At 66.5% G+C, this 219949-nt stretch carries 220 protein-coding genes, 6 tRNA genes and 5 pseudogenes (2 of these 231 only partly in view); 121 read left to right on the top strand and 110 right to left on the bottom strand.

All coding sequences use genetic code 11. The annotated features are described in order from the left end of the window. From yidC to HJG53_RS07360, 3 genes are all read left to right on the top strand, one after another. Positions 1–112, top strand: partial view of a membrane protein insertase YidC gene (yidC, locus tag HJG53_RS07370; protein ID WP_171129056.1) — the 3' portion only. Its footprint begins 1610 nt before the window's first position; 112 of the gene's 1722 nt are visible here — the last part of the coding sequence; its start codon lies beyond the left edge, outside the window; the stop codon is at positions 110–112. Next, complete coding sequence (yihA, locus tag HJG53_RS07365) at positions 112–744, top strand: ribosome biogenesis GTP-binding protein YihA/YsxC (protein WP_217352678.1); 633 nt, start codon at positions 112–114, stop codon at positions 742–744. Before yidC ends, yihA begins: the two co-directional genes overlap by 1 nt. A gap of 71 nt (positions 745–815) precedes the next feature. Then, positions 816–1481, top strand: coding sequence for a glutathione S-transferase family protein (locus HJG53_RS07360; protein WP_171129054.1), 666 nt, complete (start codon positions 816–818; stop codon positions 1479–1481). Here the strand turns inward: HJG53_RS07360 and HJG53_RS07355 are convergent. Further along, a complete protein-coding gene (locus HJG53_RS07355; RefSeq protein ID WP_171129053.1) occupies positions 1478–1924 on the bottom strand; it encodes a cupin domain-containing protein in 447 nt (148 codons plus the stop codon). The two genes, HJG53_RS07360 and HJG53_RS07355, sit on opposite strands and share 4 nt — an antisense overlap. A gap of 9 nt (positions 1925–1933) precedes the next feature. Here HJG53_RS07355 and dapE point away from each other — a divergent pair, with 9 nt between their 5' ends. Beyond that, the gene (dapE, locus tag HJG53_RS07350) at positions 1934–3064 is read left to right on the top strand and encodes a succinyl-diaminopimelate desuccinylase (protein ID WP_171129052.1); all 1131 of its coding nucleotides are present in this window, start codon (positions 1934–1936) and stop codon (positions 3062–3064) included. On the opposite strand, the gene HJG53_RS07345 is transcribed toward dapE, so the two are convergent. Continuing rightward, the gene (locus HJG53_RS07345) at positions 3046–3804 is read right to left on the bottom strand and encodes a sulfite exporter TauE/SafE family protein (protein WP_171129051.1); all 759 of its coding nucleotides are present in this window, start codon (positions 3802–3804) and stop codon (positions 3046–3048) included. The two genes, dapE and HJG53_RS07345, sit on opposite strands and share 19 nt — an antisense overlap. Positions 3805–3958: 154 nt before the next feature. On the opposite strand from HJG53_RS07345, the gene epsC reads away from it, so the two are divergent. Both epsC and HJG53_RS07335 read left to right on the top strand, forming a co-directional pair. Next, entirely contained in the window at positions 3959–4648 is a 690-nt protein-coding gene (epsC, locus tag HJG53_RS07340; protein WP_171129050.1) for a serine O-acetyltransferase EpsC, read from the top strand. Then, on the top strand, positions 4645–4986 hold the full coding sequence (locus HJG53_RS07335; protein ID WP_171129049.1) for a DUF2794 domain-containing protein: 342 nt from the start codon (positions 4645–4647) through the stop codon (positions 4984–4986). The genes epsC and HJG53_RS07335 overlap by 4 nt, the downstream gene beginning before the upstream one ends. 64 nt (positions 4987–5050) lie before the next feature. Here the strand turns inward: HJG53_RS07335 and HJG53_RS07330 are convergent, their stop codons facing one another. The 4 genes from HJG53_RS07330 to HJG53_RS07315 form a co-directional block, all read right to left on the bottom strand. Continuing rightward, positions 5051–6145 carry a hypothetical protein gene (locus tag HJG53_RS07330; RefSeq protein WP_171129048.1) on the bottom strand — a complete coding sequence of 365 codons (1095 nt, stop codon included), beginning with the start codon at positions 6143–6145 and terminating at the stop codon, positions 5051–5053. A gap of 58 nt (positions 6146–6203) precedes the next feature. After that, positions 6204–7130: an SDR family NAD(P)-dependent oxidoreductase gene (locus HJG53_RS07325; protein ID WP_171129046.1), complete on the bottom strand. Its 927-nt coding sequence runs from the start codon at positions 7128–7130 to the stop codon at positions 6204–6206. Positions 7131–7204: 74 nt separating this feature from the next. Next, a complete protein-coding gene (locus tag HJG53_RS07320; protein ID WP_171129044.1) occupies positions 7205–7639 on the bottom strand; it encodes a hypothetical protein in 435 nt (144 codons plus the stop codon). Between the two features lie 126 nt (positions 7640–7765). Further along, positions 7766–9547 carry an ABC transporter transmembrane domain-containing protein gene (locus tag HJG53_RS07315; RefSeq protein WP_171129042.1) on the bottom strand — a complete coding sequence of 594 codons (1782 nt, stop codon included), beginning with the start codon at positions 9545–9547 and terminating at the stop codon, positions 7766–7768. Between the two features lie 136 nt (positions 9548–9683). Here HJG53_RS07315 and HJG53_RS07310 point away from each other — a divergent pair, with 136 nt between their 5' ends. After that, positions 9684–10904 carry a polyhydroxyalkanoate depolymerase gene (locus HJG53_RS07310; protein ID WP_171129040.1) on the top strand — a complete coding sequence of 407 codons (1221 nt, stop codon included), beginning with the start codon at positions 9684–9686 and terminating at the stop codon, positions 10902–10904. 6 nt (positions 10905–10910) lie between these two features. On the opposite strand, the gene HJG53_RS07305 is transcribed toward HJG53_RS07310, so the two are convergent. From HJG53_RS07305 to HJG53_RS07295, 3 genes are all read right to left on the bottom strand, one after another. Continuing rightward, positions 10911–11390, bottom strand: coding sequence for a PilZ domain-containing protein (locus HJG53_RS07305; protein WP_302477355.1), 480 nt, complete (start codon positions 11388–11390; stop codon positions 10911–10913). A gap of 108 nt (positions 11391–11498) precedes the next feature. Further along, on the bottom strand, positions 11499–13547 hold the full coding sequence (locus tag HJG53_RS07300) for a TonB-dependent siderophore receptor (protein WP_171129036.1): 2049 nt from the start codon (positions 13545–13547) through the stop codon (positions 11499–11501). Positions 13548–13582: 35 nt separating this feature from the next. Further along, the gene (locus tag HJG53_RS07295) at positions 13583–15517 is read right to left on the bottom strand and encodes an alkyl/aryl-sulfatase (RefSeq protein WP_171129034.1); all 1935 of its coding nucleotides are present in this window, start codon (positions 15515–15517) and stop codon (positions 13583–13585) included. A gap of 94 nt (positions 15518–15611) precedes the next feature. On the opposite strand from HJG53_RS07295, the gene HJG53_RS07290 reads away from it, so the two are divergent. From HJG53_RS07290 to HJG53_RS07280, 3 genes are read left to right on the top strand one after another with little or no spacing between them, the layout of a single operon-like run. Further along, positions 15612–16256, top strand: a complete 645-nt coding sequence (locus HJG53_RS07290) for a DedA family protein (RefSeq protein ID WP_171129031.1) — start codon at positions 15612–15614, stop codon at positions 16254–16256. 51 nt (positions 16257–16307) lie between these two features. Next, positions 16308–16481: a hypothetical protein gene (locus HJG53_RS07285; protein ID WP_171129029.1), complete on the top strand. Its 174-nt coding sequence runs from the start codon at positions 16308–16310 to the stop codon at positions 16479–16481. A gap of 9 nt (positions 16482–16490) precedes the next feature. Beyond that, a complete protein-coding gene (locus tag HJG53_RS07280; protein WP_171129027.1) occupies positions 16491–17672 on the top strand; it encodes a sensor histidine kinase in 1182 nt (393 codons plus the stop codon). On the opposite strand, the gene HJG53_RS07275 is transcribed toward HJG53_RS07280, so the two are convergent. Then, the gene (locus HJG53_RS07275) at positions 17626–18042 is read right to left on the bottom strand and encodes a BLUF domain-containing protein (protein WP_171129025.1); all 417 of its coding nucleotides are present in this window, start codon (positions 18040–18042) and stop codon (positions 17626–17628) included. The genes HJG53_RS07280 and HJG53_RS07275 overlap by 47 nt on opposite strands. A gap of 300 nt (positions 18043–18342) precedes the next feature. Here HJG53_RS07275 and HJG53_RS07270 point away from each other — a divergent pair, with 300 nt between their 5' ends. Next, entirely contained in the window at positions 18343–19011 is a 669-nt protein-coding gene (locus tag HJG53_RS07270) for a response regulator transcription factor (protein WP_171129023.1), read from the top strand. A gap of 72 nt (positions 19012–19083) precedes the next feature. On the opposite strand, the gene HJG53_RS07265 is transcribed toward HJG53_RS07270, so the two are convergent. The 11 genes and pseudogenes from HJG53_RS07265 to HJG53_RS19100 all read right to left on the bottom strand — a co-directional run. Next, positions 19084–20613, bottom strand: a complete 1530-nt coding sequence (locus HJG53_RS07265; RefSeq protein WP_171129021.1) for a SulP family inorganic anion transporter — start codon at positions 20611–20613, stop codon at positions 19084–19086. Beyond that, a complete protein-coding gene (locus HJG53_RS07260; RefSeq protein ID WP_171129019.1) occupies positions 20610–21314 on the bottom strand; it encodes a carbonic anhydrase in 705 nt (234 codons plus the stop codon). The genes HJG53_RS07265 and HJG53_RS07260 overlap by 4 nt, the downstream gene beginning before the upstream one ends. A gap of 78 nt (positions 21315–21392) precedes the next feature. Beyond that, positions 21393–22709, bottom strand: coding sequence for an ATP-binding protein (locus HJG53_RS07255; RefSeq protein ID WP_171129017.1), 1317 nt, complete (start codon positions 22707–22709; stop codon positions 21393–21395). Further along, complete coding sequence (locus tag HJG53_RS07250; protein WP_171129015.1) at positions 22706–23416, bottom strand: response regulator transcription factor; 711 nt, start codon at positions 23414–23416, stop codon at positions 22706–22708. The genes HJG53_RS07255 and HJG53_RS07250 overlap by 4 nt, the downstream gene beginning before the upstream one ends. 37 nt (positions 23417–23453) lie before the next feature. After that, positions 23454–24782 carry a dicarboxylate/amino acid:cation symporter gene (locus tag HJG53_RS07245; protein WP_254447589.1) on the bottom strand — a complete coding sequence of 443 codons (1329 nt, stop codon included), beginning with the start codon at positions 24780–24782 and terminating at the stop codon, positions 23454–23456. Continuing rightward, positions 24779–26383, bottom strand: a complete 1605-nt coding sequence (locus tag HJG53_RS18660; protein ID WP_171129013.1) for a choline dehydrogenase — start codon at positions 26381–26383, stop codon at positions 24779–24781. Before HJG53_RS18660 ends, HJG53_RS07245 begins: the two co-directional genes overlap by 4 nt. Before the next feature lie 153 nt (positions 26384–26536). Continuing rightward, the gene (locus tag HJG53_RS19110) at positions 26537–26830 is read right to left on the bottom strand and encodes a LuxR C-terminal-related transcriptional regulator (protein WP_171129011.1); all 294 of its coding nucleotides are present in this window, start codon (positions 26828–26830) and stop codon (positions 26537–26539) included. Continuing rightward, positions 26758–27387, bottom strand: coding sequence for a PAS domain-containing protein (locus HJG53_RS07230; RefSeq protein ID WP_171129009.1), 630 nt, complete (start codon positions 27385–27387; stop codon positions 26758–26760). The genes HJG53_RS19110 and HJG53_RS07230 overlap by 73 nt, the downstream gene beginning before the upstream one ends. A gap of 10 nt (positions 27388–27397) precedes the next feature. After that, positions 27398–27940 carry a hypothetical protein gene (locus tag HJG53_RS18655; protein ID WP_254447588.1) on the bottom strand — a complete coding sequence of 181 codons (543 nt, stop codon included), beginning with the start codon at positions 27938–27940 and terminating at the stop codon, positions 27398–27400. Positions 27941–27953: 13 nt separating this feature from the next. Further along, positions 27954–28121 (bottom strand): annotated as a pseudogene (locus HJG53_RS19105) (hypothetical protein); the annotation flags it as partial. A 17-nt stretch (positions 28122–28138) separates the two neighbouring features. Further along, positions 28139–28231, bottom strand: a pseudogene (locus tag HJG53_RS19100) (PAS domain-containing protein); the annotation flags it as partial. 31 nt (positions 28232–28262) lie between these two features. Between HJG53_RS19100 and HJG53_RS18345 the strand changes: the two are divergent. Continuing rightward, a complete protein-coding gene (locus HJG53_RS18345) occupies positions 28263–28511 on the top strand; it encodes an alcohol dehydrogenase catalytic domain-containing protein (RefSeq protein ID WP_217352676.1) in 249 nt (82 codons plus the stop codon). Further along, a complete protein-coding gene (locus tag HJG53_RS07215; RefSeq protein WP_217352675.1) occupies positions 28454–29113 on the top strand; it encodes a zinc-binding dehydrogenase in 660 nt (219 codons plus the stop codon). Before HJG53_RS18345 ends, HJG53_RS07215 begins: the two co-directional genes overlap by 58 nt. On the opposite strand, the gene moaC is transcribed toward HJG53_RS07215, so the two are convergent. The 6 genes from moaC to HJG53_RS07185 form a co-directional block, all read right to left on the bottom strand. Then, a complete protein-coding gene (gene moaC, locus HJG53_RS07210; RefSeq protein WP_171129005.1) occupies positions 29073–29540 on the bottom strand; it encodes a cyclic pyranopterin monophosphate synthase MoaC in 468 nt (155 codons plus the stop codon). The two genes, HJG53_RS07215 and moaC, sit on opposite strands and share 41 nt — an antisense overlap. Then, the gene (gene trpC / locus HJG53_RS07205) at positions 29537–30316 is read right to left on the bottom strand and encodes an indole-3-glycerol phosphate synthase TrpC (protein WP_171129003.1); all 780 of its coding nucleotides are present in this window, start codon (positions 30314–30316) and stop codon (positions 29537–29539) included. Before trpC ends, moaC begins: the two co-directional genes overlap by 4 nt. Positions 30317–30400: 84 nt before the next feature. Further along, positions 30401–31399: an anthranilate phosphoribosyltransferase gene (gene trpD / locus HJG53_RS07200; RefSeq protein ID WP_171129001.1), complete on the bottom strand. Its 999-nt coding sequence runs from the start codon at positions 31397–31399 to the stop codon at positions 30401–30403. Beyond that, a complete protein-coding gene (locus HJG53_RS07195) occupies positions 31396–31986 on the bottom strand; it encodes an aminodeoxychorismate/anthranilate synthase component II (protein ID WP_171128999.1) in 591 nt (196 codons plus the stop codon). The genes trpD and HJG53_RS07195 overlap by 4 nt, the downstream gene beginning before the upstream one ends. Positions 31987–32131: 145 nt before the next feature. Next, the gene (locus HJG53_RS07190; RefSeq protein WP_171128997.1) at positions 32132–33172 is read right to left on the bottom strand and encodes an alpha/beta fold hydrolase; all 1041 of its coding nucleotides are present in this window, start codon (positions 33170–33172) and stop codon (positions 32132–32134) included. Between the two features lie 9 nt (positions 33173–33181). Further along, positions 33182–33472, bottom strand: coding sequence for a chorismate mutase (locus tag HJG53_RS07185; RefSeq protein ID WP_171128995.1), 291 nt, complete (start codon positions 33470–33472; stop codon positions 33182–33184). Between the two features lie 58 nt (positions 33473–33530). Here HJG53_RS07185 and HJG53_RS07180 point away from each other — a divergent pair, with 58 nt between their 5' ends. Next, the gene (locus HJG53_RS07180) at positions 33531–34547 is read left to right on the top strand and encodes a polyprenyl synthetase family protein (RefSeq protein WP_171128993.1); all 1017 of its coding nucleotides are present in this window, start codon (positions 33531–33533) and stop codon (positions 34545–34547) included. A 240-nt stretch (positions 34548–34787) separates the two neighbouring features. Here the strand turns inward: HJG53_RS07180 and HJG53_RS07175 are convergent, their stop codons facing one another. Further along, complete coding sequence (locus HJG53_RS07175; protein ID WP_171128991.1) at positions 34788–36431, bottom strand: M28 family metallopeptidase; 1644 nt, start codon at positions 36429–36431, stop codon at positions 34788–34790. 272 nt (positions 36432–36703) lie between these two features. On the opposite strand from HJG53_RS07175, the gene HJG53_RS07170 reads away from it, so the two are divergent. Continuing rightward, positions 36704–37342, top strand: coding sequence for a YoaK family protein (locus HJG53_RS07170; RefSeq protein ID WP_171128989.1), 639 nt, complete (start codon positions 36704–36706; stop codon positions 37340–37342). On the opposite strand, the gene HJG53_RS07165 is transcribed toward HJG53_RS07170, so the two are convergent. Next, entirely contained in the window at positions 37320–38483 is a 1164-nt protein-coding gene (locus HJG53_RS07165) for a trans-acting enoyl reductase family protein (RefSeq protein WP_171128987.1), read from the bottom strand. The two genes, HJG53_RS07170 and HJG53_RS07165, sit on opposite strands and share 23 nt — an antisense overlap. Positions 38484–38605: 122 nt before the next feature. On the opposite strand from HJG53_RS07165, the gene HJG53_RS07160 reads away from it, so the two are divergent. Beyond that, complete coding sequence (locus HJG53_RS07160; RefSeq protein ID WP_171128985.1) at positions 38606–39421, top strand: formate/nitrite transporter family protein; 816 nt, start codon at positions 38606–38608, stop codon at positions 39419–39421. On the opposite strand, the gene HJG53_RS07155 is transcribed toward HJG53_RS07160, so the two are convergent. Beyond that, a complete protein-coding gene (locus HJG53_RS07155) occupies positions 39418–41049 on the bottom strand; it encodes a methyl-accepting chemotaxis protein (RefSeq protein ID WP_171128983.1) in 1632 nt (543 codons plus the stop codon). The two genes, HJG53_RS07160 and HJG53_RS07155, sit on opposite strands and share 4 nt — an antisense overlap. Before the next feature lie 108 nt (positions 41050–41157). On the opposite strand from HJG53_RS07155, the gene trxB reads away from it, so the two are divergent. Continuing rightward, on the top strand, positions 41158–42129 hold the full coding sequence (gene trxB, locus HJG53_RS07150; RefSeq protein WP_171128981.1) for a thioredoxin-disulfide reductase: 972 nt from the start codon (positions 41158–41160) through the stop codon (positions 42127–42129). A 10-nt stretch (positions 42130–42139) separates the two neighbouring features. On the opposite strand, the gene HJG53_RS07145 is transcribed toward trxB, so the two are convergent. Then, the gene (locus HJG53_RS07145) at positions 42140–42529 is read right to left on the bottom strand and encodes a hypothetical protein (RefSeq protein ID WP_171128980.1); all 390 of its coding nucleotides are present in this window, start codon (positions 42527–42529) and stop codon (positions 42140–42142) included. 80 nt (positions 42530–42609) lie between these two features. Then, positions 42610–44262 carry a Na+/H+ antiporter gene (locus HJG53_RS07140; RefSeq protein WP_254447587.1) on the bottom strand — a complete coding sequence of 551 codons (1653 nt, stop codon included), beginning with the start codon at positions 44260–44262 and terminating at the stop codon, positions 42610–42612. 42 nt (positions 44263–44304) lie between these two features. On the opposite strand from HJG53_RS07140, the gene HJG53_RS07135 reads away from it, so the two are divergent. After that, complete coding sequence (locus HJG53_RS07135; protein ID WP_171128976.1) at positions 44305–44751, top strand: DUF3597 domain-containing protein; 447 nt, start codon at positions 44305–44307, stop codon at positions 44749–44751. A 43-nt stretch (positions 44752–44794) separates the two neighbouring features. On the opposite strand, the gene HJG53_RS07130 is transcribed toward HJG53_RS07135, so the two are convergent. The 3 genes from HJG53_RS07130 to HJG53_RS18650 form a co-directional block, all read right to left on the bottom strand. Continuing rightward, positions 44795–45406 (bottom strand): PEPxxWA-CTERM sorting domain-containing protein, encoded by a 612-nt coding sequence (locus HJG53_RS07130; RefSeq protein ID WP_171128975.1) that lies wholly within the window; start codon positions 45404–45406, stop codon positions 44795–44797. A gap of 112 nt (positions 45407–45518) precedes the next feature. Continuing rightward, a complete protein-coding gene (locus tag HJG53_RS07125) occupies positions 45519–45788 on the bottom strand; it encodes an acyl carrier protein (RefSeq protein ID WP_171128973.1) in 270 nt (89 codons plus the stop codon). Between the two features lie 11 nt (positions 45789–45799). Next, complete coding sequence (locus HJG53_RS18650) at positions 45800–46795, bottom strand: GNAT family N-acetyltransferase (RefSeq protein WP_254447586.1); 996 nt, start codon at positions 46793–46795, stop codon at positions 45800–45802. A 46-nt stretch (positions 46796–46841) separates the two neighbouring features. Here HJG53_RS18650 and HJG53_RS07120 point away from each other — a divergent pair, with 46 nt between their 5' ends. From HJG53_RS07120 to HJG53_RS07110, 3 genes are all read left to right on the top strand, one after another. Next, a complete protein-coding gene (locus HJG53_RS07120; RefSeq protein ID WP_368039529.1) occupies positions 46842–48407 on the top strand; it encodes an acyl-CoA ligase (AMP-forming), exosortase A system-associated in 1566 nt (521 codons plus the stop codon). Then, positions 48404–49639: a pyridoxal-dependent decarboxylase, exosortase A system-associated gene (locus HJG53_RS07115; protein ID WP_171128969.1), complete on the top strand. Its 1236-nt coding sequence runs from the start codon at positions 48404–48406 to the stop codon at positions 49637–49639. Before HJG53_RS07120 ends, HJG53_RS07115 begins: the two co-directional genes overlap by 4 nt. A gap of 89 nt (positions 49640–49728) precedes the next feature. Further along, positions 49729–49914 carry a hypothetical protein gene (locus tag HJG53_RS07110; protein WP_171128967.1) on the top strand — a complete coding sequence of 62 codons (186 nt, stop codon included), beginning with the start codon at positions 49729–49731 and terminating at the stop codon, positions 49912–49914. Positions 49915–49918: 4 nt separating this feature from the next. On the opposite strand, the gene HJG53_RS07105 is transcribed toward HJG53_RS07110, so the two are convergent. After that, entirely contained in the window at positions 49919–50083 is a 165-nt protein-coding gene (locus tag HJG53_RS07105; protein WP_171128965.1) for a hypothetical protein, read from the bottom strand. 94 nt (positions 50084–50177) lie between these two features. Here HJG53_RS07105 and HJG53_RS07100 point away from each other — a divergent pair. From HJG53_RS07100 to HJG53_RS07090, 3 genes are all read left to right on the top strand, one after another. After that, positions 50178–50262 (top strand) — tRNA-Leu (locus HJG53_RS07100). Positions 50263–50314: 52 nt separating this feature from the next. Next, positions 50315–51913 (top strand): trigger factor, encoded by a 1599-nt coding sequence (tig, locus tag HJG53_RS07095; RefSeq protein ID WP_171128963.1) that lies wholly within the window; start codon positions 50315–50317, stop codon positions 51911–51913. A 143-nt stretch (positions 51914–52056) separates the two neighbouring features. Next, positions 52057–54945 (top strand): TonB-dependent receptor, encoded by a 2889-nt coding sequence (locus HJG53_RS07090; protein ID WP_171128961.1) that lies wholly within the window; start codon positions 52057–52059, stop codon positions 54943–54945. Positions 54946–55048: 103 nt separating this feature from the next. Here HJG53_RS07090 and HJG53_RS07085 read toward each other — a convergent pair whose 3' ends face one another. Then, a complete protein-coding gene (locus HJG53_RS07085) occupies positions 55049–55663 on the bottom strand; it encodes an ATP-dependent Clp protease proteolytic subunit (RefSeq protein WP_171128958.1) in 615 nt (204 codons plus the stop codon). A 127-nt stretch (positions 55664–55790) separates the two neighbouring features. Between HJG53_RS07085 and clpP the strand changes: the two genes are divergently transcribed. From clpP to HJG53_RS07070, 3 genes are all read left to right on the top strand, one after another. Further along, the gene (gene clpP, locus HJG53_RS07080; protein WP_171128956.1) at positions 55791–56438 is read left to right on the top strand and encodes an ATP-dependent Clp endopeptidase proteolytic subunit ClpP; all 648 of its coding nucleotides are present in this window, start codon (positions 55791–55793) and stop codon (positions 56436–56438) included. A 176-nt stretch (positions 56439–56614) separates the two neighbouring features. Beyond that, positions 56615–57259: a glutathione S-transferase family protein gene (locus HJG53_RS07075; protein ID WP_171128954.1), complete on the top strand. Its 645-nt coding sequence runs from the start codon at positions 56615–56617 to the stop codon at positions 57257–57259. Between the two features lie 127 nt (positions 57260–57386). After that, the gene (locus HJG53_RS07070; protein WP_171128952.1) at positions 57387–57917 is read left to right on the top strand and encodes a hypothetical protein; all 531 of its coding nucleotides are present in this window, start codon (positions 57387–57389) and stop codon (positions 57915–57917) included. A 27-nt stretch (positions 57918–57944) separates the two neighbouring features. Here the strand turns inward: HJG53_RS07070 and HJG53_RS07065 are convergent, their stop codons facing one another. After that, positions 57945–58598, bottom strand: coding sequence for a PEPxxWA-CTERM sorting domain-containing protein (locus HJG53_RS07065; protein WP_254447585.1), 654 nt, complete (start codon positions 58596–58598; stop codon positions 57945–57947). Between the two features lie 250 nt (positions 58599–58848). On the opposite strand from HJG53_RS07065, the gene HJG53_RS07060 reads away from it, so the two are divergent. Continuing rightward, positions 58849–60183, top strand: a complete 1335-nt coding sequence (locus HJG53_RS07060) for a DNA-packaging protein (protein ID WP_254447584.1) — start codon at positions 58849–58851, stop codon at positions 60181–60183. Here the strand turns inward: HJG53_RS07060 and HJG53_RS07055 are convergent. Further along, positions 60152–60439, bottom strand: a complete 288-nt coding sequence (locus tag HJG53_RS07055; protein ID WP_171128950.1) for a hypothetical protein — start codon at positions 60437–60439, stop codon at positions 60152–60154. The genes HJG53_RS07060 and HJG53_RS07055 overlap by 32 nt on opposite strands. 51 nt (positions 60440–60490) lie before the next feature. On the opposite strand from HJG53_RS07055, the gene HJG53_RS07050 reads away from it, so the two are divergent. From HJG53_RS07050 to HJG53_RS07040, 3 genes are all read left to right on the top strand, one after another. Further along, positions 60491–61603 (top strand): phage portal protein, encoded by a 1113-nt coding sequence (locus HJG53_RS07050; protein ID WP_171128948.1) that lies wholly within the window; start codon positions 60491–60493, stop codon positions 61601–61603. Positions 61604–61749: 146 nt separating this feature from the next. Then, positions 61750–62058: a DUF6127 family protein gene (locus tag HJG53_RS07045; RefSeq protein ID WP_171128946.1), complete on the top strand. Its 309-nt coding sequence runs from the start codon at positions 61750–61752 to the stop codon at positions 62056–62058. Continuing rightward, entirely contained in the window at positions 62055–62540 is a 486-nt protein-coding gene (locus HJG53_RS07040) for an HK97 family phage prohead protease (RefSeq protein WP_217352674.1), read from the top strand. The genes HJG53_RS07045 and HJG53_RS07040 overlap by 4 nt, the downstream gene beginning before the upstream one ends. Here HJG53_RS07040 and HJG53_RS07035 read toward each other — a convergent pair. Beyond that, positions 62470–62826, bottom strand: a complete 357-nt coding sequence (locus HJG53_RS07035; protein ID WP_171128944.1) for a hypothetical protein — start codon at positions 62824–62826, stop codon at positions 62470–62472. The two genes, HJG53_RS07040 and HJG53_RS07035, sit on opposite strands and share 71 nt — an antisense overlap. A 161-nt stretch (positions 62827–62987) precedes the next feature. On the opposite strand from HJG53_RS07035, the gene HJG53_RS07030 reads away from it, so the two are divergent. The 16 genes from HJG53_RS07030 to HJG53_RS06955 all read left to right on the top strand — a co-directional run bounded on the left by HJG53_RS07030 (position 62988) and on the right by HJG53_RS06955 (position 77778). Beyond that, positions 62988–64046 (top strand): phage major capsid protein, encoded by a 1059-nt coding sequence (locus tag HJG53_RS07030; protein WP_368039528.1) that lies wholly within the window; start codon positions 62988–62990, stop codon positions 64044–64046. A 167-nt stretch (positions 64047–64213) separates the two neighbouring features. Next, positions 64214–64480, top strand: a complete 267-nt coding sequence (locus HJG53_RS07025) for a hypothetical protein (protein WP_171128940.1) — start codon at positions 64214–64216, stop codon at positions 64478–64480. Continuing rightward, positions 64480–66828, top strand: a complete 2349-nt coding sequence (locus HJG53_RS07020) for a hypothetical protein (RefSeq protein ID WP_171128938.1) — start codon at positions 64480–64482, stop codon at positions 66826–66828. Before HJG53_RS07025 ends, HJG53_RS07020 begins: the two co-directional genes overlap by 1 nt. 121 nt (positions 66829–66949) lie before the next feature. Next, positions 66950–67483 carry a hypothetical protein gene (locus tag HJG53_RS07015; protein ID WP_171129679.1) on the top strand — a complete coding sequence of 178 codons (534 nt, stop codon included), beginning with the start codon at positions 66950–66952 and terminating at the stop codon, positions 67481–67483. 168 nt (positions 67484–67651) lie between these two features. Next, positions 67652–68035, top strand: coding sequence for a DUF3168 domain-containing protein (locus tag HJG53_RS07010; RefSeq protein WP_171128936.1), 384 nt, complete (start codon positions 67652–67654; stop codon positions 68033–68035). Between the two features lies 1 nt (position 68036). Beyond that, positions 68037–68444 (top strand): phage tail tube protein, encoded by a 408-nt coding sequence (locus tag HJG53_RS07005; RefSeq protein ID WP_171128934.1) that lies wholly within the window; start codon positions 68037–68039, stop codon positions 68442–68444. A gap of 184 nt (positions 68445–68628) precedes the next feature. Next, entirely contained in the window at positions 68629–68880 is a 252-nt protein-coding gene (locus HJG53_RS07000; RefSeq protein WP_171128932.1) for a GTA-gp10 family protein, read from the top strand. 95 nt (positions 68881–68975) lie between these two features. After that, entirely contained in the window at positions 68976–69146 is a 171-nt protein-coding gene (locus HJG53_RS18645; RefSeq protein WP_254447635.1) for a phage tail assembly chaperone, read from the top strand. After that, the gene (locus tag HJG53_RS06990) at positions 69139–69663 is read left to right on the top strand and encodes a tail tape measure protein (protein ID WP_171128927.1); all 525 of its coding nucleotides are present in this window, start codon (positions 69139–69141) and stop codon (positions 69661–69663) included. The genes HJG53_RS18645 and HJG53_RS06990 overlap by 8 nt, the downstream gene beginning before the upstream one ends. A 168-nt stretch (positions 69664–69831) precedes the next feature. Then, the gene (locus HJG53_RS06985) at positions 69832–72051 is read left to right on the top strand and encodes a DUF2460 domain-containing protein (protein ID WP_171128925.1); all 2220 of its coding nucleotides are present in this window, start codon (positions 69832–69834) and stop codon (positions 72049–72051) included. Then, positions 72048–72860: a DUF2163 domain-containing protein gene (locus HJG53_RS06980; RefSeq protein WP_171128923.1), complete on the top strand. Its 813-nt coding sequence runs from the start codon at positions 72048–72050 to the stop codon at positions 72858–72860. Before HJG53_RS06985 ends, HJG53_RS06980 begins: the two co-directional genes overlap by 4 nt. Then, positions 72857–73231: a peptidoglycan endopeptidase gene (locus HJG53_RS06975; RefSeq protein WP_171128921.1), complete on the top strand. Its 375-nt coding sequence runs from the start codon at positions 72857–72859 to the stop codon at positions 73229–73231. Before HJG53_RS06980 ends, HJG53_RS06975 begins: the two co-directional genes overlap by 4 nt. Beyond that, positions 73213–75354, top strand: a complete 2142-nt coding sequence (locus HJG53_RS06970; protein WP_171128919.1) for a phage tail protein — start codon at positions 73213–73215, stop codon at positions 75352–75354. The genes HJG53_RS06975 and HJG53_RS06970 overlap by 19 nt, the downstream gene beginning before the upstream one ends. A 12-nt stretch (positions 75355–75366) precedes the next feature. After that, positions 75367–75864, top strand: coding sequence for a DUF2793 domain-containing protein (locus HJG53_RS06965; protein WP_171128917.1), 498 nt, complete (start codon positions 75367–75369; stop codon positions 75862–75864). 150 nt (positions 75865–76014) lie between these two features. After that, positions 76015–77124, top strand: a complete 1110-nt coding sequence (locus tag HJG53_RS06960; protein ID WP_171128915.1) for an OmpA family protein — start codon at positions 76015–76017, stop codon at positions 77122–77124. A 129-nt stretch (positions 77125–77253) separates the two neighbouring features. Then, a complete protein-coding gene (locus HJG53_RS06955; protein ID WP_171128913.1) occupies positions 77254–77778 on the top strand; it encodes a superoxide dismutase family protein in 525 nt (174 codons plus the stop codon). Here HJG53_RS06955 and HJG53_RS06950 read toward each other — a convergent pair. Continuing rightward, a complete protein-coding gene (locus HJG53_RS06950; protein WP_171128911.1) occupies positions 77775–79325 on the bottom strand; it encodes an MFS transporter in 1551 nt (516 codons plus the stop codon). The two genes, HJG53_RS06955 and HJG53_RS06950, sit on opposite strands and share 4 nt — an antisense overlap. Before the next feature lie 71 nt (positions 79326–79396). Here HJG53_RS06950 and tgt point away from each other — a divergent pair, with 71 nt between their 5' ends. The 3 genes from tgt to HJG53_RS06935 all read left to right on the top strand — a co-directional run bounded on the left by tgt (position 79397) and on the right by HJG53_RS06935 (position 82175). Beyond that, positions 79397–80545, top strand: coding sequence for a tRNA guanosine(34) transglycosylase Tgt (tgt, locus tag HJG53_RS06945; RefSeq protein WP_171128909.1), 1149 nt, complete (start codon positions 79397–79399; stop codon positions 80543–80545). A 28-nt stretch (positions 80546–80573) separates the two neighbouring features. After that, a complete protein-coding gene (locus HJG53_RS06940; protein WP_171128907.1) occupies positions 80574–81173 on the top strand; it encodes a PilZ domain-containing protein in 600 nt (199 codons plus the stop codon). Between the two features lie 96 nt (positions 81174–81269). Further along, on the top strand, positions 81270–82175 hold the full coding sequence (locus HJG53_RS06935; RefSeq protein WP_171128904.1) for a sulfotransferase domain-containing protein: 906 nt from the start codon (positions 81270–81272) through the stop codon (positions 82173–82175). A gap of 42 nt (positions 82176–82217) precedes the next feature. Here HJG53_RS06935 and HJG53_RS06930 read toward each other — a convergent pair whose 3' ends face one another. The 3 genes from HJG53_RS06930 to HJG53_RS06920 all read right to left on the bottom strand — a co-directional run bounded on the left by HJG53_RS06930 (position 82218) and on the right by HJG53_RS06920 (position 84632). Continuing rightward, the gene (locus HJG53_RS06930; RefSeq protein ID WP_171128902.1) at positions 82218–82772 is read right to left on the bottom strand and encodes a cysteine hydrolase family protein; all 555 of its coding nucleotides are present in this window, start codon (positions 82770–82772) and stop codon (positions 82218–82220) included. Between the two features lie 49 nt (positions 82773–82821). Continuing rightward, the gene (locus HJG53_RS06925; protein ID WP_171128901.1) at positions 82822–84135 is read right to left on the bottom strand and encodes a DEAD/DEAH box helicase; all 1314 of its coding nucleotides are present in this window, start codon (positions 84133–84135) and stop codon (positions 82822–82824) included. Positions 84136–84221: 86 nt separating this feature from the next. Further along, positions 84222–84632, bottom strand: coding sequence for a hypothetical protein (locus tag HJG53_RS06920; RefSeq protein ID WP_368039527.1), 411 nt, complete (start codon positions 84630–84632; stop codon positions 84222–84224). 84 nt (positions 84633–84716) lie between these two features. Between HJG53_RS06920 and HJG53_RS06915 the strand changes: the two genes are divergently transcribed. Genes HJG53_RS06915 through HJG53_RS06905 form a run of 3 tightly spaced genes read left to right on the top strand, consistent with a single transcriptional unit; the run spans position 84717 to position 87547 of the window. Then, complete coding sequence (locus tag HJG53_RS06915) at positions 84717–86153, top strand: FAD-binding oxidoreductase (protein WP_171128898.1); 1437 nt, start codon at positions 84717–84719, stop codon at positions 86151–86153. A 54-nt stretch (positions 86154–86207) separates the two neighbouring features. Further along, positions 86208–86981, top strand: coding sequence for a SapC family protein (locus tag HJG53_RS06910; RefSeq protein ID WP_171128896.1), 774 nt, complete (start codon positions 86208–86210; stop codon positions 86979–86981). Beyond that, positions 86978–87547, top strand: a complete 570-nt coding sequence (locus HJG53_RS06905) for a cytochrome b (RefSeq protein ID WP_171128894.1) — start codon at positions 86978–86980, stop codon at positions 87545–87547. The genes HJG53_RS06910 and HJG53_RS06905 overlap by 4 nt, the downstream gene beginning before the upstream one ends. A 198-nt stretch (positions 87548–87745) precedes the next feature. On the opposite strand, the gene HJG53_RS06900 is transcribed toward HJG53_RS06905, so the two are convergent. Beyond that, positions 87746–88591, bottom strand: a complete 846-nt coding sequence (locus HJG53_RS06900) for an N-formylglutamate amidohydrolase (RefSeq protein ID WP_217352673.1) — start codon at positions 88589–88591, stop codon at positions 87746–87748. 136 nt (positions 88592–88727) lie between these two features. Between HJG53_RS06900 and cpdR the strand changes: the two genes are divergently transcribed. The 6 genes from cpdR (at position 88728) to HJG53_RS06870 (ending at position 94567) form a co-directional block, all read left to right on the top strand. Continuing rightward, positions 88728–89105, top strand: a complete 378-nt coding sequence (cpdR, locus tag HJG53_RS06895; protein ID WP_171128892.1) for a cell cycle two-component system response regulator CpdR — start codon at positions 88728–88730, stop codon at positions 89103–89105. A 43-nt stretch (positions 89106–89148) separates the two neighbouring features. Next, positions 89149–89223: transfer RNA gene (locus HJG53_RS06890), tRNA-Val, on the top strand. 120 nt (positions 89224–89343) lie between these two features. Beyond that, complete coding sequence (locus HJG53_RS06885; protein ID WP_171128890.1) at positions 89344–90120, top strand: outer membrane protein assembly factor BamD; 777 nt, start codon at positions 89344–89346, stop codon at positions 90118–90120. A gap of 70 nt (positions 90121–90190) precedes the next feature. After that, positions 90191–91846, top strand: coding sequence for a DNA repair protein RecN (gene recN, locus HJG53_RS06880; RefSeq protein ID WP_171128888.1), 1656 nt, complete (start codon positions 90191–90193; stop codon positions 91844–91846). Further along, positions 91843–93951, top strand: a complete 2109-nt coding sequence (ligA, locus tag HJG53_RS06875) for an NAD-dependent DNA ligase LigA (RefSeq protein ID WP_171128886.1) — start codon at positions 91843–91845, stop codon at positions 93949–93951. The genes recN and ligA overlap by 4 nt, the downstream gene beginning before the upstream one ends. A 100-nt stretch (positions 93952–94051) precedes the next feature. Further along, complete coding sequence (locus tag HJG53_RS06870) at positions 94052–94567, top strand: DUF1003 domain-containing protein (RefSeq protein ID WP_217352672.1); 516 nt, start codon at positions 94052–94054, stop codon at positions 94565–94567. Here HJG53_RS06870 and HJG53_RS06865 read toward each other — a convergent pair. Beyond that, positions 94564–95217, bottom strand: a complete 654-nt coding sequence (locus tag HJG53_RS06865; RefSeq protein ID WP_171128882.1) for a TIGR02117 family protein — start codon at positions 95215–95217, stop codon at positions 94564–94566. The genes HJG53_RS06870 and HJG53_RS06865 overlap by 4 nt on opposite strands. Between HJG53_RS06865 and phhA the strand changes: the two genes are divergently transcribed. Then, the gene (phhA, locus tag HJG53_RS06860; RefSeq protein ID WP_171128880.1) at positions 95216–96085 is read left to right on the top strand and encodes a phenylalanine 4-monooxygenase; all 870 of its coding nucleotides are present in this window, start codon (positions 95216–95218) and stop codon (positions 96083–96085) included. The genes HJG53_RS06865 and phhA overlap by 2 nt on opposite strands. Positions 96086–96109: 24 nt before the next feature. On the opposite strand, the gene HJG53_RS06855 is transcribed toward phhA, so the two are convergent. From HJG53_RS06855 to HJG53_RS06845, 3 genes are read right to left on the bottom strand one after another with little or no spacing between them, the layout of a single operon-like run. Further along, positions 96110–97072 (bottom strand): 50S ribosomal protein L11 methyltransferase, encoded by a 963-nt coding sequence (locus HJG53_RS06855; RefSeq protein WP_368039526.1) that lies wholly within the window; start codon positions 97070–97072, stop codon positions 96110–96112. Between the two features lie 16 nt (positions 97073–97088). Next, positions 97089–97769 carry an SDR family NAD(P)-dependent oxidoreductase gene (locus HJG53_RS06850; RefSeq protein WP_171128876.1) on the bottom strand — a complete coding sequence of 227 codons (681 nt, stop codon included), beginning with the start codon at positions 97767–97769 and terminating at the stop codon, positions 97089–97091. A gap of 58 nt (positions 97770–97827) precedes the next feature. Further along, positions 97828–99192 carry a methyl-accepting chemotaxis protein gene (locus HJG53_RS06845; RefSeq protein ID WP_368039525.1) on the bottom strand — a complete coding sequence of 455 codons (1365 nt, stop codon included), beginning with the start codon at positions 99190–99192 and terminating at the stop codon, positions 97828–97830. Positions 99193–99343: 151 nt separating this feature from the next. On the opposite strand from HJG53_RS06845, the gene sdhC reads away from it, so the two are divergent. The 3 genes from sdhC to sdhA are packed head-to-tail and all read left to right on the top strand — an operon-like array spanning position 99344 to position 101936. After that, positions 99344–99760: a succinate dehydrogenase, cytochrome b556 subunit gene (gene sdhC / locus HJG53_RS06840; RefSeq protein WP_171128873.1), complete on the top strand. Its 417-nt coding sequence runs from the start codon at positions 99344–99346 to the stop codon at positions 99758–99760. Beyond that, positions 99760–100146 (top strand): succinate dehydrogenase, hydrophobic membrane anchor protein, encoded by a 387-nt coding sequence (gene sdhD / locus HJG53_RS06835; RefSeq protein WP_171128871.1) that lies wholly within the window; start codon positions 99760–99762, stop codon positions 100144–100146. The genes sdhC and sdhD overlap by 1 nt, the downstream gene beginning before the upstream one ends. After that, the gene (gene sdhA / locus HJG53_RS06830; RefSeq protein WP_171128869.1) at positions 100146–101936 is read left to right on the top strand and encodes a succinate dehydrogenase flavoprotein subunit; all 1791 of its coding nucleotides are present in this window, start codon (positions 100146–100148) and stop codon (positions 101934–101936) included. Before sdhD ends, sdhA begins: the two co-directional genes overlap by 1 nt. 11 nt (positions 101937–101947) lie before the next feature. Here sdhA and HJG53_RS06825 read toward each other — a convergent pair whose 3' ends face one another. From HJG53_RS06825 to HJG53_RS06800, 6 genes are all read right to left on the bottom strand, one after another. Further along, positions 101948–102250 (bottom strand): HigA family addiction module antitoxin, encoded by a 303-nt coding sequence (locus tag HJG53_RS06825; protein ID WP_171128867.1) that lies wholly within the window; start codon positions 102248–102250, stop codon positions 101948–101950. Next, positions 102250–102537 carry a type II toxin-antitoxin system RelE/ParE family toxin gene (locus HJG53_RS06820; protein ID WP_171128864.1) on the bottom strand — a complete coding sequence of 96 codons (288 nt, stop codon included), beginning with the start codon at positions 102535–102537 and terminating at the stop codon, positions 102250–102252. The genes HJG53_RS06825 and HJG53_RS06820 overlap by 1 nt, the downstream gene beginning before the upstream one ends. Before the next feature lie 49 nt (positions 102538–102586). After that, complete coding sequence (gene dcd / locus HJG53_RS06815) at positions 102587–103141, bottom strand: dCTP deaminase (protein WP_171128862.1); 555 nt, start codon at positions 103139–103141, stop codon at positions 102587–102589. Between the two features lie 29 nt (positions 103142–103170). Continuing rightward, positions 103171–104049: a helix-turn-helix domain-containing protein gene (locus tag HJG53_RS06810; protein WP_171128860.1), complete on the bottom strand. Its 879-nt coding sequence runs from the start codon at positions 104047–104049 to the stop codon at positions 103171–103173. A 14-nt stretch (positions 104050–104063) separates the two neighbouring features. Next, a complete protein-coding gene (locus HJG53_RS06805) occupies positions 104064–104504 on the bottom strand; it encodes a cytidine deaminase (protein WP_171128858.1) in 441 nt (146 codons plus the stop codon). A gap of 101 nt (positions 104505–104605) precedes the next feature. Further along, positions 104606–105088 (bottom strand): UPF0262 family protein, encoded by a 483-nt coding sequence (locus HJG53_RS06800; RefSeq protein WP_171128856.1) that lies wholly within the window; start codon positions 105086–105088, stop codon positions 104606–104608. Positions 105089–105260: 172 nt separating this feature from the next. On the opposite strand from HJG53_RS06800, the gene HJG53_RS06795 reads away from it, so the two are divergent. Then, positions 105261–106763, top strand: coding sequence for a replicative DNA helicase (locus tag HJG53_RS06795; protein ID WP_171128854.1), 1503 nt, complete (start codon positions 105261–105263; stop codon positions 106761–106763). A 3-nt stretch (positions 106764–106766) separates the two neighbouring features. Here HJG53_RS06795 and HJG53_RS06790 read toward each other — a convergent pair whose 3' ends face one another. From HJG53_RS06790 to HJG53_RS06770, 5 genes are all read right to left on the bottom strand, one after another. Continuing rightward, a complete protein-coding gene (locus tag HJG53_RS06790; RefSeq protein ID WP_171128852.1) occupies positions 106767–107630 on the bottom strand; it encodes a hypothetical protein in 864 nt (287 codons plus the stop codon). 83 nt (positions 107631–107713) lie between these two features. Further along, the gene (locus HJG53_RS06785; RefSeq protein WP_171128850.1) at positions 107714–108961 is read right to left on the bottom strand and encodes a HupE/UreJ family protein; all 1248 of its coding nucleotides are present in this window, start codon (positions 108959–108961) and stop codon (positions 107714–107716) included. After that, positions 108958–110301 (bottom strand): hypothetical protein, encoded by a 1344-nt coding sequence (locus HJG53_RS06780; protein ID WP_171128848.1) that lies wholly within the window; start codon positions 110299–110301, stop codon positions 108958–108960. Before HJG53_RS06780 ends, HJG53_RS06785 begins: the two co-directional genes overlap by 4 nt. Continuing rightward, positions 110283–110975: a DUF4331 family protein gene (locus HJG53_RS06775; protein WP_217352671.1), complete on the bottom strand. Its 693-nt coding sequence runs from the start codon at positions 110973–110975 to the stop codon at positions 110283–110285. Before HJG53_RS06775 ends, HJG53_RS06780 begins: the two co-directional genes overlap by 19 nt. Then, positions 110975–111631 (bottom strand): DUF4331 family protein, encoded by a 657-nt coding sequence (locus HJG53_RS06770; protein WP_171128844.1) that lies wholly within the window; start codon positions 111629–111631, stop codon positions 110975–110977. The genes HJG53_RS06775 and HJG53_RS06770 overlap by 1 nt, the downstream gene beginning before the upstream one ends. A 124-nt stretch (positions 111632–111755) precedes the next feature. On the opposite strand from HJG53_RS06770, the gene HJG53_RS06765 reads away from it, so the two are divergent. From HJG53_RS06765 to queA, 5 genes are all read left to right on the top strand, one after another. Beyond that, a complete protein-coding gene (locus HJG53_RS06765) occupies positions 111756–112007 on the top strand; it encodes an exodeoxyribonuclease VII small subunit (RefSeq protein WP_171128842.1) in 252 nt (83 codons plus the stop codon). A gap of 58 nt (positions 112008–112065) precedes the next feature. Then, on the top strand, positions 112066–112911 hold the full coding sequence (locus HJG53_RS06760) for a polyprenyl synthetase family protein (RefSeq protein ID WP_254447631.1): 846 nt from the start codon (positions 112066–112068) through the stop codon (positions 112909–112911). 1 nt (position 112912) lies between these two features. Next, entirely contained in the window at positions 112913–113413 is a 501-nt protein-coding gene (coaD, locus tag HJG53_RS06755) for a pantetheine-phosphate adenylyltransferase (RefSeq protein WP_171128839.1), read from the top strand. Between the two features lie 70 nt (positions 113414–113483). Continuing rightward, positions 113484–114167, top strand: a complete 684-nt coding sequence (locus HJG53_RS06750; RefSeq protein ID WP_171128838.1) for a peptidylprolyl isomerase — start codon at positions 113484–113486, stop codon at positions 114165–114167. 33 nt (positions 114168–114200) lie between these two features. Then, positions 114201–115313: a tRNA preQ1(34) S-adenosylmethionine ribosyltransferase-isomerase QueA gene (gene queA / locus HJG53_RS06745; protein WP_171128837.1), complete on the top strand. Its 1113-nt coding sequence runs from the start codon at positions 114201–114203 to the stop codon at positions 115311–115313. On the opposite strand, the gene HJG53_RS06740 is transcribed toward queA, so the two are convergent. Both HJG53_RS06740 and HJG53_RS06735 read right to left on the bottom strand, forming a co-directional pair. After that, positions 115233–115931, bottom strand: a complete 699-nt coding sequence (locus HJG53_RS06740; protein WP_171129673.1) for a PEPxxWA-CTERM sorting domain-containing protein — start codon at positions 115929–115931, stop codon at positions 115233–115235. The genes queA and HJG53_RS06740 overlap by 81 nt on opposite strands. A 125-nt stretch (positions 115932–116056) precedes the next feature. Continuing rightward, positions 116057–116491: a type VI secretion system-associated FHA domain protein gene (locus HJG53_RS06735; RefSeq protein WP_368039545.1), complete on the bottom strand. Its 435-nt coding sequence runs from the start codon at positions 116489–116491 to the stop codon at positions 116057–116059. 88 nt (positions 116492–116579) lie between these two features. Between HJG53_RS06735 and HJG53_RS06730 the strand changes: the two genes are divergently transcribed. Continuing rightward, positions 116580–116879 carry a hypothetical protein gene (locus HJG53_RS06730; protein WP_171128835.1) on the top strand — a complete coding sequence of 100 codons (300 nt, stop codon included), beginning with the start codon at positions 116580–116582 and terminating at the stop codon, positions 116877–116879. Here the strand turns inward: HJG53_RS06730 and HJG53_RS19095 are convergent. The 4 genes from HJG53_RS19095 to HJG53_RS06710 form a co-directional block, all read right to left on the bottom strand. Beyond that, positions 116866–118626, bottom strand: coding sequence for a M10 family metallopeptidase (locus HJG53_RS19095; RefSeq protein WP_171128834.1), 1761 nt, complete (start codon positions 118624–118626; stop codon positions 116866–116868). The two genes, HJG53_RS06730 and HJG53_RS19095, sit on opposite strands and share 14 nt — an antisense overlap. A 118-nt stretch (positions 118627–118744) precedes the next feature. After that, a complete protein-coding gene (locus HJG53_RS06720) occupies positions 118745–119026 on the bottom strand; it encodes a DUF427 domain-containing protein (RefSeq protein ID WP_171128832.1) in 282 nt (93 codons plus the stop codon). A gap of 14 nt (positions 119027–119040) precedes the next feature. Continuing rightward, complete coding sequence (locus HJG53_RS06715) at positions 119041–120054, bottom strand: NAD(P)H-dependent flavin oxidoreductase (RefSeq protein ID WP_368039524.1); 1014 nt, start codon at positions 120052–120054, stop codon at positions 119041–119043. Further along, positions 120051–121289, bottom strand: coding sequence for an aspartate kinase (locus HJG53_RS06710; RefSeq protein WP_171128830.1), 1239 nt, complete (start codon positions 121287–121289; stop codon positions 120051–120053). Before HJG53_RS06710 ends, HJG53_RS06715 begins: the two co-directional genes overlap by 4 nt. A 161-nt stretch (positions 121290–121450) precedes the next feature. Here HJG53_RS06710 and ubiG point away from each other — a divergent pair, with 161 nt between their 5' ends. Next, entirely contained in the window at positions 121451–122173 is a 723-nt protein-coding gene (gene ubiG, locus HJG53_RS06705) for a bifunctional 2-polyprenyl-6-hydroxyphenol methylase/3-demethylubiquinol 3-O-methyltransferase UbiG (RefSeq protein WP_171128828.1), read from the top strand. Between the two features lie 817 nt (positions 122174–122990). Here the strand turns inward: ubiG and HJG53_RS18635 are convergent. The 3 genes and pseudogenes from HJG53_RS18635 to HJG53_RS06690 all read right to left on the bottom strand — a co-directional run. Beyond that, positions 122991–123719, bottom strand: a pseudogene (locus tag HJG53_RS18635) (M20/M25/M40 family metallo-hydrolase); the annotation flags it as partial. 160 nt (positions 123720–123879) lie between these two features. Beyond that, positions 123880–124368, bottom strand: a pseudogene (locus tag HJG53_RS19090) (M20/M25/M40 family metallo-hydrolase); the annotation flags it as partial. A gap of 179 nt (positions 124369–124547) precedes the next feature. Beyond that, a complete protein-coding gene (locus HJG53_RS06690; RefSeq protein WP_171128824.1) occupies positions 124548–125219 on the bottom strand; it encodes a glutathione S-transferase family protein in 672 nt (223 codons plus the stop codon). A 38-nt stretch (positions 125220–125257) separates the two neighbouring features. Here HJG53_RS06690 and HJG53_RS06685 point away from each other — a divergent pair, with 38 nt between their 5' ends. Then, on the top strand, positions 125258–125809 hold the full coding sequence (locus HJG53_RS06685; RefSeq protein ID WP_217352670.1) for a hypothetical protein: 552 nt from the start codon (positions 125258–125260) through the stop codon (positions 125807–125809). A gap of 71 nt (positions 125810–125880) precedes the next feature. Here HJG53_RS06685 and HJG53_RS06680 read toward each other — a convergent pair whose 3' ends face one another. The 5 genes and pseudogenes from HJG53_RS06680 to HJG53_RS06660 form a co-directional block, all read right to left on the bottom strand. Continuing rightward, a complete protein-coding gene (locus HJG53_RS06680; protein WP_171128819.1) occupies positions 125881–126276 on the bottom strand; it encodes a GFA family protein in 396 nt (131 codons plus the stop codon). 92 nt (positions 126277–126368) lie between these two features. Further along, positions 126369–130917, bottom strand: a pseudogene (gltB, locus tag HJG53_RS06675) (glutamate synthase large subunit). Then, on the bottom strand, positions 130914–132371 hold the full coding sequence (locus HJG53_RS06670; protein ID WP_171128817.1) for an NAD(P)-dependent oxidoreductase: 1458 nt from the start codon (positions 132369–132371) through the stop codon (positions 130914–130916). The pseudogene gltB and the gene HJG53_RS06670 overlap by 4 nt, the downstream one beginning before the upstream one ends. A 156-nt stretch (positions 132372–132527) precedes the next feature. Then, positions 132528–133337 carry an undecaprenyl-diphosphate phosphatase gene (locus HJG53_RS06665; RefSeq protein WP_171128815.1) on the bottom strand — a complete coding sequence of 270 codons (810 nt, stop codon included), beginning with the start codon at positions 133335–133337 and terminating at the stop codon, positions 132528–132530. A 124-nt stretch (positions 133338–133461) separates the two neighbouring features. Further along, positions 133462–134406: a complex I NDUFA9 subunit family protein gene (locus HJG53_RS06660; RefSeq protein ID WP_171128813.1), complete on the bottom strand. Its 945-nt coding sequence runs from the start codon at positions 134404–134406 to the stop codon at positions 133462–133464. 93 nt (positions 134407–134499) lie between these two features. Between HJG53_RS06660 and HJG53_RS06655 the strand changes: the two genes are divergently transcribed. Then, positions 134500–134586: transfer RNA gene (locus tag HJG53_RS06655), tRNA-Leu, on the top strand. 258 nt (positions 134587–134844) lie between these two features. Here the strand turns inward: HJG53_RS06655 and HJG53_RS06650 are convergent. After that, positions 134845–136575 (bottom strand): phospholipase D-like domain-containing protein, encoded by a 1731-nt coding sequence (locus tag HJG53_RS06650; RefSeq protein ID WP_171128811.1) that lies wholly within the window; start codon positions 136573–136575, stop codon positions 134845–134847. Between the two features lie 327 nt (positions 136576–136902). On the opposite strand from HJG53_RS06650, the gene HJG53_RS06645 reads away from it, so the two are divergent. Then, positions 136903–138972, top strand: a complete 2070-nt coding sequence (locus HJG53_RS06645; RefSeq protein ID WP_217352669.1) for a bifunctional diguanylate cyclase/phosphodiesterase — start codon at positions 136903–136905, stop codon at positions 138970–138972. Between the two features lie 39 nt (positions 138973–139011). Here HJG53_RS06645 and HJG53_RS06640 read toward each other — a convergent pair whose 3' ends face one another. The 3 genes from HJG53_RS06640 to recJ all read right to left on the bottom strand — a co-directional run bounded on the left by HJG53_RS06640 (position 139012) and on the right by recJ (position 142953). After that, entirely contained in the window at positions 139012–140820 is a 1809-nt protein-coding gene (locus HJG53_RS06640) for a PAS domain-containing protein (protein ID WP_171128807.1), read from the bottom strand. A gap of 238 nt (positions 140821–141058) precedes the next feature. Continuing rightward, positions 141059–141133 (bottom strand) — tRNA-Glu (locus tag HJG53_RS06635). Between the two features lie 47 nt (positions 141134–141180). Next, positions 141181–142953 (bottom strand): single-stranded-DNA-specific exonuclease RecJ, encoded by a 1773-nt coding sequence (recJ, locus tag HJG53_RS06630; protein WP_171129669.1) that lies wholly within the window; start codon positions 142951–142953, stop codon positions 141181–141183. Positions 142954–143124: 171 nt separating this feature from the next. Between recJ and HJG53_RS06625 the strand changes: the two genes are divergently transcribed. The 10 genes from HJG53_RS06625 (at position 143125) to HJG53_RS06580 (ending at position 148713) form a co-directional block, all read left to right on the top strand. Continuing rightward, entirely contained in the window at positions 143125–143571 is a 447-nt protein-coding gene (locus HJG53_RS06625; protein WP_171128805.1) for a hypothetical protein, read from the top strand. Between the two features lie 305 nt (positions 143572–143876). Then, positions 143877–144560, top strand: coding sequence for a L,D-transpeptidase family protein (locus HJG53_RS06620; RefSeq protein ID WP_171128803.1), 684 nt, complete (start codon positions 143877–143879; stop codon positions 144558–144560). Positions 144561–144632: 72 nt separating this feature from the next. Beyond that, positions 144633–144827, top strand: a complete 195-nt coding sequence (locus HJG53_RS18265; protein ID WP_174842746.1) for a hypothetical protein — start codon at positions 144633–144635, stop codon at positions 144825–144827. 151 nt (positions 144828–144978) lie between these two features. Continuing rightward, positions 144979–145734 (top strand): hypothetical protein, encoded by a 756-nt coding sequence (locus tag HJG53_RS06610; protein ID WP_171128801.1) that lies wholly within the window; start codon positions 144979–144981, stop codon positions 145732–145734. Next, the gene (locus HJG53_RS06605) at positions 145734–146885 is read left to right on the top strand and encodes a M48 family metallopeptidase (RefSeq protein ID WP_171128799.1); all 1152 of its coding nucleotides are present in this window, start codon (positions 145734–145736) and stop codon (positions 146883–146885) included. Before HJG53_RS06610 ends, HJG53_RS06605 begins: the two co-directional genes overlap by 1 nt. After that, on the top strand, positions 146882–147472 hold the full coding sequence (locus HJG53_RS06600; protein ID WP_171128791.1) for a hypothetical protein: 591 nt from the start codon (positions 146882–146884) through the stop codon (positions 147470–147472). The genes HJG53_RS06605 and HJG53_RS06600 overlap by 4 nt, the downstream gene beginning before the upstream one ends. Before the next feature lie 89 nt (positions 147473–147561). Next, positions 147562–147762, top strand: coding sequence for a hypothetical protein (locus HJG53_RS06595; RefSeq protein WP_171128789.1), 201 nt, complete (start codon positions 147562–147564; stop codon positions 147760–147762). Between the two features lie 27 nt (positions 147763–147789). Next, on the top strand, positions 147790–148158 hold the full coding sequence (locus tag HJG53_RS06590; protein WP_171128787.1) for a hypothetical protein: 369 nt from the start codon (positions 147790–147792) through the stop codon (positions 148156–148158). 13 nt (positions 148159–148171) lie between these two features. Beyond that, positions 148172–148450, top strand: a complete 279-nt coding sequence (locus HJG53_RS06585; protein WP_254447582.1) for a DUF5985 family protein — start codon at positions 148172–148174, stop codon at positions 148448–148450. Further along, complete coding sequence (locus HJG53_RS06580) at positions 148447–148713, top strand: DUF5985 family protein (RefSeq protein WP_171128782.1); 267 nt, start codon at positions 148447–148449, stop codon at positions 148711–148713. The genes HJG53_RS06585 and HJG53_RS06580 overlap by 4 nt, the downstream gene beginning before the upstream one ends. Positions 148714–148735: 22 nt before the next feature. Here HJG53_RS06580 and HJG53_RS06575 read toward each other — a convergent pair whose 3' ends face one another. The 4 genes from HJG53_RS06575 to glpK all read right to left on the bottom strand — a co-directional run bounded on the left by HJG53_RS06575 (position 148736) and on the right by glpK (position 155868). Then, positions 148736–150814: a TonB-dependent receptor gene (locus HJG53_RS06575; RefSeq protein ID WP_171128779.1), complete on the bottom strand. Its 2079-nt coding sequence runs from the start codon at positions 150812–150814 to the stop codon at positions 148736–148738. A gap of 69 nt (positions 150815–150883) precedes the next feature. Beyond that, complete coding sequence (gene edd / locus HJG53_RS06570) at positions 150884–152761, bottom strand: phosphogluconate dehydratase (RefSeq protein ID WP_171128777.1); 1878 nt, start codon at positions 152759–152761, stop codon at positions 150884–150886. Between the two features lie 126 nt (positions 152762–152887). Then, entirely contained in the window at positions 152888–154339 is a 1452-nt protein-coding gene (gene zwf / locus HJG53_RS06565; RefSeq protein ID WP_171128775.1) for a glucose-6-phosphate dehydrogenase, read from the bottom strand. 65 nt (positions 154340–154404) lie between these two features. Next, positions 154405–155868 (bottom strand): glycerol kinase GlpK, encoded by a 1464-nt coding sequence (gene glpK, locus HJG53_RS06560; RefSeq protein WP_171128772.1) that lies wholly within the window; start codon positions 155866–155868, stop codon positions 154405–154407. A gap of 169 nt (positions 155869–156037) precedes the next feature. Here glpK and HJG53_RS06555 point away from each other — a divergent pair, with 169 nt between their 5' ends. The 3 genes from HJG53_RS06555 to HJG53_RS06545 all read left to right on the top strand — a co-directional run bounded on the left by HJG53_RS06555 (position 156038) and on the right by HJG53_RS06545 (position 157822). Further along, on the top strand, positions 156038–157228 hold the full coding sequence (locus HJG53_RS06555; protein ID WP_171128770.1) for an AI-2E family transporter: 1191 nt from the start codon (positions 156038–156040) through the stop codon (positions 157226–157228). Between the two features lie 49 nt (positions 157229–157277). Further along, a tRNA-Asp gene (locus tag HJG53_RS06550) sits at positions 157278–157354 on the top strand. Positions 157355–157657: 303 nt separating this feature from the next. Then, entirely contained in the window at positions 157658–157822 is a 165-nt protein-coding gene (locus tag HJG53_RS06545; RefSeq protein ID WP_171128768.1) for a hypothetical protein, read from the top strand. Here HJG53_RS06545 and HJG53_RS06540 read toward each other — a convergent pair. Beyond that, on the bottom strand, positions 157785–157994 hold the full coding sequence (locus HJG53_RS06540) for a DUF2842 domain-containing protein (protein WP_171128765.1): 210 nt from the start codon (positions 157992–157994) through the stop codon (positions 157785–157787). The genes HJG53_RS06545 and HJG53_RS06540 overlap by 38 nt on opposite strands. Further along, a complete protein-coding gene (locus HJG53_RS06535) occupies positions 157994–158563 on the bottom strand; it encodes a 5-formyltetrahydrofolate cyclo-ligase (RefSeq protein ID WP_171128763.1) in 570 nt (189 codons plus the stop codon). The genes HJG53_RS06540 and HJG53_RS06535 overlap by 1 nt, the downstream gene beginning before the upstream one ends. A gap of 120 nt (positions 158564–158683) precedes the next feature. Between HJG53_RS06535 and HJG53_RS06530 the strand changes: the two genes are divergently transcribed. From HJG53_RS06530 to mltG, 3 genes are all read left to right on the top strand, one after another. Next, positions 158684–158920 (top strand): acyl carrier protein, encoded by a 237-nt coding sequence (locus tag HJG53_RS06530; RefSeq protein ID WP_171128760.1) that lies wholly within the window; start codon positions 158684–158686, stop codon positions 158918–158920. A gap of 93 nt (positions 158921–159013) precedes the next feature. Beyond that, positions 159014–160273: a beta-ketoacyl-ACP synthase II gene (gene fabF, locus HJG53_RS06525; RefSeq protein ID WP_171128758.1), complete on the top strand. Its 1260-nt coding sequence runs from the start codon at positions 159014–159016 to the stop codon at positions 160271–160273. A gap of 131 nt (positions 160274–160404) precedes the next feature. After that, the gene (mltG, locus tag HJG53_RS06520; RefSeq protein ID WP_171128756.1) at positions 160405–161364 is read left to right on the top strand and encodes an endolytic transglycosylase MltG; all 960 of its coding nucleotides are present in this window, start codon (positions 160405–160407) and stop codon (positions 161362–161364) included. A 26-nt stretch (positions 161365–161390) separates the two neighbouring features. Here mltG and HJG53_RS06515 read toward each other — a convergent pair whose 3' ends face one another. Further along, positions 161391–161672 carry a hypothetical protein gene (locus HJG53_RS06515; protein WP_171128754.1) on the bottom strand — a complete coding sequence of 94 codons (282 nt, stop codon included), beginning with the start codon at positions 161670–161672 and terminating at the stop codon, positions 161391–161393. A 96-nt stretch (positions 161673–161768) separates the two neighbouring features. Between HJG53_RS06515 and HJG53_RS06510 the strand changes: the two genes are divergently transcribed. The 4 genes from HJG53_RS06510 to moaA all read left to right on the top strand — a co-directional run bounded on the left by HJG53_RS06510 (position 161769) and on the right by moaA (position 165225). Beyond that, positions 161769–161999 (top strand): ribbon-helix-helix domain-containing protein, encoded by a 231-nt coding sequence (locus HJG53_RS06510; RefSeq protein WP_368039523.1) that lies wholly within the window; start codon positions 161769–161771, stop codon positions 161997–161999. 72 nt (positions 162000–162071) lie between these two features. Continuing rightward, complete coding sequence (locus tag HJG53_RS06505; protein WP_171128752.1) at positions 162072–162575, top strand: hypothetical protein; 504 nt, start codon at positions 162072–162074, stop codon at positions 162573–162575. 56 nt (positions 162576–162631) lie between these two features. Beyond that, positions 162632–164191, top strand: coding sequence for a glutamine-hydrolyzing GMP synthase (guaA, locus tag HJG53_RS06500; protein ID WP_171128750.1), 1560 nt, complete (start codon positions 162632–162634; stop codon positions 164189–164191). A 32-nt stretch (positions 164192–164223) separates the two neighbouring features. Then, a complete protein-coding gene (gene moaA, locus HJG53_RS06495) occupies positions 164224–165225 on the top strand; it encodes a GTP 3',8-cyclase MoaA (RefSeq protein WP_254447581.1) in 1002 nt (333 codons plus the stop codon). Here the strand turns inward: moaA and HJG53_RS06490 are convergent. Both HJG53_RS06490 and moaB read right to left on the bottom strand, forming a co-directional pair. After that, entirely contained in the window at positions 165222–166397 is a 1176-nt protein-coding gene (locus HJG53_RS06490; protein ID WP_171128748.1) for a molybdopterin molybdotransferase MoeA, read from the bottom strand. The two genes, moaA and HJG53_RS06490, sit on opposite strands and share 4 nt — an antisense overlap. Next, entirely contained in the window at positions 166394–166930 is a 537-nt protein-coding gene (gene moaB, locus HJG53_RS06485) for a molybdenum cofactor biosynthesis protein B (RefSeq protein WP_171129663.1), read from the bottom strand. The genes HJG53_RS06490 and moaB overlap by 4 nt, the downstream gene beginning before the upstream one ends. A gap of 83 nt (positions 166931–167013) precedes the next feature. On the opposite strand from moaB, the gene HJG53_RS06480 reads away from it, so the two are divergent. From HJG53_RS06480 to glk, 3 genes are read left to right on the top strand one after another with little or no spacing between them, the layout of a single operon-like run. Then, complete coding sequence (locus HJG53_RS06480; RefSeq protein ID WP_171128746.1) at positions 167014–168795, top strand: MBL fold metallo-hydrolase; 1782 nt, start codon at positions 167014–167016, stop codon at positions 168793–168795. A 43-nt stretch (positions 168796–168838) separates the two neighbouring features. Beyond that, positions 168839–171508 carry an adenylate/guanylate cyclase domain-containing protein gene (locus HJG53_RS06475; RefSeq protein WP_171128744.1) on the top strand — a complete coding sequence of 890 codons (2670 nt, stop codon included), beginning with the start codon at positions 168839–168841 and terminating at the stop codon, positions 171506–171508. Continuing rightward, positions 171508–172449: a glucokinase gene (glk, locus tag HJG53_RS06470; protein WP_171128741.1), complete on the top strand. Its 942-nt coding sequence runs from the start codon at positions 171508–171510 to the stop codon at positions 172447–172449. The genes HJG53_RS06475 and glk overlap by 1 nt, the downstream gene beginning before the upstream one ends. Before the next feature lie 142 nt (positions 172450–172591). Here the strand turns inward: glk and HJG53_RS06465 are convergent, their stop codons facing one another. Then, positions 172592–172870 carry a hypothetical protein gene (locus HJG53_RS06465; RefSeq protein WP_171128739.1) on the bottom strand — a complete coding sequence of 93 codons (279 nt, stop codon included), beginning with the start codon at positions 172868–172870 and terminating at the stop codon, positions 172592–172594. A 91-nt stretch (positions 172871–172961) separates the two neighbouring features. On the opposite strand from HJG53_RS06465, the gene HJG53_RS18630 reads away from it, so the two are divergent. The 3 genes from HJG53_RS18630 to HJG53_RS06455 all read left to right on the top strand — a co-directional run bounded on the left by HJG53_RS18630 (position 172962) and on the right by HJG53_RS06455 (position 174836). After that, positions 172962–173216 carry a hypothetical protein gene (locus HJG53_RS18630; protein WP_254447580.1) on the top strand — a complete coding sequence of 85 codons (255 nt, stop codon included), beginning with the start codon at positions 172962–172964 and terminating at the stop codon, positions 173214–173216. Continuing rightward, on the top strand, positions 173213–173932 hold the full coding sequence (locus tag HJG53_RS06460; protein WP_368039522.1) for a Crp/Fnr family transcriptional regulator: 720 nt from the start codon (positions 173213–173215) through the stop codon (positions 173930–173932). Before HJG53_RS18630 ends, HJG53_RS06460 begins: the two co-directional genes overlap by 4 nt. 148 nt (positions 173933–174080) lie before the next feature. Further along, complete coding sequence (locus HJG53_RS06455; RefSeq protein WP_171128735.1) at positions 174081–174836, top strand: Crp/Fnr family transcriptional regulator; 756 nt, start codon at positions 174081–174083, stop codon at positions 174834–174836. A 4-nt stretch (positions 174837–174840) separates the two neighbouring features. On the opposite strand, the gene HJG53_RS06450 is transcribed toward HJG53_RS06455, so the two are convergent. Then, the gene (locus HJG53_RS06450) at positions 174841–175704 is read right to left on the bottom strand and encodes an alpha/beta fold hydrolase (RefSeq protein ID WP_171128733.1); all 864 of its coding nucleotides are present in this window, start codon (positions 175702–175704) and stop codon (positions 174841–174843) included. Positions 175705–175792: 88 nt separating this feature from the next. On the opposite strand from HJG53_RS06450, the gene HJG53_RS06445 reads away from it, so the two are divergent. Next, positions 175793–176713, top strand: coding sequence for an ornithine cyclodeaminase family protein (locus HJG53_RS06445; protein WP_254447579.1), 921 nt, complete (start codon positions 175793–175795; stop codon positions 176711–176713). On the opposite strand, the gene HJG53_RS06440 is transcribed toward HJG53_RS06445, so the two are convergent. After that, positions 176692–178656 (bottom strand): S9 family peptidase, encoded by a 1965-nt coding sequence (locus HJG53_RS06440; protein WP_171128731.1) that lies wholly within the window; start codon positions 178654–178656, stop codon positions 176692–176694. The genes HJG53_RS06445 and HJG53_RS06440 overlap by 22 nt on opposite strands. A 128-nt stretch (positions 178657–178784) precedes the next feature. On the opposite strand from HJG53_RS06440, the gene HJG53_RS06435 reads away from it, so the two are divergent. Both HJG53_RS06435 and HJG53_RS06430 read left to right on the top strand, forming a co-directional pair. Then, the gene (locus tag HJG53_RS06435; RefSeq protein WP_171128730.1) at positions 178785–180362 is read left to right on the top strand and encodes a methyl-accepting chemotaxis protein; all 1578 of its coding nucleotides are present in this window, start codon (positions 178785–178787) and stop codon (positions 180360–180362) included. 41 nt (positions 180363–180403) lie between these two features. Then, positions 180404–182707 carry an EAL domain-containing protein gene (locus tag HJG53_RS06430; RefSeq protein WP_171128728.1) on the top strand — a complete coding sequence of 768 codons (2304 nt, stop codon included), beginning with the start codon at positions 180404–180406 and terminating at the stop codon, positions 182705–182707. Here HJG53_RS06430 and phaR read toward each other — a convergent pair. Beyond that, positions 182704–183243 carry a polyhydroxyalkanoate synthesis repressor PhaR gene (phaR, locus tag HJG53_RS06425; RefSeq protein ID WP_171128726.1) on the bottom strand — a complete coding sequence of 180 codons (540 nt, stop codon included), beginning with the start codon at positions 183241–183243 and terminating at the stop codon, positions 182704–182706. The genes HJG53_RS06430 and phaR overlap by 4 nt on opposite strands. A gap of 22 nt (positions 183244–183265) precedes the next feature. Here phaR and HJG53_RS06420 point away from each other — a divergent pair, with 22 nt between their 5' ends. Together HJG53_RS06420 and HJG53_RS06415 are read left to right on the top strand one after the other, a co-directional pair. Further along, entirely contained in the window at positions 183266–184330 is a 1065-nt protein-coding gene (locus tag HJG53_RS06420) for an alpha/beta fold hydrolase (RefSeq protein WP_254447578.1), read from the top strand. A gap of 38 nt (positions 184331–184368) precedes the next feature. Further along, positions 184369–185544 (top strand): acetyl-CoA C-acetyltransferase, encoded by a 1176-nt coding sequence (locus tag HJG53_RS06415; RefSeq protein ID WP_171128721.1) that lies wholly within the window; start codon positions 184369–184371, stop codon positions 185542–185544. A gap of 109 nt (positions 185545–185653) precedes the next feature. Here HJG53_RS06415 and HJG53_RS06410 read toward each other — a convergent pair whose 3' ends face one another. From HJG53_RS06410 to HJG53_RS06400, 3 genes are read right to left on the bottom strand one after another with little or no spacing between them, the layout of a single operon-like run. Next, on the bottom strand, positions 185654–186691 hold the full coding sequence (locus tag HJG53_RS06410) for an alanine racemase (RefSeq protein WP_171129659.1): 1038 nt from the start codon (positions 186689–186691) through the stop codon (positions 185654–185656). A gap of 33 nt (positions 186692–186724) precedes the next feature. After that, the gene (locus HJG53_RS06405) at positions 186725–188320 is read right to left on the bottom strand and encodes an MFS transporter (RefSeq protein ID WP_368039521.1); all 1596 of its coding nucleotides are present in this window, start codon (positions 188318–188320) and stop codon (positions 186725–186727) included. A 50-nt stretch (positions 188321–188370) separates the two neighbouring features. Beyond that, positions 188371–188706, bottom strand: coding sequence for a tRNA-binding protein (locus HJG53_RS06400; protein WP_171128719.1), 336 nt, complete (start codon positions 188704–188706; stop codon positions 188371–188373). A gap of 47 nt (positions 188707–188753) precedes the next feature. On the opposite strand from HJG53_RS06400, the gene HJG53_RS06395 reads away from it, so the two are divergent. Beyond that, a complete protein-coding gene (locus HJG53_RS06395) occupies positions 188754–189185 on the top strand; it encodes a hypothetical protein (RefSeq protein WP_171128717.1) in 432 nt (143 codons plus the stop codon). Between the two features lie 18 nt (positions 189186–189203). Here HJG53_RS06395 and HJG53_RS06390 read toward each other — a convergent pair whose 3' ends face one another. From HJG53_RS06390 to HJG53_RS06375, 4 genes are all read right to left on the bottom strand, one after another. After that, positions 189204–190016, bottom strand: a complete 813-nt coding sequence (locus HJG53_RS06390) for a class I SAM-dependent methyltransferase (RefSeq protein ID WP_171128716.1) — start codon at positions 190014–190016, stop codon at positions 189204–189206. Between the two features lie 99 nt (positions 190017–190115). Then, positions 190116–191057: a D-2-hydroxyacid dehydrogenase gene (locus tag HJG53_RS06385; RefSeq protein WP_171128714.1), complete on the bottom strand. Its 942-nt coding sequence runs from the start codon at positions 191055–191057 to the stop codon at positions 190116–190118. 105 nt (positions 191058–191162) lie between these two features. Beyond that, positions 191163–192263, bottom strand: coding sequence for an LLM class flavin-dependent oxidoreductase (locus HJG53_RS06380; RefSeq protein WP_171128712.1), 1101 nt, complete (start codon positions 192261–192263; stop codon positions 191163–191165). Beyond that, positions 192218–193126, bottom strand: a complete 909-nt coding sequence (locus tag HJG53_RS06375) for an aldo/keto reductase family oxidoreductase (protein ID WP_171128710.1) — start codon at positions 193124–193126, stop codon at positions 192218–192220. Before HJG53_RS06375 ends, HJG53_RS06380 begins: the two co-directional genes overlap by 46 nt. A 29-nt stretch (positions 193127–193155) precedes the next feature. On the opposite strand from HJG53_RS06375, the gene HJG53_RS06370 reads away from it, so the two are divergent. The 5 genes from HJG53_RS06370 to HJG53_RS06350 all read left to right on the top strand — a co-directional run bounded on the left by HJG53_RS06370 (position 193156) and on the right by HJG53_RS06350 (position 199498). Continuing rightward, positions 193156–194241 (top strand): Gfo/Idh/MocA family protein, encoded by a 1086-nt coding sequence (locus tag HJG53_RS06370; protein ID WP_171128707.1) that lies wholly within the window; start codon positions 193156–193158, stop codon positions 194239–194241. A 74-nt stretch (positions 194242–194315) separates the two neighbouring features. Beyond that, a complete protein-coding gene (locus HJG53_RS06365; RefSeq protein WP_171128705.1) occupies positions 194316–195011 on the top strand; it encodes a hypothetical protein in 696 nt (231 codons plus the stop codon). A 169-nt stretch (positions 195012–195180) separates the two neighbouring features. Next, on the top strand, positions 195181–197472 hold the full coding sequence (locus HJG53_RS06360) for a TonB-dependent receptor (protein ID WP_171128703.1): 2292 nt from the start codon (positions 195181–195183) through the stop codon (positions 197470–197472). Positions 197473–197486: 14 nt separating this feature from the next. Then, on the top strand, positions 197487–198239 hold the full coding sequence (locus HJG53_RS06355) for a phytanoyl-CoA dioxygenase family protein (protein WP_171128701.1): 753 nt from the start codon (positions 197487–197489) through the stop codon (positions 198237–198239). Next, positions 198236–199498 carry an MFS transporter gene (locus tag HJG53_RS06350; protein WP_171128699.1) on the top strand — a complete coding sequence of 421 codons (1263 nt, stop codon included), beginning with the start codon at positions 198236–198238 and terminating at the stop codon, positions 199496–199498. The genes HJG53_RS06355 and HJG53_RS06350 overlap by 4 nt, the downstream gene beginning before the upstream one ends. Here the strand turns inward: HJG53_RS06350 and HJG53_RS06345 are convergent. The 3 genes from HJG53_RS06345 to HJG53_RS06335 form a co-directional block, all read right to left on the bottom strand. After that, positions 199495–200484 carry a LacI family DNA-binding transcriptional regulator gene (locus HJG53_RS06345; RefSeq protein ID WP_171128698.1) on the bottom strand — a complete coding sequence of 330 codons (990 nt, stop codon included), beginning with the start codon at positions 200482–200484 and terminating at the stop codon, positions 199495–199497. The genes HJG53_RS06350 and HJG53_RS06345 overlap by 4 nt on opposite strands. 111 nt (positions 200485–200595) lie before the next feature. Beyond that, positions 200596–200763, bottom strand: coding sequence for a Flp family type IVb pilin (locus HJG53_RS06340; protein WP_171128696.1), 168 nt, complete (start codon positions 200761–200763; stop codon positions 200596–200598). A gap of 209 nt (positions 200764–200972) precedes the next feature. Next, positions 200973–201119 carry a Flp family type IVb pilin gene (locus HJG53_RS06335; RefSeq protein WP_171129655.1) on the bottom strand — a complete coding sequence of 49 codons (147 nt, stop codon included), beginning with the start codon at positions 201117–201119 and terminating at the stop codon, positions 200973–200975. 86 nt (positions 201120–201205) lie between these two features. On the opposite strand from HJG53_RS06335, the gene HJG53_RS06330 reads away from it, so the two are divergent. Continuing rightward, a complete protein-coding gene (locus tag HJG53_RS06330; protein ID WP_171128694.1) occupies positions 201206–201637 on the top strand; it encodes a (deoxy)nucleoside triphosphate pyrophosphohydrolase in 432 nt (143 codons plus the stop codon). Here HJG53_RS06330 and HJG53_RS06325 read toward each other — a convergent pair. After that, on the bottom strand, positions 201593–202444 hold the full coding sequence (locus HJG53_RS06325; RefSeq protein ID WP_171128693.1) for a methyltransferase domain-containing protein: 852 nt from the start codon (positions 202442–202444) through the stop codon (positions 201593–201595). The genes HJG53_RS06330 and HJG53_RS06325 overlap by 45 nt on opposite strands. Positions 202445–202508: 64 nt before the next feature. Here HJG53_RS06325 and HJG53_RS06320 point away from each other — a divergent pair, with 64 nt between their 5' ends. The 6 genes from HJG53_RS06320 to HJG53_RS06295 all read left to right on the top strand — a co-directional run bounded on the left by HJG53_RS06320 (position 202509) and on the right by HJG53_RS06295 (position 207452). Further along, positions 202509–203270 (top strand): ComF family protein, encoded by a 762-nt coding sequence (locus tag HJG53_RS06320; RefSeq protein WP_171128691.1) that lies wholly within the window; start codon positions 202509–202511, stop codon positions 203268–203270. Between the two features lie 11 nt (positions 203271–203281). Beyond that, complete coding sequence (gene grxC / locus HJG53_RS06315; protein WP_171128688.1) at positions 203282–203542, top strand: glutaredoxin 3; 261 nt, start codon at positions 203282–203284, stop codon at positions 203540–203542. An 8-nt stretch (positions 203543–203550) separates the two neighbouring features. Next, entirely contained in the window at positions 203551–204372 is an 822-nt protein-coding gene (locus HJG53_RS06310) for a carbon-nitrogen hydrolase family protein (RefSeq protein WP_171128686.1), read from the top strand. Beyond that, positions 204369–204812, top strand: coding sequence for a DUF1178 family protein (locus HJG53_RS06305; protein ID WP_171128684.1), 444 nt, complete (start codon positions 204369–204371; stop codon positions 204810–204812). The genes HJG53_RS06310 and HJG53_RS06305 overlap by 4 nt, the downstream gene beginning before the upstream one ends. A 103-nt stretch (positions 204813–204915) precedes the next feature. Then, positions 204916–207369: a TonB-dependent receptor gene (locus tag HJG53_RS06300; RefSeq protein ID WP_254447576.1), complete on the top strand. Its 2454-nt coding sequence runs from the start codon at positions 204916–204918 to the stop codon at positions 207367–207369. Positions 207370–207375: 6 nt separating this feature from the next. Then, a tRNA-Arg gene (locus HJG53_RS06295) sits at positions 207376–207452 on the top strand. On the opposite strand, the gene HJG53_RS19085 is transcribed toward HJG53_RS06295, so the two are convergent. The 6 genes from HJG53_RS19085 to HJG53_RS06260 all read right to left on the bottom strand — a co-directional run bounded on the left by HJG53_RS19085 (position 207411) and on the right by HJG53_RS06260 (position 214015). Continuing rightward, entirely contained in the window at positions 207411–209045 is a 1635-nt protein-coding gene (locus HJG53_RS19085; protein WP_368039544.1) for a recombinase family protein, read from the bottom strand. The two genes, HJG53_RS06295 and HJG53_RS19085, sit on opposite strands and share 42 nt — an antisense overlap. 316 nt (positions 209046–209361) lie before the next feature. Continuing rightward, positions 209362–209787: an antitoxin Xre/MbcA/ParS toxin-binding domain-containing protein gene (locus HJG53_RS06280; RefSeq protein WP_368039543.1), complete on the bottom strand. Its 426-nt coding sequence runs from the start codon at positions 209785–209787 to the stop codon at positions 209362–209364. After that, entirely contained in the window at positions 209762–210127 is a 366-nt protein-coding gene (locus HJG53_RS06275) for an MbcA/ParS/Xre antitoxin family protein (RefSeq protein ID WP_171128678.1), read from the bottom strand. The genes HJG53_RS06280 and HJG53_RS06275 overlap by 26 nt, the downstream gene beginning before the upstream one ends. Next, positions 210114–210725, bottom strand: coding sequence for a hypothetical protein (locus HJG53_RS06270; protein WP_171128676.1), 612 nt, complete (start codon positions 210723–210725; stop codon positions 210114–210116). The genes HJG53_RS06275 and HJG53_RS06270 overlap by 14 nt, the downstream gene beginning before the upstream one ends. Further along, positions 210725–211243, bottom strand: a complete 519-nt coding sequence (locus HJG53_RS06265) for a hypothetical protein (RefSeq protein ID WP_171128674.1) — start codon at positions 211241–211243, stop codon at positions 210725–210727. The genes HJG53_RS06270 and HJG53_RS06265 overlap by 1 nt, the downstream gene beginning before the upstream one ends. Positions 211244–211390: 147 nt before the next feature. Next, a complete protein-coding gene (locus tag HJG53_RS06260) occupies positions 211391–214015 on the bottom strand; it encodes a MobA/MobL family protein (RefSeq protein ID WP_171128672.1) in 2625 nt (874 codons plus the stop codon). Between the two features lie 229 nt (positions 214016–214244). Here HJG53_RS06260 and HJG53_RS06255 point away from each other — a divergent pair, with 229 nt between their 5' ends. The 3 genes from HJG53_RS06255 to HJG53_RS06245 all read left to right on the top strand — a co-directional run bounded on the left by HJG53_RS06255 (position 214245) and on the right by HJG53_RS06245 (position 216593). Further along, a complete protein-coding gene (locus HJG53_RS06255) occupies positions 214245–214898 on the top strand; it encodes a hypothetical protein (RefSeq protein ID WP_171128670.1) in 654 nt (217 codons plus the stop codon). A gap of 2 nt (positions 214899–214900) precedes the next feature. After that, a complete protein-coding gene (locus HJG53_RS06250) occupies positions 214901–215101 on the top strand; it encodes a hypothetical protein (protein WP_171128668.1) in 201 nt (66 codons plus the stop codon). An 82-nt stretch (positions 215102–215183) separates the two neighbouring features. Then, a complete protein-coding gene (locus HJG53_RS06245; RefSeq protein ID WP_171128666.1) occupies positions 215184–216593 on the top strand; it encodes a hypothetical protein in 1410 nt (469 codons plus the stop codon). A 76-nt stretch (positions 216594–216669) separates the two neighbouring features. Here HJG53_RS06245 and HJG53_RS06240 read toward each other — a convergent pair whose 3' ends face one another. Next, positions 216670–217410: a M48 family metallopeptidase gene (locus HJG53_RS06240; protein WP_171128663.1), complete on the bottom strand. Its 741-nt coding sequence runs from the start codon at positions 217408–217410 to the stop codon at positions 216670–216672. Beyond that, positions 217407–219949, bottom strand: the 3' portion of a protein-coding gene (locus HJG53_RS06235) for a type I restriction endonuclease subunit R (RefSeq protein WP_171128660.1). Its footprint extends 427 nt past the window's final position; the window shows 2543 of its 2970 coding nt (coding positions 428–2970); the start codon falls outside the window, past its right edge; its stop codon occupies positions 217407–217409. The genes HJG53_RS06240 and HJG53_RS06235 overlap by 4 nt, the downstream gene beginning before the upstream one ends.

The following is a 219949-nucleotide window of genomic DNA, read 5'->3' as shown; positions in this document are numbered from 1 at the left end:
GGGCCTGCAGCTCTACTGGACCGTCTCCAACATCCTCGCCATCGCCCAGCAGAAATGGCTGTACAGCCGCTATCCAGCGCTGAAGAACCAGCCGGGACCGATCACCAGCTGATGGACGCGGAATCCCTCGAAGCCGCGCGGAAGCTGTTCGCAGGGCCGATCGCGTTCCTGAAGTCGGCGCCGGAGCTGAAGTTCCTGCCGGACATGGACGCGCCTGAAGTGGCGTTCGCGGGCCGCTCGAACGTCGGCAAGTCGTCGCTGCTGAACGCGCTCACCGGCCGCAACGGCCTGGCGCGCACGTCGAACACGCCGGGCCGCACGCAGGAGCTGAACTTCTTCGACATCGGCGAGCCGCTGGTGCTGCGGCTGGTCGACATGCCGGGCTATGGCTTTGCCAAGGCGCCCAAGGACATGATCCGCAAATGGCACCACCTCATCAACGACTTTCTGCGTGGCCGCGCCGTGCTGAAGCGGGTGCTGGTGCTGGTCGACAGCCGGCACGGCCTGAAGGACGTGGATCGCGAGCTGATGGCCATGCTCGACAAGGCCGCGGTCAGCTACCGGCTGGTGCTGACCAAGGCAGACAAGGTGAAGGCGACCGACCTAGCCAAGGTGCGGGAGGCCACGGCGGCCGAGGCGCGCAAGCACCCCGCCGCGCACCCCGACGTGATCGCGACGTCGAGCGAGAAGGGGATGGGCATTCCCGAACTGCGCGCGGCGGTGCTGGAGAGTATGACTCCCTGATCCGTTCGCTTCGAGCGAAGTCGAGAAGCGGTGTCTCGACTTCGCTCGACACGAACGGCTAGGGGAGGCCCATGCTCAAGCTCTTCATCGGCAACAAGGCCTATTCCAGCTGGTCGATGCGCGGCTGGCTGGCCGTCAAGCAATCCGGCCTGCCGTTCGAGGAAGTGACGGTTCCGCTCTATAATGAGGAGTGGAACCGGCTGCGCGAAGGGGACGAGTTCGCGCCCAGCCAGGGCAAGGTGCCGATCCTGTGGGAAGACGAGATCGTGGTCTGGGATTCGCTGGCGATCATCGACTGGCTGGCGGACAAGGTCGGACGCGACACCTTCTGGCCGCAGGACGAGGCGGCGCGGGCGATGGCCCGGTCGATGGCGGCGGAGATGCACTCCAGCTACCAGAATCTCCGCCGCGAGCTGCCGATGAACGTGCGCAGGCAGTTCCCCACGCCCGAGCTGAAGCCCGAAGTACTGCAGGAGATCGGTCGCGTGCTGAGCCTCTGGGCGCAGGCGCGCGCGCGTTATGGCGGCACGGGCAAGTTCCTGTTCGGCGATTACTGCGCCGCCGACATCATGTTCGCGCCGGTCGCGACGCGCCTGGTCACCTATTCGGTGCCGCTGCCCGGCTTTGCCGCGACCTATGTCGAGGCGCTCTACACCCATCCGTGCGTCCGCCAGTGGATCGAGGACGCGCAGGACGAGAGCTGGACGATCGAGCAGTTCGAAAAGGTGCAGGCCTAGAAGGCCGACCTGTCCTTGCGGCGAAACCCTTCGCCATTGAAAAGATGCATGTCGATGTCGGGATAGTGGCAGTCGCTCGCCGACGGCCGGCCGATCGCGACATACACGCAATCGCGATCGCTTTCGTTCACCAGCACATGGCCGTTGCCGTCGTTCTTCGGGAAGGCGGCGATGTCGCCCGCCCGCATCGGCGTGCGGCCATCATTGTCGACGAGCACCGCCTCGCCCGAGATCATGACCACCAGCTCATCCTCCTCCTCGTGCCAGTGGCGCTGCGACGACCAGGCACCCGGCCGGAGCACGACGTGGCTCGCTCCGAAATCGACGATTCCGGAAGCCGGTGCGAGCCGGCGATACCAGCGGCCCCGCACCTTGTCGGCAAACTCCGGCGGGTAGCCGGTTGCATTCGTCTGCGGGATTTGGTCGAGGTCGAGCTTGGGCATGGAGGAATGATGTCGGACGCGCTCACGCTTGCCAAGCAACTGATCGCGTGTCCCAGCGTCACGCCGGCGCGCGGCGCGGTGTTCGACGTACTGGAGGCGGCGCTGACGGCCCGCGGCTTTTCCGTCGATCGGTTCGTTGCCGGCGAGGCGCCGGACGGGCCGGTCGAGAACCTGCTTGCCTGGCGCGGGGAGGGAAGTCCGCATTTCGCCTTTGCCGGCCATGTCGACGTGGTGCCGCCGGGCGAGGGCTGGAGCGGCGACCCGTTCGAACCGGTGGTCCGGGGCGACCTGCTCTATGGGCGCGGCGCGGTGGACATGAAGGGCGCGATTGCCGCCTTCGTCGCCGCCCTCGACCAGGTCGAGCAAAGCCGCGGCACGATCAGCCTGATCATCACCGGCGACGAGGAAGGGCCGGCGCTGTTCGGCACCCGCGCGCTGATCGAGCGGATGGCGGCGCTTGGGCTGAAGCCGGATCTGTGCTTGGTCGGCGAACCTACGTCCGTCCATCGCCTCGGCGACACGATCAAGATCGGGCGGCGCGGGTCGGTCAATATCTGGATCGAAGTGCCCGGAGTGCAGGGCCATGTCGCCTATCCGCATCTGGCGGACAATCCCGTGCCGAAGCTGGTGCGTGCGCTCGCCGCCATCGACGCAGTCGTGCTCGATCAGGGTACCGAGTGGTTCCAACCGTCCAACATCGAGATCACCGAGCTCGAGGTCGGCAATTCGGCGACCAACGTAATCCCTTCACGCGCGAAGGCCCGGCTCAGCATCCGGTTCAACGATCTCCACCGTGGGGACGATCTCGCCGCTCGGACCCGGGACCTGGTGCTCGCCGAGGCGCCCGACGCGATGGTGCGGCCGGTCGTGTCCGGCGAAGCGTTCCTGACAGCGCCGGGTGCGCTTTCGACGCTGGTCTCGTCCGCGATCCAGGGCGTGTGCGGCGTTACGCCGGAGCTGTCGACCAGCGGCGGCACGTCCGACGCGCGGTTCCTGTCGAAGCTATGCCCGGTCGTGGAGTTCGGCCTGACGAATGCGACCATGCATAAGCTCGACGAGGCAGTCGCTTTAGCCGATCTCGACCAGCTGACCGCAATCTACGCCGCGATCCTTCGGCAGGTTCAGGTCAGCGCGCGGTAGAGGCCGTAGAGGCTGGTCAGCGTCACCAGCGCCCCGACGAAGGTGAGCAGCATGTCGGGGTTCACCCGCTTGGCAATCCAGGCGCCGAACGGCGCTGCCAGCACGCCGCCGACCAGCAGGCCGACAGTGGCGGCGGTGAAGGCCTCCCAGCCGAGCGTCGCGATAAAGGTCGCCGAAATGGTGATCGTCAGGAAGAACTCGGCCGTGTTGACCGTGCCGATCGTCTTGCGCGGGCTGCTGCCCTGGACGAGCAGGTTCGACGTGACGATCGCGCCCCAGCCGCCTCCGCCGGCTGCGTCCAGGAAGCCGCCGATCAGTCCCAGGGGCGACACGACCTTCGGCTCGCGCTCGGTGTGGCGGTGCATGATGCCGCGATAGAAGAGGTAGACTCCGAGGCCGGTCAGATAGGCGAGCACGAACGGCTTGGCCGTGTCGGCGTCGATCTGGGTCAGCACATAGGCGCCAAGGATGCCGCCCAATACACCCGGCACTGCCAGGCGAAAGAACAGCCGCCAATCGACGTTGCCGTGGAGGACATGGCTGATGCCGGACACGGCGGTCGTGAAGGTTTCGGCCGTATGCACGCCTGCCGAAGCGGCCGCGGGCGGCACGCCGGTCGAGATCAGCAAGGTGCTCGAAATCTGCCCGAACGCCATGCCGAGGGCGCCGTCGACGATCTGCGCGGCGAATCCGATCGCCACGAACACCAGGATCGTCGACAGATCCAGCCCTTCGATCATTCGGTCGCGCCCCCTCAGGAATATGGCTGCCGTCTGCGGCCATATCGGACGTTCGGCAAGAACAGTTGCACTTGGGCCCGACATAGCCAGAGCCGCATAAGCTGGCATTGCGTTCATCCGTTACCTAAATAGGGCGGACGAAAGGGAGGGACGGATGGCCGGTCGAGTGTTCAGTTACCTGGATTCGATCCGGGCCCGCGATCCCGCGCCGCGCACGCGCTGGGAAATCCTGCTGTATCCGGGCGTGCTTGCGGTCGCCTTGCACCGGGTCGCGCATTGGCTGTTCGAAGGCGAGCTGTTCTTCCTCGCCCGCTTCGTGAACCACCTGTCGCGCTTCCTGACCGCGATCGACATCCACCCGGGCGCGAAGATCGGCCGCAACCTGTTCATCGATCATGGCTTCACCGTCATCGGCGAAACGGCCGAGATCGGCGACAACGTCACCATCTACCAGTGCGTGACGCTGGGTGGCACCAACCCGGCCAACGGCGTCGCCGGCAAGCGCCACCCGACGCTGGAGGATGGCGTGATCGTTGGTTCCGGCGCCCAGGTGTTGGGGCCGATCACGGTCGGCAAGGGTGCCCGCGTCGGCGCGAATGCGGTCGTGACCAAGGATGTGGCCGAAGGCGCGGTGATGGTCGGCATTCCCGCCAAGCCGACGCTGATGGACGCCGAGCAGAAGCAGGATTTCATGCCTTATGGCACCGTCTGCTCCGATCTGTGCGATCCTGCCGGCCAGCGGCTGGAGAGCATGAAGGCGGAGCTTGAGCGGCTGCAGGCGCGAATCGACGGGCTGATTGCGGAACGGAAGCAGGTGGCGGAGCGTCAAGACCTGTTCGGATGAGCAATATCCACCCTTTTCCGGTATGGCAGCGCGTGGGGCAGGTCGGATTCGACCGACCGGAGCTGACGCGCATCCTTGATCTCTACGGCCGCATGGTCGCTGCCGGAATGTGGCGGGACTATGCGATCGACCTCGGCCGCGACGCCGCCATCTTCTCCGCCTTTCGCCGCACCGCCGAACGGCCCGAGTTCCGGATCGAGAAGCGTCCCGCGCTGCGCGGACGCCAGGGCCAGTGGGCGCTGATCGGTGAAAGCGGCGCCGTGCTGAAGCGCGGCCATGAGCTCGGGCCGGTGCTTGCCCCCGTCGAGCGGCGGCTGCTGAAGTTGGTGGAGGAGTAACAAACATCCGTTCGTATCGAGCGAAGTCGAGATACGCCTCTCGACTTCGCTCGAAGCGAGCGGCTCAGGCTGTTTGCGCCGACACTGTTCCCGCCGCCTCATGCGTCGGCGGCACCTTGCCGGCGATGCGATACGGCAGGCGCTCCACGATCACTGCCCGTGCCTGATGCCAGAAGGCGGAGAGCAGCAGCAGCGCCGATCCGATCACCAGCGCGGTCAGGGCGACGTTCAGGCCAACGGCGCCAAGCTCCCGGAACAACGCGCTGAGCGCGTAGAGGACATAGGCGAGCGCCGAGACCATCAGCGCGCGGCGGTCGACCACCAGGGCTACCACGGCCAGCACGACATAGAGCAGCACGACGATCACCGCACTGCCCATCGACACGCGATTGTCCAGCACGCCGAGCGCCTGGAAGACCGGGTGGACGATCAATGGCGCCGCGAGCAGGTGCAGCCAGAAGGCGACATCGGCGCGGCGGGTGGCCCGCGCGCGGTCCGAAGCGTCCCACCACATGGCGAAGGCAAAGACGCCGAGCCCGAGCACGAAGGCGCTGGCCAGCATCAGGTCCTTGAAGTTCGGCAGCCCGGCGACCGCCGAGGCGATCAGCGCCAGCAGCACGCCCGCGGCAGCTGCCGCCCCAGCGGCAACGGTGATCGGCACGCGAAAGCGGCGCCAATGCGCCCAGGTCGCCGCGCCCGCGGTCGCGGCCGACACCGCAAAGAGGAGGGCAGCGGTGCGCTCATTATCGTCCACGGCAGACTCGCCGACGATCTGGACCAGGGCCGTCATCGCCGTGAAGAGAATCCCGCCGGCAAAAGCGAGCAGCAGCAGGATGCTGGGCAGTGCCATGCGCCGCTGCCGGGTGAAGAATTCGGCCAGGCCCCATGCGGCAGCCGCAACCAGCAGGCCCGAGAGGAAGGATGGGCCATCCTCGAGCTTCGGCCCCATTTCATAGCCGATCCAGGCGAGCGCCGTCAGCAGCAGCGCGCTGGCGATCGCGACGAAGATATCGTTGAAGCCGGTGATGAGCCGGAATTGCTCTTCATCGGCGACCGGAGTTGCGGCCTGTTCGCTAAAGAAGCGCCGCAGGGCACTGGCCGCTTCCGGCGTCAGCGCACCCGCGGCGACGGCACGTTCGAGATCGTTATCGCTATACATCGGCATCCTCCCTGGATGCCGATCTAGCAGAAGTGTATCAGTGCAGCAATACAGTGCGTCAGCGGGTCGAGCCTGGCCCTGCGACGCCCGCCCGCTGCATCATCTGGAAGATGCCGATCGACTGCTCGCGGCCGGATTCCGGCACCGTCTCGCCGGCCCTGTCGACGATCTCAGCCCAATGCGCCGCGACGCCTTCAGGCGTGCGCTCGCCTTCCGGCAGATATTTGCCTTGGGTCATCGTCACATAGGCGGCGTGAAAGCCGCCGGCGCCGGCCCCGATGATCATGTTGGTCGGCGCATCCTCGCTGATTAGGTACAATGCGGCCGGCACGACATTCTCGGGCGCGAAGGCGGCGAAGGCTTCGGGCGGGAACAGGTCTTCGGTCATGCGGGTGCCCGCGACCGGCGCGATGGTGTTGACGCGGACATTGTATTTCGCCCCTTCCAGGTAGAGCGTCTTGGTGAGGCCTGCGAGGCCGAGCTTGGCCGCGCCATAATTTGCCTGGCCGAAATTGCCGTAGAGGCCGGTCGAGGACGCCGTCATCAGGATGCGGCCATAGGCCTGGTCCCGCATCGTGTCCCAAACCGCCTTGGTGCAGTTCGCCGAGCCGTTCAGGTGCACGTCGACGACGAACCTGAAATCCTCCGGCTCCATCTTGGCGAAGCTCTTGTCGCGCAGCACGCCGGCATTGTTGATGAGGATGTGGACGCCGCCCCAGCGCTCCTTCGCCTTGGCGACCATCTCGACCATCTGCGCATATTCGGTGACGCTGCCGCCGTTGGACATCGCCTCGCCGCCAGCCGCCTCGATCTCTTCGACCACCTTCAGCGCGGCGTCGGAATGACCGGTCCCGTCACGCGCGCCGCCGAGATCGTTGACGACAACCTTCGCGCCGCGCCGCGCGAGCTCCAGCGCATAGGCGCGGCCGAGCCCCCCGCCGGCACCGGTGACGATCGCGACACGATCCTTGAAGCTGATGGTCATATGAAAAGAGCCTCCCGAAACTGGTTCGGGAGGCTCTTTGCTCGAAGCGGGCGAACCCGCAAGTCCGTTACGGATTAGCGGCGGCGCGCCGGCGGACCGCCGCGACGGTCGGACGCGCGTGCTTCATTCTGCACGCAATTGTCCGTGATCGTCCGCGAGCAGCGCGGATAGCTGTCGCGCGGCGTCGGCGGCGCGGTCATGTTGCCGCCCTGCTGCACGACCATCGTGCCCGAACCGGTCGTGCCGGCCGCGCCGGTCGTCGCGGTCGTGTCCGTGCTCATCGTCGCTCCGGTCGACGTGCCCGCGGACGCATCCGTCGTGGTGGTCGTCGTCGTGTTCGCGGTCGGCGCCGCGGGCATGTTGGAGCCCATCGTGTCGCGCTCGCCCATGGTGGTGCCGGGCTGCAGCGTCGCGCCCGAGCCGATCGGCTGACCGGCGTCGCGCGGATCGGCCTGCGCATAGGCCACACCGCTGATCAGCAGCGCAGTGCTCAAAAGAATCGTCTTCATCATCGTCTCCTCCGTTGCGCACGGGCTTTGCGGCCCCGTGCGCTTCAAAGCCCCGTGCCCGAAGCGCAAAGCGCGCGGGGGTGTAACGATGCAGGTTGAGAGTCGTTTCCAGCCGCGTCCAAGAATCTACGCCGCAAGTCCTTCGAACTGGAGCCGGGCGAGGCGTGCATAGAGGCCGCCGGCGGCGCTCAGGCTGTCGTGATTCCCCTGTTCGGCGATGCGCCCTTCGTCCATCACGATGATGCGATCGGCCGCGCGGACGGTCGCCAGCCGGTGCGCGATCACAATGGTCGTGCGGTCCGCCATCAGCCGATCTAGCGCATCCTGCACCAGCCGTTCGGACTCGGCGTCGAGCGCGCTGGTCGCTTCGTCGAGCAGCAGGATCGGCGCGTCGCGCAGGATCGCGCGGGCGATCGCCAGCCGCTGGCGCTGCCCACCCGACAGGCGCGCGCCGCCTTCGCCCATGAAGGTGTCGAGACCTTCGGGCAGCGCCTTCAGGAAGGCGGCGGCATTGGCTGCCTCCGCTGCGGCCCAAAGTTCGGCATCCGTGGCTTCCCAACGGCCATAGCGCAGATTGTCGCGCGCCGAAGCCGCGAAGATCACCGTCTCCTGCGGCACCATGGCGAGCCGCGCGCGTACCTCCGCAGGATCGGCCTGGCGCAGGTCGACGCCGTCGATCCGCACCGCGCCGAGCTGCGGGTCGTAGAAGCGCTGGGCCAGCTGCAGCAGCGTGGACTTACCCGCGCCGGAGGGCCCGACCACCGCCACCGTCTCGCCCGGCTTCACGTCCAGCGAGAAATCGTTGAGCGCGCTGGTGTCCGGCCGGGTCGGATAGCGGAAGCTGACCTGATCGAAGGTAAGCCGTCCCTGCGGTGGGGCGGGCAGGGCGACTGGATTGGCCGGGGCGGTGATCTCGGGCCGCTCGGCAAGCAGCTCGGCGAGTCGGCCGGCCGCACCGGCGCCACGCAACAGGTCGCCATAGACTTCGGTCAGCGCACCGAACGCACCGGCGACCAGGCCGCCGGTCAGCACGAAGGCTGCGATCGAGCCGCCACTGATCCGGCCGGCGGCGACGTCGGTGACGCCTTCCTTCAGCACCAGCGTGACCGAGCCGAAGATCAGCGCGATGACGATGGCGGTCATGATGGAACGGATGAAGATGCGCCGCTTGGCGGTGCCGAAGGTTGCCTCGACGGCAACGCCGAAGCGACTCTTCTCCCGCTCCTCCTGCCCGAAGGCTTGGACGATCTTCATCGCGCCCAATGTTTCGGCGACGATCGCGCCGACATCGGCGATCCTGTCCTGGCTCGCGCGCGAGAACTGCCGGACGCGGCGGCCGAGCAGCACGATCGGCACCACGATCAGCGGTATGCCGATCATCAGGAAGCCGGCCAGCTTCGGTGACAGCACGAACAAATAGATGATGCCGCCGATGCCGGTGAAGGTGTTGCGCAGGGCCACCGAGACGGTGGTGCCGACGATCTGTTCGATGACGGCGGTGTCGCTCGTCATCCGCGACGCGATCTCGGACGGCCGGTTCTCCTCGAAGAAGCGGGGCGCCAGGCGGACGAGGTTGGCATGCACCGCACGGCGGATGTCGCCGACCACCCGTTCGCCGATCCAGGAAACGAAATAGAAGCGGAAGGCAGTCGCTACGGCCAGCACACCGACGATCATCAGCAGATAATAGAAGGAGGCCGAGACGGCCGCGGCATCCCCGCTGGAGGCGAAACCGCGATCGATGACGCGCTTGAAGCCATAAGGAATGGCGATGGTCGCCATGGACGAGATCACGAGCGCAACGAGGGCCGCCGCGATCTGACCTGGATAGCGGAGCGCGAAGCTCCAGACCGTAGCAAGGTTGCCGAGCTTGCGGCTGATCGGTTCGGCGGTCTTGGTCTCGGCCATGGCGCGCGGGTTAGCAGGGGCGCTCGCCTGTCTCAACCTGGGTCCGTCAGCGCTGTCATGGTCGTTGCGTAACGAAACGGATTGGGCCAAACTCGCATACGAAGCGTTCAGGGGTGGGCGCAATATAGGAACGCCGATGCTTTACGATGCATATGAGTTGCAGAAGTCGTGGCTGGCCGGCGCCAGCGCTTTTGCGAATGCCAGCGCCGAATTCCTGAACAATCCGGCCAATCCGATGGCGTATTTCGGCGGCGGGCCGCTGATCGCGTCGGCGCTCGAAGTCTTTGCTCACGCGGCTGCCCCACGCGGCAAGCCGGCGTTCGGCCTCGACACGACCATCGTTGAGGGCCGCAAGGTCGTCGTCGAGGAAGAGATCGTCCTGCGCAAGCCGTTCGGCCAGCTCAAGCGCTTCCGGCGGGAAGGGGTCGAGGGCGGCCAGAAGCTGCTGATCGTCGCGCCGATGTCCGGCCACTACGCGACTTTGCTGCGCGGCACGGTGGAGCGGATGCTGCCTCGCCACGACGTCTACATTACCGACTGGCGCGATGCGAAGCTGGTGCCGGTCGAGCAAGGCAGTTTCGATCTCGACGACTATGTCGATTATCTGGTCGAGTTTCTCGAGGCGATCGGACCGGGCGCGCACATGCTAGCCGTCTGCCAGCCGTCCGTGCCCTCCTATGTCGCGGCGTGCCTGATGTCCGCAGGCAAGCACCCATGCCGGCCGAAGACGCTGACGATGATGGGCGGCCCGGTCGATACGCGCGAGGCGCCGACCGCCGTCAACACGCTTGCCACCCAGCGGCCGCACGCCTGGTTCCAGCAGAATGTGATCGCGACGATCCCGTTCAGCTATCCGGGGGCCGGGCGGAAGGTCTATCCCGGCTTCCTGCAGCTCGCCGGCTTCATGTCGATGAACCTTGGCGACCACCTGATGAGCCATTGGGAGATGTTCAAGCATCTCGTCCAGGGGGATGGCGAAAGCGCCGAGCGCACGAAGGAGTTCTACGACGAATATCGCTCCGTCTGCGACATGACGGCCGAGTTCTACCTGCAGACGATCGACCTGGTCTTCCAGAACCACGCGCTGCCGAAAGGCGAGTGGGTGCATCGGGGCGTGCGGGTCGATCCGGCGGAGATCACCGATGTCGGTCTGCTCGCCATCGAAGGCGAGCGTGACGACATTTCCGGTATCGGCCAGACCAAGGCGGCGCTGAAGCTCGCGACCAAGCTGCCCAAGGCGGAGAAGAAATATCTGCTGGCGGAGGGCGTCGGCCATTACGGCATCTTCAATGGCAGCAAATGGCGCGATCGCATCGCGCCAGTCGTCGAGGAATGGATCGCCGCTCACGCGGCGTGACGGACCCTAGCCGAGCGCTCCGGCGATGATGGTGCTTGGCGCCGAGAGCACGCCATAGGTCTTGTGGGCGGCAAAGCCGGCTGCTGCCGCGATGAGCGCCAGTGCCGTCCCGAACTGCATCGTGCGGGCCATGTAGACAGCGCGAGCGGCGCTTGCGTCCGGATGGTGGACGCGAGCCTGGGCGCGCCGCTCCACCGTCAACCCCTCGGCGTTGTCGTTCTGCGCAGTGGCCATCGTCAATGCGGCGACGCTGATCCGCTCCTTGGTGCGCAGCCCGCAGCGGCCGGCACGGACCCACATGACCCGGCCGGTCACGGCGGCACTGCCCCGGCGCACTTCGATATAGGTGCCGCGCGGCGGCGGCTGATGCATGACCAGCATCATGCCATGGCTCGAGACGTTCCGAATACACACGTCGGACCAGCCATCATCGCCCCGAAGGCGCGCGGGCAATTGGACTTCCTGACGCGGTTCACGTTGCTGCATCGAAAATCGTGGCCCATTGGCTAGCGTGTACCCGGCGCCCTATGCAGCTGAGATACTGGTGAAATGTTTAACGTCACGACTGTGATGTTCCCCGCCTCGCGGGTGGACTCAAAGTGCTTTGGTCACACGGACGCTGAACAGCCGCGGTTCGCCGGGGTAGAGGTTCTGTGGCGCACCCCCGCGCACGAAATAGCGGCGGTCGAAGGCGTTGCTGAGATCGGCATCCACGCGTGCGAAGCCGAGGTCCAGGCCCATTCCGAAGCCGAAGATCGTGTAGGAAGACAGGCGCACATCGCTGGCAAGCAGGCCGGGCGCAACCGGCGCGCCAATGTTGCTCAGCAGGCGTGAGCCGACATGGTTCACCCGGCTGCGCAGCGTGAGCCTGCCCCGAAGCAGAGCGGGAGTGAACTGCACGCGCAGATTGGCGCGGTTGCGCGGAACGTCAGCGATCTCCTCGCCCATATTGCCGTCGTTGCTGCGCAGGATGCGTGACCGGAGATGGGCATAGCCGCCCTGCAGCGACCAAGCGGGCGAGGGTTGCCAGCGCGCCTCCGCCTCAACTCCCCGTACGCGCTGCGTTCCGGCCTGAAGGGCAAAGCCGGGGTTCAGCGGGTCTTCCGTCAGCACGTTCGTCCGCCGAATGTCGAACAGGCTGGCTGAGGCGGTGAAGGTCGACGCGGTGACGCGAAGGCCGAGTTCGGCCTGTCCGGATCGCTGGGGATCGAACTGCTTGCCGTCGGCCGAGCGTGAGCCGACCACCGCATCCACATCGAAGCCGGTGTTGTAGCCGCCGAACAGCGACACGCCGCCGCCGAGCCGAAACGTCCCGCCCGCCTGCCAGGTGAGCGCATGGAAACCTGATGGGTCGCGATCGTCGAAGGAGCGCAGCAGTGTGTCGTACGACGAATAGCGCAGGCCGAATACCAGCTCGAGCGCGTCGTTGATGGTCGCTACGTCCTGAATATAGCCAGCCTGCTCCCGCAAACGTGTCCGGACGCTAAAGAGGGTGGGATAGGGCGGCGGCGCCAGGGTGCCATAGACCGGCGCGATCACGTCGATCGGCGTCACGCTGGCCGGACGGTCCTGCCGAAAGCTCTGGGTGTCGCGCGCCCACTCTGCGCCGATCAGCAGGCGGTGCGAAGTGCCGCCGATCCGCACCGATCCGTGCACGTCGATCTGGGCGACCAGGGAGTCGCTCACTTCGCGCGAGGCAAAGGCGAACCGCTGGATCGTGCGAAGGTCGGGTTGCAAGGAGAGGATACCCGTCCGAATGATGTCGCTCTCAACCCGGTTGTAGGACAGGCGCGGCGTGATCGACCAAGCCGGCGCAAGGGCGATGTCCGCCCAGGCCTGGACAAGCGGTGCCTGCAGCTTGAGCAGGGCGACGCCGGGCTCGTTCAGGTTGCGGCGGCGGGGAATGGGCGCGATGCCGTTGGAAAGCACCGTTCCCACCGCCGGCAGGCCCGGATTGCCGACGGTGTCGCGATCCTGCCATTCGACGACGAGGTGCCCGGACACGCTCTCGATCGGCGTGGCCGCGAGCGAGAATGCGAGATCGGTTCGATCGAGGTCGACGAAATCGAAGAATGTGTCGGACCGCTCGATCTCGCCGGTCGCTCGAAAGGACAGCGCGCCGCCTGCAACAACGGGTCCCGTCAGGTCGAACGTGCCGCGGCGCTCGCCATAGCTGCCGCCGGTGAGGCTCAGTTCCGCGGCCCATTGCGGCTGCGGGCGCTTGGTGATGATGCTGACGATGCCACCCACCGCCGATTCGCCGAACAGGACAGACGACGGACCCTTCAGCACTTCGATGCGCTCGACATTGCTCAACGCGGATGGATCGACGTCCTCATAGCCGCGCTGGCGCACGCCGTTACGCATCTGATCGGCGGGAAAGCCGCGCAGCGACACCACGAAGCTCTGGAACGGCGCGATGCGAGTCACCCCGCCATTGGCGCTCGGGACCTGCAACAGCGCGTCCCCGATCGATCGAGCGCCTTGCGTGATCACGTCTTCGCGCGTGACCACCTGCACCGACTGGGGCACCCGATCGAGCGACAGCCCTGATCTGTCCCCAAAAGCTTCGTTCAGCTTCAGAGCCGTCACGACGATGTCCGGGGGAGCTGTATCGGCCGCTGCGGTGGGCGACCAGCTCATAGTTGCCCCCAGGGCGAACGCACTACCCAACCGCATTACTGCACGCGCGGCAGTACCAGCGGGAACCCGTTGGGTGGCGTCTCGAACAGGGTGGCGAACTGCTGCAGCGCAGCCGCATCCCCGTCGATCTTGAGCGCTCCCGCTGCGATCAGTTCCATCGGGGTCTTCGCGCGGCCGAGCAGCGCCAAGATGGTCGGCACCGAGCCGGTCAGCGTGGCCGCCGCGGGTGCATCGCTGCGCTGGTGCGTGAGGACGGAGCGAGCGATGCGCACCACCCGCCGCTCGCCTATCGAAGGATTGACGAAGGCGACGGTAAGATCGACGCCTGCGGTCTTGGCGGGATCAAGACGCACGGCGAGCACGTCGAGCAGCGAGGAGAGCGGCATGGCGCGCGCGAGCTCGAAGGATGCGCGCTCGCTGCCGCCAGCATGTGGCCGGCCGCGAAGATCCTGCGCGCCGGAGAGGTAGATGTTGCGCCACGGCGCGCTCTCCGCTCGATAGGCGAGCTGTTCCAGCGCGGCGGCAAGGGCGTCCCGCGCCTCCTTGCTCGGCTCTGTCATGACCAGGCGGCCCAGCAGTTCGGTGGCCCAGCGATAATCGCCGGCCGCATTGGCCTGATGACCAAGCTCCAGCACACGCTTCGATCCGCCCAAGGCCGCGACATAGCGTTTTGCGAGGTCAGACGGGGGCAGCGGGTCGAGGTTGACCGGGTTGCCGTCATAATGACCCATATAGCGCTGATAGACCGCGCGCGCGTTGAAGCTGACGCTGCCATAATTGCCGCGGTTGAACCAGGCGCGGCCAAGTTCTGGCGGCAGTTCCAGCATGTTGCCGATCTCAACGCCGCTATAGCCCTTGTTCATCAGCCGCACGGTCTGGTCGTGGATGAACTTATAGGCGTCGCGCTGCCGCTCGATCGTGTCTATGATGACGGACGTTCCCCAGCGCGGCCAGAAATGCGGCGTGAACAGCACATCGGAGCGGTCGCCGAACCGCCGCCGCGCCTCGGTCAGATAATCGGCCCAGGCCTTGGCATCGCGGACGAGCGCGCCGCGAGGAGTCAGGATATTGTGGAGCGCGCCGCCCAGATTCTCGGCCATGCAGAGGGCGCGCAGCTCGGGCAGGTAGAAGTTCATCTCCGCCGGCGCTTCGGTGCCCGGCGTCAGCTGGAATTCGAAGCGCACGCCGTCGATCTCGATCGTCCCGTCCTTGGCGATCTCGCGGGTCGGCGGGATCAGCGTGATCGCGCCGCCCGCCCCCCGCGCACCGATGCCGGTGCCGACATGCCCGGCAGGTCCGCTCGCGAGATTGTTACCGAACATGTACACGGCCCGCGTGCCCATCGCCGGGCCGGCAATCACATTTTCGCTCAGCGCCTGTTCGAGAAAGCCTGAGGGCGCATAGATTGCGACCTTGCCAGCCTTCACATCGGCTTCGTCGACCACGCCGCGCACGCCGCCGAAATGGTCGACATGGCTGTGCGTGTAGATGACCGCGCTGACCGGCCGTGCGCCCAGATGCTTGGTCACCAGAGTCATCGCCGCGCGAGCGACCTCGGCGGTGGTGAGCGGGTCGACGACGATCCAGCCGGTGCGCCCGCGGATCACGGTCAGGTTGGACAGGTCGAGCCCGCGCACTTGCCAGATCCCGTCGGCGACCTTGAACAGTCCATGGCGCGCGGTCAGCTGGGCGTTGCGCCACAGGCTGGGGTTGACGGTATCGGGTGCTCGCCCGCGCAGGAACTCGACCTCGCGCAGGTCACGAATCACGGCGCCTTTCGCGTCGCGGATCACCGGGTCGGCGAAGCTGCCGATGAAGCCGCGCTCCGCAAAGTCGAAATCCTGCCGGTCGGTGAAGTCGAGCTGCGCGGCCAGCGCAGCGTTCGCGGAGCGAGTCGCCGGTGCCGCCTTGTCCTGCGCCGCAGCGGCCGTTGCCGCCAGGACCATTGCCGCGAATGCGATGATGCGCATCACCTTTCCCCCTCTGCCCGGAGACGAATGTTTCAGAGGGAGGACGCAGCGTCAAACCCTGACAACCGGCCGGCAAGCCGCTAGGGCGCGCCGCATGGCCGCCCTTTCCTACCTTATCCAGAGCATCATCGCGTTCCTCGCCACCTACATCATCGCGGTGATCAGCTGGGGCGGCTATTGGGGAATCATCATCCTGATGGCGATCGAGAGCGCCTGCATCCCGCTGCCGTCCGAGATCATCATGCCGTTCGGCGGGTATCTGGTCTCGACGGGCGAACTGAACCTGTATCTGGTCGCGACGGCAGGGGCGATCGGCTGCAACATCGGCTCGATTCCCGCCTATGAGCTGGGCAAGCGCGGCGGCCGCGCGGCGATCATGCGCTGGGGCAAATATGTCCTGCTCGATACCTATGACCTGGAGCTGGCGGAGCGATTCTTCGCCCGGTTCGGCAGCCTGGCGGTGCTGGTCGCCCGCATGCTACCGATCGTGCGCTCCTTCATTGCCCTCCCGGCCGGAGTGGCCCGCATGCCGCTGCCGCAGTTCCATATCTACACCTTCATCGGCTCCTGGCCGTTCTGCTTCGGCCTCGCCTGGATCGGCATGGTGCTGGGGAAGGCGTGGGACAATGATCCGCGCGTCAAGGCGTGGTTCCACCGCTTCGACGTGGTCATCGTCGCGGCGGGCCTGGTGCTGGTCGGCTGGTTCCTGTGGACCCGTTGGAAGCGCCGCCCGCGCTGATCCGGGAACAAACGGTCGCGCGGCGCGTGAAGCGAGCGGAGGATGCGCATCATGGAACGTGACGACGATACCCCGGAGAATGAAGCGCTCAACTCGGTCGGCGCCGGAGCGCAGAGCACGGACCTGAACGTGACGGAGCCGGTCAGCGGCATGCCCGCGGGCGGACCGCACGACCTTGGCGACAAGGCTGCGCGCACCAAGCCCGACCCAACTGGTCAGGCCTGACATTCCGCTATGGACGCGCGGGACGGCCCTGGCGCGGCGGCACAGTCGGCGGAACTGGTCGCGGCGCAAGCGCGGCTGCGGCAAAGCGAGGAACTATACCGTCAAGTCGTGCAGCTCGGCTCGTTCGTGCCCTGGACCGCCGATGTGGGTGGCAAGATCCTGTCCGTCGGTGCGCTCTGGACGGAGTGGACGGGAGCGGACTCGGAGACCGCGCTCGGCGATGGCTGGCTCGCCTGGGTGCATCCCGCTGACCGTGCGGACACTTGGGCGGCCTGGCAAAGGTCGGTGGGCAGCGGCAAGCGCCTAGAGATCGACTGGCGCATCCGGCGGGCGGATGGGGGCTATCGCTGGGTTCATGCGCGGACCACGCGCCGCGCCGACGGACCGACGGATGGCGCGGTCTGGTTCGGCACGCTGGACGATGTGCACGATGCGCGGATGGCCGAGGAGGCAAGCCGTCGCATGCAGGAAGAGCTCATCCATGTCTCCCGCCTGAGTGCCATGGGCGCCATGGCGTCGGTCATCGCGCATGACCTGAACCAGCCGCTCACGGTCGCGGCGCAATATATCCGCGGCAGCAAGCGGCTGTTGGCGCAGCTGGATGGCGATACCAAGGCGGAGATCGCCGACGCGCTGGACCATGCCGATCGCGGGCTGGTCCGTGCCGGCGAGATCGTCCGCCGGGTGCGGGAGTTCGTATCGCGCGGTACCGTGGAATGCGAGCCGCAGCCGATTGCGGCCCTGGTCGAGGAAGCCTGCCGGTTCGCGCTGACCGACGCGGCGATGCGCGGGATCAGCTATCGCCTGGACCTGCGGGAGCGAGGCGAGGTGATGGTCGATCGCGTCCAGATCCAGCAGGTTCTCGTCAATTTGTTGCGCAACGCGGTCGAGGCGCTGGACGGCGCCGACCGGCGTGAGATCGTCATCGGCACGGCCACCAGCAAGCCGGGCTTCTGCGAAGTCGCGATCTGCGACACCGGCCGGGGCATTCCGGAAGCGCAGGCGAACCGGATGTTCGATCCCTTCTACACCACCCGCAAGGACGGAATGGGCCTCGGACTGTCGATCAGCCGGATGATCGTCGAAGCGCATGGCGGGACCATCTGGAACGCGACCCAGGCAGGCCAAGGAACGACGATCAAGTTCACTCTCCCGAAACGGGGCGCGCAAGTTCCTGAAGCAAGCGGATGAGATTGCGCACCGCATAGGAATCGCCCGTGCGGAAGCCGGCGAGGGCTCGCTCGACCGTGGCCGCGGCAAAGGTCGAGCCGCCGCCATACGCCAAAGACCAGCCGGCAAAGCATCTCCGCTCCTGGCGACCTTCCTCAATGATAACCACTTCGCAGTGTCGAGGGTCGCGGGCGATGCTGGCCATGATGGCCTTCACGGCCTGCTCCTCGCCCTCCAACCACTGGGCGAACCGCGCGCCGGTAAAGATCAGCGCACCCGTCACCGCAGTGCTACGGTTACGCTCGACCGAGACGCGGACGATCCGCTCCACGTCCTCATCCTGGTCGCCGCCCTCGATCAGCGCGCGCGAGACGTATAACAACGAATACAACGGGACCTCTCTCGAAGCCGCTCTTGCCCTGCAATCTTTGCCGCTTCGCTGTTCGCCCAGGCGGTAGGATTACGGGCTTGCGATGTAGCGCGTTTCAAGCCGATGGAAAGCTTCTGAAGCGATCGCAACAACATAGATATTGCGCTTCGCAGGAGAGGAGGCCGTCGTGGCTCGCCTAAGCCATAATGGAGCGTTCTCGGCATTGGCTCTTCGGAACGTCTCCCGTAATCAGTGGTTGACCGCTTGTTCCAAGAGGAGGCTGTCTCGCCGCGTTCTTCGTCTGCTTAGGAAGAGGAGTTGATGGACCAGTCGCCGCCAGCGTTCGGCATCGGCAGCGAGGAGAACATCCCCGAGAAGATCGTCTATGTGGTCGATGACGAGAGCGAGGTGCGGCGGTCGCTTGGCTTTTTCCTGAAGACGGCGGGTTTCATGCCGCGCCCGTTTCTGAGCGGACAGGATTTTCTGACCGAAGCGAATGAGTTGGCCCCCGGCTGCGCGCTGGTCGACGTACGCATGCCCGAGATTAGCGGGCTTGAACTGATCGAAGAGCTGGCGCGGCGCCATTTCCGGCTGCCGCTGATCGTGATGACGGCGCATGGCGATATCGCCACGGCCGTTCGCGCGATGAAGCTTGGTGCGATTGATTTCCTTGAAAAGCCGTTCGAGGAAGGCGTGCTGGTCGAGGCGCTGAATCGCGGCTTCGATACCTTGACCAAGGATGCGCAGGCGGAGCGCGATCGCCGCGGCGCCATGCAGCGGCTGGAGGCACTTACCCCCCGCGAGCGCGACGTGCTGACATTGCTCGCCGATGGTAAGTCCAACAAGGAAGTCGCGATCGCGCTCGATCTGAGCGTGCGCACGGTTGAAATGCACCGCGCGACGATGTTCGACCGGTTGGGCGTCCGCACCTTGCCCGAGGCGCTCAAGCTCGCCTTTCGTGCACGCCCGGATCTTGTGCTCCCAACCTGAGCAAGCGAAGCAATCCGGTGCGGGATGGGGAGTGCACCGGATTGCTTCGTCACCAGCCCGCTTGAGGTCAGGCTAGGCGATCAGTTGCGGCAGGCGGTCACCGGCGCCGGTGATGCTGACCATGTCGCCGGCGCTGTTGCGGCGGCGGAACCAGTCGCGGACCATTTCCGCCGAGGTGTGATCAATCGCTTCGAGTTCGCTCACGTCGAGTTCGACCCGCTCCTTTGCAGGCGCATTTTCCAGCGCGTCGGACAGCTTTGGCAGGCTGAGGAAGCTCGCCACACCGCTCAGCCGGATGGCATGACCTTCGGCCTGCGGCGAGGCATGGACGCGCAGCTTGAGCCGGCGAAGGTGCGGCACGATTTCGATCAGCGACAGGCCGATGCCGACCAGCACGCCGGTCAGCAGGTCGACCGCGACCACGGTGATGAGGGTCGCCGCCCAGATCAGCGCCGGCAGCACGCCATAGCTGGCGAACAGGGCGCGGACATGGCCGACATGGACGAGACGCCAGCCGGTCACCACCAAGACGGCCGCCAGCGACGCCATCGGGATTTCCCGCAACAGCCAGGGAAGCAACGCAACAAACCCGAGAATCCAGATGCCGTGCAGGATGGTCGACAGCCGCGTCACTGCGCCCGCCTGGACGTTGGCGGAGCTGCGCACGATCACGCCGGTCATCGGCAGGGCACCGGCCGCGCCGCACAACAGGTTGCCGATGCCCTGCGCGCGCAGTTCCTTGTTGTAGTCGGTGCGCACGCCATTGTGCATCTTGTCGACCGCCGCCGCCGAAAGGAGCGTTTCCGCGCTGGCGATGAAGGCGATGGCGACAGCCGCGACCAGGATGGCCGGATTGGCCCAGCTGGTGAGCAGGCCTTCGGGCGGGGCGATCGCGCCGACGATGCTTTCAGGCACGTTGACCCGGGCGACCGGCAGGCCAAGCGCGAACGCCGCCAGCGTGCCCAGCAGGACGCCGATCAGCGCGCCCGGCAGCAGCTTCATCGTCGCCGGCTTGAACCGATCCCAGACGAGCATGCCGGCGATGGTCAGCAGGCCGATCGCAAAGGCGAGCTCGGCGGCGCCGAGGCCCGCATCCGGGGACAGGCCGAGCAGGCGGCCGGGCATGGCAGCGAGGTTGGCGAGGCCGTTGGGCAGCGGCTTCTCGTCGAACAGCACATGGAACTGCCCGACGACGATCAGCACGCCAATGCCGGCCAGCATGCCGTGCACCACGGCCGGCGAGATGGCGCGGAACCAGCCGCCGAGCTTCATGACGCCGGCAGCGAGCTGGATGGCGCCTGCAAGGATCAGGATGGGCCCGAGCGCACTCAGGCCCAGATCGCGCACCAGCTCGAACACGATGACGGCCAGGCCGGCGGCAGGGCCGCTGACCTGGAGTGGAGAACCTGCGAGGGCGCCCACCACGATGCCGCCGATAATGCCTGTGATCAGGCCTTTTTCCGGCGGCACGCCCGATGCGATCGCGATACCCATGCAGAGCGGCATCGCAACCAGAAAGACGACAATCGAGGCGGCGAAGTCACGCGGCGCCGCCGCGAGCGACGGCCGGGATACGCCCGGCGTCAGCACGGCCTCGCTCATTCCGCCGCCTCCGCAAAGGCCGGCTCATCGAGTTCGGCGGCGAGACGGGGCGACGCGGCCAGCGCGACCGGGATCGGCTGGTCATGCTCGATCCGGCGGAAGCGCCCGGTGACGCCGTCCAGCGCGAGCACCGCGCCTTCCTGGATGTCGAAATACCAGCCGTGCAGCGACAGTTCGCCGCGCGCGATGCAGGCAGCGACCGACGGATGGGTGCGCAAATGCGTCAGCTGTACGACGACATTCTCGAGCGCGGCCGCCCGTGGTTTTTCCTCGGGAGAGAGATGCGGATAGCTGCTCTCGACGACTTGCCGGGCCGCGGCGCTGTGGCGCAGCCAGGCGGCGACATTGGGCATGGTCGCAGTGATTTCGGGGTTCATCAGGCCCTTCATCGCGCCGCAATCCGAGTGACCGCAGACGATGATGTCGCGCACGCCGAGCGCTTCAACGGCGAACTCGACCGTCGAGGTGACGCCGCCATTGGCCTGGGAAAAGGGCGGGACGATGTTGCCGGCATTGCGGCAGACGAACAGGTCGCCGGGCTGGGCGCTCATGATCTCTTCGGGCACGACGCGGGAGTCGGCGCAGGAGATCATCAGCGCCTTGGGGCTCTGCCCCTTGGTCGCCAGGCGCTCGTACAGGTCTGAGCGGATGGGAAAGACTTCCCGCTGGAAGCCGAGGACACGTCCGATCAGCTCGTTCACGGCTGCAAGCTCCTTCTTAAATTGGAGGCTTGCAGATAGCGGCCGTGTTTTTCCCGCGTTCGGCTGGATTGTAAGGAATTATTGCTGTGTGCGGTGCAGCAATATGCGGGCGCTGAGCCCGCCGTGAGAGCGGTTTGCCAAGGACAGTTCGCCGCCTTCCAGCTCGACGGCACGCGCGACGATGGCGAGGCCGAGGCCGAATCCGATGGTGTCGCGTGGCCGTGCGGTGTCGAGCCGCACGAAGGGCTTGAGCACGTCGTGCAGCCGCTCCTCGGGGATGCCCGGGCCGTCATCCTCGACGGTGATGGCGACCGCGTCCGCGATCTCCTGGAGACGGACGGTAACCTTGGTGCCGTGGTGGACGCCATTGTCGATCAGGTTCGACAGGGCCCGCTTCAGACTTAGGGTGCGGACGGGCATTTCGAAGTGATCGGGCCCGTCATAGCGCACGTCATAGCCGCGATCGGCGGCATCGTCGGCGAGCGTTGCGCACAACACGGCGATGTCGGTGGGTGCCGGCTGCTCCGGATCACTGTCGCCGCCCAGATAGGCGAGCAAGGAGCCGACCATCGCCTCCATTTCGCCGATATCACGCTCGATCGACTCCCGCGCGTCGCTGTCCGGGATGGCCTCGGCGCGCAGCTTCAGCCGTGCGAGCGGCGTGCGCAGGTCATGACCGACCGCCGCCAGCGCCTGAGTGCGGTTGTCGATCAGCTGGTGAATGCGCGCCTGCATGTTGTTGAAGGCCCGGATCACCGTGACGACCTCTTCGGGGCCCTGTTCCGGCACCTGCTCCTCGCTGCCATGGCCGACCCGGTCCGCGGCGATAGCGAGCCGGCGCAGCGGCTTCAGCACCAGCCGGACCGACAAGCCGGCGAGTAGGATCAGGCCGAGCGCCGGGATCAACGCCAGCAGAATGCGCTCGGCCGCGAGGTTAAGACCGTCGAGCCGATGCAGGGTCTGGAAATAGAGCCAGGACCCGTCGTCCAGTTTCATGACGCCGCCGACGAACGGCTTGCTGCCGGGCGAGACCAGCCACATCCGTACATCGTTGCGGTTTAGCGTCGGCTCCCAGGCGAGGACCTGCTGCCGCATGCCGTCGACGGCGGGTGCAATGGTCGGCGTGCGCGGCTCCTGCGCCTGCCAGCGAACGAGATATCGATCGGTGGTGAGTTCGTCGGCAATCTCCGCGCGTTCGGCGGCGGGACGCTCCACGACCAGGCGACGGCAGATGATCAGATGCTCGGCCAGGCGCCGTGCCTCGTCCTCCCGGACCGAGAATTGACTCGCACGTTCGTAAAGTAGGGTGCTGATGCCGAACTCAATCGTGACGGTCAGCAGCAGGATCGCGATCAGCCGCCCGATCAGCCCGATCGAGGGATGGCGCAGGCTCATCGCCGCTCGACAGGCGCGTTGAGCATATAGCCGACGCCGCGCACCGTCAGGATCGGCGCCTCCTTGCCGGAACTGGAGAGTTTCCGCCGGAGGCGGCTGACCAGCACGTCGATGCTGCGGTCCGAGCTGTCGCCGAGCCGGGCGCGGGACAGCTCGATCAGCCGCTCACGCGCGATCACCCGCTGGGCATTGTCGCAGAGCGTGACCAGCAGGTCGAACTCAGCGCCAGTCAGCTCGACCGCCGCGCCAGAGGGCGACTGGAGTTGCCGGCGCGGCAGGCTCATCGTCCAGCCGTCGAAGCTCAGCTCGCCCTGGCTGTCCTTGCGCTGCCCTTCGGCGAGCGGCGGCCGGCGGAGCACGGCGCGGACGCGAGCGACGAGCTCGCGCGTGCCGAACGGCTTGGGAATGAAATCGTCGGCGCCGAGCTCGAGCCCGACCACCCGGTCCATCTCGCTACCCTTGGCGCTGATGAAGATGATCGGCGCGTCGCTGCGCTGCCTGAGCTGCCGGCACAGATCGAGCCCGCTGGTACCCGGCAGCATGATGTCGAGCAGCACCAGATCGGCGGGCCCTTGTTCCAGCGCCGCCCACATTTCGGGCGCGGCGGACGCGGCCTGCACGGCAAAGCCGTTCTCCTTCAGCGCACGGACGATCAGCGCGCGCAGCGCGGGGTCGTCTTCGACCAGCAGGATCCTGGGCGCAGTCATGGTCCGGTGCGCGTGTGTAGCGCGCGAGGCGGGCGGATCAACTGGCCGTTCCGCCGTGCGTGTGGTCGATCGGCGGCAGCGCGGTTCCGGCGAGGGCGTCGTGCAGGCGGTCGCGGTCCAGCGCGTTCTGCCAGCGTCCGACGACGATCGTCGCTACCGCATTGCCGATGAAATTGGTGAGCGCCCGGCATTCGGACATGAACCGGTCGACGCCCAGGATCAGCGCCATGCCGGCGACCGGCACGCTGGGCACGACCGACAAGGTGGCGGCGAGGGTGATGAAGCCGGCGCCGGTCACGCCCGCCGCGCCCTTCGAACTGAGCATCGCGACGCCGAGCAGTAGCAATTGCTCGCCCCAGCTCAATTCGATGCCGAGCGCCTGCGCGATGAACAGACTGGCGAGCGACATGTAGATGTTGGTGCCGTCGAGATTGAAGCTGTAGCCGGTGGGCACCACGATCCCGACCACCGTCTCGTCCACCCCGGCCCGCTCCATCTTGTCGATCAGGCTCGGCAGTGCGGCTTCGGACGAGGAGGTGCCCAGGACAAGCAGCAGCTCTTCCTTCAGATAGGCGATCAGGCGGAAGATCGAGAAACCGGCTGCGAGCGCGATCCCGCCCAGCACGACAGCCACGAAACCTAGCGAAGTCGCGTAGAAGGTCGCCACAAGGCCGATCAGGTTCAGCACCGACCCGATGCCGTACTGCCCGATCGTAAAGGCGAAGGCGCCGAATGCGCCGATCGGCGCCGCGCGCATGAAGATCGACACGAGCTTGAAGAAGATGTCGGTCAGCACCTCCAACACGGTCAAGACTGGCGTGGCGCGGTGGCCGATCAGCGCCAGCGCGATGCCGAACGGGATGGCGACGAACAGCACCTGCAGGATGTTGCCGCCGGTCAGTGCGCCGGCGAATGTCTCCGGCACGATATCGAGCAGGAAGCCGGTCAGCGTCAGCTCGTGCGACTTGGCCGCATAGTCGGACACCGCGCCCGCATCGAGTGTCGCCGGATCGATCGCCATGCCGGCACCTGGCCGCACGAGATTGGCAACCACCAGCCCCCAGACGAGCGCGAACGTCGAGACGAGCAGGAAATAGGCGAACGCCTTGGCCGCGACCGAGCCGACCGTGCCGAGGTTCCGCATGCGGCCGATGCCGGTCGCGATCGTCAGGAAGATCACCGGCGCGATGAGCATCTTCACGATCTTGATGAAGGCGTCGCCGAGCGGCTTCAGCGCGACGCCGATGCCCGGCCAGAAATGCCCGACCAGCGCACCGGCCACGATCGCGACGAGCACCTGCACATAGAGTTGCCGCCACAGCGGGCGACGGGCGGCGTCCGTTTCGGGAGGGCGGCTGGCAATCAACTTCGCGCAGCCCGGATGACGTCGCTCGCCTTTTCGGCGATCATGATGGTCGGCGCATTGGTGTTGCCCGTGATCAGCGCGGGCATCACGCTGGCGTCGACCACGCGCAGTCCCTCGACCCCGCGCACCTTCAGCTGCGGATCGACGACGCTGGCCGGATCGCTGCCCATCCGGCAGGTGCCGACCGGATGGTAGATCGTCTCGGCCCAGTCGCGGATCGCTGCGACCTGTGCGTCTCGATCGGTCACCCCGTCGCCCGGCCACACCTCCGGCCCGCGATAGCCATCGAACGCTGGCGCCCGCGCGATCCGGCGCGTGACCTCGATGCCGGCAAGCAGCGCGTCGAGATCGGCGGGCGCGGAGAGATAGTCCGGATCGATCGCCGGATGCGCCGCCGGCTCGGGCGACTTGAGGCGGATGGTGCCGCGGCTTTCCGGCCGCAACTGGCAGATGTGCATCTGGAACCCATGCTCCGGCCCCATGCCCCCGCGCCCGTGCGGCGGCACCAAAGCGGCAACGAAGTGGATCTGCATGTCCGGCGCGGCGAGGCCCGGGCGCGTCGAGAAAAAGGCGCCGGCAGGGGTCGGGATATAGCTGCCTTGGCCCTGCTTGCGGAACAGCCACTGCGCGAAGGTCGCGATCTGCGCGGGGAGCCGGGCATTGGCGTTCAGCGACACTCGTTGGGTGCAGCGCCATTGCAGGATCACGTCGAGATGGTCCTGCAGATTGGCGCCGACGCCGGGCCTGTCCTGGATCACGGCGATGCCATGTTCCCGCAGATGTGCCGGCGGCCCGATCCCCGACAGCATCAGCAGCTGCGGCGAGTTGATCGCACCACCGCACAGGATCGTCTCACCGCCGCGCACCGTCTCCTGCGTACCGCGACGCTGCAGCTCCACGCCGGTCGCGCGGCCTTCCTCGACCAGCACGCGCTCGACCAGTACGTCGGTCCACACGACGAGGTTGGGCCGCTTCAGCGCCGGCTGGAGATAGGCCTTGGCCGCAGACCAACGACAGCCATTGCTGGTCGTCGAGTCATAGATGCCGGCGCCTTCCAGCTGTGCGCCGTTGAAGTCGTCGGTACGCCCGATGCCGACCTGTTCGGAGGCTGCCAGGAAGGCGTCGATCAGCGGATTGGCCAGCGTGCGAGTCGACGTGTGGAGCGGTCCCTCGCCGCCATGAATGTCGCAGGCACCGCGTTCGGACCGCTCGGCGCTGCGGAAATAGGGGAGCACATCGTCCCAACCCCAGCCGGTGCAGCCAAGCTGTGCCCACCGATCATAATCGCTCGCATGACCACGGATATAGACCATACCGTTGATCGACGAGGAGCCCCCGAGCGCCCGTCCGCGCGGCCAATAGAGGCGGCGGCCATTCAGGTGGCGCTGCGGCTCGGTCCAGTAGTTCCAATTCGCCTTGTGCTGCTTCTCCGGCGGCAGGATCTGGGCGATGCCAGCCGGCATGTGAAACATCGCGCCCTTGTCGCGCCCGCCTGCCTCCAGCAGCAGCACGCGGATCGAAGGATCGGCGGACAGCCGGTTCGCCAGCACGCATCCCGCGCTGCCGGCTCCCACGATGATGTAGTCGAACGAAGCGCTCACCTCGCTTACATCGCAGTCAGCACTGGCTGGTGCAACAGCGGCAATGTGGCGCGCTAGCGGTCCGCGTCATCTTCCTCGTCGATCGCTGCCGTGCTGACCCTCGCGATTATGACTGGGCGAGCGCTTCGGCGGCTGATCGGGGAGGCGCCGCGTTCAGCCTGATGGATGTTTGCTTCGGGCTGTGCTCGCTGACTGCGCCATCCCCGCCGACAGGGCGATCTGGAGCAGTTCAGTCAGGCTGCTCGCATTCATTCGGTTCATGACCTGGGCACGATGGAGTTCGACCGTGCGCGGACTGATGCCCAGCCTTTGGCCGATCGACGTGTTCGTCCCGCCGGCGACGAGGCCGACCAGTACCTCGCGTTCTCGCGGTGTCAGCCGGGCAATGCGGGCGCCGGCGCTCTCATCATGCGTGGGCGGGCGAACCGTGCTGGCGCATTCCACCATTGCAGCGAGCAGCGTCGTGCGGAATGTGGCCTCCTCGCCCACGACCAGGTAATCGGCTGTGCCCGCTTCATCGCCGTTACGCCGTTCCCGACGCCCTGACCGGGCGCGTCGAGTGCGATGGTGGGCAAGGCAATCATTCGCGATTTCAGCTCGCGCGGAATGGAGAGACCGTTCGCCCTGGCTTGCCGGAGGTCGATGAGCACGCAGCCGCAGGTGAGAATCGGCGCTACGTCGAGAAACTCCGAGCTGGTGGCGAACACTCGGACGCGATAGCCTTCGGTTCTGAGAAGTGCGGCGAGCCGCCGCGCCTCGGCAGTCCGGCTACAGACGATATAGGCTTGGCGGGCAGCCTCGGGAGTGAGGTCTTCCGTGATTCCGCCGATCCGGCTAACCTCGACGCTTTCGTCGATTATCGGGAAGCTGGTCTCTCGCAAGGTCCGGATCGCGCCATCGATCGGCCTGACGATCCGGAATTCGAACTGCACGGTCTCGCCGGCCGTGACGCTTTCCAGTGCGCGTTCGACTTGCTGCTGGTCCTCGGGATGAACATCCTTCATCCAGTCCGAGCTATCGATGGGAGCATCGGAAAGCGGAATCCCCAAATTCGCTCAAAGGCAGCGCTCCGGTAGATGGTCTTGCCACGCACCGGGTCGCTGACCCAGATGAGATTGCTGCTGTTTTCCGAAAAGCCCGGAACAGCGCCTCGCTGGCCCCAACTTCGGCCTCTTTGGCCCGCTGCGCCGTTACGTCGAGGGCGGCACCGATAAAGCCGATTGCCTGACCCTTGGCGAAGATCGTTTGCCGGGCTGTCGCAATGTGCCGGGTAATCCCATCAATGCGCCCGATCACCCGATATTCGATGTTGTAACGCCCGTTTCCGGCCGGATCGGCGCAGGCGGCGATCGCTTGCCTGACGCGCTGCACGCGGTGGATGCCGGCCTCGAACACCTCGTTGGTGACCTCGGCGTCGGGTGGGAGACCCCACATGGACCGCAGGCGATCGTCCCATCTGAGCTCGCCGCTCAACGGATCCCACGAATAGACGGCGACACCGACCAGCTCGGTTGCGGCACGCGGTCGGGCTTCGGTGGTCCTCAGCTCCACCTCCATCGTGATGCTCGCTCGTGTCGCGGGAGACCCCGACGACAAGATCGACCGAACCATCCGCGCCGCGAGCCGGCCCCCAAAGATACGAGAAATAGGCTGCCCGGCGGGTCGGGCTGCGATAAACGACTTCGTCTTCGACGGTCACACCCTCGGTCAGTACCCGACGATATGGCCGTTGAGCCACCGCGACAGGTCGGGAGGTTAGCCAAGGTCGGCCACGCTCTTGCCGAGCATCTCGTCTGCCGACAGATTAAAGAGAGCCAGCATGGCTGTATTTGCGTAGGCGAACCGCCGTTGCCGATCGAACGCTTAGATCATCCCGGCGATGCTGCCGGTCGATGTCATGGGCCATGAGACGATGGGCGAGGTGGTCGATCTTGGCCCCGAGGCCAAGGCGCGCGGCAATCTCAGCATACGCGACCGCGTCGTCATCCCCTTCACGATCATCTGCGGCGAGTGCGACCAGTGCAAACGCGGCAATTTCTCCGTCTGCCAGCGCTCCAATCGGAAAAAGGATTGGCCGAAAAGGTCTTCGGTCATTCAACGGCCGGGCTGTTCGGCTATAGCCACCTGACAGGCGGCTATGCGGGTGGGCAGGCCGAATATCTGCGCGTACCCTTCGCGGACGCGACGTACATCAAGGTGCCGAACGGAATTCCGGACGAGAAGCTGCTGTTCCTCAGCGACATTCTACCGACCGGCTGGCACGCGGCTATGCAGGCCGACATCCAGCCCGGCGACACTGTTGCGATCTGGGGCTGCGGCCCCGTCGGGCAGATGACCATCCGCAGCGCCATTCTTCTTGGCGCGGAGAAAATCATTGCGATCGATTTCCTGCCGGAGCGACTCTCGATGGCGGAAGCCGCCGGTGCGATCACGATCGACTTCGAGAAGGAGAGCTTGACCGAGCGGCTGACCGAACTCACCGGTGGCGAAGGCGCGCACAAGTGCATCGACGCGGTCAGCTTCGAACACCATGTCTGCCTGGGCCAGCCGGACACGATCCTCGATCGCTTCAAGCAGTTCACTTTGCTCGAGAATGATCGCGGGCAGGTGCTGCGCGAGATGATCTGCAACTGCCGTCCGGCCGCAGCGGAAGCCTTGTCCCGAAACAAGTTCGGGATGACGAAAGCGGTTACGCCCGCCAGTCACCCGATTTGCCACCCGTTTTGCTGACTAGGCGCACGGCCTCGATCACCATCGCTTTGTCGAGCGCCTTGGCCATGTCGTAGAGCGTCAGCAGGGCGACGGAAGCGGCGGTGAGAGCTTCCATTTCAACGCCGGTCTGCCCCTGGACCCCGACCGTGGCGGTGACCGCAACCGCATCCGCCTCGAACGCAAAGTCGACCGCGGCACGGGTAATCGGCAGCGGGTGGCAGAGGGGAATGAGGTCGCTGGTGCGTTTCGCCGCCATAATGCCGGCGACGCGGGCGACAGCGAGCGCATCGCCCTTCTTGATCGACCCCGAGCGGATCGCCTCCAGCGCCTCGGCGCTCATCCGGATGCGGCCGGTGGCGACCGCTTCGCGTGCGGTGACGGGCTTGCCGGCGACATCGACCATGTGCGCCGCGCCCGCTTCGTCGAGGTGCGTGAGCTTGCTCATCGGCCGAGCAGCGCGCGCGTCGCCGCCTCCACATCCGCCTGGCGCATCAGCGCTTCGCCGACGAGGAAGCAGCGCACGCCATGCTCCGCCATTTCGGCCAGGTCGGCATGGCTGGTCAGCCCGCTCTCGGCGACGAAGGTGCAGCCCGGCGGGGCGCGGCCCACCAGCTCATAGGTACGGGCGAAATCGACCGAGAAGTCGCGCAGGTCGCGATTGTTCACGCCGATCAGGCGGGAGCGGAGCCGGAGGGCGCGGTCGAGTTCGTCCGCGTCATGCACTTCGATCAGCGCGTCCATGCCGTGCTCGACCGCAGCCGCCTCGATCTCGGCCATCTGGTCGTCGGAGAGAGCGGCGGCGATGATCAGGATCGCGTCGGCGCCGAGCGCGCGGGCCTCGGCCACCTGCCACGGATCGACCATGAAGTCCTTGCGCAGCACCGGCAGCGCACAGGCGGCTCGCGCGGCAACGAGATAGTCGTCCGCGCCCTGAAAATAGCGTTCGTCAGTCAGTACCGACAGGCAGGCGGCACCGCCGGCTTCATAGGCGCGCGCATGGGCGGGCGGATCGAAGTCGGCCCGGATCAGGCCCTTGGACGGGCTGGCCTTCTTGATCTCGGCGATGAGGCCGAAGCCGGGCGCCTCGTCGAGCGCGCGCCGGAAGCCGCGCGGAGGTGATTGTGCAAGAACGCGGGCATTTTGATCAGCTTGGCTCGTGCTGCGCTTGCGGTCCGCGACCTCCGCGCGCTTGTGGGCACAGATTTCCTGGAGCTTGTTCATCGCCTTCCCCCTTATCCGCTCGCTTCGAGCGAAGTCGAGAAGCGCGTATCTCGACTTCGCTCGATACGAACGGAGCGGGGAAGGTCAGCGATACGCAATCCAGCAATCCAGCAAGGCATTGGCAAGGCCGTTGTCGAGCGCCTCGCCCGCTTCCTCCACGCCTTCGGCCAAGGTCTCGACCCGGCCGGCGACCATCAGTGCGGCAGCGCTGTTGAGCAGCACGGCGTCGCGATAGGCACCCTGCTCGCCCTGCAGCAGCCGGCGGAGCGCGGCGGCATTGTAGACGGCATCATCGCCGCGCAGCGCCTCGGGCGGATGGCTCGGCAGCCCTGCCTCGGAGGGGGAGATGCGCAGCGTGCCTTCGCCGCAGCGGCCGATCCGCACGATGGTGCTCGGTCCGGATATCGACAGTTCGTCGAGCGGCTCGTCGCCGGCGACCAGCATCGCCGCCTCCACGCCGAGCAATTCGATTGCGCCGGCATAGGTCGGCATGAAGTCGGGACGGGCGATGCCGATCAGCTGCCGCGTCACCCGCGCCGGGTTGCAGATCGGCCCGACCAGGTTGAACACGGTGCGGCGACCGATCTTGCGCCGGATCGGGCCGAGCGCCGCCAGCGCGGGGTGATGCTGCTGCGCGAACAGGAAGGCGATGCCGATATCGGCCAGGCTGCGATCGGCGGTCGCGGCCGCGATGTCGAGGTCGAGGCCGAGCGCTTCCAGGGTGTCCGCGGCGCCCGCCTTGGACGAGGCAGCGCGGTTGCCGTGTTTGGCGACGGGCACGCCGAGCGCGGCGACGACGACCGCGACGGCAGTCGAGATGTTGAGGCTGTGCTGCCCGTCAGCGCCGGTGCCGCAGACGTCGATCGCGCCCGCGGGCGCCGTCACCTCGATCATGCGGGCGCGCATCGCCCGCGCGCAGGCGGCGATCTCGATGCTGGTCTCGTCGCGCAGCGCCATGTCAGTGAGGAAGCGCGCGACCTCGTCCGGATCGCAGCGCCCGTCGAGCATGTCGGCAAAGGCCTGCTCGGCGGTGGCGTGGTCGAGCGGCGAAGCCGCGTCCGGCAGCAATGCGAGACGGCTCACGCCCGCTCCATCACCTTCACGCCCGCCAGGCGCATGAAGTTGGCGAGCATGTCGTGGCCATGCTCGGTCGCGATGCTCTCGGGATGGAATTGCACGCCGTGGATCGGCAGGCTGCAGTGCATGAAGCCCATCACGCTGCCGTCCGGCGCGCGGGCATTGACGCGGAGCGCGTCGGGCAGCCCTTCCTCGGGCACGATCAGCGAGTGATAACGAGTGGCGGTGAACGGAGAGGGCAGGCCCTCGAACAGCCCGGTGCCGTCATGCTCCACGGGCGAGGTCTTGCCGTGCATCAGCCCGCCGCGCACGACCTGACCGCCGAAATGCTGGCCGATCGCCTGGTGGCCCAGGCACACGCCGAGCAGCGGCCGCTTCGCCTCGGCAGCGGCTGCGACCAGCTCCAGCGACACACCGGCTTCATTCGGCGTGCACGGTCCCGGCGAGATCAGGAACGCCTCCGCGCCCGACGACAGGGCCTGGCCGGCCGAGATGGCGTCATTGCGCACCACCTCCACCTCGGCGCCCAGCTCCATCAGATAATGGACCAGGTTCCAGGTGAAGCTGTCGTAATTGTCGATGACGAGGATCATGGGTCGGCTCTAGCCCCGAGCTCCTTCCCCGTCATCCCGAACTTGTTTCGGGACAAGGATGGGGTAGCGGGCACTGCGAGGGTTAGCGAAAACTTGGAGTGACGGTCGCCTTGTCCCGAAACAAGTTCGGGATGACGAAGGTGGGTTATTCCGAGCGCTTCAACAGCTCCACCAGCTCGCCCTTCCAGAACTTCGCCCAGGTGTGGGTGCCGTGCCCCTTGGTCTCGGCGCTTTGCGGGATCAGGATGAACTTGCCGTTCGGCAGCCGCTTCGCCTCGCGTTCGGCGATGCCGAGGCCGGGCGGGTTGATGAAGTCGTCGGCCGAGTTCATCCAGGTGACCGGCATCGTCATCCGCTCGAGCAAAGGCTGCGGGTTGTAGGTGCGCGAGCTGTCGAGCTGCCAGATCAGGTCTTCGGCGTCGCGGCCCTTGATCGTCGCGTCGAAGCGGGTGGCGAGCAAAGCTTCAGCCTTCTCTCGCGTCGGCGCCTCGGCCTGGGTCGCGACGGGGTTGAGGCCGGCGAGCAGCAGCAGGTCGGCGGCGGTGCGCATGCCCTTGACCGGATCGTCGCGCAGCGCGTCGATCGCCATCTTGCGCCACATCCGGTTCTGGCCCGCGATCTCGACCGGCAGGCACGCCATCGGCATCATCGCCTGGATCCGCTCCGGATGGGTCGTGCCCCAGACGAAGCCGTGCATGCAGCCCATGGATGTACCGAACAGCAGCCGCAGCTTCCTGACACCCAGATGATCGAGCAGCTTCGCCTGCGCCGCGACCATGTCGGCATAGTCGTAATGCGGGAAACGCTCGTGCATCCAGTCGCTCGGCTTGGACGAGGCGCCATGGCCGATATTGTCCGGCATGATGATGAAATAGCGGCGGATGTCGAGCGGCTGGCCGGGGCCGTACAGCTCGTTCGCGAATTGCGGGCTGAGGAACTGCTTGCCACTGCCGCCGGTGCCGTGCAGCACCACCACCGCGTTGTCGATCTCACCGGCCTTGTTCCGGTGCGGCGTGCCGAGCGTCGCATAATGCAGCCGCAGCTCGGGCAGGCTCTCGCCGCTGGCGAAGCGGAAATCACGCAGGGTGAGGTCGGCTTCCCTGGTCGGCCAGGCAGGGGAGGGCGGCGTCTGCGGGGCGGCGATCGGAGCGGCCTGCAGCAACAGGGATAGCGCGAAACTCAGCATCTTGTGGCGTCAGCCTTCCTGCATGCGAGCGTGGTGGCGGATCACTTCGTCGATGATGAAGCGGAGAAACTTCTCGGAGAATTCCGGATCGAGCCGGGCTTCCTGGGCAAGCCGGCGGAGCCGTTCGATCTGGCGATCCTCGCGGCCGGGGTCGGCCGGCGGCAGGCCATGCTCCGCCTTATACGCGCCGACCGCCTGCGTGATCTTGAACCGCTCGGCCAGCATGAAGACCAGCGCGGCATCGATATTGTCGATGCTCTCGCGATAACGCGTCAGGCGGTCGTCAGCTTGGTTCGTCATAGCCACCCCGTTCGGCAGCCTTGCCATAAGGCGGGGTGCGCGCCACATGCAACCGCGCATGAGCGCTACTCTTCACCGCATCGACGGCGCGCCCGCGACGCCGTCGCTCGACCCGATGGTTCGCCTGGTCGCACACGACATGAACGCGGTGAACAGCGTCATTCTCGACCGGATGCAGTCCGACATCCCGCTGATCCCGGAGCTGGCCGGGCACCTGATCGCCGGCGGCGGCAAGCGGATGCGACCGATGCTGACGCTCGCGTGCGCCAGGCTGCTCGACTATCCCGGCACCCGCCATCACAAGCTCGCGGCCGCCGTCGAGTTCATCCACACCGCGACCCTGCTGCATGACGATGTCGTCGACGGCTCCGACCTGCGGCGCGGCCGCCGCACGGCCAACATCATCTGGGGCAATCCGGCGAGCGTGCTGGTCGGCGACTTTTTGTTCAGCCGTTCCTTCGAACTGATGGTCGAGGATGGCAGCCTCAAGGTGCTGCGCATCCTGTCCAACGCCTCGGCGGTGATCGCGGAAGGGGAAGTCAACCAGCTGACCGCCCAGCGCCAGGTGGGCACGACCGAAGAGCGCTATCTCGCCATCATCGGCGCGAAGACGGCAGCCCTGTTCGCCGCCGCCTGCCGCATCGCCGCGGTTGTGGCGGAGCGGCCGGAGGCGGAAGAGCTCGCGCTCGACGCCTATGGCCGCAATCTGGGCATCGCCTTCCAACTCGTCGACGACGCGATCGACTATGCGTCTGACGCGGCGACGATGGGCAAGGGCGTGGGCGACGATTTCCGCGACGGCAAGGTCACGCTGCCGGTGATCCTCGCTTATGCCCGCGGCTCGGCCGAGGAGAAGGCGTTCTGGCACGACGCGATGATGGGCCACCGGATCGGCGACGAGGATCTGGCGCGCGCCACTGCCCTGCTGCGCGACACCGGTGCGCTGGACGATACGCTCGCCCATGCCCGTCATTATGGCCAGCGCGCGATCGACGCGCTCGGCGGGTTCGGCCCGAGCGCGGCCAAGGCGGCGCTGACCGAAGCCGTCGCCTTCGCCGTCGCGAGAGCTTACTAGCAGAGGCGCCTGCGACAAACTGCGACAAATTCATGTGATGGCCGACATAGGTTTGCGACCGCTCGCCGCGATATACTGATCCCGACAGCGCGGTTCACCCCTTCCCCGCTGTCCGAACCACGGCAGGGCCACCCCTCCTTGCCGTCCAGGACGACCCAAAGTCCGGGCCCCGCTCCCCACCCCTGGAGCGGGGCCCTTACTTTTTTGCCTAGCATCAAATCGCTCGGGACGAGCGATGACTTACCGGCGCTCGGCCGCGCTCTTGTCGCGGGCGGCGCGGAACTCGCTGTCGGTGCTCCAGTTCGGCCAGGTGCGGCTGTTGGCGAGCTGGCTGCCGAGCGCGTGGAGCAGGTCCAGGTCGGCGGTGACGCCGGTGAGGTTCCAGTCCGCGCTCCATTCGTCGGCGGGCTGGTGGTAGCGGTCGCGGGTATAAACCTTGCCCAGTTCTTCGCCGCGCGCGGTGCCGCCCTCGACCAGGTCGTTGCCGGCTTCGAACGAGATGGCGGGCACGCCGCGCTTGGCGAAGGGAAAGTGGTCGGAGCGGTAGAAGCCCCCCGATTCCGGATGCGGATCGGGCGTGAAGCTGCGGTTCCGGGTGGCGGCGATGCGGGTCAGCTCGTCGAGCAGGCCGAGCCGGGCCGTACCCGAGATGCTGAAGTTTCGCGCCGGCCCGGCAACGCCGGCACTGTCGGTGTTGATCACGCCGACGGTCTTCGCCAGCGGGTAGAGGGGGTTGGCGGCATAATATTCCGAGCCGAGCAGCCCCTTCTCCTCGGCGGTGACCGCGAGGAACAGCAGGGAGCGCTTCGTCTTGGGGCCGTTGGCGAAGGCGCGGGCGAGCTCCAGCATCTCGGCGATGCCGGACGCATTGTCGACCGCGCCATTATAGATGCGGTCACCGCGCGCATCGGGCTGGCCGACGCCGAGATGGTCCCAATGGCCGGAGAAGACGACCACCTCGTCCGGATGCTGGCTGCCGGGTAGCACGCCCGCGACATTGTGCGAGGTGATGACTTCGGCGTCGACGTCGTAATCGGCCGAGAAGGTCGCCTTGAGCGGCACCGGCTTGAAGCCGCGGGTCTGTGCACGCCGCTTCTCCGCTTCGAAGTCGAGCCCCGACGCCTTGAAGATGGCGACCGCTTGGTCGCGCTGGATCCAGGCTTCGACCGGGGTGTGCGCGGCCTTCGGGTCCTTGCGGACGATGTCGAACATGGTGTTGGTGTTCGAGTTCTTGACCGTGTTCCAGCCATAGGAGGCGGGCGCGGTCTCGTGCACGATCAGCACGCCGGCAGCGCCGCGCTTGGCGGCTTCCTCATATTTATAGGTCCAGCGGCCGTAATAGGTCATGGCCTTGCCGCCGAAATCGCCTTGGCCGGTCTCGAAATCCGGATCGTTGACGAGCACGACGAGCATCTTGCCCTTGACGTCCAGGCCTTTGAAATCGTCCCACTTCCGTTCAGGTGCGGTGACGCCATAGCCGACGAAGACGAGCGGCGCGTTGTTGATGGTGACGTGCTTCTGGCCGGTGAGCGGCGCGCGGACGGAGATCTGCTCGCCCTGGGTGATCGGCATCGGCTTGCCGGCGACGGTCAGCACCAGCTTCGGATCGGCGCCGCGGATCGAGGTGCGGAGCAAAGGCACCTTCTGGTACCAGCTGCGCTTTCCGTTCTCCAGATCGCCGGCGGGCTGCAGCCCGGCCTCGGCCATGGTCTTGGAGATATAGGCGATCGTCTTCTCCTCGCCGGCGGTCGCGGGGCCGCGGCCTTCGAATTCGTCGGACGAGAGGGTGCGGATATCCTGCGTCAGCCGTTCGGTGCTGAACTGCGGCGCCTGAGCGATGGCCGCGGTGGAGAGCAGGGCGATAAGGGGAATGAGGTTGCGCATGCCGTGTCTTACCCGCGGAGAACGAGCGAAGTCGAGTAAGCGGTGATGCGATTGAAATCGCACGATACGAGTATGTTACGCCTGCGTTCCTGATCTGGATCGGGAACCCGCGAGCCGCTCGCCCGTTCTTGGCTACGGAACTTGCTTCCCCCCTTCGCAAGTTCCTTGTTCCCGCGTTGGCGCCCCGCTGCTCACCCCCCCAAGCAGCGGGGCGCATCGCGTTTCGGCCGCAGCCTATCGACAAGCACCGGCCGTTGGGGGATGCCGCGGCCATGACCCGCCTGGATTTGCGCGCACGCATCTTCGCCATCGGCCTGGCGGCCATCGCCGGCTTCGTCGATGCGATCGGCTACAGCCAGTCGGGCGGCTTCTTTGTCTCGTTCATGAGCGGAAATTCTACCCGGCTCGGCGTGGGCCTGGGGCGGGGAAGCGATGAGGCGCTCGTAGCCGGGGTCCTGATCGGCTGCTTCGTGCTGGGCGTCGCGGGCGGCACGATCGCCGGCCGCAACGGCGCGCGGCGGCAGGCCGCCGTGCTCGGGCTGGTGGCGGCCGCCCTGACCATCGCCGCCCTGTGCGCAACGACGGGCGCGGCCTGGCCCGCCATGCTGCTCGCCGCGTTCGCGATGGGCGCGGAGAATGCCACCTTCGAGGATGGCGGGGAGGTGAGGGTGGGCCTCACCTATATGACCGGTACGCTGGTCAAGATCGGCCAGCGTCTCGCCAATCTTGCCACCGGGCGCCCGACGGACGGACTGGGAGCTTATTTCCAGCTATGGCTCGGGCTGGTCGGTGGCGCGACGATCGGCGCCTTTGCCTTTGGGCGGGTGGGCTCGCAGGCGCTTTGGGCCGCCGCTGCACTGGCAGCGGCGATGGCGCTGCTGGCCCGCGTCAGCTCTCCTCGACAAAGCTGAGGCCAGCGCGGCTTTCGAGCCGCTTCACCAGCGCGTCGCCCATGATCGCGCCGGGGGTCCAGATGCCGCCTTGGCCGGTCTGGTCCTCGACCAGGCACAAGGCGCTTTCGGCGATCATCTTCGACGTCGAGCCATAGCCGGGGTCGCGGTCGCCCTTGACCGACAGGCGCGCGCCGCGGCCGTCCGGATATTCGGCGACGAACAGGATGTCGTAGAACCCGTTCTCGCGATCCTCCTTGCTGGGGCCCTCGCCCGGCTTGGGCCCGCCTTCGCCGCCGAACGGGTTGTACTTGGCGATCGCTTCCGCCGCCGCCTTGCCCATTTCGCCAAGGCCCGGCGCCACCATCATCTCGTCATAGCGGAAGTCGCGGCCATAAGGGTGGCCGAGCAGGACATTGGTGCGGTGGACATTCTTGGTGTTGATCGGCGCCATCACGAACGGCGCCACCCAGGCGTTCACCGCGCTGTCGAAATGCGGCAGCATCATGTTGGGCTGGTCGGGCCCCTCGAAACCGGGCGTCAGGCCGAAGGAACTGCCGAGCACCTTCACCAGCGACGGGTTCCTGGCAAGCGCGGCGAGGGTCGCCTTCAGGCTGGCCGCGGTGCCGCCGGAAAAGCCGCCCTGCATCGCGCGCACGCGGCCCTTGATGCGCGGCGCCGGCGTGCCGAACCGCTCGGTGCAGAGCTTCTGCAGCTGCTGGACGCCCAGGTCGAACGGAATCGAATCGAAGCCACAGGAAAAGACGATGCGCGCGCCACTCGCCTTCGCCTCGTCCTGGTGCTTGTCGATCATCTCACGCATCCAGCCCGGCTCGCCGCACAGATCGACATAGCCGGTGCCGTGGGCGGCGCAGGCGGCAACCAGTGGCGTGCCGTAGAGCTGATAGGGGCCGACCGTGGTGATCACGACATCGGCGCGCTGGACCAGCGCCGCGACGCTCGCCGGATCGGCGGCGTCGGCCACCACCAGCGGCAGTGCGGCCGGCGCGCCAATCTCCGCCCGCACCTGCTCGAGCTTTGCCTGGCTGCGCCCCGCCATCGCCCAGCGCAGGTCCGGATAATTGGCCGCGAGATATTCGGCGACGAGCCGGCCCGTAAAGCCGGTCGCGCCATAGACGATGATCGAGAACTCACGCGCCATCTGACCCTCCGCTCCTCACCTGTCGCGCCGCAGCTGAATTGCGACTTACCGGCGGAGCATAACATCGGCTGGAGAGGGAGCCAGCACCGATCTGAATCGCTGCCCGCGTGGAGGAGCAGCGCTTGGAGGACGCCAAGGCCAAACTCAGCGAAGACGAAAAGGTGGAGGTGGACGAGCATAGCCCCCCTTCCGCCAAGGTGGTCCATACGGCCGTGTCGAACCAAGGGGACGAGGAGCTGGGTCGGCCTGCCTCGTCCCTGTTCTGGTCGGCCGTCGCGGCCGGCGTCGCCATCATGGCATCCGTCTCCATGAGCGGAGCGCTGCACCATTATCTCCCAGAGGCCGCATGGCGCGAGGCGGTGGTGGCGCTGGGCTATCCCACCGGCTTCCTGATCGTGGTGCTGGGGCGGATGCAGCTGTTCACCGAGCAGACCGTGGTCGCAATCCTGCCGCTCGCGCGCCAGTTCACATCGCACAATCTCGGCCGTGTCGCTCGGCTCTGGTCGCTCGTGCTGCTCGGCAACCTGGTCGGCACAGCCGCGGTTGCGGCGCTGGCGGTCTTCGGCCGGGTTCAATCACCGGAGATGCTGACGGGCATGCTCTCCGTGGCCGCCAAGATCCAGGAGCGCGACTTTCTGGCGACATTGCTGCAGGCGATCCCGGCCGGTTTCCTGATGGCATCGATCGCCTGGATGCGATCCGCTGAAGACAGTGCCGCATTCTGGATCGTGCTGTTCCTGACCTTCGTGATCGGCCTGTGCGGCTTTGCCCATGTCGTCGTGGGGGCGGCCGAAGCCTTTCTGCTGGTCTGGGCGGGCGACGCCGGCCTCGGCTGGGCGCTGGGCGGATTTCTGCTCCCCGCGCTGATCGGCAACGTGATCGGCGGGACTGGGCTATTCGCAGTGTTGATTCACGCGCAGGTGCAACGCGAGATCTAGGCGGCCCGCAGGCGGCTCAGGAAGTCGCCGGCGGCGGTGGTCAGGGTTCGGCTTTGCCTATCCAGGGCTTGGGCGAGGTCGCGCATCGAGTCCGTGAAGGCGCCGGTCTGGCGCGCGTGCTCGGCGAGTTGGGCCATGTTGGCGTGGACGTCCTCGGCATCCTCGGCGGCGGCGGCGGCGTTGCGGCCGATATGGTCGGAAGCGTGGCGCTGCTGCGTCACTGCCTCGGCGATCGCGGCGGCGCCGTCGCCGACCGAATCCACTTGCGCGGAGGCACGCTCGACCGCTGCCAGCGCTCCCGAAACGCGCGCGCGGATGGCGGCGGCTGTCGCTCCGATCCGGCCGATCGCCGTGCCCGTCTGAGTGGCGAGCGTCTTCACCTCCTGGGCGACGACGGCAAAGCCACGCCCGGCTTCGCCAGCCCGCGCCGCCTCGATCGTCGCATTGAGGGCGAGCAGGTTGGTGTTGGCGGCGATGTCCTGAATGAGCGTGGCGACGCTGGCGATGTCTTCCGCGCTGGCGGCGAGTTCGTTCAGGGCCAAGCGCGTTTCCTCGGCCGAGTGGCGCGCCGTGCCGCTGGAAGCGACCTGCTCTTCGACCCTAGCGGAGACATGGCCGACGGTCTCGACCATCTGCGCGGAGGCCGCGGCGACACTGGCCACCGCCTGGCTAGCGCTGGTCGCACGATCGGCGACGGTCAGCGCCTTGCTGCTCGTTTCCTGGCCGATCTGGTGCAAGGCGCCGGACGATTGCTGCAATTGACCGACCGCGTCGCCGAGGCTGCGCACGACGGCCATCACGCTCGCTTCGAACTGGCTGCCGAGGCGGAGCAGTTCGTCGCGATGCCGTTCCTGCTCCTGAGCGCGTGCCGCTTCGCGCTCGGACTGAAGCGCGAGCCGCTCGGCCGCGCGGTGCTCCAGCTCCCGCCGCTCGCGCTCCCGCTCGGCGGCTTCGGCGCGGCGCACCTCTTCGGCCGAGATCAGCTGTCCGACGAAGAGATTGGAGAGATCGAAGAACACCCGCGTCAGCATGAAGATGTATAGGGTGATCGCGCAGTAGAGGGCCGGCGGGATATGGATGGGCTGCAGCGCAAATGCAGTGGCGAGCCCGAGTCCCATCACCGCCGTATAAGCGAGCGCGGCTAGCGGCAGCATGGCGAGGATCAGTCCGCCGACGCACATCGCCCCGACCATGATCGAGAACAAATAGATGCGGACCGACTCGCCGGCCGTCAGCAGTGGCGCCACGAGCATCGCCGCCCAGACCAAACCCGTGGCCAGCGAATAGAGGTGGAGAATGCGCCGGCGCTGTTCGGCCGAGTGATAGCGAACCCGGCAAAAGGGCATGTGGGGCAGGTAGAAGAGGCTGCTCGCCGTCAGGCAGAACAGGGCCACGCAGCTGGCGAGCAGCGGCACATAATGTTCGACGCCGGAGAAGAGATAGGCGAACACGATGGATGCCGCCAGGTTGACCGGCGCGCCCTGCTTCACCTGTTTGGCGACTTCGCGCACCTGAGCGTCGACGATCTCGGAACGCACCCACAGGCTGCGGGTCACGCGCCGCCGTTCGGCGCGGGCAAACAGCCGCAGCCGCAGCAGCAAGGCATTGGAAATGGTGCGCGCGCTCATTCGCTCCGTCCGTCGGGAGCGAAACGGCTAACCTGAATCTGGTTAACGCGCCGTCAACCCCGTTTGCGTGGTGGCGCGCCGCCCCCTATCTGCTGGGGTGATAAGGGAATGACGATGACGATTCACAAGACGCGCATGCTGATCCTCGGCTCCGGACCCGCCGGCTTGTCCGCCGCCATCTATGGCGCGCGCGCGGGGCTGAAGCCGATCGTGGTGCAGGGCATCCAGCCCGGCGGCCAGCTGATGACGACCACCGATGTCGAGAATTATCCGGGCTTCGCGGACGTGATCCAGGGCCCCTGGCTGATGGAGCAGATGCAGAAGCAGGCCGAACATGTCGGCACCACGATGATGTACGACATCGTGACCGGCGTCGACCTGTCGCGGCGGCCGTTCCGGCTGACGGGCGACAGCGGCGATGTCTATGAGGGCGAGACGCTGGTGATCGCGACCGGCGCGCAGGCGAAATGGCTTGGCCTGGATAGCGAGCGGCATCTGGCGGGCAAGGGCGTGTCGGCCTGCGCGACGTGCGACGGCTTCTTCTATCGCGGCAAGAAAGTGGTCGTGATCGGCGGCGGCAACACCGCTGTCGAGGAAGCGCTGTACCTGACCAATCATTCGCCGGACGTGACGCTGATCCATCGCCGCGATTCGCTGCGGGCCGAGAAGATCCTGCAGGAGCGGCTGTTCGCCAATGAGCGGATCTCGGTGCTGTGGAACAAGCAGGTGGAGCGGTTCGTCAGCGGTGGGGAGCCCGAAGGGCTGGTCGGCGTGGACCTGAAAGACACCGTCACCGGGGCGCACAGCCATATCGGGTGCGACGGCGCGTTCGTAGCGATCGGCCATTCGCCCTCGACCGAGCTGTTCGGCCAGGCGCTGGAATTGGACGACGGCTATATCCGGGTCGAGCCCGGTACCTCGCGCACCGCCATTCCCGGCGTGTTCGCGTGCGGCGACGTGATGGACAAGCATTACCGCCAGGCGGTCACTGCCGCCGGCACCGGCTGTATGGCCGCGCTGGACGCCGAACGCTTCCTCGCCGAAGCGGATTTCGCGGCGCAGCGAGCTGTCGCCGCTTAGCGCCTTAGCGTCAGTAGCGGCCGACCAGCACGGGATCGCTGCCCGTCCGCCACAGCTCGCAGCCGCCCTCCGCCACGCAGGCCTGGGCGACCGCGACGGCCTCGGCCTCGCTGCGTGCGTCCACAGCCGTGACGCTTTCCGTCGAGCCATCGGACTTGCGGCAGACCAGCCGGTAGGGGGGTGCCTTCGGTGCTGGAGGCGCCTTCTTGCGCGCTCCGGCGCTGCGCCCGGACTTGCACGGGATGCCGAGGAGGTTGGCGCGGGTGCGCACGCCTTCACTGGAGCGGCCGAGCGCCTTGGCGATGTCTTCGAGGAACTCGCCCGCCTCGCAGCGGCGCCGCAGCTCGGCGTCGTCCGCCTCGGTCCAGGGCGCTCCTTTTCGGCGGGTCTCGGCGGGCATTTGCGGCTCCAGTGCTCCAATCCGGGCGGCGTTAGGCGAGTGGAGCTTAACGAACGGGTAAGCGCTTGTTTCGGAAGCGTTCAGCCATCGCGCTGGAAGATCGTCCCCATCTCCTCCAGGTCGAGGTCGCGTTCCAGATTGTGCAGCGTCTCGTCCTCGATCTGGCCGGCGCGGTGCTGGCGGATCAGCTCGGCGCGGCCGGCGGCGATCGCCAGCAGGGTCACGTCGAAGTGCGAGCGGATGCGCGCCATGAAGCCGTCGACATCCTGCGCATAACGCTCCGTCGCCTCGGCGCGCTTGCGATATTGTTCGAGCAGTTGCGGATGGATGAGCGTGCCGTCGCCGTCATAGGCATTGGCCTCGACGGCGGCCGCCTTGGCCCGCGCCACCGCGGCTTCCGAATCGGCGAGGCTGAGTCGGGCGGGCGGGTCCTTGTCCTCAGGCTGGAATCGCCGGATAAGCCAGCCGAGACTGGTGCCCTGCAGTACGACCGTAGCGAAGATGACGGCAAAGGCGGTGACCAGCATCAGGTCGCGGCCGGGCATCTGCGCCGGCAGGGTCAGGGCGACGGCGAGCGTCACCACGCCGCGCATCCCCGCCCAGCCGAGCACGACCGCCTGACGCGGTCCAAGCGGTCGCGCCCTGCGCCAGCCGAGACGGCGGAGCGCGGTGAGCATCACGTCGCTCCCGAAGACCCAGACGAATCGGGCGAGCACGACCGCGCCCAAGACTCCAAGGATCGGCAGCGCCATCGAGGCCGACACCGCCTCGAACCCGCCGACCCGTTCGACGACCGCGCGCAGCGAGAAGCCGATCAGGATGAACACCAAGGCCTCGAGCACGAACACCAGGGTCTGCCAAAAGGCGCTCCCGCGCAGCCGCACATTGGCGGGGAAGATCTCGTGCTGATACCAGCCAAGGATCAGCCCGGCCGTGACGGTCGCGATCACGCCCGAGACGTGCAGCCACTCGCCGGCGAGGTAAGCGCCCCAGCCGAGCAATGTCGTGGCCGCGATGATCAGCGTCTGGTCGTGCAGCCGCTTGACGATCAGCACCCAGCTCGCCCCGGCGCCGATGCCGACGGCCACCCCGCCCAAGGCGAGGAGCACGAAGCTCTGCACCGCTTCTCCGGCATCGAACACGCCGCTGAGCGTCGCTGCCACGGCGAAACGAAAGAGGACGAGGCCGGTCGCATCGTTGAGCAGGCTTTCGCCTTCGAGCAGCGCCGTCAGCCGGCGCGGCAGCACCACGCCGTGCAGCACCGCCCGCGCCGACACTGCGTCCGGCGGCGAGACGATGGCGCCCAATGCAAAGCAGGCGGCCCAGGGCAGCTGCGGCAAGAGCATATGGGTGACGCCCGCGACCGCGATCGTCGTGAACAGCACCGCGCCGACGGCCAGCGAGATGATGCCGGGCAGATGCCTCCGGAACCGGCCGAACGCGGTATAATAGGCGCCGTCCATCAGCAGCGGCGGCAGGAACAGCACCAGCGCGAGTTCGGGGTCCAGCACGATTTGAGGCAGGCCCGGCACGAAGGCGAGCGCGCCACCGCCGACCAGCAGCGCGGTCGCGGGCGGCAGGCCGATGCGCTGCGCCACCCAGTGCAGCGCGATCACCAGCGCCAGCAGCACCAGCACCACTTCGAACGTCTCAACGGGATGCATGCGCCCGTTCTTAGGGCGAAACGACATCAGCTGCCAGCGCCCGCGCCGGCTCAGAACCAGGCGGCCCATGACGCGTTGAGCGTCGGGCAAGCAATTTGGAGCAGGCCCGGAATGAGCATCTTTTCCGCGATCAAGCACGCGATCTTCGGCGACAAGGGGCCGCTTGGCGGCCAATTCTCAGGCCATAAGGATCAGCCCGCCGCGGCGCCCGTGCAGCACGCCAATGCCGCACCGGCGCGGCCGGTACCGCAGCAGCCGGCGGCGCCTACGGCTCAGCCGACAGCCGCTCCGCAGGCCCAGCCGCAACCGGTCGATGTCGAGGCGGTGCTGAGCGCTCGGTCGGGCGCGGACCGGCTCGACTGGCGGCATTCGATCGTCGACCTGCTGAAGCTGCTGGAACTCGACTCGAGTCTGGCGGCACGCAAGGAGCTGGCCGGCGAGTTGAGCGTCCATGCCGGGGCCGACGGTAGCGCCGAGCAGAATATCGCGCTGCAGAAAGCCGTGATGCGCGCGCTGGCGCAGAATGGCGGGAAGGTGCCCGCCGAACTTCAGGACTGACGAAGAAGGGTGCCGCCCGAGTCGAGGCGGCACCCTTTTCCGATCAGGCGTAAGTAACGGCGGTGCGCGTCCGGCGACGGGTTGCCGCGCCGACCAGCGCGAAGCCGCCGAGCATCATCGCCCAGGTCGCCGGTTCGGGCACGCCCGCCAGTGCGACGTTGTCGAGATAGCCGCCGAGCGAGTCGCTGGTGCCGATCGCCGCGAAGGTGAGCGTCGAACTCGCATTCACGCCGAAGCTGAGCGACTGCGGCAGCCAGACGGTGCCCGCGCCGCCGTCGCCCGTGATGTTGAAGATGCTGACGCCGTTGATCAGCACATCGATACCGTTGCTGGCGGCGGGCACGTTGGGGCGGGCCGAATAATAGAAGCTCAGCGTGTAGGTGCCGGCATCGATCGTCCGCGACATGGCGCTGTTGTTGTTGCTGTCCAGCTCGACGAGGTTCGTTTCGGAAAACGGTTCGCCGGCGGCGTGATTCTGGATTTCGATGCCGTCGCCCGCCGTCGCCGTCCAGCCTTCGGCGGTGGGCAGGATCACATAGCTGCCCGAGGGCACGGCGATCGAGTCGAAATTGGTCTGGAACACGGTGACCGCCTGTGCCGGATTGGCGGCAAGCAGCAGCGGCAGGCCGAGATAGGCCGCGTAACGCTTCATCATGCTAATCCCCCTTGTACGAGCTTACACGATGCGACCGCGCGCTCTCTCATGGAGCTGCGACTCGGCTATACCTGAATCGGGAGCCGTTAACCATAACGCCGATCAGCCAGGGTCAGGCGAGCTTGCGGTCCAGATAGGTCACGAGTGTCCCGAATGTGGACAGCATTTCTCCATCGACCTCGTCATCCTCGATGACGATGCCGAGCCGGTCCTCGATTTCGGTCAGCAACCCGGCGACGGCCATCGAGTCGAGTTCGGGCAGCGATCCGAACAGGCCGGTTTCTGCTTCAAACGTCGCGGCGCGCTCGGGGGCGATGCCGAGCACGTCGATAAGGACCGCGCGCACGGTGCGTTCCACCGTCTCGTGATATTCCGGAACCATGGCGCGCCGCGCTAGTCGAGCTGGGGGCGGCGGACAAGGGCCGTGGCGCGTGCGGCGAGCGCCGGCGCCCAGGCGGCCGGCCGGCGCGGGTTGAACAGTTCCAGCCGGCGCAGCACCCGCCGCTCCTCGGCCCAGTCGCCCAGTTCCGCCGCCCGGCCCTGGCCGAAATCGATATGTTGGGCGTGATCGACGTTGATCGCATAGCGCAGCATCGATGCAGTCAGCTGGTCTGCGGGGAAAAGCTGCCTCGCTGCGCGATCTTCGGCCCGCCAATGGGCGAAGGCATGGCCGTGCTCCACTGTCCAGAGCTGGGCGGCCACCGGCGCGTCGCCGACCCGGACGATGCCGAGCCGGAGCGTACGGTCGAGCGTGGCGTCCTGGCCCAGGTCGCGCAGGAATGCGTCGGTGCCCCCCAGCAGTTCGACTTCTTCCCACAGCCGCGGCGTGACAAGGTCGGCGATTTCGACATGCAATTGGCGCGCGCCCGTCGCGACGCGCTCGTGCAGCCGGGCGGAACAGCCTTCCCAAACATCCTCGAAGTGGCGGCCGCCCACGTCCAGCGTAAAGCTCGTCGCGGCGGCGTGCTCGACGACGGTCCAGCCGCCGCGGCGGAAGCCGCTTGCCAGCAGCGCTGCATGCTCCGGCAGCATTGGCCCGAGGGACAGGCGCGACAGGCCGAACAGGCGGAGACGCCGCGCCGCGGCGCGGATCAGCGCGCGCTGCAGCGGTTCATCGGGTTCGCCGAGGAAGATCGGGGCGAAGCGGGCAAAGTGCGGGCCCGGTGTCGCCACGGCGCGAGCGGGGCGGGTACGGGCAAGGAAGAGCCACGCCTCAGCCGCGCCTGCTCGCGCGCGGGCGATCAGCGGGCGTTCTCCCGGCGCGGCATGCGCCCAGACTCTCTTGAACCAGTCGAGGCGCGCGAACGGCTCGGCGGCGGTGGACAGCCGGCCCCGAGCAGCCAGCTCCACCGCGCGCATCGAGTCGAAATATTCCCCGGTGACCCACAAAGGCGCTAATCCCCCGCTCGCCGCGTGTTTGGACGGGGAAGGGCAGGTGTTGCAAGAGTTAGGCGGCGAAGCGCAGCGGATCGACCGGCTGACCGGCTGCGGCGCGCCCGATGCGCCGGCGCTGATCGCCGGCGGCGAGACGCTGACCTATGCCGAGCTGGAGGAGCGTGTGGCGGCGCTGGCGGGCTGGCTGGTCTCGCAAGGGGTGACGCCCGGCGACCGGGTGGCCACCTGGCTCCCCAAGACCGTCACCGCCTGCCTGATGCCGCTCGCCGCCCCGCGCGCGGGGGCGGTGCATGTGCCGATCAACCCGGCGCTGAAGCGGGCGCAAGTCGCCTATATCCTCACGGACAGCGGGGCGCGGCTGCTGGTCACGCAGGAGATACGGGCTGGAACGCTTGAGCCGGGGGATGTGCCGGGTGGGTGTCGAGTGCTGCTTGATCCTCCCCGGAACGGGGAGGGGGACCAGCCGAAGGCTGGTGGAGGGGGCCCTCCTCTCGCGCAATTGGCTGGGCCCCCTCCACCACCGCTTCGCGGCGGTCCCCCTCCCCGTTCCGGGGAGGATTTAGCCGCCTTGCTCTACACCTCCGGGTCCACCGGTCGGCCCAAGGGCGTGATGCTTTCGCAGGCGAACCTCTGGGTCGGCGCGATTTCGGTGGCGCGCTACCTGCAGCTGACGCCTGAGGACCGCACCTTGTGCGTGCTCCCGTTCGCGTTCGATTATGGGCAGAACCAGCTGCTCTCGACCTGGGCGGCGGGAGGCTGCGCGGTGGCGCTCGACTATCTGACGCCGCGCGACGTGGTGAAGGCGGTCGAGCGGCACCGGATTACGACGCTCGCGGGCGTGCCGCCGCTCTGGCTGCAGCTAAGCGAGGCCAGTTGGCCCGAAACCACGACCTTGAGGAGATTGACCAACAGCGGCGGTGCGCTCACCGAGCCGCTGGTGCGGCGGCTGCGCGCCCTGTTCCCGGCCGCCGATCTCTACGCGATGTACGGGCTGACCGAGGCGTTTCGCTCGACCTATCTCGATCCTAAGTTGATCGACGACCATCCGACGGCGATCGGTGATGCGATCCCCTTTGCCGAGGTCCTCGTCGTGCGCGCCGACGGCAGCCTGTGCGGTCCGGGCGAGCCGGGCGAGCTGGTCCATTGCGGTCCGCTGGTGGCCCAGGGCTATTGGCAGGATCCGGAGCGGACTGCCGTGCGCTTTCGGCCGGCACCTTCCGCGTCGCGCTATGGCGGAACGGCGGTCTGGTCCGGTGACACGGTGGTGCGCGGAGCCGACGGGCTGCTGCGTTTCGTCGGGCGCGCCGACGAGATGATCAAGACCTCCGGCAACCGGGTGAGCCCGACCGAGATCGAGGAAGCCGTCGCCGCCACCGGCCTCGTCCTGGAAGTGGCGGCCTTCGGCGTGCCCGACCCGAAGCTGGGCCAGGCGATCCTGCTGGTTGCGCGCGGCGACGGAAAGGCCGAGGGCGAGCTGCGTATGGCGCTGAAACGTGAGCTTCCCGGCTTCATGCAGCCGGGCCGGATCGTCTGGCTGGACGCGCTGCCGCGCTCGCCCAACGGCAAGATCGACCGCAATGCGCTCCGCGCCGAGCATGGCGCGTGAAGCCGATCGGTCCCATCCCCGCCGACTTCGTACCGCGGGCCGGGCGGTTGGCGATCGGCGGCGAGACGGCGGAGTCGCTGGTCGCGCGCGCCGGCGACACGCCGCTGTTCGTCTATGACATGGACGTGGTGGAGCGGCGGGTCGCCCGGTTCCGCGCCGCGTTTCCCGGCATCGACCTTCATTATGCGCTCAAGGCCAATCCGTTCGTCGAGCTGGTCAAGGGCATCGCGCCGCTGGTCGACGGCATCGACGTCGCGTCGATCGGCGAGGCGCTGGTCGCGCTCGGCGCGGGGGTGACGCCGGACTGCCTGTCCTTCGCGGGGCCCGGCAAGCGCGACAGCGAGCTGGAGCTGGCGATCGGTCAGAGCGTGCCGATCAACCTCGAGTCCGAAGGGGAGGCGGAGCGGGTGCTCGCCATTGCCGCACGGCTCGACAAGACGCCGCAGCTAGCGGTGCGGGTCAATCCCGATTTCGAGCTGCGCGGCTCCGGCATGCGCATGGGGGGCGGCGCCAAGCCGTTCGGGGTGGATGCCGAACGGGTGCCGGCGCTGGTGCGGCGGCTGGTCGCGGCGGGCGCGGCGTTTCGCGGCTTCCACATTTTTGCCGGCTCCCAGTCGCTCGACGCCGACGCGATCATCGAGGCGCAGGCGGCGACGATCGCGCTGGCGGCGCGGCTGTCGGACGCGGCGGGCGTACAGCCCAGGCGGCTCAACCTCGGCGGCGGCTTCGGCATTCCCTATTTCGGCGGCGACCAGGTGCTGGACGTGGAGCGGATCGGCGCGGCGCTGGTCGAGGCTTACGAAGCACGTCCGGCGGTGCTGCGCGAGACCGGCTTCTGCCTGGAGCTGGGGCGCTGGCTGGTGGGTGAGGCGGGCGTCTATCTGACGCGAATCGTCGACCGGAAGGAGAGCGGCGGCCAGATCTTCCTGATCGTCGATGGCGGCCTGCATCATCAGCTCGCCGCCTCGGGCAATTTCGGGACGGTGGTCCGGCGCAATTACCCGATCGCGGTCGCCGACCGCTTCGGCGCCGAGCCGGAAGAGACCGTCAATGTCTGCGGCTGCCTGTGCACGCCGCTCGACCGGTTGGGCGACCAGGTCGCGCTGCCCCACGCCAAGGTTGGCGACCTGATCGCGATCTTCCTGGCCGGCGCCTATGGGGCGAGCGCGAGTCCGTCCACCTTTCTGGGGCATGGACCGGCGCGGGAGCTGCTCGTCCGCGCGTCGGATTAGCCCAGGCTTTTCAAGGTTATGAGCGGATTAACCTTTCCGAAGCGTAACGAGTCTATCCTGCCTGCCGCACGCAATCAGGATGCTGGACGATGAGCGCCTATTCGAAAGCCCCCTATGGCTTCGGCTTTGCCGCCGATCCGTTCGAGCCGTTTATCGGTGACCCCGATAGCGATCTGCAGAACGAGCCGGAAGACGGCGAGCAGCCGAAGGAGCCGCGCTACAATTACGGCGCGATGCACTCCGCCATCAAACGCAACCGCGAATGGTTCCGCTAACGGACTAGCTCGGATGCGCCTGGCTTTCAGCCAGGCCAGGAGTGTCGCTCGCATCGCCCGGATCGGGGATATCGATGTCGGGCGGAGGTGCGCCGATTTCGTCGGGCGCCTGCTCTGGGCTGATCGGTTCGGTTTCGGGGATATTCTGGGGCGGCGGGATGGTGGCCATGCTGCTCTCCTGTTTCACGCGCAAACGCATGCGCCCGTAGCGGGTTGCTCAATAGGATGGGCTGGTATAGACGCCCGCGACCGGCGGTCCGGCCGCGGGCGTGGCGGAATTGGTAGACGCACCAGATTTAGGTTCTGGCATCGCAAGATGTGGGGGTTCGAGTCCCTTCGCCCGCACCAATCCCCGCAGCTCAAAGCACCGGACTCTCACACGAATTCTTGAAGGCGAGACATGCAGACTGTCGAGACGTTGAACGAGGGCCTGAAGCGGGCATACACGCTGAAGATTGCCGCCAAGGACATCGATGCCCGTGTCGATGGCGAGATCAAGAAGGTCGCGCCGCAGATCAAGATGCCGGGCTTCCGTCCCGGCAAGGTGCCGGCGAACCTCGTCCGCAAGATGCACGGCCCCGCGCTGCAGCAGCAGGCACTCGAAACCGCCGTGCAGGAAGGCGTGCAGCAGCTGATCGCCGAAAAGCAGCTCCGCCCCGCAATGCAGCCTTCGGTCGAGCTCGACGAGAGCTTCGAGCCCGGCAAGGATGCCGAGGTCAAGGTGACGCTCGAAGTGCTGCCGCAGGTGCCGGAAGCGGCGATCGACGGGCTGAAGCTGGAGCGGCTGACCGTGCCGGTCGAGGATGCCGAGATCGACGAAACGCTGAAGCGCATCGCCGGCAGCAACAAGCAGTTCGAGGCAGCTGCCAAGCCGACCTACAAGGCGAAGACCGGCGATCTGGTCGTGATGGACTTTGTCGGCTCGGTCGACGGCGTCGAGTTCGAGGGCGGCAAGGGCGAAGGCGTGTCGCTGGAGCTCGGTTCGGGCCAGTTCATCCCGGGCTTCGAGGACCAGCTCGTCGGCGCGAAGGCCAATGACCAGAAGACGGTCAACGTCACTTTCCCCGAGGACTATGGCGCCAAGCACCTGGCCGGCAAGGCGGCCAAGTTCGAAGTAACGGTCAACGAGGTCCGCACGCCGAAGGAAACCACGCTTGACGACGAGTTCGCCAAGCAACTGGGCCTGGACGGCATCGACAAGCTGAAGGAGCTGGTGAAGGGCCAGCTGGAGCAGGAGCATAACCAGCTCACCCGCACCCATATGAAGCGTAAGCTGCTCGACCAGCTCGCCGCTTCGCATGACTTCGAAGTGCCGCCGTCGATGGTCGAAGCGGAGTTCAACCAGATCTGGGCGCAGCTGGAGCATGAAGCCAGCCACGAGGCCGATCCGGAAGCCGCGCGCAAGGAAATGGAATCGGATCGCGACGATTATCGCCGCATCGCCGAGCGCCGCGTGCGCCTGGGGCTGCTGCTGTCGGAGATCGGCAACAAAAATGGTGTCGAGATTACCAGCCAAGAGATGAACATGCTCGTCGCCCAGGCGGCGCAGCAGTACCGGCCGGAAGACCGCGACAAGTTCGTCCAGTATATCCGCAACGAGCCGATGGCTGCCGCCCAGCTGCGCGCGCCCCTGTTTGAGGACAAGGTCGTCGATTTCCTGTTCTCGAAGGCAGAGGTCAGCGAGCGGAGCGTGACCCGCGCCGAGATCGAAGCCGAGATCGAGGCGGACGAGGACGGCCATGTCCACGGCCCCGGCTGCGGCCATGATCATCACGATCACGACCACGCCGCCGAAGCCAAGCCCGCGCCGAAGAAGAAGGCCGGCAAGGCTGCCAAGGCCGATGCCGCAGCAGCGGTCGCCGAAGAGGCTCAGGTCGAAGCGGCGGTGAAGCCGAAGCGTGCGAAAAAGGCTGCCGAGCCGGCGGCCGAAGTCGCGCCGAGCGTCGAAGCCGAGGCGGCGCCCGCCAAGCCGAAGCGCGCGAAGAAGGCCGTCGAATAAGCACGGCTGGTTAGCGGCCCAGCAACATTTTGTAACATTTACGCAACGGTCGTTGGGAAATCGGAATCGTGCCGCATTGGCACGGTTCCGCCCGACTCCGCGCTCGCCTAGACTCCTGCCCGCAAGAGGTTGGGAGGAGTTTCATGCGCGTTTCGAGAATGCTGCTGGGCGGATCGGCCCTGGCGGTGCTGTCATTGAGCATCACGCAGCCGGCATTCGGCCAGGCGGTGCAGACGGCGCCCAGCGCCGAGGCCGAGAGCGGGACGATCGTCGTCACCGGATCCCGCATCCGCCAGGACCCGCTGAACCAGAGCTCGCCGGTGGTGACCCTCGACCAGGACGCGCTGGCGCAGACCGGCCTGACCTCGGCAGCCGACATATTGCAGCGGCTGCCGTCTGCATCGGGCGGTCTCAACACAAAGGTCAACAACTCGGGCAATCTCGGCAACCCGCCGGACGGCGGCGGCGTAGGCGCGGGGTCGGCCGAAATCGATCTCCGCTATCTGTCGGCCAAGCGCACTCTGGTGCTGGTCGACGGGCTGCGCTGGGTGAACGGTACCAGCGCCAGCGGCATCCCGGCCACGGTCGACCTCAATACGATCCCCAACAGCCAGATCGAGCGGATCGAAGTGCTGCAGGCGGGTGCATCCCCACTATACGGCTCCGACGCGATCGCGGGCGTGGTCAACGTCATCACCGTGTCCCAGCAGGAGGGGCTGCGCGCCTCGGCCCAGTTCGGCACCTTCCTGGGCGAAGGCGATGGGGACACCTGGAATGCCGATGTCAGCTACGGCATCAAGGGTGAGCGGACCAACCTGGTGTTCGGCGCCAGCTATGTGAAGCAGGAACCGGTACGGTCCGGCGACCGTGCCATTTCGCAGTTCCCGAACCCCGGCCAGACGAGCTGCACCGACCCGGTCGGCGGCTGTTCGAGCGCCGCGGTCAATGGTCGCTTCCTGACGCGCGTGGGCGGCATCAGCCGCAACCAGACCATCTCTGGACCACCCGATTCGACGCCGACCTTCGCCGAACTGCGGCCCTTCACTGCCGCCGACCGGTTCAACTTCGCGCCGTTCAACTATCTGCTGACGCCGAGCGAGCGCTATGGCGCCTGGCTGAGCTTCCGCCAGGAACTGAGCGACAGCATCAACCTTCGCGTGAAAGCGACCTACAACCACCGCAAGTCGCAGAACCAGGCGGCGTTCGAGCCTTTGTTCATCGGACCCGACGCGGGCAATGGCGCGGGCAGCCTGTTCGACACGCTGTCGTTCGACGCGACCAACCCGTTCAACCCGTTTGGCGTGACGCTGGAATCCGGCCTCAATCCGAACGGCACGCCCAATGGCCGTACGCCCAATTACTCGTTCATCGCGCGGCGGCTGGTCGAGGCGGGGCAACGGACCTTCAACCAGCGGGTCGACACCCTGTCGGCTACCGCGACCCTTGATGGTTCCTTCGATGTCGGTGGGCATCAATGGTATTGGGACGTGAATGCGCTGTTCGGCGTCAACGATGCCCATCAGAGCTTTACCGGCAACGTGCGCGCCGACCGGGTGGCGCAGGCGATCGGCCCGATCGCCAACTGCACCGCCCCCTGCGTGCCGCTGAACTTGTTCGGCGGCGCCGGCTCGATCACGCCCGAGATGCTCGCCTTCATCGGCTTTACCGAGCGGGACAAGAGCAACCAGACGCTTTACGATTACACCGCAAACCTGAGCGGCGAGTTCGCCGACCTGCCGGCAGGTCCGGTTGGCTTCGCGATCGGCTATGAGCACCGCATCCAGAGCGCGTCGTTCACGCCGGACCCGATCGTCTCGGCCGGTCTCGGCGCCGACATCCCCGCCCAGCCGGCGCGGGGCCGTTACCATACGGACGAAGTCTATGGCGAAGTGCGGGTGCCGATCCTGAAGGAAACGCCGTTCTTCTACTCGCTCGAGTTCGACGGGGCGGTGCGCTATTCGCGTTATTCGATCAGCGGATCGAAGACGACCTATACCGCGACCGGCCTGTGGAAGCCGATCGAGGACCTGCTGCTGCGCGGCGCCTATACGACCGGCTTCCGTGCACCGAGCCTGGGCGAGCTGTTTGGCGGCCGCTCGCGCTTCGACCTGCCGGTCGTCGATCCCTGCACCAGCGACCCGTCAGGCCAGTTCCAGACCAATGCGACCGTGCGCGCCAACTGCATCGCCAACGGCGTGCCGGCCGATGGCAGCTATGCCGAGCCGCCGGGCCAGCTGCCGGTCATCACCCAGGGCAATCGCAACCTGAAGCCGGAGACGTCCAAGAACCTGACCTTCGGCGCGGTCTATGCGCCGCTGTGGGCGCGGGAGAGCGGCTTTGCCTCCAACTTCAGCATCGAGGCGAATTACTATGACATTCGCGTGCGCAAGGCGATCGGCGCGGTCGATCCGAACCTGACGCTCAACAATTGCGCGGTGCGGGGCGACGCGCCGAGCTGCGCGTTGGTGACGCGGACAGCCAACGGCTTCATCAACCAGATCAGCGGAACCTTGCAGAATCTGGATAGCATCAAGACTCGCGGCCTTGATGTGACGATGAACTATCGCACGCCTGAGACCGGGATCGGCACCTTCGGGCTGTCGGCGAACGCGACCTGGTTGCTGAAATATGTGCTGTCGGCGTCGAACGGCTTTGTCGTGATCGACCGCAAGGGCACGGAACGGGGCAGCCCGGACCAGGCCTTTCCCAAGTTCAAGGGCAATGCGACGATCGACTGGTCGTTGAACGACATGGTGCGGGCGTCCTTCACCAGCCGGTACATCGACTCGGTCACGGAGATCGACTCCAACACCGGCCTGCCCGCCAAGCTGAACAGCAAGTTCTACGGAGACGTGCAACTGACGTTCAGCCCGGGCTTCGCCGACCGGCGGTTCGCGCTGACGCTGGGGGTGAACAACGTGTTCGACACGGCTCCGCCGCCCTGCGTGTCCTGCAGCCTGAACAACTATGACCCGACCACCTATGACGTGCCGGGGCAGTTCGGCTATGTGCGGCTGAGCTATAAAATGTAGAAAGAATTGTTCTCACAAAGGGCACAAAGAACACGAAGAGAGAGTTCTTTGTGTCCTTTGTGCTCTTTGTGAGAAACGCTTTGATATCGCTTCGCGAAGAAATTTAGAATGTCACTTCGCTCATATTGGTGATGACGGTGCCGAGGATGCCATATTCCTTGGCTTCTTCGGTCGACATCCAATAGTCGCGGTCGATATCCTTGCGGACGCGTTCGACGGGCTGGCCGGTGCGTTCGGCGATCACCTGGGCGATGCGTTCCCGAAGCTTGATGATTTCCTGCGCCTGGATGGCGATGTCGCTCGCCCGGCCACCGGCGCCGCCTGAGGGCTGGTGGATCAGGAAGCGGGTGCTGGGCAGGCAGAAGCGCCGTTCCTTCTTGGCGCCCAGGAAGATGTGCGCGGCGATCGAGCCGACCCAGCCGGTGCCGATCACCGCGACGGGCGACTTCAGGAAGCCGACCATGTCGTGGATGGTGTCGCCGGATTCGACGTGACCGCCCGGCGAGTTGATGATCAGCTTGATCGGTTCCTGGCTGACATGATCGAGATAGAGGAGCTGGGTCGCGATCCGTTCGGACACTTTCTGGTCGACCGGCCCGAACAGCAGCACGGTGCGCGCCTCCAGAAACTTGGTCATCATCGCAGCCGTGCTGCGGTCCGGTCCCGCGTTGCTGTCTTCATCCTCGTCGTTCAAGCGGAAGCCGGGCATCATCGTCATGGATCACCTGTGGTTGTTATGCCGCATTTACCTAGGAGCGCGGCGGCGGGTGCGCAACGGACGCGCCTCTTGAACCAATCCGCCGAACCGACGACATAGCGACGGCACATTCAGACAAGGACGCCTAATGCCCACTCCCGATCACGCCGATATCGTCGGCGGCCTGGTTCCCATCGTCATCGAACAGTCCAACCGCGGCGAACGCAGCTTCGACATCTATTCGCGGCTGCTGCGCGAGCGGATCGTGTTCGTGACGGGAGGCGTCGAGGATCACATGGCCTCGCTGATCACCGCGCAATTGCTCTTCCTCGAGTCCGAGAACCCGAAGAAGGACATCTACATGTACATCAACTCGCCGGGCGGTGTGGTCACGGCGGGCATGGCGATCCATGACACGATGCAATATATCCGCCCGCGCATCGGCACGGTGTGCATCGGCCAGGCGGCGTCGATGGGCAGCTTCCTGCTCGCGGCCGGCGAGCCGGGCATGCGGGTCGCGCTGACCAATGCGCGGATCATGATCCACCAGCCCTCCGGCGGCGCGCAGGGGCAGGCGACCGACATCGAGATCCAGGCGAAGGAAATCCTGCGCATCCGCGCGCGGATGAACGAGCTGTACGCCAAATATACCGGCCAGCCGATCGAAGTGATCAACGACGCGATGGAACGGGACAAGTTCCTGGACGCGATGGAAGCCAAGGAATTCGGGCTGATCGATGAAGTGTTCGAAAAGCGCCCGAGCCCGGCCGAGGAGCCGAGCGCGCAGGCGGCGTAGGCGAGGCTGTTCTCACAAAGGGCACGAAGGCCACGAAGGGGAAGTCTCTTCGTGGCCTTTGTGTTCTTTGTGAGCAAAATGTTTTCGCTTGGCCGGACTCCCGTACCGATCCCTTGGAGCCCTGGTGGTGGCTTCGCTGATCCTGCCTGCTAAAGCGTGAGCGGGAGGAGCGATCGATGAAGGTTTACGGGGCCTCGATGTCGCCGTTCGTGCGCAAGGTGCTGATGGTCGCGGTCGAGAAGGGTCTCTCGCCGGAATTGGTGCCGGTAGTGTTCGGGAAGCCTGACCCGGCGTTTCGCGCGTGCAGTCCGTTCGGCAAGATGCCGGGGTTCGAGGATGGCGATTTCCGCATCTCGGATTCGACTGCCATCGTCACCTATCTGGACGCCAAATATCCGACGCCGCCGATGCTGCCGAGCTCTCCGGAGGATCGGGCGCGCGCGGTGTGGTATGAGGAGTTCGCCGACACGATCCTGACGGCCGCGGGCGCGAAGGTGTTCTTCAACCGCGTGGTCGCCAGGCTGATCGGGCGGGAGGGTGACCTCGACGCGGCGGACAAGGCGCTCGCCGAGGAATTGCCGCCGATCTACGACTATCTGGAAGGCGTGGTGCCCGAGCCGGGCGGGTTCCTGGTCGGCGGGCAGTTGTCGATCGCCGACATCGGGGTGGTGAGCCCGTTTGTGAACATGATGCACTGCGGCGGCTCGCCCGATCCCGCGCGCTGGCCACGGCTCCACGCCTGGACGCAGGGCTGGTTCGAACATGCGAAGCTCAAGCCGCTCATCGCAGGAGAAAAGGCATTCCTCGCCGCGCGCGCCTGAACCAAACCGGTAAATTATGCTTGACATCGTGACGATGATCTGGCACTAAACGGGAATGCTGAAGAAATGTGAGTCGGGCGGTTCCTCCGGGCGGAGGGGCCGCTCTTTTCGTTGGGAGGTCCGAGCCATGCCGAACACGCAGCTGATCGGAGGCAAAAGGCCGCGGGTGGCGCAGGCGCGTGGCAATAGCTTTGACGCCGGGAAGCAGGAGCGGTTCTTCGCCGAGCTGGCCGCCACCTGCAACGTCCGCCTCTCCGCCCGACGGGCGCGGGTGGCCGTCGCGACGGTGTACAAGCACAAGGCGCAGGATGCGGCGTTCCGCGCGCGCTGGGCGGAAGCGATCGGCGGCGCCTATCACAATCTCGAGCTGATGATGCTCGAGCGGGCGATGAACGGCACGGTGAAGACCGTGACCAAGGCGGATGGCTCGGTCGACCGCACCCACGAATATCCGAACGCGATCGCGCTGACCCTGCTGCGCCTGCACCGCGACAATGCAGCCGAAGCCGAGCCGGAAGTGAGCGAGGCGGATGCGGACGAGATCCGGGCGCGGATCATGCGTCGCATCGGACGGCTGCGTGACCAGATGATCGCGCGGGGGGAGTTGGTGGAGAGGGCGGCGGAGGAGGACAGGCAGCGTCGCCGGGGGCTGGATTAGATTAGCAAAGATATCAGGCGCCGTCTGCTAGACTCGAGAAGGGAGGCTCAATCGGCGGCGAGCAGTGGCGCCGAGTAGGCCGAAGCCACTAATCATTAGGGCCCACGTTGCTGGTTCGGGCACAGCTGGCGAGAGCGTGACGCGAGTAAGTTCGAAGGTGACGCGGTTCGCCGCATCGTTTGAGAGACCCCAGTCAATCGCGCCGCGAACACCGTCGCGATAGGAATCGATGTGCGCTTGCGTGATCGGAAGATCACCGCCTCGAATGGACTGACCTTCGTTGTCCTGCCAGTTCAGAAACCCATCACGGAACGGTAGACCGTTGAGGGCATCTCCACCTTCGAATGCGTCGACAATGAACCGGTCGATGAGTTTGGTGCCGTAGGCCGGTTCGCCGTCGCTGGTCGTCAGCCGCGTTCCGGCACCCCACGTCACCTTGTAGCCGTCGACGTTGAGCTCCCCGCTCTTCACGAGACCGTAGTAGCTCAAGAAATAAGTGTTGTTCGGCTGGGCGACGCCTTCTGTCTCGTAGACGACAAAACCACTCACCATGTCGCCGAGAGCGAAGCGGTTCGAGACGGTGTCGGTCAGATGGTAGACATGACCCGTATAAGTCAGCTTGACGAGAGCCGACTGAGCGGGTGCTGCTACCAGCAAAGCCGCGAGTGCGAGTGAGCGCATTCTGATTCCCCTATTTGTATTTGAGAATCTGCTGATCTTGAAAGGAATGTCAAAGGCTGAGTCAGAGCCGCTCTGCTGCTGGGATAGACAGAAAGGGAAGCGGGACTCCGGCTCAAAGCCGGGTTGACGGGATTAGTCGAGCGGCTCGGCTGGCCTCCCGCTTTCGCGGGATTGACGAAAGTAAGGGCGCCGACGACTGCCAAGGCCCGGACGACAGATTTCATCTTCGAACGGAAGGCTGAGGTGGAGCATGGCGATCACCTTCTGGCGGCGCGTCGTCCTGGCGCTGGTGCGCAAGGACGATGCCGAGATCGCGAAGTTGCTGGCGAAGATGACCGTCACCGACCTGCTGAAGCTCGACAGCAGGTTCGAAGCCTGGGCGCATGAGGGGCAGATCGAGCCTTCGTCCGAGGGGTGGCGGACCTGGTTGATGCAGGCGGGTCGCGGGTACGGCAAGACGCGGGCGGGCGCCGAGTGGGTGGCGCGGCTGGCGCTGGGGCAGTCGTGCCGGATTGCGCTGGTTGGCGCGACGATCGACGAGGCGCGGGCAGTGATGGTGGAGGGGGAGAGCGGGCTGCTCTCCGTGCTGTCCCGGCTGAAGCGGCGGGTGGTTTGGGAGCCGGCGATGAAGCGGCTGCGCTTTCCGAACGGCAGCGTCGTGCAGCTTTATTCGGGCGAGAATCCGGATGGCTTGCGCGGCGGCACGCATCATTTCGCCTGGTGCGACGAACTCGCCAAATGGGCGAAGCCGGAAGAGAGCTGGGACAATCTGCAGATGGCGCTGCGCGCCGGCATGCGGCCGCGCGCGCTGGTCACGACCACGCCCAAGCCGATCCCGCTGCTGACGCGGATCAAAAGCGATCCGCTAACCATCGTCACGCGGGGGCGGACGGGCGACAATGTCGTGCTGGAGGACCACTTCCTGAGTGTGATGCGGGCGACCTATGCGGGCACGCGGCTGGGGCGGCAGGAGCTGGACGGCGAACTGATCGAGGATTTGGAGGGGGCGCTGTGGACGCGGGGTCTGTTGGAGGCTTCTCGACATGCGCCCCTCGACTTCGCTCGGGACGAGCGAGTGGTGACGAGGGTGGTCGTGGCGGTGGACCCGCCGGTATCGGAACAGGGCGATGCTTGCGGGATCGTGGTGGCGGGGCTGGGCGGTGACGGCGTCGCGCATGTGATCGAGGATGCGAGCGTATCGGGCAAGTCGCCGGTCGGCTGGGCGGAGGCGGTGAGCGGGGCGGCACGGCGGCATGGCGCGGATCGCGTCGTCGCGGAAGTGAACAATGGCGGCAAGCTGGTCACCGACCTGCTGCACCAGGTCGATCCGGGCCTGCCGGTGAAGGCCGTGCATGCGAGCCGCGGCAAGGTTGCTCGCGCCGAGCCGGTCGCAGCACTCTACGAACGCGGCCTGGTGCGTCATGCCGGGGCGTTCCCGCAGCTGGAGGACCAGATGTGCGGGTTCGTCATCGGCGGCGATTACAAGGGTCCGGGACGGTCGCCGGACCGGGCGGACGCGCTGGTCTGGGCGCTGACGGAGCTGATGCTGGTGTCTAGGGCCGAAGCTCGAGTGCGATGTCTATGAGCCGGTGGACGAGCACGAAGGTGGCGAAGGCGAGAGCGCAGGCTGCGAGGCAGACCAGCGCCCAGAACTCGCGCGGTTCGTCCGTACGGTCGAAGACCAGGGGTCCATTGTCGCCGAAGCCGGACGGCCAGAGCATGGCCCTTGAGGTCAGGAGCGTCCGCAGCAGCCAGGCGATCAGGGCCAGTTCGAAGGTGCCGCTCACGACGACCTGATCTGCGGATCGGGCGAAGAAAAGAAGCTTATCGACCGCGCTCACGGCGCGAGACTAGCGCGCGGCGCACAGCATTCAAGCGATTGGGGAACAGTGATGAAATGGTTCGGACGGAAGGCCGGGCGCGAGGGCGCTCGGCCGGCGCTTTCGCGTGGGTTCGGAATGGCGTTCGGGTCGGGGGATTGGCCGCGATCCTATGAGGCGCAGGTGCGCGAGGCTTATGCGCTGAACCCAGTCGCGCAGCGGGCGGTGCGGTTGGTGGCGGAGAGCGTGGGGGCGGCGCCGGTTCTTTGCTCGGAGCCTGAAGTGGCGCGGCTGGTGGCTGCGACGTCCGGCGGGCAGGGGCTGGTGGAGACGGTGGCTTCTCACCTCCTTTTGCATGGGAATGCGTATGTTCAGATTCTGAGCGGGTCTCAGCGCCCCTCGACTGCGCTCGGGACGAGCGGAGTGAGGGAGCTCTATGCACTTCGGCCGGACCGCGTGACGGTCGAAGCGGATGCGCGCGGGTGGCCGGGGGCTTATCTGTACCGGGTCGGGGAAGTGACGCAGCGGATCGATGCGGGCGAGCTGATCCATATTCGCTCCTTCCATCCGACCGACGATCATTATGGGCTGGGGTGCCTGGGCTCGGCGGCGGGGGCGGTGGCGATCCACAACGCGGCGACGCGGTGGAACAAGGCGCTGCTCGATAATGCGGCGCGGCCTTCGGGAGCGCTGGTCTATGAGCCGGGCGACGGCTCGGGACTGTCGGCGGATCAGTTCGCGCGGCTGAAGTCTGAACTCGAGGCGAGTTTCCAGGGTGCCGGCAATGCCGGGCGGCCATTGCTGCTGGAGGGTGGCCTCAAGTGGCAGGCGCTGTCGCTGTCGCCCGCGGATATGGACTTCGTCGGCTTGAAGGCGGCGGCCGCGCGGGAGATCGCATTGGCCTTCGGTGTGCCGCCGATGCTGCTCGGGCTGCCGGGCGACGCGACTTACGCCAATTATCGAGAGGCGAACCGGGCCTTGTGGCGGTTGGGCGTCCTGCCGGTCGCGGCCAAGATCTTCGGCGCGCTGGTGCAGGGGCTGAGCCCCTGGTGGCCGGGAGTGACGATCGGCGTGGATGTCGATCGGGTGCCGGAGCTTTCGGAGGACCGGGAGCGGCTGTGGAGCATGGTCGCGGGGGCAGACTGGCTGTCGGCCGAGGAGAAGCGGGCGGCGGTGGGGATGTAGAAAAGGGTTGGTTCGCGCGGAGGCGCAGAGACGCGGAGAGTCCGCGGTTCATCCGTCCTTTCGCTTGCTCACGATTGTCTTGCGCTTCGCGCAAGCTCCCCTCTGCGTCTCCGCGTCTCTGCGCGAACATATTGAGGAGACGAATTATGTCTCAGGATGGGTTGCTCGCCTCGCTGTTGGCGCAGGCGGAGGGGGAGGGCGCGTCGGTCGCGACCCTTCGGGGCGTGATCGAGGAGGCGTCTGAGCTGGGGGCGCGGCGGGCGCTCGCTTCGCTGGGGCTCGAGGATGCGAGCGCGGGCGTGGACGTGCGGGAGCTGCGTTCGCTGCTCGGCGCCTGGCGCGACGCGAAGAAATCGGCGGTGCAGGCGGTGGCGGGGTGGTTCGTGCGGCTGCTGCTGGCGCTGCTGCTGGTCGGGATCGCGGTCAAGACGGGGTTGTGGGAGCGGTTGGGGTGATCCTTCGAGACGCCACTTCGATACGCGAGCAGGCTCGCTACTCAGCGGCTCCTCAGGATGAGCGGTTCACGAGGTTCGCTGGCTATGCGGCGGTGTTCGATGCGGTTGATCGCGGCGGGGACGTGATCCGGCGGGGTGCCTTTGCGGGCGCGAGGCCGGTGCCGCTGCGCTGGGAGCATGGCGCGGAGATCGGGCGGGTCGAGAGTCTGGTCGAGGATCGGCATGGGCTGCGGGTGATCGCTGCCTCGCGCCGGGCGGTCGCGCCGGGCATGGGGCTGTCGATCGGCTATCGGGTGCGGGCGGCGCGCGATCTGAAGATCGGGCGCGAGCTGATCGGGCTGGAGCTGATCGAGGTCAGCCTGGTGCGGTTTCCGATGCAGGCGGCGGCGCGGGTGATTGCGGTGGAGCCGATCACTCCAGATAGCCGCTTCGCTTTTCGAACGACCCTGAAAGCGCGAGGCACATTCTCACCAAGAGGATAGGCAAGTTCAGAACGATGATGCCGACCGCAAAGAATGCGCCGCCGTCCATGCTGCTGGCGCTCGTATCCGAGAGTGTCGAAGGCGTGCTGAACAACAGGATCGCCCAAGGCAGCAGCAGCCAGGGCGGTATCAAGAAAGAAATCAGGAAGGGCGTCGTCGGCAGAATCAACCACGCCAGCGCAGGATTCACCGCCGACCACCCCCAGATGGCGACCGGGGCAGCGAGGCATAGCCACGCAGCCAGCGCGATGAGGCCGATCAGATAGTGTGGCTTAAACTCGGTCATGACGTTCAGTCGCAGACAGACATGAAGTTTCGCTGAAGTTTGGGCAAATCTCTGCCCCACCCCAACCCAGGTTCGGGTGAAACTGCCCCCGGCAGTTTCAGTCCGATCCGGGGGATCGGACGCCCCGAACCTCCTGAAGGGGAGGGGCCTTTCAGGAGAAAGTGATGGAACAGGTGACGGGCTCGCTCGAGGCGAGTTTCGAAGGGACGGTTGCGCCTGCGGTAGAGCGGCCGGTGTTGTCGGGGGCGCGGGTGTCCGGCTCGCGGTCGGCGTTCGTGGACGGGTATCTCCGGACGGGGTCAGAGATCGAGCTGAAGAGCTTTACCGGCGCGGTGGCTGGCGATGGCGGCTATGCGGTGCCGCGCGAAATCGATGCGATGATCGACCGCACCCTGACCGCGATCTCGCCCATCCGGAGCATCGCCAATGTCGTGCGGGTGGGGTCGGCCGGCTATCGAAAGCTGGTCACGACCGGCGGCACGCCGTCGGGTTGGGCTTCGGAGATTGGAGCACGGGCGGAGACGGCGACGCCGGCATTCAAGGAGATTGCGCCGCCGATGGGCGAGCTGTTCGCCAATCCGGCGGCGAGCCAGGCGATGCTGGACGATGCCGCGTTCGACGTGGAGAGCTGGCTGGCCGGTGAAATCTCCACCGAGTTCGCCCGGGCCGAGGGTGCAGCGTTCGTGAGCGGTGACGGCGTCAACAAGCCCAAGGGCTTCCTGACCGGCACGCCGACCAACGAGGCGGACGGGGTGCGCGCGTTCGGCACGCTGCAATATCTGGCGACCGGCGTCAGCGCTGCGTTTCCGGCGAGCAATCCCGCCGACAAGCTCGTCGACCTGATCCAGAGCCTGCGTACGCCCTATCGCCAGGGCGCGGCGTTCGTGATGAACTCGGCGACGCTGGCGCGCATCCGCAAGTTCAAGACGACGGACGGGGCGTTTCTGTGGCAGCCGGCAATGGCGAGCGGCCAGCCGGACACGTTGCTCGGCTACCCGGTGGTGGAAGCAGAGGACATGCCGGACGTGGCGGCGGATAGCTTCGCCATTGCGTTCGGCAACTTCCGCGCCGGCTATCTGATCGCGGAGCGGAGCGAGACGACGATCCTGCGCGATCCGTTCACCCACAAGCCGTTCGTGCATTTCTATGCGGTCAAGCGGATCGGCGGCGCGGTGATGAACTCCGAGGCGATCAAGCTGCTGAAGTTCGGGGTGAGCTGAGTGTTCCTCCCCTGAGCGACGCTCAGGGGAGGGGGACCAAGCGGAGCTTGGTGGAGGGGCTGAGCGCGTAGCGCGAAGTCAGACCCTCCGCTTCGCTCCGGGCCCCTCCACCGCCTGCGGCGGTCCCCCTCCCCTGCAAGGGCAGGGGAGGATCAAAGGAGATCAACATGACCGATTATTTTTCCGGGCACGCGGATAGCGTGGTCGCGCCGGCGACGCGTGGGGTGGCGGTGACGCCGCATGACGTGAATGCGCTCGCCGATATCCCGAAGGCGCTGTTCGTGGGGGTCGGGGGCGACCTGGTGGGGCGGGGCGTCAACGATACGGGCGATCTGACGTTCAAGAACCTGCCCGCCGGGTCGGTGCTGCCGTTCCGTGCGAAGTTCGTGCGGGCAACCGGCACCACGGCCGCGTCGATCGTGGCGCTCTACTGATGTTCGGCTTCGGCTTTATGCTGCGGGGGCAGAGACGGGCGGCGAGTGCGCCTGCCTCTGCCATCACCAGCCTCGAAATCCTGAATGCGACGGTGCTGCCGGACGGGGCGGACGCGGCGGTGCCGAACGGCTGGGTAGCGAAGGTGTTGCTGCCGGATGACGGGGTTTCGACCTTCGATCCGAGCTTCATCACGCTGACCGTCACCGATCCGGGCTATTCGGCGCCGGGTGTCGCAGCCACGCAGACGCGAACGATCACCGGCACCAAGCGCATCCGGAGGCAATATCCGAACCATACGAGCTTCCTCGACAGCGCGTCGGCCGGTACGCGGACGGTGTATTTCGCTTTGTCGGACCTGATCTATGCCGGCTCGACCATCACCGGAGTTACGGCCTCTTCCGGCTATTACGGCAGCGCGCAGGCGGGGAGTGTCGCGGAAGTCGTCAACAACTCGGCCCTGACCTATCCCAAGCCGCAGGTCGCGTGGATCAACACCCAGCATGAGCGGGTGAACGCGAATAGCTATCCGGTCGAGCTGGTCGCCTTCCACCGTCACGCGATGAACGGCCAGCAGGTGGCGGGCGTGGCCTTCTACGCGGTCGATGGGCAGGGCACGCCGAACCTGTCGGCGACGGTCACGACTTCGGCGCCTGCTCTTTCGTCCATCCAGACGCAGGGCAATATCGCCGAGGTGTGGAAGGGCAGTGTGGCGCTCGATGGCACGGGCGGCGGGCAGGCGCTCACCCAGGGCGATCTCTGCCGCGTCAACGCGATCGTCTATCCGTGGATCGGCACGGCGTTCGATCTGTTCAGCGACGGTCTCGCGACCACCGGCGCTGTTTCGACGATCAACCCGAACACGCCCCTGCGCTTCATGTGCGACAAGAACGGCACCTATGGCGGCGCGCATGTGATCGTGAAGCCTTCCGGCACGGCAACGGGCATCACGGGCGTTGCGACTACCTATGCGGGGCTCGGAACGGGGCTGTCGTCGGCTTATCCGACCATTGTCGCTGCGGTCACGGCCCTGCAGAGCTGGAACAACACCAACCGCAGCCGCAACAATCACGGCGGCTCGACGATCTGGCTGAGCGAGGACACGGCTGGGGCGGGGGCCACGCATGACATTGGCGACAACTCGGCGTCCAACCCGGCGACGGTCTATACCGACATCAAGGTCGCGCCGTCCGCTTCCGGCACTGTGAAGGCTACCCTCACCGCCACGCGCTTCCAGGTCGCGGGCCTGCGCTGGATGGTGAATATCGACGTGACCGGCAGCTTCGGCCTCGACGGGTTCGGGGGCACGACCAACAACAACCTGATCGCGTTTGAGAACATGACGCTGAACTATACCGGCGCGGCGACGGTCCCGATCACCCAGCGCTTCGGCCATGGCACGATGAAGAACGTGACCATCACGGGCGGGGCGAACATCTTCACGCCGCTGCAGGGCTATTCGACCACCCGCATGCAGGTGCGCGCGGTGGGCGTGATCTCGACCGACATCGCCAGCCCGTCCTCGGGCAACCAGAAGGGCATCATGCCCTGGGCGGTGATCGGCTGCCGCTTCGTCAACTGGGCGGTGAATGACTCGCCCTGGTCGGGGGCGACGAACCTCGACACGACCGATGGCTGCGTCATCTACAACAACAGCTTCATGAAGATGCAGGTGATCTCCTCGATCGGTGCTGCATCGTCGGGTTCGCTGACCTATGCAAGCCGGGGCGCGGCGATCGTGCAGAACGTGTTCGAACGCAACAGCACGGCCTCCACGGCGGCCTCCGGCTTCTCGAACGACGGCAACACGATCCCGCTCGACAACATCAACGAGTTCCACAACACCTATCCGGGCGCAGGCGGGGCAGGCGCGAATATCGGCCGCACCAACCGCTGCTACTCGGACGTTGCGGCGGCAGCGGGCGTGCAGAAGCATATGCTGTCCAAATACAACATCTTCTACGACTTCAACGTGAAGACCGACACGTTCACGTCGATCACGACAGTGACGGGCCGCACCGGCAACTGGCGCTACCGGCACCAGGTCGGCTGTGCGGGCAATGTCTGCATCCTGGGGGGCGACGACAGCACGACCACGCCTTCCGCCACGAGCTGGCTGGGCGACTACTGGCCGGCCTCGTCCAAGGCGGCCGCGTCGACGGTTGCGTTCACCTCAAACCTTGCGGGCACGGGCGGCGCGGGGAGCGGCACCTACACGCTCACCCAGGGCAGCAACGATGCCTACTCCCGAGTCGCCGCGGGAGCAGGCGCCCTGCGCTTTGACCTGGGCGGTGCGTTGCGACGGACTGACGGCTCCGGCGCGGCGGGCGCGTTCGAGCGGACAGTCTGAGACGTGACCCCTGGCCCCCGGCTTTCGCCAGGGAACCAGGGTCGCAGCTGATCGGAGACATTCGGATGACACAGGGAACGCGGCGCCGGGTGCGCGGCGAAGGGAGGCGCGCGTGTTGACGATGGCGGCATTCGAGGCGGCCGATCTCGCGGCGGAGCGAGAAGTGGTGAAGGCCTATGCGCGGGTGGCGCAGCCGGACGAGGACGTGCTGATCGAAGGGCTGGTGGCGACGGCGCTGCTGCTCGGCGAGGCGTTCACGCGGCGAATCGGTTTGGCGCGGGAGGCGGTGGAAGTGCTGCCTTGTTCGGCGACATGGACGCGGCTCGGCGCCGCACCGGTGCGGGCGATCACCGCGGTCGAGGGGCTGCCGGCCGATGGCGCCGCCTTTCTACTGCCGGTCGAAGCCTATGCGATCGACATCGATGCGGACGGCGCAGGGTGGGTGCGGGTGACGGCACCTGGCGCTGCGGGGCGCGTGCGGGTGACCTATCAGGCGGGACTGGCGAGCGGGTGGGAGGCGCTGCCCGAGCCGCTGCGGCAAGGCGCGGTGCGGCTGGCGACGCACCTCTATGCGCATCGCGATGCGGCCGATGAGCAAGCGCCGCCAGCGGCCGTCGCGGCCCTTTGGCGGCCTTGGCGGCGGGTTCAGGTCTAAGAAGAAGGGTCGGTTCGCGCGGAGGCGCGGAGACGCGGAGGGTGCTCGCGGGTCCCTGCCTGCAGGCCGCCAACGTCCAGCTTTGCGACTTCGTGCGGGCTTTGCCCGCGGGAGGCTCCTCCGCATCTCCGCGCCTCCGCGCGAACCAAGAACAAAAGGGGCGAGGCGATGAGTTTCGAGACTGCGTTGCAGGAGGCGGTGCTGGTCGCTTTGCGCGAGGTGCCGGGCACCAATGGCGTGTTCCTGGAGCGGCCGGCGCGGGCGAGCGTGCCTTATCTGGTGCTGGCCGAGATGCTGAGCGCCGACTGGGGCGCCAAGGGTATCGCCGGGCGCGAGGTGCGGCTTTCGGTGCGGGTGCATGATGCCGGCGAGAGCTGGACGCGGACGGCGGCCCTGCAGGGCGAAGTCGCGCGGGCGCTGGAGGCTTTGCCGCGGACGATCGGCGGCTGGTCGGTCGGCACCGTGATGCTGGTGCGCGCGCGGACGGCGCGAGGAGCGGGCGGCCAGTGGGTCGGCACCGTCGAGTTTCGAATAAGAGCAATGGAGGCCTGATATGGCGATCGAACGAGGCTCCGCCCTTCTGCTGAAGGTGGGGAATGGGGCGACGCCGCCCGTCTATGCGACGATGGCGGGACTGCGCACCACGCAGCTGAGCGTGAACGGCGAGCCGGTGGTGGTGACGCACAAGGGTTCCGTCGGGTGGCGCGAGCTGCTGTCCGGTGCGGGCGTGCGCAGCGTGTCGGTGTCGGGCGCCGGGGTGTTCACCGGATCCGCGGCCGAAGCGCGGCTGAAAGGCAATGCGCTGGCGGGCCTGCTCGACGACTATGAGCTGAGCTTTGAAAGCGGAGAGAAGATGCGGGGACGGTTCCTCGTGTCACGGTTGGACTATGCCGGGGATTTCAATGGGGAGCGGAGCTACACGCTGAGCCTGGAGAGTTCGGGCGAGGTGGTGTCGCTGTGAGCGTTGCACCTAGCCCTCCGTTTGCTTCGAGCCCTTCGACGTCGCCGGTCGGCGTCGCTCAGGATAAACTTCAGCCTTCAGCTGAAGTCGAGAAGCGTATCTCGACTTCGCTCGATACGAACGGAGTATCCGTTGCAAATCCCATGCGCGGCGAAGCGACGGTTCGCGTCGCGGGTGCGAGTTGGTGCTGCGGCCGTCGTTCAGCGCGCTGGTTGCCGCCGAGGCGGAACTGGGGCCCTTGTTTGCGCTTGTCGAGCGGGCGGCGAGCGGCGGGCTGACGCTGGGCGAGATGGCGGGGCTGTTCTGGCATTGCCTGCGCGAGCGCCCGGAGGGGCTGACCCGGGAGGCGTTCTCGGAAAGGCTGGCGGCGGGTGGGCTGGTGGCGGCGACGCCGGCCCTGCGCCTGCTGCTCGGTCAGGTCTTGCAGGGGCGGTGATGACGTGCGGCGCCCAAGGCCCTCACTCCGCTCAGCCCCGCAGGGCTGAGTCGCCCTCTCCCGCAGGGGGAGAGGCGAGGTTTGCTGCGAACGCGCTGCGGCTGTCCGGGCTCGCCGGCGTGCTGCTGGGCTGGCGGCCGGGGGAGTTTTGGGAGGCGACGCCGGCGGAGCTGGCCGCGGTGTTCGCGGCGTTGCGGCCGCCGGGCGAGGCGATTGTCGGCGAGGATGAGCTGGTGCGGCTGAAGGAGCGGTTTCCCGATGCGTGACGAACTGGACGAGATGGTGGTGTCGGTGCGCGCCGACACGCAAGGCTTTGCGCGCGACGTGGCGCTGATGCGTGCGGAGCTGGAAGGACCGTTCGGCGACGCGGCGGATCGCGCCGGGCGCGCGTTGGAGAGCACACTCGCACGGGCGCTGAGGACCGGCAAGCTCGGCTTCGAGGATCTGGGGCGGGTGGCGCTCGGCGTGCTCAACCAGATCGCGGCGAGCGCGGTGAAGGCCGGCGTGGGGTCGATCCTTTCCGAGATCGGCGGGATCGTCGGACTGCCCGGTCGTGCGACCGGCGGGCCGGTCTCGCCTGGGCGCGCCTATGTCGTCGGCGAGCGCGGACCGGAAGTGTTCGTGCCGACGAGCGCGGGGCAGGTGGCGGCGCCTTCGGCGGCGGGGCGAGAAGTGCGGGTGACGGTCAACGTCAATGCCGCTGGCGGAAACGAGACGCCGCGGGCGCTGGAGCGGTCGAGCCGCCAGGTCGCGCGGGCGGTCCGGCGGGCTGTCGAGCGGTAGAAGAAGGTAGGTTCGCGCAGAGGCGCAGAGACGCAGAGACGCAGAGGCTGCCGAGATCGTCCGCGCGCGGCGCGCCTTCAGGCGAGAGGAGAACGTGAACTGCGGCTTCGCCGCGGGTGCGGACTCTCCGCGTCTCCGCGCCTCTGCGCGAACAAGAGGAAGCGGGTCATGGGCTATTGGTTGACGGGGAAGCGGACGTGCCAGGAGGCTTCGTTCGTGAAGCGGTTCGATGCGCGGTTCTGGACCGTCGATTTTCCGCGGCCGATGATGGCTTCGGTGGTTACGAACGGGCCGAACAGCCTGCGTGTGGACGCGGTGTTCTATCGGAAGAACGACCTGGCCGGCCTGATCTGGTGGGCGGAGGATCGGTATGACCATCCGCTGCTCGCTTATGAGACGGATCGGGACTTTCGGCGCTGCACCCTGCGCTTCCGCTGGCGGTCGAGCGGGGTGGTGGCGCTGGATGCGGTGCATGGGCCGACGCTGAAGATCGAGGGGCGTGATGCGAGCGGCGCCGCGCGCAGCTGGTATGTGCGGCTGTGGAATTATGCCGTCGGCACGCCCGAGGATGCCGTAGTCACGCTGGATTTCAGTGCGCTCGAGAGTGGCTTTGCACTGCCCGGCGAGGCGGTGTTCGCCGGTGACGTGGACCGGATGTTCATCTCGCTGGTGCCGCCCGACTATGACGAGGCAGGGGGCGATCTGGCGACGCCGGCGGAAGGCTGGGCGGAACTGACGGAGATCGCCTGCGACGGCTCTGGATCGGTGCTGGCGATCGGCGACGTGTTGGTGCCCGCACACCAACTGCGGATCGCGACCGGCTATGACGATGGCTATAACGTCACGCCCGAGCGGCTGCTGCGCAACACGGTCGGCCTCGGCTATCGCGGGGTGATCAACCATTATGTCGGAATGAGCCACTATTTTCGCCTGAACGGCGGGGAAGTGACGCTCGCCGGCGGTGCGCTGAATGCGCCGTGCGCGGCCTGGCACGCGGACTTTGCGGCGCGGGCGAAGGCGCTCGACTATGAGCTGATCCTGTCGCTGAGCTATGAGCTGTTCGACGCGCATTGCCCGGCGGCGTGGAAGCAGCGGGCGGCGGACGGCAGTCCCGCGCTGACTGGCTGGGTGCCGCCTTCGACGCTGCTGTCCCCGGCCAACTCGGCGGCCATGGGCTATCTGCAGGCGGTGGCGTTGAGCTTTGCCGACATCGCCCATGCGGCCGGGCTGCGGGTGCGGTTTCAGATCGGGGAGCCGTGGTGGTGGATCGCGCCGGACGGCGGTTTGTGCGTGCACGATACGGCGGCGCTTGCCGCGGCGGGTGGCGTGCCGAGCGACGCGGAGGCCGGCGCGATGCTGGCGGCGTCGACGGCTACGCTGAGCGGTGCCGTGAAGGCGGCCTTTCCGGACGCCGAGACCTTGCTGCTGCTGTATCTGCCGACGATCGCCGGCAGGGAAGTGGCGCTGGCGCCGCTGGACTGGGCCTCGCCGGCGTTCGACGTGCTGCAGCTGGAAGACTATCAGTGGGTGACGGGCGGCGACACGGGCGCCAGCGCGCGCGGAGCGGCAGCGATGAGCGGCCGGCTCGGCTATCCCGCGGACAGGCAGCACTATCTGAGCGGGTTCGTGCTCCGTCCTGAGGACCGGGCGCAATGGGATCCGATTGCGGGCGCCGTCGCGGCGGCGCGGCAGCGGGGTGTGGCCGAGCGGTTCGTCTGGGCGCTGCCGCAGGTCATTCGTGACGGCTTTACCTGGTTCGACGAGGAGGAGGATGTGGAGGCATTCGCGAATGTGGCCTTTCCGCTCGACATCGGCCGCGAGGCGAGCGTGGAGGCGGAGACGTCGACGGCCATTGCGGCTGGTGCCGGCGGCGCCGAGCAGCGCAACGCCGAATGGGCCGAGGCGCGGCTGCGCTTCGACGCGGGGCCGGGCGTAAGGTCCGAAGCCGATCTTGCGGCGCTGGTCGCGTTCTTCCGCGCGAGAAGGGGTCCGGCACAGGCGTTCCGGTTCCGCGATCCGCTCGACGACAGCTCGGCCGGGATGACCGGGGTGCCGGGTCCGTTGGACCAGCTGCTGGGTCTGGGCGACGGCGTGCGCACCGTCTTTGCCTTGATGAAGGATTATGACGGCGTGGCGCGGCGCATCACTCTGCCGGTGCCGGGTTCCGTGCGGGTCGCGGCGGATGGGGTCGAGAGTTCGGCCTGGGAGATGGGCGAAGGCGGCACCGTGATCTTCGACGCGGCGCCGGCCGCGGGAGCCGAGGTGACCGCCGGCTATCGCTTCGACGTGGCCGTGCGCTTTGCCGAGGACCGGCTGACGATCAACCGCGCCACCTTCCTCGCCGGCGAAGCGGTGAGCGTGCCGCTCATTGAGGTGCGCGAGGGATGAGCGGGTTCCTCGCCGCGCCGCTGGTGACCTTTGCGCTCTGCTGGCGGATCGAGCGGCGCGATGGGGTGGCGCTCGGCTTTACCGGCCATGATCGCGACCTGGTCGTGGAGGGGTTTCGCTATCGGGCGGCGCCGGGTGTGGCGCCGTCGGCGATCGAGGAAGGGGAGGTGCTGGACACGGACTCCCTGGATGTGGCGGGAGCGCTGACCGGCAGCGGGATCAGCGAGCGGGACTTGCGCAGCGGCCGGTGGAATGGCGCTGCGGTGCGGCTGATCGCGGTGAACTGGAGCGCGCCGGGCGAGTGGGTGCAATTGCTGCGCGGTGAGCTTGGCGCGGTATCGCTGGAGCGGGGGAGCTTTTCGGCGACCCTCAAGGGGCCAGGCGCGGCGCTGGCGCGGCCGGTCAGCGAGGAGACATCGCCCTTGTGCCGTGCCGAACTGGGTGACCGGCGGTGCCGGGTCGACATGGCCGGACGGCGATCGCTGGCGCGTGTCGTCGCGAGCGTCGGAGAGTCCCTCACACTCGATCGGCCGGAGCCAGTCCCGAATGGCTGGGGAGGGGGACGGCTGCGCTGGCTGGATGGCGCCAATGCGGGGCTGAGCAGCATGGTGCTGACGAGCAGCGGTGCTTCGCTGATCCTGGCGGAGCCGCCGCCTTTTTCCGTCATGGCGGAAACGCGGGTGGAGGCGATCGAAGGATGCGACAAGAGATTTGCCACCTGCCGAGACCGGTTCGGCAACCAGCCGAACTTTCGGGGCGAGCCGCATCTGCCGGGCATGGACCTGCTGACGCGCTATCCGGGCGCGTGAATCCGATCGAGGGGGTGGCGCTGGCGCTCGTCGGGAGCCGCTTCCGGCTTCACGGACGCGCGCCGGAAAGCGGGCTCGACTGTGTCGGCGTGGTGGCGCTCGCGACCCGTGTCCCGGCGCCGAGCGGCTATGCGCTGCGCGGCGGAGATTCTGGGAGGGTCGATGCTGCATTGCTGGGCGCCGGCTGGAAGCGGGTGGGGGATGCGGAGGCGGGCGACGTGCTGGTGATGCGGCCGGGCCCTGGCCAGCTGCATCTCGGGATAAAGACGGCGGCGGGCATGGTGCATGCCGATGCGGGGCTGCGCCGGGTGGTCGAGCGGCCCGGTGCGATCGAGTGGGAGGTGGTGAGCATATGGCGACCCTTGTCCTGACAGCGGCGGGGTCGCTGCTGGGTCCGGTCGGTGGCGCCGTCGGCGCGCTGATCGGCCAAGCGATCGACGGTCGCCTGCTGGCCGGGAGCCGCAAGGGGCCGCGCCTGCAAGACCTGAAGGTGCAGACCTCCAGCTATGGCGCGGCCATCCCCAAGCTGTTCGGCACGATGCGCGTCGCCGGGTCGGTGGTCTGGTCGACCGACCTGATCGAGCATCGATCGAAGAAGAGTGGCGGCAAGGGACGGCCGTCGATTACCAGCTATAGCTACACGGCATCCTTTGCGGTGCTGCTGTCGGCGCGGCCGATCCGGTCTGTCAGTCGCATTTGGGCTGACGGGAATCTGCTGCGGGGAAGCGCGGGCGACTGGAAGAGCGAAATGGGATTTCGGCTCCACCTTGGCGGCGAGGACCAGGCGGTGGACCCGTTCATCGCTTCGGCGGAGGCGGCTGGGACGCCCGCCTATCGCGGCTGCGCCTATGCCGTGTTCGAGAATATGGCGCTGGAGAATTTCGGAAACCGAATCCCGTCATTGACCTTCGAGGTGGAGGCGGATGCGGGTCCGGTCGGTACGAGCGCAGTGCTGGCCGAACTCAGTGGCGGGCTGATCGGAGGCGAAGCCGGCACGCAGTTGCACGGCTTTGCGGCGGTGGGGGACAGCATGGCGGGGCTCATCGAAGCGCTCCGCCCGGCGTTGGGGGTGGAGCTTGTCGACGATGGCGCCATGTTGCGCATGGTCGAGCCGGACGCCGTAGCGACGGACATCCCACTTGCCAGCCTTGCTGAGGAAAGGACAGAGACACTGCCGGGCGCCGGCCAAGTGCCGGCCGCGCTGACACTCACTTACTACGAACCGGCGCGCGATTATCAGGCGGGCGTGCAGGCCGCGCGCCGGCCCGGTGGCGTGGCGACTGAGCAGATCGAAGTTGCCGCAGCCCTCGAGGCCGGGGCAGCGCGAGCCATCGCCGACGAGGCTTTGATGCGGCGGGCGCGGGAGCAAGGGCGCCGCAGGATTCGCTGCGATTGGGCGCAGCTGACGCTGGCACCGGGACGCTTGGTGCGACTGCCGGGCAGCGCCGATCTCTGGCGGGTGGCGGAGCGCGGCGTGCTGCGGGACGGCGTCCAGCTGGAACTGCGGCGCATCCACGCTGCCAGTTTCGCCAGCGCCGTCGCCGAGCCAGGGCGGAGCGTGCCGGCACCGGATCATCTCCACGGGCCGACCGTCGTGCACCTGCTCGACCTGCCCAATCTGGACGAGACGGCGCCGGACGTGCCGCGTCTCCACATCGCAGCGGCGGGGCCATCGCCCGGGTGGCGGCGCGCGCAACTGCTCGTCAGCCTGGATGATGGCGCAAGCTGGACACCGATCGGCGCTACCGCCGCACCGGCGATATTGGGCACGACCATCAGCGCGCTGGGCAGCGCTCCGGAGGATCTGCTCGACCTTCGCAACATGGTGGACGTGCAGTTGCTTCATGACGAAATGGCGCTGCAGGACGCCGATGCGGGGCGATTGCTTTCTGGAGAGAATCTCGCGTTGATTGGCGACGAGCTGGTGCAGTTCGGGCGCGCGGAGCCGATAAGCGCCGGACTGTGGCGCCTGTCGCGATTGCTGCGGGGGCGACGGGGCAGCCTGCCCAGTGCGCATGCGATCGGCGAACGCTTTGTCCTGATCGAGGCGGAGACGCTCTTGGCCTATGATCCGCCGAAGAGTGCCGCCGGTGCGCAGGTCCGCCTGCTCGCCTCCGGCCTGGGCGATGCAATTCCGGTGGAGACGTCCGTCGCCGCAATCGGCGAAGCCTTGCGGCCGCCGTCACCCGCTCACCTGACGGCGCGTAGCCGGACAGACGGGGGGTATGATGTGCGATGGGTGCGCCGCAGCCGCACGGGGTGGGCATGGATCGACGGAGCGGACGCACCGCTCGGCGAAACCATGGAACGCTATCGGATCCGCATCGTGCGCGCGGACGGCAGCGTGCAAGAGCATGAGGCCGATTCCCCGGAGTTTACCTATGAAGCCGCCGATCTCGGGGCGGACCTGACCCTTGGCAGCGTGGAACTGCACGTACAGCAGGTCGGCAGCGGGGCGATATCGCGTCCGGCCCTGATCACCATCACCGCCTGAAGGAGACCAGACATGGGCGATAGCCTGCGCCATCACCTGCCGTTCATTGCCGCCGGTCAGGCCCAGAAGGAACTGACCCATAATGAAGCCGTTGCCCTGATCGATGTCGCTCTGCATGCGTCCGCGGAAGGGCTGGGCCTGAACACACCGCCGTTGGCGCCCGGCCTGGGTCAGTGCTGGATCGTGGGCGCGGCGCCGACGGGCGAGTGGACGGGTCAGGCTCAGGCGATCGCCTGTTGGACGGAGAGTGGGTGGCGCTTTCTCGCCGCTCGCGAGGGCATGAGGGTATGGCTGATCGACCAGCAATGCTGGGCCGAACGGACCGGCAGCGGCTGGGCGGCCGGCGATGTTCGCGGTATCAGAGTGATGATCGACGATGTGCAAGTGGTCGGCGCGCGCCTAGGGGCAGTGGCACCACCGAGCGGCGGCGCAGTCGTCGACGTGGAAGCGCGAGCCACAGTCACAGCGCTTATCGATCGCCTGCAGAGCCATGGATTGATCGATGTGTGAGGAGACGTTGCAGTGCCGAACCAACCCGCAGAAATGCGTGGCATGTGTGATACTTCTGCAACAGTTTGGGGAATTGCGGGCTTGCACCGAAACAATGCAGCCCTTAGTGAGTTTCCGCTGTCCGAGTGACACCTAAGAAAGGGGATTTCTATGCGGAAGCTTGCCATTGCGATGGCGCTGGCCTCCACGGCGATCGCCTCGCCCGCGTTGGCGCGAGACAAGTCGTGGTATGTTGGTCTCGAAGGCGGGGCCATGATCGTCGAGGACATCAACTTCAGCCTGTCCCGCGGCACCGCCGTGGGCACCGCCACGGTCGATCACGACTATGGCTATGACGTTGACGGCATCGTCGGCTACGACTTCGGCGTGTTCCGCCTGGAAGCGGAAGTCGGCTACAAGCGCGCTGTCGTTGAGGCCTATGAGGGTGGCACCCTCGCGCCTCAGGCTGGCCGTCTGCCCGGCGTTCGCTACAACGCCGGCGGATCGACTTCGGCCCTGAGCTTCATGCTCAACGGCTTGCTCGACTTCGGCGATGAGACTGGCATTTCCGGCTTCATCGGCGGCGGCGCTGGTGTCGCCCGCGTCAAGTTCAGCAACTATCGTTTCTCGAATGCAGCCCCGGACATTCTCGACGACTCCGACACGCGATTTGCGTGGCAAGGGATTGCCGGTGTTCGCGCGCCGCTCACCGACAATATCGACGTCGGCCTGAAGTATCGCTTCTTCAATGCCTCGCGTCTGCGGACCATCGGCACGACCGGCGACAACTTCAACGGTCGCTTCCGTTCGCACAGCTTGCTGGGCAGCGTGATCTTCAACTTCGGTGCGCCGCCGGCTCCGCCGCCGCCGCCGCCGCCGCCGCCCCCGCCGCCTCCCCCGCCGCCGCCGCCGCCGGCGCCGGCAGTGGTGTGCACGCCGGGACCGTATATCGTGTTCTTCGAATGGGATAAGTCGGACATCACGCCGGAAGCGGCGTCGATCCTCGACAATGCCGTTTCGGCCTATCAGAACTGCGGTAACGCCCAGGTCATGCTGGCCGGTTACACCGATACGTCGGGTACGCCGCGCTACAACCTCGGCCTGTCCCAGCGTCGTGCCGACTCCGTGAAGGCCTATCTGGCCGGCCGCGGCATCGGCGAGGGCGTGATCACGACCCAGGCGTTCGGTGAAACCAACCTGCGCGTGCAGACCGCGGACGGCGTCCGCGAACTGCAGAACCGTCGTGTGGAAATCACCTACGGTCCGGGTTCGGGCATGTAAGCCAAGACCCTCGGGTCAAAAATCGGGGCCGGTGGAAAACCACCGGCCCCTTTTTTGTGCCTTACGGGATTGTTGCGGAACTCGTCCGGCTCGCTAGGCGTCAGTGCGGAAGAACCGGGAGGGTATCCGATGTTTCGATTTCCTGGCGTCATCATATTGGGCCTTGCCGCATCGGCGTGCATGACCGACACGGGGGTGCGCTCCGAAACGCCGAGCGGAGTGGTCCAGGCCATGTTGAGTGCGGCCGATGGCAGCGCGCGCGGCACTGCTCAGTTCCGTCAGGCCGCGGATGGGATCAGAGTGCATGTGGAGGCGACCGGCCTCAACCCTGGCGTGCACGGCATTCACGTTCACACGACGGGACAATGCGCAGCACCGGACTTCGCGACCGCCGGACCGCACTGGAATCCAACGGGGCGGCAGCATGGCCGGGAGAATCCGCAAGGCGCGCATCATGGCGACCTGCCCAATATCACGATCGGCGCCGACGGCCGCGGAACGCTCGACTTCACGCTGCCGGCGGCAGAGTTGGAGGGACTGTTCGACCCAGACGGCGCCGCCATCGTCGTCCATGCCAATGCCGATGACGGCCGGACCGATCCGAGCGGCAACAGCGGCGGGCGGATCGCCTGCGGCGTAGTCGTCCGCGGCTAGATCGGCTCGCCGGCGCTGCGCGCGCGATCCACGACGCTGGCTTCGGCCTTGGGCACGGTGCGCCAGGCCAGGAGCAGCAAAGTCACCGAGATCGGCGCGACCACGAGCAACGACAGCAGGCCGAGCTGCAGGTTGCCACCACTGACCTTGGACACATAGCCGGTGAAATAGGGACCGAGACCCAGGCCGATCAGGGCAGTCGCTATGAAGAAGGTGGCGGTCGCCGTGCCGCGCATGCGCGGCAGCACGAGGTCCTGCGTCGTCGCGCCGGCCGGACCGAGCGCGGCGCTGGCAAGGCCGCTCATCATGAAATTGGCGATGTAGAAGCCCACGATGTTGGACGTGGTGAAGGCATAGACGAGGAACGGAAGTGGCAGCAGCGTTCCCGACAGAATGACCGGCACACGGCCCCAGGCGCGGCGTTGCTTGGCCCAGTCCGCGATGCGGCCGCCGAGCACGATTCCCAAGAAGCCGCCAGCGGCCGCGCCGCCGCCCAGATAGAAGCCGACCAAGGTCTTCGGCTGGCCGAGTACGGTTTCGGCATAGAGGGCGCCGAACGCAGCCACGCTGTAGGACACGAAGGAAATCAGGCCATAGCCGATGGCCGTGTAGAGAAACGCCGGCGTCCCCCAGATCAGTCGGAACGTCGCTGGATCGCGGGTGCGGAGCGAACTGGCCCAGGAGAAGACGGCGTAGGCACCGAGGCCGATCGCGATCCATTGCGGGCCGTCGCCCGTCGCGACGATTAGTGCCGCGATGAAGAGCAGTGCACCGGCCAGGACGGCGAGGTTCACCAGCAGCGGGCGAACGCCACGGCGACCCGCGCCGATGAGTGTCAATGGCGGGATGATGGCGATGAGTTCGGCGAGGAACTCCCGGAACGGCTCTTTCGGCGTTTCCGTCGCCAAGCCATCGGCGGCGCCCCGCTTCGGCTCGCGCAAGGTGGAGACCAGGGCGGCGAGCAGGAGGCCGGGGACGCCGACCGCCATGAACGCCGCCTGCCAGCCGACCAGCCCGAGATAGCCGCCCGGAAATGCCTGGTTCCAGCGGTCCACGATGGCGCCGCCGATGAACAGCGACATGCCCCCGCCGATGAAGATGCCCGATGAATAGATGGCTAGCGCGGTCGCGCGCTGATGCTTGGGATAATAGTCCGAAATCAGCGAATAGGCGCAGGGCGACGCCGTCGCTTCGCCGACGCCGACGCCGATCCGCGCCATGGTGAGTTGGAGGCCGTTGCGGGCGAGGCCCGAAAATGCGGTCATTGCCGACCAGAGCGCCAGACCTACGGTGATCAGCCGGATGCGATGCCAATTGTCCGCGAGACGTCCGAGCGGGATGCCGAACAGCGAATAGAAGACGCCGAACGCGGTACCGAACAGAAAGCCGATGTCAGCGTCGTCCAGCCCTAGATCGCGCTTCACATCCTTGGCGAGGATGCTGAGGATCTGCCGGTCGATGAAGTTCAGGACGTAAACGACGAACAGGACGGCCAGGACATAATGGGCATAGCCGCGCCCAGGAGCTCTATCGTCGATCTGCGCCAAGCGGCGTCCTCCCCAACTCTTGTGCGGCGGGGCTAGCAGAGCTTTCCCCGCGCTGCCAAAGGCTTTCGCCGATGACCAGCCGCTTCGAGTTCAGCATTTCCGCGACAGACGGGCGCGCGCGTACCGGCACGATCCGAATGCGGCGGGGAGAGATCCGCACGCCCGCGTTCATGCCGGTAGGTACCGCGGCGACCGTCAAGGCCATGAGACCGGCTGAGGTGCGCGCGGCGGGGGCCGATATCCTTCTCGGCAACACCTATCACCTGATGCTGCGGCCGGGAGCTGAGCGGGTCGCCCGACTGGGAGGGCTGCATCGGTTCATGGGCTGGGAGCGGCCGATCCTGACCGACAGCGGCGGGTATCAGGTGATGAGCCTATCGGCGCTGACCAAAAGATCGGAAGAGGGCGTGGCGTTCAAGTCGCACCTCGACGGCGCCAGGCACATGATAACCCCGGAGCGGTCGACCGAGATTCAGCGGCTGCTGGGCAGCGATATCGTCATGGCTTTCGACGAACTGGTGCCGACCACGTCCACTCGCGACGTGCAGGCCGCAGCGATGGAACGGTCGATGCGCTGGGCGCGGCGCTCGCGCGATGCTTTCCTGAGTGGCGGCGATCATGCCGAAGCCGCGGCGCAGTTCGGCATCCAGCAGGGCGCGCTCGACCAGGACCTGCGCCGGCAATCGGCCGAGGCGCTGATCGAGATCGGCTTCGACGGCTATGCGGTGGGCGGGTTGGCGGTCGGCGAGGGCCAGGAGGCGATGTTCGGCGTGCTCGACTATGCGCCGGGGCAGCTGCCCCCTGACCGGCCGCGCTATCTGATGGGCGTGGGCAAACCGGACGATATCGTCGGCGCGGTCGAACGCGGCGTCGACATGTTCGATTGCGTGCTGCCGACGCGAAGCGGGCGCAACGGCCAGGCCTTTACCTGGAGCGGGCCGATCAACCTGCGCAACGCCCGCTTTGCCGAGGACCAGACCCCGCTCGACGCCGCCTGTGCCTGCCCCGTCTGCGCGAGCTGGAGCCGGGCCTATCTGCATCACCTGATCCGCGCCGGTGAGATATTGGGCGCGATGCTGATGACCGAGCATAATGTGCATTTCTATCAGCAGCTGATGAGCGGTTTGCGCGCGGCGATCGCGGAAGGCCGTCTCGCCGATTTCGCCAGCGTGTTCCGCGCCGGCTATCTGCAAACCAAATCGCAATCATCTGCCGTGTAACACCGGCGGCCGAAGCGAGATTGCGGGAATGTCCTTGGCCGCCGAAACGATCAGCGAGGCGCGGAACCACGCGCGCACCAACACGATGCTCGCCGCGTCGATCGAATGGAGCGGCGAACGGCACCCGGTGTTCGTGCGCAACCTGTCGACGTCCGGCGCGATGGTGGATGGCCGTTTGCTGCCGCTCCCCGGTGAAAGCGTGGTCCTGCACCGCGACGAGCAACGCATTCCGGCCACCGTGATCTGGGCCACAGGCAATCGCTGCGGCCTGTCCTTTGCCGTGCAGGTCCGGGTCGAACAGCTGATCAAGCGCCAAAAATCGGCCACCGGCACGCCCGTCCATCAGGCGCGTGTCGACGCGATCCAGAGCGCGTTGCGGGCGAAGAGTGCCCTGCCGACGTTTCAGGAAACAGAAGCGGTGGTCGGCGCGGCCGCCGTGGGCAAGCGACTGGTCGACGAGATCGGCTTTGCCCAGCGCCTGGTGGAACGCGTTGGCGAGGATCTGGCGAACGACAGCTATGTGCTGACGCGCTACGCCGTCGTGCTCCAGCAGCTCGACGAGGCTGAGCAATTGCTGCGCAAACTCACGCGCGAACTTTCGGCCGAGGGTGCGACCGGGCGCTGCTGACACGCGTGTCGGTCGTCACAGGCGCTGATTTCATCGCAGCATAGATGCGCGCTCCGGAGCACGCGCCCATTGGCGCGGCGCAGAACGGAGACGACCATGCTGCAACGGACCACTTGGCCGCAGAAGACGCGGGAACTGCACAATCATCACATGGATTCGACCGCGTGGAACGACTTCCCGGTTCGTGACGACGACATCATCATCGGCACCTATGCCAAGTCCGGGACGACCTGGATGCAGCAGATCGTCTCCCAGCTGATCTTTGCCGGCGCCGAAGGCATCGATGTATCCGCGATTTCACCCTGGCTGGACATGCGTATCCTGCCCCGGGCGGAGACGCGTGCAATGCTCGAGAGTCAGACGCATCGCCGCTTCATCAAGACGCACTTGCCGCTCGATGCGCTGAGCTTCAGCTGGCGCGCCAAATATCTGTACATTGCGCGCGATGGCCGGGACGTCGCCTGGAGCGCGCATAATCACTTCGCCAAATGCCGCGACGAATTCTTCGATCTATTGAACGAGACGCCGGGACGAATCGGGCCGCCGATGCCGAGACTGCCGGCTGATGTGCGTGAATTTTTCCTCGACTGGATGGAGCAGGACGGCGCGCCGCTCTGGTCATTCTGGGAGAATATCCGGACCTGGTGGGCCTATCGCCACCTGCCCAACATCATGCTGGTCCATTTCGCCGACCTGAAGCGCAACCCGGAGAAAATGATCCGGCAGATCGCGACCTTCCTGGAGATCGAAGTCGCAGCGGACGCCTGGTCGCTGATCCTCGAACATTGCAGCTTCGATTACATGAAGCGCAACGCCGAGAAGATGGCTCCATTGGGCGGGGCACCGTGGGAAGGCGGCGCGGGGACCTTCATCAACAAGGGCACGAACGGCCGCTGGCGCGACGTGCTGAGCGCCGACGAGTGCCGGCGCTACGAGGCGCTGGCCGTCGAGCAGCTGGGTGCGGAGTGCGCCGCCTGGCTGAAGGATGGCGGCCGACCCTGATCCTGCCGGTCGGCTCCGCTCCAGCCGAGCGCCCGCCTTGTTCTACGGGTTCGTCAAGTCTGCCACGCTTGCCACGCGACAGAATTCGAAGGCGAGCGTCGCGACATGGGCGGCGTGGATCTGTTCGGCGGGGATGACGCCGCCTTTGCCGTCCGGGAGCGCGAAACAGTCGCAGGCGTCCGGCACCAGGATCATGTCCCAGCCCATGTTCGCGCCCGTGCGGATGGTGGTCGAGACGCACATGTCGGTGACCAGGCCGAAGGCGACGACGTGACGCGCGCCAAGGCGGCGCAGGCGCAAATCCAGATCGGTGCCGATAAAGGCGGAGTTGACGCTCTTGGTGACAAGCGGTTCGTCGCCCTGCGGCTCGAAGCCGGGCCGCAGGCGGTTGCCCGGTCGGTCCGGCGCCAGTGGTGAGCCAGGCTGGACCGAGTCGTGGCGGACGTGGATGATCGGGCGTCCGGCAGCGCGCCAGGCGGCGAGCAGGGCCAGACCGTTCGTGTCGAGATTGCGGTTCCAACGGGGCGGCTGACCCGGATCGTCAAAGCCCAACTGCATGTCGATCGGCAGCAGTACCGCCTTTTCCAGATCGAACATCGTCAGCTCCTGTCAGCGGAAGCGGCCTCGCTGATGCCCAGCGAGAGCGTCAGGCCAGCCCGACTCCGAGGAATGACGGGATCGGCCCGTTCCAGCCTTCGTCGGCGGGCTCCGCCTCGGCCCGGCGCGGTTCTTCCCGCCGCGGCCGTTCGGCGCGGGTGGATGCCGGCCGCTTTGCCCGTTCCTCGCGCGCAGGCTTGGGCTCGCTTCTGAGGCGTTCCTCCGTATCTGGGGCGGCTTCCTTCGCCTTGGCGGCGCGGATCCGATCGATCTTCTGGCCGGTCAGCTTCTCGATATTGGCGACCGCTTCGGCATCTTCGCTGGTGACCAGCGTGAAAGCCTTGCCCGTGGCGCCCGCGCGGCCGGTGCGGCCGATGCGATGGACATAGTCATCGGGATGCCAGGGCACGTCATAGTTGAAGACGTGGCTGACGCCCTTGATGTCGAGGCCGCGCGCGGCCACGTCCGATGCGACCAGGATGTTGATCTCGCCCGATTTGAACCGGTCGAGCTGCTTCAGCCGGTCGGCCTGTTCCATGTCGCCATGGATTTCCCCGACCGCGAACCTGGCGCGCTTCAGGCTGGTGGCCAGCTCGCGCACCGTCGTCTTGCGATTCGAGAAGATGATCGCGGTCGCGACATCGTCCCCGCGAAGGAGGTCGCGCAGCGTGTCGCGCTTGTCACGCGACGAGGTCTCGACCAGTTTCTGCTCGATATTGGTGTTGGCACTGGCGGGCCGCGCGACTTCGACTGACTTGGGATCGGTCAGGAATTTGTCGGCGAGCTTCTTGATCGGCGCCGGCATGGTCGCGGAGAAAAGCAGCGTCTGCCGCTTTTTCGGCAACTTGGTGCAGATTTCCTCGATGTCCGGGATGAAGCCCATGTCGAGCATGCGGTCGGCTTCGTCGATGACCAGCAGTTCGCAACCGGTCAGCAGGATGTTGCCGCGGCCGAACAGGTCCATCAGCCGGCCAGGCGTGGCGATCAGCACGTCGACGCCCTTTTCCAGCGCCTTGACCTGATCGCCCATCGACACGCCGCCGATCAGCAGCGCCATCGAGAGCTTGTGGTTCTTGCCGTATTTCTCGAAATTTTCGGAGACCTGGGCGGCGAGTTCGCGCGTCGGCTCCAGGATCAGCGAGCGCGGCATGCGCGCGCGGCTGCGGCCATGGGCAAGGATGTCGATCATCGGCAGCACGAAGCTGGCCGTCTTGCCGGTGCCGGTCTGGGCGATGCCGATCAGGTCACGCCCCATCAGTACGGGCGGGATCGCCTGGCGCTGGATCGGCGTGGGGTCCGTATAGCCCGAATCCTCAACGGCCTTCAAAAGCTCGTCGGAAAGGCCGAGATCGGCAAAGCTCATCGAATATCCGAGAAAATGGGGCGGCATGACGCCGCTTCAGCCCGCCGCGCGCTTGCGGGAAGCAGCCGCCAAAGTCAAGGCGAGCGCTATTTCCTGCCTGCCGGCACTAGCGTCTTGAAGGCGTCGATTTCGCAACTGCCGCCGGAGCGGACGCGAATCGTGTCGCGATCCTGGCAGACCCGGCCGTCGAGCCCCGGTCGGATGTAGAAGCCGGAATAATAATCGAGCGGCGGACAGCGGTCGAGCTTGGCCCGCACGCGCGCGCCGCCTTTGAGCAGCAGGTCGACGCCTTCGCGCGAGATCTGCGCTCCGGCGAGCGCACCGGCCGGAATGCATTTCGGTCCGCCCTTTTCCCGCCACTGCATCGGCTGCACGGGCTGCGGTCGCGCGGGCACCCGGATGATCAGCTGTTGGCGAATGGTCAGCTGGGCGAGCAGCACCGGGGTGTCCTGCGCGCCGCCAACCAGCAGCAGCGCGACAATCGTTCCGACCGTCACGGCAAGCACCCCATTGATCGCGGATGACGGCGGGACATTGAACCCCAGATGAATGTTGCCGTGCGCTGATCTATAGCGCGGGCCATGACGCAGGAAGCCTTTCTGAACGCCGTGCGGGACGCAGTGGGTCCGAAGGGCCTGGTTCGCGATGGGGACGAGATCGCCCCCTGGACGATGGACTGGCGCGGCCGTTATCGCGGCGTGGCGCTGGCGCTCGCGGCGCCGGCAGACACGGGGCAGGTAGCTGCGGTGGTGCGGCTTTGTGCCGAGCACCGCGTGCCGATCGTTCCCCAAGGCGGCAACACCTCGATGGTCGGCGGCGCGACGCCGGACACTTCGGGGCAGGCGCTGATCCTATCGCTGCGGCGCCTGAACCGCATCCGGCGTCTCGACGCACGCGCAGGTTTGGCAGTCGCGGAGGCTGGTGTCGTGCTGTCCACACTCCACGAAGCGGCCATTGAGCAGAGCGCGCGCTTCCCCCTCTCACTGGGCGCCAAGGGCTCCGCGACGATCGGCGGGCTGTGCGCGACCAATGCCGGGGGCACGCAGGTGCTGCGTTTCGGCACGATGCGCTCGCTGGTGCTTGGCCTCGAAGCGGTGCTGCCGGACGGTTCGGTCCTGGACACGCTCGCGCCGCTGAAGAAGGACAATCGCGGTCCAGACCTGAAGCAAATCCTGATCGGTGCCGAAGGAACGCTCGGGATCATCACCGCCGCCACGCTGCAGCTGGTCCCGCTGCCGCCGCAGATCGCGACCGCGTGGGTCGGCTTGGCCAGCCCACAACATGCGCTCGACCTGCTGCGGCGGCTCGAGGGCGCGGGTCTCGCCGTCGAAAGCTTCGAGCTGGTGCCCGCCGATTCGCTTGCGCTGGTGCTGCGGCACATCCCCGGGACCCGCGCGCCGCTGACGCAGCCTGCGCCATGGAATGCGCTGGTCGAAGTGACGGGCGGGGAGGGTGTGCGCGTCGCTCTCGAAAGGCAGCTGGTGGCAGCACTGGAAGCCAGTGTTGCGCTGGACGCGGTGTTCGCGGAGAACCAGGCGCAGGCAATGGGCTTCTGGCGCATCCGCGAGTCGATCTCCGAGGCGGAGCGGGCGAGCGGCCCGGCGGTGCAGCACGATATCTCAATCCCCGTCGACGCAATGCCGGACTTCATGTTGTCGGCAGCGGCCGAGGTGGAGCGCAGATTTCCCGACACCACCGTGAGCGCCTATGGTCATCTGGGCGACGGCAATGTCCACTTCCACGTCCGCGCGCCCGAAGGCGCGGTCGCCGAGTCCTGGATCGCCGAAGTGGGCAAGCCGATCAGCGGCTTCGTCTATGATCTGGTGACGGCCGCCGGAGGCTCGATTTCGGCCGAGCATGGCATTGGCCAGATGAAGCTGGCGGAGTTCGCCCGGCTGGCCGAACCCGCCCGGCTGCACGCGTTGCGCGCGCTCAAGGCGGCCTTCGATCCGCTCGGCATCATGAATCCGGGCAAGCTCATCCCGCCGAGCCTTGCGTCTGACGCCGCCGCCCCATAGACCGCGCCCCTGTCCGGGGCCTCGATGGCTCCCTCGTCTTTTTTGGAGTTGTTCATGGCGACCGCGCCTCAGGCCACTGGCCTCCCGATCCTTTACCGCGACCTGGTTCCGCTTTCTTCGACCGAGCATGCCGGCTGGGGCACCAAGACGCTGGACGGCGCGCATTTCCTCAAAGGCCAGCACGCGGTGCCGGTGACCGTCGACGAGTTCGTCCAGGTGCAGCGCCATTTCCCGATCATCTTCGCCGACGCCGAAAATCCGGTGCCGCTGGCGTTGATGGGCCTGAACGAAGGCGTGAACGTCTTCCTCGACGACAACGGCAAGTTTTCCGAACGCGTCTATGTGCCCGCCTATGTGCGCCGCTATCCGTTCATGCTGGCGCAGCTTGGGCAGAACCCCGCCGAGCTGTCGCTGTGCTTCGATCCGACCTCCGACGCGGTGGCGCCGGACGGCGACTTCATGAAGCTGTTCGACAATGGCGAGCCGAGCCAGGGCACCAAGGACATCCTGCAATTCTGCGAGCAGTTCGAGCAGTCGGCGCAGCGCACCGGCGCGTTCGTCAAGGAGCTGGCCGACCTCGACCTGTTGATGGACGGCGAAGTGACGATCCAGCCCGAAGGCGCGGCCCAGCCGCACATCTATCGCGGCTTCAAGATGGTCAATGAAGAGAAATTGCGCGACCTGCGCGGAGATCAGCTGCGCAAGATGATGCAGAACGGCATGATCACGCTCATCCAGGCGCACATCTTCTCGCTCGACCTGATGCGCGAGATTTATGGCCGCCAGGCCGCGCTCGGCAAGTTGCCGCCGATCGGGGCCGCCGCTTGAGCCGGCCGCCCGAGCCGGGTGCCACGCGCTCCCGCTACTCGGGCGGCGCGATTGTCTTTCATTGGCTGATCGCGCTTCTGATCGTCGCCAATCTTATCGGCGCGTTTGCGACCGAGGATTGGGAAGGGCCGGCGCGCGCCGCGGCCATGGGGCTGCACAAGGCAACCGGCTTCACCGTGCTGATCCTGAGCCTGGCACGGGGCGCGTGGCGTCTCGCGCATCGTCCGCCGCCTTTCCCCGAGACCATCCGGCCGTGGGAGGCGGTCGGTGCACGTGCCGTGCACGGCCTGTTCTACCTGCTGATGATCGCCATTCCGCTGACCGGCTGGCTGATGATCTCCGCGTCCGAAAAGCGGCGGCCGTTCAACTGGTATGGCTTTTTCGACCTGCCTTACCTGCCGGTGCAGGGAAGCAAGGGCCTGGGCGACTTCGCGCATGAGGGGCATGAGCTGCTCGGCTATGCACTGATCGCGCTGCTGGTGCTGCACGTCGCGGCGGCGCTGAAGCATCATTTCATGGACGCGCCGGGCTTTGTCTGGCGCATGTGGCCGCGCCGAGGAGCTTGAGCCAAGCCGCTCTTCGTAAAGCTTTTTTTCGCGACCCGTGCCGCTTTTGCGACGGCTGGCTTGAAACTTTTCGCCCGCTCATTAATTTAGTTATCGACGCTTGGGAGTTTCCCCCCTTTCTCCCCGCGTCGATCACGCCTTCGGGCGTGTTCCTCCCTGAACCTTGGCCGCTCCGTGCATCTGCACGGGGCGGCTTCTTTATTCGGCGGCGAGCGGAAGCGCCTCGTCCAGCGCCGCGCGTTTCACGTCGGCGACGATCTCGCTTAGTATCCGACGCGTCCGCTCAAGCTTGAGCGGATCGCACTCGCGCTGCTCGTCATCGAGATAGAGCGTGCGGTCGAACTCCAGCTGCACCGCGTGGATGCCGCGTGCCGGCGCACCGTGCCGCTCGACGATATGGCCCCCCGGATAAGGCGTGTTTTCCTGCCAGGATAAACCCAGCCGCGTGCACGTCCGCGCGACCGACGCGCTTACCCAGGTGGCGGCGCTCTGGCCGAAGCGGTTGCCGATCACCAGCTGCGCGTCGCCGCTGCTGAGTGGCGGCATCGAGTGGATATCGAGCAGGATCGCGGTGCCGTGTGCGTCCAGGCTTTCCTGCAGCAGCCCGCGCAGCGCGGCATGATAAGGTCGATGCAACTCCGCCAGCCGCGCCTCGACGGCGGCAAGCGGCAATCGGCCGCGCCAGATCTCGCCGACGCCCGCCAGCCGGCGCGGCACCAGCCCCAGTCCGCTCCGCACCTTCGCCGTCAGCATCAGCCGCGAGGCGACGGCGCCGTCCACCAGCCCCGGATCGATCTCCGCTTCATGGCGGTTGAGGTCGATCCAGGCACGGGGGGCATTGGCGATCAGCACCGGCGCACCGGGGATGTTCCGGACCAGTTCGTCGACCAGCCGGTCTTCCAGCGCCAGCAGCCGCTCCACGGGCGGCCGGACCAGCGCCCGGTGCGCGGGCGAATAGTCGCGCCCGGCGTGCGGCACCGACAGCACGACCGGCCCCGACTCCGGAGCCTTGATCACCTCGAATGCAGGCGCTGCGCCATTCATCCACAGCTTTGCTAGGCCGCGCACCGCGCCGCGGCAACGCTTTGGCGTCGAGCCTAGAAAAAATTAATCTATGCGCGCATAACTCGCGTCGCGGTCCGCGCTTCATGCGTTGAAGAGCGGCGCGATGAGGCTGTCGATGATCCGTATTCTGCTGGCCGAAGACGACAACGCGATGCGCCAGTATCTGGAGCGGGCGCTGGAGCGGGCCGGCTATTCCGTCACCTCCGTCGATCGTGGCACGGCCGCGCTTCCGCTGCTGGAGACTGAGCGGTTCGACCTGCTGCTGACCGACATCGTCATGCCGGAAATGGACGGGATCGAGCTTGCGCAGCGCGCCGGTGCGATCGCACCGGACATGCGCGTGATGTTCATCACCGGCTTTGCCGCGGTGACGCTCAAGGCCGGCAAGGCCGTGCCTCAGGCCAAGGTGCTGTCCAAACCGTTCCACCTGCGCGACCTCGTGCTCGAGGTGGATCGCCTGTTCGACATCGGCAGCGCGAGCGGCCTCAACTGACGCTTGCGCCGGCCATGGGCCTTCGCTAGAGGCCGCTGCTCTCGGGCGTGTAGCTCAGTGGTAGAGCACTGTGTTGACATCGCAGGGGTCGCAAGTTCAATCCTTGCCACGCCCACCATATCAAAGCCCCGGAAATCGGCTGATTTCCGGGGCTTTTGTTTGCCATCTTTGGTCGAGCGCCGTCGCTTTTTCGAAGTTCACTTTCCCTTCAGCATCGCACCGGCTAGGAAGGCGGCCGATGCGTTACTCCGTGCTGAAGCCCGTCGCGGCTGCCCTGACCCTTGCCCTTGTGACCACTGGCTGCGCCACCGGCGGCAAAGGCAAGAAGGAGCTTGCCTATGTCGCCCGCGACGTGAACTCGCTGTACAGCGCGGCGCGTACCCGGCTCGACCAGCGCCGTTATGCCGAGGCGGCTTTGCTGTTCGACGAAGTGGAGCGCCAGCATCCCTATTCGGTATGGGCGCGGCGCGCGCAGCTGATGAGCGCGTTCAGCTATTATCTCGCCCGCAATTATCTGGAATCGATCGGCTCTGCGCAGCGCTTCCTGGCCGTTCATCCGGGCAACAAGGACGCGCCCTACGCCTATTATCTGATCGCCCTCGACTATTACGAGCAGATCAGCGACGTGACCCGCGACCAGAAGATCACGCAGCAGGCGCTCGATGCGCTGGGCGAGCTGATCCGCCGCTATCCGGAAACCAATTATGCCGCCGATGCGCGGCTGAAAGTCGACCTGGTCAACGACCATCTCGCCGGCAAGGAGATGGAGGTCGGCCGTTTCTATCAGCGCCGCGGCCAGTGGCTGGCTGCCTCGATCCGCTTTCGGCAAGTCGTCGACCAATATCAGACGACGACGCACACGCCCGAGGCGCTGCACCGGCTAACGGAATGCTATCTCGCGCTCGGCATCAAGGACGAGGCGAAGAAAGCTGCGGCGGTGCTCGGCGCCAACTATCCCGGCAGCGAATGGTATCAGCGCGCGTTCAAGCTGATGCAGGAGCATGGGGCTGACTGAACCCTTCTCCGGCCTGCCCCGGAGAGCAGGAAGGTTTTGCGGCGTTCCCTTTTTGTCCTAAGAAGCGCCAATGCTGCTCAGCCTCTCGATCCGCGATGTGGTGCTCATCGAGGCGCTTGAGCTGAGCTTCGCCCCCGGCCTGGGGGTGCTGACCGGCGAGACGGGCGCCGGCAAGTCGATCCTGCTCGACGCGCTCGGCCTGGCGCTGGGTGCGCGCGCGGAAAGCGGCCTGGTGAGACAGGGCGCCGCCCAGGCCTCCGTCACGGCCACCTTCGACATGCCGGCAGGCGTCACCGCGATGCTGGCCGACAGCGGTATAGAACTCGAACCGGGCGAGCCCCTGATCGTGCGCCGCACGGTCAAGGCAGATGGCGGCAGCCGGGCCTTCCTCAATGACCAGCCCGTTTCCGCCGCGCTGTTGCGCGAGCTCGGCTCCGCCCTCGTCGAGATTCACGGCCAGCATGACGATCGCGGTCTGCTGAACGCACGGGGCCATCGCGACCTGCTCGACAGCTTCGGACGCGTCGATACCGGCGGCGTGATGGCGGCCCACCGGCTCTGGCGCGCGGCGGCGGAAACCTTGGCCCATGCCCGCGACGAACTGGACAATGCTGCCCGTGATCGCGAGTGGCTGGAACATGCGGTCGCCGAACTGACCCGGGCGGCGCCGGAGCCCGGCGAGGAGGAGGCGCTGGCCGAGGCCCGCGCCAATATGCAGCGCGGCGCACGACTGGCCGATGACCTCGCAGCCCTGGATCAGCACCTTCAGGGGTCGGCCGGCGCGCTCGCCAATCTGCGCCAGGCGGCGCGGCGGCTCGACCGGCTCGGGCCCGAGCATGAGCTGCTCGCCGACGCGCTCTCTGCGCTCGATCGGGCGGTGATCGAGGCGGCGGAGGCCGAAGACCGGATCGAGCGGGCCAAGGAAGCCCTGAGTCACGATCCCGCAAGGCTGGAGGAGATCGAGACCCGGCTGTTCGACCTGCGTGCGCTCGCCCGCAAATACCGCGTCGATGTGGATGGGCTGCCCGCCCTGACGGAGGAACTGGCGGGTCGGCTCCAGACGATCGAGGCAGGTGGCGACGGGATCGCCCGCCTGGAGCGCGAAGCGTCGAAGCGACGCGCGGATTATGAAGCGCTGGCCGAATCGCTGAGTGCCGCACGGATCGATGCGGCGCGGCGACTGGACGCGGCGGTGGCGGCGGAGCTCGTGCCGCTGAAGCTGGACGCCGCGAGGTTCCAGACCTCGGTCGAGACCTTGCCCGAGGAGCTGTGGAGCGCGACGGGCCGCGACCGGGTCGAGTTCCTCATCTCGACCAACCCAGGCGCGCCGTTCGCGCCGCTGGTGAAGATCGCGTCGGGCGGCGAACTCTCGCGCTTCATCCTCGCGCTCAAGGTCGCGCTGGCGGAAGAGGGCGGGGCGGCGACGATGATCTTCGACGAGATCGACCGGGGCGTGGGCGGCGCGGTCGCGAGTGCGATCGGCGAGCGGCTGGCGCGCCTGTCCGAGCGGGCGCAGCTGCTGGTGGTCACCCACAGTCCCCAGGTCGCGGCGCGCGGCGACCGCCAATGGCTGATCGCCAAAAGCCATGACGGCCTCGTCACCCGTACCGGAGTCCGCGCGCTCGACGAGGCGGAGCGCCGGGAGGAAATCGCCCGCATGCTCTCGGGCGCAACCATCACTGACGAGGCAAGAGCGCAGGCCGGCAAGCTGTTGGAGGCGGCGTGAACGAAGCACAAGCCGCCGAGCGCCTCGCCTTCCTCGCCGCCGAGATCGCGCGGCACAACCGGCTCTATCATGGGGAGGATTCGCCCGAGATCAGCGATGCCGATTATGACGCGCTGGTGAGGGAGAATGCCGCCCTGGAGGCGGAGTTTCCGCAGCTGGTGCGCGCGGACTCCCCGTCCAAGCTGGTCGGTGCGGCGCCGGCCGCGCATCTCGCCAAGGTGCCGCATGCGAAGGCGATGCTCAGCCTCGACAATGCCTTTTCCGAAGAGGACGTGCGTGACTTTGTGGGGCGCGTGCGGCGGTTCCTGAACCTCGCCGAGGACGAGCCCGTCGCGCTGACGGCGGAGCCGAAGATCGACGGCCTGTCCTGCTCCCTGCGGTACGAAGGCGGGCGGTTGGTGCTCGCTGCCACCCGCGGAGATGGGGCGGTGGGCGAGGATGTGACCGCGAATGTGCTCACCATTGCCGATATCCCCGCCCATCTCCGCTCGTCCCGAGCGAAGTCGAGGGGCGCAGGTGCGGAGATCGACGAGCGCCCCTCGACCACGCTCGGGACGAGCGAGTTTCGTGATGCCGGGGATACCTTCGAAATTCGCGGCGAAGTTTACATGTCCAAGGACGACTTCGCCGCGCTGAACGCGCGGCTCGCGGGCGAGCGGGTGTTCGCCAATCCGCGCAATGCCGCCGCCGGGTCGCTCAGGCAGAAGGATCCGAAGGTCACGGCCGCGCGCCCGTTGCGCTTCCTTGCCCATGGTTGGGGCGAGACCTCGGAGCTCCCCGCGCAGAGCCAATATGCGGTGATGCGGGCGATCGAGAGCTGGGGCCTGCCTGTCTCCGAGCAGCTGGTGCGGGTGGAGAGCGTGGACGATGCGCTCGCCCATTATCGCAAGATCGAGGCGATGCGCGCCGACCTGCCCTTCGACATCGACGGGGTCGTGTACAAGGTGGACCGGCTCGACTGGCAGGCACGGCTGGGGCAGGTCGCGAAGGCGCCACGCTGGGCCATCGCGCACAAATTCCCGGCCGAGCGCGCGCAGACGACTTTGCTCGCGATCGACATCCAGGTCGGTCGCACCGGCAAGCTGACGCCGGTCGCGCGGCTGGAGCCGGTGACGGTCGGCGGCGTGGTGGTGACGAACGCGACGCTGCACAATGCCGACGAGATTGCGCGGCTCGGGGTGCGCCCGGGCGACCGGGTGACCTTGCAGCGCGCCGGCGACGTGATCCCCCAGATACTCGAAAATCTGACGCCGGACGAAGAACGGCCGGACTTCGTCTTTCCGTCCAGCTGCCCCGAATGCGGCTCGGACGCGGTGCGGGAAGAGGGCGAAGTGGATATCCGCTGCACCGGCGGCCTGATCTGTCCGGCGCAGCGCGTCGAACGGCTGCGGCATTTCGTCAGCCGAGGCGCGATGGACATCGAGGGGCTCGGCGCCAAGCAAATCGACGACTTCTTCCACGACGGTCTGGTGCGCAGTCCCGCCGACATTTTCCGCCTGACCGAAGAGCAACTGGTCGCGCGCAAGAAGGACGGGCGGGTCTGGGCCGCGAACCTGCTGCGCGCGATCGAGGACAAACGCACCCCCGATCCCGTCCGCTTCCTGTTCGGCATCGGCATTCGGCATGTCGGCACCGTCACCGCGCGCGACCTGATGCGCCACTTCGGCACCGTCGAGCGGCTGGCCGAGGTCGCGACCGCCGCGGGCGCCGATCCGGCGGCGTTCGAGCAGCTGACGCATGTGGAGGGCGTCGGCCCGGTCGTCGCTCAGGCGCTCGCCGACTTCTTCGCCGAGGCGCATAATCGCGAGGCGTGGGACGATTTGCTGAGCGTCGTCAGCCCCAGGCCCTTCGAGGTTCAGGAGCGGGCATCCGAGGTGACCGGTAAGACGGTCGTCTTCACCGGCACGCTCGAGACCATGTCGCGCGACGAAGCCAAGGCGCAGGCGCTGGCGCTCGGTGCCAAGGTGGCGGGGTCGGTTTCGGCCAAGACCGATCTGGTCGTCGCCGGCCCTGGCGCGGGCTCGAAGCTCAAAAAGGCGGAGGAGCTGGGCGTCCGCGTCGTAGACGAGGCGGGCTGGGCAGCAATCGTCGCCAAAGCCTCTTAATCGCCGTTCGTATCGAGCGCAGTCGGGATACGCTTCTCGACTGAGCTCGAAGCGAACGGAACGATTGGAACTTGGGCGCAATGCGATGCGCTCAGGGCGGATGACGGAACGCAGCGCCTTCGGCCTTACCGACACGCTCGAGCAAAATATCGAGGCTTTGGCCGCGCGGCGCAGGGCGGAGCGGGGGCGGGCGTCGCTGCAGGCGCGGGTCGCGGACCGGATTACCCGCTTCACCGGGTCCATGGCCTTCGTTTATCTGCATCTGGCGCTGGTCGCCGGGTGGGTCGCGATCAACATCGGCGCGGTGCCGGGCGTCGCACCGTTCGACGACACTTTCGTGATCCTGGCGACGCTTGCTTCGGTCGAGGCGATCTTCCTGTCGACGTTCGTGCTGATCAGCCAGAACCGGATGCAGGCGGATGCCGACCGCCGTGCGGATCTCGACCTCCATATCAGCCTGCTGACGGAGCATGAGCTGACCAAGCTGGCGGGCGTCGTCCGCGAGATTGCCGACCGGCTTGGGGTGGAGGCGCAACGGGCGGCCGACGTCCGCGAGATCGAGACCAATATCGACCCGGAGCAGGTGCTCGACGAGATCGAGCGGCAGGCCGACTAGAACCACTGCATGAGGGTGGCGCTGAACGGCGTCCAGGCGCCGACCCGCACCCCCGCGGCCGCGAGCATCTCGCTCGTCCACCAATTGCAGGTGCGGATCGCGTCATAATGGCCGCGCGCCGGGTAGAAGACGTCGGCGACGTCATAGCCGGCGACGGGACGGGTATCTCCCGGATCGAAACTGGCGCGGATTCTGGCGACCAGCGAGCGATATTGTTCCGGCGAGAGGCGGATCGGGCGGGCGTCGGACCAGGGCTCGATCAGATGATCGACATGGACCAGCGTCCGGTCGCTGCCGATGGCGGCGCTGAGCACGGTGCGCGGCGAGACGTCGGTCCAGCGCGGCGTGTTCAGGTAGAATTCGCGGTCGCCCCAGCCGAACCAGAGATAGCGCCCTGCATAACGGCGGTCGGCGATATGCTCCGGCCGCACCAGCTTCGCCCAGTCATGCTGGGCCGTGCGCGTCGGCACGATCAGGCCGGTGTGCACGCCATTGGTCGCGATCCAGATGGTGACGCCGCGATCCGCCTCGCGCCATTCCATGTTGCGGGGGACGGCGCCCCCGATCGCGCCGGCTGCGAGGTAGAGCAGCGGCAGCAGCACCAGAACATGGATTCCCGCTTTTGCAGCTTTGGCGATATGAAGGGCCATGGAGACTCATGTACTCGATCGCCCGCCGGAAGGGGCGAATTCCGATTGGACGATCCCGCAAAATTGGTCGGCTTACACGGCTGAGGAGCATGCGACCTGGGACCGGCTGTTCGAGCGTCAGTCGCGGCTGCTGCCCGGGCGTGCGTCCAAGGCGTTCCTGAACGGGCTCGACGTGCTGCGTTTGTCCAAGCCGGGCATTCCCGACTTTGAGGAACTCAGCGAACGGCTGATGAAGCTGACCGGCTGGCAGGTGGTCGCGGTGCCGGGCCTGGTGCCGGACGCCGTCTTCTATGAGCATCTCGCCAATCGCCGCTTCGTGGCCGGCAATTTCATCCGCCGCCCGGAGCAGCTCGATTATCTTCAGGAGCCGGACGTGTTCCACGACGTGTTCGGCCATGTGCCGATGCTCGCCGATCCGCGCTTCGCCGATTATGTCGTTGCCTGGGGCGAGGGCGGGCTGCGCTCGATGAAATACGACGCGATCCACCGGCTGGCACGGCTCTATTGGTACACGGTCGAGTTCGGGTTGATCGAGGAGGATGGCAATCTCCGCATCTATGGCGCAGGCATCGTGTCCAGCAAGGGCGAGAGCATCTTCGCTCTTGACGATCCCAGCCCCAATCGCCTGCGCTTCGATCTCGCTCGCGTCATGCGCACCGAATATCGGATCGACGATTATCAGCAGAATTATTTCGTGATCCCGAGTTTCGACGAACTGCTGCGGGTAACTGTCAAGACCGACTTCGCGCCGCTCTACGCCCAGCTCGACGGCAAGCCCGATATTCCGATCGCCGAGATCCTGGCTGGCGACGAAGTGATCACGCGCGGCACGCAGGATTATGCACAAGGCAAGTCGCTGGCTCTCTAGTGCTCCTGCGAAGGCAGGAGCACGTCAGATATCCCGTGCCCAATTCTCGCGCCCCGTGTCGTCGGAAACCGCGTCTGTCACCGGAACGGCAGCGGCGGTCAGGCGCAGGATCGTCCAGTCGCCGCGTTCCTCGGCTTGCTCGATCCTGCAGCCCACCGCCTCATAGGCGCCGCGCACCTTGCCCGCCTGGTTGGTCAGCAATCCGGCGAGGATGATCGTGGCGTTGGGCGCAGCAATGGCGGCGATCTCCGGCGCCATCGCGACCAATGGTCCGGCGAGGATATTGGCGATGATCAGGTCGTAGGACCCGCCACGCGTGATCTCCGCCGAGCGTGCGCCATCCGCAACTAGCAGCTTCACGTCTGCCACGTCGTTCACCCCGGCATTCTCTTCCGTAACCGCAATCGCGACCGGATCGATGTCGGTCGCGACGACCGCGGCCGCGGGCCAGAGGTGACGCGCGGCGAAGGCAAGCAGACCCGTGCCGGTCCCCAGATCGATAACCCGTTCGAACCGCTTCGAAGCGAGCCGGTCGAGCATGCCCAGGCACCCTGCGGTGGTGCCGTGATGACCGGTGCCGAATGCCTGGCCCGCGTCGATCAGGAAGCCGCGCTCACCGTTGCGAAGCTGCACCGGGTGAGCCGAAGTGTGTACAACGAAACGCCCTTCGCGGATCGGCTCCAGCCCCGCCTGGCTGAGCGCGATCCAATCCTCATCGCCGAGCTGCTGGATGTCCACTTCGACCCCGGCGGCGCTCGGCACCAGCGCGCGGATGGCGGCGATCATCTCGGGTCCGGGCTCGTCTTCGGTGTAGGCGTCAAGGCGCCATTGTTCGACATCGTCCTCGACCAGTTCGGTCGTCATCAGCACGGCGTCGATCTCGATCGCCCCCGCGTCGATCGCCTCCGCCTCCGCGCGCGTGCAGGGCAGAGTAAGCCTCCAGGTGTTCTGGTTTGTCGCGCCGCCGGACGCAGAAGTGGTGACCACTTCTGCTGGCGGTCGCTCAGCGGACATAGCTCGCGCCGTTGATGTCGATCACGGCGCCAGTCATCGAAGCGGGCGCCTCCAAGGCGAGGTAGCGGACGGCGCTCGCCACTTCCTCGGGCATCGCGACGCGCCCGAGGGGGATGTCGGCCAGAAGTTTATCGCCGCCCCGGCTGGCCAAATAATCCTCCGCCATCCCGGTCATCACAAAGCCAGGGCAAACGGCGAAGGCGAGGATGCCTTCGCCCGCGAACCCGCGCGCGATCGACTTGGTCATGCCGATCATGCCGGCCTTGGACGCTGCATAATGCCAGTGCGCCGGCGAGTCGCCGCGATAGGCGGCGCGGCTGGCGACGTTGACGATGCGACCGCCGCCATACTGCCGGAAGTGCAGGACGGCCAGCCGGCAGAGTTCGGCCGAGGCGGTCAGGTTGATCCGCATCGTGCGCTCCCAGGCGTCGACCCACTCGGCATGGTCCAGGTCGACCGGCGCCGCCTCGAACACACCCGCATTGTTGACGAGCACATCGATGCGTCCGCCGAGCTGTTCGAGCGCGCTATTCCAGATGCGCTGCGGAGTGGCGGGATCGTTCAGATCGCCATCGGCGCTCGATGTGCCGATCAGCTGTTGGGTGGAAAGCGCTTCGGCGCAGGCGGCACCGATGCCGCGTGACGCGCCGGTCAAAAGGATGTTGGTCATCCTCGGGCGCTAGATGAAAAGGAAGGGCCCCGACAAGCTCAGGGCGAATCTTCTGTACTTACGCGACCAGTTTCACATAATCCTGCGCGGCCGATTTCAGCTGACCCAGCTGCGTATCCACCTTGCGGAAGCCGGTTTCCAGTTCGTCGATCTCGCTCGCCACGGTCTCCGTGTCCTGGCGAATGGATGCGATGGTCGAAGACATTGAGTCGGCCGCCAGCGCGGTCTCGTCGACGGCGGCGGTGATCATGGTAACGGTCTGCGCCTGCGCTTCCATTGCCGCGCGGATACGGTCGGCAGATTGCTGCACTTCGCCGACCGTGTCGCGGATCGAGCCATTCGCGTCGACGGTGGTGCGGGTCGCCGCCTGGATCGCCGCGATCTTCGCGGCGATATCGTCGGTTGCCCGCGCCGTCTGGTTGGCGAGGCTCTTCACTTCCTGGGCGACCACCGCGAAGCCGCGGCCGGCATCGCCCGCACGCGCTGCTTCGATCGTCGCATTGAGCGCCAGTAGGTTGGTCTGGCCGGCAATATCGCGGATCAGGCCGAGAATCGATTCGATCGACTGGGCGTGGTTCGAAAGCGCTTCGGAAACAAGGACCGCCTCTGTCGCCTGACCGGCGGCGCGGGTGGCGATGTCGGCCGCCGTTTCCACTTCGTTGCGGGCATCCTCGATCGCGCGGATCAGGCCCGCCGCGGTGTGCGCGGCCTCACGCATGGCGACGGCCGACTGCTCTGCCGCTGCCGCTACTTCTGATGCCTTGCCGAGCATGCCGCGGGCGGCGTTGGACGCCTCGGCGGCCTGGGTGCGAAGCGCTTCGCCGAGCTGCGAAGCGGTCGTCACTTCGCTCGTCATGCGGCTTTGAAAGCGGTCGGCCTGCTCGGTGCGGTTGTCGGCGGCGTCGCGCGCGCGCAGTTCGGCCACAAAGGCTGTCATGATCTCGGCTTCGAGCATCGCCACGCGGCGAATGGCACGGGTCAGCCGAGCGACGCGCTTCATGTCGTCGCTGCATGCGTGGAAGATCAGTTCGGCGCCGCGGTCATAGGCCTTCGAATAGGCGGCGAGCGTCGTGTATAGCGGGATGTTGCTGCGAAATGCCCAATCGGCGTTACCGCGCGCGAGATCGGCCCAGCGCTGGCCCGTCAGATTGGTGAACTTCTCGCGGCTGAAGTCGAGAGTGGTCTGGATGCGTCGTGCCAGGCGCTCGCCCGTGACCTTCGGATTGATGAAGGAAGAAGCGTTGAACTCTTCCCAGAAGGTCTGCGCAATGGCCAACATGCCGTCGTTGCCGAACAGGTCATAGGCCTCGCGCAAGTCGGTGGCCAGGCTGCCTTCGCGGTCGAACTCCGCCAGCCGTTCCCGCAGCGAGATCTCGATGGCGTTCGCTTGCTTTCTGTTCGTCGCAGCCGTCTGGGAACTCACTGGGCTTCGTCCTTCGATACGCTCGGTCCACTTCTGACTAGCCAGCGCTGGTAAAGTCCGGGTTAAACAAGGCTGCGGTGACCCCGCACCGTTGCAAGCGGCGCGGCATTGGCTAAGAGCTTGCCGCACAGAATATCCAAGAGGGGCTCCGATGAGCAGCAGCAACCGCACCCGGCCCTTGTCGCCGCACCTGACGATCTGGCGCTGGGGGCCGCATATGGCGGTCTCGATCATGCACCGCGTGACCGGGTCGGGCATGGCGACTGTCGGCGCGATCCTGCTCGTCTGGTGGCTGGTGGCGCTGGCGAGCGGGCCGGATGCCTATGCGAGCTTCCAGGATGTCTTCACCTATCAGAGCGGCGGGCTGAACGCCCTTGGCTATCTGTTCGGCATCGGGCTCACGCTGACGCTGTTCCAGCACATGGCCTCCGGCATCCGGCACCTGGTGATGGACACGGGCGCGAACTTCGAGCTGAAGGGCAACAAGCGGTCGGCGCAGCTGACCTGGGCCTTTTCGATCGTCATGACCCTGATCTTCTGGGTCGCCCTGTTGGTGGGGAAGAACTGATGGGAACGGGCACCGAAATCGGCCGCGTCCGCGGCCTCGGCTCGGCCAAGGCGGGTGCGCATCACTGGTGGATGCACCGGCTGACCGCCGGCTCCAACTTCCTGCTGATGAGCTGGCTGCTGATCTCGCTGCTGCGGCTGCCCGCCTATGACTATGAGACGCTGATCGCCTGGCTCTCCTCGCCGCTCGCGGCGGTGCCGATGATGCTGCTCGTCGTCAGCGTGTTCTGGCATTTCCGCATGGGGCTGCAGACGGTGATCGAAGACTATCAGCACGACGAGACGCGCGTGGTCGCGCTGGTGCTGCTCAATTTCTACGTGATCGCGATGGGGGCCTTCGCGATCTTCTCCATTCTCAAGATCGCCTTTGGCGGGGGTGCGGCCTGATGGCGGACGCGTACAAGATTATCGACCATACTTATGACGCGGTGGTGGTCGGCGCGGGCGGCGCGGGGCTGCGCGCGACGATGGGCATCGCCGGCGCGGGCCTGAAGACCGCGTGCATCACCAAGGTGTTCCCGACGCGCAGCCACACGGTCGCGGCGCAGGGCGGCATTGCCGCCTCGCTCGGCAACAACTCGCCCGACCATTGGTCGTGGCACATGTACGATACCGTCAAGGGCTCGGATTGGCTCGGCGACCAGGACGCGATCGAATATCTCTGTCGCGAGGCGCCGGCCGCCGTCTACGAGCTCGAACATGCCGGCATGCCGTTCAGCCGCAACGACAATGGCACGATCTACCAGCGTCCATTCGGCGGCCATATGCAGAATATGGGCGAGGGGCCCCCGGTGCAGCGCACGGCGGCGGCGGCGGATCGCACCGGCCATGCTATGCTCCACACGCTCTACCAGCAGAGCCTGAAATACGACGCCGATTTCTTCATCGAGTATTTCGCGCTCGACCTGATCATGGAAGACGGCGCGTGCCGGGGCGTGATCGCGCTTTGCATGGAAGACGGCACGATCCACCGCTTCCGCTCGCACCAGACGGTGCTCGCGACCGGCGGTTATGGCCGGTGCTATTTCTCGGCGACGTCGGCGCACACCTGCACCGGCGACGGCAACGCTATGGTGCTGCGCGCCGGCCTGCCGCTGCAGGACATGGAGTTCGTTCAGTTCCACCCGACCGGCATCTACGGCGCCGGCGTGCTGATCACCGAAGGCGCGCGTGGCGAGGGCGGCTACCTGACCAACTCCGAAGGCGAGCGCTTCATGGAGCGCTATGCGCCGTCGGCCAAGGACCTCGCGTCGCGCGACGTGGTGTCGCGCTCGATGGCGATGGAAATTCGCGAAGGGCGCGGTGTCGGCAAGGAGAAGGACCATATCTTCCTTCACCTCGATCATATCGACGCCAAGGTGCTGCACGAACGGCTGCCGGGCATCACGGAAACGGGCAAGGTCTTCGCTAATGTCGACCTGACCCGCCAGGCGCTGCCGGTGGTGCCCACCGTCCACTATAATATGGGCGGCATCCCGACCAATTATCATGGCGAAGTCGTCACGCTGAAGGACGGCAATCCCGACGCGGTGGTGCCGGGCCTGTTCGCGGTCGGCGAAGCCGCCTGCGTATCGGTTCACGGCGCCAACCGCCTCGGCTCCAACTCGCTGATCGATCTCGTCGTGTTCGGCCGGGCCACGGGCCTGCGCATCGCCGACATCCAGAAGCCGAACACCGCGCACAATCCATTGCCCAAGGGCTCGGAGGAGTTCGCGCTGACCCGGCTCGATCGCTTCCGCCATGCCAAGGGCGGCTCGCCGACCGCGCAGATCCGGCGTGAGATGCAGCGGACGATGCAGAAGCACGCCGCGGTGTTCCGCGATACCGAGTTGCTCGCCGAGGGGCAGACCAAGATCGACGCGGTCGCTCGCTCGATCGAGGATGTGCACGTCACCGACCGTTCGCTGATCTGGAACACCGATCTGGTCGAGACGCTGGAGCTCGACAACCTGCTCGCCCAGGCGGTGGTGACGATGCACTCGGCCGCGAACCGCAAGGAAAGCCGCGGCGCCCACATGCACGAGGACTTCCCCGAGCGTGACGACGCCAACTGGATGAAGCACACGGTCACGTGGCTGAAGGGCGCAGCGGACGTGACGATCGACTACCGTCCGGTCCATGAATACACGCTCACCGACGACGCGGAGTATATCAAGCCGAAGAAGCGGGTGTACTGAACCCGCCCAGTTCAGGCGGCTGCGCTCAATCGCTCCACGTGAATATCGTCCTCGTTCACCCGGGCACTCGCTAATTCGTGCGCGACCTGCATGCGCAACAGCGTATCCGCGCTGAGGCCGAATGCCTTTTCGAAGCGGATCGACATCTCGGCCGACAGGCCGGCGCGGCCATTCAAAAGGGTGCTAAGCGCCTGACGCGTGACGCCTAGGCGACCGGCAAGCTCGGTGACGCTCAAGCCGCTCGGTTCGACGATTTCCGTGCGCAGCCATAGTCCGGGATGAATATAATTTGAGGGATGAATTTTAATCGCCATCAGTGATAATCCTCCAGGTCCATATCCGCGATCAGCCTCTCATCCGTGATGCGGAACGTCAGGCGCCAGTTCTTGGTGACGATCAGCGACCACGTGCCGGCACGATCACCCGTGAGCTGGTGCGCGCGCCAATTGGGCGGAACGCGCAACTCCTCCTGCCTATCAATCGCGGCCAGATAGGCGATCATTTTGCCCAGTCGATCGACGATGCTCGGGTTGAGGCCTTTGGCTCGCCCCGTTTCAACAAACTGTTTGAGCGCCTTGTGGCGGATGCTCTCGATCTGCACAGGTCACGTTATCGCCAAATGCAGAGTGTGTCAAGTGAAACTTGACAAGCTACAGTCGCGGCAGCGTCACGCCCTGCTGACCCATATATTTGCCGGCCCGGTCCGCGTAGCTGACTTCGCACGGCTCGTTGCCAGCCAAGAACAGGAACTGGCAGGCGCCTTCGTTGGCGTAAATCTTGGCGGGCAGCGGCGTGGTGTTGGAGAATTCCAGCGTCACATGACCCTCCCAGCCGGGCTCCAAGGGGGTCACGTTCACGATGATGCCGCAGCGGGCGTAGGTCGATTTGCCGAGGCAGATGACGAGCACGTCGCGGGGCACGCGGAAATATTCGACGGTACGCGCGAGCGCGAAGCTGTTCGGCGGGATGATGCAAACGTCCGTCTTCCGATCGACGAAGCTGTTGGCGGCGAAGTCCTTCGGGTCGACAATCGCATTGTCGACATTGGTGAAGATCTTGAACTCATCGGCCACGCGCGCGTCATAGCCATAGCTGGACAGGCCATAGCTGATGCAGCCCTCGCGCCGTTGGCTCTCGACGAATGGCTCGATCATGCCGTGCCCAAGGGCCTGCTCCCGAATCCAGCGGTCCGACAAAATCGACATGGCAAGCCTCCCACCGCTTCCTTCGACGCTCAGCGTGCGCCGGTCAATCGCGGCTGCAGCAGCGCCTGGGCAGGCGCGCCGAGGATCTTGGTGCGGAGCCGGGCCGAGGCTTCGTTGATCGGCTTGGGCAGGCGCAGGAAATCGCCGGGTGCCATGCCGAGGAACTCCTGCGCGTCGCGGTTGAAATGCGAATGGTCGTAATAGCTGCCTTCGATCCGATCTGCCCATCGCTCGCCATTGGCCTGCGCCACAGCCATCAGTGACCGGAGGAAACGCGCCCGGCGCACGAGCAGCTTCGGCCCGAAGCCGAAAGCCTCCAGCGCCAGCCGGTGCAAGGTGCGGTGCGAGATGCCGAGCCGCTCAGCCACCGCTGCGACTCCGCCCGGGAGCGGTTTCATCAGATCATGATGAACCCGCACCACCCGGGCTTCGCCGGGCCGTGCCCGACCGAGCCGGGCGAGAAAGAAGGCGTCGAATATCTCGTTCACGCCCTCGCCCCCGGCCGTCGCCAGTTTCGCCTGCAGGTCCGCCGCGGCACTACCGAGCAGCTCGGCCAGTTCCGAGACCCTGTCCGCGAAGGCGTAAGCGGGCGCCCGCATCAGCCGGTACCAGCCCAGCGGCGTCAGACCGGCCCCCGCCACCATGCCGCGACCGCTCGCGCTATAGCCCGCATGGCTGGTCGGCCCGAACAGCGCCGCCTCCGGAACCGTGAATTGCTGGCTGCCGATCCGGACGGTCCAGTCGCACGGCTGCACGAGCAAACGGATGTTGGCCCAGGCGGGGAAGAAGACGTCATGGTGCCGGTCACCCGTGGGCGGCGCGGTCGCATAGAGATGATAGCCGGACACGTAATCCCGCAGGCGCGGGTCGGGCATCCAATAGTCGAGGTGGAACCCGGCAGGCCGCATCAGCTTATGCCGCTCTATTCGAGACCCAGATCTGCCGGCCCGAAGGCGTGGGGGAGCAGCTCGGACAGGCGATAGCTCGCCACCCTATCGCCTTCCGCAGCCGCGCAATGGACCAGCAGGTCGCGCCCGCCGAGCTGTGCGGCCTCGTTCAGCACCTGGCGGCAGCGTCCGCACGGGCTCACCGGCGCGGTTCCTGAGAGGCCTCCGTCGGTTATGGCGCCACCGATCACCGCCACCTCGACCACGTCGCGCAGCCGCCCGGACGCATTCGCCGTCGCGAGCGCCACGGTCTCCGCGCAGAGCGAAAGGCCGTAGCTCGCATTCTCGAAATTGCAGCCGGTGATCACGCCGCCGTCGGTCATCAGCAACGCCGCGCCGACGCCGAAACGGGAATAGGGCGCATGCGCGTTTCGCGCCGCCGTCCGCGCGGCTTCGATCAATTCTTCTCTGGTCATCCCAACATCCGTTCGTTTCGAGCGAAGTCGAGAAACGGGCATAGCACTCGAACGCGCTTCTCGACTTCGCTCGAAGCGAACGGGCCCAGCTTGGTCAAGCCCTACCCCTTGATGTGCAGCACGCAGATCAGCGTGAACAGCCGCCGCGCCGTGTCGAAATCGACGTCGATCTTGCCGGCGAGCCGCTCCTGCAGCAACTCTGCCGCTTCGTTGTGGATCGCCCGCCGGGCCATGTCGACGGTCTCGATCTGCTGCGGCGTCGCCTGGCGGATTGCCTGGTAATAGCTGTCGCAGATCGCGAAATAATCCTTGATAGGCCGCCGAAAGCGGCCGAGCGCCAGCACCAAAGTCTCGAGATGCGAGCTGTCCTCGCGGAAGATGTCGAGCGCCAGCCGCCCTTCTTCTACCCGCAGCTTTACTCGATATGGGCCTTGGTACCCATCGGCATGTTCCCGCTGCGGCGCGAAGCGGTTGCCCTCGAGCAGGTCGAAGATCGCGATCCGCCGTTCCTGCTCGACATCGGCCGAGCGCCACAGGATGGTGCGCTCGTCCAGCTCGATATCGATGATCCGTGGGTCGGCCATGCTGCACCGCATCTAGCCTTCAAGGCCAAGGCTGCGAAAGCCGGAATCCGTCGCAGGTTTCGGGCATTCTGGCGCTCGCTCGATGCTGGCGCGAGAGCGCTCAAACCATGCACCGAACGATCCACAGCCTTGTCGGCTTGAGCGCGAGTCCGGGCGGGCGCATGATGCGCCGATGCCCGAGCTCAAGCTGATTCACGACGCGACCGTCGAACCGCAGACCCTGCCCCACAATATCGAGGCAGAGGCGGCGCTGCTGGGCGCGTTGATGATCGACAATCGCCTCGTCGAGGACGTGCAGCTCAAGCTCAAGGCCGAACATTTCTACGAGCCCATTCACGGCCGCATCTACGATGCGATCCTGAAGCTGGTCGATCGCAACATGGTCGCCAATCCGGTCACGCTGAAGCCGATGTTCGACGGCGATGAAGGCATGAAGGAGCTGGGCGGCCCGGCCTATCTTGCCCAGCTGACCGGCAGCGGCGCCGCGCTGATCGGCGCCCGCGACTTCGCCGAGCAGGTCTATGACCTGGCGCTGCTCCGCGAGCTCGTCGGCGTCGGGCGGGAGATGGTGGAGAACGCCCTCGATACGAGCGAGAGCGTCGATCCGAAGAGCCAGATCGAACAGGCCGAAGTGGCGCTTTACCGCGTCGCCGAACAGGGGGGGGAGCAAGGCGGCACCAAGAGCTTCCTGCAGGCGACACGGCTCGCCGTCGCGCAAGCCGAAAAGGCGCAGAATTCGGGCGGCCATATCTCCGGCGTCACCACCGGCCTGGAGGACGTGAACCACCGCACCGGCGGCCTGCAGCGGTCCGACCTGCTGATCCTCGCCGGCCGTCCCGGCATGGGCAAGACGTCGCTCGCCACCAATATCGCGTTCAATGCGGCGCAGCGCTGGCGGCGAGACCTGCAGGACGGCATCGATCCCGCCAAGTCGCTCGGCTCACCGGTTGCCTTCTTCAGCCTCGAAATGTCGGCCGACCAGCTGGCGACGCGTATCCTGGCCGAACAATCGGGCGTGGTCGGATCGAAGATCCGATCGGGTTCGCTCAGCCGTGACGAGTTCAATCAATTTGCCCGCGCCGCCGCCGAGCTGGAGGATCTGCCGCTCTTCATCGACGACACGCCGGGCCTCACCATCGCCGCGCTCCGCACCCGCGCGCGGCGGATGAAGCGCAAGCACGGCATCGGGCTGATCATCGTCGACTATCTCCAGCTGCTGACCGGCGGCGGCAAGAACAGCGGCGACAATCGCGTTCAGGAAATCTCGGAAATCAGCCGCGGCCTGAAGACGCTCGCCAAGGAACTGAACGTGCCGGTGATGGCGCTGTCCCAGCTCAGCCGGCAGGTCGAACAGCGCGAGGACAAGAGGCCCCAGCTCTCCGACCTGCGCGAATCTGGCTCGATCGAGCAGGATGCCGACATCGTGCTCTTCGTTTATCGCGAGGAATATTATGTCGCCGCGCGCGAACCGAAGGGCGACTCTCAGGACGGAAAGACGGCCGAGGCCTATAACGCCTGGGTGCAGGAAATGCAGGACGCTTTCCAGAAGGCGGAGCTGATCATCGCCAAGCAGCGCCACGGCGCCACCGGCAAGGTGCGGCTGAAGTTCGAAAGCAGCATCACCAAGTTCAGCGACTATATCGACGACGCCTATCTGCCCCAGCAGATGGGCTAGGCGTCACATCGGTGGCAGCACCGCAGTCTCGTTCACCGTGTTGGTGGTCGCATTCTGGGTTGTGTTGGTGAGTTCAGCCCTGAAATCCTTCATGTCCGAGATGAACTTCTTCACATAGGCTCTTACTTCGTCGGGCGTGACGCCCTGTTCCAGCTTCTGGTTGACCAGACCGCGCATGCCGTTGAACGAGCAGTAATAGGCGTAGTTATTGATGATGCTCGTGGCGTCCGCGTAGCTCTTGACCTTGCCGGACTCGATGCTGTCGCGATATTCGGTCTGCTTGGTCTTGACGGCCTTTTGCAGGGCCGGAAGATCGGTCGCGACAAGGAACGAGGCGTCATAGTTCCTGATCGTCGCGTCGAGCAGGCCAAAGCCTGCACCGATCCCGCCCGTTACGCCCGTGCCGGCCTTGGCGAGCGCAAGCGCCGCAGACACCGCCGCTCCGACATCGTTCGCCGTATCGCGTCCAAAGCTGCGCGTCTTGCTGCGCAGCGTGATGCGGCGAAAGAAGGTGTCACAGTACAGATTGGACAGCGCGTAGCCGGCTTGCAGATGCTCGTTGATCGCTGCCTCGCCGGGATTGTCCTTGAATTTGTGGCAGATGAACTGCCCCACCCGCTTTTCTTCCAAGTTCTTGGGATCGCGATAGCGGCGATAAGGGTAGACACTCCGCTCTTGGAAGCTCGGCTGAGTATAGGCGCAAAACGGGATTGTGTCGTCGCGGGTATAGGCTTCGCCCAGCTTGTTGATCAGTGCGATCCCTTCGGCGCCGACCAGCGTGGGGTCGGCCTCCATTGTCGGCGTGAACGGCTGCCCGATGCAGCCGGTCAAGATCGTGCAGGCGAGTGCAGCAGCGACAGCTTTCATGACGTTTCCCCCTGTTGGAGGGGAGATTTTCGTGGATCGTCGCTCCCGGCAAGCCGCGTCTGATCTGATTTGGAGCAATCCTTTCAGATCATTGCTTTAGTCGGTTTCTGACCTTGCGAATGGCGGTCGAGCGCAGCGGCGGCGAGCGCTCCGGAGACCAGGGCGCACCAGAGCCAGCCGGCATGGCCAAGACCCATGTCGATGATACGTCCGACCGGGTTCTCGGTCGCCATCGATCGTTCGACGATCCAGGCGAGTGCGGCAACCGCCGCAAAGCCTGCCCCCACGGACCTTACCCCCGGATGGAAGCGCGTCCTGGCCAGCAAAACCAGTGCCGGCATCACGGCGGCAACCACCATCAGTTGCACCAGCTCGATGCCGATGTTGAAGCCCAGGATCGACTTGGCCTTTTGCAGCGGGTCGAGGCCGAAGCGGCCGATCAGGGTGGCGAAGGCGAGGCCGTGGACGAGGCCGAAGCCGGCGGCGATCCAGGCTTCGCGCCCAGCGAAGAGCGGACGCCAGGCGTGGATCGCCGAGATGAGGATCGACAAGGCGATGCCGATCTCGACAGGCTGGGCGGGCAGCTGCCAGCCGAAAAAGGCGCCGCCGATCAGCGTCAGCGAATGGCCGATCGTGAAGGCGGTCACGACGGCCACCAAGCCGCGCAACGTGTGGCGCAATCCGCCATATCCGTTCCAACGCCGCCCCGCCGCGAGCACGGGCGCTGGCAACAGCAACGCGATCAGGAACAGCAGGTGGTCATGGCCTTCGGCGATATGGTGCATGCCCAGCCGAATGGCGGAGGCAAAGCCGCGCCAGTCGCTGCCGGCTCCGCGATCGACGCGCAGCGACATGGCCCCGCTCTGCAGGCCGCCCAGCATCTGAGGCCGCTCCGAGAGGTGGCCACCGGCAAAGTCGTTGCGCGCGACGACCAGCACGATGTGGTTCGGCACCCGGTCGATCACGGCGCGATAGTGGAGGTCGAAGGCGCGGGGTGAGGCGCCGGGCGGCGGCAGCAACAGGAAGCGCGCGCGCAAGTCCGCCGGTCCCGCCTCATGCACCACGTCCAGGCCGGTGAGCCTTACCTGCCAGCCGGGCACCGCCATGCGCTCGACAAGATAGCTGCGCAGCGCCGCGTCGCGCACCGGCCCGAGCCGGTCCGGAACCTGCCGCCGCAGCGCGAAGCTGAGCTCCGCCAGTGGGATGATAGCCTCGGCTTCAACCCGGTCCGCGCCGAAATCGAGCCGGATCTCGGAATTGGGCGTCAGGTGCGCCGCTGCCGGCAGCGCGCCGAACAGCAGCGCCAAGAGCAGGACCAGCAGCGCCTTCAATGGCCGTACCACAACAGGGTGGCGGTGGCGTCGAGCGCGTGCGGGTTGAGCGCCAGCGCTTCGTCCTGCTCTGCCTCGGCCGCGCCGCTGTCGCCGAGCAGTGCATGGGCACGGGCGGCAACCAGATGCTGCTCGGCCGATTGCCAGCTGGACCCGTTGACCGCGTCGATGATCTTCAGCGCTTCGGCCGGCCGGTTGTTGGCGATCAGCGCCCAGCCGAGCGCGATCGCCGTGGCGCCGTGCGGCCGCAGCGCGAAATCGCGCCGGGCGAGCTCCAGCGCCCGCGCGGGCGTGCCGAAGGCGAGTTCATGTTCGACGGCGTGGCCCAGCGCGGCTTCGGGCAGCAGCTTCAGCCGCTCCGCCCAGCCTTGCGCGGCGCGGCCTGCCCAAAGCTCCGTTCCTGCATAGTCGCCGGCGGCACGATAGAGGCTGGCGATCGCGTCCCGCAGCGCCGGGTCGTCGTTGCGCCGGGCAACGGCTTCGAAGGCGCGGATCGCTTGCCTGGTGCGGCCGCGCAGCGCCTGCATCTGCGCGCGGTGCGCGGCCACCAGCCACCAGCGGGGGAAGCGGCGGTCGGCTTCCCCGAAAGCCGCTTCCGCGGCATCCCAACTGCCCCGCTGCAGCTCGATCGTGCCGCGCAACAGCGCGATCTGCGCCAGCATCTGGCCAGTCAGCAGCCCCGATCGTTCGATCCGGTTCAACAAGCCCAAGGCTTGCTCAGGCTGACCGGTCTTGGCGAGGAAGATCGCCATGCGCTGGTCCGGCTGCGGCAGCGCCGCATAGGCGGCCACGGCGGCCCGGTAGCGGCCGCGATAAAAGGCGATGTCGCCGCGTAGTCCCGTGAGGCCCTCCCGCACCTCTGCTTCCGGCGGCACCGCATAGCGGTCGATCGCCTCCAGCATGCGCTCAGTGAGCGCCAGCCGGTGAGTGCTCAGCGCGAGCGCCGCCTGGCTCAGATGCGGACCCGAGCCAGGTGTGGCTGAGGCCAGGCCCGCGCTCAGCTGCTGCTGCGCCTGGACATAATCGCGGAAATCGCCGCTCAGCCGCGCCCGCGCGATCAGCTGGTGCGCGATCCGCTCGCGCATCAGCCAATCGTCCGGTTGTTGGTCGGCCAGTGGGCGCAGCCCGGCGATCAGCCGATCGATATGCGCGATCGCCGCGTCATAGTCGCGCGCGCCGGCACTGCTCTGGCGGATCGGCGCCTCGATCCGGGGCGGCGCGCTCCACTTCTCGGCAAAGCGCGCCGCGGCGAAGATCAGCACGGCCGCGAACACCAGCCAGACCAACGCCCGCTCGGCCAGCGGGCGCTGGTCGACCCGCATCAAATCGGCGTCGCGCACATGTTCAGGCTCAGCCGCTGGAAGTCGTCGGCCAGGCTGTTGGTGAGCCCGGTCAGCGTCGACCTGATGTCGCTGGTGAACTTGCCCGCGGTGTCGTCCGACGGCTTGGAGTCGTTATACGGATTCTTCTGCGAGCTGGAGATCAGCGCCGTGGCGACCGCCGGCATGCCCATCCGGTCCACACTCGTATAGGCGGACGGCGGATCGGTGCGGAAGTTGAAGTTGGTGCCGTTGGCCGGTGGCATCGGCGGGTTGCCGTTCGGCACGCCCAGATACGGGAAGGTGCTGCGGAGCGTCTCCTCGTTGCCCGGCGGGTCGAGCGGCAGGCTGGCGAGCAGATTGGCCGGATGCTTGGTCAGGTCGAGGAACAGCACGGCCAGCGTGATGTCGATGACCGGGTCGTTCAGCTGCCGTCCGTTCGGGAAGCCGTTCGGCTTCGTGACGTCCAGCTTCACCGTATCCGGGATGATCAGGTTGGTGACGCTGGTGCCGAGCGCGACCTGCTGGTTGAGGCAGCGCGTCACGTCGAAGCTGGTGCCGGTGATCGTCGGGCTCGGCGTCGGTGTCGCGGTCGCGACCGGCGCCGGACGGGGACCTGCGCCGCCATCGCCGCCCCCGCAGGCGGACAGGGCGGGGAGGGTCAGCGCGAGGGCGAGAAGCGGAAGGCTACGCATCACTTTTGTCCCCCGAAGCGCGCCGTCTCGGCCCAAATGTCGAGCGGCTGATTGTTGTTGAGCACGGCGGAGCGCGGCATTTCGATCACGATCGACGTGTCATTCTGGTTGCGGAAAAAGTCGCGCGTGTTGCGGATCGCGAGCGTGCCAGTCGATCGCGTTTCGCGGAAGCCCAGGAGATCGAAAAAGAATGGGTCTTCGAAAATGCCGCCGATAACCTTGACTTCGCCCTGCTGCAGCACGGTTTGAACGGGGCCCACGACTGGCGCGTTGGTGCCAGGAATGCCGGTGCACTGCATTCCCGGGGACTGGCCGTCAAAGCCGAAGCGACACCGGATTTGAATCTCCGGATCGGTGCGCGCGCCGGCGTTCGAGATGTTGATCGTGTAGAGCACGTCGCGATCATAGGTTGGCGGCATGTTGTTCGGCTGCGGTCCGGCAAAGGTCAGCGCCACGATGATCGACGTCGGCGTGTACCAGGCGAACACGTCGGCGATGTCGGCCGGCACGTCCGGGATCGGATCGAAATCCTTGTCCGTGCGGGTCGGCGGATCCAGATGGTCCGCGGCGCGCGTGGCATAGTCGGTCGATACCAGCACGGCAGGGATCAGCGCCAATGCGCCGCCCAGGCCAAGCCATGTTCGCAAAGCAACCATTGCTGAGACTCCCCTGTATCAGTGTGGCACAGTCAGCCACGAGAACGACCAAACGGCAAGTGCAAACACGACGAAAGCAGCGTTCTGGTTGACCAAGATACGGCCGCTCGCCCATAGCGGATGCATGGCAAGCCAAGCGGACGCGGATGTCGCCGCCCTGTCCTTCGAAGATGCGCTGAAACGGCTGGAGGCGATCGTCTCCCGGCTCGAGAGCGGCGATGCGTCGCTGGACGAGTCGATCACGCTTTATGCCGAAGGGGACAGGCTGCGCGCCCAGTGCGAGGCGCGGCTGCAGGCAGCCCAGGCGCGGATCGAAAAAATCACCCTTGGTCAGGATGGGCAGCCTGTCGGCGTCCAGCCGTTCGACGCTGGCTGAGCCGGTGGCGCGGGGGGACGAAAACCTCGGCGAGGCGCTTGCGTCCATCGCGGCCGATATGGACCGCGCGTTCGACCTGCTGCTGCCCGTTCCCGACGACGCACGCGCGCGCCTGTACGCGGCCATGCGTCATGCTACGATCGGCGGCGGCAAGCGGCTGCGCCCGCTGCTGGTTTGCGCGGCGTGCGACCTGTTCGCCGTCAGCCGCGATGCGGCACTGCGGGTGGCGACCGCGATCGAGTGCATCCATGTCTATTCGCTGATCCATGACGACCTGCCCGCGATGGACGATGACGATCTGCGCCGCGGCAAGCCGACGGTGCACAAGGCGTATGACGAAGCGACCGCGATCCTGGCCGGCGACGCGCTGCATGCGCTCGCCTTCGAGATCCTCGCCGACGCGGCGACCCATGCCGATCCGTTCGTCCGTGCCGAGCTGTGTCTCGAGCTGGCGAGCGCGAGCGGCCCGGCAGGGATGGCCGGCGGGCAGATGATGGACCTGGTCGCCGGCGGCACCGCAATGGATCTGGCGACCGTCACCCGCCTCCAGCAGTTGAAGACCGGCGCCCTGATCGGCTTCTGCCTGGAGGCTGGGGCGATCATGGGCCGGGTGCCGCAGGAGGGGCGGACGCGGCTGCGCGGCTATGCCCGCAATGTCGGCCTCGCCTTTCAGATCGTCGACGACCTGATCGACGTCGAGGGCAGCGCCGAACAGGCCGGCAAGGCGGTCGGCAAGGACGCGGCCGCCGGCAAGGCGACCTTCGTCTCGAATCTTGGGGTTGATCGCGCGCGCGAGCAGGCGCGCATGCTGGTCGACCAGGCCGTCGAATATCTGCATGAGCATGGGCCCGAGGCCGATCTGCTGCGCGAGATTGCGCGTTACATCGTCAACCGGGATCGATGACATGAGAGTGGGGGTCTATCCGGGCACGTTCGATCCGGTCACTTTGGGTCATATGGACATCATCCGCCGCGGCGCGAAGCTCGTCGACCGGCTGGTGATCGGCGTCACGACCAACCCTTCCAAATCGCCGATGTTCACGCTCGAGGAGCGGATGGCGATGGTCCGCCGCGAAGTGGATGGGGAGGGATCGTCGATCGACGTCGTCCCTTTCGATTCCCTGCTGATGACCTTTGCCGAACGCCAGGGCGCGTCGGTGATCGTGCGCGGCCTGCGCGCGGTCGCCGATTTCGAATATGAATATCAGATGGCGGGCATGAACCAGCAGCTGAACGACCGCATCGAGACAGTCTTCCTGATGGCGGACGTGTCGCTGCAGCCGATCGCCTCACGGCTGGTCAAGGAAATCGCGATGTTCGGCGGCGACATCTCCAGGTTCGTGACGCCGACTGTGCGCGATGAAGTGGTCGCCCGCGTCGAACGGCTTGGCCGCAAGGGCTCGTGACGTTATTCAGCCGCCGCTAAGCCGCCACAATCTACGGCCAACCCTTCTCCCGATCACCGGAGTTTCGTGCATGCGCTTCGTTGCCGCCCTTCTTGTCCTGCTCGGCGCGCTGTTCGCCACCAGCGCCTATGCGAAGAAGAAGGCCGCGCCCGCACCGGCGGCAACAGTGGCGACGCCGGTGCCGGCGCTGACGCCGGAGAACACGTGGGTGCTCGACCTTTCCACCGGCGGCCGCGTGCTGGTCCAGCTCCGGCCGGACAAGGCGCCGAACCATGTCGAGCGGATCAAGACGCTCACCCGCGCCGGCTTCTACAACGGCCTGATCTTCCACCGTGTGATCGACGGATTCATGGCGCAGGGCGGCGACCCGAAGGGCACGGGGGAGGGCGGCTCGCCGCTCCCTGACCTGAAGGCGGAGTTCAACGACCTGCCGCATGTGCGCGGCGTCACCTCCATGGCGCGCGCCGATGGTGAGGATACCGCCAACAGCCAGTTCTTCATCATGCTGATGCCGACACTGCGGCTCGACAATCACTATACCGCGTTCGGTCGGGTCGTCTCCGGTATGGAATATGTCGACGCGCTCGAAAAGGGCGAGCCGCCGGTTACTCCGTCGCGCATCGTCAAGGCCTGGATTCAGGCCGATGGCGAGAACGCCCCGGTGCGCCCGCTGCCCGCGGTTGCAGCGCCGGCACCAGCGCCCACGCCCGCGGCAACTCCCGCTCCCACCCCGACGCCCGAGACGCAGAACTAGGCGAGGAAAGCGCGAAGCACGAAAGCAGGCACATTGCGCGTAGACCTGTTCGACTTCGAGCTGCCCCCCGAACGGATCGCGCTTCGCCCCGCGGAGCCCCGCGACGCGGCCCGGCTGCTCCTCCTCGACGGCACGCGCACTGCCGATCATATCGTCCGGGACCTGCCGACGCTGCTGCGCCCCGGCGACTGCCTCGTATTCAACGACACGCGCGTCATCCCCGCCCAGCTCGAAGGCCGGCGCGGTGACGCACGCATCGGCGCGACGCTGCACAAGCGCTACGATCTGCGCCGCTGGCACGCGTTCGTCCGCAACGCCAAGCGGCTGCGGATCGGCGATACGATCGATTTCGGCGCGGATGTTCAGGCAGTGGCCGAGCGCCGGGAGCCGGACGGCAGCTTCCTCCTGGCCTTTGTTGGCGACGAGCCGGTCGAAGTCCTGCTCGACCGCGCCGGCCGGATGCCGTTGCCGCCTTATATCGCCAGCAAGCGTGAGACGGACGAGCGGGACCGCGAGGATTATCAGACGATGTTCGCCCGAGAGGAAGGCGCCGTCGCCGCACCGACTGCGGCGCTCCATTTCACGCCGGAGCTGATGGCAGCCCTCTCAGTCGCCGGCATTGGCCACGAGACGCTGACCCTTCATGTCGGCGCCGGCACGTTCCTGCCCGTCAAGGCGGAGGACACCACCGAGCACCGGATGCATGCCGAATGGGGCCGGATCGACGCCGCCACTGCCGAGCGCCTGAACGCAGTGCGTGCGCAAGGCGGCCGCATCGTCGCCGTCGGCACCACCAGCCTCCGCCTGCTCGAAAGCGCCGCCGACGAAAACCGCCGCATCGCCCCATTTGAAGGCGACACGGCGATCTTCATCACGCCAGGCTACCGTTTCCGCGGCGTGGACGGCCTGATGACCAACTTCCACCTGCCCAAGTCGACCCTGTTCATGCTGGTCTCGGCACTGATGGGGCGCGAGCGGATGCTGGCGGCGTACGAATACGCGATCGCCAGCAGTTACCGCTTCTACAGCTATGGCGACGCTTCGCTGCTGCTGCCTTCACGCCCGTCAGGCGAGGACGATGCGGGTTCGGGCCGAGCGGCGGCGTGCCATGCCGCCGACCACGCCCAGGCCGCCGATCATCAATGACCAGGTCGCAGGCTCCGGCACGGACGAGAGTAGCTGGCTCTGGCTGTTGGGCGAATAGAGCAGCTTGAGCTGGCCGGTGGGCGCCGCCCAGGCGCCGCTCGTCACCTTGCCCAGATAGCTGGTGGCGAGTGCGCGGGCGCCGTCGCTGTTACCGCCCGACGATCGGAAAGTGCCCGTCGCGAAGTCGTAGGTCGGGCCGGTCTCGTTGGCGATTTCCCACACGGCCAGCTGAACCGCGGCGGCCGTCTCGGCCTTGTTCGACGACAAGGCGATCAGCGGATCGGCATGGGCAAGCAGGGTCAGCAGCTGGTTCTGCTTGGTCGCGTTCGGCACCAGCGTCGAGACGCTGGCGAAGTCGAACACCGCCGGTTGCAGCGTGTGGAAGATGTCGACGCAATAGGTCAGGAAGCTGGTGGCCTTGCCGGTCGCCAGATCGGTGCCGTTCAGGCGAAAGCGCCCGATGCCGACGTTCAGCGACAGGTTGGTCGGCGTGTATTTGATCGTGCCGGTGAGCGAGCCCGGCGCCCAGTTATAGCTGTTGATCTGATAGGCGGCCTCGGCGCTGCCCGGCAGCGCGAGGGCGAGAGCGGCAGTGGCGAGAGCGAGCTTGATGCGCATGATGAACCCCTGAAAAGCAACGACGGGGCATCATCGGGCAAACCGCACGCCATGGCGCGCCCTGGTCCTGGTTAACGCCCGTCCCGGTTCGGGACGTGCCGGAGTGGGACAGACGTGAGTCGGACTCACCGCTTGGGGCGCTTTGCCTGCTCTTCGTAGGCGCGTTTGAATTCTCTGGCGAAGACGTCCATGAACGCCTCGTCGGAGCCTTGGGCGACGCCGCCGAACTCCGCGCGGCGGAGGATCGCAGTCGGGGAGAAGCGGTCCAGCGTCGCCCGCAGCGCGCCCTGCATCGCCTTCAATGTCGCGACCTGATGCGCTTGAAGGTCCAGGAACGCGTCTTCGATGGCCCGTTCGGCCGGCATGAAGGCGCGCTCCGCCGGGTTGAGCAGCTGCACCAGCGCCTGTTCCGGCGTGCGTGCGGATTTGATCGGATTGTTGCCGTCGAACTCTAGGCTGGTAGTTTGTGCGCCGAGCTGCGCCTTCGCGCGTGCGCGTGCCTCGAGCATCACGACCAGGCGGGCAACCAGCCGCCGCAACAGCGCGCCTGCGCCGGTCAGCGCCTCGTTCTCGGGCAGCTAGACGTCCTGTCGCGCGAGACCGGCGCCGCCGCTTCCTGCAGGTACGCTTGCCGATGGCGAAGGCCCGGTGCTGTTCCGCATCTGGGATCCGCGCGTGCTGCCCGTGTTCCTCAGGGCCAGCGAGGCCGATCACCTGCAGCAGCTTTATGCCCGCGGCCCGGCCTATATCGTGCCGGCGGGCGAGCAGCTGGAGCGGCTGAGCTGGCGCTCCGGTCCAGTCGGCGCCGATGACCTGGAGCCAGCTCGCCGCCGCGGCGCAGCCCGCCTGAACGTCACATCCAACTGCGATGAAGGTGCTATGAAAACGGGGCGCCGCCATAACCGGCGACGCCCCGCTCAGTCAGGCAATCGCATCAGGCGTAGATGAAGTCCTGCGCCAGGTTGATGGTCGGTGTGCCCACCAGGTTGACGAAGAAATCGGCTTGGCCATTGCTGTCGGTGTCGATCCGCAGCTGGCCATTCACATAGCTGATATCGGCAGCATCCACAGAGGTGAAGGACGACATGTCGATCTTGTCGCCTTGGCTGGACTTGAAGTCGAGGATGCTATCGATCGAGGTGTCGACGACCGCCTTGCCGGTCGCATCCACGCCGGAATAGTTCGCCAGCACGAAGACGTCGGCACCAGCGCCCCCAGTGAACTGATTGTCCGCCTGGTTGCCGTTGATCCGGTCGTTGCCGAAGCCGCCGATCGCATTCTCGACGATCGCGCCATAGGCGATGCCGATGTTGTTCTCCATCAGCCAGTCCTTGCCGACCACGTCGGACCAGGGCACGCCCTCGTTCACGCCTTCGCGGCCGCCGAAGTAAAGATCATAGGCGGCAGTGCGGGCGGCGAGGCCCAGATCGGCATTGTTGGCATTCACAAAGGCGAGGTAATCGGCCGGCGGCAGCGTCGACGGATCCTTGCCGGCAAAGGCAGGGTCGTATGAGCCGAAGCCGCCCGCGCTGCTATAGGCGCCTTCGCGCAGGTCGATGATCGACGGCGTGTAGAAGCCCGACAGGTCGAGCGTGTCCTTGCCGCCGGCATCCCAGATCGAGAAGACCGCTGCCATCTTGCCGTCGGCAAAGCGCATCGCGTCATTGGTCACGTCGGCGGTGGCATTGAAGCCGTACGTCGTATCGCCGGTCCGCGTGGTCGTCTCGGCGCCGTATTTCTGCTGGATCACCCAGATATCGTGCACCATCGGCGTCGACGGATAGATGACGCGCATCAGGTTCCAGTCGACGACGTTGTTGCCGGTCTCGTAGCTGTCGAAATACGACATGATCGTATATTGATGGCTGTCCTGAAAGTAGAAGGCGTCGCCTTCATAGGTGATCGGATCGGGCTGGCCGTCGCCGTCATTGTCGTCGCCGAAATTATACTCGCCGGGATGGCTGAGCCCCAGCGAATGGCCAAGCTCGTGATTGAGCGTCTGCAGGCCATATTGGCCGGAGCGCAGATCGGCGTTGCTGGTGTTATAGCGCGGGTCGGCGATCCAGACGTCGCTCGATGCGCGCTTATAGGCGCCGCCCTGATCCGGATAATAGGCCCAGGCTTGGGCGGGTCCGGTCGTGGTGTTGGCGAGCCAGATGTCCACGCCGCTCTTCGCCCAGTCGCTCACGCCCTTGCTGGACATGGTGACTTCCTTGAAGTCCGCCGTGATCAGCTCGTCCCAATTGCTCACCGCGATCCGGGCCGCAGCCTTCTGTGCCTCGGTGAAGGGCGTATAGCCCTTGCCCTCGCCCGAATGCGGGTTGTTGTTGACGCCGACCGCATGGTTCGCGTCGAAGAAGCCGAAGGTGATCACACCGTCGTTCGCGCTCGACAGGTAAGTGCCCGAGTCGAGTTGGGTGCGCACATTGTTGTCGCCGGGACGTGACGGGTCCCAGTCGCCGGTCAGGCCGAACACCGTCTTCCCGCGCAGCACTTCGCCCGCGGTCGCCAGGTCCGGCAGCCCGCGTGTGGTCGCATGCGGGTCATGCGTCCACGCGAAGTTGAAGTTGCGCGCGTCGGCCAGTTCGCCGCTCAGCGCGATGCTGTCGGTATTGTCCGTCGTCGTGGTCGTCGTCTTGGCGCGCGCGAAATTGGTGCCGCTGCCGAACGTCTGTGTTTCCTTTACTCGAGCCACATCACTCTCCCATCCAGCCGATGCTGGTAAGCCCCACCGCCTGTGAGAGGAGTTGATCGGCAAAGAAAAGGTAAGTCAACCATTGACTTAACCGAAAAGAAGAGCGGGTACTTCGGACTCAGCCGATCTGTACGCCCTTCCAGAAAGCGATCCGGTCGCGGATCTCCGCAGCCGCGGGCTTGGGATCGGGATAATACCAGGCGGCGTCCCTGTTCTCGGCGCCCTCCACGACGATGCTGTAGTAGCTCGCGACGCCTTTCCAGGGGCAGGTCGTCTGCGTGTCGCTGTCGCGCAGATAGCCGGAATTGACGGCGGAGCGGGGGAAATAATGGTTGCCTTCAACGACCACCGTTTCATCGCTGTCGGCGATAACCGTGCCGTTCCACACTGCCTTTGGCATTGTCGGTCCTCCGTTCAGGCCGCGCGGCGAGAGAGCGCCGCCGACGCTTCGTCGATCAGGCTCGCGATGATCTGGGCGACTGGCTCCTCGCTTTTCACCATGCCGACCGACTGCCCCGCCATCAGCGAACCATGTTCGACATCGCCGTCGATGACCGCGCGGCGCAGCGCGCCCGCCCAATAATGCTCGATCTGCAGCTGCGCCTCGGCCATTTCGACCTGGCCCGAGTCGAGCAAACCCGCCACTTCGCGCTGCTTGGCGGTGAACAGCTCGGTGCCCGAATTCTTGAGCGCTCGGACGGGGATCACCGGCAGGCGCGGATCGACCTGCACGCTCGCCACCGCGTCGCGGGCGGAAGCGCGGATGAACGCCTTCTTGAAGTTCGGATGCGCGATGCTCTCGGTCGCGCAGACGAAGCGGGTGCCGAGCTGGACGCCGGCCGCGCCCATCTCGAGATAGCCGGCGATCGCCTCGCCCCGGCCGATGCCACCGGCCACGAAAACGGGAAGCTGCGCGGCGATTTCCGGCAGGATTTCCTGCGCCAGGACGGAGGTCGAGACCGGGCCGATATGGCCGCCCGCTTCCATCCCCTCGATGACGAGCGCGTCAACGCCTGATCGGATCAGCTTCTTCGCCAGGCTCAGCGCGGGGGCGAAGCAGATCAGCCTGGCGCCGCTTGCCTTGATGGCTTCCAGACTGCCCGCCGGGGGCAGTCCGCCCGCCAGCACCACATGGCCGACGCCATGCCTGGCGCAGACCGCGATCAGCTCCTGCAGCTGCGGGTGCATGGTGATCAGGTTGACGCCATACGGCCGGTCGGTCAGCGCCTTGGTCGCGGCGATCTCCGCGTCGAGCAGTTCCGGCGACATCGCCCCGCATGCGATCAGGCCGAAGCCGCCGGCGTTCGACATGGCAGCGACCAGATTGCGCTCCGACACCCAGGACATGGCGCCGCACATGATCGCGACCTCCGAGCCCAGAAAGTCGGTGCCGCGCGCCATCAACTGGCGCAGCCGCGCCTCGCTCACGCAGCAACCTCGGCGTCGAGACCGTAGGCGGTGTGCAGCACGCGCACGGCGAGTTCGGTATAATCCTCCTCGATCAGCACCGACACCTTGATCTCGGACGTGGTGATCGCCTGGATGTTGATGCCGCGGTCGCCCAAAGTCTTGAACATCTTGGCGGCGACGCCTGCGTGGCTGCGCATGCCGACGCCGACGATCGTGATCTTGGCGACATTGGTGTCGTGGACGAGGCGGGCATAGCCGATCGTCTCCCTGGCCTTTTCCAGCAGGTCCAGTGAGCGGGCGAGTTCGGCCGCCGGTACGGTGAAGGTCACGTCGGTCGACCCGGTATCGTGCGCGATGTTCTGCACGATCATGTCGACATTGATGTTGCCATCCGCCAGCGGCGCGAAGATCGAGGCGACCGCGCCCGGCCGGTCGGGCACGTCGGTCAGGGTGATCTTCGCTTCGTTCTTGTCGTGGGCGATGCCGGTGATGAACTGCCGTTCCATATCTTCCTCGATCTCGTCGTCGCTGACGATCAGCGTGCCGGGCTTGTCCTCGAAGCTGGTCAGCACCTGCAGCCGGACATTTTCCTTCATCGCAAGCCCGACCGAGCGGGTCTGCAACACCTTGGCGCCGACGCTGGCCAGTTCGAGCATTTCCTCGAACGTGATTTTCTTGAGCTTGCGGGCGCGCGGCACGATGCGGGGGTCGGTCGTGTAGACGCCGTCCACATCGGTATAGATGTCGCACCGATCGGCCTTCATCGCCGCCGCGACCGCCACTGCCGAGGTGTCCGATCCGCCACGGCCGAGCGTGGTCACCCGCTCGCCCGCTGCCACGCCCTGGAACCCCGGGATGACCGCGACCTGGCCATCGCCCAGCGCCGCATCCAGCGTCGCCGTGTCGATCTCGGCAATGCGCGCCGAACCATGGCCGTCCGACGTGCGGATCGGCAGCTGCCAGCCCATGAAGCTGCGCGCCTTGACCCCGATCGCCTGCAGCGAGATCGCGAGCAGGCCGCTCGTCACCTGTTCGCCCGACGCCACCACCACGTCATATTCGCGCGGATCGTAGAGCGGCGAGACTTCGCGGCAGAAGCTGACCAGCCGATCGGTCTCGCCGGCCATGGCCGAAACGACGACCGCGACCTGGTTGCCGGCCTCGACTTCGCGCTTCACGCGCTCGGCAACCGCGCGAATTCGCTCCACCCCCGCCATCGAGGTGCCGCCGAACTTCATCACGATACGGGCCATGTCGGTCAGAGCGCTCCCTTCGGGGGCGGGTGTTAACGTGGAAATACCGCAATGCAACAAGTCCGGTCCGGGCTGGGCTCATCGAAGCCTTCCCTTTCCTTTCGGCGCAGAAAGCAGGAAGGGAGGCCTTCGACAGGCTCAGGCCAAACCGGGTGGTGAGTATGAGTTCCACGATCAGGGCCGAAGAGGCCGCGCATTTCGGCAAGCTCGCGGCGGAGTGGTGGGATCCGAAGGGCTCGTCCGCCATGCTCCACCGGCTCAATCCAGTGCGGCTGCGCTACATCCGCGAGCAGCTGAACCAGCAGTGGAACCTGGACGAGCATGAGCGCCGGCCACTTGCCCGCAAGGCGGCGGCGGATGTCGGCTGCGGCGCGGGCCTGCTCTGCGAGCCGCTCGCTCGCCTCGGCGCCGAGGTGGTCGGCATCGACGCCGCCCCTGAGAACATCACCGCGGCGCGGCTCCATGCCGAAGGGCAGGGGCTCAGGATCGACTATCGCACCGGCAGCATCGACGTGCTGGGCGCCGAGCCGTTCGACCTGATCACGTCCATGGAAGTGATCGAGCATGTCGACGATCCGGCGGTCTTCGTGCGAGGGCTGGCTAAGGCCTTGGCGCCCGGCGGCCTGCTGATCCTCTCGACCCCCAACCGGACACCGCTCTCCCGCCTGGCGATGATCACGCTGGGCGAGGGCTTGGGCGCCATCCCGCGCGGCACGCATGATTGGGAGCGGTTCCTGACCCCCGACGAACTGCGGGTGCACCTGGAGGCGGCAGGGCTGGAGGTGCTCGACGTGACCGGCCTCGCCTTCGGTCCCGCACGAGGCTTTCACCTCAGTGAAGAGCTGGGCTTGAACTATCTGGTGACCGCCCGCGCGCGGGCCTGAGCGGACCTGCACATTCCGCACAATCCGCACGTTCCGCACGTTCCGCACGTGCATTTCATGAATTCCCGGTGCCTCGGAGCGGAGTCGCGATTTACTTATTGAAAGAGCCGCAGCGAGGCTAATCGAGCCTGGGCGATGTAGGACAGAGAAATCGAGGGTCGGCTAAGGGTGGTTAGCAGACATCACAACCGCTCGCGCGAGAGCCATTGGGTAGTAGTGTTGCGCCACAGGAACGCAGCGGCGCCGATGTTGCACCCCATTGTTACCGCTCCTAGCACAGCATCAGTGTCGGAGATCGGCAGCTGCACCCCGCGACTTATGACGAGGATCGAGCCGAAGATCACGAGCAGACCACTAAGCAGAAGAAGGCCAGTCCATACGAATCTGCCGACGCGACTTCGGCCACGCGACACCCAGAGCACAATGGCAGTTTGAACGACGGCATCGGCGAGTATGGGCCACAGGGGCGGTGGAGCCTGCAAACCGGCGATGGTCGCGAGAAGTATCGCAGTTCCGCTCAGGAGCTCAAAGTTGCGAACTTCGGCTGGCCGCTCGGGCTTCAAGGGTCCGCTCTGCATTGGCGCGTGTTGTCAACCAAACTCGACGTCCGCAACGGGTGGTCAGCGCACAACTAGCCCCTCTCCCCTTGAGAGAGGGAGGGCCAGCGTCCGCAAAGCGGACGTGGGAGGGTGAGGGGGGTACTCCGTTACCTCCGAGGTTCCCCCTCACCCCGCTCGCGCTGCAGCGCGAGTCGCCCTCTCCCTCAAGGGGAGAGGGGCTGAGTCCGGCATGAACCCTTAGCCAACATGGACCCTCCCTAACGCCCACCACCGATCAGTCGTTCGTAGAAGCCGATTGCGCGCATATAGTCGGTGATGCTCACCCGTTCGTCATTGCCGTGGAAGCGAGCGAGGTCGGTGGGGCGCATCGTGGTCGGCGTGAAGCGGAGCGTGGCGGCGGCGAGGCCTTCGTAATAGCGGCCATCGGTGGCGCCGAGCACCAGGCCGGGCGCCACGGGCACGTGCGGATAGGTCGCGCGGATGGCGGCTGCGAGCGTCTTGAATCCGGGCGAGTCGGTGCTCGCGGGGCGGCTCGGGTCATGCCCGCCGGGGAGCGGGCGGACGGTGACGCCGGCATCGCCGATCACCTCCCGGTCCCGCGCCACGACGCTGGCGATCGTGTCGCCGGGCAGGATGCGGTGGTTGACGACGGCGCGGGCGCTTTGCGGCAGCACATTGTCCTTGGTACCGGACTGGATGATCGTCGGCGCGGTAGTGGTGCGCAGCGCTGCGGCCGTGCGCGGATTGTTCGTCAGCTGACGCGTGATCAGGCCGCCGGTCAGCCAGCGATTTGCAATGGCGGTGCGCATCGGCCAGTCCATATAGGGCGCGACCGATGTCAGCATGTCGCCGGTCAGGCCCTGCAGACGGGGCGGGAACGGATCGGCGGCGAGCCTGTCGACCGCGCGCGCGATCTTGACCGCGGCATTGTCGGGCGTCGGCATGGAGCTGTGACCGCCGACGCCGCTCGCGCTCAGCTCGACCGAGACATAGCCCTTTTTCCGCCATGCCGACGACGGCGACCGGGCGGTTCACGCCGGCCAGCACGCCGTCGAGCACGGCATAGCCTTCGTCGAGGGCGAGACCGACCTTCGCGCCCCGCTGCTTCAGCAGAGCGGAGATGGCGCGCGCGCCGGTCCCGCCGCGCTCTTCGTCATGGCCGAAGGCGAGATAGACGGTTTGGCGCGGCCGCTCGCCCCGCGCGAGCATCCGTTCCACCGCTTCGAGGATGGCGACGAGCGACATCTTGTCGTCGATCGTGCCGCGTCCCCAGACGAAGCCGTCCGCCACCACGCCGGCAAAGGGCGGGTGCGTCCACTTGCTCGCGCTGGAGCCCTCGATCGGCACCACGTCCTGGTGGGCGGCGAGGAGGAGGGCGGGGGCGCCGGGATCGGTGCCCGGCCAGGTGAAGAGCAGGCTGTGGCCAGCCACGAGCTCATGCTTCAGCGTGGCATGGACGCGGGGGTAGCTCGCGGCGAGATGGGCGCGGAACGCGTCAAGCACCTCGGGGACGGCGGGGCCCGCTTCGGTGGAGATGGTCGGGATCCGGATCGCTGCGGCCAGGCGCTGGACGGCGGCTTGATCGATCGCGGGCGGCGGCAGCGGTGCGCCGAGCTGCTCCGGGCGCAGGCGCATCGTGTTGATGGCGAGGACGGCGATGAGCAGCGCCACTGCCACCGAGAGAACCAGCAAGATCCGCTTCAGCATTCCACCCCCGTCATCCCGGCCTCGAGCCGGGATCCCGCTTCTTTGTTGCCGCAGTTGAAGGCTAGCGGGACCCCGGGTCAAGCCCGGGGTGACGCGCTAAAGGCGCGTCAGAAATCCACCTTGTCGTAATGGGTGGGCGGGCTGATCACTTCCATCCGTTCGGACAGCAGGGGGCGGAAGCTGGGGCGGCTTTTGAGCGCGGAATACCAGCGCTTCGTCTGCTCGTGGCCGCGCCAGTCGATGCCGCCCAGATAGTCGGCGACCGAGATATGCGCGGCGGCGGCGAGGTCCGCGAGGCTCATGGTCGCGCCGCCGAGCCAATTGCGGTGATCGAGCAGATAGTCGGTATAATCGAGATGGTTGAGCGCGAGCTTCATCGCCTCGCGCAGCACCCGTGCATCCGGGCTGGCGCGATCGATCAGCCGTTTCTTCATTCGCTCGTGCATCAGCGGCGCGACCACATCGTCGAAGAATTGCTGGTCGAACCAGGCGACCAGGCGGCGAATCTCCGCACGATTTTCCGCCGTGCCGTTGATCATCGGCGCCTTGTTGACGGTCTCTTCGAAGAACTCGCAGATCGCCCAGCTGTCGATCAGGACCTTGCCCTTGTCCTTCTCCGCCATCACCGGCGTGCGGCCGGCCGGGTTCATGTCGAGAAACTCGTCCTGCCGCTCCCAGGGAGACTCGCGGACGAGTTCGTAGCCGACGCCCTTCTCGCCCAGCAGCAGCCGGACCTTGCGCGAAAAGGGGCAAAGCGGAAATTGGTAGAGCTGCCACATGGAGGCTCGTGTTAGGGGCGAAGCGGCGAGGGGGGAAGATGCCGGCCATGTTGTTTCTGCTCGGCGCGGCGATTGCGCTGAACTGGGCTGGCCGCCAATGGCCCGTCGCCTTGGCCGGCGCCGTGCTGCTCGCCGTGGCGGCGGGCACGACCCTTCCGGATATCGACCAGCTGCTGCCGCTCGGTCACCGGAGCGCGCTCACCCATTCGCTGCTGCCGGCGGCGCTCGCCCTGCTGTGGCGCGAGGGGCGAGCGGTCGCGGCCGGGCTGGCGCTCGGCATCGGCCTGCATCTGTCGGCCGATCTGTTCCCCGAGGCGATGCGCGGCTTTGCGACGGTCAAGCTGCCGCTGGCGGGCACGCTTGGTTGGCAGGCTTCCTATATGTGGATCGGTGCGAACGCGTTAGCATGCCTGGCGCTGGGCGCCGTGCTGCTCGGCCAGCTGCTCGGTCCGAGGCTGGCGCTGGCGACGCTTGGGCTCGTGGCCGTGATCGGCATGGCCTATCTGTTCACCGTCGATGGCGGCTGGTGGGCACTGGCGATGTTCGGCGGCACGGGGTGGCTGGCGTTGCGGCGGGGAGCCCCCGTTTAGTTCCCCTGCGAAGGCAGGGGCCCAGAGTCGGCGCCATATGGGCTCCTGCTTTCGCAGGAGCACGCGAGGGTTCAGCCCGGAAAACGCTCGAACTTCGGCAGTTCGTCGAGCTTCTCGACCCAGCCGAGATGTTCCGCCCACTGGATGTGCGCGCCGGGCGGCACTGCGTCCGCGTCATCGAGCGTCGCGCTCTGCACATCGACGATGCCCGGCAGGAATTTCTCGTTGATGTAGTAGAGGCCGGTGCCGCACGCCGCGCAGAAATAGCGGCGGCCATGTTCCGACGAGGCGTGCTCCCCGGCCTCGCCCTGCGTCACCGCGAAATCCTCCGACTTGTGCGCGATCCAGCCGACCATCGGCGCGCCCGAGGATTTCCGGCAATCGCTGCAATGGCAGATGGCGTGGTGCAGGACTTCGCCTTTGGTCTCGTAGCGCACTTCGCCGCAATGGCATCCGCCGCTTGGCATATATCTCTCCCGTTCTCCGGCGAAGGCCGGAGCCCAGACCTACACGCTGGTGCGGCGGAGGTGAATGGACTCCGGCCTTCGCCGGAGAACCGCTATTCCGCTGCTACCGCCTCCGGCGTGTCGCTGAAGGGGGTAGGGCAGGCGGCCGAGCATTTCCTTGGGCACCACCTGCCAGAAGCAATCGCGCCAGCGGTCCCAATCGTCCAGGATCCCGTTCGCCCATTTGCTGTCCGTCGCTTCGGCATGCTCGCCGATCAACGCGCGCAGCTTCATCTCCCAGCGCACTGAATCGAGCCGCTGCCAGACGATGCTCTCCGGGTTGGCGCGACGTTCGAAGCTGCCGTCCACGTCCAGCACGAAGGCCATGCCGCCCGTCATGCCGGCGCCGAAGTTCATCCCCGGATTGCCGAGGATCACCGCCGTGCCGCCGGTCATGTACTCGCAGCCATTGGCGCCGCAGCCTTCGACCACCACCGTCGCGCCGGAGTTGCGGACGGCGAAGCGCTCGCCCGCCTGGCCCGCCGCGAACAACTTGCCGGCAGTCGCGCCGTAAAGGACAGTGTTGCCGATGATCGTATTGTCCTGGCTCTTGAGCGGCGAGCTGACCATCGGCCGCACGACGATGATGCCGCCCGACAGGCCCTTGCCGACATAGTCGTTGGCGTCGCCGAACACGTCGATGCGGATGCCCTTGCACAGGAAGGCGCCGAGCGACTGGCCGGCGCTGCCGCGCAACCGGACCTGGACGTGACCGTCGGCAAGGCTGCTCATACCGAAACGCTGCACCACTTCGGCTGAAAGCCGCGTGCCGACGGCGCGGTGCGTGTTGCGGACATTATAGGTCAGCTGCATCCGCTCGCCCCGCTCGAACACCGCGCGCGCGTCGGCGATCATCTGCGCGTCGAGGCTGTCCGGCACTTCGTTGCGGAAGGTGTTGAGGCTGTAGCGCCGTTCGTGATCCGCGGCGTCCACCTTGGCGAGGATCGGGTTCAGGTCGAGATCGTCGAGATGCTCGGCGCCGCGGCTGACCTGGCGCAGCAGCTCGGTGCGGCCGATCACTTCGTCCAGCGAGCGGAAGCCCAATTTGGCGAGAATCTCGCGCACTTCCTCGGCGATGAAGCTCATCAGGTTGATGACCTTCTCAGGGCTACCGGTGAACTTTGCCCGGAGCTTCTCGTCCTGCGTGCAGACGCCGACCGGGCAGGTGTTCGAATGGCATTGCCGCACCATGATGCAGCCCATCGCGACCAGGCTCAGCGTACCGATGCCGAATTCCTCGGCGCCCAGAATGGCGGCGACGACGATATCGCGCCCGGTCTTGAGCCCGCCATCGGTGCGCAGCTTGATGCGGCCGCGCAGACCGTTGAGCGTCAGCGTCTGATTGACTTCGCTCAGGCCCATTTCCCACGGCGTGCCGGCATATTTGACGCTGGTCTGCGGTGAGGCGCCGGTGCCGCCGACATGGCCGGCGACCAGGATCACGTCGGCGTGCGCCTTGGCGACGCCGGCCGCGACCGTGCCGATGCCAGCCGAGCTGACCAGCTTCACGCACACCCGCGCACGCGGATTGATCATCTTCAGGTCGTAGATGAGCTGTGCCAGATCCTCGATCGAGTAGATGTCGTGATGCGGCGGCGGGCTGATGAGGGTCACGCCCGGCGTCGCGTGGCGGAGCTTCGCGATCATGTCGGTGACCTTGAAGCCGGGCAGCTGCCCGCCTTCGCCGGGCTTGGCGCCCTGCGCGACCTTGATCTCGATCTCCTCGCAGGCGCCGAGATATTCGGCCGTCACGCCGAAACGGCCGGAGGCGATCTGCTTGATCACGGAGTTGGCATTGTCGCCGTTCGAATAGGGCTTGTAGCGCCTGGGGTCCTCGCCGCCTTCGCCCGACACCGCCTTCGCGCCGATCCGGTTCATGGCGATGGCGAGCGTCTCATGCGCTTCGGGCGAGAGCGCGCCCAGGCTCATGCCGGGCGTGACGAAACGCTTGCGGATCTCGGTGATCGCCTCGACCTGATCGATCGGCACCGGCTGCTTGGCGTAATTAAACTCGAGCAGGTCGCGCAGATAGATGGGCGGCAGGTCGCGGACCCCGCGCGAGAATTGCAGATAGGTCGAATAGCTGTCGGTGCCGACCGCGGTCTGCAGCAGGTGCATCAGCTGCGCGGAATAGGCGTGCGTCTCGCCGCCATGCCGCTGCCGATAGAAGCCGCCGATCGGCAATGTCGCCACGGCCGGATCGAACGCCGCCTGGTGCCGCATCTGGGCGTTCAGATGGACCGACGCATAGCCCTCGCCCGAAATCTTGGCCGGCATGCCGGGGAAGAGGTCGTTCACCAGCGCGCGGCTGAGGCCGACCGCCTCGAAGTTATAGCCGCCGCGATAGCTGGAGATGACGGCGATCCCCATCTTCGACATGATCTTCAGCAGGCCGTCGCCGATCGCCTTCTTGTAGCGCTCGACGCATTCTTCGAGCGAGCGCTGACCGAACAGGCCGCGCGCGTGGCGGTCGGCGATCGATGCTTCGGCAAGCCAGGCATTCACCGTTGTCGCGCCGACGCCGATCAGCACGGCGAAATAATGGGTATCGAGGCATTCGGCCGAGCGGACGTTGACCGAGGCGTAGGAGCGCAGGCCCTTGCGGACGAGATGCGTGTGCACGGCGGCCGCGGCGAGCACCATCTGGATGCTCATCCGATCGGGGCCGATATTCTCGTCCGTCAGGAACAGCTCGGTCTTGCCCTCGCGGATCGCCCGTTCCGCTTCCGCGCGGATCGAGGCGATCGCGGCGCGCAGCTGCTCGGGGCCGCCATCGGCGGGATAGGTGCAGTCGATCACCGCCGCCTGCGGGCCGAAATAGGCCTTCAGCCGGTCCCAGTCCGAACAGCTCAGCACCGGCGTGTCGAGCACCAGCACGTTCGAGTTCTGCCCCTCGACGTCGAGGATGTTTGCGAGATTCCCGAACCGGGTCTTCAGGCTCATCACCCGCGTTTCGCGCAAAGAGTCGATCGGCGGGTTGGTGACCTGGCTGAAATTCTGCCGGAAGAATTGCGCGATGTTGCGCGGCTTGTCGGAAATGACCGCGAGCGGCGTGTCGTCGCCCATCGAGCCCACCGCCTCCTTCGCATCCTCGACCATCGGCGCGAGGATCAGCTCCATATCCTCGAGCGTCTGCCCGGCCGCGACCTGCAGGCGGGTGAGCGCCGCCCTATCGTTCCCCTGCGAAAGCAGGGGCCCATGTGCGTGGGACTCCTGGGCCCCTGCTTTCGCAGGGGAACAGGCGGGAAGGTCGTCGAACGTCCTGAAGCCCGCGACCATCCGTTCATACGGATGCTCGGCCGCGACCCGCGCCTTGATCGCGCTGTCCTCCAGCACTTCGCCCTTGTCGAGATCGACCGCGATCATCTGGCCCGGGCCGAGCCGCCCCTTGGTCAGCACGGTCGATTCCGGCACCACCACCATGCCGGTCTCGGAGCCGACGATCAGCAGCCCGTCCTGCGTCTGGGTGAAGCGCAGCGGGCGAAGGGCGTTGCGGTCGACGCCCGCCACCGCCCATTTGCCCTCCGTCATCGCGAGCGCCGCCGGGCCGTCCCACGGCTCCATCACCGAGGCGAGATAGGAATACATGGCCCGCTGGTCGGGCGGCAGATCGACGTCGCCCCACGCCTCGGGCACCAGCATCAGCTTGGCGGTGGGCGCATCGCGGCCGGAGCGGCAGATCGCTTCGAACACCGCGTCCAGCGCGGCCGTGTCCGACGCACCGGCGGGGATCACTGGCTTGATGTCCTCCGAATGGTCGCCGAACGCCAATGAGGCCATCTTGATCTCATGGCTCTTCATCAGGTTCTTGTTGCCGCGGATCGTGTTGATCTCGCCATTGTGCGCGAGGCAGCGGAACGGCTGGGCCAGCCACCATTGCGGGAAGGTGTTGGTCGAATAGCGCTGGTGGAAGATCGCGACGCGGCTCTCGAACCGCTCGTCGGTCAGGTCCGGGTAGAAGTGGCTGAGGCTCTCCGCGAGGAACAGTCCCTTGTAGACGATCGAGCGGCAACTGAGCGAACAGATGTAGAAGCCGGCGATCTGCGCCGCGATCACCTTCTTCTCGATCCGGCGGCGGACGAGATAGAGGTTCTTCTCGAACTCCTCCGCCGCCTGCTCGCCCGGCAGCGGCCCGGCGATCATGATCTGCTCGATCTCGGGCCGCGTCGCCTGCGCCTTCTGGCCGATCACCGAGATATCGACCGGTACCTGCCGCCAGCCATAGATGGTGTAGCCGGCCTCGATCACCTCGGCCTCGACGATCGTCCGGCACGTCTCCTGCGCGCCGAGATCGGTGCGCGGCATGAAGATCATGCCCACTGCCAGCCGGTTGCGCCGCACCTTATGCCCGGAATCCTCGATCGCCTCGTCGAAGAAGCGGGTCGGCAGATCGACCAGCAGCCCGGCCCCGTCGCCCGTCTTGCCATCGGCATCCACGGCGCCCCGGTGCCACACCGCCTTCAGCGCCTCGATGGCGGAGGCGACGACACGGCGGGAGGCGCGGCCATCGGTCGTGGCGATCATGCCGACCCCGCAGGCATCGGACTCGAAGTCCGGCCGGTACATGCCTTCAGAGGCAAGACGTGTGCGCTGATCAATCATGCGGCGATCCTTTCGGATGCGGGCGCGGCTGCCCTTGCCTTCAGCCACTCGTGCATTTTCTCCGCCACGTCCCGGCCGTCGCGGATGCCCCAGACGACGAGGCTGGCGCCGCGGACGATGTCGCCGGCAGCGAAGACGCCGTCCAGGCTGGTCATCATGCTCTTGTGATCGACACGGAGCGTGCCCCAGCGGGTGACGCCGAGTTCCGGCGTGCCGAACATCGCCGGCAGCGGCTCGGGATCGAAGCCCAGCGCCTTGATGACGAGATCGGCCTGCAGGTGAAAGCCGCTGTCGGGCTCAGGCTCCGGCATGCGCCGACCGCTGGCATCGGCGGCGCCGAGGCGCATGCGCGACGCGCGGACGCCGGCGACCCAGCCATTCTCAGCGATCTCGAAGCCGTCCGGCGCGGAGAGCCAGATGAACTCGACCCCTTCTTCCTCGGCATGCGCGACTTCGCGCTGCGACCCCGGCATGTTGGCGCGGTCGCGGCGGTAGAGGCACTTCACGCTGGCGGCGCCCTGGCGGATGGCGGTGCGGACACAGTCCATCGCCGTGTCGCCACCGCCGATCACCACGACATGCCTGCCCTGGGCATCGAGCGCGCCGCTGTCGAATGCCGGCACCTGGTCGCCGAAGCTCTTGCGGTTGGACGCGATCAGATAGTCGAGCGCTTCGACGACGCCGCCGGCATCCACGCCCGGTGCCTTGATCGCGCGCGCCTTGTAGACGCCGGTCGCGATCAGCAGCGCGTCGTGGCGGTTGCGGAGCTCGGCAAAGGGCAGGGCGCCGCCGACATCGGCGCCGAGATGAAAGACGATGCCGCCCTCCTCGAGTCGCGCGATCCGGCGCATCACGACATGTTTTTCGAGCTTGAAGCCGGGGATGCCGTAGGTGAGCAGCCCGCCGGCGCGGTCGTGGCGATCATAGACGTGCACGTCATAGCCCGCCCGCCGCAGATACTCGGCGGCGGTCAGCCCGGCGGGTCCCGCGCCGATGATCCCGACCGACGCTCCCCGGGCGCGACCGGGCACCAGCGGCTCGACCCAGCCTTCATCCCAGGCCTTGTCGGTGATGAAGCGTTCGACCGAGCCGATCGTCACCGCGCCGTGACCCGAAAACTCGATCACGCAATTGCCTTCGCACAAACGGTCCTGCGGGCAGATGCGGCCGCAAATCTCGGGCATCGAAGAGGTGGCGTTCGACAGCTCATACGCTTCGCGCAGCCGTCCCTCGGCGGTCAGCCGCAGCCAGTCGGGGATGTGGTTGTGCAGCGGGCAGTGGATCGAACAATAGGGCACGCCGCATTGCGAACAGCGCGCCGACTGCTCCTCCGCAGAGGGCGTGGCATAGCGGTCGGCGATTTCGCGAAAGTCTTCGGCGCGCAGCTCGGCCGGCCGCTTGGCCGGATAGGCCTGCGACGTGTGAACGAACTTCAGCATCGGGTTGTCGCCCATGCGCGCCTCCTCCGGGCGCATATCGCAGTGTTGCACGGGCAGAGTCACGCGCAAAAACGGGGTAGGGTCAGCTAGACTGACTAATTATAAGGTCGCGGGCGGTTAAGCGGTTGTTGTCGCGCCTCCAGCATCTTCTGAATAGTTCCGTATGCTGACCTATCGTGCCAGCAGCCAGACCAAAGCGAGCGAGCCCGCGACGATGCGATACCAGGCGAAAGGCGCGAATCCGTGTTTGGAAACAATGCCGACGAACCAGCGGATGACGACCACCGCGACGATGAAGGACACGACGAAACCGACGCCGATGAGCCCCCAATCGACGCGCCCGCTGGTCAGCTGATCCTTGTGCTTGGCGACCGACAATACGGTCGCGCCGAGCATGGTCGGCACGGCAAGGAAGAAGCTGAACTCCGCCGCCGTGCGCCGCTCGATGCCGAGGGTGAGCGCGCCCATGATCGTCGCGCCCGACCGGCTGACGCCGGGGATCATGGCCAGGCACTGCATGAAGCCGACGCCCAATGCCTTTTTCCATGGCACGGCGGCGACGCCCGGCTCTTCGCTCGGCTGCTTGACCAGCGCTTCGATCACCAGAATGGCAATGCCGCCCAGCACCAGCGCGATCGCCACCACCTGCGCATTCTCCAGCAGCGCCTCGATGCGGTCGATCAGGATCAGGCCGATCACGGCCGAGGGCAGGAAGGCGAGCAGCAGGTTGCCGAGAAAGCGCCAGCTGGTCTGCTCGCGCCCGAACAGCCCGACCGCGACCGCCCAGAAAGTGCGCCAGTAGAGCACGATCACGGCCAGGATCGCGCCCAGCTGGATGATGACGTTGAACGTCGCCCAGGTTGCCGCGTCATAGCCGAGCAGCTCGGCCGCCAGGATCAGGTGGCCGGTGGAGGACACGGGCAGGAACTCGGTCAGCCCCTCGACGATGCCGAGCAGAATGGCGGTCAGGAGCAGGGGCATTAGATCATCCGTTCGTTTCGAGCCCTTCGACGCCGCCTATCGGCGTCGCTCAGGATAAACTACATCGAGAAACGCCCGCGCAAACGTATCTCGACTTCGCTCGATACGAACGGGCAAAGCGGCTTCAGCCCTCGACCGTCTTCACGCCGCCGAAGCGACCCTGCTTGCGGTACTGGACCAGCCAGCCCGGGGCGACGGCGGCGAGCGGCGTCGGCGTGATTCCGAAGGCCTCGAGGCCGGCGGCGCCATCGGACGCGACATTGTCCTGCTGCAGCATCAGCCACTGGTCCCAGTTGATCGGCGCGCCCGGTGCCCAGCCGGTCAGCCGCGCCATCGCCCCGGCCACGGCGTCCGGCACTTCGACGAAGTGCGGCTTGTGCCCGGTCCATTCGGCGAGCCGGCCGAGCAGGTCGCGCATCGCGATCGCCTCGGGCCCGGCAATCTCATAGGTCTTGCCGGCATGCTGCTCCGGCACGCAGACGGCCTGCTCGATCGCCTGGGCGAGATCGGCGACGAAGACCGGCTGAAAGCGCGTGGCCCCGCGCACGACCGGCACGATCGGCAGCCGCACCATACCGGCGAAGCGGTTGGTGAAGGCGTCCTCGCGGCCGAAGATGATCGACGGGCGCAGGATGGTGGCGTTCGGGAACGCCCGGCGGACGGCCTGCTCGCCCTCTCCCTTGGTCCGGCCATAAGCGGAGGGCGAGTCGGGATCGGCGCCGATCGCCGACACATGCACCAAGGTCTGCACGCCGGCCGCGGCCGCCGCCTCGGCAACGATGCCGGCTCCATCGGCCTGCACCGCGGCCATGTTGTCGAAGCTGCCGACGAGGTTGAGGACCGCGCTGGCGCCGGCGACGGCGCGCTCGATCGAGGCGCGGTTGCGCACATCGGCGGCGAGGAATTGGGTCTGGCCGAGTGCGCCCAGGGGCTTCAGGAACCAGGCGTCGCGGGGGTCGCGCTGGGCGATGCGCACGCGAAAACCTTCGCCGCCGGCAAGCAGTTCCTGCACGGCATAACGGCCGACAAAGCCGCCGCCTCCCAGCACCGTGACGATCGCGTCCTTCATGCACAAGCTCCACTGAACGCTCGCGCCTTTGGCCGTTCGAACCTTTGTTGACAAGGCCATGGACCCGCCGCTAAGCGCCGCCGCCTACCCCGTGCCCAGATGGCGGAATTGGTAGACGCACCAGCTTCAGGTGCTGGCGCTCGCAAGGGCGTGGAGGTTCGAGTCCTCTTCTGGGCACCAATACTGGCTCTGGATACGTCCAGCAGCGTCCAGTAAGCAGCTTGTCTCCAGCATTTTCTCAGAGAGAATCGCCGAATGGAATCCGGGCTCATCCGCCCCGAAACCATCGGCATACCATCAGCTTTGATGGTGCCGGCAAGCCCTTTGGAACTGGCCATGAGTCCGGCCTCGCGCCTTGCCTTGCCCATGGCTTCGAAAGCCGAGCATCGGCGGAACGATCCGTCTTCCGGACGGCCGACCTTTGCCCATGATCGCCGATTATTGGGCAAAGAAAAGCTTTTGGCGCCGCGCCTTCAGACCGGTACCGCGATAATAGGGTTTCACCCAGCCATCGGTCTCGTCGAGGAAGATCGCCTTGCCGGCATCCGCATCATCATCGTCCTTCGCAGCGATGTTGCGGAAGTAGAAATGGCGTAAAATGCGATCGTACTCGGTAAGATAGATGTCCGCGACGCGCGTATCGCCCCGGATCAGCAGCATGTTTTCGTCGTTGCTGGTGAGCGAGGCGTCGCTGAAATTCGCCGAGCCGGTGAAGACCAGCGGATCGTCGGACAGCAGGTCCATCATCAGCACCTTCAGGTGCACGAAGAAGATATTTCCGCGCTTCCGGAACAGCTCCTCGTGCAGGAACCATTGCTCGAGCTTGAAGCCGGGGATCGGCCGGCGCAGCGTCGCCTCGCCCTTGTCGTTCAGCGCCCAAACCTCGCCGAGCACCTGGCCCGGGACCACAATAATGTCGCGGTCATGATTGGCGGAGAGCAGCGCCTGGGTCTTCCGCGTCGGCGGCTTCTCGAGCATGATGTAGCGCAGGATGTCACGATCTTCGGCGAAAGCGGACGCAAGCCGCTCGTTCACACCGAACGCGCCAGTGAACATCACCACTTGCCCGGCGTCGCGAATGCGGTCGGCATACCATTTGAGCATTCGCGCGCTGCCACGCGGAGAGAACAGGCATGTCACGCCCTGCGGAAGCGCTGCCTCGGGGTCGGGGGTCAATGTCTCCAACTCCGGCTGCAGTTCGTCGGCCAACGGGTCGCCACTAAGCTGCTGCCAATAAGCCAGGAATGTCGCGGCTACGGCCGGATCGTGCACGACGTGGCCGACATTGGCTTGCCCCAGAAACCCGGATTCGGTGAAGTTGGTGGAGCCGGTCCATACCGACATCGCGCTGCCGACATCATCGAGCCGAACGATGAACTTGTTGTGAGGAATGTTCTCGCGGTTGATCCGCTTGATCAGGCGATCAGCGGGAAAGTGGAGTTTGGTGAGCGCATTTATGGCGGATGTGGTCGCCGAAGTCGGCTGCTCGACCCCTTTCACCTTCTGCGTTCCCGCTTCGTGGACGACCATGACATCGACGCCACGGCCAATGGCGCGCTTCAGCGCCTTGATCACCGGCGGATAGGTGAATTCGTAGGCGGCGACGCGCAATGCCTCTCCGGGCTTCGCATCGTCGATGTACCGGAGGCACGCCTCGAGCAAGCCGCGTGACAGCCATCGGGTCGCGGGATCCTCCGGGTCGTCGACATTCTCAGGTCCCCGATTGCCGAACTTTGACGCGAACGCCTGACTCGCGATGGCACCGCGATTGAAGAACACGCTGTGGTGCTCGCCCCATTCTTCCTCGGTCCGAATCTCCACGACGAGCGGGTCGCGATGATCGAGCGCATCGACCTGGCCGTATACCGGATGGACCTCGAACACATAGTCCGTGCCCGGCTTGGCGGTATAGTCCGCCCAAAGCATGCTCTGCACCGGGTAATCCCAAGTCGAGAATTGGGCTGACGGCACGGGATTGGGTTCGATCGAGGGGAACACTTTCTTGCCGCGCAGCCAGCGCGCTGACCCGGCGCCGGCCCTACGCTTGATCGCAAAACCCAGCAGGCCTTCGCGCGCGCCCTCCGCGACATCGAAACACAGCATCACCGCGTAGGTGCCGGCGATCGCCCGGACCTTGAACTCCCCATTTTCGACAATCGGACTGCGCATGCGCCCCTCCCGGATTGATGTCGGTGTTGGTCTTCTGCTCCTCGACTGGATCACTTCGGTAACGACCCAAACTACTTCGCCCACGTGCTCCCGCAAAGCATCATCCGGTCCAATTTGATCTATCCGGCAGGTCGGAAGGAAGGGCGGAATCAGTTTTCTGCCGCCTGATCAAGGTCGGCGTCACGTAGGAAGGCTCCGGCGGCGACGCTCTTCGTATCGACGCCGTCACGTCTGCAGCTTTGCCGCAGTTTCTACGGTATACCGATGTAAAGGCTGGTTAAAAATTCGGGCCCAGATCGGTCGGCTGGAGGAACGATCCGGATGCCCATGGAAGCTGATTCTGCCCGTTTGGTCGAGCTCGAACAGCGGTGCTCGCTGCTGCAGACGGTGATCGACAGCGTTCGCGACCTGATTTTCGCCAAGGATCGCGGCGGCCGCTTCATCCTGTCCAACAAGACCTTGCAGGATGCCTGCGGCCTCGCCGTGGGCCAGCGGACGACGGACCTGTTCGACGAGGGCCTGGTGCAGGGCTACGAAGCCGCCGACCAGATCGTGATCGCGACCGGCCGCCCGCTCGTGGTCGACGAGACCATCCCGATTCTGGGCGAAGATCGGCAGTTTCAGACGGTCAAGGTGCCGTGGATTTCCGATGGCGAGGTCAAGGGCGTGATCGGCGTCTCGCGCGACCTGACCGAACGCATGGCCGCCGAAGCCGCGCTGAAACAGAGCGAGTGCCTGCACCGCGGCATCCTCGAGGCCAGCGCGGACTGCATCATCGTCATGAGCGTGGCGGGAGAGGTGCAGCTCATGAACGGTCCCGGGGCCAAAGCGCTGGAGCTCGACACGCCGGCGGCCGCGATCGGCAAGTCCTGGTCCGACCTCTGGCCCAAGGCGAACCGGCGCGCGGCCCTGGCCGCGCTCGGCAAGGCGGCACGGGGCGAGGTCGCACGCTTCACCGCCCGGCGACTTGCGGAAGGATCCCCGCGCTGGTGGGACGTCATGGTCACGCCGATCGTGGATGATATGGGCGCGGTGACGCGCCTGCTGTCGATCTCGCGCGACATCAGCGAAAGCAAGCATTCGGCAGAGCAGCTCCGCTGGACCAGCGAGCATGATGCCCTGACCGAACTGGCCAACCGTCATGCATTCCAGGCACGGCTGCAGGCAGCCGCCCTCCGCACGATGCGGACGGGCCGACCGTTCGGGCTTCTCCTGCTCGATATGGACCGGTTCAAGCAGATCAACGACACGCTGGGGCACGCCGCCGGGGACGATCTGCTGCGCTCCTTCGGCCATGTGCTGAAGCAATGCGTGCGGGAGACCGACTTCGTCGCCCGGCTCGGCGGCGACGAATTTGCCATCATCGTCGATGGCGTGAAGGATGCCGAGAGCCTGGAGCGCGTCGGCAACATGATCCTCGACCGGCTGAACGTCCCGATGCGGGTCGCCGGCCGCGAGGTCAGCGCGGGGGCAAGCATCGGCGGCGCCCTCTTTCCGGGCCAGGCCGCCTCAGCCAATGAACTGTTGAACAACGCGGATATCGCGCTCTACGCCCTCAAGGGCTCGGGCCGGGGCGGCACGCGCATCTTTCACGGCGCGATGCGGGAGCAGGCGCAGCAGGTCGCGTCGCAGCTCAACCTCGCGCGCGTGGCGCTGTGCGCGTCCTCGGTCGTGCCCCATTATCAGCCGAAGGTGAATCTCCGTACGGGGCGCCTGGTTGGCTATGAGGCCCTGCTCAGATGGATGCACCCGCAATGGGGCTTGCAGCTGCCCGCCACCGTGCAGGAGGCGTTCAAGGAATATGAGCTCGCGTCGAAGATCGGCGATCTGATGCTCGGTGCGGTGGTCGCCGACATGCAGCAATGGCTGGGGCGGAACCTGTCGTTCGGGCGAATTTCGATCAACGCCGCGCCCGCCGAGTTTCTGCGCGACGATTATGCCGAGCGGCTGCTCCGCACGCTCGAGGCGAGTGAGATACCGACCCATCTGATCGAGGTCGAAGTGACGGAGCATGTGTTTCTGGAACGCGGCTCGGAGTTCGTCGAACGGGCGCTGAAATTGTTGAATAGCCAGGGCGTCCGCATCGCGCTCGACGACTTCGGCACCGGCTATTCATCCCTTTCGCACCTGCGCGACTTCCCCGTGGATGTGGTCAAGATCGATCGATCCTTCGTGGAGCGAATGGTCGACGAGCCGGAGATTTCGGCAATCGTGTCCGCCGTGATCAGTCTCGCAGCCGATCTCAACATCGAAGTGGTGGCCGAAGGGCTCGAAACGCAGCAGCAGCGGTGCATGCTGATGCAAAAGCGCTGCAGCTTCGGCCAAGGCTATCTGTTCGGGCGCCCGGTCACCGCCGCGGAAGTGGAAGCTTCCCTCAGGCTGGACAAGGCGGCCTAGCCCGGCAGGGCACGCGTAACCGTCTGGTCATTGTTCGGGTCACGGCATGGCCGAGAGTTGGAGATTGATGCCGACGAACCGGCGCGGCTGCCCGCATGACGGCGGGACGATCCGACCGAGGCCCAAGATCCAGCGCGGGTCGGCGTCCCCACGGGTTCGATAGCTCGCCCGGAACATCCCGCCGGTGGCGATGGCATCTTCCAAGGCTTTCCTGGCGGCGGGAAGGTCTTCCGGATTCACGCTGTCCTCCCAGCGCCGTTCCGAAACGGGAACAAACGGTGCGGCCGCGATGCCGTGCATCGAGAGGCTTCTCGCGCAAAGCCGCAGCGTCCTTTCGGCCAGATCATAGTCCCACAAGCCTGCGCCCGCGCCGGCCTGCGCAAGGTTCAGCCGTTCGAATGCCTCTTCGGCGCGCAGTCGCTGCAACTTCAGCTCGGTGATGTCGGTCCCGGTCCCGACCATGCGCCGCGCCTCGCCGGTCTCGGCGTCCCGGTCCACGACCCGCCCCCGATCGAGATTCCACCGCCATTGGTCCTGCCCGTCGAGCACCCGATACTCCGCGCAATAGGGGTCGCTGGTCCCGAGCAGATGCTGCGCGAGCAGCCGTTCGAGCCCGGGCAGGTCTTCGGGATGAATGCGCGATTTCACCCACTCGAACGTCGACGGAACCGCGCGGTGATCATAGCCGAGATTGCGCAGATAGCCGGGCGACATCTCGATGCGGCCGCTGCTCACGTCGAAATCCCAGGCGCCGTCACCCGATGCTTCCAGCGCCAGCCTCAGCCGCTCCTCGCTCTGGCGCAGCGCGATCAAGGCCATGCGCGTCTGGGTCAGATCACGGAAAAAGACCTGCAGCCCGCTCGGGATCGGGCGAACGCTGACGTCGAACCATTTTGCGAGATCGGGCTCGTAAAACTCGAACCGAACCGGTCTCCGTTCGCGGGCAGCTTCGCGCATCTGCGCGAAAGCGATGGTCTGCCGAGCGGCCGGAAATGCGTCCCACAGGTTCAGGCCCGTCAGGTCCCGCTGGTCCGCGATGGCCTCGATCGCCGCCCTGTTAAAGTAGGTAAAGCGCTCGTCGCGGTCCAGCAGGAACACGCAATCGGTGGTGCCTTCGAGCACGTCGATGACCGACGGAAGGGTGGCTTCGAAAGGGGTGCCCTGCCTTGTCCGGCGCTGCCTTGCCGATTGGTTGGGGCTGTACGCCGGCGCCAGGGCGGACGCGCCGATCTGGTCGGCGTCGCAAAGCGGCGGGATGCCAGCCGTCGTTGCCAGCCGGACCGCGGCCGCCGAGTTCCTCGCTTCCAGCTGGCTGAGCATATGGGCGCTGTGCATCTCGACCGTCCGGGGACTGAGTTCCAGGCGGCGCGCGATCTGCTTGTTGGTCATGCCCCCGACCAGTCCCTGCAGCACCTGGCGCTCGCGTTGCGACAGCCGCGCCAGGCGCGCGAGCGCGACCTGCCGGAGAGCCAGATTTTCCCGGCTGTCGGCATGGCCCAGCCGGGCCTTTTCCAGAGCGACGATCAAGTCGGCGCCGCAGGGCGCCTCGACGCAGTCGATCGCTCCGGCCTTGACCGCGGCAAAGGCAAGGGGCGCCGGCAGCGAGTGGCTGAGGATGATGACGGGCGAGCGCGGCGAGCGCGCGCCGATCGTGGCGATCTGCTCGCCGAGGTCTGACAATTCAGGGCCGGCGCCGAGCAGCACACATCCGGGTGCGGCAGGGACAGTATCGAGAAATTCGGTGACGGTCGAATAGGGCCGCGGCGAATAGCCCTGCTTAGACAGATAATAGCTTGTTTGCGCCCTTAGTCCCTCAGCTTCCTGAATGATGTGAACGACCGAGAACATTCCGCCCTAACTACAATGCTTTGGTGTGGGCCTAGCAGTGCAGCACGGGCGCGTCGAACGAAGCTCATACAGTAGGATCACGGTAAGCGGGGGGAATGGCCCGCCGTTGACCGGCGCTGTGCCACGGCCGTCAACCGGCCGCTTCGGAAAGCCCTGCCGCTGCCTTTGCCGCTTGAATGCGAGAGAAGTCCCGGACCTGATCCAAACCGGCGCAAGCGGGGCGCTTTGCGGCGTGTGATGGTGACCCCTACGGGAATCGAACCCGTGTTTCAGCCGTGAAAGGGCCGCGTCCTAACCGCTAGACGAAGGGGCCGTCCGTGGGTTCGGCGGCCCCTATTCGGTCGCGCGGCCAGGGTCAAGTCAGTCGCACCAGGCGGCATCGTCGAGGTGGAGTTCCGCCTTCGGCGTGGGGCCCCAATCGTCCAGTTTGGGGCGTCCGGCCACCCACAGCTTGCGGTCCTTGGGCGCGGCGAGCAGGGCCTGGCCGAGTTCGGTCTCCGCCGCGCGGAAGGCTACGGCCTTAAGGCTCGCGCCGTCATCGCCGGAGAGGATTGCGCGGACGTGGCCGGTGCCGACCACGTCGCACTTGACGATCCGCACCGGGCCGGCCGCGACGCGCGGCGCCGCCCAGCCCATCCCATAGGGGCCGGCCTGCTCCAGCGCCTCGACCAGCGCCGGGGCAACTCCGCGCGGGCTGAGCGCGGCGTCGACCTGAAGCGCGCGCGTTGCCGTCGCATGCGCAACCCCTTCCGCCAGCCGCTCGTGCAGAAAGCTCTTCAGCGCGTCGATGCGGTCGGCGGCGACCGTCAGTCCCGCCGCCATCGCGTGCCCGCCGCCGGCGATCAGCAGGCCCTCGTCCTTGGCCGCGAGAATCGCGGCGCCGAGATCGACGCCCGGCACCGACCGGCCCGATCCCTTGCCGGTACCGGTCTCGTCGATGCCGATGACGATGGCGGGCCGGTTGAAGCGCTCCTTCAGCCGCCCGGCGACGATGCCGATCACGCCCGGGTGCCAGCCTTGCCCGGCCGCGACATGGACCATCGCGTCGCCGCGGCTGCGGCAATGCGCTTCGGCCGCTTCCTGCACCTCGGCCTCGATCGCGCGGCGTTCTTCGTTCAGCCGGTCGAGTTCCGCCGCGATCTGATGCGCCTCCGCAGGGTCCTCCGTGGTCAGCAGCCGCACGCCGAGATCGGATTTGCCGACGCGGCCGCCGGCGTTGATGCGCGGGCCGAAGGCGAAGCCCAGATCGTGGCACAGGGGTGCCCGGGTCAGCCGCGCCGCCTCGGCCAGCGCGGCCAGGCCGATATTGCGCCGCCCCGCCATCACCTTCAGCCCTTGGGCGACGAAGGCGCGGTTGAGCCCACGCAGCTGCGCCACATCGGCGACTGTGCCGAGCGCGACCAGGTCGAGCAGCTCGATCAGCTTCGGTTCCGCGCGGCTGTCGAACCAGCCGCGCCGACGCAGCTCGCGGATCAGCGCTGCGCCCAGCAGAAAGGCGACGCCGACGGCGGCCAGGTGGCCATGCGCCGCGCCTTGATCTTCGTCGAGGCGGTTGGGGTTCACCAGCGCATAGGCGGCCGGCAGTTGCGCCGCGCATTTGTGATGATCGACCACGATCACCTCCGCGCCGGCAGCACGCGCCATGTCGAGCGCTTCGAACGCCTGGGCGCCGCAATCGACCGTGACGATCAGCCGCGTGCCGCCGCCCGCGATCCGCACCAGCGCTTCGCCCGATGGGCCATAGCCCTCCATCAGCCGGTCGGGGATATAATAGCCGGGCGAGAGGCCGAGCTGGCGCAGCAGGCGGATCAGCAGCGCGGCTGAAGTGGCGCCGTCCACGTCATAATCGCCGAAGACGGTGACCGGCTCGCCTGCTTGGACTGCGTCGGCAAGGCGCATTGCCGCCTTGTCCATGTCGCGGAAGATCGACGGATCCGGCATGAAGCCGCGGATGGTCGGCACCCGGTGGGCGTCCAGTTCGTCGCGCGGACAGCCGCGGGTGAGCAGCAGGCGGGTGACGAGATCGTCGGGAGAGCCGGCGTCGAGATCGTCCGCCGGCGCGCCGCGCCAATGCCAGGGCTGGCCCAGGATCGAGCGCCTGACGCCAAGCGCCAGCCGCGGTTCCGTCGTCATGTAATTCATGGCTGCGCTCTCACGACACAGCTTTGAATCAGCGAAGCGTTCGCCGCAACCCTGCGCCCGCATCCACTCACAGCAAAGAATATGACTCACCCATGTCAAGGTGCAGGAACACGCGTCCTTGGGCGCCGGTTGAGGCACTGCTGAACGGCAGGAGATCAGCTGATGAAGCGGAACATCCTTATCGCAGGCGCGGCTTCGGTGGCGCTGATCGCGTCGGTGGCGGTCGCTCAGACCGGCGGCGGCAGCGGCACGGGTTCGAGCACGTCCACCGGCGCGACCGGCACCGGCACCGGCACCGGCGGCACCGGCATGAACGGCACCGGCGGCAGCTCGGGTTCGGGCAGCATGAGTGGAAGCTCGGGCTCGATGGGCGGCACCTCCGGGTCCGGTTCGATGAGCGGCGCCGGGTCAAACACCGGGTCCACGGGCGGCAGCTACGGTTCCGGAAGTGCGGGCGCCGATACGAGCGGCCAAAGCGGCGGCAGCTACGGTTCCGGCAGTGCCGGCGGCGGCAGCTACGGTTCCGGCAGCAGTGGCGGCGGCACCTATGGCTCCGGCACTGGCGGCAGCGGCAGTGGCGGCGCGCTGAGCGCCGGCGAACGCGGCTGAGGCGCGCCGCGCAGACTCTCCCTCCCACTCAGCCGGCCAGAACATGGCTTCTGGCCGGCCTGTTTTTCATTGGCCTCGGCACGTGCAGCGATCCGCGCGCGCCATGGCTGGCCTCGTCCCGCGCCGCCGCCGCTAAGCAGACGCTGCCGCCGGGCGCCGAGGAGATTTATTTCGTCGATCGGGAGCTCGTCCCGACGCGGCGTCCTGCTACGAGCGACCTCGCAGCCGCCAATCCCATCTACGCGGCCTTGTCGGAAGCGCAGCGGCAAGGCGGTGGCGCCGACTCGCCTGCGCTCCGCAACGACTTGAATCGGCTCGCCTTGATTGCGCCGGCGCCACGCTTCATTCTCGTCGATACGGCCACGGCGCGGCTGTGGATGATCGAGCATGGTCGGATCGCCGGCACGATGAAGGTCGTCACCGGCAAACCGGGCATGGCGACGCCGATGATGGCGGCGCTGGTGCGCTATGCGATGCTCGACCCCTATTGGAACCTGCCGCCGGATCTCGTCCGGCAGCGCGTGGTCGAGCATGTGTTGTCGGAGGGGCCGCAATGGCTCCGGACGGCAGGGCTGGAACCGGTGACGAGCTACGAACCGGACGGCCGACGACTGGATGCGCAGGCAGTCGACTGGGTGAAAGTCGCCGATGGCGAAGCGGCGGTTGGACTGCGTCAGGCGGCCGGCCCGAAGAATGCGATGGGCGCGGTCAAGTTCATGTTCCCCAACCGGCTCGGCATCTATCTGCACGACACGCCGGAGCGGCGCTTGTTCCGGGCCGAACAGCGGCAGTTCAGCTCCGGCTGCGTGCGGCTGGAAAAGGCCGGCGAACTTTATCGCTGGCTGTTCGGCCAAGCCTTGCCCCAACGTGACCCGAGGCGTCCGGACCGCAGGGTCGAGCTGCGCGCTCCGGTGCCGGTCTATATTCTCGACCTTCCCAGCCTCAAAAACGTCGTGCTGCCCGGTTCCGCCGGTCGAGCCGCGACCTGAGCCGGGCACCGGAGGCCCTGGCGCGCGTTCACCCAGCCTCGTTCAAGTCGCTTTCGATTCAGGAGAAGAACCATGGCAAGCACCACGCAGACTCAGAATTCCACCGGCACGATGGAGTCGCTCAAGAACGCGCTCGGCAACAACCAGATGGCGAGCAAGGCGACCGGTTTCGCGAAGCAGCGCCCCTGGGCGACCGCGGCGTTGGCCGGGGTTGTCGGTGTCGCATTGTTGAACACGCTCCGCGGCAAGGGCAGCGCGCGCGGCTGATCCGGCGCTGAATGGAAGAGGGACTGAAAGCTTGTCCCTCTTCACGCTTTGTTGACGGGTAAGCCCCGAAGAACACCCCAGAAATCCGGCTTGCCGAGGCCAATGCGTCTCGGCTAGCCTCTCACAAAATAACGGGGAGCGGGGGCTTACCATGAAGATGTTGCAGGCGCTGGCATTGGCCGGCGCTTTGGTCGTGAGCGCACCGGCGCTCGCGCAGGAAAAGGCCGCGGTGAAGCCAGGCTTCACCATGCCGACCGATCGGCCCGTCCGCATTCTGGTCTTCCGCCCCGACGTAAAGGTCGGCTCGCAATCAGCCGGCGGCGTCGTCACGCCCAATGCGGAGTGGACGACAAACGCCCGCAAACATCTCGCCGACGCCCTGGTGGCCGCCAAGCCTGGGGGCGCCAGCGAAGTCGTGTTCATGCCCGATCTGGAGGGCGAGAACGAAGCGTTGCTCAACGACTATCGCTCGCTGTTCAAAGGCGTAGCCGCGACCGTGCTCCAGCATCGGCTGTTTAAGGGCGACCGGCTGCCGACCAAGATTACCGGCTTCGAATATACGCTCGGGCCCGGCGCCGCGAAGCTCGGCGAACTCGGCGGCGGCGATTACGGCCTCTTTGTCGTGACCAACGATGCCTATGGTGACTCGGGTCGTAAGGCGCTGCAGGTCTTCGGCTTGCTGATGGGTGCCGCGACCGGCTTCGGAGGCATGGTCAGCTCGGGCGTACATGCCGGCTATGCCGGTTTGGTCGATCTGCGCACCGGCGATCTCGTCTGGTTGAACGCCGACCTCAAGATGGGCGGCGACGTCCGCGATGCCGACGGCGCGGGCAAACGCGTCGTACAGTTGCTGGAGGACTTTCCGCAACAGGGCGCCTCCTTCCCCGCCCGTACCGCGGCCCAGTGATGCGGCGGGCCGCTCTTGCGGCGGTTGCGGCAGCTTTCCTTGCCAGCGCCGCCGTCGCCGCCGATCTGGTGCCGACGGGCTCGCCGGCCGCCGCCGGCTACCAGCCGCTCGGCCCCGACGAGCAGGGGGTGTGGACCGCGCTCGAAGAGGCCGAGCGCGATCTGAAGGCGTCTAAGCTGCTGGTGCGGGACGAGGCTCTCGCCGCCTATCTGCGGCAGGTGCTGTGCCGAACAGCGCCGGCCGAGGGCTGCAAGGCGATCCGCATCTATGTGGTCCGCGATCCCCAGTTCAACGCCAGCATGACGGCGAACGGCATGCTGCTGGTCAACAGCGGCTTGTTGCTTCGCATCCGCAGCGAAGCCGAACTCGCCGCCATCCTTGGCCATGAATATGCGCATTTCGAGCGCCGTCACTCGCTTGCACTGCTCAAGAAGGCGCGCTCCGCGACCGGGTTTGCGGCATTCCTGGGCGCCGCGGGTGGTCTGCCGTTGCAGCTGGCGCTGATCGGCAGCGTGTTCAGCTTCTCGCAGGATCAGGAGCGGGAGGCCGATATCGACGGCCTGAAGGCGATGCGCGCGGCCGGCTACCGGACGCGCTCGGCGGGCGAGATCTGGGCCAATCTGCGCGCGGAGATGGATGCGACGGCGGTGGCTCGCCAAGTCCGCAGCCGCAAGGACAGACGCGGGATGTTCGAGACGCATCCGACAACCGCGGAGCGATTGACCTATCTGACGGCAAGCGCGGCCAGCGATCCCGAGGGAAAGGCGGCGGCTACCGAATATCGCACCGCGATCTCGCCGCTTTGGCCGATGCTGATCGACGATCAGGTGAAGCTCAACGACTTCGGCGGCAGCGACTATCTGCTGAATGGCCTGGCGAGTGGCGGCTGGACCGGTTCGCTCCTCTACGCGCGTGGGGAACTCTATCGCTTCCGTGGTCAGGCTGACGACTTCGACAAGGCGGCGGGCTACTACCGCGAAGCGCTTGCGATGCCCGACGCGCCGCCGGCGGCATGGCGAGGCCTCGGTCTTGCGCTGGCCCGCAGCGGCGACGGAGCAGGTGCGCGGACCGCCATCGATGAATATCTGAAACGAAACCCGCAAGCATCGGACAAGGCGATGCTCGCGATGATCAGCGGGGGAACGCAGTGAATAAGCTTATCCTAGGTGCGGCACTTGCGAGCCTCGCGGCCGCGCCGCTTAGCGCCAAATGGACGCTCTTGCCGGAAACCATGCCGGTCGCCGTGGCCAAAAGTCCTATGAAGGTGGTGCCGGGTGCCGGATGGAACAGCTGGTCCTTTCGGCCGGGCAAGAAGGCTGAGCTGTGGAGCTATGACGGGCCAGTCCTCAACCAGATCGAGTTTCTGGGCGGAATCGCGGCCGGCGAGCCGCTCGCGCGGGAGCGCAACAAGAAGGACAAGCCGCTTCCCAAGTTCAATCCCAAGATGCTGCCGACAGACATTGCCCAAATTTACGAGCAGACGCAGCGGATCGTCAGCCAGTCGCCCGACTTCGCGGTGGACTCGATGGAACCGGTCACCTTTGCGGGGCAGCCGGGCGTCAAGTTTACCTTTCACTTCACCAAGCCCGATGAGGAACTCACTCGCAAAGGCGAGGCGCGAGGCGCGATCATCGGCGGCAAGCTGTATATGATCAGCTACACCGCCGCGGCGCTCCATTATTATGACGCGCATCTCGCCAAGGCGCAGGCGATCATGGAGAGCGCTCGGGTCAACTGATCCCGGCTTTGTGGGGCCGATTGGGGGCTCGCTCGGTCGCGTCTGCGCCGCTATGGCGCTCGCACACCATAGCAACGGACCCGATCAAAATGGCCAAGACGATCCAGTTGAAGCTGACCGAAGACGAAGCCGAAATCCTGGTCGACGCGCTCGACTCCGACATGGAAGGCTATGTCGAGGCGGCGAAGGAAGCGCGCGGCAACAATCGGCGGGCCGAGGTGCAGACCTTTGAGGAAGCGGCGGCGCGGATCGCTGCGGTGCGCGACCGTATCCGCGCGCTCATCGACTGACGGGGAGAGACAGCGGATCGGGACAGCGTGCGGAGCGACGACGATACCGAAAACTTCATTCGATCCTCGTTTGGGTCGATCTGGTCGCTTGAGCTGCTGCTCACGCTGTGGCGGCACCGGGACCGGCAATGGCGCCGTGCCGAGTTGATCGAGACGCTGAGGGCGAGCGAACAGGTGCTCGCGCGCAGTTGCTCCGACCTGCACACGGCTGGACTGATCGCCGAAGAGGATGAGATCGTCCGCTACGCGCCTGCTTCGCCGGAGATCGATGCGCAGGTAACACGCATTGGTGCGCTATATGCGAGCCGGCCAGCTTTCGTGCGGCGGCTGATCGTCGGCGGTCCACAGGACGCCATTGAGCGCTTTGCCGATGCCTTCCGGTTTCGACAGGGATGAGGGGAGAGCGATCTTGACCGGGGGATGGGTGCCAAGCGCCGTGTATCTTCTCTGCTTCATCACCAGCGCGGCGTGCGCCGGACTGTTGCTGCGCAGCTATCTGAACGCGCGAAGCAGCCTGCTGTTCTGGAGTGCGGGGTGTTTCAGCCTGCTGGCGCTGAACAATCTGCTGGTGATCCTCGACATGCTGGTGATCACGTCGCGCGATCTGATGCCGTGGCGGCTCGCTGCTTCGCTGGCTGCAGCCAGCTTTCTGCTCTTCGGCTTCATCTGGCGTGGGGACGACGCATGAGCGGGGAACTTTACGCGTTCCTCGGCGGCGCGATCACGTGTGCGTTCGTCGTGGCTGGCCTGTTTTTCGCGCGATTCTGGCGCGGCACCGGCGATAGTCTGTTCCTGGCGTTCGCGGCCGCGTTCATGCTGCTCGGCCTTCAGCAGGCGCTGCTCGTGCTTTCCGGCATTCCGGTAGAGGAACGCAGCCCGCTGTACCTGATCCGGCTGGCCGCGTTCCTGCTGATCATAGTGGCGATCGTGCGCAAGAACGCGAAAAGCTAGGCCGGATGGCCCCCCACCAAGTCTAGAACGAAGCCTTCAGCGTTACCCGGATGTCGCGCCCCGCAAGCGGCGCGAAATCCTTGAGGAAGCTGGCATGGCGGCGGGCGTCGACGTCGAAGATGTTGTTGGCCGACACCAGGAGTTCCGGCTTGTTGCGGCCTTCGCCGAACGGCCGCACCCCGAAGCTCGCATTGACCATCGTATAGCCGGGCGTCGGCGTTTCGAGCGGCGCGACACGGTTCTGGTCGAAACTGTGCTCCACCTCCACGCGTGCATCGAGCAGGCCGCTGGTCGCGTTGAGCCCGCCCAGCAGACGCAGCGGCGGAATGCGCGGCACCGGCCCCACGCCGGGGATGGTCGCGTGGACATAGTCGGCCAGGCCGTCCGCCTCGACCTTCCAGTCGCCGAAGCGGGCGAGCGTCACCGTCGCCTGCGCCTCGAAGCCGTAATAGCGCGCGTCGGCCTGCATGCCCTGGAATACCGGCAAGCCGTCTTCGACCTCGCCCGTCTGGCGGTCGAAGATATAGTTGTTGAACCTGTTGTAATAGCCGGACAGCTCGACGACGAAGCCACGGCCGCTGCCTCTCAGCGTTCCTTCGAGACCGAAGCTCCGTTCCTTGCGGAAGTTCGGATTGCCGGTCTCGAAGGCCTGAGTGCCGGCATGCGGGCCGTTCGCGAACAACTCCTCGGCTGACGGTGCACGCTCCGTATGCGAGACGTTCGCGCCGAAGCGCCAGCCGGGAAGGAATTCGTAGCTCGCCCCGGCCGAGCCGGAATAGGTGGTGAAGCGTCGCGACACATCGATGGGGTTGGACGACACGTCGGTGCGCTCGACGCGGCCGCCGAACTCCGCCTTCAGCTTGCCCCAATCGAGCGTCTGCAGGGTGAACAGGCCATATTGCACCGTCTCGTTCTTCGGGACGAACGCTTCTTCGCCGATCACGTTGAAGTCGCGGATCAGCAGCTGGCCGCCGATCGCGCCTTGCCAGATGCCGCGTTTGGCTTGGGCGAGTTCGAGCCGGCTTTCGAGCCCCTTGTTGAAGAACTGGGTGCCGACCGCGCCGTCTTCTTCCAGCTCGGCGTGCTTGTAGTCCGCATAGCCGAAGCGCCAGCGCAGCTTCTCGAACAGATCGGTGCCGAGGTCGAGTTCCGCGCGCGCATCGACGCGAGTCTGCTTGACGTCGAGGCGAGGGGCCTCGCCTTCACCGGTGGTCAGGTCGAAGCGGGGCGGGATGCCGTAAAGGCTGTCATAATGGCTGACGGCAAAGCCCAGCTGCCCGCCGTCGGTGATGACCGATGCACCGCCGGCAATGTCCCAGGTGCGCGCAGCAGAGTTGGGCAGCCGGTCCTTCAGGTCGGCCAGCGCACGCACCTCGGGATTGGCGCTCGCCAGCGCTGCGGCACGTGCCGTCGGCGACAGGACATGGCCGCCGATCCGCAAGTCGTCGCCGTCGAGATAGCTGCCGTCGACATGAAGCACGACGGTGTCGGAGACAGGCAGGTCGGCCGCGCCGGATCCGAACCATTGGTCGGACGCCGAGCTGTAGGTGCCGATCATATCGACGTGCACGGACTCGTCCGGGATCGCGCGCGGGATACGCTTGTCGAGCACATTGACCACGCCGCCGATTGCCGACGAGCCATATTGCAGTGACGCCGGACCGCGCAGCACTTCGATGCGGTCCGCGAGCAACGGGTTGATGACGACCGGATGGTCGACGCTGGTGTTCGACACGTCGAAGCTGCCGATGCCGTCCGTCAGGATACGGATACGGTCGCCCTGGAAGCCGCGCAGGATCGGACGCGAGGCGTTCGGGCCGAACGAGGTAGAGGACACGCCAGGCTGCCGCTGCAAGGTCTCGCCGATCGTCGAACGGACCTCGCGCGCCAGGTCGGTGCCGCTCAGCACGGTGATCGGCGACAGCACGTCGGCGCGGTTGCGTTCGAACGGCGCGGTGACGACGATGTCCTGCGGCACCGGCTCGTGATAGTCACCCGGCGGTGCGCCCGCGGCCTCGGCGAGCAGCGGTGAAGGCGTCAAAGCGGCCAGCGCGACGCCGGCGAGATAGGTGAAACGGGGCACAGGAAACTCCGGGAGCATGCCGCGCTGTTAGCGGGCATGTTACAATATATCAACGCAGCTGGTCGTGCATGACCGGCGCTCCGTCGATCAGCCCCGCGCCTCCATGGCGGCGAGGATCGGCGAGGCGCCGCGCTCCGCATCGTCGGCCGCACCTTGAAACAAGCTGAACAGCTCGCGTCCGAGACCTGTCTGATAACCGGGTGCGGTCACTACGGGGCGATCGGCGAAACCCGGCGTCAGCACCGCGATCGTGCCGGCGACCGCATCGACGCGCACCAGGTCGCCATCGGCGACGCGGGCGATCGGCCCGCCGTGCAACGCTTCGGGGTAGAGGTGGATCGCGGCCGGCACCTTGCCGCTCGCGCCCGACATGCGGCCATCGGTCACCAGCGCGACCTTGAAGCCGCGATCCTGCAGCACGCCGAGAGCAGGGGTAAGCTTGTGCAGCTCCGGCATGCCGTTCGCGGCCGGTCCCTGGAAGCGGACGATCACGACGACATCGCGCTCCAGCTCGCCCGCCTTGAAGGCGGCGAGCACCTGGTCCTGATCGTCGAACACGCGTGCCGGCGCCTCGATCACGCGCCGCTCGGGATCGACCGCACTGGTCTTGATGATCGCACGGCCGAGATTGCCGGACAGCAGCTTCATGCCGCCGGTCGGCTGAAAGGCGTCGGCGACCGGCCGGAGCATGGTCGGGTCGCGGGTCTCGCGCGGAGCGTCCACCCATTTGATCCCCGGCGAAAGCCGGGGTCCAGCTGCGCTGGACTCTGGGCCCCGGCTTTCGCCGGGGAACTGCTCTAGGACTGGCTCCTTCCGATAACCTTCCATGCCCCCCGCCGACACCGTCATCACGTCGCCGTGCAGCAGCCCGGCATCGAGCAGCTCGCGGATCACGAACGGCATGCCGCCCGCCTCGCGGAAGTCGTTCACGTCGCCGGAGCCGTTGGGATAGACGCGGGCGAGCAGGGGAACGGCCTCGGAAATCTCCTCGAAATCCTGCCAGTCGATCACGATCCCCGCCGCGCGCGCGATCGCCGGCAAGTGGATCGCGTGGTTGGTCGAGCCGCCCGTTGCCATCAGCCCGACACAGGCGTTGACGATCGCTTTCTCGTCCACGACGCGGCCGAGCGGGCGATAGTCGTTGCCGCCCCAGCCGATCTCGGTGATCCGATGCACGGCGGCGCGGGTCAGTTCCTGGCGCAGCTTGGTGCCCGGGTTGGCGAACGCCGCATTGGGGACGTGCAGGCCCATCACCTCCATCATCATCTGGTTGGAGTTGGCGGTGCCGTAGAAGGTGCAGGTGCCGGGCGAGTGATAGCTGGCAGATTCCGCCTCGAGCAGTTCCTCTTTCGACGCCTTGCCCTCGGCATAGAGCTGGCGGATGCGCGCCTTTTCCTTGTTCGGAATGCCCGAGCCCATCGGTCCGCCCGGCACGAGGATGGTCGGCAGATGCCCGAAGCGCAGCGCGCCGATCAGCAGGCCGGGCACGATCTTGTCGCAAATGCCGAGCAGCAGCGCGCCCTCGAACATCGCATGGCTGAGCGCGACCGCGGTCGAGAGCGCGATCGTGTCGCGGCTGAACAGCGACAGCTCCATGCCTGCCTGACCCTGCGTCACGCCATCGCACATGGCGGGCACGCCGCCCGCCACCTGCGCCGTCGCGCCGCGCTCGCGGGCGAAGATCTTGATCTGCTCGGGATAGCGTCCGTAGGGCTGATGGGCGGACAGCATGTCGTTGTACGACGTGACGATGCCGATGTTCATCGCCCGGCCCGATCGGATCGCCGGCTTGTCCTCCTCGGCCGCAGCAAAGGCGTGCGCGAGATTGCCGCAGCTGAGCACATTGCGGTTGGTGCCCGCTTCGCGCTGACGGTCGATCAAGTCCAGATAGGCGGCACGGGTCGGGCGCGAGCGCTCGATGATGCGGTCGGTGACGCGGGCGATGGCGGGGTGGAGATTGGGCACTCTGAACTCCTGCTCCTTCGAGACGCCGTTTCGGCTTCGCTCAACGGCTCCTCAGGATGAGCGACCTGAAAATAATCCGCTCATCCTGAGGAGGGGCTGAGCTTGGCGAAGACCCGTCTCGAAGGACTATTCATGCCAGCTCGCGCCATCCCGTTCGATCAGCGCGATCGCCGCGGAAGGCCCCCAGGTGCCGGCGGTATAGGGTTTCACCTCCACCCCGGCCTGGTCCCAGGCCTGGCGTATGGAGTCGATCCACGTCCAGGCCGCTTCCACTTCGTCGCGCCGCACGAACAAGGTCGGGTCGCCCTCGATCAAATCAAGGAGGAGCCGCTCATAGGCGATGCGGCGGCGCTGGCCGGCCGCTTCGGTGGACAGCGACACGTCGAGCGCGACTTCGCGCAGGTCGATGCCCTGGCGGTCGAGGCCGGGCTGCTTCGCCATCACCTGCAGCTGGATATTCTCCTGCGGCTGGATGCGGATCAGCATCGTATTGGGGTCGAGCCCCTTGCCCTTCCGCCCGAAGATCGAATGCGGCACCCCCCGGAACTGGATCAGGATCTCCGAACTCCGCTCCGGCATCCGCTTGCCGGTGCGGAGGTAGAAGGGCACGCCCGCCCAGCGCCAATTGTCGATCTGCGCCTTCAAGGCCACGAACGTCTCGGTGCCCGACGCCTTGCCGAGCTCGTCCGCATAGCCGCGCACCGGCTGCCCGCCGACCGCGCCGGCGCCATATTGGCCGCGCACGCTCAAGCTCGCGACCGTCTCCGGCGTCATCGGGCGGAGCGAACGGATGACCTTCACCTTTTCATCGCGCACCGCTGCCGGCGCCATCGAGGCCGGCGGCTCCATCGCGACCAGCGCCAGCAGCTGCAGCATATGGTTCTGCACCATGTCCTTCAGCGCGCCGACGCCGTCATAATAGGAGACGCGGCCTTCGAGCCCCACGGTCTCCGCGACCGTGATCTGCACATGCTCGATCGCGGTTGCGTTCCACAGCGGCTCGAAGAGCATGTTGCCGAAGCGGAGCACGAGCAGGTTCTGCACCGTCTCCTTGCCCAGATAGTGATCGACGCGAAACACGCGCTCTTCGTCGAACACGCCGTTCACCGCGTCATTGACCTGCCGGGACGACGCGAGGTCCTGGCCGATCGGCTTTTCCATCGCGACCCGCACCGTGGGACCCGAAAGGCCGGCGCGGCCGAGCCCTTCCACCATCGGCGCGAACAGCGAGGGCGGGGTGGAGAGATAGATAGATACGCCGCGCTCCATCCGGTCGCCGACCAGCGAACGGAGACGCGCGAACTCCTCTTCCTTCCCGCCGACGGCCGAATAGCGGACGCGCTTCAGGAACTCGGCGGCGGCCTCCGCATCATAACGCTCTGCCGGCAGCGACTTCTGCAGGTCGATGGAGGCGCGGAACGCCTCATCGTCCATCTCGCTGCGGCCGGAGCCGATGATCAGCACATCGTCGGGCAGCAGCCGGTCGACGAAGAGATTGTAGAGCGACGGAAAGAGCATGCGATGGGCAAGGTCGCCCGTCGCGCCGAAGATGATGATCGTCTGATGCGGTCCGGCCACTGCTGTCTCCCCGTTCCGCGCGCTTCCCTAGAGCAGGGGCGCGGAGGGTCAACCGCGGACGTGTTTCAGCCGCCGAGCACCGACGCTACGGCTTTGGCCCAGCCGTCGAGGCGATGCTGCCGTGCCGCAGCGTCGAGCCGTGGTTCGAACGTGCGGAGCTCGCCCCGCATCTTCGCCGCCTCTTCGAGCGAGCCGAACAGGCCCGCTCCGACGCCCGCGAGCATGGCCGCGCCCATCGCGGTGGTCTCGACAAAGGCGGGGCGTTCGACCGTGACGCCGAGCATGTCGGCGAGGTCCTGGGCGAGCCAGTCGTTCGCCGCCATGCCGCCATCGATCCGCAGGCGAGTCCAGTCGCAGCCATCGCCGGCAAAGGCGGTCTTCAGATCATGCGTCTGCAGGGCCTGCGCCTCCAGCGCCGCGCGGACGACATGCGCGCGGCCGGCCGAAAAGCTCAGACCGGTGATCGCCGCCCGCGCGTCGGGCCGCCACCAGGGTGCGCCCAGGCCGGACAGGGCGGGTACCAGATACACGCCGCCATTGTCCGGCACGGACCGGGCGACCGCCTCGCTTTCGGCGGCGCTGGCGAGCAGGCCGAGATCGTCGCGCAGCCATTTGATCAGGCTGCCGGCGACGAACACGCTGCCTTCCAGCGCATAGTGGCGCTGCCCACCCAGCTGCCAGGCGACCGTGGCGAGCAGTCGGTGCCGCGATGTGGGCAATGTGGTGCCCGTCGCGGTCAGCACGAACGCGCCGGTGCCATAGGTCGCCTTGGTGTCGCCGGGCGAAAGGCAGGCCTGGCCGATCGTCGCCGCCTGCTGGTCGCCGGCCAGCCCGCAGATCGGGATCGGCGCGCCGAACAGCCGGGTCTCGCCGAAGCGCCCCGCGCAATCGACGATCTCGGGCAGGATCGCGCGCGGCACTCCGAAGAGCGCGAGCAGCCCGTCGTCCCAGCCGCCGCTGCCGATGGCCATCAATGCCGTGCGGCTGGCGTTGGTGGCGTCGGTGACGTGCAGACCGCCGGTGAGCTTCCAGACCAGCCACGACTCGACAGTGCCGACGGCCAGCCGATCGCCGGCGTCCTTCAGTTGCGGCCAATGCTCCAGTGCCCAGCCGATCTTCGATGCGGAGAAATAGGGATCGAGCAGCAGTCCGGTCTTGGCCTGCACCGCCGCTTCATGGCCTTGCTCCTTGAGCGCGGCGCAGCGCTCGGCAGTGCGGCGGTCCTGCCAGACGATCGCGGGCGAGAGAGGTTCGCCGGTCGTCTTGTCCCAGAAGACGATCGTCTCGCGCTGGTTGGTGATGCCGATCGCCGCGATCCGCTCCGCCCCGCCGGCCTTGTCGATCATCTCGCGCGTGCAGGCGAGCGTCCGCTCCCAGATCTCTGCCGCGTCGTGCTCGACAAGACCTGGCGCCGGATAATGCTGCGTCAGCTCCCGCTGCGCCGAGCCGAGGCAGCGACCGTCGAGGGCGAACAGCATCCCGCGGGTCGAGGTGGTGCCTTCGTCGATGACGAGAATGGTTTCGGGCATAGACGTAATCCTCCCCCAGCATGCTGGGGAGGGGGACCGCCGCAGGCGGTGGAGGGGCGTCGCGTCAGCGACGAACGCAACCCTCCGCTTCGCTTCGGCCCCTCCACCAAGCTGCGCTTGGTCCCCCTCCCCTCTAGCGAGGGGAGGAATAAGTGCGCATAACCGGCTCATGCGTGCGGAACAATCGGAGCGGATCGAACGGCGGCCGGAGCCGGTGCCGCTCGATCGTCTGCGCCGCCCGCCCGAGCCGACGCTCGAATATCAGCGCAACCGGCTGCTCGCCGGCCTGGTGCTGGTGGCGAGCATCGGGCTGCTGCTGGGTCTCCCCTTTGCCCTTCGCGCCGGCGCCGAGTTCTTCCTGCCGGTGACCGCCGCAATGGTGATCGCGATCGCGCTGGTGCCCTTGCTCGAATGGCTGGAGCGGCGGCGCGTGCCGTCCGGCCTCGCAGCATTCCTGTGCCTGTTCGTCTTTCTGGTGATCGCCAATGCCGCGCTTGCCTCGATCGTGGTGCCGGCGACGGAGTGGTTCACCGCGCTTCCCGAGCGCATTCCGCAGATCCAGGCCAATCTCGCCCCGCTGATCGACTTTTATTCCAACCTGCAGAAGTTCGTCGACGACACGGTGCAGATGCTGGCGAGCGGCCCCGTCGCCGCCGCCCAGGCCTCGGCGGTCGAGGCGCCGAGCTCGATCATGGACTATGTGTCGTCCGCGCCGCATGCGGCGATCCAGGTCTTCTTCGCGATCCTGGTCATCTATTTCTTCCTGTGCGGCTGGACGCGGCTCAGGGAGCGGACGATCACCAGCCGCGGCAGCTTCGGCGGCGCGCTCGCCACCGCCCGGGTGATCCAGAATGTCGTCGATTCGACTTCGGCGTATCTGGGCACGATCACGCTCATCAACGTGACGCTCGGCCTGCTCGTTGCGATCGCGCTGTGGCTGATCGGCATGCCTTCGCCGCTGATGTGGGGCGGCATCGTCGCGCTGCTGAACTACGTTCCCTATATCGGGCCGCTCCTCGCCGCGATCCTGCTCGGGCTGGGCGGGCTGATGACCTTTTCCGACGTGTGGCTGGCGCTGCTGCCGGCCGCCATCCAGATCGCCCTGCACGTCGTCGAAGCCAATGCGGTGACCCCCGCCATCCTGGGCAAGCGCCTGACCATCAACCCGCTGCTGATCCTGTTGTCGCTCAGTTTCTGGGGCTGGGTGTGGGGCACGCCCGGTGCTCTGCTGGCGGTGCCGCTGCTCATCATCATCCAGACCGTGGCGAGCGCCGCGGGCAAGCCGGACATTGCCGGCTTCCTGTTCGAAGAGGGGACTTTGGTCGCCGGGCACGGCGAGCATGAGGAGGCGGACGAATAGCGTTGACAGCGTGCCGGGCCTCCCCTAACCGGCGCGCCTCAACCGAAGCGCGGGTGTAGCTCAGTCGGTTAGAGCGCCGGCCTGTCACGCCGGAGGTCGCGGGTTCGAGCCCCGTCACTCGCGCCATTTCCGCTGCCGAGATCGGTCGAGCGGAGCCGCCTAAAGTGTCGCTATCCTGAGCCAAAGCTTCCCTGCTTTGCTGCTTCTCAATCAGCTGAGTAGAGAAGCTTCAGTCCTGCCGGACTCGCGGATTTTGATTCCCAGATTGCCCCGCGTCACCAAAGGCTAAAGCGAAGGAGACCGTTATGCGTGTGCTGCCTTTCTCCGGCCGTGCCCAGACCAGCTGTTGTCGCTGTCGCGTCATCTGACCGCCATCCCCCCGACACATCGCTGACCTAACGCGAGCGCACGGCTCGCCGGAGATATTTCATGTCCATCAAGTCCGACCGGGCGCCGCGCGCGCTCGCCAGCTATCCCCTGTCGCTGCAGCATGCCGCCGCGGCCATCTGGGGCGAGAATTTCTGGGGGCGGGAGAAGATCAATCCCGAACCGCCGCTCAGGCGCGCCAGCGGCCCGTCACGATCCAGCGCATGATCGGCTTGGCGGGAAAGATCCAGGCGACGCCGGCGGCGACGTAGATCACTGCCTGCAACAGGATCGGCAGAGCGCCGATCGCGCCGGAAAAGCTGGCGACGATCACCGCCCAGGCCGCGATCAGCCCCAGCACCATGAACATGCCGATCACGCTGCGCTTGGCCGGGTCCATCACTGGATCCACTCGCGTTCGGTCAGCACCGCGTGGAGCGGCATGTCCCACGGGTCGTCGGGCACTGCGGGCAACTCCTGCACGCTCCAGCCCATGCCGACCCGGATCGCATCCGGGAAGCGGGCAAAGGCGCGGTCGTAAAAGGCGGCGCCTTGCCCCAGCCGGTGCAGCCGCCGGTCAAAGCCGAGCAGGGGTGCGAGGAACAGGTCGGGCTCGACTTCGGTGGCATGACTGGGGTCGGGCTGGGCGAGGCCGAAATAGCCGGTGACGAGGGGATCGCCCGGCCGCCACGCCAGGAAGCGCATCGGGACGCTGCGCCGCTCGACATAGGCGAGGGCGACAGTCGCACCCTGTGCGTGCGCCTGTTCGAGCAAGGCTGTCGGGTCGGCCTCGCTGCCGACGGCGACATAGCCGGCGACGACGCGTGCCGAGGCGAACAGCGCCTGGAGCGGTGTCGGCGCGCGGCGAAAGGCGAACGCGCGGCCGCCCGCGTCCAGCCCTGCGACAAAGGCATCGCGGCGCGCGCGCAGTTCGGCGCGCAGCCTGGGCTTCAGCTCTTCCGGCTCCATTCAGCGCGCCTTAAGGGGCGCCGGACGCGCTGCCTAGGCAAGACTCGCAGGCGCGGGGCTTGCCAGCGTTCAGGTGCGGGATTAGGTGCTTTGCGCAAAGCTTAACACGAAGGACTGTCCATGAGCGAAACTGCCGACCGGGTGAAGAAGATCGTCGTCGAACATCTCGGCGTCGAGGCCGACAAAGTCACCGAGGACGCCAGCTTCATCGACGATCTGGGCGCGGACAGCCTCGACATCGTCGAACTCGTCATGGCCTTCGAGGAAGAGTTCGGGGTCGAGATTCCGGACGACGCCGCCGAAAAGATCACGACCGTCAAGGACGCGATCAGCTATATCGACAACAACAAGGGCTGAGCCCAGGCGGCTTCGGCCGCCATGTTGAATAGGACGGCTCTCCAGCCCGATCGGGGCAGGGGGGCCGTTTCGCTTTGAAGAACTGGAGCTAGCATGCGCCGTGTCGTCGTCACCGGTCTGGGCCTCGTCACCCCCTTGGGCGGCGACGTCGAGACAAGCTGGAACAACATCAAGGCGGGCAAGTCGGGCGCCGGCACGATCACGCGCTTCGACGCGACCGACTATGCCTGCGACTATGCCTGCGAGGTCAAGCCCGCCGACCATGCCTATGGCTTCGACCCCAACAAGCGCGTGGACCACAAGGTGCAGCGCCAGGTCGATCCGTTCATCATCTACGGCATCGACGCCGCCGGCCAGGCGATCGAGGATGCTGGCCTGGTCGACGCGACCGAAGAAGAACGGCTGCGCATCGGCTGCTCAATCGGCGCGGGCATTGGCGGTCTGCCGGGCATCGAGTCCGAGTCGCTGGTGCTGCACGAAAAGGGGCCGCGCCGGGTCTCGCCGCACTTCGTCCACGGGCGGCTGATCAACCTCATCTCGGGCCAGGTTTCGATCAAATACGGGCTGATGGGGCCGAACCATGCGGTGGTGACCGCCTGCTCCACCGGCGCGCACTCGATCGGCGACGCGGGCCGCATGATCCAGCTCGGCGACGCCGACGTGATGCTGGCCGGCGGCGCCGAAGGCGCGATCTGCCCGATCGGCATCGCCGGCTTCGCCCAGGCGCGCGCGCTCTCCACCAACTTCAAGGCCGAACCGCAGCGCGGCTCGCGCCCCTATGACAAGGATCGCGACGGCTTCGTCATGGGCGAAGGCGCGGGCGTGGTCGTGCTCGAGGAATATGAGCATGCCAAGAAGCGGGGCGCCAAGATCTACGCCGAGCTGATCGGCTATGGCATGTCGGGTGACGCCTATCACGTCACCGCGCCGCACCCCGAGGGCGCCGGCGCGTTCCGGGCGATGAAGGTCGCGATGGAGCGGTCCGGCCTCGGCCTTGGCGACATCGACTATATCAACGCGCACGGCACTTCGACGCCCTTGGGCGACGAACTGGAGCTGGGCGCGGTCCGTCGTCTGTTCGGCAACGACATCGCGAACCTGTCGATGAGCTCGACCAAGTCCATGATCGGTCATCTGCTCGGCGGCGCCGGCGCGGTGGAGACGATCTTCTGCATCCTGGCGATGCGCGACCAGATCGTGCCCCCGACGCTCAACCTCGACAATCCGAGTGAGGGCGTGGAGGGCGTTGACCTCGTGCCGCACGTCGCCAAGGAGCGGAAGGTCAAGGCGGTGCTGAACAACAGCTTCGGCTTTGGCGGCACCAACGCCAGCCTGGTGCTGCGGGCGGTCTGATCCTTCGAGACGGGCCTTCGCCGAGCTCAGTCCCTCCTCAGGATGAGCGGAACCATATATCCCGCTCATCCTGAGGAGCCGTTGAGCTTGTCGAAACGGCGTCTCGAAGGACCATGTCACCAGGACTATTGATGCGCCGCCTCCTTCTCCTCCTCGTTGCCCTTGCGCTCATCGCCGGCGGGGCCACCTTCCTGTCGTGGACCGGTGCGGGCCCCGCGCCAAAGGCCGTCGCCGTCACCGTGCCCGAAGGCGGCACGCTGCGCTCGGCTGCCCGCGAGCTGGAGAAGGCGGGCGCCATCGCCTCGGCCGATCGCTTCTACCTGCTCGCGCGGCTGTTCGGCGGCGAGGGGACGATCCGCGCCGGCGAATATGAAGTGCCGAAGCATGCTAGCGCCCGCGAGATCGTCGCGCTGCTGCAATCGGGTAAGACGCTGCAGCGGCTGGTGACCATTCCGGAGGGCATGCCTTCCATCCTGGTGCATGAGAAATTGATGGCGACGCCGCTGCTGACCGGCTCCGCGCCGGTTCCCGCGGAAGGCTCGGTGCTGCCCGACAGCTACAGCTATCAGCGCGGCGAACGCCGCGCCGCGGTGCTGAAGCGGATGACGGCCGCGATGGACAAGGCGCTGGCCGAACTCTGGGCCAAGCGGAAGCCGGGCGCGGTGGTGCGCACGCCGCAAGAGGCGGTAACGCTCGCTGCGATCGTCGAAAAGGAGACCGGCGTGCCGGCCGAACGCCGCATGGTCGCCGGCGTCTATTCTAATCGCTTGCGCATCGGCATGCCACTCCAGGCCGATCCGACCGTCATCTATCCGGTGACCAAGGGCAAGCCGCTCGGCCGCCGCATCCTTCAGTCTGAACTGCACGCGGATAACGGCTACAACACCTATGCACGGGCCGGCCTGCCGCTGGGCCCGATCGCCAATCCGGGGAAGGCCTCGATCGCGGCGGTGCTCGATCCCGCGCCGACCAAAGCGCTGTATTTCGTCGCAAAGGGCGACGGCGGTCACGTCTTTGCCGACACGCTCGCCGAGCACAACGCCAACGTCGCGCGCTGGTACGCCATCCGGCGCGCGCGTGGAGAGATGTAGAACCGGGCGGCTGCTCGCTCCGGACCCTAGTCGGCGGCGGCGACGCGATCGCCCGCCGCAACCCGTCCGCGCACGAGCGCGACCTCGGCGGTGCCGTCGGGGCGCACCGCCGTCACCCGCACCTTCGCTGCCTTGCTCCAGCGGAAAAACGGTGCCCGGCCGGGCGCGCCAGAGGCCGGCTCAAGCCGATGTGTGACCAGCATGTCCCCAACCGCAACGGCTCCGGAAGGGCGCACGGTGGCGCGGCCGTCATCGACGGCGATCACCTGCCCGATCGCTGCCAGCGAAATCACTAATCCTGTAATCATCTACCTTGGCCCGTCTTTGGATGCGGGTCAGATAGGTCGTTGGTCACACGCCGCAATCCGCTGGCAGAGGCAGCAACACTTTCTTACACTCCGCCCGTGACTGTGCCCTACGCATCGCCCGTCAAGCGTTCGATCACCATTGCCGGACATCCGACGTCGATCAGCCTCGAGCCGGTCTTCTGGTCGGCTTTGGAGGAGGCGGCGCGCGACGCGGAACTGCCCCTGTCGGCGCTGGTCGCGCGGATCGACGCGGAGCGGATCGCGCTCCCGGAGCCGCCGAACCTGGCCAGCGCGATCCGTGTCTGGCTGTTCGCAAGCAAGGACTAAGCCATTCATCGCACACTCAGTTGGAACCGGTATAAGTGTCCGATCTTTTTTGCGGGGGATGGAGTGGTTGGCATGAACAAGCTTGGTGTGTTTGCCGCTTTAAGCGCGACTCTGCTGGGGAGCACGGCGGCCTCGGCGCAGCTCGTCGATCCGGCACTGTCGCGCGACATCGGCCGTGCGGTCGGCGAGGCGGCAGTGGCAGCAGAACGTGCAGCAGCGGACGCAGCCGTCTCCGCTCGCGAGGCGTGGCGGGCAGCGCGACAGGGTTATAGTGAAGGCGGCGGGCGCTATGCAGGTCGGGTCGCACCTGCGCAGGACTTTGCCGGGACCGAGGATGCGGCCGTCGACGCGTGTGCCCAGGCGGCCGAGCAGCAGGGCTATGACCGCGGCTATCGTGCCGTGGTGCGCGACATCGACGGAGTCGAACGCATCCCCGGCGGCTGGAATGTCGACGGCGTCGTCGACGCGCGCCGCGGGTGGCGCGATCCGCGGCCGGAAAGCTGGGGCTTTCGCTGCGCGGTGCGCGACGGCCGCGTCGTCAATGTCGATCTGGGGCACGAGTTCGCGCGGCGTTGACCCGTAGGCGCGGCGGGGCTTTCCCGCCGCGCCCCTTCTGCTAACAGGCTCGGCGCATGGACACCCATGCGCACGATTCCATCCTGATCATCGACTTTGGCAGCCAGGTCACCCAGCTGATCGCCCGCCGCGTGCGCGAAGCGGGCGTCTACTCCGAGATCGCTCCGTTCAACGCCGCCGCGGCAGCCTTCGACCGACTGAAGCCGAAAGGCATCATCCTGTCGGGCGGCCCCTCCTCGGTAATGTGGGAAGATAGCCCGCGTGCGCCGCAGCACATCTTCGACGCCGGCCTGCCGATCCTCGGCATCTGCTATGGCCAGCAGACCATGTCGCACCAGCTGGGCGGCATGGTTGCGCCGTCGGATAGCCGCGAATTCGGGCGCGCCTATATCGAAGTCAGCGGCCGGTCCGCCCTGTTCGACGGGCTGTGGAGCGAGGGCGAAAAGCACCAGGTGTGGATGAGCCATGGCGACCGTGTCGAGCGGCTGCCCGAAGGCTTCAGCGTCGTCGCGCAGTCGGAAGGCGCGCCCTATGCTGTCGCGACCGACGAGGCGCGGCGCTTCTACAGCCTGATGTTCCACCCGGAGGTCGTGCACACGCCCGACGGGCACAAATTGCTCGCCAACTTCGTCCGCCACATCTGCGGCTGTCCCGGCGACTGGACGATGGCGGAATATCGCCAGACCAAGATTGCGGACATCCGCGCGCAGGTCGGCAAGGGCAAGGTGATCTGCGGCCTCTCGGGGGGCGTCGATTCGGCGGTCGCGGCAGTGCTGATCCACGAAGCCATCGGCGACCAGCTGACTTGCGTCTTCGTCGATCACGGCCTGATGCGCAAAGGCGAGGCGGAGCAGGTCGTCTCGCTGTTCCGCAACAGCTACAACATTCCGCTCGTTCACGTGAACGCCGAGACGCTGTTCCTGTCCGGGCTTGCTGGCGTCAGCGACCCCGAGGCCAAGCGCAAGTTTATCGGCAAGACCTTCATCGACGTGTTCGAAGACGAGGCCAAAAAGATCGGCGGCGCGGACTTCCTGGCGCAGGGCACGCTTTATCCGGACGTGATCGAGAGCGTCAGCTTCACCGGCGGCCCGTCGGTGACGATCAAGAGCCACCACAATGTCGGTGGCCTGCCCGAGCGCATGAACATGAAGCTGGTCGAGCCCTTGCGCGAGCTGTTCAAGGATGAAGTGCGTGAACTCGGCCGCGAGCTGGGCCTCCCGGACGCATTCGTGGGCCGGCATCCTTTCCCGGGCCCCGGGCTCGCGATCCGCATCCCGGGCGAAGTCACCAAGGATAAATGCGACATCTTACGCAAAGCGGATGCGATCTACCTCGAGGAGATCCGCAACGCCGGCCTGTACGATGCCATCTGGCAGGCCTTCGCCGTGCTGCTGCCGGTGCGCACCGTCGGCGTCATGGGCGATTACCGCACCTACGAATATGTCTGCGCCCTGCGTGCGGTGACCTCGACCGACGGCATGACGGCCGACATCTTCCCGTTCGATCCGCAGTTCCTCTCGCGCGTGGCGACGCGGATCGTCAACGAAGTGCAGGGCATCAACCGGGTCACCTACGATTACACATCGAAGCCGCCTGGAACAATCGAATGGGAATAGGCGCGGCGCTGCGCGACGGGTAGACAGACCGGATGTCGGGTGGACCGGACAATCCGATGATCGACGGCTTTGGCCGGCGGATCAGTTATGTGCGGCTGTCGGTGACCGATCGCTGCGACCTGCGCTGCCGCTACTGCATGGCGGAGCAGATGGTTTTCCTGCCCAAGCCCGACATCCTGACGCTCGAGGAACTGGCGATTCTGGGTGAGCTGTTCATCGCTCGTGGCGTCACCCGCATCCGCCTGACCGGCGGCGAGCCGCTCGTCCGGCGGGGAATCGAGACGCTGATCGCCCGGCTTAGCGAGCGGATCGACGACGGCCTGGACGAACTGACCCTCACCACCAACGGCACGCAATTGGCGCGTTTTGCGCCGCTGCTGGCACAGGCTGGCGTGCGGCGGGTGAATGTCAGCCTCGACAGCCGCGATCCCGAGCGCTTTCGCCATATCACTCGGCGTGGCGACCTGGCGCAGGTGCTCGGCGGCATCGGGGCGGCGAAGGCGGCCGGGCTGCGCATCAAGATCAACATGGTGGCGCTGAAGGGCCTCAACGAGGATGAGATTGCCGACATGCTCGCATGGTGCGCAGGCGAGGGGCACGACCTGACGCTGATCGAAACGATGCCGCTCGGCGACGTGGAAGGCGACCGGACGGACCACTACCTGCCGCTCGACGGCGTGAAGCGCGCGTTGGACCAGCGCTTCGCGCTGATCCCCAGCCTCATGCGGACCGGCGGGCCGGCGCGCTATTGGGATGTGGCGGGCGCGGGGATCAGGCTGGGTCTGATCACTCCGCTCACCAACAATTTCTGCGCCGGTTGCAACCGCATTCGCGTCGCGGCGACGGGCACCGTCTATGGCTGCCTCGGCCATGATCAGAAGGTCGAGCTGCGCGACCTGCTGCGCGCCGGCGGCACCGCGGCGGTCAGCGAGGCGCTCGACCGGCTGCTCTCCGGCAAGCCGGAGCGGCATCGGTTCGACATCGCTGCTGCCTCGCCGGCGACGGCGCGGCATATGAGCGTGACCGGCGGCTAGAAGTCCAACACCTGCACGGGTGCGCCTGCTGTGAGGCCGGAGTCCCCTGCAGGCCGGCGAACGAGCAGGTCTGCGGTGACCAGCGTCTTCTGCGCCCCTGAATCCTGGTTGGGCAGCAGGCGCAGGGCACCAGCCTCGAGGGCCGCTCGCGAAAAGGTCTCGCGGTCGCCGGCAGGTCCGAGCGCGTGAGGGAGGGGCAGAGGGCGCCAACGCAGGGCTTCGGCCGGATCGCGGCCCGTCATCCCGGCGATCAGGGGCGCGAGCAACAGGCGCGCGGTCACCATTGCCGAGGTCGGATTACCGGGCAGGCCCATGACCAGCGCGGCGCCCATCCGGCCGAGCCAGACCGGCTTGCCGGGCTTGATCGCGACCTTGGAGAAGATCAGATCGAGCGTATCGCCGAACATCGCCTTGGCGAAGTCGCGCTCGCCGACGGAGGCGCCGCCGGTCACGACCACCAGATCAGCGTCGCCGCAGGCCGCTTGCGCATGTGTGCGCATCGCTGCCAGATCGTCGGACAGGCGAGTCTTGCCCATCGGCTCGGCGCCCCATTCGCTGGCGAGCGCCGCCACGCCCACGGAGATGCTCTCGGGGATGGCGCCAAAGCGATCGCGCGCACTGCCCGGTTCGGCCAGTTCGTCGCCGGTGGCGATCAGGCGAAGGCGGGGGCGGCGATGCACCGTCACTTCCGCGACATCGGCGGCGGCGGCGGCGACCAAGGCGCGGGGATTGAGCACGGTGCCGGGCTCCAGCAGAACGGCGCCCTCGACAAAGTCCGACCCGGCCCGGCGGATATTCGTACCCGACCCGACCTCCAATACGCGCAGCCGATCGTCCTCGCGTTGCACATTCTCCTGGATGATCACCCGATCGGCGCCGGCAGGAACCGGCGCGCCGGTGAAGATGCGCACGGCCTCGCCTGCCGCAATCGACCCATCGAAGCCGTTGCCGGGGAAGGATTGGCCGATCACGCGCAGCGCCGATACGCCGAGGTCCGCCTCGTGAACCGCATAGCCGTCCATTGTCGACACATCCGCCCAGGGGGACGAGACCCGCGCTATCACCGGCGCGGCAAGCACCCGCCCATGCGCCTCATCGAGCTTGATCGTCTCGCTGCCGAGCGGTTGTGCCGCTGCAGCGACCAGCCGCACGGCCTCGTCGAAGCGGATCATGCGCAGCGGTCGCGCAGGCGCGGGATTTGACCCGCAAGCGAGCAGGGCCGGTGGCGACTGTCCAACTCAAGTCCCAGCACCAGGTCCCAGGCGTCGCGGCAGGCCCCGGTGGAGCCCGGCAGGCAGAAGATGAAGGTATCGTCGATCTGCCCGGCAAAGGCGCGTGACTGGAGCGTGGCGACGCCGACCGTGCCGAGGCTCGCCTGATGGAAGACGACCGAGAAGCCATCCATCTCCCGGCGGAACAGCGGCTTGACCGCTTCCGGTGTAACGTCCCGCGGCGCAAAGCCGGTGCCGCCGGTGGTCAGGATCAGATCTATTGCCGGGTCGGCGACCCAGCTCTGCACCTGGCTGCGGATCGCCGCCACCTCGTCCGGGACGATGCGCTTGCCGGCGAGTTCGTGGCCCGCCGCAGTGAGCCGTTCGACGAGTGTACGGCCTGAACTGTCCGTCTCCTCCGTCCGTGTGTCGGAGACGGTCAGCACCGCGATGCGGAGCGGGTGGAAGGACAGGCTTTCGTCGATGCCGGGCATGGCCGTGTCTGTGCGCGGAATCGAAAGGCTGGACAAGCCGCGCCGCCTCGCTTCAAATCAGCGCGGAGAGGGGGAGTGTACCCGTGAAGATCAGATTCTGGGGGACGCGCGGATCACTGGCGAAGCCGGGGCCGTCGACTGTCCGCTATGGCGGCAATACGTCGTGTGTCGAGGTGATGTCGAACAGCGGCACGCGCCTGATCATCGATTGCGGCACGGGCGCGCACGAATTGGGCCAGGCGATCCTGCGCGAAGGCGGCAATGCGCGCGGCCATATCCTGATCAGCCATACGCATTGGGATCACATTCAGGGCATCCCGTTCTTCGCGCCCTTGTTCGTGCCGGGGAACAGCTGGGACATTTACGCGCCGCAGGGCTTTGGCGAGTCGCTGAAGGACACGCTGGCCGGGCAGATGGAATATACCTATTTTCCCGTCTCGCCCGACGCGTTCGGGGCAAGCGTGCGCTATCACAATCTCGGCGAAGGCTGTTTCCAGATCGGCGACTTCGCGATCTGCACGCGCTATCTCAACCATCCGGCCTTGACGCTGGCGTTCAAGGTCGACTGCGACGGGGCGAGCTTCGTCTATTCCTGCGACCATGAGCCACACTCGCGCGAGCTGGCGATGGGCGAGGGCATGATCCATGGCGAGGATCTCGCCCATGCCGAGTTCATGGCCGGAGTCGATCTCGTCATTCACGACGCGCAATATTGCGCCGACGAGTATGCGGCCAAGCAGGGCTGGGGCCACAGCACGGTCGAATATGCGGTGACGATCGGGCGCGCATCGGGCGCCGAGAGCCTTGCGCTTACCCATCATGACCCGATGCGCAGCGACGTGCAGATCGACGAGATCGTCGCCCGCCTGCAGGCGCAGATCGGCACCGGCAAGCCGCAGGTTTTCGCCGCCTATGAGGGACTGGAGCTGCAGCTCGGCTCGGCCTCCATCCAGGCCGCCGGTCAGCTGCAGACCAACCTGGGTAGCGCGGTGCGCATCGGCGACTCGCAGGACGAGGCGGTGCTGCTGCTGATCGCGACCGACGCGGACGTCGCCGACCGCATCGGGCGCGCGATCGCGCAGGAGCCGGTGCGGTATTCGGTCGTGCAGACGATCGAGGAGGCGGCCGAGTTCGCCGCCGCTTCGATGCCGTCGCTGGTGCTGGTCGAGGACGGGTTGGCGATGCAGCCCTTCGTGCCCGCGCGGCTGGGTGCGATGGCGGGCGCGGCGGAACTGCCCTTCGTGCTGCTCGGCGGCACCGGGGCGGCCGATCGCGGCTATGCCGATCGGCTGGAAGAGCCCTGGACGGTCGAATATGCCCGGACGCGGGTACGCACCTGGCTGATGCGCGCGGAATGCCACTGGGCGCGCCCGCCGCTACCGGACGACGAGCAGGAGCGGGTAGCCGCGCTGCACCGGTTGAACATCCTCGATACGGCGGCGGAGGAGCGTTTCGACCGGCACACGCGCATTGCCGCCGCCTTGTTCAAGGTGCCGATCGCGCTCGTCAGCCTGGTCGATGCCGATCGGCAATGGTTCAAATCCTGCTTCGGCACCGATGTCTGCGAAAGCTCGCGCGAAACCAGCTTCTGTGCCCACGCGATCGCCAGCAACGAGAACATCCTGGTCGTCCCGGATGCGCTTCAGGACGAACGCTTCCGCGACAACCCGCTCGTGTCCGAGGGGCCGCGCATCCGTTTTTACGCCGGATCGGTGCTGCATTCGCCCGAAGGCAAGAAGATCGGCACGCTGTGCATTCTCGACGTGCGGCCGCGCAACCTGTCGGAGGATGAGCGGCGCCTGCTCACGGATGTGGCGGCCGCCGTGGAGGCCGAACTCTGTACGCCCCAGCTGAAGGCGGCCTAGCCAGGTGAACCTCCACAATCCCCGGCTGCGAAGGCGGACGCGCATGGGCGTGGGCGGCGACAGCGGGCGCACGCTGCTGTGGCGGCTGATCTGGATCTATCAGGGCGGCTGCGCCGCGGCCGTGGTCATCACCCTGACCCTGGTCCTGCTGGGGCTGGAGCTGACCGGCTATCAATGGCTGGTCGTGCTGCTGCTGCTTCCGGCCGCGGTCGCCATCTACAATCTCGCCGACGTCTATGTGCTGCACCGCCACGCGGTGCCGGTCATGACCGCCTCACGGGCCCTGGATCGCGGCGGTGACGCGCCCGAGCCGGTGCTGGCCGAAGGCCTGGTCCGCGCGCTGAACCTGCCTTATCTTTCCTTTCTGCGTGTGACGTTCCTTCACGGGCCACTCGTCACGCTGCTCGTCTATCTCGTGCTCACCTCCGCAAACTGGCTGGTGAGCGCCGGTTACGAGCCATGGCAAGTCCTCGCCTTTTGCGCGATGACGCTGTTCTTCGCGTCGCCCACCCACGCGATCTTCGAATATTTCGCGGTCAGTCGCGCAATGGAGCCGGTGATCGTGCGGCTGAGCGGCGCGTTGGGCGGCACCCTTCCGGGCGATTACCGCGAAGGGTTGATTGCGGTGCGGCTCAAGAGCAAATTGCTCTACCTCGCCATCTTCGTCACCACCCTGCCGCTGATCTTCTTCGCCGCGTCGATGGTGTTCAAGGTGCAGCGCATGTTCGCGCAGGTCGGCGTCACGGCGACCTCCGGCATGATGTGGCCCTTCTACACCTGGATGGTCGGCATCGTGCTGGCCTGCGGCTTGGGTTCGGTGATGATGGCGCTGCTGACCGCGCAGGAGGTGTCGCGCTCGGCGATGCGGCTGATCGACTCGATGCGGCTCGTCGAAAGCGGGCGGCTCGACGATGTCGAGCTGCAGGTCTTCTCGACCGACGAATATGCCGACATCTTCCACGGCTTCCAGCACATGCTGGACTCGCTCCGCGAGGAGCAGCGCATCCTGGCGATCAGCCACGATCTAGCCGGCGAATTGCAGCTCGACCTGCTGATCGCCCGCATCATGCGCGAGACGACCGAGCTACTGAACGCGGAGCGCTCCACACTTTTCCTGCACGATCCAAAGACCGACGAACTCTATTCGATCTTTGCCGAGGGTGACTCGATCACCGAAATCCGGATTCCAGCGTCGCGCGGCATTGCCGGGGCCGTGTTCACCACCGGGCGGGCGGAGAACATCACCGATCCCTATGCCGACGCGCGCTTCGACCAGAGCGTCGACCGAAAGACCGGCTTCCGCACGCGCTCGATCCTCTGCCAGCCGATCATGAACAAGCATGGCGGCCGGATCGGGGTCACCCAGGTGCTGAACAAGAAGGGGGCAGACCGGTTTTCGGACAAGGACGAGGCACGGCTGCGTGCCTTTTCCGCCCAGATCGCCGTCAGCCTGGAGAATGCCAAGCTGTTCGACGACGTGCTGAGCATGAAGAACTATAATGAAAGCATTCTCGAAAGCACGTCGAACGGCTTCATCACGCTCGACGCGGACGGCCGGATCGTCACCGCGAACACCGCGGCGCTGGACCTGCTTGGCGTGAAGAAGAGCCCGACGGGCAAGACGGCCGATGAGGTGTTCGCCGGCCCCAACCATTGGGTGGTCGAAAAGCTCGAGCGCTCTGCCCTTTCCGGCGAGACGCAGCTGGCGGTGGACGCGGAGCTCGTGCGCACCACCGACGTGCCGGCTTCCGTCAACCTATCCGCCGCACCGCTGATCGACGCCAATGAGCAGCGCATCGGCTCGATGCTGGTGATGGAGGACATCACCGCCGAAAAGCGCGTCCGCTCGACCATGGCGCGCTATATGTCGAAGGAAGTGGCCGACCAGCTGCTGCAGGCCGGCGAGGATGTGCTGGGCGGGCGCGACCAGACCGTCTCAATCCTCTTCTCCGACGTGCGCGGTTTCACCACCATCGCCGAGGCGATCGGCGCCCGCGAAACCGTGGCGATGCTGAACGAATATTTCACCGAGATGGTCGACGTGATTCTCGAGACCGGCGGCATTCTCGACAAATATATCGGCGATGCGATGATGGCCTTGTTCGGCGCGCCCTTCGCCGGGCCGAGCGACGCCGACAATGCCCTCGCCGCGGCCAATCGCATGCTGACCTGTCTCGCGGACCTGAACGCCCGTCGCGCGGCCGGCAACAAGCCGCCGCTGCAGGTCGGCGTTGGCATCAGCACAGGCGACGTGATCGTCGGCAATATCGGCTCGTCGAAGCGGATGGAGTACACCGTTATCGGCGATCATGTGAACCTCGCCTCGCGGCTGGAGGGCGCAAACAAATTCTACGGCACCAGCATCCTGATCTCCGAGTTCACGCGAGCGAGCCTGACCCGCCCGGCCCTGACTCGCGAAGTCGACCTGATCCGCGTCAAGGGCAAGGACTTCCCCGTCGCGGTGCATGAATCGCTCGATCATTGCCAGGAGCGGCTAAACGGCGCGCTCGACGAGATGCTCGGCGCCTATGGAGAGGGCCTCGCCGCCTATCGCGAGCGGCATTGGGAGCAGGCGGAAAAAGCATTCGCCGACGCTTGCCGCGCCGCGCCCGGCGACGGTCCTTCGACCATGTACATCGAACGGTGCCGGCAGTTCGCAAAGGCGCCGCCTCCCGCCGATTGGGACGGCGTCTGGTCGCTGGCCGCCAAGTAATGGAGCTGATCGCAGCCGATATCGGCGGCACCCATGCGCGCTTCGCTGTGGCAACGATGACCCCGCGGGGTATCGTGCTCGGACCGGAGACGGTGCTCAAGACTGGCGATTTCGCCGATCTGGCCGGGGCTTGGCGGACGCTGGGGGACATGCTCGAGCGCCCGCTGCCCCGCGCGGCGGCCATCGCCATCGCTGGTCCGGTGACCGGCGACGTCGTGCGGATGACCAACAATGGCTGGGTCCTGGATCGCGACCGGCTCTCGGGAGAACTCGGCGTAGACCGCTTGACGCTCGTCAACGACTTCGCGGCCGTCGCCTATGCGGTGCCGCAGGCCGAACTGCGCCATCTGTGCGGGCCCGAGCGGGCCTTGCCTGATCGCGGCGTGGTGACGGTGGTCGGGCCGGGCACCGGGCTCGGCGTCGCCGTGCTCGTGCGCGGGCCGGAAGGCGATCGGGTTATCGCCACCGAAGGCGGTCATATCGAGTTCGCGCCACTCGACCCCCAGGAGCAGCGCCTGCGGGATGATCTTGCGGCGAGGTTCGGGCGCGTGTCGGTCGAGCGCATCCTGTCGGGCGCCGGGCTCGGCGAGATTTTCCGTGCAACCGCCGGCCGCGAGCCGCCCCAGGCCGCCGAGCTATGGCGGCTCGCGCTGACCGGCGCCGCGCCCTCGGCGGTGTCGGCGCTCGCCATGTTTTGCCGCGTCCTCGGATCCGTCGCCGGTGATCTGGCGCTCGCACAAGGGGGGCAGGGCGTCGTGATCGCCGGCGGCCTTGGCCTGCGCCTGGCCGATTACCTGCCGCAATCCGGTTTTGCCGAGCGCTTCGCCGCCAAGGGCCGGTTCCGCGGCCTGATGGAACAAGTGCCGGTGAAGCTGATCATGCACCCGCAGCCCGGGCTGCTCGGGGCGGCGGCCGCCTTCGCCGCCGAGCACGGCAGATAAAAGAAGGGCCCCGCTCCAGGGGTTGGAAAGCGGGGCCCTATCTCAGGGAGTCGTTCGGCAGCGGGGGGTGAATTCGCTGCGTCGACACAGCTTATCGCTGCAAGCTGTCACCAAATCATGTCGGGCGATGGTTAATATTGTCTCAATCTGTCGTGTCGCTTGGGACGGCCTCCAGCCGCCATTTGGGCGCTTCCGGGTGCGGACGCTGCTGCATCGCGCTGAACTGAATGCCCGGCATTTCGCGCCGGATCAGCGCCTCGCCCTCGCGGATCGTCGGCACCGGATGCTCGGCGATCACTTGGTCGCCGAGTCGGAACACGACGCGGTAGGGCTCCGGCCCTTCAGGAGCCAGCCTGACGCGCCCGATCACCATCTCCGGCGGCTTGATGAAAAAAAGTCCGGTGTCCTCGTCGCTATTCATCGCACCCTCGGTTCGCTGTCACTGGCAAGAATGAGAAAGCGTTGCATGCGTTCCGGCTGCAACCTTGCGGGCGCAGAAGCATTCGACGCCAATGCCTCGCTATTTCATCCATATCTGGAACAGTACCGGATTCGTCCCCGACGAAGAAGGGCAGGAGCTGACAGATGCCGACACAGCCATCGGCGCTGCGCTGGACAGCATCCGTTCGATCGTCAGCGAAGAGGCGCGCAGTGGGCTGATCGAGCTGCGCGGGCGTGCGCGGGTGGAGGACGATCAGGGCCGCACCGTCGCCGAGTTTCCGTTCGGCGAGGCCTTCGACCTGTACGGCGCGGAGGAGCTAAGGTGATCGACCGCCTCCTGGCCAAGCTTCGCCGTCGGGACGAGATTTCCGCCGAAGAGGAGGAGGCCCTGCGCGACGCCGTGACCGAGACGGCGGAGCTGCGGGCGGACGTGACCTTCATCCGCCGCGGCCAGCGGCTGCATCAAAGCACCTTGCTGCTCTCGGGCCTGATGTGCCGGTACAAGGACCTGCGCAACGGCGAACGGCAGGTGACCGAACTGCATGTCGCCGGCGACTTTGCCGACCTGCATTCCTTCACGCTCAAGACGCTGGATCATGAGCTGATGACGCTGACGCCCTGTACGATCGGGCTCGTGCCGCATGAGAAGCTCACCCGCATTACGGAGCGTTTCCCGCACCTGACGCGCGTGCTGTGGTTCCAGACCAATCTCGATGCTGCGATCCACCGCGAATGGGAGGTGTCGCTCGGGCGACGCGATGCTGCCGCGAGGCTGGCGCACTTGTTCTGCGAGTTGCAGGTGCGGCTGGAAATCGTTGGCATGGCCGAGGCGGACGGCTACGATCTTGCACTGACCCAGACCGATCTGTCCGAATGCGTCGGTATCACGCCGGTGCATGTGAACCGCAGCCTCAAGCTGCTCCGCGAAGATGGGCTAGCAGAGTTTCGCGAGCGCCGCGTTACGCTCCTCGATCGTGCCGGGCTGGAACGCGCCGCGGAGTTCGACCCCGGCTACCTCTACCTGGAGCCGCGCCTCGCCTGAACAGCACGCAACTTTCCGGCACCGTCACAATCATATGATAACGCGAGCCCTAAGCGCACCAGCTACCCACCTGATCTGCAAAGCATATTCGCAGGTGGGCCGGGCAAGCTGAAATCGAGCCCGGTTCTCACGATCCAACCGGGGGGTCATGAGCCGTTCTGTTTTCGACTTGATAATCGCCAAGTTCGGGAAGCGTGCCGCATTCGATGAAGCCGACCGCGAGGCGCTTCGGTCTTTGCCGCACCGTCCCGCCAGCTTCGAGCCGCAAGCCTATATCTCGCGCGAGGGCGACCGTCCGCAACAGGTGCACCTGCTGATCTCGGGCTTCGCCTATCGCCAGAAGTCGCTGATCGACGGAGCGCGCCAGATCATCGGCGTCGGCATTTCGGGTGATTTTCTCGACCTCGAATGCGCGCTGCTCGGCCGTGCCGATCACAACATCCAGGCGCTGACACGCTGCCAAGTCGCGGTCATCCCTTGCGCTGCAGTCGACGCACTAATCCTGTCGCATTCGGCACTCGCCCGAGCGATGTGGATCCAGACCCTGATCGATGGATCGCTGTTCCGGGAATGGATCGCCAATGTCGGTCGGCGCGATGCACGCTCCCGGCTCGCGCACCTGCTGTGCGAGTTCGCGCGCCGCCTGGAGCTAGCGGGGATGGCGGGCGAGCTCGCCTATGAGCTGCCGATGACCCAGGAGCAGCTCGCCGACACTCTGGGCCTCACGCCGGTGCATGTGAACCGGGTGCTCAAGCAGCTCGAAACGCAGGGGCTGATCGCGCGCGAGAAGCGCTTCGTGCGCATTCCGGATTGGGAAGCGCTTCGCCGCATCGGCGGCTTCAACGAGACCTATCTGCACTTGCACACGCCCGACGGTCATGCCGAGGGCGCGGTATCCGCCTGAGAGCCTAACCGACGGCGAAGCCGGCGATCTCTCCCGCGACTCGGTCCGGATCCTCCAGGTGCAGCCAATGGGTCGCGTCCAGGATCACGGCCTCGCCTGCATCGCACTGGTCGCGGCTGAGCGCGGCGAGCGCGGTGTCAAGAAACCCATCATCCTGCCCCCACAAGATCTTGGTCGGAACGGCAATGCGGCCGATCGTCTGGCTTGAGCGGGGGAGCGCCCGATAGTAATTCAGCATCGCGGTCAATCGGCCGGGACGTCGCCAGGCCTCTGCGTAACGATCGAGTTCCGCAGGCGTGAAGGTGCCGGGCCGAGCGGATGTCTGCAGGCTGGACCGCAGCGTGGCAAAGTCGAGCGCGCGCAAGGCGGCCTCGGGCAATAGCGGCAGCTGAAACCAGCCGACATAGGAACTGCGCAGCGCCTGGCGCGGGTGCCGCAGCGCGTAGCCGGTCCATACATCGGGATGCGGCGCATCCAGGATGACGAGCCGGTCGAGCCGCTCCGGGTGGCGGGCAGCCACGGCCCAGGCAACCAGCCCGCCCCAGTCATGGCCCACCAATGCGAAGGTGGTGAGGTCGAGCGCGGTGGCCAAGCCGGCAATGTCGTCGGCCAGCACTTCGGTCCGGTAGTTCGTCACTCCGTCTGGCGCGTCGGAGAGGTTATAGCCGCGCATGTCCGGTACGATGACACGCAGGCCGGCTGCGGCGAGCGGATCGATGATCCGTCGCCACGCCCACCAGAATTCCGGAAAGCCGTGCAGCAGCATCACTGTCGGCGCCGAAACCGGCCCCGCCTCGACGACGTGAAGCGCGATGGCGCCGATTGCGACACGGCGTTCGCGCCAACCGGGTTGCAGCAAGCCACTCATCACGCATCAGCGCTTTCCCGCCTTGGCTGTTCCCCTGCGGCCCGGTGCGTGTCAGGAAGGCATCCGATTGTACAACGGGAGAGGCCGCATGCCATTGCGCGTGATCGACGCGGACGAGGTTCGTGCGCGTCTCGGCTTCGACGTGGCGATCCCGCTGGTCCGCGAGGCGATGGTCGCCTTGTCGAGCGGCGGAACTCGCCAATTGCTGCGCAGCATTCTCGATCTGGAGGGCGGGAATGCCTTCGGCGTGATGCCCGGCGCGCTGGGGGAGGCTCCGTTCGGCGCCAAGCTGGTTAGCGTCTTTCCCGGCAATGTCGCCAGGGGCGGTATGTCGCACCAGGGTGTGATCGTGCTCTTCGATCTGGACGGCGCGCCTTATGCGGTGGTCGACGCCGGCGAAGTCACTGCCATCCGGACCGCAGCAGCGTCGGCGGCGGCGACCGACGCGTTGGCCCGTGCCGATGCATCGGAGCTGGCGGTTCTCGGCACCGGCGAGCAGGCGCTGCGGCATGTCGATGCGATCAGGCAGGTGCGCCCAATCGGGTCAGTCCGGATCTGGGGACGTAACCCAAGACGCGCCGCAGCGCTGGCGGAGCGTGTTGGGGGAGAGACCGCCGCCAGCGTCGACGCCGCGACCGAGGGCGCCGACATCATATGCACGGTCACTGCCGCGCCGGAGCCGGTCCTGCACGCCGGCCAGGTGAAGAGCGGCGCGCACATCAATGCGGTCGGCTCCAGCCGCGCCGGCCCGGCGGAGATCGCCAACGAGCTCGTCGTGCGCGTGCGGTTCTTCGCGGACCATCGCGAAGGCGTGCTGGCGCAGGGCGCGGAGTTTCTCAGGGCGAAAGCTGCGGGCCTCGTTACCGACGCGCACATCGTCGGCGAGATCGGCCAGGTCTTTGCCGGCACGATCGTGGGGCGCGGGTCACCCGATGAGGTGACGCTCTACAAGTCGCTCGGCAGCATCGTGCAGGACCTGGCCTGCGCTCAATGGCTGGCGGAGGGCTGAGCCGGCGCGCCTACCGGCCCCGCTTCACCGAACAGCTTGCGCAGGAACACGGTCTCCACTTCGCGCCGCAAGTCATTGTTCGGCTTCTTCAGAAAACCGTGCCCCTCATCGGCGAACAGCACATACCAGGTCTCGTTGCCTTGGGCGCGCAGCTTGGCGACGACCTGATCGGACTCCGATTGAGGCACGCGGGGATCGTTCGCACCCTGCATCACCAGCATCGGCTTGGTGATCCGCGCGACATTCGCGATCGGCGAAATGCGCGCGAACACCTTCTGCATCTTCGGGTCGCGCTCGTCGCCATATTCGGCGCGGCGATTGTCGCGCCGATAGGCTTCGGTGTTCTGGAGGAAGCTGGTCCAGTTGCTGATCCCGTACCGCTCGACGCCGCCGACCAGCCGGTCGGAATAGTGGGTCATGACGGCGAGGCTCATATAGCCGCCATAGGATTGCCCGTAGACGGCGACCTTGGCCGGATCGAGGTCCGGCTGCCTGGCGACCCAGTCGAGCAACGCGCCGATGTCCTTGACGGAGTCTTCCCGCTTCTCGGCATTGTCGAGGTTGAGGTAGCGGCGGCCATAGCCGTCGCTGCCGCGCACGTTCGGCAGGATCACCGTCGCCTTGAGCACATCGGCGAAATATTGCGCGCCATAGTTCCAGACCGGCCGCGTCTGCGCCTCCGGCCCGCCATGAATGTCGATGATGACCGGCGTGCGCGTGCCCGGTGCGACGCCCTTCGGCCGGTACACGAAGGCCGGCACCGACAGGCCATCGAACGATTTGAAGCGGATCAGTTCCGGCTCGGCGAGGCGGCTGGGGTCGAGCTCGCCGAGCTCGGAGTTCGTCCAACGCGTCAGCGCGCCGTTCGCGACATCCCAGCTCCATACGTCGCCGGCCGAGGTGGCCGAGGTGAGGCCGATGGCGAGGCGCTTGCCGTCCGGCGAGAATTTCAGCGCGGTGAGCACCCCGCGCGGCAGATCGGGCTGCGGCAGCACGCGGCCCGTGCCGCGCTCCTGCAGCACGATGCGTGAGAAACCGTCTTCGTTGACGGCATAAGCGAGCAGCCGCCCGTCATCGGACAGATCGAAGCTTTCCACGTCCCATTTGAGACCCAGCGTGAGCACCGTCTGCGCGCCGCTCGCCAGATCGATCTCGACCAGCTGGCGGGTGTCGCTGCCGCGGTCCGAGATGGCGATCAGCCGCTGGCCGCCGGGCAGATAGCGCGGTTCCTGATACACGGCGGTGGGCGCCTTGGGGGCGATCCGCCGCGCGGTGCCGCTGGCGAGGTCCAGTTCGAACACTTGGTCCTCACGGTTGGACAGGCTGCGCACGAAGATCAGCCGTGACTTGTCGGGCGAGATGTCGGCCGGCCCGATCGCTCCGTCCGATTGATAGAGCACACGCGGCGTGCCGCCGGCGCGCGGGTCGACGGCGAGCAGGCTATAGGCGGCCGAGCCTCTGGTCGCCCGTGCCCAGACGAGCAGCGCGCCGTCCTTGCTGAAGACTCCCGACTGGTTGCGCGTCCCGGGCGCGGTCAGCTGGGTGGCGGCTCCGTTCAGACCGCGCGCATAGAGCTGGAACCACTCGTCGCCGCCCGTGTCGCGCGTGAGCACGAAACGGTCGCTGCCGGGGATAACTCTGGCTTCGGCGACGGGTTCGGCCGAGAAGGTGATTTGGGTGCGCGCGGCGCCGGGAGAGGCGACGTGATGGATTTGTTGGGTCGCGCCGAACCGCGTGGCGATCAGCATCGATCCGTCCGGCAGCCAATCCTCGAACTGCGCTGCACGGCTGTTCTGATAGCGCTGGACCGCCTCCCGCACATCGGCGGGGATGGGCGGCACATTCTGCAGGGTCGCGCTACCTTCGCGCCGGACGGCGACTGGCTGCGCGAGTGCCGCTGTGGAGGCGGTGAGGGCGAGTGCAAGGAAAAGGGCTTTGCTCATGCCCCGCAATCACCGTTGCCGCCACTTCAGGTCAAGCAGATTGGTGCCGCGCGGGGCTGGACGCTGGTTAACCCAAGTTTAGGCTTGGCGCTCTATGCCCTTGACCATTCTGTTCGGGGGGAGCGGGTTTGGCATTTTCGCACTGGTTGGACCGGGCCTGGCGAAGTGCGGCATCGACCGATTTGGTCGAGGCGCAGCTGCGTTCGGTCGGCCGTTCCTACCCCATCACCTTTGCCGCCAGCGTCGCGGTGAGTCTCAGCTTCATCTGGGCGATGCGGCAGCTGCCCAACCATCGACTGATCGTCGCGGGCGCGCTGCTGCACCTGCTGGTCAGCTGCGGCGTCCTCACGCGGTGGTTCCTGCGGCGCCGCAACAACTGGCGCGTGGCCGACCCGGCGCGCGAGGCCCAGAGGATCACCATCGAGTCCGCTTGCGTGGCCGCGGGCTGGTTCCTGTTCTTGTCCATCGCCGGGCTGGAAGCGGGGGCGGAGGACCAGGTTCTCGTCACCACGGTGATGGCCGGCGTGATGGCGGTGGGTGCCCTGCGCTATGCACCTGTACCCAGCGCGGGCATCGTCTTCCTGCTGGTCGCCGCAGGCATTGCCGGAGGCTTTTCGGTGCTCTCCGCCATTCCGGGCACCGTCTATTTCTGCCTCGCCGTCTTCGTAGTGATGCTGATCCGCACCGTCGTGGCGCAGGGCGCCGCCCTGCGTTATCAGCACGAAGTCGGCGCCGAGCTTGAGCGTGCGGCAGGCGAGCGGGACCTGCTCGCCAGCAATGCCAAGGTCGCCGCTGCCGAAGCGCAATTGCGTGAGGCGGAGGAGCGCGACCGTCACCGCGACGAGCGCGAGGGCGCGCGCCGCGCCCAGAATGAGCAGATCGCGAACCAGCTGAAGCATTCGATCTTGACCGCCCTCGACGAACTGAGCGGCGGTGCCGGGCAAACCGGCGACAGCGCCCGCGCCTTGGCCGCGCAATCCGCGGAAACCGCAGACCAGATCGTGCGCCTGGCGGCCCGCGTCCGCAGCGCCGATGTCGATGCGGGCAACCTGCTGCGCACGACAGAGGAATTGGGCGCGGCGCTCGCCATGGTCCTGTCCCGCGCCGACGAGCAGCGGCGCACCACGCTGCAGATGCAGCGCCTTGCCGCCGAAGCCGACGAAACGCTCGGCAACTTCGTCGCCGCTGCGTCCAGCATCCACGCGATCGTCGACGCGATTTCCGGGCTCGCCCAACAGACCAATCTGCTCGCGCTGAATGCCGGCATTGAGGCCGCGCGGGCGGGAGATGCCGGGCGCGGCTTCGCCGTCGTCGCCGCGGAGGTCAAGGCGCTCGCCGCTCAGGCCGCCGCCGCGACGGACGACGTGAAGTCCCGCTTCGCCACGCTGTCGACGGCGGTCGGACGGACCTCTGGCATCGTCGACGAGATTCGCGGCAGCTTCGCCTTGCTACAGGAGGTGGCCGAACTGATCTCATCGGCGACCGATCACCAGCGCCAGCTGGTCCACAGCGTTCACGGCTATGCCGATGCGGCAGCCTCGGTCGCCTCAGAACTGCAGACCGGTGCGGCGTCGGCCGAGTCGGCGGCGCAGGGAACCACCAGGCTGATTGCCTCTATCGAGCGGTCGATCGGCGACCTCGCCGCCCATGCGCATCGGCTGCGGGGCGAGGCCGAAACCTTCGTCGCCGAACTGAAGGCTGCGTAAGCGATCACAAACTCTTAGAGTTTCGGGGCTATTTGCGAGCCATGCGCCTGAAGCTCAACGCGCTCGATGGATCGGCGGCCCGGACTGGTGTGGCGGTGCTGGCGCTTGGCGTCGCGCTGCTGGTCTGGCTGTCCGGCATCGGCGCGGCAATTGACCGCGCCGTCGAGCCGCTGCGCTTTTCGCTGTGGCCGCGCAATCCCTCCGGCCAGCTGGTAATCGTCGAGCTCGACGCCGCCAGCGCAGCGGCCATCAAGCGCTGGCCCTGGCCGCGCGACCATTATGCGGCGGCGGTCGACCGTCTGCGAGAAGCCGGTGCGGCGTCGATCGTCTTCGACGTGGACTTCTCGTCGCCCGCGACCGCCGATGGCGATGCCGCGTTCGCCGCGGCGCTGGCCCGTGCCGATGGCTTGGTCGCGCTGCCCACCTTTGCCCAGCAGGCCACTGCGCGCGACCGGAGGAGCATCGATAACTTGCCGCTGCCGGCTTTGCGTGAGCATGTCGCGCTGGCGTCCGTCAGCATCGCGCCCGATCCGGACGGTACCGTCCGCTCGGCGCCGTTCGCAACGATCACCGGTGGCATGCCGCGGCCTTCGCTGTCCGCCTATATCGCCGGCATGTCGGGGCAGGCGGATCGCTCCTTCCCAATCGACTACAGCATCGACGCGCAGCGCATTCCGCGGCTGAGCTTTATCGACGTGCGCAACGGCCGTTTCGATCCGGCGCTCGTGAAGGGGCGCCAGGTGCTGGTCGGGGCCACGGCGATCGAGATGGGCGATCGCTATGCCACGCCGCGTTTCGGCGTGCTGCCCGGCGTTGTCGTGCAGGCGCTTGCCGCCGAGACGTTGATCGCCGGCATGCCCGTCGCCCTGAGCGAACCGCTCGCCCTGGCGCTGGCGCTGCTGCTCGCCCTGCCGGTGCTCCGTTCGACCAGCACGCCGCGCTGTCTCGCCTATGCACTCGCGGCGCCCCTCCTGCTGATATTGGCGGCGATGATGTTGCAAGGCCTGGGGCAGTTGACGCTGCCGATCGGCGGTCCCGTGGCCTTGTTGCTAACTGCTGCCAGCGGACGGCTGGGGCTGCGCATCCGCCAGCGGTTCGAAACCCAGAAGCTCGCCGACGCGCAGACCGATCTGCCCAACCGCACCGCAATGCTGCTTGCGGACAATGGGGATAAGGCAGCGCCGCTCGCCGTGCTGCAGATCACCAATTTCGAAAGCCTACTCGCCGTCCTTGGCGCCGAGGCGGAAGCAAGTCTCGTGCTGCGCATCGCCGAGCGGGCGCGCTTCTTTGCCCAGGAAGGGCAGGTCTATCGGGTAGCCGATCGGCTGCTCGCCTTTCGCCTCTCCGCCGCTGTCGAGGACAGCGAAGCGATGAGCGGGATGCGCACCCTCATGCTGCAGCCGGTCGAGGTGCTGGGCCGGCGCGTCGACGCCGCCATCGCGCTCGGCATAGTCGACGGCGAGGCAGCGACGGGCCTTGCCCAGGCGGCGCTGGCCGCCGAACAAGCCGCTGCGGCAGGCGTATTCTGGCGGCGGTTCGATGGCGACCAGGCAGCGCTCAGCGACCAGGTTTCGCTGATGGGCGAACTCGACAGCGCCATTGCCAGCGGCAGGATCCGCGTCTTCTACCAGCCCAAGATGGCGATCGCATCGGGGCGCATCACCAGCTGCGAGGCGCTTGTTCGCTGGGATCATGAGATCCGCGGCCTCCTCGGTCCCGACCTGTTCATCGGCTTGGCCGAGCAGACGGACCGGATCGCACCCCTGACGCTGTGCGTCATCGAGCAGGTGCTGCACGACCTTGCCCGCTGGCACGCCGCCGGGCTCCAGATCACGGCGGCCGTCAACATTTCGGCGCGGCTGCTGGCGTCGGAAGACTTCAACGATCGGCTGTGCGCGTTGCTGGCCCGCGGCATCGCCCCGTCGACCGCTTTGGTCTTCGAGGTGACCGAGTCCGCGGCTCTGGCCGACTCGGCCGCCGCGGCCGAAACCCTGGTCGGCTATCGCCAGCTCGGCATCGCCATTTCGATCGACGATTACGGCACCGGTCAGTCGACGCTCTCCTATCTGCGCCAGTTGCCCGTGTCCGAGCTCAAGATCGACCGCAGCTTCGTCCAGAACGCCCATTTGGTTGCGAACGATGCGGTGCTGGTCAGGTCGACCGTGCAGATGGCGCATGAGCTGGGGCTGAAGGTAGTTGCCGAAGGGGTCGAGACCGAAGAGTGCCTCGCCTTCCTGCGCGAGATCGGCTGCGATCTGGCGCAGGGCTATCTGATCAGCCGTCCGATCCCGGCCGAGCCATTCCAGGCGCTGCTCGCCGGCGATGGCAGGAGGGCTGCGGCCTAGCCCAGCCGTTCGATCTTCGACTGCAGCTCCGCCATCTGCGCCTTCAGAGTGGCGATCTCATCGTCTTTCGCTTCCGGCGCCGCCTTGAGCTTCGGCTTGAAGGCGCTTGCCGCCGCTTCGAACATCTCCATGTTGCGCCGCGCGATCTCCGCGAACGGTCCGCCGGCAAAAGCGCCTTCCATCGCCTTGTGGAACTGCGCCTGATTCTTGCGGAACGCCTCCATCGACGCTTCCAGATATTGCGGCACCATCGACTGCATGGAGTCGCCGTACATGGAGATCAGCTGGCGCAGGAAGTTGACCGGCAGCATGGTCTGACCGCGCGCTTCTTCGTCCATGATGATCTGGGTGAGCACCGAGCGGGTGATGTCCTCATCCGTGCGCGCGTCGAGCACCTGGAACTCGCGCCCCTCGCGCACCATGGTCGCAAGATGCTCGAGCGTGATGTAGCTCGACGTCTCCGTGTTATAGAGGCGACGGTTCGCGTACTTCTTGATGATGACGACGCCCGAGCCGTCGCGGGGATTCTTGGCCATGGACGCGCCTTCAGCTGAAAGCATGATGCTAGCACCGCCCTATGCCGCAGCGCAACACGGACCGCGCCCGCTGCCCCTGTTCCTCGACCTCGTCGCGTCGCAGACGGAGAGCGATCCGGAGCGCCGCGCGCGGATTCTCGCCGGGCTGCGGGCCTATCAGGACGCGCCGCGTGCTGCGCCAATGCCTGAGATGCCGATCGTCGCCGGCGCCGGCCGCGCCGTGCTGCGCGATTATGGCGGAGAGGGGCCGCCCGCGGTCTTCGTGCCGTCGCTGATCAACCCGCCGATCATCCTCGACCTGACGAAGCAGAACTCGCTGGTGCGCTGGATGGCAGGGCAGGGCGTGCGCCCGCTGCTGGTTGACTGGGGGAGCCCAGATCCTTCCGTCGACATGGAAGACTTGGATGTGGCCGGCCACGTCGCGGAGCTCCTCCTGCCCCTCCTCGATCAGCTCGGCGAACCCGTCCACCTGATCGGCTATTGCCTGGGCGGCACCATGGCTCTCGCCGCGGCCATGCAGGCGCGCCTGCTCAGCCTGACCCTGATCGCCGCGCCCTGGCACTTTGCGGGCTTTGGCGAGCAGGCGCGGGCGGAGATCGGTGCCCTTTGGCGCGCGGCGCATCCCTCGGCAGAGCGTTTGGGGCTGGTGCCGATGGAAGTGCTGCAGACCGGCTTCTGGCGACTCGATCCGGCGCGGACCGTATCCAAATACGAGGCCTTCGCGCGCATGGCTCCGGATAGCGAGCCCGCGCGCAGCTTCGTGGCACTTGAGGACTGGGCGAATGGCGGCGCGCCGCTCACCTATGCAGCGGGCCGCGAGCTGTTCGACCATTTCATCGGCGCCGACGTGACGGGGCAGGGCCGCTGGCGCGTCGGCGAGGCGATCGTCGATCCCGCCGCCTTGCAGGTGCCGACGCTCGAATTCGTGTCGCTCCACGACCGCATCGTGCCCGCGCCCTCGTCCGCGCGGCTGCCGGACCAACGGTTGCTCGGCCTCGGTCATGTCGGGATGATCGTCGGCTCCCGAGCCCGCGAGCAGCTGTGGGAGCCGCTCGCCGCTCATCTTTCGCGGGCGCAGCGAAACTGATAGTCGCGCCGCAATCCCTTCTCGCAGGAGCGCACCCCATGCAGGACATCGTCATCATCGCCGCGAAGCGCACCCCCGTCGGCAGCTTCCTCGGCTCCTATGCGGCCACGCCCGCGCATGAACTTGGCCGCGTCGCGATCGAGGCGGCGCTGGCGCAGGCCGGCGTCAAGGGCGAGGACGTGTCGGAAGTCATTCTCGGTCAGGTGCTGACCGCGGCGCAGGGCCAGAACCCGGCTCGCCAGGCCGCAATGGCGGCGGGCGTGCCGAAGGAAGTGCCCGCCTGGGGCCTCAACCAAGTCTGCGGCTCCGGCCTGCGCGCGGTCGCGACGGCGGCGCAGATGGTCGCGACGGGCGACGCGACCATTGTCGTCGCCGGCGGCCAGGAAAATATGTCGCTGAGCCCGCACGCCCAGCAGCTGCGCGGCGGCACCAAAATGGGCTCGGTCGAACTCGCCGATACGATGATCAAGGACGGCCTGACCGACGTGTTCAACGGCTATCACATGGGGGTGACGGCCGAGAATCTGGCCGAGCGATACCAGATTACGCGCGACGAGCAGGACGCGTTCGCCTGTGCCAGCCAGAACAAGGCCGAGGCCGCACGCGCTGCTGGCCGCTTCGACGACGAGATCGCGCCGGTCACGATCAAGGGCCGCAAGGGCGACACGGTCGTCGACCGCGACGAGTTCATCCGCGAAGGTGTGGTCGTCGCCAGCCTCGCCGGCCTGAAGCCCGCGTTCAAGAAGGAAGGCGGCTCGGTGACTGCCGGCAACGCCTCGGGCCTGAACGACGGGGCGGCGGCGCTGGTCGTCACCACGCGCGAAGAGGCCGAGCGGCGCGGCGCGCCCATTCTCGCCCGCATCGCCAGCTGGGCCTCGGCTGGCGTCGATCCGGCGATCATGGGCATCGGCCCGGTGCCGGCCAGTCAGAAGGCGCTCGAAAAGGCCGGCTGGACCGTCGCCGATCTCGACCTGATCGAGGCCAATGAGGCCTTCGCCGCCCAGGCGCTGGCCGTCGGCAAGGAACTCGGCTGGGACGCCGACAAGGTCAACGTCAATGGCGGCGCGATCTCGATCGGCCACCCGATCGGTGCCTCCGGCGCGCGCATCCTGACGACGCTCATCTACGAGATGCAGAAGCGCGACGCGAAGAAGGGCCTCGCCACGCTCTGCATCGGCGGCGGCATGGGCATCGCCATGTGCCTGGAGCGGTGAGGTAGGGAAGGGCTAAGAATCGCTCCTCCCGAGCGAAGTCGAGGGGCGTGTTCACGGCTTTTGAGCAGCGCCCCTCGACTACGCTCGGGACGAGCGGGGTTTTCGTTTCTTAGTCCATCCAAACCCGCTCGAACCGGTCGCCTAGGCTCGTCAGCAGCTCATATTGCGCCAGCCCGGATGCAGCGGCGGCGCGGGGCAGGTCATAGTCGATCGCGACCCAGTCACCTTCGCGCAGGTCCGGCGCGGCGGTGACGTCGATGGCGATCAGGTCCATCGAGACCCGGCCGATGAACGGCAGCGCGATCTCGCCGGCAAGCGCGTGACCCGTGCCCGAAAAACCGCGCAGAATCCCGTCGGCATAGCCGATGTTGAGGATCGCGACTTCGGTGTCGCGCGCGGCCGTCCAGGTCGCATTATAGCCAACTGAACTTCCGGCCGGCACAAGCCGCCGCTGCAGGATTTCGGCCTCCGGCCTCGCGACCTGCCGGATGTGGCCGGTGGCTTCTGCACGCGGTATGCCGCCGTACAGCGCGACGCCCGGCCGCGTGAGGTCGAAGGCATAGTCCGCGCCCAGGCAGATGCCGGCCGAGTTGGCCAGGCTCAGCCGTCGGTGCGGCACACTGTCCGCCAGGGAAAGGAAGGCGCGCCGCTGGCGGTCATTATCCTCCACATCCTCGTCGGCGCAGGCAAGATGGCTCATCAGGACATCGACCTGCAGGCCGTCGAGCAGTCCCGCAGCGACATCCTGCGGAGCCAGGCCGAGCCGATTAATCCCGGTGTCGATCATCACGTCGCAAACGCCGCCGCCCGCCGCGCGCCAGCGGCGCACCTGATCCGACGTATTGAGCACCGGCCGGGCGTTCAGGCTGGTTGCCGCCGCCATATCCTCCGGCCGGACACCGTGCAGCACCGACAGGGCGACGCCGGCCGGCAGGGGCATCAGCGCCGCGGCCTCAGCCCAGGTCGCCACGAAAAAGTCTCGGCAACCGGCCGCTGCCAGCTGCCGCACCACCTCTCGCGCGCCGAGCCCATAGCCGTCCGCCTTCACCGCCGCGCCACAGGCAGCCCCGCCACTCTGCGCATTCAACCAACGCCAGTTCGCAACCAAGGCGCCACCATCAAGGCGCAGCCGATGAGGAGGAGGGATATGCACGAGCGGCGACTAGCCGCGCTCGACTGGCTAGTCGAGGTGGCTGAGGTCGTCCTTCCGCAGCCACACCATCGTCACCAGCAGCGCCATCGCGACGACCACCCAGGTGTACCAGAGCCCGGCGTACGGATTGCCGGTCTTCGCGACGATGTACTGGCTGACGAGCGGCAGGAAGCCGCCGAAATAGCCGGTGCCGATATGATAGGGAATCGACATCGAACTGTAGCGGATGCGCGGCGGAAAGAGCTCCGACAGCAGCGCCGCGACTGGGCCGTAGGTCATGCCGGACAGCGCACTCAATGCGAGTACGCCCAGCAGGATCATGGCGATGTCGGCGCCGGCAGGCCGCACCTTGTCCAGGCTGTAGCCGGCGCCCTTCAGCGAGGCGTCCAGTTCCTGCTCAGTCGGATAGCGGCCGGCGCTCATCCGCGTCTCGCCGACGATCACGCCGGTCAGGTCCTTGTTCACCGCATAGGGCACGCCCCGCTTGGTCAGCATGTCGAGCGCCTTGCCGCATTCGGTCGCCTGCACCTTGTCGAACGGGCTGAAGCTGCAATCCTTGCCGCCGACCACCACCGGCGCGCGCTGCGCCGCTTGCGACAGTCCTGGATTGGCCGCACCTCCCATCATGCCGAAGATCGGGAAGAGCAGGATCAGGGTCAGCGCGTAGCCGATCACGATCGGCAGCTTGCGCCCGACCCGGTCGGAAAGGGCCCCGAATGCGACGAAGAAGATCAGGCCGGCAGCGGCGCCGATGCCGACCAATGTCTGGGCGACGGTCGGCTCAAGCTTCATCGCGTTCTGGAGGAAATACAGCACCTGGAACATCGCCGTGTACCAGATGACGGTCAGGCCGGCGGCTATGCCGAACAGCGCGACCAGCAGGCGGCGGCCGTTACCGGGATAGGTGAAGGTCTCCTTCAGCGGATTGCGCGCCGTCTCGCCCGCTTCCTTCATCGCCTTGAAGACCGGGCTTTCGCTCAGCTTCAGCCGCATCCACAGGGATACGCCGAGCAGCAGCAGCGAGAAGACGAAGGGGAAGCGCCAGCCCCATTCGGTCCAAGCCTCCGGGCCAACCACGGCTTGCGTGCCCAGCACCACCGCCAGCGACAAGATGAAGCCACCGGCGACCGAGCCCTGGATGAAGCTGGTGTAGAAGCCGCGCCGTTCGGGCCGCGCATGTTCGGCGACATAGATGGCGGCGCCGCCATATTCGCCGCCGAGCGCCAATCCCTGCAGGATGCGGAGGCCGATGATGATGGCGGGCGCCGCATAGCCGATGTCCGCCGCGGACGGCACGAAGCCCACCGCGGCCGTCGCCAGGCCCATCAGCGTGATGGTGACGAGGAACGTGTATTTGCGCCCGATCTTGTCGCCGAAATAGCCGAACAGCACCGCGCCAAGCGGCCGGAAGCCGAAGCCCACCGCGAAGCCGGCGAGCGAGTAGAGCAATTCCGTGGTCGCATTGGCGGCGGGGAAGAAGGTCTTGCCGACGATCGCCGCCAGCGTGCCGTAGATGAAGAAGTCATACCATTCGAAGACCGTCCCCAGCGACGAGGCGGCGATCACCAGCCGCACGTCCTTGGGCTTCAACTCCTCGATGCGATCCTTCGCCAGCGTCGCCACCCGTTCCCCCTCACATTCTGCTTTGGCCGTGGCTTAAGCGTTGCCTGCACCTAGAACAACCGTCCGCCATTCGGCACCGGTTGGCTCGGTGTGATCAGCACGACTTCGCCATCGGCATCGGGGAAGCCCAGGGTCAGCACTTCCGACATGAAGGGGCCGATCTGACGGGGCGGGAAGTTGACCACCGCGGCGACCTGTCGGCCGATCAGGTCTTCCGGCGTATAGTGGACCGTGATCTGTGCGCTGGACTTCCTGGTGCCGATCTCGGGGCCGAAGTCGATGCGCAGCTTGAACGCGGGCTTGCGCGCCTCGGGGAACGGCTCGGCCGCGACAATGGTGCCGACGCGGATGTCGACCTTTAGAAATTCGTCGAAACTGATCGTCATTGTGCCTCCGATTTGAACTCCTCCCCTTTGCCGCACGTTCATGCGGGATGGCAGAGGAAAACCAGGCACGCGTCTATGGCATGGCCGACCAGGCCAATCGCCACCCGCCGGCCGCGCAGGGCATGCGGGGCGAAAACTTGGACCGCCACGAGTCGGACGAGGAGTTCAGCCACGCGGTGACGCTGGAGACGGGCAAGACGGTCGCGGTGAGCGAAGGCAATGGCGTCGCTTTTGCCGAGGCGACCGGCCGGGTCGAGCGGCCGGAGCGCGAAGAGCTTTTCGTGGAGTTCACGCCCGAACCAAGTGCGGATGCGCGGACACCTTTGTTGATCGGCGGCTTGCTCGCAGTGGCCGGTGTCGCACTCTATGCGGCCGGACGTTTGCTAGCGCCCTATGCTCGTCATCCCCGCGAAAGCGGGGACCCAGGAGTCGATCCGACGGGTGCCGGGACCGCTGGGTTCCCGCTGTCGCGGGAATGACGAAGAGGCGGGCCGAAATCAGCCCTTCGGCTTGACGAACTTCAGCGTCATGCGGTCGCTTTCGCCGATCGCCTGATATTTGGCGCGGTCGGTCTCCCCCTTGGCGTAGGTGGGCGGCAGCGTCCACACGCCGTCTTCCCAGTCGGCCGTGTCTTTCTTGTTGGCGTTCACTTCCGATGCGCCGGCGAACTTGAAGCCAGCCTGTTCGGCGAGGCGGCGGATCGTCGACACCTTGATATAGCCGCTCGACCGTTCGCGTTCGTCGCTGGCGCCTTCGGGCAGCCGGTGATCCTCGATGCCGAGCACGCCGCCCGGCTTCAGCATCGCATAGATCTCGCGAAATGCCTCGACCGAATAGTCCTGCTTTTCCGGCTGCAGATAGCCCATCCGCCAGTTGTGGACGTTGCGGAAGGTCAGCACCGCGTCCGCGCTGCCAGGCGCGACGCCGCTGCCGCCGAGCAGGGTCGGAAAGTTGACGGCCTCCACCTTGCCGAACAGCTCGGGCTTTGCCGCCAGCCGCTTCTTCGAGCCTTCCAGGCCCTTGTCGGTCGGCGATGCCACGATCAGCTTGCCGCGTTCGGCGAGATAGGGCGCGAGGATCTCGGTGTACCAGCCGCCGCCGGGCCAGAGCTCGACCACCGTGTCGGTCGGCTTGAGGTCGAAAAAGGCCAGGGTCTCGGCCGGGTGACGATATTGGTCGCGGGCACGATTGGCTTCGCTGCGGGCGGGGTTGGCGACGGCCTGCTTGAGCGCCGCGGAAGGCGCCTGGGCAGGCGCCGCGCTGGCGACGAAGGCGGAGGTGAGAGCGAGGGCGAGAGTCAGGGCGCGCATCAAGGTCTCCTATTGTGCGGCTCGGCTGAAGAGGGGCGGAGGCTATCCGGCAATCTCCCGTCGATCAACGCCGCGCGGCCTTCGACGGGCGGCAAGACCTTAATAGCCAAGGTCGAGATCGACTTCGTTGATCAGCGGCTCGCCGGCGCGGTAGCGCGCGAGATTGTCGAGGAAGAGCTGGGCCGCACGCTGGAACATGCGGGTCTGGGCCCGACCCGACAGATGCATGGTGATCAGCGTGTTCGGCGCCTTCCACAGCGGGTGCTCGGGCGGCAGCGGTTCGGGATCGGTCACGTCGAGATGCGCACCGGCGATCTGCCCGCCCTCCAGCGCGGCGATCAGTGCGTCCTGGTCGATCAGCGTGCCGCGGGCGATGTTCACCAGATAGGCGCTCGTCTTCATCGCGGCGAGCTCGGCGGCGCCGATCAGGTGTGACGTCTCCGACGTGGCGGGCGCCGCGACGATCACCCAGTCGAAGTCTCCGAGCCTGGCCGGCCAGTCGTCGGGACCTAGCATGTCCGGCTCGTCCGTGGCGGAACGGCGGACGCCGGTCACATGCACGCCGAAGCCCTTCAGAATATCGCCGATCCGCCGGCCGATCGCGCCATAGCCGATGATCAGCGCTCGGCTGTCCTGCAGCTCGAACTTGCCCGGCGCGTCGCGCAGCCATTCGGACCGGTCCTGCGCGCGCACGACGGCGGGGAAGTCCTTGGCCAGCGAGAGCATGCCCATCACCGCATATTCGGCGACCGCGTTGGTGTTGATGCCGACGCCGTTGGTCAGCCGCGTACCGCGCGCCTTCATCTCCTTCAGCGGAAAGGCATCGGTGCCGGCATAGATGGTGGTAACGAGCTTCAGCTCCGTGCCGAGCGCGATCGCCCGGCCGGTGTTTTGCGGAACCTGCATGTCCATCCAGCCGGCCTCCGCACCGGGCGCCATCGCATAGGCGTCGTCCGCCGACGCGAACCAACGGACCTCGGCATCGCCCGGCAGGTGCGTTTCGAGGAGCGGACGGGCGAGGGCGGGGAGGACGATGATCATCGTGTTCTTATAGAACACGTCAGGGCCAAGTTAAGCTGCTCCCCGGCCAAAGCCGGGGTCCAGGTCCGTGTATCACGGGCCCCGGCTTTCGCCGGGGAACAAGGATCAGACCAGCGGCCCGTGATCGATGCGCGGCAGCACGTGGCGGGCGAACAGGTCGGCCTCCGCCGCATGCGGGTAGCCGGACAGGATGAACGCCTCGATCCCCATGTCGCGATAGCGCTGCAGCTTCGCCAGCACCTGGTCCGGATCGCCGACAATCGCTGCGCCGCAGCCGGAGCGGGCGCGGCCGATGCCGGTCCACAGCCCGTCCTCGACAAAGCCTTCGTCGTCCGCGGCTTCGCGCAAGGCCGCCTGCGCGGTGACGCCGACCGAGGTGGAGTCGAGCGACTTCTGGCGGATTGCGGCGCCGGTCTCCGCGTCGAGCTTGGACAGCAGCCGCCGTGCATAAGCGCGCGCTTCGTCTTCGGTTTCCCGCACGATGACGTGGGCGCGATAGCCGAAGCGCAGCGTGCGCCCATATTTCGCGGCGCGCGCGGTCATGTCAGCGATGATATCGCGCACGACATCCTCGCGATCCGGCCACATCAGATAAACGTCGCAGCCCTGCGCGGCGGCATCGCGGGCGTCGGGAGACAGGCCACCGAAATAGAGGGGCGGGCATTTGCCGGAGACGGTGCCGACGCGCGGCGGATCGATCTTGATCTTGTAGAACTCGCCCTGATGATCGAGCGGCTCGCCGTTCAGCAGCGTCTTCAGGATCTTCATCGCTTCGACGGTGCGGGCGTAGCGCGGCGCGGAGGCCAGCGTCTCTCCCGGCATGTCGGACGAGATGATGTTGACGGTCAGGCGCCCGCCCAGGATGCGGTCGATCGTGGCGATCTGGCGCGCCAGCTGCGGCGGCCAGGTCTCACCGATCCTTACTGCCATCAGCAGTTTGATGCGCTTGACGATGGTGGCGATCGCCGCCGCGAAGGCGGTGGTGTCGATGCCCAGCGCATAGCCGGAGGGGAGGAGGATGTTGTCGAAGCCGCCGGTTTCGGCCGTCAGCACGATGTCGCGGCAATGCTCCCAGCTTGATCTGAGCTTTTCATCGGGCACGCCGAGAAACTCGTAATCATCGTCGCACAGCGCGGAAAACCAGGAGATCTCACAGGGATTCACGGCAGTCTCTCTCCCATCGACGCTTGCAGCACGGCGTACCATTCGGCGCGGGTCCAGCGTGGCGTGAGCGCCTGCGGGATCTCGGCGATCCGCTCCGGCCGCTGCGTGCCGACGATCGGGATCGGCCGCGCCGGATGCGCCATGATCCAGCTGAGCGCAGCCGCCGTGCGGCCGACGCCTGCGTCCTTGGCCTTCTGGTCGAGCAGGGCCGCCACTTCCTGACTGCGCCCGTCCCAAGGCTCGGCGATGCGGCCGCCGCCGAGCGGCGACCAGGCGAGCACGGCCAGGTCGAGCATCATCGCCTGGTCCAGCAGCCCGCTGCGGATCGGGTCGAGCGCGAGAGGCGAGAATTCCGGCTGGGTCGAAGCGAGTGGGATGGTCAGATACTGGGCCAGCGCCGCCGTCTGCCAGGTCGTGAAGTTGGATACGCCGACCGCCGCGATCTTGCCCGCGACATGCGCCTTCTCCAGCGCGCGCGCGACCTCTTGGGGATGCGCGAGGATATCGGGACGATGGATCTGCCACAGTTCGACGCGTTCGACGCCTAGCCGTTCGAGCGAGGCGTCGATCGCCCGGCCGAGATAATCGGCGCTGCTGTCATAGGGCGTGCCGATGACGATGCCGCCTTTGGTCGCGAGGACCATCTGGTCGCGCAGCGACGGCGTTTCCGCCAGAACCCGGCCGAGCAGCGCCTCGGCCGCGCCGAACGCCTCGCCATTGTCGGGCCCGTAAATATCGGCGGTATCGAACAGGTTGACGCCGGCTGACAGCGCCGCTTCCACCTTGCGCCGGGCGGCATTTACATCGTCGCCGGCAAAGCGCCACATGCCCCACGCGATCGGCGAAACCTGGATTCCGCTCTTGCCGAGCGGCCGTTTATCGGGTGAGACGGGGAGATATGACATCGCTGTCTTATTGCACGGAAGGTTGAGTTATGGCTAGCCGCGTTCGCTATGGAATGATCGGCACGGGGATGATGGGCCTGGAGCATATCCAGAACCTTCGCGTCACTCCGGGCGCTGAATTGGTCGCCATCCACGATCCCGTGCCGCAGTCGCTCGAATGGGCGAAAAGCGCCTCGTCCGGCTGGTCCGAGCCGAAGGTCTATGAGAGCGGCGAGGCGCTGGCCCGCTCGGGCGAAGTGGACGCGATCATCATCGCCAGTCCCAATCACACCCATCGCGCTGTGGTTGAGCCGATCATCGACGCGCCGGTGCACATCCTGTGCGAAAAGCCGCTGGCGACCACCGTCGCCGACGCGCGCTGGATCGCCGAGGCCGCCGCATCGCGCAGCCACGCCTTCTGGACCGCAATGGAATATCGCTTCATGCCGCCGGCCGCGCGGTTCATCGAGCAGGTCCATGGCGGGCGTGTCGGCCGGCTGCAGATGCTTTCGATCCGCGAGCACCGCTTCCCCTTCCTCCCCAAAGTGGGCGACTGGAACCGGTTCAGCCGCAACACCGGCGGCACGATGGTCGAGAAATGCTGCCATTTCTTCGACCTGATGCGGCTGATCGTCCAGTCGGAGGCTGTGCGCGTCTATTGCTCCGGCGCGATGGACGTGAACCACCAGGACGAGCGCTATGACGGGCAGAAGCCCGACATCATCGACAACAGCTACACCGTCGTCGATTTCGCGAACGGCGTGCGCGCGATGCTTGATCTCTGCATGTTCGCGGATGGCGCGGAGAACCAGGAGGAGATCACGGCCGTGGGCGACAAGGCGCGGTTGGACGTGCTGATCCCCGAAGGATCGCTCGTCTTCTCGCCCCGAGTCGGCTTCATGAACCCGAAACAGGTCGAGCGCGAGCATGTCGCGGTCGACGAGCTGGCCTTGTCCACCGGCCAGCATCACGGCTCGACCTATTACCAGCACCAGCTGTTCAACGCCGTGGTCCGCGGCGAGGGCGAAGTGCAGGTCACCGCCGAGGACGGTCTCCGCGCTGTCGAGATCGGTGCGGCGGCCGAGCTGAGCGCGCGGGAGAAGCGGGTCGTCACGCTCGACGAAGTGCGCGCGTGAGGCAAAGAAGGTAAACGAAAGAAGCTGTTAAGACGCGCCCTCTACCGCCTGCTCCGCAACAAAGGGGAATGCGGATGCGTGCGGTGGTGCTTCTGACGATGGCGGGTCTGTCCAGCGGGGCGGCCGCTCAGTTGAGCGTTACGCCCCTTCCCCCCGTGCCGGCAATGGAGCCGCTCTACCCGAAGCGCGCTGCTCCACGCTTGGAGCTGGCGAGCGTTCCCGATCGGCTCTCCGCCCCGCCGATCGAGTCTGACCCCATCTGGTCTCCGGCTCCCCCGCGCTGGTCACCGGCCCCCACGGTCGCCGAGCTGGTGGTGCCGCCGAACACCGATGTGCTGATGCGACTGGATCAGGAGGTCAGCTCCAAGGGCCGCAAGGTCGGGGACGGCTTCAAGCTGACCGTTGTCCAGGATGTCATGCACAACGGCGTGATCGTGATTCCCCGCGGCACTCCCGCCTTCGGCAGCATCGCCTGGCGGACGGGGAAGGGCATGTTCGGGAAATCGGCGAAGATGGAGATCGTTATCGACCGCCTGAGCCTGAACGGCCGCGACGTGCCGTTGTTCGGGCGCTTTCGCGAAGAGGGGCAGGGCAATACCGGCGCGACAATCGGCACGGCGGTGGCGGCGGGCGTGATCGCCGCGGCCTTCGTCACCGGCCACAGCGCCGTATTCCCCGCCGGACGCGAGTTCCGCGTGCCCACGCGAGAGGCGTTCACGCTGGCACAATCGGCGCCGCAGGCACCTGCCTTGGCGACCGCCGGCCGCTGACCCGTTCCCTGCTGCAATCGGTTGCGCCGGACCTTCCGGGCAACTGATGCAGCTGCGCAACAATCCCGTAAACAAATTCTTGCGCGAGCGTGCCCGGGCTTTCCGGCAATCCGGAATTCTGCTTAGTCTGGGTATGACAACGCTATCAATATGGGTGGGGATTACTGAAATGCGCCGCTTGGCTTTGACTACGAGTCTGATTGCGCTCGCCTTTTCCGCGGCTCCGGCCTTTGCCCAGCCTCCGGCCGAAGGCGCCGCCGCGGATGAAGGTTTTGGCGACATCGTCGTCACGGCGCAGAAGCGCGAGGAAAATCTCCAGGACGTGCCGGCCGCGATCAGCGTCATCACGGGCGAAGCGCTCGACCAGCGCGGCGTAGTCAATCTCACGTCGCTGCAGCAGCTGGTGCCGAGCCTGAACTTCAAGGATTCGGCGACGACGCTCGACTCCTCGGTGTTCCTGCGCGGCGTCGGCACGATCAATTTCTCGATCGCTGCCGAGCCGAGTGTCGGCTTTGTGGTCGATGGCGTCACCTATGCCCGCTCCGGCGAGGCGTTCGGCGATCTTTACGACATCGAGCGGGTCGAAGTGCTGCGTGGGCCGCAGGGCACCTTGTTCGGCAAGAATGCCTCGGCCGGTGTGATTAGCATCACCACGCGGCGGCCGGGCGACGATCTCGGCGGGTTCGTCGAGGCCCAGGCGACGACCGACGAGGAGTATAAGCTGCGCGGCGCAGTCGACCTGCCGATCTCCGACACGATCAAGAGCCGCTTCACCGCAAACTACGGCCGCTATGACGGCATGGTCCGCAACCTGACGCTCAACCGGACGGTCAATGGCTATGAGCGCTGGGGCGTGCGCGGCATGATCGTTGCCGAGCCCAGCGATGCGCTCACGCTCACGCTGATCGGCGACTATCGCAAGCAGAACAGCGATTGCTGCGCGGAAGTGGTCGGCACGGCGCCGATTGGTGCGCTCGCCGGTGCGCTGGCTGGCGTACGGCTGCGCGGCGACGAGACGCGCGAGATCCGGCAGAACACGCTGACCCGCACCAAGGAAAAGAGCTGGGGCGTGTCGCTGCAGGGCGACCTGGATGTGGGTGATGTCGGCACGCTGACCTCGATCACCGCCTATCGCAAATACCGCAACTTCGGCATTCGCGACGGCGACTTCATCGACACGGTGTACAACATCGCGGGGGGAAATCAGCTCGACGATTTCGGCGCGCAGCCGTCGAAGACCTTTACCCAGGAACTTCGCCTGACTTCGCCCGGCGGGCAGCGCTTCGAATATGTGCTTGGTGCCTTCTATTACCGCGCGAAGCAGCAGCGCACCTTCCAGCGTGACGACATCGTCTGCTCGGCCTCGACCTCGGCGCCGGTGGCGCCCGGCCTCGTGCCGTGCCTGCCGGGTTCGTCGACGCTGCGCTTTCCGAGCGCCGTCGGCACGTTCGGCTCCGACATCGAGAATTACGCCTTCTTCGGCAATGTGACATTCAACGTGAACGACTGGTTCCGCCTGATCGGCGGCGGCCGCTTCACCCATGACAAGGTCGATGCCTTCAACCGCCGCATCCCGGCCACCAACGGCGGCGGCCCCGGCCTCGCCAATGCGGGCGCGAATTACGACCTGACCACCAGCAACGACGATTTCTCCTGGCGGGCCGGTGCGCAGTTCGATGTCACGGACGACTGGATGCTCTATGGCACCTACAGTCAGGGCTATAAGGGACCGGCATTCAACGTCTTCTTCAACCAGAACGACAACCAGCGCGCGCCCATCGCGGCCGAGACGGCGGATGCGTATGAAATCGGCTCCAAATTCCAGACCGCCGACCAGACCTTCACGCTGAACACCGCGCTGTTCTACGCAAAATACGACAACTTCCAGGCGAACAGCTTCGTCAATCTGAACGGCTCGGTGATCACCCAGCTGACCAATGCCGGCACGGTGTCGACACGCGGCGTCGAAGTGGATGCGCTGGTGCGGCCGAGCCGCCACTTCACGCTGAATGCGGGCCTTGCCTTCACCGAGGCGCAGATCAACCGCTTCAACGTGCCGCCCGGCGCGCCGGCGGGGTCGAGCACTCGCAAGGGTGAACTGCTTCCGCTCGCGCCCAAATGGAAGGGCAATCTGGGCGCGCTGTGGACGATCGACACCGGCGGTTTCGCGAATCTCGAGCTTGGCAGCCAGCTGTCGATCACCAGCGATCAGGTCTCTTCGCTGGAAGCCAATCCCGTCACGCGTCGTGCCATCACGATCGACGGCTATGTGCTGATCGACGCGAACGTGGCGATCGTCGATCCGAATGGGGTGTGGCGGGTGAACTTCATCGGCCGCAACCTGACCGACCAGAGCTATGCGACGCTGATCACGCCGGGCGGTCCGGGCGGCAGCTATCGCTATCTGCTGCCGCGCGACGTTGACCGCTATTTCGGGGTGAATGTCCGCTTCAACTTCTGATCGGAACAGCGAGCATGAGCTTCGAGCAGCAATCCCGCCAGTTCGCCCAACAGGGCTTCGCCCTCTTCCCGGGTCTGCTGGCGGGGGCGCCGCTCGAGCTGCTCCGCGCCGAATGCGACGCCTTCGTCGCGCGGGAGGATGCGCGAATGGACGCGGCCGGCGTCGACACGATCGGCATCAGCCACCGCGGCAAGCGTTACTTCGCCAATGAATGCCAGCGGGTCGCGCCGCAGCTTCGTTCGGTGCTGTTCAGCGAGGCAATGGCGGACGTTTGCCGCGCGACCCTCGGCCCCGACGTCTATTTCTTCTTCGACCAATATGTCGTGAAGGGACCGGAGGGCGGCATGCCCTTTTCCTGGCATCAGGACAGCGGCTATGTCGTCGGCAATGGCGGTCCGGCCGATCATGCGCCCTATCTCACCTGCTGGTGCCCGCTCGACGACGCGACCGAGGAGAATGGCACGGTGCGGCTGATCCCCGGCAGCCACAAGCATGGCATCATCCCGCACGACCGCCAGCAAGGCAGCAATGATCTGGTGGGTGCGCCGGCCGGGACCGAAGGCCAGATTGTCGAGGCAAAGGCCGGCGACGTGGTCGCCTTTTCCAGCCTTACCCTGCACGCCACCGGCGCCAACCGGTCGGACAAGCCGCGCCGCGTCTACCTCGCCCAATATACGCCCGAAGCGATGCTCGATCCGGGGACCAAGCACCTGCGCCGCAACGCGATTGCCTTCCTGCGGTACGGCGAGCGCGTGACCACCGGGTGAACGCCGCCGCTTTCCTGACGCCCGGCCGGCGCAACCTGCTGTTCGTGCTGGCATTGAGCGCGACCATCCTGAACCTGGTCGACCGTCAGATCATTTCGGTGCTGAAGCCCGACATCGCTGCCGATCTCGGCTGGAGCGACGACGACTACGGCACGCTCGCCGCCTATTTCCAGGGCGCGGCGGCGGTCGCTTTCCTCTTCACCGGCTGGTTCGTGGACCGGCTCGGTGTGAAATGGGCGAACCCGGTCGGCGTGGGTCTGTGGAGCCTGGCGGCGATGGCGCATGCGGTGGCCCACAGCTTCGGGCAATTCGTCTTCTGCCGGATTGCGCTGGGCGCCACCGAAGCGATGGGCACGCCCGCGGCGATCAAGACCGTCGCCGCCATCTTCCCACCTGAGAAGCGCTCGAACGGCTATGGGCTGCTGAATGCGGTCGGCAGCCTGGGCGCGATCGTCACGCCGCTGCTGATCCCGCTGGTGGCCGTGACCTGGGGTTGGCGCGCGGCGTTCCTGCTGGGGGGCGTGCTGGGCCTGATCTGGGCGCTGGTCTGGCTCTTCGCGGTCAGGGACCTCCATTTCGGCGGCGACCATGATGCGCCGGGCGAGCGGCCGGCGACGAAGCGGGGGCCGAGCATCCTCACCGAACGGCGCAGCTGGGCGATCGCGCTGGCCAAATTCCTTTCGGACGCGACCTGGTGGCTGATGCTGTTCTGGATGCCCGATTTCTTCAACCGCAGCTTCGGCCTGAAGGGCGTCGCGCTTGGGGCGCCGCTCGCCATCGCCTATAGTTGCGCGGCGGTCGGCGCGCTGGTCGCGGGCGCCGTCACGACGCGGCTGATCGCGCGGGGCCATGACCTGGCGCGCGTGCGCAAGGGCGCGCTGTTCGTGGCCGCCCTGTTCGCGCTGCCGCTGCCGTTCGCCGATCTGGCCAAGGATTACTGGCTGGCTGTCGCGCTGATCGGCATCGTCATGGCCGCGCACCAGGCCTTTTCATCGAGCCTGTTCACCCTGATCGCCGACGTCTCTCCGGCAGAGAAGGTCGGTCGCGTCACCAGCTTCGGCGCCTTTGCCGGCAATATCGGCGGCATGGTGATCGCGAAGGTGGCCGGCCTGGTGCTTGCCTCAGGGCTGGGTTACCTGCCGCTCTTCCTCTTCGCCGGCTTCTCCTATCTGCTGGCCGCGAGTGCCATCCATCTGCTGATGCCGCGTCTGCCGCTGGAAGGTGTGAGACGAACACAGGGGCGCGCCCCGGCCCATTAGGCACGCGCGGTCGAGGCCCGCTCGATCAGGTCGGCGGGGAGCACGACGCGTTCCTCCGCGCCTTCGAACAGCAGCGCGGCCGCTTTCGCCGCCATGGCGCGGATCGGCTGGCGAATGGTAGTGAGAGGCGGCCAGACGAGGCTGGCCAGATCAGTATCGTCGAAGCCGGCGATCGACAGCTGGTCGGGCACCTTCAGCCCCAGGCGGTGCGCAACGCTAAGCACGCCTGCGGCCATGTCGTCCGAACTGGCGAAGATCGCGGTGGGTGCATGGCGGTTGCCGAGCAGCTCTTCCGCCGCCGCCGCGCCCGACTGGAAGTCGAACGCGCCCTGCTTCAGCAGGCTGCCGTCGAGCGGAATGCCGGATTCGCGCAGGGCATCCATATAGCCTTCGAGCCGTTGCTCGCTGACCGGGTACCCGGCATGGCCGATCACGAAGCCAATGCGCCGGTGGCCGAGATCGATCAGGCGCCGGGTCATCGCGCGCGCCGCACCATGATTGTCGATCGCGACGGAGGCGCCGCGGTCGAGCTCGCGCGCCGGCGAGATGCGGACATAGGGGGTGCCCGCCTGCTCCAGATGGTCGAGCACCGGTGCATTGTCGGCGATCGGCGGGGTGAGAATCGCGCCATCGAGCTTCATTTGGCGGAAGAAGCTCAGGACGTCCGCGCCGAGCGCTTCGGTGTCCGTCTCGTAGGCATGGACGATCAGGCGCACGCCGGCATCGGCGCAGGGGCCCCGCAAGCCGCCGATCAGGCCGTGCAGATAATAGGGGCCGGGATTGCTGCAGACGAGCGCGATCTGGAACGACTTGCCGCCGGCGAGCGCACGCGCCGCATAGCTGGGCTGAAAGCCGAGCGCGGCCATTGCGGCCTCGACCTTGGCGCGCGTGGCCGGGCGGACGTAGCGCTCGTTGTTGATGACGCGGGACACCGTCTTGATCGACACCCCCGCGGCCTGGCTGACGTCTTTGATGTTGGCCCGCATGACCGCTGTTGTGGGGGAGGGCGGCGGCGTCTGTCCAGCCTTGTCATACATAGCAAAAGGGGCGGCGAACCGTAGCTCGCCGCCCCTCCGAAGCGTTTGGGAACGAAGGTCTTAGCTGACCTTCATGTTCGCCGACACGTTGTTGAAGGTCGTGCCGACCTTGCCGCCGAGCGAGCTCATGGCGGTGATCGCGGCTACGGCGATCAGCGCGGCGATGAGGCCGTATTCGATCGCGGTGGCGCCCTTCGAATTCCGAATGATGGTGCGCAGCTTCTGCACAATGTGTCTCCTTGGTCCAGTTCTACCCCGTTGACCCGACTGCCCGTCCCAAGATCAACGACTCCGGATTACAGGGGAGGAGTTTCGAAAATCTAAACGAACGCTGGCAACCGAAGGGTTAACCAAATCAGCTGCTTTTGCACTATTTGAATGAGCCTGCAGGTGCCGATGCCTGGGTGCCGAACTTGTTGGTGAATGCTTGCGGGAGATCAGTGCGCGAGCACGTTTTCGGCGACATTGTCCCACATGCCGATCGTGGTGTCGGCAAGCGTCATCAGCGCGACCATCGCGGCAAGCACGATGAGGGCCAGGATCAGCCCGTATTCGATGGCGGTCGCGCCCTTGGCGGAGGCCATGAACCTGCGGAAAAACCTGATGATCACGCCGTCCCCGTCCGTGCAAAGCAGTCGTTTCCTGACACGGAGGAGGTTAAGGAAGACTTATGCCCCAGCTCCTCACGGTCGTCGCGGCCGCACTGATCGGCCCAGACGGACACATCCTGCTCCAGCAGCGCCCACCGGGTAAGTCGATGAATGGGTTGTGGGAATTTCCAGGCGGCAAGGTCGATCCCGGCGAAACGCCGGAGGTCGCGCTGGCGCGCGAGCTGGAAGAGGAACTGGGCATCACGGTCGCGCCTCACGCGCTCTTTCCGGCTGCCTTCGCTAGCGAAGCGCTGGGCGACCGGCACCTCTTGCTGCTGCTGTTCACGACTACTGCGTGGACCGGCGTGCCGCGCGCGCTCGAGGCGAGCGAGGTGCGCTGGGTCCACGTCGACGACATGCATCAGCTGCCGATGCCGCCTGCCGACCTGCCCTTGGTCCTATCCTTGTCAGCCCTGCTTAGGGCGCCGCAGCGCGTCGGCCAGCGAGGCTGAGGCACTGCCGCGCCGTGCCGGCTGGGGCTGGCTCGGCGCCGGCGCCCAGCCGAGCAGATGCACGATCTCGATGGTCTCCGCGGTCTTGCCGTCCGCATCGGCGTCGGCCGCGAAGCGAGCGGCGGCTGCGGCCAGCGCGGCACGGCTCAGAAGTGTCACCGGACCCGCGAGCAGGCTCGTCGCACCCGCGCCCCGTAAGTCGCGCAGTAGCCCGAAAAGCGAGCCATAGCGTATCGAGACCCGCTCGCCGTCTGCCACCGGAAGCGCGAAGCCGGCGCGGGCGAGCAGGTCGCCGGCGGAGCGCACGTCAATCTGCGGGTGGAGGCGGGCCACGGCGCGCTCTTCCGAGCCGAGCAGGGCGGCGCGCAGTCGCGGCAGGCTGCCCGCCCCAAGGAATGCGCCCATAAACAGCCCGTCAGGCCGCAGGACGCGCCGGATCAGCGTGAGGGCTCCAGGCAAGTCGTTCACCTGATCGATGCCGCCGCAGGCCAGCACCAGATCGAAGCTCTGATCGGCGAAGGGCAGCCGATCCTCATCGCACTGCACGCCGCCGGCGGCGTGCGCGAAGCGGAAGCCCGGATCGGCCGAGATCACCTCGACGCCCTGTGCGCGCAGGGCTGCGCCAAGCTTGCCGTCCAGACAGCCGAGATCGAGCGCGCGCCCGAACGACCGTTGTACGCTCGTCAGTCGGTCGAGTGTCTCGTCAATCATCCGGGCGTGAAGAAAGTCGTGCTCGCCGAATGCGGGGGCGATCCGATCACGCCGGAGACGCCGGCGGCGGCGATCGAAGATCTCGGGAGCGCTCATCAGGCCTCCCCATAGGGCATGGGCCGCGCTTGTCTAATCACCGCGGACGAGTGACAAAGCCAATGTGAACTTCGCCGCGCCGTTCCGCTTCGCGCTCGATTTCGCGCTGCCGCCGCGCTGCGCTTCGTGTGGGGCGATCGTGGCGGGGCAGGGGAGTTTCTGCGTGCCGTGCTGGTCGCGGCTCGACTTTCTCGCCGGGCCGGCATGCGCCGGATGCGGGCTGCCGTTCGAGCAGGACCAGGGCGAGGATGCTCGCTGCGCCGCCTGCCTGGCGCAGCCGCCGCGCCATGATGGTGTGCGGGCTGCCGTCGCCTATGGCGAGGTTGCCCGCGCCCTGGTGCTGAAGCTGAAGCACGGCCGGCGCATCGGCATGGCCCGCATCATCGGCGCCCACCTGTCCCGCATCGCCCCCGCGGAGCCAAAAGCGTTGCTGGTGCCGGTGCCGCTCCATCGCTGGCGCATCTGGCGCCGCGGCTTCAACCAGTCGGCGCTGGTCGCTCAAGAAGTGGCGCGGCGGACAGGTCTGGAGTTGCGTACCGACCTGCTGGAACGGCGCAAGGCCACCCCGATGCTGGGCGGCCTCGGGCGGCTTGTACGAGCACGCACCTTGCGCGGCGCCTTTGCCGTCCCATCTGAAGCCAGACCGGTGCTGCAGGGCCGGAGCGTGTTGCTGGTGGACGATGTCTATACCAGCGGCGCGACCGCGAATGGTTGTGCGGCGGCGCTGAAGCGGGCCGGGGCGGCGCAGGTGGTCGTGCTGTGCTGGGCGCGCGTGCTCGGGTCGCACGTTGACGACGGCGCGGCCTTGGGCGACGGATTGGATTGAGGGAGACACTGGTGGCGAAGGTCGAGATCTACACGAAGTTCGGGTGCCCCTATTGCTACCGCGCCAAGCGGCTGCTGGACGGCAAGGGCGCGGCCTATGAGGAATATGACATCACCTTAGGCGGCCCGCAGCGCACGGAGATGCTGCAGCGCTCGAACGGCCGCACGACGGTGCCCCAGATCTTCATCGACGGACAGCATATCGGTGGTTCGGACGACCTTGCCGCGCTCGATGCGCGGGGCGGCCTCGACCCATTGCTGCAGGCGGCCTGACGACCCGCATGCGCGCCGCCATTCTGCAGATGCAGTCGGGCATCGACCCGGCCGCCAACGCACGCACGATCGTCGATGCGGTCAGGGACGCGCGGGCGCACGGCGCGGACATGCTGTTCACCCCCGAAATGTCGAACCTGCTCGATCGGAACCGTGAACGCTCCGGAGAGCATCTGCGCACCGAAGCCGAGGATGAGACGCTCGCGGCCGTTCGACAGGCAGCCGCGGACGCGGGCTTGTGGGTGCATCTCGGCTCGCTGGCGCTAGCCGGAGAGGACGGCATGCGGCTCAACCGCGGCTTCCTGATCGATCCAGCCGGCGCGATCGGGGCGCGTTACGACAAGATCCATCTTTTCGATGTCGATCTCGCCACCGGCGAGAGCTGGCGCGAATCCGCAGTCTATGCGCGCGGCGCGCGGGCGGTGGCGGCCGACACGCCCTGGGGCAAGTTGGGCCTCAGCATCTGCTATGATATTCGCTTTCCCGACCTGTACCGCGTCCTGACCGACGCCGGAGCCGCGATCCTCACCATTCCCGCCGCCTTCACCGTGCCGACCGGCCAGGCGCATTGGCACGTGCTGCTCCGCGCCCGCGCGATCGAAGCGGGCGTGTTCGTCGTGGCTGCGGCCCAGGCGGGTCACCATCAAGATGGCCGCGACACTTTCGGCCATTCGCTGGCCGTCAGCCCATGGGGCGAAGTGCTGCTCGATTTGGGGCCGGAGCCGGGGCTCGGCTTCGTCGATCTCGATCTGGCCCAAGTGGAAGAAGTCCGCGCGCGCGTCCCGGCGCTGCGCCATCGCCGGCCTATCCCCGCCCTTTCCGCCGCATGATCGTTTTCGACCTGAAATGCGGCCGCGCCCATGTGTTCGAGGCGTGGTTCGGCTCCAGCACCGATTACGAGGATCAGCGCGGTCGCGGCCTGATCCAGTGTCCGATCTGTGGCGATGTGGAAATCGGCAAGGCGGTGATGGCGCCTCGGCTTGGCAGCAAAGTGGTCGAGGACGCGCCCCTTCCCGTCGCGACGAGCCCCACGCCGGAGGTCAAGGCGATGCTGACCGCCATGGCGCAGCTCCAGGCCAGGATGCTGGAAAAGTCGGAATGGGTCGGCCGCCGCTTTGCCGACGAGGCGCGCGCGATCCATTTGGGTGAGACCGAACACCGCACCATTCATGGCGAGGCGACCCCCACCGAGGCCGCGGCGCTGGCCGACGAAGGGATCGCGGTCGCGCCGCTGCCATTCCCCATAGTCCCGCCCGACCAGCGCAACTGATCTTCCCGGCCGGGGTTTACAGCCCCGGTTCAGCGAAGCCGCGCCAATGGCGGCAGCTCCAGTCGTTTCGGGAAAGCAAAGAATGGTCGCTCGTGTGTCGCTTATGCCGGTTCTGCTGGCGAGTGTTGCCATGCCCGCATGGGCGCAGGAGCCGGTGCAGACCCCGCCTCAGGCGGTTGCACCCGCACCCGCCGAAGCAACGGCTAACGCACAGGCGGCAGGGCAGGCCGCGACCGATGAATATGCGGATGGCGAGGAGGAGATCGTCGTCGTCGGCCAGCGGGAACGCGGTGCGGTGATCGGCGACATCCGGCCGGAAGTGCAGCTCACCCCCGCCGACATCCGCTCCTACGGCGTCAACTCGGTCGCCGAGCTGTTGAGCGAACTCGCACCTCAGATCGCGACCGCGCGCGGGCGTGACCGCAATGCACAGGTGGTGCTGCTGAACGGCCAGCGCATTTCCGGGTTTAGCGAGATCCGCGACCTGCCGACCGAAGCAATCCAGCGGGTCGACATCCTGCCCGAAGAAGTGGCGCTCAAATATGGCTACACCGCCAATCAGAAGGTGGTGAACATCGTGCTGCGCCGCCGCTTCCGCGCGACCACGGTGGAGCTGAGCGACCGCATCGCCACCGACGGCGGCGCGAACAGCCCCGAGGCGCAGGTCAATTGGCTGCGCATCATGCCCGAAGGCAGGCTGACGGTCAGCGGCAATTACGAGCGCTCCGCGCGGCTGCTCGAAAGTCAGCGCGATATCGCGGGCGGCACCGAGTTCCGGACGCTGCTGCCCTCGTCGGACAGCGCGTCGCTCAATGCGGTCTACGCCCGATCGATCGCGGAGGGCGTGTCGGCGACGGTCAATGGCCGGGTGCAATATGACGACAGCCGCAGCCTGTTGGGCCTGTCGGCGACCGGCCAGAATTCCCCGATCGTGCAGGACAATGACTCGCTGAACACCCGGCTCGCGACCACGCTCAATGGTGCGGTCTCCGGCTGGCAATGGACCTTTACCGGCGCCTATGACCGCACCGAGACAGAGACGGAGACCAATGTCACCGCCGATCGCGCGCGGTCCGTGGCCAGCCAGTTGGGCGGCGACTTCACCGTCAACGGCCAGCCGCTGACGCTGCCTGCTGGCCCGGTTTCCACCACCCTGCGCCTCAATGCCTCGACCGCCGATTTCGAAAGCCGCTCGCTCCGCGCCGGCGCGTTGCGGCAGGGTGACGTGCATCGCGATATCGGTGGCGGCCAGATCAATGTCGACGTGCCGATCGCGAGCCGCGACCGCGACGTGCTCGCCTTCCTCGGCAACCTGTCCCTGAACGGCAATGTCGAGGTGCAGCGGCTGAGCGATTTCGGCACGCTGACCAGCTGGGGCGCCGGAACGACCTGGTCGCCCATTCGCCCGCTCAGCATCGTCGCCTCTTACACCAAGGAAGAGGGCGCGCCGACCGCGCAGCAGCTCGGCAATCCCACCATCGTGACGCCGGGCGTGCGCGTGTTCGACCTCGTCCGTAACCGGGATGCGATCGTCACCCAGATCGGCGGCGGCAATCCAAACCTGCTCGCCGATGATCGCCGCGTGTGGAAAATCGGCGGAACGCTACGGCCGTTCAGCGAGACCGACCTGAGTATCGTTGCGACCTATACCAACAGCCGCACGCGTAACGCGATCGGCGGCCTGTCCTTCCCGACCGCGCAGCTGCAGGCGGCCTTTCCCGACCGCTTCCTGCGCGACGCCAATGGCGAGCTGGTCCAGATCGATACGCGCCCGGTCAACTTCTTCCGCGAAAGCACCGAGCAGCTGCGCTGGGGCATCAACTTCTCGAAGCGCATTCAGGACAGCACGGCCGAACAGTTCCGCGCCTTGGCTGCTGCCGGACGCCTGCCGTTCGGACGGCCGGGCGGGCCGGGGGGAGCGAGTGCCGGCGGACCCCGCGGATCCGGTGCCGGCGACCGGCCGCGCGGCGAAGGGCGCGGCGGTGGCGGACGCTTTGGTGGCGGGGGCGGCGGCTTTGGCGGCGGGCGGCTACAGTTTGCGCTTTATCACACTTGGCATTTCAAGGACGAAGTGCTCGTCGCCCCCGGCGGTCCGCTGATCGACCGGCTGAACGGCGGCACGCTGGGTCGGGGCGGCGGGCAGCCGCGGCACGAACTCGAGGCGCAGGCCGGCATCACCCGCAACGGCCTTGGCGCGCGCCTCAGCGCCAATTGGCAGAGCGGCACGACGGTGGAGGGCGCGACCGGCCTCGCCACCGACCGGCTGCGCTTCGGCGACCTGACCACGGTCGACTTCCGGCTGTTCGCCAATCTCGGCAACATGCCCAATCTGGTCGTTGATCATCCCTGGCTGCGCGGGACCCGCGTGACGCTGTCGGTGGACAATCTGTTCAACGAACGCCAGCGCGTCCGCGACGTGACCGGCACGACGCCGATCAATTATCAGCCGGACCTGCTCGATCCGCTCGGCCGCACGGTCAGGCTGTCGGTCCGCAAACTCTTCTTTGCGCTGCCGCAACGCCGGATTGACCGACCAGCGCCGCAAGGGCAGGACTGACGCCGGGCGCCCGTAGCTCAGCAGGATAGAGCATCAGATTCCTAATCTGAGGGCCATGGGTTCGAATCCCGTCGGGCGCGCCACTCCCGTATAGAAGTAAGAACTCCTTCGCACCCATCGGCGCCGGCGAACACGGCATGCTCGAGGGCGGCCTTGCTGCCACGTACGGTGATCGTTTCGGGCGTGACGACGATCTCATCGACGATGAGGCGAAGATAGGCGCGGCGGAGCGTAGGGTCGTCCTGCCGGAGACCCTCGCGGACTATCCGGGCGAAGCGCGCCAAGGTGTCGTCTGTGATCTCGCGGCGAGGTTGGGCGAGTTGCTGCTCAAGGCTGCGGATCTCGACAGCAATAGCGGCCAGCCGCGCACTATGGGCTTGCAGACGCTCGCTGAGCTGCGGATCGCGGGCGCTGAGCTCGCCCATCTCGACGAGCTCGAGGAGGCGCATCTTCTGGCCCTCGACCCGGGTCTTCTCGGCTTTGCGAGCCTTCAGAGCTTCGCGGCGCTCGGCGAGCGCGCTGTCGGAGCGGTCCAGCACCGCTTCCAGAAGGAGGGACAGGCGCTGGGGCGAGAGGACCTGGTCCTGCAGCGTCGTGATGACAATGTCGTCCACCTCCTTCATCGGCACCGGAGAGGAGGAGCAGGCGTCAGCGGCGATCGTCCGTTTCCGGTCGCAGATCAGGTAGCGATACTGGCCGCTCTTGCCGGTCCGCAGGATCATGCCGGAGCCGCAGCCGTCTGCGCCGCACTTGGCGAGACCGGCGGTCAACGTCGGAGAGTTGACCGTCCGGGCCGCCGTCACCTTCGGATGGTGCTTGGCGAGCTTTGCCTGCACCTGCTCGAAATCTTCGGCGCTGATGATCGCGGGCACCTCCATCGGCACCCATTCTTCCTGCGGGCGGCGGCGGCGAGTGCGGCTGTCGGTCTGGTTATAGTAATGAACGCCGCTGTAGGTCGACCGACGCAGGATGTCGTGAACGGTCCCGGTGCGGAAGGGCTTGCCACGGATCAAAAGCTTGCGCCGATTGAGCTCGGTGGTGATGGTGATCACCCCGGACTTGCCGTGATTGCCTTTCCGTTCGAGGTAGAGATCGAAGACCAACCGGACGACCTCCGCTTCAGCCTCGTCGATGACGAGCTTCTTCTTATCCTTCTTGTCCAGACGGGCAGCGATGACTGTCCGGTATCCAAAGGGCGGCGCCGAGCCGTTCCAGAAGCCGCGCGCGGCATTACCGGCCATTGCCATCTTGACGGTCTCGGCGTTCACTTCCGACTGATAGGCGTCGACCACGGTCGTGACCCGGCGGGTCAGGTTGCCGGACGGACCATCCCCGACCTGCTGGGTTACGGACTCGAGGCGCACGCCCGCATTTTCCAGCTGCCGGCGATAGCGTTCGAAGTCGAAGTCATCGCGATAGAAGCGGCTGAAGTTCCAGATCAGGACGAGATCGAAATCGCAGTCGGCACGCTCGGCGTCGGCGATCATCTGAAGGAAAACGGGCCGGCGATCGTTGCGGGCGGTGGCGCCAGGCTCGAGGTAGATGCGCACGATCTCGATGCCATGCGCGGCGGCATGGTCGCGGATCCGCTTCTCCTGCTCCTCCAGCGATATCTCGTGCTTGGCCTGCCGCCGCGTGGACACGCGGACATAGCCGACTGCTCTTCTTTTCCTCATATTCAACTCCAGTGCCCTTCGGCACGCAGACACCTTATTCGAACAACTCCCGGATTTCGGCACCCAGCAGCGACTCGATCAACTCCGCTTCGCCCGGCACGATGGATGCGGCCACGCACCCGTCCCCCGGCGCGGTTTGGCCACGCGACCGCGCCCGGCCCCTGCCGGATGCTGAGGAGCGGCGGTTGCCCCCAGAGAGATCGTCTCGTGACATGATCCCGAGATCGGGCCTTCTGCGAACGCGGTCGCCCAACCCACCCCCACAGTTTTGCGCATCGGGCTCGGGGCGGTGACCAAGACCGCCGACCGAAGCGGCTCAATCATGACCAACCTCCGCGTCCAGATAGGCCCTGAGCGCTTGCAGGCGTGCGAGGTCGCCATCGACGATGAACGCCACGGCGGTCTCACCTTGGAGCAGAGGCGCCTTGTTCGGGGAACGCATCCATGCGTTGGCGCGAGCGGCATCCGGCAAGAGGGTGTTGATCGCCTTGAAGATGCCGATCACGAGAGAAATCCGCTCCAGTGCCTCTTCATCGAAGGAGGACAAGCCTTCTCCGCGCCAAGCGCGGAGGAGAGCTAGGCTCGAAATGCCGAGCACGCGCATCTGCTCCGGATCGTTCAGAGACCAGGCCTCGGCGATCCGGAAGAAGGTTCGGAGCGCTGGCTCGGCCAGCTCATCGATTTGTCCGCCGGGCGGCGTTTCCTGGCTCGGCATTCTAGAAACCGCCGCCGTAAAGGGCACGGCCGACAAGCTGGACCACCTCGTCTGCTCCTGCCTCCGACTGGACGGCGCGCTGGAGCGGCGTGTCGCCGTCCAGCGCCGGGTGTCCACGCCGGAGGAACTCCTCCGCCTTCACGCTATCCCCGCCATATGCCTCGCGGACGAATCCGCGGACCCGCTCGACCCTCGTTGTCTCCTCGACCGCCTCAGCGGCCGCGCGCCGGAAGATCGGGGTGATCCAAGCCGCGATGAGGCGCGGATCGCGGGTCTCGAGCACGTCCCACAGCGTCGGCGGAGCGGACTGGTCGGCGATCCACCGCTCAAGCGCCAGCCGGTCCTTCTCTTCCTCACTTGGTGACATCGGTCGCCTCCCGCCATGCGGCCCAGGCTTTCTCGACTAGGGCGCGGCCGTCGTCGGTCGCGAGCGGCCGGGCGAACTTGCCAAAGCCGGACGGCAGGAGCTGCCTGGCCGGGATCATGAGGTGCACGTGAGGGAGGCCGAGCTTGGCTGCGCGCGCGGGCACATGCATGGCCGCGACGACCGCGACACCGTGGTCCTTGACCAGCTTGTCGGCGAAGCCCCAGCCGAGCCGCCAGGCCTCGTGGAGGCGCATGTGTCCCTCGTCCACCTCCGGAAATCTCAGCGTCACGATGACGACGAGGTCGCGGATGGCGCTGAAGCACTGACGATCATAGGCCTGGGCGAGCCGCTGCGGATCCCAGAGCTCGTCGCTCGCGCCACGGGGCAGCTGCACGTCGAGCTTGTAGCAGGTGGTCTTCGGCCAGGGCAGCGTCAGATCCTTGGGCCTCATGACCGGGAAGGCACGCTTTCCGATGAACTGCTCGACGGTGAGCCCCGCGTCGCCGCCCGCTTGAGCGACACCGAAGGAGACATGCTCCACGTCGCCAGTGACCGGCTGATAGTCGAGGCCCGGGGGCGCTTTGAGCTTCTTGCCCATCACATCACCCCCGTCGCGCGCGTGGCCCGCGCGATCATTGCGGCGGCCTGGCAGACGCCCTCACAACGTTCGTGAAAGGTCATGAATGGCGGCTCGAAATCGACGCGGAGCCCATCCTCCTCGAGCGCGATGAACGGGCCCTTGCCTGAGGGCACCAGCCAATAGTCGTCGGCCGGGTGGAAGTAGAGGATCATGTCGCCAAGGAGCTGCGGCTCGCGGCTCATATGGACGAGCACCGAGAATTGGACAGGGTTGAGCGCTTCCGGGTGCAGACCGTGATGGACGAGGATCACGTCCGCACCGGTCGCCGCAGCCGCATTGTGCATCGCCTCATGGAACAGCGGCGGATCGCAGGGCGTGCCCGCCAGGATCAGCTGCCGCTCCTTGAGATAGACCGCGCCGGCGGGGAGGCCGAAGCCTGCTCGTCCGCCGTCATGCTGCCCCACAATATCGAGCAGGAAGTTGGTCATGCGCAGGGTCAGTCGCGACACTGTCGCTTCAAAGGATCTTACGTTCATAATCGGGAACTCCGGTTGGTTGAGATCGGCCTCGTGGCCGCCGGCTTCCCTTGTTTTTCATCAACTCAGGAAGCTCACTCGGCTTCCCACCTTCATTCTCTTCTGTGGTCCGCGCGTGCGTCGAAGGGCGCTCGGGCGGGCTCTCCGTCAGGTGCCGCCAATTCCTCCGCCGCCCTGCTGATGCGCGCGCTGCCGCTGCAGCCACTGGAAGTCCTCGTCGGCTGAAGAAACGGGCTGGCCCATTGCGGGGGCACCTAGCGGCGGCACGCTGGCCTGGCTCCTCGCGATTCCAGACTGCGCAGCGTCCTCTTGGGTCCGGGCAGTTGCAATCCGTCCCAGTGTGGCCTGGGTCTCCTTGTCGAGCCCCGGGTCCATCAGCACGCGCACCTCGTCGTCAGTGAGAACGCCCTTGGCGACGCCGTAGCGGCCGGACTCGTCGACGACGATTCCGTGGTCGAGGCGCGCGAGATATCGGAGCGTCCGCTGGCGCAGTTTCCGCCGGACGCGCTCCTCCCGCGCCCGGACATGGTCACGCATCGCCAGCATCCTGGCAGCAAGCAGGCGCAACGCTTCCGGGTCAGGCGGGGGACGGGCGGTCAAGGGCGGCGGCGCCATGTCCGTCGTCCTGGCGGGCGTGCGCTCGCGAACATGCCTCCGCAAGCTTTCCTGATCCTTGCCGCGTTTCTTTGACGCCGGAATCCATGCCTCAGTCGCAGCCGCAGGTTGTGAGTTCGAGGGCGCGCCGGCGGTCCCCGCCGGGGCCATGCCGATGACGGGCTGCGCAATCGAGGAGCCGGTCGAGTCTCCGGATCCGACCGACGCCTGCGGTGTAACCGCTGGTTTCGGCGAGGGGAGCGAGTTCGTTTCCGGGACGGCGATCTGCGATCCTGACCGAGCCTCGGCGATACCGCTCGTGGGCGCGGACGTTGCGCCTCGACACGGGGTCTGGTTGGCGCCGGGACCATGGCCAATCCCGCGCGACACCAGCTTGCGTCCCGCCGCCTTTGCTTCGGCCAGCTCCTTTTCGGCCGCTTCCCTCGAGGCGACGATTTGTCCTTTTCGATGGATCAGGTCGCGAACAAGGATCTCGCGGGCCCCGGCGATACGGTGGGAAAGAGGGTGGGCGGCAGCGGCCCACAGCCGGGCCTCGGCGCGCTTCGCCGGCAACCTCTCAATCGCGGAGGCGAGCTCAGCCCGATGGACCGCGACCTTCGCCTGTATGGCGTCGAAGGCCCGTCGCTTCTCGAGCAGCTCGATCCGCTTCCCGGCGCGATCCAGGCTCGCACGCGCGTCGGCAATGCCAGCGACGACTGCGGCGCGGCGGGTCTCCAGGGCGCGCCGAAGGTCGGTCCTCGCGCCGTCCAGCAGACAAGCTCGCTCGGGCTGGCTAGCCCCGATCTCGGCCCGTCGTTCATCGATCCTGTTACGAATCCTGTCAGCCATGACCGTCACCTGAGCGGCGACCGCGCGCTGAGCCTGATCCATGTCGCGCCGGTACCGATCGACCGTCTTAGCGATGTGCGTTGCGCAGCGGTCAAGTTCGCGCTGCGCATCAGTCCTGGTCACCGCGATCGTCGAACGCTGGCGCTCCAGTTGGTCGATGACGATGGTCCGGAGGGCCGCACCTTGAGCGCTGGCCATTTTCATTGAGGCCTCCAGCTCTTTCCGCTTCTCAGCCAGGCGATCTTCAATAGCGGCTTTCATCCGTGCCAACGCCGCGTTGGACTTGCTCAGCGTCTCGCGCACTCGGCGGGCGATATCAGCGATCTCACGGAGGCGGGCAGCGCGGGTCTCGAGCGCGGCCAGCCGGCGGGACACCCAAATCACGTTCTGGCCGACCTTCGCCTGCGCAGCCGCCATCCGCCGGGCCTTGTTGCTCAGATGGGTGTAGCGCTTATCGATGCCGGCGGCGTGCAAGGTCGCATTGATGTCCCGCACGACCTGGCGGCGGCGCGCAGCAATGCCCTCAGGCGTGTTGATGTCGGTCTCCTTGGCCAGGCCGAAGCTCCAGTCATAGGCGCCGTGCCGCTCCGCCGGGCGCAGCGAATAGATGATGTGACAGTGGAAGTTGCGCTGGTCGCCGACCTCGTCAGGAATATGGATCGCGGCGACGTAGGCCAGGCCGCGCTTCTCGAGGAAGCGGCAGATCCGCTTGACGGCGCGGCGACGCTGGCGGGCACTCAGCTCGGCGGGAAGCGCGATGATCTCGCTGACGTAGACATTGGCGTTCGAACGGTCGTGGCGTTCGACCGCCTCGACCGCGCGGAAGAAGGCGACGAGCTCCGTGCGGTCGGCGGCGATGTTCGACCACCAGCCGAGCTCGCCGCCTTCGAGCCCATCCTCCCGCACGATATATCGGGCCGCACGCTCGGCCTCGCCGGCACGCCAGCGCCGGCCGGTCGTCGACGCGAAGCCGCGTGCGACGAAGCCGAAATGTAGTGAATAGAGGCCATCCGGGCCCCGCGCATCGGTGATGCCGGTCGTGCCCCGAAGCATCCCAACCGTGCGGTGATAGAGCTTGCGGGCGGTCGCCACGCCGATGCGCGGCCGTTCATCCAGTGGCACCCGCACACGCGCGCGCCGCCGCAGCAGTTGCTCGAGCTCACGATCATCCTTGCGCTTGCGGCGCCGGCGGTGTCGCTCGGCCTCACGCTCATCGGCTGCGTCCTCGCGGCGGCGCCGCGTCATCAGGTTCCGCGCGCTGCGCGCGTCGGCGATGCCGGCGACCAGTTCCGCCGACTTTTCCTTCAACGCCGACTGCGTGAGCAGCATGATTTTCCCCTGACTTCCTGCGTCTGGAGAGGGGGTGGCCGGGGCGTTGATTGGTCGGAACGGCCAAACAACACTTTATCGCGCACCACCCCCTCTCTCTCCCTCTATGGGAAGTCCCGGCTGGTGGGGCGCCCAACCCACCCCCAGGGTTCAGAACTCGATCACCTCCCCGCAAACTATGGGGGTGGGTTGGGGAAGTCGGCTCTCTACCGTGAGCATCTCCCTGTGCATGACTAGTGCACAGCCATCGATCAGCCCCGACGTCGCCAGCTTGCTGGACAGGCTGACGCTGCTCGAGCGTTCAGCGTCGTCGGAGTTGGCGATCATCGAGGAACGGCTCCCCGAGCTTCGCCGCCAGGCCAAGGCGCGCTCCAAGCGACGTCGTGGGCCCGGTTCGCCCGACGCCGAAAAATACAAGCTGGGGTCGATCCTGGCGCTGCTGGGATTCCGCGGGATCGACGACCTCGTCCTTCTCGGGCTGCTCGCCAGCGGTGACCGCGGCCTGCAGTGGCTCGCCGAGGCACGTGTTGAGCAAGGACCGATGTCGTTCGCGGATCTCGTCCGCACCGCCATTGCCGATGAGAAGCGGGCGGACTGGTGTCGGGCTTGGGGCGAATATCGCTGGAAGGCCTACAAAAGGCCGATCTACGACGCCGCCGTCACCTCGTTTCTCGAGAGCGGCCGCACCGGCGAGGCGGAGGCCTGGCGCAGCCGCGACATCACGGACGATCAGGCCGACATCATCCAGGACATCTGCGAGGCCGCCGATGTGCCGCTGCCTGACCTCAACACCCGCGGCGAAGCATTCGAGTGGATCCGGGAGAAGGGCGGCAACCCTGCTTACTGGGACGAACCTGAGCAACCACCGGAATGGGAGGACTGACCATGAACCTGGATGAAGCCTTGGCGGAACTGGAAACGAAGAACGCTGCGCTCGCGGCAGTCATCGAGGAGTTCAATTCCGAGCAGACCGCCGGCCGGCTCGGCCTCGACGCCTATCAGCGCGGTAAGCGCCTCAACGAAGAGCTAACCGCGCTGGGGGAAGGAATCGCCAAGAGGATCGATGAGGTGCTCGCCTCACTCTGATCCCAGTATACCGGCGTTTAGCACCTGCTCCGGTAACGCCTCCTCAACCTCGAACATCCCTGGCAGGCCGACGACAGCTGAAATGACGACGCCAAAGAAACCCAAGAAGCCGAAGAACCTTGCGCGGTATCTGGCGAGGAATTTCAGACGCATCAGCAAGGAGTTCAACGCGAGACGGCCGAGCACACTAGAGGGGTTGCTGCGCCTTGTCGCTCATCTTCGCGACGATATCCGGGGCTACGATCTCGACCGGGATGAGCGCGCGAGCCGCCTATTTGCGTTCGGCTCGTGGGACGACCTTAGTATGTTCGTACTGCAAGGGAGATTCCTGCCGCTACCAGAAGAGAGGCTGCCCCGGTCCGAAGCCGAATTGCTCGCACTCTGCCAGAACCTCCTCGATCGAACAGGCGACCAGACCCTTCGCAACCGCTTCGTCCGAGGCTGGAGCGGCGAAGACTTCCCTGAGCCCGCGCTGGAGGCATTCTCCAAGAAACTGTGGGCGACGGCCCGGAACGATCCGAAGTTCTTTGCAACCGTCGTTCGAGGATATCACGGCAGCGCACTAGCTTACTTGGTCGAGGAGCGGGTTCCGATGGGCCTCCGCGCGGACCAGGCGCTCGGCCTCATCTACAAGATGGCGTTGATTTGGGGCTCGCATGACGTCCAGGCCACCACAGCTCTCGCTCGGCTCAGCATGACGCGGCCGTTTGGTTGGCTAATCCAGGGTTCGGCACAACGAATGATGGCCTCTACCGTGTTCACGGTGTGGCGACCCGTGCATCAGTGGCTCAGCATCCATCTCGACCGCTATCGCACGAACGAAGAGACGTGGCGGGGCAAACCTGAGGGTAAGCCCACCCGCCACGACGATGTGAAGACCATCCGCGCCGCGGCCGCGCCGCTCCTGTTTCGATCGGAACTCGGTCGGTCAAAGCGTAGCGAACGCGATGTCCTGGCAGGCGATCTGCGCGAGTTCATAAGCACTGAGGGAGGTGAATTCTGGGATGAGCTCCGGGAGTCGACGGGCAGATTCGACAACCGTCAGATGAGCCAGGAATGGTATTCGGACCTGACGCCCGTTCAAATGGTCGCAGTCGCGGCGATCCGCCTTATCCACCTCGAAGCGGTGCTTGGGGAGCGACTGGCAACGACGTTTGAGAGGGCTCTACGTGGTCAGGTTCGACCCGAACTAGACCTTCCGGTCTATCAGCAGGACGATCTGCCCCGTGGTTGGAAGGAGCGCGCGAAGCTGCTCATTGACGATCTTCGGCGCGCAATTCTCGACGATGTGGATCATCAAAGTCGCCGGCCAGACGGCGAAAAAGGAGAGTCGGATGCACCTGCGCATGACGAGACGTTCATCGAAGCAGCGCTGGAATTTCTCGACGCGGCGATGCAGGAGGTGATGCCGAATGATCCTGATAGCCTGGCCGGTCGACGGCAGACACTGGCGCTGATCAACGTAGCCGCGGCAGCCAGATTTCAGCGGTGATGAGTGCGCCCACTGCGGCTGTGAGTGTTCGGTTGTCTAGACGTCTTGTCCAGCGGCCGGCGTAGCCGAAGACAGTTTACCAACTCAGAGCATGACCGAGAGCGTCCAGCCTGCGAATTCGGTCTTCGTAGTCGGGCATTACGGTCTCAAGCTTGCGCCAAAACTTCCGCGAATGGGTGAGTTCGATCCTGTGGCAAGCTTCGTGGGCCAAGACGTAATCGATGAGCGAAACCGGAGCCATTACAAGTCTCCAGTTTAGGCGAATTCGGCCTTTGGCATCGCAGCTACCCCAGCGCTTGGATTGGTCCACGACGGAGATCGGACCAGGCTCGATGCCCAGCGCCAGACAGATGGACTGCATCCGTTCGGAAAATTTTCGGCTCGCGCGGGCGATATACCAGTGTCGAAGCCCGCTGCGGACCGCGCTTTTTGCGATCAAAGGATCTTGATCTGGGAGCACAGGCGCCACTAGGCTCGATCCTCTCGCCGAGACCCTCGTAACAATAGCTTGAGGATCACGGATGATCTTCAGCCGATACGGTCGCCCAAGATAGTGAAATGTCTCGCCGCTCACGAATTCCTTTGACGATCGGACACCCGACAACTCCGCATACATGGCCAACTTGCGCAAGATCCAAGAGGCCTTCTTTCGTACAAAATCGCTGATCCTCGCATCAGCCAAGTCGCTCGGCGCTAAGACTCGAACTCCATCAAAGCCAACGGTGATAGCGACTGTTTTGCGGCGGGCAGTTTTTGTCAGGGCGAATTCGATTTCCTGCCCACCAAACTCGACCGATCCAGGGATGTCCCGCGTCATCGCGCGAGGCGTGCCCTAGCGACGCTCATGATCTTTGCGGTCGAAGCTTCGATGGCCGCAAAATCAGCTCCGGACTGCCGCAAGCTGTCTTTGATTGCTCTTCGCATCTGCCGCTTGATGTCTTCCTTTTGTTGCCAATCAACGACTTGCGCCATTTCCTCGAGTTGACGTGCGATAGAGGTGGCTACTTCGTGCTTTTGCACGTCAGAGACTCCCTCCCCGCCCGGGATGAGCGGCAACACCGCGCCCGATGTTCCTCCCATCTCCACAGCACCTTGATCTCTCCGAAGGCTGATGGTGCGGCTCGCCAACTCCTCCAGTCGGGTGAGCTGGCTCGCCGCGCTAACCCGGTCAATACGGCGACGCGAGATTAGCTCCTCTAGGTCTTCCCAGAGCGACTTGTAGGCAGCCGGATTCTCGTCGCGATGCACATGAATTTCGTGCCGGATGGCATGTTCGATGCGGGCGGCCTTCGCCTCCGGCGACCGGATTTCCTCCACACTGTCACGGAAAGCCGGATCTAGGATGTCCAAGGGCTTCAGGAGCTCCTCCACGCCATCGCATCGAAGATGCTCCGCGACCAATTCTCCTACCTTGGCTCCATGGAGCGCGGCGTCGAACCTAGGATCGCTGTAGAGACGCCGCGCCGCGGCACGGATGCGCGTCAGCCACTTAAGGTCTGCAGGGAAGGGGTCTTCCAGCGCTTTCGGATCCGGAAGCACCATGTCCATCGCCTCAGCGAAGCGTTGATAGTCGAGTTCGAATTTCGCTCGAACATCTTCAGGGGCGAGCAAGGCGACACATTGATCCTCATCGGCTCGGTCCGTGCTTTCAAACAGCCCCATCGCAGCGCGATGCCGGCTTTCGAGCAGCTGCACCTTTTCGGAGGCTGGGCGCAAGGCAGACAGCACCCCGTCCTCCTCGGAGAACATGTCGAGCGCTTCCGAAATTCGGCGATTGTCTCCCCAGTAATCAACGACGAGCCCGTAGGTCTTGTTGGCTGCGGTACGATTGACGCGGGCGATGGCTTGCAACAACGTATGTTCGCGCAAGGGTGCATCCAAATACATTACCTGTTCAATCGGAGCGTCAAATCCGGTCAGCAGCATGTCGCAGACCACCAAAATCTTGAGCGGGTCCTCCTTTCGCTTGAACCGAGCGATCAGCTTGTCCTTCTCACTCCGGGATAGGTGATGGCGTTGAAGGCGCGCGCTGTCATTGTGTGAGGATGACATGATCACCGCGCATTGCGGCGCTCCCATAGCCCGGAGCGTCTCCACATAGGTGACCGCGACATCGCGGCTCACGGTGACAATTTGCGCCTTGAATCCATTTGGCTCGATCGTCGTGCGGTAATGGTGCAAAATGTCTTCGCAGATCGCCGAGACCCGCGCCCCCGCACCGGCGTATTTCTCCTGCAGGCGTGTGCCCTGCTTAAGCTTCTGGATTTCATCGTCCCGCAGCTCCGGGAAGGCTTTGCGTATATCTGCCTCAAGGTCACCACCATCTACTCGCATGCGAGCATCTCGCATTTCGTAGAAGATCGGCACCGTCGCGCCATCCTTAACCGCCTGGTCGATCAGGTAGCGGTGAATATAGTCGCCGAACACCTCCCGGGTGCTGCGATCCTTCTTGTCTATCGGCGTACCGGTAAAGGCAATCAGCGTAGCACGCGGCAAACCCGCTCGCATTCGAGCGGCCAAGGCGCCGTATTGGGTACGATGGGCCTCATCCACCATGACGAAGATGTTGTCAGCCTCGGAGATCACGGACGACCGCTTCGGTACGGCGGTGTGGAATTTATGAACGGTCGTGAGCACAGTCGTCCCCGCCCCCCCAGATAGCAGGTGACGCAGATGCTCTCCGCTTTCCGCCTGAACTGGGTTGGGAAAGCCCGACCGCTGGAACTGCCCGGTGATCTGTCCGTCGAGCTCGGTCCGATCAGTGACAATGACCAGCGTCGGATTCTCTGCTTCTGGCAATCTCCGAAGCTTCACCGCCAGATAGACCATCGTCAGGGACTTGCCCGACCCCTGTGTGTGATGAATCACGCCACCGCGTCGTTCGGGGCGAGGAGCATTGCGGATGCGCTCGATGGCGCGGCCCACGGAAACGAATTGCTGATAGCGGGCGATCTTTTTCAGGCGCCGGCCATCCCGAGTCTCGAAGATGATGAAGTTTCGGACGAGGTCGAGCAGATTGGCTGGTGCCAACAATCCGGCGAGCAACACGTCCTGCGCGGTTGGTGTCCGTCCAATCCGGGCGGCGAGCGCATCCGAGGTCAGCGGATAAGGGTCGCGCCACTCGGCCCAGTGGGGCGGCGGCGTTGACGTAGTGCCATATCGCGCAACGTCGCGCGCAAGCGCGATAGATATTTGCGAGAGCTCGAACAATCGTGGCGCACCAAGCCCTAGGAACTCGTCGCGGCCTTCATACCGGCGGAACTGGCGTTGCGCCTCTCCGATGGGATCGGCAAGCGCCGGCGACTTGCATTCGATTACAGCGAGCGGGATGCCATTCACATAAATGACAAGGTCAA

The sequence above is a fragment of the Sphingomonas sp. ID1715 genome (assembly GCF_013044515.1).
In the GTDB taxonomy this organism is placed as follows: Bacteria; Pseudomonadota; Alphaproteobacteria; order Sphingomonadales; family Sphingomonadaceae; genus Sphingomonas_B.
Note: the sequence above shows the minus strand (reverse complement) of the source record. Positions and strands in the feature narration are given on the sequence as shown.

Bases quoted from the DNA above. Each gene is read 5' to 3' on its own strand.
- HJG53_RS06305 (WP_171128684.1), top strand. From the start codon at position 204,369: ATGATCGTTTTCGACCTGAAATGCGGCCGCGCCCATGTGTTCGAGGCG.
- HJG53_RS06775 (WP_217352671.1), bottom strand. From the start codon at position 110,975: ATGCGTAGCCTTCCGCTTCTCGCCCTCGCGCTGACCCTCCCCGCCCTG.
- HJG53_RS06770 (WP_171128844.1), bottom strand. From the start codon at position 111,631: ATGGTTGCTTTGCGAACATGGCTTGGCCTGGGCGGCGCATTGGCGCTG.
- HJG53_RS07335 (WP_171129049.1), top strand. From the start codon at position 4,645: ATGAGCAATATCCACCCTTTTCCGGTATGGCAGCGCGTGGGGCAGGTC.
- HJG53_RS06720 (WP_171128832.1), bottom strand. From the start codon at position 119,026: ATGCCAAAGGCAGTGTGGAACGGCACGGTTATCGCCGACAGCGATGAA.
- HJG53_RS07180 (WP_171128993.1), top strand. From the start codon at position 33,531: ATGAGCGCTACTCTTCACCGCATCGACGGCGCGCCCGCGACGCCGTCG.
- HJG53_RS07325 (WP_171129046.1), bottom strand. From the start codon at position 7,130: ATGACCATCAGCTTCAAGGATCGTGTCGCGATCGTCACCGGTGCCGGC.
- HJG53_RS06645 (WP_217352669.1), top strand. From the start codon at position 136,903: ATGGAAGCTGATTCTGCCCGTTTGGTCGAGCTCGAACAGCGGTGCTCG.
- HJG53_RS07045 (WP_171128946.1), top strand. From the start codon at position 61,750: ATGTCTCAGGATGGGTTGCTCGCCTCGCTGTTGGCGCAGGCGGAGGGG.
- glpK (WP_171128772.1), bottom strand. From the start codon at position 155,868: ATGCCCGAAACCATTCTCGTCATCGACGAAGGCACCACCTCGACCCGC.
- HJG53_RS06475 (WP_171128744.1), top strand. From the start codon at position 168,839: ATGGGCGTGGGCGGCGACAGCGGGCGCACGCTGCTGTGGCGGCTGATC.
- HJG53_RS07190 (WP_171128997.1), bottom strand. From the start codon at position 33,172: ATGCTGAGTTTCGCGCTATCCCTGTTGCTGCAGGCCGCTCCGATCGCC.
- HJG53_RS06240 (WP_171128663.1), bottom strand. From the start codon at position 217,410: ATGACGCGGGACATCCCTGGATCGGTCGAGTTTGGTGGGCAGGAAATC.
- HJG53_RS06385 (WP_171128714.1), bottom strand. From the start codon at position 191,057: ATGATCATCGTCCTCCCCGCCCTCGCCCGTCCGCTCCTCGAAACGCAC.
- HJG53_RS06710 (WP_171128830.1), bottom strand. From the start codon at position 121,289: ATGGCCCGTATCGTGATGAAGTTCGGCGGCACCTCGATGGCGGGGGTG.
- HJG53_RS06900 (WP_217352673.1), bottom strand. From the start codon at position 88,591: ATGAATGGCGCAGCGCCTGCATTCGAGGTGATCAAGGCTCCGGAGTCG.
- HJG53_RS06980 (WP_171128923.1), top strand. From the start codon at position 72,048: ATGAGCGGGTTCCTCGCCGCGCCGCTGGTGACCTTTGCGCTCTGCTGG.
- HJG53_RS06390 (WP_171128716.1), bottom strand. From the start codon at position 190,016: ATGCGCGCCCTGACTCTCGCCCTCGCTCTCACCTCCGCCTTCGTCGCC.
- HJG53_RS07130 (WP_171128975.1), bottom strand. From the start codon at position 45,406: ATGATGAAGCGTTACGCGGCCTATCTCGGCCTGCCGCTGCTGCTTGCC.
- HJG53_RS06690 (WP_171128824.1), bottom strand. From the start codon at position 125,219: ATGTGGCAGCTCTACCAATTTCCGCTTTGCCCCTTTTCGCGCAAGGTC.
- HJG53_RS07135 (WP_171128976.1), top strand. From the start codon at position 44,305: ATGAGCATCTTTTCCGCGATCAAGCACGCGATCTTCGGCGACAAGGGG.
- sdhA (WP_171128869.1), top strand. From the start codon at position 100,146: ATGGCGGACGCGTACAAGATTATCGACCATACTTATGACGCGGTGGTG.
- HJG53_RS07020 (WP_171128938.1), top strand. From the start codon at position 64,480: ATGTTCGGCTTCGGCTTTATGCTGCGGGGGCAGAGACGGGCGGCGAGT.
- HJG53_RS06935 (WP_171128904.1), top strand. From the start codon at position 81,270: ATGCTGCAACGGACCACTTGGCCGCAGAAGACGCGGGAACTGCACAAT.
- HJG53_RS19110 (WP_171129011.1), bottom strand. From the start codon at position 26,830: ATGGTGGAATGCGCCAGCACGGTTCGCCCGCCCACGCATGATGAGAGC.
- recN (WP_171128888.1), top strand. From the start codon at position 90,191: ATGCTGCTCAGCCTCTCGATCCGCGATGTGGTGCTCATCGAGGCGCTT.
- HJG53_RS18265 (WP_174842746.1), top strand. From the start codon at position 144,633: ATGGCAAGCACCACGCAGACTCAGAATTCCACCGGCACGATGGAGTCG.
- HJG53_RS06360 (WP_171128703.1), top strand. From the start codon at position 195,181: ATGCGCCGCTTGGCTTTGACTACGAGTCTGATTGCGCTCGCCTTTTCC.
- HJG53_RS07105 (WP_171128965.1), bottom strand. From the start codon at position 50,083: ATGGCCACCATCCCGCCGCCCCAGAATATCCCCGAAACCGAACCGATC.
- HJG53_RS06805 (WP_171128858.1), bottom strand. From the start codon at position 104,504: ATGACCAGAGAAGAATTGATCGAAGCCGCGCGGACGGCGGCGCGAAAC.
- epsC (WP_171129050.1), top strand. From the start codon at position 3,959: ATGGCCGGTCGAGTGTTCAGTTACCTGGATTCGATCCGGGCCCGCGAT.
- HJG53_RS06335 (WP_171129655.1), bottom strand. From the start codon at position 201,119: ATGGCCTCCGCCAAGGGCGCGACCGCCATCGAATACGGGCTGATCCTG.
- HJG53_RS07305 (WP_302477355.1), bottom strand. From the start codon at position 11,390: ATGCAGCAACGTGAACCGCGTCAGGAAGTCCAATTGCCCGCGCGCCTT.
- ubiG (WP_171128828.1), top strand. From the start codon at position 121,451: ATGAGTTCCACGATCAGGGCCGAAGAGGCCGCGCATTTCGGCAAGCTC.
- tgt (WP_171128909.1), top strand. From the start codon at position 79,397: ATGACCAGCCGCTTCGAGTTCAGCATTTCCGCGACAGACGGGCGCGCG.
- HJG53_RS07140 (WP_254447587.1), bottom strand. From the start codon at position 44,262: ATGGGCCGCCTGGTTCTGAGCCGGCGCGGGCGCTGGCAGCTGATGTCG.
- HJG53_RS06650 (WP_171128811.1), bottom strand. From the start codon at position 136,575: ATGCGCAGTCCGATTGTCGAAAATGGGGAGTTCAAGGTCCGGGCGATC.
- HJG53_RS06685 (WP_217352670.1), top strand. From the start codon at position 125,258: ATGCCGGCCATGTTGTTTCTGCTCGGCGCGGCGATTGCGCTGAACTGG.
- HJG53_RS06375 (WP_171128710.1), bottom strand. From the start codon at position 193,126: ATGTCATATCTCCCCGTCTCACCCGATAAACGGCCGCTCGGCAAGAGC.
- HJG53_RS07075 (WP_171128954.1), top strand. From the start codon at position 56,615: ATGAAGGTTTACGGGGCCTCGATGTCGCCGTTCGTGCGCAAGGTGCTG.
- dcd (WP_171128862.1), bottom strand. From the start codon at position 103,141: ATGTCGATTTTGTCGGACCGCTGGATTCGGGAGCAGGCCCTTGGGCAC.
- HJG53_RS06970 (WP_171128919.1), top strand. From the start codon at position 73,213: ATGGCGACCCTTGTCCTGACAGCGGCGGGGTCGCTGCTGGGTCCGGTC.
- HJG53_RS06260 (WP_171128672.1), bottom strand. From the start codon at position 214,015: ATGCTGCTCACGCAGTCGGCGTTGAAGGAAAAGTCGGCGGAACTGGTC.
- HJG53_RS06800 (WP_171128856.1), bottom strand. From the start codon at position 105,088: ATGGCCGACCCACGGATCATCGATATCGAGCTGGACGAGCGCACCATC.
- HJG53_RS06545 (WP_171128768.1), top strand. From the start codon at position 157,658: ATGTCCATCAAGTCCGACCGGGCGCCGCGCGCGCTCGCCAGCTATCCC.
- HJG53_RS06760 (WP_254447631.1), top strand. From the start codon at position 112,066: ATGGACCGCGCGTTCGACCTGCTGCTGCCCGTTCCCGACGACGCACGC.
- HJG53_RS07175 (WP_171128991.1), bottom strand. From the start codon at position 36,431: ATGCGCAACCTCATTCCCCTTATCGCCCTGCTCTCCACCGCGGCCATC.
- HJG53_RS06535 (WP_171128763.1), bottom strand. From the start codon at position 158,563: ATGGAGCCGGAAGAGCTGAAGCCCAGGCTGCGCGCCGAACTGCGCGCG.
- HJG53_RS07015 (WP_171129679.1), top strand. From the start codon at position 66,950: ATGGCGGCATTCGAGGCGGCCGATCTCGCGGCGGAGCGAGAAGTGGTG.
- HJG53_RS06540 (WP_171128765.1), bottom strand. From the start codon at position 157,994: ATGGACCCGGCCAAGCGCAGCGTGATCGGCATGTTCATGGTGCTGGGG.
- HJG53_RS06415 (WP_171128721.1), top strand. From the start codon at position 184,369: ATGCAGGACATCGTCATCATCGCCGCGAAGCGCACCCCCGTCGGCAGC.
- HJG53_RS06430 (WP_171128728.1), top strand. From the start codon at position 180,404: ATGCGCCTGAAGCTCAACGCGCTCGATGGATCGGCGGCCCGGACTGGT.
- HJG53_RS06505 (WP_171128752.1), top strand. From the start codon at position 162,072: ATGAACAAGCTTGGTGTGTTTGCCGCTTTAAGCGCGACTCTGCTGGGG.
- HJG53_RS06750 (WP_171128838.1), top strand. From the start codon at position 113,484: ATGCGCTTCGTTGCCGCCCTTCTTGTCCTGCTCGGCGCGCTGTTCGCC.
- HJG53_RS07290 (WP_171129031.1), top strand. From the start codon at position 15,612: ATGGCCGCCCTTTCCTACCTTATCCAGAGCATCATCGCGTTCCTCGCC.
- HJG53_RS07345 (WP_171129051.1), bottom strand. From the start codon at position 3,804: ATGATCGAAGGGCTGGATCTGTCGACGATCCTGGTGTTCGTGGCGATC.
- HJG53_RS07035 (WP_171128944.1), bottom strand. From the start codon at position 62,826: ATGACCGAGTTTAAGCCACACTATCTGATCGGCCTCATCGCGCTGGCT.
- clpP (WP_171128956.1), top strand. From the start codon at position 55,791: ATGCCCACTCCCGATCACGCCGATATCGTCGGCGGCCTGGTTCCCATC.
- recJ (WP_171129669.1), bottom strand. From the start codon at position 142,953: ATGACGACGGAACCGCGGCTGGCGCTTGGCGTCAGGCGCTCGATCCTG.
- HJG53_RS06455 (WP_171128735.1), top strand. From the start codon at position 174,081: ATGAGCCGTTCTGTTTTCGACTTGATAATCGCCAAGTTCGGGAAGCGT.
- HJG53_RS06450 (WP_171128733.1), bottom strand. From the start codon at position 175,704: ATGAGTGGCTTGCTGCAACCCGGTTGGCGCGAACGCCGTGTCGCAATC.
- phaR (WP_171128726.1), bottom strand. From the start codon at position 183,243: ATGGCCAAGAATCCCCGCGACGGCTCGGGCGTCGTCATCATCAAGAAG.
- HJG53_RS06530 (WP_171128760.1), top strand. From the start codon at position 158,684: ATGAGCGAAACTGCCGACCGGGTGAAGAAGATCGTCGTCGAACATCTC.
- HJG53_RS07315 (WP_171129042.1), bottom strand. From the start codon at position 9,547: ATGGCCGAGACCAAGACCGCCGAACCGATCAGCCGCAAGCTCGGCAAC.
- tig (WP_171128963.1), top strand. From the start codon at position 50,315: ATGCAGACTGTCGAGACGTTGAACGAGGGCCTGAAGCGGGCATACACG.
- guaA (WP_171128750.1), top strand. From the start codon at position 162,632: ATGGACACCCATGCGCACGATTCCATCCTGATCATCGACTTTGGCAGC.
- HJG53_RS06925 (WP_171128901.1), bottom strand. From the start codon at position 84,135: ATGAGCTTTGCCGATCTCGGCCTTTCCGACGAGCTTTTGAAGGCCGTT.
- trxB (WP_171128981.1), top strand. From the start codon at position 41,158: ATGACGATGACGATTCACAAGACGCGCATGCTGATCCTCGGCTCCGGA.
- HJG53_RS18655 (WP_254447588.1), bottom strand. From the start codon at position 27,940: ATGGAGGTGGAGCTGAGGACCACCGAAGCCCGACCGCGTGCCGCAACC.
- sdhC (WP_171128873.1), top strand. From the start codon at position 99,344: ATGAGCAGCAGCAACCGCACCCGGCCCTTGTCGCCGCACCTGACGATC.
- HJG53_RS07110 (WP_171128967.1), top strand. From the start codon at position 49,729: ATGAGCGCCTATTCGAAAGCCCCCTATGGCTTCGGCTTTGCCGCCGAT.
- HJG53_RS06625 (WP_171128805.1), top strand. From the start codon at position 143,125: ATGAAGCGGAACATCCTTATCGCAGGCGCGGCTTCGGTGGCGCTGATC.
- HJG53_RS06605 (WP_171128799.1), top strand. From the start codon at position 145,734: ATGCGGCGGGCCGCTCTTGCGGCGGTTGCGGCAGCTTTCCTTGCCAGC.
- HJG53_RS07195 (WP_171128999.1), bottom strand. From the start codon at position 31,986: ATGATCCTCGTCATCGACAATTACGACAGCTTCACCTGGAACCTGGTC.
- mltG (WP_171128756.1), top strand. From the start codon at position 160,405: ATGCGCCGCCTCCTTCTCCTCCTCGTTGCCCTTGCGCTCATCGCCGGC.
- HJG53_RS06325 (WP_171128693.1), bottom strand. From the start codon at position 202,444: ATGAGCGCTCCCGAGATCTTCGATCGCCGCCGCCGGCGTCTCCGGCGT.
- HJG53_RS06660 (WP_171128813.1), bottom strand. From the start codon at position 134,406: ATGAAGGACGCGATCGTCACGGTGCTGGGAGGCGGCGGCTTTGTCGGC.
- HJG53_RS06850 (WP_171128876.1), bottom strand. From the start codon at position 97,769: ATGACCAACATCCTTTTGACCGGCGCGTCACGCGGCATCGGTGCCGCC.
- HJG53_RS06640 (WP_171128807.1), bottom strand. From the start codon at position 140,820: ATGTTCTCGGTCGTTCACATCATTCAGGAAGCTGAGGGACTAAGGGCG.
- trpC (WP_171129003.1), bottom strand. From the start codon at position 30,316: ATGAACAAGCTCCAGGAAATCTGTGCCCACAAGCGCGCGGAGGTCGCG.
- HJG53_RS07050 (WP_171128948.1), top strand. From the start codon at position 60,491: ATGAAATGGTTCGGACGGAAGGCCGGGCGCGAGGGCGCTCGGCCGGCG.
- HJG53_RS06580 (WP_171128782.1), top strand. From the start codon at position 148,447: ATGAGCGGGGAACTTTACGCGTTCCTCGGCGGCGCGATCACGTGTGCG.
- HJG53_RS07285 (WP_171129029.1), top strand. From the start codon at position 16,308: ATGGAACGTGACGACGATACCCCGGAGAATGAAGCGCTCAACTCGGTC.
- HJG53_RS06870 (WP_217352672.1), top strand. From the start codon at position 94,052: ATGACGGAACGCAGCGCCTTCGGCCTTACCGACACGCTCGAGCAAAAT.
- HJG53_RS06420 (WP_254447578.1), top strand. From the start codon at position 183,266: ATGATGCTAGCACCGCCCTATGCCGCAGCGCAACACGGACCGCGCCCG.
- HJG53_RS07295 (WP_171129034.1), bottom strand. From the start codon at position 15,517: ATGCGCATCATCGCATTCGCGGCAATGGTCCTGGCGGCAACGGCCGCT.
- HJG53_RS07005 (WP_171128934.1), top strand. From the start codon at position 68,037: ATGGCGATCGAACGAGGCTCCGCCCTTCTGCTGAAGGTGGGGAATGGG.
- HJG53_RS07085 (WP_171128958.1), bottom strand. From the start codon at position 55,663: ATGACGATGATGCCCGGCTTCCGCTTGAACGACGAGGATGAAGACAGC.
- HJG53_RS07145 (WP_171128980.1), bottom strand. From the start codon at position 42,529: ATGCCCGCCGAGACCCGCCGAAAAGGAGCGCCCTGGACCGAGGCGGAC.
- HJG53_RS06275 (WP_171128678.1), bottom strand. From the start codon at position 210,127: ATGTCACCAAGTGAGGAAGAGAAGGACCGGCTGGCGCTTGAGCGGTGG.
- HJG53_RS06595 (WP_171128789.1), top strand. From the start codon at position 147,562: ATGGCCAAGACGATCCAGTTGAAGCTGACCGAAGACGAAGCCGAAATC.
- cpdR (WP_171128892.1), top strand. From the start codon at position 88,728: ATGATCCGTATTCTGCTGGCCGAAGACGACAACGCGATGCGCCAGTAT.
- HJG53_RS06915 (WP_171128898.1), top strand. From the start codon at position 84,717: ATGACGCAGGAAGCCTTTCTGAACGCCGTGCGGGACGCAGTGGGTCCG.
- HJG53_RS07250 (WP_171129015.1), bottom strand. From the start codon at position 23,416: ATGACTGCGCCCAGGATCCTGCTGGTCGAAGACGACCCCGCGCTGCGC.
- HJG53_RS07230 (WP_171129009.1), bottom strand. From the start codon at position 27,387: ATGAAGGATGTTCATCCCGAGGACCAGCAGCAAGTCGAACGCGCACTG.
- HJG53_RS06670 (WP_171128817.1), bottom strand. From the start codon at position 132,371: ATGGGCGACAACCCGATGCTGAAGTTCGTTCACACGTCGCAGGCCTAT.
- HJG53_RS07330 (WP_171129048.1), bottom strand. From the start codon at position 6,145: ATGTATAGCGATAACGATCTCGAACGTGCCGTCGCCGCGGGTGCGCTG.
- HJG53_RS07270 (WP_171129023.1), top strand. From the start codon at position 18,343: ATGGACCAGTCGCCGCCAGCGTTCGGCATCGGCAGCGAGGAGAACATC.
- HJG53_RS18630 (WP_254447580.1), top strand. From the start codon at position 172,962: ATGCCTCGCTATTTCATCCATATCTGGAACAGTACCGGATTCGTCCCC.
- HJG53_RS06965 (WP_171128917.1), top strand. From the start codon at position 75,367: ATGGGCGATAGCCTGCGCCATCACCTGCCGTTCATTGCCGCCGGTCAG.
- HJG53_RS06330 (WP_171128694.1), top strand. From the start codon at position 201,206: ATGCCCCAGCTCCTCACGGTCGTCGCGGCCGCACTGATCGGCCCAGAC.
- HJG53_RS07090 (WP_171128961.1), top strand. From the start codon at position 52,057: ATGCGCGTTTCGAGAATGCTGCTGGGCGGATCGGCCCTGGCGGTGCTG.
- HJG53_RS06440 (WP_171128731.1), bottom strand. From the start codon at position 178,656: ATGAGCAAAGCCCTTTTCCTTGCACTCGCCCTCACCGCCTCCACAGCG.
- sdhD (WP_171128871.1), top strand. From the start codon at position 99,760: ATGGGAACGGGCACCGAAATCGGCCGCGTCCGCGGCCTCGGCTCGGCC.
- yihA (WP_217352678.1), top strand. From the start codon at position 112: ATGGACGCGGAATCCCTCGAAGCCGCGCGGAAGCTGTTCGCAGGGCCG.
- HJG53_RS07185 (WP_171128995.1), bottom strand. From the start codon at position 33,472: ATGACGAACCAAGCTGACGACCGCCTGACGCGTTATCGCGAGAGCATC.
- moaA (WP_254447581.1), top strand. From the start codon at position 164,224: ATGTCGGGTGGACCGGACAATCCGATGATCGACGGCTTTGGCCGGCGG.
- fabF (WP_171128758.1), top strand. From the start codon at position 159,014: ATGCGCCGTGTCGTCGTCACCGGTCTGGGCCTCGTCACCCCCTTGGGC.
- HJG53_RS06940 (WP_171128907.1), top strand. From the start codon at position 80,574: ATGTCCTTGGCCGCCGAAACGATCAGCGAGGCGCGGAACCACGCGCGC.
- HJG53_RS07060 (WP_254447584.1), top strand. From the start codon at position 58,849: ATGGCGATCACCTTCTGGCGGCGCGTCGTCCTGGCGCTGGTGCGCAAG.
- HJG53_RS07125 (WP_171128973.1), bottom strand. From the start codon at position 45,788: ATGGTTCCGGAATATCACGAGACGGTGGAACGCACCGTGCGCGCGGTC.
- HJG53_RS06515 (WP_171128754.1), bottom strand. From the start codon at position 161,672: ATGATTACAGGATTAGTGATTTCGCTGGCAGCGATCGGGCAGGTGATC.
- HJG53_RS06795 (WP_171128854.1), top strand. From the start codon at position 105,261: ATGCCCGAGCTCAAGCTGATTCACGACGCGACCGTCGAACCGCAGACC.
- HJG53_RS07170 (WP_171128989.1), top strand. From the start codon at position 36,704: ATGACCCGCCTGGATTTGCGCGCACGCATCTTCGCCATCGGCCTGGCG.
- moaC (WP_171129005.1), bottom strand. From the start codon at position 29,540: ATGAGCAAGCTCACGCACCTCGACGAAGCGGGCGCGGCGCACATGGTC.
- HJG53_RS06765 (WP_171128842.1), top strand. From the start codon at position 111,756: ATGGCAAGCCAAGCGGACGCGGATGTCGCCGCCCTGTCCTTCGAAGAT.
- HJG53_RS06610 (WP_171128801.1), top strand. From the start codon at position 144,979: ATGAAGATGTTGCAGGCGCTGGCATTGGCCGGCGCTTTGGTCGTGAGC.
- HJG53_RS06370 (WP_171128707.1), top strand. From the start codon at position 193,156: ATGGCTAGCCGCGTTCGCTATGGAATGATCGGCACGGGGATGATGGGC.
- HJG53_RS06465 (WP_171128739.1), bottom strand. From the start codon at position 172,870: ATGAATAGCGACGAGGACACCGGACTTTTTTTCATCAAGCCGCCGGAG.
- HJG53_RS07065 (WP_254447585.1), bottom strand. From the start codon at position 58,598: ATGCGCTCACTCGCACTCGCGGCTTTGCTGGTAGCAGCACCCGCTCAG.
- glk (WP_171128741.1), top strand. From the start codon at position 171,508: ATGGAGCTGATCGCAGCCGATATCGGCGGCACCCATGCGCGCTTCGCT.
- HJG53_RS19085 (WP_368039544.1), bottom strand. From the start codon at position 209,045: ATGAGGAAAAGAAGAGCAGTCGGCTATGTCCGCGTGTCCACGCGGCGG.
- HJG53_RS06985 (WP_171128925.1), top strand. From the start codon at position 69,832: ATGGGCTATTGGTTGACGGGGAAGCGGACGTGCCAGGAGGCTTCGTTC.
- HJG53_RS07165 (WP_171128987.1), bottom strand. From the start codon at position 38,483: ATGGCGCGTGAGTTCTCGATCATCGTCTATGGCGCGACCGGCTTTACG.
- HJG53_RS06680 (WP_171128819.1), bottom strand. From the start codon at position 126,276: ATGCCAAGCGGCGGATGCCATTGCGGCGAAGTGCGCTACGAGACCAAA.
- HJG53_RS06365 (WP_171128705.1), top strand. From the start codon at position 194,316: ATGCGTGCGGTGGTGCTTCTGACGATGGCGGGTCTGTCCAGCGGGGCG.
- HJG53_RS06740 (WP_171129673.1), bottom strand. From the start codon at position 115,931: ATGCGCATCAAGCTCGCTCTCGCCACTGCCGCTCTCGCCCTCGCGCTG.
- HJG53_RS06865 (WP_171128882.1), bottom strand. From the start codon at position 95,217: ATGGCCCTTCATATCGCCAAAGCTGCAAAAGCGGGAATCCATGTTCTG.
- HJG53_RS06825 (WP_171128867.1), bottom strand. From the start codon at position 102,250: ATGGCGATTAAAATTCATCCCTCAAATTATATTCATCCCGGACTATGG.
- HJG53_RS06250 (WP_171128668.1), top strand. From the start codon at position 214,901: ATGAACCTGGATGAAGCCTTGGCGGAACTGGAAACGAAGAACGCTGCG.
- HJG53_RS06255 (WP_171128670.1), top strand. From the start codon at position 214,245: ATGACTAGTGCACAGCCATCGATCAGCCCCGACGTCGCCAGCTTGCTG.
- HJG53_RS06355 (WP_171128701.1), top strand. From the start codon at position 197,487: ATGAGCTTCGAGCAGCAATCCCGCCAGTTCGCCCAACAGGGCTTCGCC.
- HJG53_RS07360 (WP_171129054.1), top strand. From the start codon at position 816: ATGCTCAAGCTCTTCATCGGCAACAAGGCCTATTCCAGCTGGTCGATG.
- HJG53_RS06990 (WP_171128927.1), top strand. From the start codon at position 69,139: ATGCGTGACGAACTGGACGAGATGGTGGTGTCGGTGCGCGCCGACACG.
- HJG53_RS06555 (WP_171128770.1), top strand. From the start codon at position 156,038: ATGCGTGCGGAACAATCGGAGCGGATCGAACGGCGGCCGGAGCCGGTG.
- HJG53_RS07025 (WP_171128940.1), top strand. From the start codon at position 64,214: ATGACCGATTATTTTTCCGGGCACGCGGATAGCGTGGTCGCGCCGGCG.
- HJG53_RS06790 (WP_171128852.1), bottom strand. From the start codon at position 107,630: ATGAAAGCTGTCGCTGCTGCACTCGCCTGCACGATCTTGACCGGCTGC.
- HJG53_RS07310 (WP_171129040.1), top strand. From the start codon at position 9,684: ATGCTTTACGATGCATATGAGTTGCAGAAGTCGTGGCTGGCCGGCGCC.
- HJG53_RS06245 (WP_171128666.1), top strand. From the start codon at position 215,184: ATGACGACGCCAAAGAAACCCAAGAAGCCGAAGAACCTTGCGCGGTAT.
- HJG53_RS06490 (WP_171128748.1), bottom strand. From the start codon at position 166,397: ATGATCCGCTTCGACGAGGCCGTGCGGCTGGTCGCTGCAGCGGCACAA.
- HJG53_RS06270 (WP_171128676.1), bottom strand. From the start codon at position 210,725: ATGGGCAAGAAGCTCAAAGCGCCCCCGGGCCTCGACTATCAGCCGGTC.
- HJG53_RS06310 (WP_171128686.1), top strand. From the start codon at position 203,551: ATGCGCGCCGCCATTCTGCAGATGCAGTCGGGCATCGACCCGGCCGCC.
- HJG53_RS07300 (WP_171129036.1), bottom strand. From the start codon at position 13,547: ATGAGCTGGTCGCCCACCGCAGCGGCCGATACAGCTCCCCCGGACATC.
- HJG53_RS06345 (WP_171128698.1), bottom strand. From the start codon at position 200,484: ATGCGGGCCAACATCAAAGACGTCAGCCAGGCCGCGGGGGTGTCGATC.
- HJG53_RS07155 (WP_171128983.1), bottom strand. From the start codon at position 41,049: ATGAGCGCGCGCACCATTTCCAATGCCTTGCTGCTGCGGCTGCGGCTG.
- HJG53_RS06300 (WP_254447576.1), top strand. From the start codon at position 204,916: ATGCCGGTTCTGCTGGCGAGTGTTGCCATGCCCGCATGGGCGCAGGAG.
- HJG53_RS06380 (WP_171128712.1), bottom strand. From the start codon at position 192,263: ATGGTACGCCGTGCTGCAAGCGTCGATGGGAGAGAGACTGCCGTGAAT.
- phhA (WP_171128880.1), top strand. From the start codon at position 95,216: ATGGAGACTCATGTACTCGATCGCCCGCCGGAAGGGGCGAATTCCGAT.
- HJG53_RS06885 (WP_171128890.1), top strand. From the start codon at position 89,344: ATGCGTTACTCCGTGCTGAAGCCCGTCGCGGCTGCCCTGACCCTTGCC.
- HJG53_RS18345 (WP_217352676.1), top strand. From the start codon at position 28,263: ATGCTGCCGGTCGATGTCATGGGCCATGAGACGATGGGCGAGGTGGTC.
- HJG53_RS06400 (WP_171128719.1), bottom strand. From the start codon at position 188,706: ATGACGATCAGTTTCGACGAATTTCTAAAGGTCGACATCCGCGTCGGC.
- HJG53_RS06955 (WP_171128913.1), top strand. From the start codon at position 77,254: ATGTTTCGATTTCCTGGCGTCATCATATTGGGCCTTGCCGCATCGGCG.
- HJG53_RS06395 (WP_171128717.1), top strand. From the start codon at position 188,754: ATGGCAGAGGAAAACCAGGCACGCGTCTATGGCATGGCCGACCAGGCC.
- HJG53_RS06930 (WP_171128902.1), bottom strand. From the start codon at position 82,772: ATGTTCGATCTGGAAAAGGCGGTACTGCTGCCGATCGACATGCAGTTG.
- HJG53_RS06810 (WP_171128860.1), bottom strand. From the start codon at position 104,049: ATGCGGCCTGCCGGGTTCCACCTCGACTATTGGATGCCCGACCCGCGC.
- HJG53_RS06665 (WP_171128815.1), bottom strand. From the start codon at position 133,337: ATGCCCCTGCTCCTGACCGCCATTCTGCTCGGCATCGTCGAGGGGCTG.
- HJG53_RS07010 (WP_171128936.1), top strand. From the start codon at position 67,652: ATGAGTTTCGAGACTGCGTTGCAGGAGGCGGTGCTGGTCGCTTTGCGC.
- HJG53_RS07265 (WP_171129021.1), bottom strand. From the start codon at position 20,613: ATGAGCGAGGCCGTGCTGACGCCGGGCGTATCCCGGCCGTCGCTCGCG.
- HJG53_RS06265 (WP_171128674.1), bottom strand. From the start codon at position 211,243: ATGAACGTAAGATCCTTTGAAGCGACAGTGTCGCGACTGACCCTGCGC.
- HJG53_RS06910 (WP_171128896.1), top strand. From the start codon at position 86,208: ATGGCGACCGCGCCTCAGGCCACTGGCCTCCCGATCCTTTACCGCGAC.
- HJG53_RS07255 (WP_171129017.1), bottom strand. From the start codon at position 22,709: ATGAGCCTGCGCCATCCCTCGATCGGGCTGATCGGGCGGCTGATCGCG.
- HJG53_RS07280 (WP_171129027.1), top strand. From the start codon at position 16,491: ATGGACGCGCGGGACGGCCCTGGCGCGGCGGCACAGTCGGCGGAACTG.
- HJG53_RS06960 (WP_171128915.1), top strand. From the start codon at position 76,015: ATGCGGAAGCTTGCCATTGCGATGGCGCTGGCCTCCACGGCGATCGCC.
- HJG53_RS06575 (WP_171128779.1), bottom strand. From the start codon at position 150,814: ATGCTCCCGGAGTTTCCTGTGCCCCGTTTCACCTATCTCGCCGGCGTC.
- HJG53_RS07355 (WP_171129053.1), bottom strand. From the start codon at position 1,924: ATGCCCAAGCTCGACCTCGACCAAATCCCGCAGACGAATGCAACCGGC.
- HJG53_RS07320 (WP_171129044.1), bottom strand. From the start codon at position 7,639: ATGAAGACGATTCTTTTGAGCACTGCGCTGCTGATCAGCGGTGTGGCC.
- HJG53_RS07070 (WP_171128952.1), top strand. From the start codon at position 57,387: ATGCCGAACACGCAGCTGATCGGAGGCAAAAGGCCGCGGGTGGCGCAG.
- coaD (WP_171128839.1), top strand. From the start codon at position 112,913: ATGAGAGTGGGGGTCTATCCGGGCACGTTCGATCCGGTCACTTTGGGT.
- HJG53_RS06445 (WP_254447579.1), top strand. From the start codon at position 175,793: ATGCCATTGCGCGTGATCGACGCGGACGAGGTTCGTGCGCGTCTCGGC.
- dapE (WP_171129052.1), top strand. From the start codon at position 1,934: ATGTCGGACGCGCTCACGCTTGCCAAGCAACTGATCGCGTGTCCCAGC.
- moaB (WP_171129663.1), bottom strand. From the start codon at position 166,930: ATGCCCGGCATCGACGAAAGCCTGTCCTTCCACCCGCTCCGCATCGCG.